This is a genomic window from Caminibacter profundus (assembly GCF_054657155.1).
The window spans coordinates 815,741-1,046,426 of sequence record NZ_BAAHXC010000001.1; the positions used below are offsets into that span (position 1 = coordinate 815,741).

Here is a 230,686-nt window from a genome sequence, read left to right on the forward strand (position 1 = left end):
ATTAAGATTTAGTGTAAAATATTCATTATTCCCACTTGTAAAAAGAAGTGGTGCAGTCTCACCAATTATTCTTGCAAAAGCAAGTAAAAGTCCTGTCATAATACCAACTTTTGCAGCTTTAAGTATAATATCAAAAATAACTTTATATTTTGGCGCTCCTATTGCAACACCTGCTTCTCTAAGCTCTTTTGGCACAAGCCCTAACATATCATCAGTAGTTCTAACTACAATAGGGATCATCATCACTGCAAGAGCAACAGCTCCAGCCCATCCACTCATATGCCCTATTGGATTAACTAAAACTGCATATATAAATGTACCAATTACAATGCTTGGTGCAGACATCATTACATCACTTAAGTTTCTAATAAACTGAGCATACTTATTTCCAAAAGAATACTCTTGTAAGTAAATTCCGGCAATCATTCCAATTGGAACTCCAATTAATACAGCAATAAATGCTAATATAAACTGACCAATAAGTAAATTCCTAAGCCCATTATTTACCAAATCATTCGTAAAAATATGTAAATTAATTGCACTAATTCCTTTAATAGTTAAGGTAATTAATATCCAAAACAAAAATACAAGCCCTAAAATTGCTGCAAGAGTAGATAAAAACAACACAACTTTGTTGATAATTAGTCTCATTTATATCCTTTATAAAAAGTATTAAAGGTTGTAGAAGTTTTATAGGTAATAAATATATTATATATAGTTATCACCTCTACTACCTTTACTACCTCTACAACTTTTCCGCCTATCATTTCTTATCCCTTAAAAAGTAAAACTTTGCAAAACTAATTACAATAAATGAAACTGCAAATAAAATTAATGCTAAATAAAATAAAACACTAAGGCTCATTCCACTACTTTCTGCAAAATTATTTGCTAATACTACTGGAATTGATACAGTTGGGTCTGTTATATTTTGTGGTAATTTAAATACTCCTCCGATTACAAATGCAACTGCCATTGTTTCACCAAGTGCACGTCCTAGGGCTAAAATCATACTACCAATTATTCCACTTTTTGCATATGGAAAAATAACATCTTTTATTACTTCAAATTTTGTAGCTCCCATTGCATAAGCTGATTCTTTTAATACGCTAGGCGTTGTTTTCATACTATCTCTAGTTAAACTTGCCATAAAAGGAATAATCATAATACCAAGTACAAGACCTGCAACTAATAAACTAACACTTCCTCCACCAAAAATTTTACTAATTAAAGGTCCAAAATAAAATAGACCCCACATACCATAAATAATACTTGGAATTGCTGCAAGAAGTTCTATAGCAAGTCCCACAGGTTTTGCAATAAAAGGAGGTGCAATTTCTGATAAAAATATCGCAATCCCCATTGCAATAGGCACTGCAAAAATCAGTGCTATTATAGTTGATAGAATTGTCCCAACAATTGGAATAAGGCCACCATAAATGACTTTATCGCTAGTATTTTTATTTGTTATTCCTTCTTCATCTGTTACAATATCCTCATCATTAATTGGAATATTTTCATCATCACTATTTATTGTGTCGGCTCCAATATCTTCCTCTGGTATTACGATATTTTCATTATCTGTTACAACAGTTTGAATATTTTTACCATCATTTTGATTAATACTTACCAATACATCCCATCTAGGGTCTATTATAAACTTAATTCCATATTCTTTAATCGCTGGCTTAGCATAAATAAACAAAACAATAAAAATACTGGTAAGTATTAAAAGAATAGTAGTAGCACTAAGAGCAGATAAGCGCTTAAAAAAACTTTCCATTAAGTCCCTTTTGTTTTATGAAATTATAAACAAAAAAGAAAAGGATTTAAAGTCCTTTTCTTTTAGTGAATGCCTTTTTGCTGCCAATATTTTTTAACCTCAGCTTTTACACTACTTGGAAGTGGAATATACCCAAGTTTAGAAGCTACTTCATCGTGATCGTATGCATATGAGAAAAACTCTGTAACTTTTTTATTAGTATTAACTTTTTCTTTTGGAAGTAAAATAAAAGTTGCTGCAATAATAGGGTATCCTTTTTTAGGATAAGCAATCACTTTATAAAAATCATTTTTTGGACTAAATCCAGCATAAGCTGCACCTTTTGCAAAATTTTCAGGTTTTGGTTCAACAAACTTCCCATCTCTTGCTTGAATTGTTGCCATTTTAAGATTATTTTTAAGTGCATCTGCAAAATCCACATACCCGATAGAATAAGGATTTGTTTTAATTGCAGCACTCACTCCAAAGTTACCCTTACCTGCTATTCCCCTTCCTTGTTCATCAGTTGGCCAATTGATTAGTTTTCTTGCACCATAATATTTTCTCCAAATACTACTCATTTTACTTAAATAATATGTAAAATTAAAAGTAGTTCCTGATTTATCACTTCTATGAACAAAAATAATTTTTTTATGAGGCAGTTTTGCATCAGGATTGTATTTAGCTATTAATGGATTATCCCAGTATTGAATAGTTCCAAGTACAATACCTTCAATTGCCGCTTCACTAAGTTTTAATTTATTAACTCCTGGAATATTATAACTTAATACTATCCCACCAACTACTGTAGGGAATTGATAAAGTTTAGCTTTTTTTAATGTTCTAGGACTAAGTGGTTTATCAGTCCCACCAAAATCAACATGTCTTGCTGCAACTTCTTTTATTCCTGTTCCACTTCCAGTTGGTGTATAGTTTACTTTGTTTCCACTTTCTTGATAATATCCTTTTATCCATTGTTTATAAACTGGATATGGAAACGAAGCACCTGTACCATTAATTGTCCATGCAAAACTACTAACTGCTGCTATTGTAAGACCAGCAATAAATTTTTTCATTTTCTCTCCTTAATTAATTTTTGAAATTATAAAGATAAAAAATAACAATTTGATAACATATAGTTTTTCCTAGTGTGATATAATAACTCTAAAAAAGGAAAATTATGATAATAGAACAAAAATTAGAAGAATTAAATGAAAAATTTTATTCATATGTTTTAGCTATTGAAGACTCTCTTCAAAAAAAAGATTTAACAGATGAGTTTTTTTTAATTGATTTAAAAGAATTTGATAATGAAGTAATAAAAGTATTAGCACTTTACCATCCACAAGGTGAATTTTTAAGAGAAGCTGTTGCATATCTTAAAATCACATCTTTTCTAACAAAAATTAGAAAATCTGTAAAAGCTTTTATCAAAAAATACGATTTTTCAAATGAAAAAATTGATGCTCTTTATCAAAACGCTTTAAGTTCGATAACAACTTTGAAACTAGCAATAAAAAGTGAAACAATAGAAGATGCTTATTCAACTATTATTAGTTATGAAAAAATAGCAGATGAAATATATAAAGAATTAGTCCTTCAAATAAAAGAGATGGATAATATTGACGAAATTTTAAAAACACTCAATATTGCAAAAAAACTTGAAAGAATTAGCGATAGTGTAAAAACAATTGCGAAATATATGCTTTTTGCAAAAGAAGGAATTGATATATAAGCAGTCAAGTTAAAAGTTCAAAGTTCCAAGTAAAAGGATATAAATGCTAATAGCAATAATTGAAGATGAAGAAGATTTATTAGAACTTCTTGAGTTTAACCTTCAAAAAGAAGGGTTTGATGTAGTTGGGTTTTTAAATTCAAAAAAAATAAGAGATTTTTTAAATGAAGAAAATCCGGATCTTTTAATTGTGGATAGAAATTTACCATTTATTGAGGGCTCAAAGCTAGTAAAAGAATTAAGAGAAGAAGGATATGATATTCCTGTAATTTTTTTAACAGCAAAAAACAGTGAAGAAAATATATTAGAAGGGTTTGATGTAGGAGCAGATGATTATGTCACGAAACCTTTTAATATGAAAGAATTAATAGCAAGAATAAATGCTGTTTTAAAAAGAAACAAAAAGTTCTCTCCTACTATTTCATATAAAAATGCAAAATTAGATTTAAACACTCATACTCTATCAATAGATGGAGTTAAAATTACTTTAACAAAAAATGAATTTACTTTAATCAAACTATTCTTTGAAAATCCAAATAAAATTTTCCCAAAATCAGAAATTGCAAACATTTTAGAGATTGGAGAAAAAAGTGTAAATGTAGCTGTTAGTAGGCTGAATCATAAAACTAATTTAATTGAGGCTGTAAGAGGAATTGGATACAAACTTAAATAATTGAAAATGGGGAATGAAGAATTGAGAATTAGTTTTTTTAAATTTTTTTTCAAAAAAGAATACAAAGAAATTGAAAAACTAAAAGAAGAAAATAGAAAATTAAAAAAAGAGAATAAAAAACTAAAAATTATGAATTCATTTAAAGATGAAGTAATTTCTGCTATTTCTCATGAGTTTAAAAACCCAATTTCTATTATTAATGGATATATTGAAACAATTCTTGAAACAAACCTTGACGAAAAAACAAAATTAAAATTTTTAAACAAAATTCATAAAAATACTAATAGACTAAGCGAACTTATAAATAGACTTTATCTTATTACAAAACTTGAAAATCAAAAACTAAAACCCAAACTCACTAAATTTAGACTAGATTTAGTAGCTAAAAATTTAATAGAAGGTATGGAAGATAGAATAATTTTAAATGCTAAAGAAATAGAAGTTTTTGCTGATAAAAACTTAATAGAAATAGTCCTTCAAAACTTAATTTCAAATGCTTTAAAATATTCAAAAGATGAAGTAATTGTAAATATCACTAAAAATAAAGTGGAAGTAATTGATAAAGGCATAGGCATTGATGAAAAAAACTTAGAATTAATAAAACAAAAATTTTTTAGAATTGCAAAAAATGACTGGGATAACTCACTTGGTCTTGGACTCGCAATAGTCGAACATATATTAAAACTTCACGGAACCAATCTAAAAATAGAAAGCAAAAAGGGAAAAGGAAGTAATTTCTATTTTGATATTACTTCATTAATAGATATGGCACACCAATAACAATAGAAGTTAAAATCAAAAGTCCTATAAACATAGTACCAATAAATAACCAAAAATTAAATGGTTTTTCATTTTTGTTTTCTTCATTCATTACAAATCTCCTTTGTATCTCTAAAACTTGCTTTAACCAATGTAGTATCCTCAGGCGTACATAAAACTACACTATCATCTGGAGTAAGTAAATTAAACAAATCAGTAATTGCATCAAGATTTAATGCTTTAAATCCTTTTTCTTTAATATATGCAATACTTTGTAAATCATTAACCGCAAAAACCACTTTTTCATCTAAACCTTTTACATATTCAATTGCTTTATCTATTCTTTGTAGTCTCTTTTGTTTATTTTTATCCCCTGTATAAACATAGCAATATTTCATTAAATATCCTTTTTTAAATCATTATATCAAATTTAAGAGTTTTTTTCTCTCATTTTTATATACATATGAATAATATCAATAGCAGCAGGGGTAACTCCACTTATTTCACTTGCTGCAAATAATGTTGGAGGTCTAAATTTTTCAAGTTTTTCTACTACTTCTCGTGAAAGCCCAGGAATTCCTCTATATTCAAAGTCTTCTGGTATTTTAACTTTTAACATATCTTTCATTTTGTCTATTTGTGCTTTTTGTTTTTCAATATAATGATGATACCTGCTCTCAATTAAAACTTGCTCTATAGCATCATCACTAAGGCCCTTTAATTCTGGTACTAATCTTAAAAGTTTTTCTTTATTAAACGTATGACGACCTACTATTTTTCTAAGCTCCATTTTACTTTGAATGTTGTCTTCTCCCATTTCTTGAAGAAGTTTATTTATTTCTTTATTTGGAGTGACAAATGTTTCATTTAGAACTTTCATCCCTTTATCTATCTCAGCTTTTAGTTTTTCTATATTTTTGAAAGTTTCTTCATCAAGAAGCCCTAATTCATATCCATAAACCCCTAGTCTAAGAATTGCATTATCTTCTCTTAAAAGAAGTCTATATTCACTTCTACTCGTAAACATCCTATATGGTTCATTTGTCCCTTTTGTAACTAAGTCATCAATTAATACTCCTATATAAGCCTCATCTCTTCTTAAAATAAGAGGTTCTTTTTCATCTATTTTTAAACTAGCATTAATACCAGCCATAATTCCCTGAGCAGCAGCTTCTTCATATCCAGTAGTTCCATTTATTTGTCCTGCAAAATATAATCCCTCTATCTCTTTTGTTTCAAGTGAATGCTTTAAATTTGTTGGTTGAATAAAGTCATATTCAATTGCATATCCAAACCTTACTATTTTTGCATTCTCAAGCCCTGGAATTGTACGAATAAAATCTTCTTGGACATCCATTGGAAGAGAAGTTGAAAGCCCATTTAAATAATACTCAGTTGCTTCAATAGTTTGAGGTTCTACAAATACATGATGACGTTCTTTATCTGGAAATTTATTTAACTTATCCTCAATACTTGGACAATATCTTGGCCCTATTCCTTCAATTTGACCAGTAAAAAGTGGTGCTCTATCAAAATTACTTCTAATAATATCATGAGTTTTTTCATTAGTATATGTTATGAAGCAAGGAAGCTGAACTGGATTAAAACTTTTTTTATCAGTCCTAAAACTAAAAGGCTTTGGATTTTCATCTCCTAGCTGTTTTTCCATTTTACTAAAATCAATACTTCTAGCATCAATTCTTGCCGTTGTTCCAGTTTTAAGTCTTTCTAACTTAAACCCTAAATCTTTTAGGGAATCTGAAATTTTTTTAGCTGAAAGTTCGTGAAACCTACCCCCTTCAAGCTTAACTGGCCCAAAATGCATTAGACCTCTCATAAATGTTCCAGTGGTTAAGATTAAAGCCTTACACTTATATTCATTTAATAAATTTGTCTTTACTCCTACTACTTTACCATTTTTTACTAAAATTTCATCCACTATCTCTTGCGCAACGGTTAGATTTGGCGTATTTAAAACTTGAGTTCTCATCCAAACTCTATATCTATCCATATCTATTTGAGCTCTACTCCCTCTTACTGCAGGTCCACGGTTTTCGTTTAAGATTCTAAATTGAATTCCAGCATTATCAGTAGCAAGTGCCATAAGTCCACCAAGTGCATCAATCTCCTTAACAAGATGCCCTTTAGCAAGTCCTCCAATTGCAGGATTACAACTTGCAGCACCTATTTGTTCAACAAGCATTGTAAGAAGTAAAGTTTTCTTACCCATTTTTGATGCTGCATTAGCAGCTTCTATTCCAGCATGTCCTCCACCAACTACAATTACATCAAATTCTTTCATCAAACTCCTTTAATTCTTCTGCATTTTTTATATATTTTTTAACTTCATCTATTTTTGTATTAAGTTTTAAGAACTCATCAAATTCTTTTGGTGTAGTAATATTTACCATATTTTCATCAAAAACATCTAAAAGTAAATTTGTATTTCCTACAAGCATTAAATATTTTCTTTTATTAAATTCAAATAAAACTATCTTATTTTTCGCATCAATTGGCTTTTGAATTAAAACTCCCATAGATATATTATTTTTCATAGGAAGTTTTGGAGCTTTTCTTTTAATAAGCCACAAGATTATAGCAAGAATTATTAAAATTGCAAGCATAATAAAATATGTAACAAAATCAATCGAATTTTGTGTATTTTTAGCCATTATTTGCTTAACTTCATTTGATGCTTTAATTTTACTTTCAATCCTAAGCCTAATACCATATCCTTCTGGAGTTAAATCAAATTTAATTTTTTTTTCTTTACCATCAATTTTTACTATTATTCCCTGTTTATAAGGTTTTATTTCTATTTTTTTCAAATATTCTTTATCAAAAGTTTTTGTGATCTCTTTATTAGTATTAATATTTGATAGATAAAATTCATCTTTTGAAATTTTTACTACTTTTCCTGTATATCTTGAATCAAGAGAAATCAACATATCAACAAATGTTTTATGTGGAAAAAAATCTACATTTATTAGATTTGCTCCAAATAAAAAAGTAGCAAAAAAAAGTATTAACTTTTTCATCAGTTTTCTTTTGTAAGATAGTAAATTAATGAATTAGCGTCTAAAACTTCATTAAGTCTAATTGCTAAATTTTTTTCATAAACCATAACTTCCCCTTTTCCAATAATCCTACCATTTACATAAACTTCAGCACTCTCTCCTGCTGGCTTTTTTAAGTCTATTATGCTTCCTCTTTGAAGATTTAAAATTTCTCTTATGCTCATCTCAATCCTACCTAAGTCACTCTCAAATAAAACTTCTGTATCTAAAAGGTTCGAATAGTCAGGAATTAATCTCTCTATCTCATCTTCTGTTAATTCCACCATTTCTTCATTATTCATTATTTCTCCTTATAAAGAATAAAAAATTTAACTCCTTTTGACTCCAAACAAATAAAATCATCGAAATCTATATTATTTTTATATTCTCCTAAAAATTCAGGAGTTGATATATCAAAATAGATATTATTTTCATCTGCAACTATTTTAGAATTACCAACTATTAAATTTGCTATTTCTTTAGTTAAATCCTCTAAATCATAATCATTTTTGTCTCCAAAAAATATTTCACTTACAAGATCAAGTTTTTCTTTTGGAACTATTAAATAAATATCGTAATTTATATCCCCTAAAATAAATATTTTCCCTATAAATCCTCTAATATTTTTATCATTACATTCTTTTATTTCAATTCCAAGAGTTTTTGCAAAATTTTCACAAGCTTTTTTCAAAATAGTATTCATTTATTTCTCCTTTGTTATAATTTTATCAAAAAAGGATTTATTTTGTTAATTGCTATCATTATCGGCATTATTACAGGATTTTTCAGCGGACTTTTAGGAGTTGGAGGAGGAACAATACTTGTCCCTATGCTTTTATTTATTGGGTTTGGTTTAAAAGAAGCTATAGGAATTAGTGTAACTCAAATGATGTTAAGTTCTATTTATGGAAGTTATTTAAACTATAAAAAAGGTCTTTTAAAAATAAAAAATGGATTATCGCTTGCTATTGGAGGAGCTGTTGGAGCAAGTCTTAGTGGGACTATCATAAAATATACACCAAAAGAAATACTTGGAGCTATATTTTTAACCCTTGTTTTTATTGCCATTGTTAGATTTTTTATAACAGTAAAAGAAGCAGAATCTGAACCACCAATTGATAACAAAAAACTATTTTTTATAGGACTTTTTGTAGGTGCTATTGCTATAAGTGTTGGAGTTGGTGGAGCAATACTTATAACTCCAATTTTAGTCGGATTTTTAAAATATAAACTAAAAACTACTGTTAGTTTAAGTCTATTTTTTGTAATTTTTTCATCAGTTTCTGGATTTATATCTCAAAGCATAGCAGGGCATATAAATTATATTGAAGGTTTTACAATTGGATTTGCTAGTTTAATTGGAACATACTTTGGTGTAAAACTATATCACAAAACTGATACAAAAACTCATAAAAAAATACTTTTAGTATGGTATATTCTAATTTTCTTTGCTATGATATACAAACTTTATTTTAAGGGATAAAATGGATATAAAACTAATAGCAGAACTTTTAATTGTACTTATTATTGGATTTAGGGTATATATACTAGATAAATTTAACATAAAATCAGCATCTGATAAACTTTATACTTTATACTATTTAAAAAACCATCATACATTTTTAGGATATATTGTTATATTTTATATATTAGAAATTATTCTAATTCAAATAGCTATACTGCAAATTGTAGATATTGTTTTAATAATTCTTTTTACTATGGAAACATTTTTAATTTATAGACATATTTTTATATCCTTAAAAACTGACGATAAAGAAGACTATATAGATATTGTAATAAAAAGAATGTTTAATACTTTAACTTATAGTGAATATCAAGAAATAAAAAATGAGCTTTTCAAACCTCAACCTACATGGAAATTATATCTCACCGAAATAATGGTGTTTTTCTTTGCTATATGGTCTATTGAATTTCAATAATTAAGACTAACCTTAAAGTTTACTTAAATTTTTGGTATAATCTGCGCTTATAAATTCCAAACAGGAGTATATAATAATGAATAATAAGATTCAAATAATTGGTGCAAGAGAAAATAATCTTAAAAATATAAATCTTGAAATCCCAAAAAATAAATTAATAATATTTACTGGTCTTTCAGGTAGTGGAAAATCTACTCTTGCATTTGATACTTTATACGCTGAAGGTCAAAGAAGGTATATTGAAAGTCTTAGTAGCTATGCAAGACAATTTTTACAAAAAACTGGAAAACCTGATGTTGATAAAATAGAAGGGTTAACTCCAGCAATTGCAATTGACCAAAAAACAACCTCAAAAAATCCTCGCTCAACAGTTGGAACAGTTACAGAAATATATGATTATTTAAGACTTCTTTTCTCTAGGATTGGTATGCAACATTGTCACTTATGTGATAAAGAAATAACTCAAATGACTCCTCAAGATATTATTAATGAAGTTTTAAAACTTCCAAATGGTGCTAAAATTATTATATATGCTCCTTTAATTAAAGAAAAAAAAGGTGAATTCAATGATTTGCTTGAAAAACTTAGAAGTGAAGGGATTATTAGAGCTTATATTGATGGTGTTATTGTCAGACTTGACGAAGAAATTGAACTTAAAAAGACAAAAAAACATACAATAAAAGCTGTAATTGATAGAGTAATAATAAAAGAAGAGAATAAAAGCAGAATTGCCGAAGCAGTTGAGAGAGCATTAAATAAAAGTTTTGGAGAAGTTGAGATTGAAATACTTAATGCAAAAGAGTTAGGACTTGAGAGAGAATTTGTTCACTATAGTGAGCATATGGCTTGTTTTGATTGTAAGGTTAGTTTTGAAGAACTTGAACCACTTGCGTTTTCTTTTAACTCTCCAAAAGGAGCATGTCCAAAATGTGATGGACTAGGAGTTACTTATACTCTTGATATTGAAAAAGTTATAAAAGACAAACCTCTAAATAAAGGAGCTATTCCATTAATTTGGGGATTTAACAAAAAATATTATCAAGAATTTTTTAAAGCTTTATGTCAAGAAATTGGTATAGATATGAATAAAAGTTTTTATGAGTTAGATGAATATCAAAAAAAGATAATTCTTAATGGCACAGCCTATGAAATAGAGTTTATGTATGGCAAACACAAAATATCAAAAACTTGGCCAGGTCTTAAACAAATTACATTAGATTTATATAAAGATGATATGAGTGAAATTATGAGTGAAAGTGTATGTCCTGCTTGTAAAGGATATAGACTAAAGCCTGAAAGTTTAGCAGTAAAAGTTGCTGGAAAAACAATTGCTGATATTATTTCAATGCCCATTGAAGAAGCTTATAAATTTTTTAAAGATGAAAAAAACTTTTCTCTTAGTAACCAACAAAAAAGAATTGCTGAGCCTATACTTAAAGAAATAAAAGAGAGACTATTTTTCCTTGTAGATGTAGGACTTGGATATCTTACACTTCATAGAGATGCTAGAACAATAAGTGGAGGAGAGAGTCAACGCATTAGAATCGCTAGTCAAATTGGTAGTGGCCTTACAGGAGTTATGTATGTATTAGACGAACCAAGTATTGGTTTGCACGAAAGAGATACAATAAAACTTATAAATACTCTAAAAAACTTAAAAGAAAAAGGAAATACTGTAATTGTAGTTGAGCACGATAGAGAAACTATACTTAATGCTGATTTCGTAGTAGATATTGGGCCTGGTGCTGGAAAATATGGAGGAGAGGTTGTATTTGCTGGAAATGTTAATGAGCTTATGAAGAGCAAAACTGAGACTGCTAAATATTTAAAATATGAAAAAGATATAAACTATCAAAAACAAAGACCACAAAAAGAATGGATAGAAATAAAAAATGTAAATATAAATAATATAAAAAATCTAAACGTAAAAATTCCTCTAAGAAATCTTGTATGTGTTACAGGAGTTAGTGGAAGTGGTAAAAGTTCTCTTATTTTGCAAACTCTACTTCCTGTTGCTCGTGAGATTTTAAATCATGCTCACAAAATTCAAAAAGTAAAAGGTGTAGAAATAAAAGGTCTTAAACAACTTGATAAAGTCATTTATCTTGATCAAAGCCCAATTGGAAGAACTCCTCGCTCTAATCCAGCAACCTATACAGGTGTATTTGATGATATTAGAGCACTTTTTGCATCAACTCCTGAAGCACAACTTAGAGGATATACACCAGGTCGATTTAGTTTTAATGTAAAAGGCGGTAGATGTGAAGTATGTAAAGGTGAAGGAGAAATTAAAATAGAAATGCACTTTTTACCAGACGTAATGGTAACCTGTGAATCATGCGGTGGAAAAAGATATAACGAACAAACTCTTGAAATTAAATATAAAGGAAAATCTATTGCTGATGTACTAGAAATGAGTGTAGATGAAGCATACGAATTTTTTGAAAAAATACCTAAAATCAAAACAAAACTTAAAACTCTAAAAGACGTAGGACTTGGATATATAACTCTTGGTCAAAATGCAGTAACTTTAAGTGGAGGTGAAGCTCAAAGAATAAAACTAGCAAAGGAACTTAGCCGTCGTGATACAGGAAATACTTTATACATTTTAGATGAACCAACTACAGGACTTCATTTTAAAGATATAGATAATTTAATGAAAGTTCTACAACACTTAGTAGATCTAGGAAATAGCGTAATAGTAATTGAACATAATCTAGATTTTATAAAAAATGCTGATTATATTATCGATATGGGACCAGAAGGTGGAAGTGGAGGAGGAAAAGTAATTGCTACTGGAAGTGTAAAAGAAATTCTAAAATACAAATCAGTTTCTTACACAGCAAAATATTTAGCAAAAGAATTAGAAAAAACTCGAAAATTAGGTAATAACACCAGTTGACAATTAATATTACTACCTTTTAACAAAAGGATTTTTAGGCTTTATATCTATAGTAAACCCTAGCACCCCAAGAACTTTATCAAGTGTGGCTATGCTGATTTTTGTTAAGTTACCGTTTTCAAGTTTTGAAAGTGTCGCTCTTGAAATTCCAGATTTTTTTGCCAATTCTTCTTGAGAGAGTTTTTTTTCTTTTCTTAGTGTTTTAATTTTTTCGCCAAGTTCGAATAATATCATCCGTTATCTCCTTATTTTGCCAGCTATCAAGCATTCTTTTGCCAATGATTTCAAAGTGAGGATTATTATTGATATATTCTTCTAATAGTTTAATTCCTTTATTTTTTGCTTCAATACATTCATCATATAAATCTTTTGCCTTATCTAAAAAACAATATTTTCTCCCAAATTCAATAAGTTCTTCATAATACCATTTTTTCCTGCCAAAGAGGGTAAGTGCTGGTTTATCTTTAAAAATATAAGCTGTTGTCGTTACTACATCATAAGCAGGTGAAAGATGTATTTCACTCAAATCATCATTAAAAAGAAGTCCGAAATTTTTAAGATGGGCATCCCCATTTTTTAGGAGATAATTCATCACAATCAATTTAAAAAATTCCTCCATTTCTTTAGGGTCACTTAAATATTGATAAATTGTTTTTGCCACCTGCTCATAGCTTCCGTTATATTTAAATACTCTTACTTTTCCCATAAGGGATAACACCTCTTCAAACCCTAAATCTTTACCATCAAATCTTTCAACTATTAAAAATTTTTTATTTTTTGAAAGATATAAATTAGGTATTTTAATTCCGGCAAATTCAAGTGTTTTTAGTGAGATATATTCATTTTCAGCTAAATAAGGAAATTCATTTCCCCAAGTTTTAATAATATAGTTTTTTATATTCAGTTTTTCTTTATCTTTTAAAATCGCTATTGTCTTTGGCTGAATACCTGAAATTGCATTTTTTTGTAAAAAAACATTTAGCAAGTAATTAAAAGTATCATTTGTATCATTTTCAAGTATATAATCTAATTCAAACTCTATTTCAAAATCTTTTATTTTACCATAGCTAATTCTACCTTCAATATTAGGAGCTAAAAAAGAAAAAAGCAAAAAATCATCAATATATCCATATTCTTTTGTTAAATAATTTTTAAATATTTCAAACAAATACCCCTCAGGCAAAAAACTCTCAAAATATGGAATAAAATCAAATTCAGTTATATAAAATTTTTGAGTATTTGGAAGTGAAAGAGAAATAGAATTGTTTAAATCAAAATTTTTATATTCTAAAATATATTTTTTATTTTCAGCCTGAAATGTTGCTATAAAGTTGTTGTGATGAAAAATTTCTATCATTTCTTACCTTTGTATAAGTTACTTTACAAGTATACATTTTTTCTTTTAAATTGTAAAGTAACTTATACCAAGGCACTGACTAAATAAAGTGAAACAATTGCAAATTTGAGTGAAGCAAAAGCGTTAAAAAAAGAATTCTGTTTGAGCCAATCGTTAATGCTTTTTAGCTCTTGAAAAACGGAAAAAATTTGCCCTCTTGTTGAACTTATTTAGTCAGTGCCGATTTTTGCAAAATTTTTGAAGATGAGATAAAAAAACAAATGATAGAGAATACAAAAAATCAAAAAAGAAAAAGAAATTCGAGATTAAGTTCAAGTAAGATAATGAGTATAATAACATTATTTCATATTGCAAAATATAGAACTTTCAAAGATTATTACACAAAATATGTAATAGTGTCATTAAAAGAATATTTTCCAAATATAGATTTGTAGAATTGATGCAACAGGTAATGTTTTATTTTTATTTTTTTATTCAAGCAAATAAAGGTAAAGAAACAGGGATTTATACCAATTGAAAATGGAAAATGGACAATGGAAAATGATGAAAAGTATTGAAATAATGACAGTTTTAAACATTTTTAAAGTAACTAACTAATTGAGAATTGGTATAACTAATGAACAAGGAGAAATTATTTCATTTTACTTAAATAAAGCCAATAAAAGTGACAATGATATATCAATTGTTTCAAGGCTTACAAAAGGATTAAAAGGAATATTAATTGGAGACAAAGGATATATTTCTAACACTCTATTTAGATTTCTTTATTTTCAAGATTTAAAACTTGTTACAAAAATAAGAAAAAATATGAAAAATTTACCTATGGTTTTAGAAGAAAAAATTCTTCTTAAGAAAAGAAGTATTATTGAAAGTGTTATTGACAAACTTAAAAAATATAATATTTAAAACAATAGAAGAATTAGAAAAAAAAGTTGAAAAAATTTTACTTTCATATACAAGTGAGCAAATCAAATCTTTGGTTTCTTATAAATATATTATAAAGGTTATAAATATACGAGAATTGGTATATATCCGTGTATTTGTAATTTTTCATAACACTCAATTGGCATATTTGCTAAATTTTACTAATATACCAATCAACAAATTCTTAATTTTCAATTGGGATTAGGAGGGAGATAAACTAAAAAAATTATACTACAAAGTGTTATTTATAAGAATTTATACTTTATTACCTGTAAAGAAGGAAAAAGCATTAAAAATGATATCCTATTCCTCCATAAAAACTACTATCATAATTATGGTTAAAACTTATATTTCTATATCCTATAAAAAGCTCAGAATTTTCAATTGGTTGAATACCTAAAGATACATCTACTCTACTAAATCTATTAGCATCTTTAAAACTTAAAACTTGCGGTGCATATTCTGCTTCAGTTTTTACAAAAACTGGTAAATTAAAATTAGGAATATACCCAAACAAACCTATACCAATTGGAAGCGCACTATTATTTTTGGTACTTACAAAATCTAATAATAGAGAAACTTTTAAATTTGGCACATCAATTCCTATTAAATTTCCCTCACCTTTTATTCCTACAAAATAAAAGTTATTTTTATTTTTGTTATCATTATATAAATATTCAGCTCTTGCATAAATATTATTTTGAGTTAATTTTGTCTGCACATATAATGATAAAGTATCATTTGTAAGCTGCAATCCTGCATAATTATTTGCAAAAAGAGTACTTGCTAATACCAGACTACTAATTAATATTTTTTTCATTTTGACTCCTTAAAACTACCATAATTTAGATATTTTTCAAATCTTTTCTGTAAAAGTAAATCAATAGATAAATTTCTTAGTTCATTTATTTGAGAAATAAAATAATTTTTAATATTCTCAGCTGTTTTATCATAATCTCTATGAGCTCCCATAACAGGCTCATCTATTATATCATCAATTAAACCAAGTTCTTTTAATTCTTCTGCTGAAATTTTAAGTGCTTTTGTGGCTATTTCAACTTTTGAATTATCTCCCCATAAAATTGCTGCACATCCTTCTGGTGAAATTACACTAAATACAGAATATTTAAGCATTGCTAGTTTATCAGCAACTCCAATAGCAAGGGCCCCTCCACTTCCACCTTCTCCAATTACAACCGAAACCGTAGGTGTTTTAATGCGAGAAAGTTCAAATAAATTCCTAGCAATTGCTTCACTCTGTCCTCTCTCTTCTGCTCCAATACCTGGAAACGCTCCTGGAGTATCTACTAAAAAAAGTATAGGCAAATCAAATTTTTCAGCTAATTTTGCTACACGCAAAGCTTTTCTATATCCTTCTGGATGAGGCATCCCAAAATTTCTTTTTATTTTATCTTTAGTATTTCTACCTTTCTCTTCCCCAATAACTACACATTTTTCACCACCTATTTTACCTATAAAACATATAATTGACTCATCATCTCTAAACTCTCTATCACCATGAAGTTCATATTTTTCATCCATTATTCTCTCAATTATATCAATAGCATGTGGTCTATCCGGATGACGAGCAAGAAGAAGCTTTTGATAAGGAGTTAGGTTTTTAAATGTCTTTTCAACCTCTTTTTTTAATTCTTTTTCAAGAGTCTCAGCAGCGTGAATATCACCCTTTATTTTTGCTACATCAATTTGAGACTTTAGTTCCTCTAATTTTTTTTCAAAATCAAGTACTGCCAATTTTAGCCTTTTATTTTACTTTTTTAAATATTACAACTCCGTTTGTTCCTCCAAATCCAAATGAATTACTCATAGCTACATTAATTTCAGCCTCTCTAGCCTTATTTGGAACATAATCTAAATCACATTCTGGATCTGGTTCTTCGTAATTTATTGTAGGAGGCATTATATTTTTATCCATTGCCATAAGAGTAATAACAGCTTCTATAGTACCAGCTGCTCCTAAACAATGTCCTGTTGCTCCTTTTGTTGAACTAACTGGAGGACATTTTTCTTTTCCACCAAATAATGTTTTAATAGCCATTGTTTCATAAAGGTCATTATATTTTGTAGAAGTACCATGAGCATTAATATAATCTATTTTTGGTCTTCCTGCCATTTCATAAGCCATTTTCATAGCTCTATATGCACCTTCACCTCCAGGTGCAGGACTTGTAATATGATTAGCATCTCCACTCTCACCAATTCCTATAATTTCTGCATAAATTTTAGCATTACGTTTAACAGCATCTTCATATTTTTCTAAAATAAGACAAGCACCTCCTTCACCCATTACAAATCCATCTCTTTTTGCATCAAATGGTCTACTAGCTCTACTTGGATCATCGTTTCTAGTAGAAAGTGCTTTCATTGCCGCAAAGCCACCAACTCCTACAGGACATATACATGCCTCTCCTGCTACTACCATTATTTTATCAGCAAGACCTGCTTTAATAGTTTTATAAGCTTCTGTAATTGCATGAGTACCAGCAGCACATGCTGTAACACTTGCTAGATTAGGACCTTTTAAACCATACTCTATTGAAGTAAACCCACCAAGCATATTAACTAATGCACTTGGAATAAAAAATGGAGAAATTCTTCTAGGACCTCTTGTCTCAACAAGAACACTTGCTTTTTCAATTACTGGAAGTCCACCTATACCACTTGCAGCACTTATACCAAATCTTTCTGCATTAAAATCTTCAAGACCACTATCAGCCATTGCTTCTTTTGCTGCTGCAAGTCCTAGTTGAATAAACCTATCAGCTTTTTTTACTTCTTTTGGATCCATAATAGTTTTAGGGTCAAATTCTTTTACTTCACCAGCTATTTGAGAAGCAAACCCTTCTGGGTCAAAATGAGTAATTCTATCAATTCCAGTTTTTCCAGCTATTATATTTTCAAAACTTTCATCTTTATTTAGTCCAACCGAACTTATCATACCAATACCAGTTACAACAACTCTCATTCTCTTCCTTTAGTGTAGTATGTAGTAGGTAGAATGTAGGGAATCTACTTTATAAACTCCCCACTAACTACTCACTATATACTACACTGCCTAAAAGGCAGAAAAATTAATTTTTATTTTTTTCTATATAATCTACTACGTCTTGAACAGTTTTAATATTTTCTGCTTCACTATCAGGAATTTCTATTCCAAATCTCTCTTCAAGCGCCATAATCATTTCAACTACATCTAAACTATCTGCTCCTAAATCTTCTACAAAGTTCGCTTCTGGTTTTACTTCTTCAGGACTTACATTTAATTGCTCAACTATTACTTCTTTTACTTGATCAAAAATACTAGCCATATTATCTCCTTTTATTTTTTATTTCAGCATTTTATCAAAAAAAAATTAAATTTTCTATTTTTTACTTTTCATCTAAACCTTCTTCCGATAATTAGACAAACTTTTTTCACTTTTCACTTGGAACTTGGCTACTATCCACTTTACATATACATCCCACCATTTACTTTAAGTGTTTCACCTGTAATATAACTTGCTTCATCACTTAAAAGAAAAACAACCGCATTTGCTACTTCAACTGGATTTGCAAGTCTTCTTAAAGGAATTTTATTTAAAATTTCACTTTTTACTTTTTCAGGTAAATCTTTTGTCATATCTGTATCAATAAATCCAGGAGTTACACTATTAAATCTAATATTTCTAGAAGCACCTTCAAGTGCAAAAGTTTTAGTCATAGAAATTACTCCACCTTTACTTGCTACATAATTTGCTTGACCAATATTTCCAGACTCAGCTACCACACTTGCTACATTTACTACCGCACCAAATCTTTTTTTACTCATTACTTTCAAAGCTTCTCTGCATCCTACAAAAGTAGATATTAAATTAGCATCAATTACTTTTTTAAAATCCTCAACGCTCAAACGCAAAGCAAGTTTATCATTTGTAATTCCGGCATTATTTACTAAATAGCTAAGTTCTCCATCGCTATCAATAATAGTTTTAATTGCCTCAACAAAAGCAGCTTCATCACTAACATCAAATCCAATTACTGCTGCACTTCCACCATTATTTTCAATTTCTTCTTTTAATTTATCTGCCATCTCAGCATTACTTCTGTAATTTATCCAAACTTTCACACCATATTTTGCTAAAACTTTTGCAATTTCTGCTCCAATTCCACGACTTGCTCCTGTGATTAATGCATTTTTACCACTAAAAGTCATAATAGGTCCTTTTTTTGATAAAATTTTACCTAAAAAAGGCCTTATATGTTATATTTTCTCTCAGACTTGGGTTTAAATATTTTTCATTATATTTCAGTAAGAGCCATAATTGCATTTTTTTTAGCATTTTTTCTTACACTTTTTTTAATGTCAAAATTTATACGCTGGGCAAAAGATAAAGCAACTCAACCAATATTAGAGTATACTCCCAAAAACCATCAAAACAAAAAAAACACTCCAACAATGGGAGGAGTAGTATTTATAAGTGCTGCTATTTTTTCAACTCTCATTAGCGCAAAGTATAACTTCTTTATAATTGGAGCAATTATTACTACTATTTTATTTATGTTTATAGGAATGTTAGATGACTGGGGAAAAATTTCAAAAAAAGATAATAAAGCTGGTCTCTCAGCAAAAACAAAATTCAAACTTCAGTGGCTAGCAGGAATTTTAGTTTCAATTGCCTTGTATTTTTACGGATTTGATACAGATTTTTATGTACCTTTTTATAAACATTCTCTTTTTGATATGAAATATTTTGCAATACTCTTTTGGGCTTTTGTAATAGTTGGCATGAGTAATGCTGTAAATCTAACAGACGGACTTGATGGATTAGCTTCAATTCCAAGTGTATTCTCTTTTCTTACACTTATGATTTTTTCTTATTTTATGGGAAATGCTATATTTAGCAAATATTTATTTTTACCATTTGAGCTTGGTATTGGAGAACTTACAATATTTGCAGCAGCAATGATTGGCGCAATACTTGGATTTTTATGGTATAACGCAAAACCTGCTGAGATTTTTATGGGAGATAGCGGAAGTCTAGCTATAGGGGCAGCAATTGCCTATATAGCAATTCTTACAAAAACAGAAATTCTACTTATTTTGATAGGCTTTGTTTTTATTATGGAAACACTTTCTGTTATTATTCAGGTAGGAAGTGTAAAAGTTAGAGACAAAAGAGTATTTTTAATGGCTCCAATCCATCACCATTTTGAATTAAAAAATTGGAGCGAAACTCAAATAACGATAAGATTTTGGATAATAGCCCTTATTACTAATATCATCGCAATTTTAAGTATAAAAATTAGATAGGAGCATTAAAATGGAAAATGGACAATGGAAAATGGAAAATATTAATCAAGAAAATGAAAAATTAAAAGTAGAACTTAAAATATTTAAAATAAAAGCTCTGAAAGAGAAAATTATTTTATTTGGTGTTGCATTACTCATAATTGCTGAATTAGTATTACTATTTAGCTTTTTTAAAAAAACATTTCCATCAAATCAAACTACAAACAAACCATATGTTGCTGTAATTAATATTAATAAAACAATTACAGTAGATTACATTAATAAACTCATAAATAAAATGAATGCTTTAATTAAAGATAAAAATTGTAAAGAGTTTTTGCTTATATTCAATACCCCAGGAGGAAGTCCAAGTGCTAGTGATGAATTTAATGCATACTTAAAATACATTAATAAGAAAAAAAAAGTTAATGTTTATGTAGAAAGTATGGCAGCAAGTGGTGGATATTATATTATAAGCGCTATAAAACCTATAATTGCAAATAAAAATGCAGTAGTTGGAAGCATTGGTGTAATTATGCCTCACTTTGTATTAAAAAAACTAGCAGATAAAGTGGGAGTAGAAGAAGATAGTTTAACTATTGGCAAATATAAACAACCTGTATCTTGGTTTAGAAAATTTAATGAAAAAGATAAGGAATATCTAAAAACTCACCTTTTACTCCCAACTTATGAAAATTTTCTAAAAACAGTAGCAAAAGATAGAAATATTTCAGTTGAAAAATTAAAAAAATATGCTGATGGTAAAATATATGTAGCAAGTACTGTAAAAGGTATTTTAATAGATAAAATATCTAATCTCGTTCAAGTTAAAGAAGAAATAAAAAAAAGACTAGGAACTGTTGATTTTTATGAAGTTTCAATTGATAAACAAAAAATGCCATTTTTTAATATTAAACTATCAAGTGATATAGGAGAAGCAATAAAAGAAGCAACGGGTGTTTTTAATACTAATTAAGAATAGGAAATTAGTTATTGGTTATTAGTATATTTACAACAATATACAAAATAACCAATATAAAATATACGTGAAAAATGGAGAATTAGATGAAAAAAAGCTTATTTGGTTACGGAATAACAACAAAATCCATTGCAAAAAGCGGTGGATGGGAGATTTTTGATGACAATTTTAATAAAGTTTCTTATGATAAATATGGAAATAAACTTTTACCCTCATACTTTTTTAACCCAGAAAATTCAAAACTTGAAATAACATCTCCTGGAATTCCTCCAACACATCCTTTAGTCCGTAAAGCGAAAAATTTAATAAGTGAATTAGATTATTATCAAAACCTAGCACCTTTACAAATATGGATTACAGGAACAAATGGAAAAACCACTACAACTCAAATGACCCACTTTTTACTTGAAAATAGTGATATAGGAGGAAATATCGGTATACCTCTAGGAAAGTTAAACCCAAAAAAAATTTGGGTTTTAGAAGTTAGTAGTTTTCAACTTTATTATACAAAATATGCAAAACCAAATATATATGGAATTTTACCTATCAAAGAAGACCATATATCTTGGCATAGATGTTTTGAAGAGTATGTTAAAGCTAAACTATCTCCACTAAAAAGAATGACTCAAAGAGATATAGTAATAATGCCAAAAAAATTTGATACTCCAACAAAAGCTTATAAAATTTTATATGAAAACGAAGAAGATTTAATTAAAAAATTTAATATAACTCCTGAATTTGAAGTACCATTTCTACTTGATGAGCTAATTGCAAAAAGTATATATTATATATTAAACTTCACACATAAATCTCTAAAAAACTTTAAAATAGACTCTCATAAACTAGAAGAAATAAAAGATAAAAAAAATAGACTTTGGGTTGATGATAGCAAAGCTACAAATGTAGATGCTAGCCTTAATGCATTAAAAAGATATAAAAATAAAAAAATTCACTTAATCATTGGAGGAGTTGACAAAGGACAAGATTTTACGCCACTTTTTGAATATATGAAAAATATTGATATTGAACTTTATATTATTGGTAATAAAACTGCTTTTTTTGAGAATTTAGCAAAAAAACATAAGATTAAATATTTTGTTGCAAAAACTATAAATGTTGCTATAAAAAAAATAGATAAAGAACTAAAAGAAAATGAAGTAGCCTTACTTAGTCCTGCATGCGCTAGCTTTGATCAATTTAGTGGATATAAAGAAAGAGGAGATGAGTTTAAAAAACTAATTTTAAGCAGTTTTTAAGTTTAATTTATTATAATTTCAATCCAAGCCTCGGTAGCTCAGTTGGTAGAGCAAGGGACTGAAAATCCCTGTGTCGGCGGTTCGATTCCGTCCCGAGGCACCATTGGTTTGTCTAAATATTAGCGTCAGGCTCTTTATTTATAATAAAAGCTATTAAAGTTACATTAAAAAATCCGCCTCATGCAATTCCTCATAATACATAAAAACAACATTTAATAACTGATGTTAGACATTATAAAAAAATAAAACTGCGCAAAGCGCAGTTAATAAAATAATTTCATCTAAATAAGATTTATTAATACTACTTAAATCACAATTCGATTTAAGCAATATAACTCATTAATCCTAAAAAGGTTTTCTTTCATCTAAAAACTCCATAATTTCAATAAACCTTTTCTCTTTAATATAAAGATATTTATATTTTTCATATGCATCCCAAACTTTTTTATAATTATTTCTTCCTCTTTTTTTAAGTTCCATTGCTACTGCTGCATTTATAAATCCTTTATAAACATCTTTATAAGGATTATTTGTTTTTCTTATAACTTTCCAGTATTCTTCTAAAACTTCATGTGCTTCATAATACTCTTCTTTTTCTATTAATTCTTTAAAAAGTTCAAAATTTGCCATATAATTCCTTTATATTTTTTTTGAAAGGCAACTAATGTTAAATATTATTACTGCTTTAAAAATAGAAGCTTTACCTATTATAAAAAAGTTTAACTTAAAACCAATTAACGAAATATACCAAAATAATTACTTAAATTTAATAATAACAGGACAAGGAAAAATAAAATCAGCCATAAATACTGCTCTTTTAGTTCAAAAATATCCTCAAAAATCTTTAAATATAGGAATAGCAGGAAGTAAAACTTACGAAAAAAATCAAGGTTTTTTTATAGAAAAAATAATAGATATAGACACTGGTTTTGAATATTATCCAGATTTTTTTGATAAAAATGCAAAAACACTTTATACAGTTTCAAAAACAGGAAAATACTACTCTTTAGTAGACATGGAAGGTAGCGGATTTTTTGAGGCAGCTTATAAATTTCTAAGTGTAGAAAATATTATTTTATATAAGATAGTAAGTGACACACCCTCAAATCCAATAAATAAAAACGATATACCAAGCTTAATACAAAATCATCTACATATTATTGAAAAATTACTTGATGAAAAAGATGATTTTTTTGAAGATATCAATGAAGCTTTAAAAGAAGCACAATCAAAAATGCATCTTACAAAAACTCAAGAAAATCAACTAAAAAACATATTAATCTATAGAAAAATAAAAAATATTCCATTCCCTACTTTTAAAAATTTAAAAAACAAAAAAGCAATAAGTGAATTTTTAAATTCCCTTACCAATTAAGTTTTTTTACTTCATTTTTAGTAGCATTTAGCTCTTTACCTAGTTTAATATTAATGGTTTTATTATTTTCATTATATCTAGAAGTATTATTACCTATTCCTGCCCAACCTGAACCAGATTTTTGAAACATTACTTTAAGACAAGAATGAGTTAAACAATCTAGATTTGAAATACTTGGATCTTTATATGGTTTTGCTAAAGGATGATACCAAAGCCAACTAGGAATAGATAAATGAATTTTTGCACTATAAGGTAATCCATGAGTAGTTGAAATTTTTAATTTTTCTTTACCATCTAAAATATTTTTACTATTCTGAGGTAAAATATCTATATTAATGTAACTAGGTTTATAAGAGTTTGCTAACTTTATATCTCCAAATATTGTATTGTTATGATCTTTATTTATAACCCATCCTTTATCACTATCCCAATACATGTATTCAAAAGTGGTATTCACATCTTTTTTATCTATTGCCGTAATATTATTTACTTTTATTCTACCATATTTAAATGTCGTGTCTTTATCAAGATTAAAACTTCCCTTTACATTATTTTTATCTTTGACTTCGATAGTATTAATTGAAAAATTAAATTCGTCTATAGGAATTCTATAATCTTTTTCAAAATTTATATATATTTTTAAATTAGCAGAACCATTATTATAGGTAAAATTATTTTTTGAATATAATATATTTATATCTGAAGTTGTACTTACACTTTTTTTAGAAGAATTTATTTCATGGTTATTTTCATCATATATATATAAAATATTTGAGATTGAACTATCTACGTTAGAATGTGAAATATTTATATTTATATCATTAGCATAGCAATTTTTATTATAATTTTCTGTAATTACATTTTGTTTATTTAGTGCTGTAATATTCAAGTTTAATATACTTGACATATTTAAATCATTTGAGATATATGTAAATTTCCTATTTTTGAAAGCTGTATAATTAGCTATAACCCCAAAATGATCTGGTATAAACTTTATTATTTTAGTATATGATTTAATCAATAAAGCATTCTGATTTATACCATCATTTTCATCAACACTTGCAAATTCTTTTTTATCTTTTTTTTCTTCAATTGTTAAGTTCAAATCACCTACATCAGAATAATTTAATACAATATTTGCTTCTCCATTTATAAACTTTACATTACTACCTACACTAAAATTCAAATCACCTGTTATACAACCTTTTGAATTATTAATATCATTATATTCTAAACTAGGCGAGTACTCTTTTATATGAATAGTTTCATTATAGTCTTTTACTAAATTACCAAAAGGATCTACGGCTTTTATTGTAATATTAAAATCATTACCTGATTTTATTGGTTTAATTGAATTTAATGTTATTTCAAAATGGTCAGGTCTAATTGCAAAATTATCACGACTACATATAGTTTTAGTTTCATTGAACACACATTCCATTATACATTTAATACCTTTTTTATGTTTATGACCATGTCTATAAGTATTGCCAAATGAAAATCCATTTTTAACTTCTTCACCAAAATAATGACCAGTTTTTATCTCACACTCCAACATACAATCTTTAATATTATCTGACAAATTATAATTATATAAAGCTTTAGCACATTCTAAAGTAGTATCATTAACATGGTGTGTTTCTCTACCAGATCCATATCTATATCCATGATGATTTCCTCTAATAGATTTTATAGAGCTAATACATTCTTCAGGAAATGAATAGTTTACATATTTTATTCTAAACTGTGCATTTTTTAAAATAACAGGAGAAGTTATGTTAAATTCAACACTTTCACTATTATCAAATGTAACATATTCGCTTGCTATTGCAGGATTTAGAGCACACTCAATATCATTTGTAGGAGCTTTAATAAGTTCGACACTTACAATCCCGTTATATTTTTCTAATGTTTTACCATCATCTTTTAATTTTAACACTTTCATCCTAAAAGGCTTATTAACTATTTTTGTATAAATTTGATTAAGTAAATTATTTTCATCTATTGGATCAATATTAGAATCAAATATAGGCTCTACTACATTAAATGTCCCTGTTATAGTATCTAACTCTTGATCTTCATTACATTCAGGAAACACTCCATACGGTTCACCTGTATATATAAACGTGCCATTACTTCCATTTATATTACCTTCAGATGTTACAGCACCATAGAGAATAATAGGTTGATTAGCATTAAAATCACCTTTTAAATAAACATAAGCTTTTGTTGTTGATTCTTTATCTACTACAATATTACCATTCACATAAATAAATAAATCATGTGCGTCTCCATTTTTATTAATATTACCTTTAATCTTTAGTTCTGAATTTATAAAAATTCTAACAGGACCCCCTTCTGGTAAAATAATTTCAATATCTGAATTGTTAGGATCTAACTCGATATCTAAAGAATCAAAATAGTAATCTCCGGGCTTAAAACTAAAAATGTATGTTTGATTCTTTTGTAGTTTAATACTTCCAATACTCATACATTTTTTTGTGCTATCATATATACAAGTTTCATTAGCTTCAAAATTAATTTCTTTTGGAGTATTATTGATAAAGTTATTAGTATTTGAATTGTAATTACTGTGCGTTAAATTACAAACACCTTTAGTATAATCACAATCATTATCTATGCTGTAAGTGCCATTTGAATATAAAAAGTTAGGATTATATTTTTCAGTATTATATTTTTCATTAATACAAGAAATAGGCTCACTACAATCTAATTTTGCCGAACATTTAAAACTATTTAAAGTATTTGAATTATTCGAATAAATTTTAATACTATTACAAGCCACTCCTGAATTTAATTGTAAATTGCCAAAACTATAAATTGCACTAGGAAATATAGAACAAACATCTACCTCATCTTCCTCACAACACGGACAATCATAACTAACCAATGCTGTATTAATTACATTATTACAAGACGTTCTATAATCACTATCTTTCATATAATTATTATTTCCTGCCCATATTTTATCACTATCATCTGGCGTAATAGAACCATCATTATTTATATCTATTACTCCATCATAATAATTTCCTTTAAAAATATATCCATCTCTACCTACCCATAATTCTTTCCTTCCATAAAAACAATTATTTTCAATCTTAGCAGGATTTGATGGATTTGTATCTAAAACAAGAGCATAATCTGTATTTCCACTACTTTTTATTATACTATTTTTAATAACAGGATTATGTGCATCATAAGGTAAATAAATACCTCTTGTTTTTCCTTCTACTTTGACAGAATCAATTAAAATTGAATTAGCTTTATCAATTTGTAATCCATAGTTATTCTTAGAAACAATATTACTATTTGTTATAATAATATTAACAGGCTCACCCCCAAAATAAACAGCAATTCCATTTTCACTTGTAATATTTGCATCATTTATACTAATATCACTCTTTGCAATAGCATATATAGCACTATCTTTACTAATAATAGTAATATTATTAGAACAAGCCAACCCACTCTGTAAGTATAATCCTTTTCCTTCTGATTCTATAATCAAGTCTTGAAGCCATATTTTATCATCTGAACTTCCATCAGACCAAATAGCAATACCATTTTGTGAATAGTTTACAATTTTCATATTTTTAATAATAGTCTTATCGTCATTTATTGCAGTTATTTTCAAAGTATGTGGTTTACTGCTTTGTAAAACAACATCCTCTATATTATTTCCCAAACCTTGTATCGTAATGTCTTTATTTTTCACTGTTATATCTGATGTTATATTGTAAGTTCCTGGACAGATACTGATAATATCTCCATCGGATGTATGTGTTAATGCACCTTCTATTGAAGTGTAATATTCATCTCCATTCGTACATGCAGCCCCAGAATTATAAACCACTATAGTTTTTGCAGATAATAAACTAAAAAATATGAACAATAAAGCAATTAGTTTTTTCATTCTTTTCTCCTTTTCTCCCTCTTTTACAATTATATCAGATTTGTTAAAATCACAAAAAGGTTTTTAATGGTTTTGTATATAGAAAAAAAGGCATTTAATTATGAAATAACAGAAAACATAATCAATAAATTTAAGCCAAAAATAATAGAAATAACTCATTACAAAGATATTTTTAACCGAACTCATCAAAATTTTAACTATCAAAAATCTCAAAATAGACTTATTTTAGCAGTAAAAGAAAATATTTCCTTTTACAAAGGAAGTAAGTTTTGTAACTCTAGAGGTTATCAAAACTTTTACTATTCTACTCAGATTTTAGGATGTATTTATAATTGCGAATACTGTTATATAGGTGGAATGTATCCAAGTGGATATCCAGTAATATTTGTAAATGAAGATGATTTTATAAATGAGGCAAGAAAGCTTAAAAATGCTTTTATTCCAATAAGCTATGAAACAGATTTACTTGCATTTGAAGGAATATATCCTTTTCATAGAAAATGGATAGAACTAGCTAAAGATAGAGAGGATTTATTAATTGAGAGTCGTACAAAATCAGCAAATGTTGATAAGCTGCCTTCAAATCCTCCTAAAAACTTTTTACTTACATTTTCACTATCACCATTTGAAATAAACAAATTTGAAAAAAAAGCTCCAAGTCTTGAAAAAAGAATAAAATCTATAAAGCTTGCTATAAAAAAAGGTTACAATATTGAAATTGCAATAGATCCAATTATAAAGACAGATAATTTTAAAAGTATTTATAAACATTTTATCGATTATTTAAAAAATGAAATTGATCTAAGAACAACAAATATCGAAATAGGAGCATTTAGAATTAATAAAGATTTTTTAAAAAAACTCCGTAAAATTCACTTAAGTGAAATTACATGGTATCCTTATGAAATTAAAAATGGTGAAGCAAGATATAAAGATGAAAAAGAAATAATTGAATATGTAAAAGGATTAATTGGTTAATTGGTGTATTTGTTATTGTTTATTTGTTGTTTTTAATATAAAATACATACCAATATACCAGTACACCAATTACCTATTTAACCATATACTAGCTCTATATCTTAGCTCTTCTACATTATCACTAGCAAATAGCTTTATAGTAGTGCTATTTTTAGAAGTTAAGTTATATTCTTCCTTTAAAAGAGAAACAATTGCCTGACCTGAGTGGATTAACTTAGCATTTGGAAAGTGTTTCTTAAATGATTTTGATAAAAAAGGATAGTGAGTACATCCAAGGATAATTATATCAACTAAATTTTTTTCTATATTTCCAAAATATAACTCAAATACATCATCAACAATCTTTCCATCAACTATTCCCTCTTCAACTAATGGAACAAAAAGAGGAGTTGGAATTGAAACAATATTTTTAAAACCTTTTTTAGATAAAAATTTTTGATATTTTCCTGAACTTATCGTGCGTTTTGTGCCTATAAGCAAAATATTTGAATTTTTATTTTCATTCTCAATTGCTTTGACTCCTGCTTCTATCACACCTACTACTGGAAACCCTGCTTCTTTTTTGAGATCATCAATTGCAACAGAACTAGCAGAGTTACACGCAACAACTAAAAAATCAATATCAAAATTTTTCAAAAACTCAAGCGCTTCAAGCGAGTATCTAATAATTGTACTTTCATTTTTATTACCATATGGTACTCTTGCCGTATCACCAAAATAAATTACTTCATCAAAAAGTTTAGCCTGTATTATCTCTTTTGCAACACTAATACCACCTATTCCGCTATCAAATACTCCACATCTATTCATTAATTGCGCTTAAAAATTCCTTATTGTTTTTAGTTTTTAACATTTTTGAATAAATAAGTTTAAGTGCTTCAATCTCATCCATTTCACTTACAATGTTTCTAATAGCCCAAACTTTAGCAAGTTCTTCTGGTGTTAGTAGTAATTCTTCTTTTCTTGTTCCAGATTTTAGTAAATCAATTGCTGGATAAATTCTTCTATCTGCAATTCTTCGGCTAAGTACTGCTTCCATATTTCCTGTTCCCTTGAACTCTTCAAAAATAACCTCATCCATTTTAGACCCAGTATCAATAAGTGCTGTTGCAATAATAGTAAGACTACCCCCCTCTTCTATATTTCTAGCTGCACCAAAAAATCTTTTTGGCTTATGCAAAGCATTTGCATCAACCCCACCACTAAGCACCTTTCCACTTGCAGGTGTTACTGCATTATAGGCACGAGCAAGTCTAGTGATTGAATCAAGTAAAATTACAACATCTTTACCCATCTCAACCATTCTTTTAGCTTTTTCAATTACAAGTTCAGCAACTCTTACGTGATTTTGAGCAGGCTTATCAAATGTTGAAGAATATACCTCTCCTTTTACACTTCTTTGCATATCTGTAACTTCTTCTGGTCTTTCATCAACCAAAAGTACCATAAGCTCTACTTCTGGATGATTTTGAGTAATTCCATGAGCTATTTCTTTTAAAAATACAGTTTTACCACTTCTTGGAGGTGCAACTATAAGTCCTCTTTGTCCTTTTCCAATAGGAGCAAACAAATCAAGCACACGACCTGTAAGCTTTGTTGGGTCATATTCAAGCTTTAACTTCTCATTTGGATATAGAGGAGTTAAATTATCAAAAAGAGGTCTTTTTTTAGCTTCTTCAGGAGGTAAGTAATTTACTGCTTCAATTTTTAAAAGTGCATAATATTTTTCTTGATCTTTTGGAGGCCTAACTTGCCCTGTTACTATATCACCAGTACGAAGAGCAAATCTTCTAATTTGAGTTTGAGAAACATATACATCATTTACTGAGTTTTCGAAGTTTCCACCGATACTTCTTAAAAATCCATATCCATCTGGCATTATTTCAAGGATACCTGTAAATAATAAATATCCACCTTGTTGTACTTGAGCTTTTAAAATCTCAAACATTAGATCTTGTCTTTTAAATTCTTGAGGATTTTCAACTCCAAGTTTTTTTGCAATTTCTATAAGTTCATCAGTCGGCATTTTGCGAAGTTCTTCAACAGTATAGCCTTCTACTGGTATATGTGTTCTTTGTTTTTTTGGCTCTTCGTTATTATGATTTTGAGCAGAATTTTCAATTTCATTAACTTTTATTTCTTTTTCCATATGATTTTATCCTTTGTGAAGATTGAAGTGTAGTAGTTTAATGCGATTTTATTTAAATAAATTTTTTTTGTCAAGAGTGTCAATAATTGATAATGAAAAGTTGAGAGTTAGTTCCAAGTAACCAAGTTCCAAGTCCTAAGTAATACCATAAATTGATATAATAATAAAAAATTTATTGGAGAAAATATGGAAATAATAGCTGATAAGATTACTCGGCTAGATATTTTTTTAAGTGAAAAATTACAGGAAAATAGAAGTCAAATAGAAAACTTAATAAAAAAAGGTTTTGTAAAAGTAAATGGAAAAATAGCTAAAAAAGGAGGAATTAAACTAAAAGGAAAAGAAACAATTGAAATAACTTTTCCAAAAATCCAAGAAAAAGAGACAAAAGAAGCTAATTTTGAAGTGCCTATTCTTTATGAAGATGAAGATATTTTAGTTATTAATAAACCTCCAGGAATTGTAGTACATCCAGCTCCAAGTGTAAAAGAGCCTACTCTTGTTGACTGGCTAAAACAGAATGGTTTTACTCTCTCAAATATTGCAGGAGAAGAAAGATTTGGAATAGTCCATAGAATAGACAAAGAAACAAGTGGAGCGCTTGTAATTGCTAAAAATAACAAAGCTCATGAATTTTTAAGTAACCAATTAAAAGATAAATCAATGGGTAGATATTATTTAATGCTTTTAAATAAACCTTTAAAAGAAGCAAAATGTGTAAATAAACCTATTGCAAGAAATCCAAAAAATAGATTAAAAATGGCTATAGTAAATGGGGGAAAAGAAGCAAAAACCCTTTTTGTACCAATTTTCGAAAACCTTACAGCTGCAAAGCTTTTTACAGGTAGAACCCATCAAATAAGAGTACATTTAACAAATCTTGGTAGATACATTATAGGTGATAAAACATATGGGAAAAAAAATCAAAATATTAAAAGGGTAATGCTTCATGCAAGAGAAATTTATTTAACTCACCCAAATGGAAAAAAACTTAGTATAATAGCACCACTATTTGATGACTTCAAACAATTAATTCCAAAAGGAAATGCATATGAAAAAATTAATAATCTCAGTAATTTTTTTAGTTTTTATAACGGGATGTGTAACTAATATAAATAAACCTGCTCCAAAATCAAACCCAAATCTACCAGTAGTTAAAGAATTTAAAGCATACCCTGATAGAAATGCAATGGCACTTTTTTGGAATCCAGTAACTCAAATGAGTGGCTATTATATTCAAAGATATAATCCAAAAACACATAAATGGAACCAAATTGCTACTATAAAAGACCCTTTTAAATCCATTTACGTTGATACTGATTTAAAACCAAATACCATTTATAAGTATAGAATAGCAACATTTGATAAAAAAGGCACTCCTTCTCTTGCAGTTGAAACAACTCAAAACACGTTACCAAAACTCTCTCCCGTAATTCCACTTGAAGCAAAACCCATAAAAAAAGGAGCTGTTAAAATAGTATTTAGACCTCACATGAATGAAAGAGTAAAAGAATATGAAATTGAAAGATTTAATGATAAAAAAGCAAAGTGGGAAAAAATAGCTACTTTAAGCCCTAGATTAAATGTTGAATATATAGATACTGGACTTAAAGATGGAAAAATTTATAAATATAGAATAATTGCAAAAAGCTTTGATAATATAAAATCTTTCCCTTCAAAAACAATTACTGTTTCAACTTATCCAAAACCATCAGTAGTTTTAAATGTAAAAGCAAGTGTAAACTTACCAAAAGAAATTAAAATTACATACTCTCCAGTTCAAGGAGCTGCTTTTTATAAAATTTATAGAAGCAATAGCGCAGATGGATTTTTTACTTTTATAGCAAAAACAAATGATACTTTTTATGTAGATAAAATAAATAAAGATGGAGTTACAAAATATTACAAAGTCACAGCTGTATCAAAATATTCAACTGAATCTTTATTAAATGATACACCTGCAGTAATGGGGCAAACTTTACAAGCACCTGCAACTCCTATAATTTCAACAAATCTAAATGGCAATAAAATAGAATTTATATTTACTTCTCCTGATAATAGAGCAGTAAAATATTTAATTGTAAAAATTGAAAAGAATGGATTATTTAATAAAAAAGAAAAAAAATACGTAACCAATAAAAATAACTTTACAGATACAATAAATCCAAAAAAATCTTATGAGTTTTACATTTACGAAATAGATAAATATGGACTTATCTCAAAAACTCCAGCAAAAATAGAAGTAGGAGAATAAATGCCTCACATTGTGATTGACAAAATAAAAGATTTTTCTTACCCTCAAAAAATAGAAGATGTAGAATTTTTATTTAAAGCAGAAAATTTAGTAGGAGTAAAAACAGATAGTGCAAAATTTTTAATTAAGATTATAAAAAAAGAAAATGGCTTCCTTGTTAAATACGATAAAATAACTAGGCCAATAATAAGCGAAATAAAAAAAGCCTATCTAGCATTTGTAAAACTAAACGAAGCTAATATAATATTTGAAAATATTAAAGGTATAAAAGAAAAATTACCAAATAAAAATTTACTAAATATTGAAGATGATTTGAGTGCTATTGATATAGTAGAAGTCGGGTTTGGAAGTGGTAGGCATTTAGTTTATCTTGCAAAAGAAAATAGAGATAAAATAATCTTAGGGATTGAAATTCACAAACCTTCAATCGAACAAGTACTAAAAAGAATAGAACATGAAAAAATAACAAATATAAGAATTTTAAATCATGATGCAAGAATAATTCTTAGCAAAATCCCATCAAATAGACTTAGTGCAATCTATGTCCATTTTCCTGTACCTTGGGATAAAAAACCCCATAGAAGAGTTATTAATAAAGATTTCATATCTGAATCAATAAGAACTTTAAAGCAAAATGGTTTCTTACATCTAAGGACTGATAGTGATAACTATTTCGAATATTCATTAAATGAATTTTTATCATTTAATAAAACTGAATTAAAAGTTAAAAAAAATATGCCATACATTGTTTCTAGCAAATATGAAGACAGATGGAAAAAACTAAATAAAGACATCTATGATATTTATATGATAAATCATCAAATTTCTAAAGAATTAGTAGAAAATTTTGATTTTTCTTTTGAAAAGAGACTTAAGGGTTTAGACTTTACACCAAAAGTTTATGATAATTTTGTAATTCATATTGAAAAAATTTTTAAAATTGATAGTGAAAAAGAACTAATTAGACTAACCCTTGGTAATTTTAATAGACCAGAACACGTATATATTTTAAATAAAGAAGTACCAGAATATTTTAAAGCCCCAGCTCCTATAAAAGAGAACTACTTAGCTCATCTAGAATTAAAAAGGCTATTTAATGGCATTAGTAAAAGCGAATAACTTAAAAATTGGTTACAATAAACAATATATTATTCACGATTCCACTTTTACTATAAATGAGGGAGATTTTGTTTTTCTAACAGGAATAAGTGGAAGTGGTAAAACTACTCTTATTCGCTCAATGTATGGAGAAATAAAGCCTGAGGGAAATTTATATATAGGACCTTATAACTTAAGTACTATTTCAAAATCAGCTTTAGCAAAACTTAGAAAAAGACTCGGTATTGTATTTCAAGATTACAAACTTATACCTGAATGGAATATTTTAAGGAATGTAATGCTTCCTCTTTTTATTATGGGATTTGATAAAAAAGAATCAGAAAAAAGAGCATTAGAATTACTTAAAAAAGTAAAACTCTCTCATAAACTAGATAAATATCCAGCAGAATTAAGTGGTGGAGAGCAACAAAGAGCTGCAATTGCAAGAGCAATTATTCATAATCCTGCAATGATTTTAGCAGATGAGCCTATTTCAGGACTTGACGAATATTCAGCTTCTCTTGTTATGGATCTATTTATAATGGCAAATAAGCTTGGAATAACTATATTAATAGCATCTCATTCTTTACCAAATGAGTTTAATATTCAATATAGACATATACACATAGAAAAAGGTAAAGTTTATGAACTATCTTAAAAGCCATATCACACTTATTTTAGCTTTAATTTCTATACTTCTTAGCATATATCTTTTTAGGGTGTTTACCCAAGTTTTGAAATTATATGAAAAAAATATAGTAAACAACTACTCAATAGTAATTGTATCATCATCAAAAATAGAAAGTATAAGTTTACCTGAAATTGCAGGAATTGAAGAAATAAACATACAAAAACAAATAAATCAACTAAAAGAAAAATATAAAAATATAGATTTTGAAAAAATAACAATACCCTATTTTTATAAATTAAAACTAAATTATTTACCAAGTCCCAAAGAACTTAAAAAATTAAAAGAAAAACTTTTAGAAAAAGCATATATAAAAAGAGTATTAACCCACTCAAGTGCTCAAACAAAAATTTACAATCTTTTAATGCTTTTAAAGATTATTACAAAAACATTTATGATAATTACTGGTGTTTTAGGATTTTTGTTAATTGTAAAACAGTTAGAAGTCTGGAAGTTGTCTCATAGCGAAAGAATGTACATAATGGAACTATTTGGAGCACCTTTTTGGCTAAAGGGTGCAGCTTTATTTAAAATTGCTATAATTGATTCATTTATTGCAATAATTTCAACAATGATAATAATATATTCTTTAACAAACTCAGCTCTTTATCAAAAAATAATAACTGAACTTAATATTAACTTTTCAGTAAGTTTTCTTGAAGAATTTATAATTTTATTTGTTGTTTCATTTTCTATATCGTTAATTTCATCAATTCTGGTAGTAATATCTAAAAATAATTGAAAATATTAAAAATTAAAAAAAGTAAAAATTTATGGAGATTTTTTTAACATATTAATTAAGCAAGGAATTTTCAAGTGAAATTTATTAGTATAGCTCTTATTTTAACATTGTTGTTTAGTTCTTCAATAAAAAAAGAGTTAAAACAAACAAAAATAGTTATTTCAAAAATGAATGAAAAAATGGATTTACTTGCAAAAGAAATAGTTTATAAACAACAAAATTTAAAAAAACTATCTCTTAAAATAAACGAATTAAATATTGAAATTCAAAAACTTCAACAAAAACTCAAAAACTCAAATCAAACTTTAAATGAATTAACAGATTTAAAAAGAGGACACTTAACACAATTAAAAGAAATACAAAATGAAATAAATGATTTTTTATCAACAAATTATTATTTAAATACTCAAGAAATTGATAATATTAATGATTTAATTTATAATGAACTTAATCAAAAAATACTAAAAGTTTATTCTCAAAAAATAAACAAACTAATAAATAAAAAAGAAAATTTAGAAAATAAAATTTCTATAACTAATAAAAAAATAGAAGAAATAAAAATCAAACAAAATACTTTAAAAGTGAAAAAAAACGAACTTTTGAGTTTGCTCAAAAAAAGAAAAAAAGAGTTAAATTCACTTGAATCAAAAAAAAGAGAATATAAAAGAAAACTACTTGCTCTTATAAATAAACAAAAAAAATTACAAAAAAAACTAGCTTCTCTTTTAATTATAAAAAGGGCTCAAAAACCAACTACTTTCACATACAAAGGAATGAAAACAATAGCCCCTCTTAGAGGAAAAGTTATTAAAAAATTTGGAAGTTATATTGACCCAATTTATAAAATTAAAATTTATAATGATTCAATTACTATAAAACCTTTTATAAAAAATGCAACAGTAAGAAGCATAATGCCAGGTCGTGTAGTTTACATAGGAGAAAATGGAGGTAAAAAAATTATAGTAATAAAACATAAAAACAATATTTTTAGTATATATGCAAACCTTAGTAAAGTATCACCTCTTCTAAAAAAAGGATCTTTTGTAAAAAGAGGTCAAATAATTGCAAGAGTAAAAGACAGTCTTGAATTTGAAGTTACATATAAAGAAAAACCTATTAACCCTTTAAAGGTAATTTCTCTTCAATAATTTGGTAAAATACTATTTTAAAAAGGGTCTAGATGAAGAGAAAAGAAAATAGAATATTAATTAAATTTTCAGGTGAAGCACTTGCAGGTGAAAATAGTTTTGGGATCGACCCTAAAACTCTAGAATATCTTGCAGATGAAATAAAATCAGTAGTAGAATATGGATATGAAGTATCAATAGTAATTGGCGGTGGTAATTTCATAAGAGGTGTAAGTGCTACAAAAGATGGAATTATTAAACGTACATCAGCAGATTATATGGGAATGCTAGCAACTGTTATTAATGCAGTTGCAATGCAAGAAGCTCTTGAAAATTACGGTCTTGCCGTTAGAGTCCAAAGTGCTATAAAAATGGAAGAGATCGCAGAAAACTTTATAGTAAGACGAGCAGTAAGACACTTAGAAAAAGGTAGAGTAGTTATATTTGCAGCAGGTACTGGAAACCCTTTTTTTACTACTGATACTGCTGGAGTGCTTAGAGCTAGTGAAATTTGTGCAAACGTTATTATAAAAGCTACTAAAGTTGATGGAATTTATGATAAAGACCCAAATAAATATCCTGATGCAAAACTATTAAAAGAACTCTCTTATGAAGAAGCTCTAAAAGATAATATAAAGGTAATGGATGACACAGCAATAGCGTTAGCTAAAGAAAATAAACTGCCTATAATAGTATGTAATATGTTTAACAAAGGAAACTTACTTAAAATTTTAAAAAATGCCCCTGATGCAAAATTTTCAATAGTAAAGGAGAAATAATGAGAATAGAACAAGTAAATGCAAAAGCTCTTGAGAGAGTAAATTATGACAGATATCTTTTATCACAAGCAGTGGCTAGAAGAGTAAATGAACTATTAAACGGCTCAAAACCTTTAATTGATTTGCCTAAAAAAAATATGCAACTAACTGAGATCGCAATCTTAGAAATTGCAGAAGGTTTAATTAAGGTAAAAGAGATTTGAAAAACGAACTTTCACAATTAATCAATAAAATAAACAATATAAAAACCATAGAAGAAGCTTCTTCTTTGCTTCTATCAAATGTAAATACCCCTAAAATACAAGAAGCCCTTGATTTTGCCATAAAAGCTCACGCGGGGCAAAAAAGAAAAAGTGGTGAAGACTATGTAATACACCCTATTTTAGTAGCAACTATTACTAGTTTTTTTAATGACAGTGAAGATGTAATTACAGCAGCTATTTTACATGATATAGTAGAAGACACTCCTTATACTATAGACTATATAAAAGATACATTTGGAGACGAAGTTGCAAATTTAGTAGAAGGTCTAACTAAAATTGTGGAAATTAGAGATAATTCTTTAGTACCTTCACACTCAAATGAAAAACTTGCCAAATCAGCTCTTACATTTAGAAAAATGCTTATAAGTTCAATAAATGATATAAGAGTTTTAGTTATCAAACTTTGCGATAGACTGCACAATATGTTAACTCTTAATGCTCTTTCTTCTCATAAACAAAAAAGAATAGCAGAAGAAACTCTTGTAGTATACTCTCCTATTGCACACAGACTTGGAATTGCTACTATTAAAAACATTTTAGAAGATTTAGCATTTAAATATCTTTTGCCAGAGGAGTATAAAAAAATAGATGAATATATAAAAGCAAATAAAGAAAAATTTCATTCAAAAATGAACTCATTTATTCAGAAAATAGAAAAAATAATGCTAGAAGTTGGATTTGAAGAAAAAGAGTTTGAAATAAAAAGCAGAATAAAACACTACTATTCTATTTTTCTTAAAATGCAAAGAAAAGGTATTTCAATTGAAGAAGTTTTAGATTTGCTTGCAGTGAGAATCATTGTCAAAAAACCTATTGAATGTTATAAAACTCTTGGAATTGTGCATTTAAATTTTAGACCACTTATTAGTAGATTTAAAGATTATATTGCAATTCCAAAAGAAAATGGATATCAAACAATTCATACAACTGTATATGATAAAAATTCAATTATTGAAGTTCAAATTAGAACCTTTGATATGGACAAAAATGCTGAATTTGGTATTGCAGCTCACTGGAAATATAAATTAGATACTGCTATGCCAAATACAAAATGGCTTGAAGATATGAAGTTTGATGAAAATGTAGAGGATTTTTACGAACTTGCAAAAAATGATCTTTTTAGTGAAGATATTGTAGTATATTCTCCTAAGTTTGATACATTCACTCTACCTCTTAATGCAACAGCTCTTGACTTTGCATATGCTATTCATAGTGATATTGGCAATAAAGCAATAGCAGCATATGTAAATAAAGAAAAAGTCTCTCTACTTCATCACTTAAAAACAGGAGATATAGTTAGAATTGAAACTGGAGATAAAGAAATTCCAAGATGTAGCTGGCTTAATGCCCTAAAAACTTCTAAAGCAAAATATGAGCAAAAAAGACTATGTCGTCAAAAAGAAAAAGAAATTAATAGAAAATTAGCAATTGCAATTCTTAAAGGTATATTTGATTTAAACACATTTAAAGTAAGAGCTCTACTTAAAACAAATAGTTTATGCAATATAGTCCCAAAAATAGTAGAAGACAAAGCATTTTTAAAAGAAACTGTAAAAAAAATTTATCAGACAATAAGAAAAAAGAATATACTTTATTTTAAAAATATAAAATTAAAAGAATATAATTTTGGAAATATAAGAGTTTTATCCAATAAACCTGTACAAGATATCAGATTTCACTATTGTTGTCATCCAAAAGTTGGAGATAAAATTTTAGGGCTTCTTGATAAAAAAGAAGTTGAAATTCATCATAGATTTTGTAATAATGCGGAAAATAAAATTGACAAAGCAGTTTTTGTTGAGTGGATTGAAAATTCTCAAAATAGATTTTTTTTAGTAGTCACCTTGCCTAATAAAAAAGGTGAGCTTGCTAAATTTGTAAATTTTTTAACTAAAAATGATATTTTTATCCATTCAATTGAACTTGGAAAAGAGTCAAACAATTGTAAAATGGAAATTGAATTTTCTAAAAATAAATATGACTATATAAAAAATAAAATCAAAAAAGAGTACAATATAATAGAGTTTATACCAAAAAAGGATGCTTATAATGGCTAATGGAAAACTAAAGTCACCAATCAAATGAAAAGAATTCGAAAAACTTAGAAGGGAGAATAATGAATAAAATTAAAGAAGCTATAGAAGAAATCAAAAGAGGAAGTAGTGAAATTATTGGCCTTGAGAGAATTGAAGAATTAGTAAAAAAGTTTTTTGAGACAGGAGAAAGATTTACTATAAAAGCCGGGTTTGACCCAACTGCTCCAGATCTTCATTTAGGTCATACAGTTTTACTTCAAAAATTAAAAACTTTTCAAAAATATGGTGCAAGAGTTCAATTTCTTATAGGTGATTTTACAGCTCAAATAGGTGACCCTACAGGAAAAAGTGCAACGCGTAAAATGTTAACTCCAGAAGTTGTAGCTAAAAATGCTAAAACTTATGAGACCCAAGTATTTAAAATATTAGACCCAGAACTTACTGATGTAGTATTTAATTCGAAATGGCTAAATGATCTAGGAGCTGCTGGAATAGTAGAACTTACTACAACCTATACAGTTGCAAGAATGCTAGAGAGAGATGATTTTGAAAAAAGATTTAAATCAAATACTCCTATAGCTATTAGTGAATTTATATATCCTTTGCTTCAAGGATATGATAGTGTAGCTCTTAAAAGTGATATAGAAATTGGTGGGACTGACCAAAAATTTAATCTACTTATGGGAAGACACCTTCAAAAAGTTTATAATATAGGAAAAGAACAAAGCATAATTATGATGCCTTTACTTGTAGGTCTTGATGGTGTTAATAAAATGAGCAAATCTCTTGGAAATTATATTGGAATTACAGAAGATGCTAATACTATTTTTGCTAAAGTGTTGTCAATTAGCGATGAATTGATGTGGGATTGGTATGAACTTTTGAGCGATAAAAGTTTAGAAGAGATTAAAAAATTAAAAGAAGAAGTAAAAAACGGTCGCAATCCAAAAGAAGTCAAAGAACTTCTTGCAATTGAAATTGTTGATAGATTCTGTGGAAGTGGTGCTGGCAAACTTGCTAAAGAATATTTTGATAAAGTTCATAAACAAAACCAAATTCCAGATGATATACCTGAATTTGAAATTAACCCTATGGGTATAGTTGATGCCCTGACTTTTACAAAACTTGCTAACTCAAAAAGTGAAGCAAGACGTCATATTAAAGGTGGGGCTGTTAGAATAAATCAAGAAAAAATTTCATCTCAAGATATTAATCTTGAAAGTGGTAAAACATATATTTTACAAATAGGAAAAAGAAAATTTGCAAAAGTGAAGGTAAAATAATGAAACCTCTAAAAATTGGAAAGCACATAATTAAGTATCCAATAATCCAAGGTGGAATGGGACTTGGTATAAGTTGGGATAAGTTAGCTGGAAATGTAAGTAAAGAAGGAGCTCTAGGCGTTATCAGTGCAGTTGGTACAGGCTATTATGAAAATAAAAAATATGCTAAACATTTAGTAGAAGGGAAACCTTTAAGCGAAAAAGATTTCTATTCACGTGAAGCTCTTTTTAAAATTTTTGAAAATGCAAGAAAAATTTGTGGTAATGCTCCACTTGGAGTAAATATTTTATATGCAATTAATGATTATGGAAGAGTTGTAAGAGATGCCTGCGAGGCAGGAGCTGATATAATCATAACAGGTGCCGGTCTTCCTATGGATATGCCAGAATTTGCTAAAGATTTTCCTGATGTTGCACTTGTGCCAATTGTTTCTACTGGCAGGGCCTTTAAGTTAATTGCAAAAAGATGGGAAAAAAGATATAAAAAACTGCCGGATGCAGTTATAGTTGAAGGCCCACTTAGTGGTGGCCATCAGGGATTTAAATATGAAGAATGTTTTAAAGAAGAAAACCAACTTGAAAATTTAATTCCTGATGTAAGAGAGGAAGTTGATAAATGGGATAAAAATATTCCTGTAATTGCAGCTGGTGGAATTTGGTCTCGTGAAGATATATTAAAGTTTCTATCCCTTGGTGCAGATGGTGTACAAATGGGAACTAGATTTGCCCTAACTTACGAATGTGATGCAAGTGATAAATGGAAAGAAGTTTTATTAAATGCAAAAAAAGAAGACATTATACTTATGAAATCACCTGTAGGATATCCTGCTCGTGGTATTAGAACAAAACTTATCGAAAAAGTAGAAAAAAAAGAAGCTCCAAAAATCAAATGTATTTCAAACTGTGTATCTCCTTGTAATAGAGGTGAAGAGGCAAAAAAAGTTGGATATTGTATTGCAGACAGACTTGCCGATGGATATTTAGGAAATGAAGAATATGGTCTATTTTTTAGTGGAGCTTATGCATATAAAGCTGATAAACTAATACATGTAAAAGACTTAATAAAAGAATTAACCGGCGAATGAAAAAATTTATCGCTCTTCTTTTTTTTGTCTTTGCTTTTGCTTGCAATACAAGCTCATACAACACGGCATATCAAGATTATTATAAATATCAACAAATATATATTGACTCATTACTAGATAACAATATTCAAAAACAAAAAAAAGCATTAAAAGAATTAATTGAATGTGGGAAATATCTAAATTTTGATATAAAAACTTACGAACAAAAATACTACAAGCTTATAAAAAAAAATCACAAAAAAAACAGTTCAAAAACTAGCAATATTTTTAAAAAATATATAAGAATACATTCTACCAATCCTCTAAAAATCACACTTCCTACAAATAAAATAAAACATTTTAAAATAAAGAAAAAAAATTCATTTAAAGAAGTAATAGATATACCTAATGCAATTACTCCAAAGTTTGTAAAAAAGAAAATTGGTAACATAACCTTAAGAATAGCTCAATTTAATAAAAACACTGTAAGAATAGTATATAGTTCTAACAAACCATTTTACTTCAAATATAAAATTATAAAAAATAAATTATTCGTTGAACTTTCAAAAAAACAAACTATAAAAACGGTTAATTTTAAAAAATCAGTTAAAAGAAAAATTATAGTAATAGACCCAGGGCATGGTGGAAAAGATGCAGGAGGAATTGGTATTGGTAGAAGATACGAAAAATATGCTGTACTCTCAGTTGCAAAAAAACTAAAAAAAGAACTTCAAAAAAGAGGTTTTACAGTTTATCTAACTAGATCAAAAGATGTTTTTATTCCTCTAAAAAAAAGAACTCATTTTGCAAATATAAAAAAAGCTGATCTTTTTATTTCTCTTCATTGCAATATTGCACCAAGGCACTTAAGAACTCCTAGAGGAATTGAAACATACTTTCTATCTCCTACAAGAAACGAAAGAGCAATAGAAGTTGCTAGGACAGAAAATAAAGAAATAAAAGGACTTAATTATCTAGACCAAAGAGTAATTTTAAATTTTTTAAACAAAGATAGAATAATTGATTCAAATAAACTAGCAATTGATATACAAAAAGGAATGTTAAGAGAAATTAGAAAAAGATATAAAGTTAGAGATGGTGGAGTTAGACCTGCTCCTTTTTGGGTATTAGTTGGTACTCAAATGCCAGCAATTTTAATAGAAATGGGATATCTTACAAACCCGATAGAAGCAAAAAGACTTTTTAATGACGATTATCAAAATAGAATTGCTAAAGGAATAGCAAAAGGAATTAAAGATTATTTTAGAAAAAATCCTTAATTAATAAGTTCAAACTCCTTTTTTTCAAAGTTGTAATTATAAACTTCTCCTGTTTCAATTATATAATACCATCCGTAAATATTAAGTTTTTTATTCTCAAAGGCTTCTTTTACAAATGGATAAGTAAGTAAATTTTGAATTTGCCTAACTACATTTAATTGCTCAATTTCCCACTCTCTTAGTTGTTCATCATTACTATCTACTTCATTTTTTAAGTCTTCAATAATACTTAACCATGACTTTACAATAGGAAGTTTTTCAAGTTTTTCTGGTGGATAAAAAAGAGCCTTTAATCCTCCACAATTACTATGCCCACATACTACTATATTTTCAACATTTAAAAATTTCACCGCATATTCAAGAGCAGATGCCGTACATTTATAAATTCCATCATTTAAATTACATGGAGGTACTGCATTTGCAATATTTCTAACTATAAAAAGTTCTCCTGGTAAAGCTTTCGTAATTAAATTTGGCACTATCCTGCTATCACTACATCCAATAAAAAATGTATGAGGCTTTTGTCCTTCTTTTAACTCTTTAAATAAATCTTTATGAACTTCAAAATCCTCCTTTTTAAAATTAACTACTCCATCAAATAAGTTTTTAGCCATTTTACATCCTTTCAAAAAGTTTTTCTAATACATTTAAAACATTTTTAATAGAATCTATTTTAACTCTCTCTCTTATTGAATGTGGGTTTTCTATAATAGGTCCATATGAAGCCATCTTAATTTCAGGAAATTTATTTTTTAAAACTGCACATTCAAGTCCTGCATGTATTACTTTAAGACTACTTCCACTAATTTCTCTGAGTAGCAAACTAAATTCATTCTCTTCTGGCTCCCAAGCAGGGTATTCTCCTTCAAATTTTACACTAGCACCTTTTGTTTTACTTAAAATATACTCTTTCACTTCTTTTAATTTTTCATTGCTATTAGCTCTAGCGCTTAAAACTACTTCAAATCCATCAATTAGTGCAAAATTAATGGATTTACTTGGGACTTTATATTTAAAATCAAACTCAAGTACTCCATGAGGAAGTTTTTTTAAAAAACTCAAATATTTATCATCATATACTTCAAATTCCTCATTTCCTTCAAAAATTTCTAAACTTTTTGCACTTACTGCAATAGTATTTCTTCTCTCCCCTCCTTTTAAAAAAGAAGTGTTTTTTATTCTTTTTAGTAACTCAACTATTGCATTTGGAATATTCTTATCAATATCAACTCCGCTATGTCCTCCTGGAAGTCCATTAATAATTAGCTCACCCTTAGTACCATATACTTTTTTTAAAGATTTTGGATAAGAAACTATTACATCTACTCCTCCAGCACACCCAATATAAATATTTTCATCTTCACTATCAAGATTTAAAAGATACTTACTCTCTATTAACAAATCTAACTGAGATGCTCCTATAAGTCCTATTTCTTCATCATTTGTAAATAAAAATTCAAAATCTCTCTTTTGAGAAATAAACATAAGCATAATAGCTACACCTATACCGTTATCTGCGCCAAGAGATGAATTTTTAGCCCTAAGCCAACCATTTTCTTCAATTATTTCAATATTCCTTGTTCCTACACACACCATATCATAATGGGATTGTAAACATAGTTTTGGATTATTAAGTTTTGCTAACACATTTCCAGCTTTATCAATTTGCACTTTATATCCAAAGTTTTTACACCAATCAACTATAAAATTTTTAAGCTCCTGAGTGTCTCCACTACAATGAGGTATTTTAGTGATTTTTTCAAAAATTCTTAAAACTTCTTTTAACTTACTCATATCTATTCCTTTGATATAATTTCATTAAAAAGAGCTCACATGAAAATAATTTTCTTTATCATATCACTTTTTTTTATAGGTTGTGTAAGTAAAGAGGGGATTTCTTACAAATATTACCCAGAATGTGAAGAAAATTATGGACTTTATGGAACTTATTATAAAGAATGTAAAGATTATATGATAAAGTTTAAAAAAAAGAAAAAAACAATATGTTTAGAATGCAATTAAAATATTGTTATTAGTATATTTGTTATTGGTTAATTGGTTTTTAATAAATTTGTAGTTTTGGAAAAGATAGAAAAAAAGGAAGATACAAAGAAAAGAAAAGACAAATGCTAGATTCAAAATTTTTGGTATTACTAATAACCAATAACAAATATACTAATCACCAATATACCAATACACAATGAAAGGTTAAGAATTGAAAATTGAAAATATTTTAAAAGAAAGACAAAAATGGTTTGAGTGGAAAAATATAAAACCAATATATGAAGAAGTAACCAAGTTTCAAGTTACAAGTTCTGAGTTTAAAATTGATGATATTATTGAAATAAAAACAGATGAAAAATTAAAACCTGAAATTGAAAATATTGCAAAAATGCTAAAACCTTGGCGTAAAGGCCCATTTAAAATCAATGATTTATTTATAGATAGTGAGTGGAAAAGCTATATAAAATGGGATCACCTAAAACCTCATCTAAATCTAGAAAATAAAGATATTTTAGATGTTGGATGTAATAATGGATACTATATGTTTAGAATGCTTGAAATGCACCCAAAAAGCATAACTGGATTTGATCCAAGTGCTTTATTTAATTTGCAGTTTGATTTTATTAATAAGTTTATAAAAAGTAATATTGAATACAAACTTTTAGGAGTTGAACATATTCCTTTGTTTGATAAAAAGTTTGATGTTATTTTTTGTATGGGAGTTTTATATCATAGACGTGATCCTATTAATATGTTAAAAGAGCTAAAGGCTGGATTAAATCGAGGCGGTGAAGTAATTCTTGATACACTAATAATTGAAGGGAATGATGATATTGCCTTGTGTCCTGTAAGATATGCAAAAATGAAAAATGTATACTTTATCCCTACTTTAAAAGCTTTATACAACTGGTGTGAAAAAGCCAAATTTAGCGATATTGAATTTATTGGAAAAAGATATACCTCAACTTACGAACAGCGAAAAACTGAATGGATTGATGGTGAAAGTTTAGATAGTTTTTTAAATAAAGATCAAACAAAAACTATTGAAGGGTATGACCCTCCTCTTAGAGCTTATTTAAAATTAAAATATTAGTTTTCTGGAGTTGCTTTAATCATATAATAATAAACCAATATTATAAATGCAAAAGTAGTAATAAATCCTGATGTTAAAATTAATCCATAATCCATTTTTTCTCCTTTTTTATCAGTTTATAGTAAAATTATACAAAAAAGGAATTAAATGTCAAAACATTTAACTCATACAAAAGATTTAACTAAAGAAGAAGTTTTAAAAATTTTCTCTCTAGCAAAAGAATATCTAGATGAGAAAAAAAGAGAGGACTTAAAAGGAAAACTAATTATTAATATCTTTTTTGAAAATTCAACCAGAACTAGAAGTAGTTTTGAAATAGCAGCAAAAAGATTAAGTGCTGATGTAGTAAATTTAGATGTTTCAAGAAGTTCAACATCAAAAGGTGAAACACTTTTTGATACAGCAGCGAATCTTGATGCAATGGGTCCTGATGCAATTGTAGTTAGACATAATCGTTCAGGAGTACCAAAAATTTTATCAAATTACGTAAAATGTTCTATTATTAATGCCGGTGATGGAGCTCATCAACATCCAACTCAAGGACTTCTTGATCTATTTACATTAATTCAAAGATGGGGCTCAGTTGAAGGCAAAAAAATTGCAATTGTTGGTGATATTAGAAATTCCCGTGTTGCAAATTCAGACATTGAACTTTTTACTCGTTTTGGTGCAAAAGTATTATTAGTTGCCCCTCCTCAATTTTTACCAAAAACTAATTTGCCTTCTACTCATAACATAAAAGAAGCAATAGATTTTGCGGATGCCATTATTAGTCTTAGAACCCAAACTGAAAGACATTCAAGTCCTACTTTCGCATCTCTTAAAGATTATGCAACAAATTTTCAAATTACAAAAGAATTAATTAAAGATAAAAATATTTTTATTATGCACCCAGGACCAGTTCATAGAAATATTGATATAAGCGATGAAGTTTTAGCTGATAAGAGATGTTTAGTACTTGAACAAGTTAAAAATGGTGTAGCTGTAAGAATGGCAATTCTTAAACATTTAATAGGCTAAATATGAAATTCTTTTTAATTGATTTTAATGGAAATATTTATATTGAAAATATAAAATCCTTAAAAGATATTTATTTTTCTTTTCCTTCTTTTTCATTGTTACCTAAAAACACTCAAAAGAAACCATGTAAAATAATTAAAAAAAAACCTATATCTTTTGAAGTTTATAAAAAAGCATTTAATAAAGTAATTGAAGAAATACAAAGTGGAAATACATACCTTCTTAATTTAACTTTTCCAAGCATTATTGAAACAAATTGCAATCTACTTGAAGTTTTTAACTCATCTCAAGCTCCTTTTAAACTGTATTTTAAAAACAAATTCGTATGCTTCTCCCCCGAGAGATTTGTAAAAATAAAAAATAATAAAATCTACACTTATCCTATGAAAGGTACAATTGATGCAAAAACTCTTAATGCAAAAGAAAAAATATTATCAAACCCAAAAGAAATGGCTGAACACACTATGGTTGTAGATTTACTTAGAAATGATTTAGGAATGATTGGAAAAAATGTAAAAGTAAATAAGTTTAGGTTCATTGATAAAATAAAAGCAGGTGAAAAAGAACTTTTGCAAGTTAGTAGCGAAATTGAAGCAACTCTCCCTAAGAATTGGCAAAAAAACTATCTAAATTTAATAATAAAAATGTTACCTGCTGGAAGCATTAGTGGCACACCAAAGAAAAAAACAGTGGAAATAATTAAAAAGGTTGAAGGGTATGATAGAGGATTTTATACAGGAATATTTGGAATTACAGATGAAAAAACATTTCTTGATAGTGCCGTTATTATTAGATATATTGAAAAGCCTACATCTAACACTCCAAACTCTAAATTTATTTACAAAAGTGGTGGTGGCATTACAATTGATAGTAATGTAAAAAAAGAATATGAAGAATTAATAAAAAAAGTTTATATTCCTATTTGAAAATTATGTGGTCTCTCCCTGCTTTTTTTGCTTTATATAATCTATTATCAGCTATTTTTATCATTTCAACCAGTGTATCACCCTCATCTGCAATTCCAGCAGAAAAAGTAAATTTATATCCATCTACTAACTTTAAAGCTTTTTTTATTTTTAGAATAATAATCAAGGCCTCTTCTTTTGAAGTATTTGGCATAAAAATTAAAAACTCTTCTCCTCCATACCTGACAACTATATCACTTTTTCTAATTTCCGCTTTTATAATTTTTGCAAAGCACCTTAAAACTTTATCTCCAAATAGATGTCCTTTTGTATCATTAATTTTTTTAAAAAAGTCTATATCAAGCATTGCTATGCATTTTTTCTCATATATATTGAAAAGTCCTTCAACTTTAGTTTGTAAAAACTCTCTATTATACATTTTTGTTAAAGGATCTATAATAGAAGACACTTTATATTTATGTAAATAATCATACATTGTTAAAAGATTATTTACTCTTGCTATTAACTCTTCTTTTTCAAAAGGCTTTCTAATAAAATCATTAGCCCCTCTTTTTATTACTTTTATAGTTTCATACTTTCCTTCAACTCCAGAAAAAGCTATAATAGGCAATTCTCCAAGTGATTTTTTAATTCTTACTTTTTTAATCAGTTCACTACCATCCATAGTTGGCATACTTAAATCTGTAAGCAGCATAAAAATCTCTTTATTTTCTAAAATTTTTAACGCATCCTTTCCATTTTCAGCTTCATAAACATTTAAATTTAAAAGTTCTAAGTATTTAGCAATTCTTTTTCTCTCAAAAGAAGAATCATCAACTAATAAAACAGATTTGCCTTCATTTTTTTGATACCTTTTTATAAGATTTAAAAGATAATAAATTGTAGAATTATCTTCCTTATAAACATAATCTATTACTTTTTCTATATATTTTTTTCTTACTTCTTCATTAAAATTTGCAGTTAGTATTATTATCTTTTTATCTTTATCAAGAAGATATTTTATATGCTCATCAGCTTTTGTATCCGGAAGATTATAATCAACTATAAATAAAGAAAATTTATCTAAATTTTTATCAAGAAGTTCTTTAAAAGAAGAAATACTTTTTATATCAGCAAACAAAAGATGCTTTTGTAAAACTTGAGTAATAGCTTTTGCATAAACTTTATTATCTTCTATCAATAAAATATCCAAATATACACCCTTTTAGAGCATTATATCAAAAAAAGAAAAAAGAGGAAAGTTAGCAAGAATAAGAAGTAATAAATTCATATGGATGTGGTCTTCCCTCTACTGGAATAATTTCTGTTTCATATTTATAGTCAATATAAGTTTTTAAGAAATTGTCGCTAAATACTCTGCTTCCGTCTTTAAGCGTAACTTTTAAGAAACTATCATCTTTTGCTAATTCATCTTCAAGAGCATAAATAGCTTCTCTTAAAGTTGCAGGTAATGTTCTAATTCCTCTTTCTTTAATTTCATCAAGAGTTAACTCAAATAGATCTTCATTAAGAGGTTCTCTTGCAGCTTCATAAATTTCTGCATTATTTTGAATACCCCATAGACCTGCTAAAAGCATTACACTAAATGCTAAATATGGGTTTGCTGTGCTATCAGGGAATCTAAATTCAGTTCTTACTGATTTTTCACCTGCTCCCCAAGGAATTCTACAACAAGCACTTCTATTTCTTGCAGAGAAAGCCAAAATATTTGGCGCTTCAAATCCTGGTTGAAGTCTTTTATATGAATTCATTGAAGCATTTGTAAATGCTGCAACAGCATTTGCATTTTCAAACACACCTGCTATATATTTTTTAGCTACATCACTAAGTCCTGCATATCCATTTGCATCATAAAACATATTTTTTCCATCTTTCCAAATAGATTGGTGGGTATGCATACCATTACCATTATCACCATAAAGTGGTTTTGGCATAAATGTTGCAGTTTTTCCATTTAAATGAGCTACCATTTTTACAACGTATTTAAGTTTTTGAACATTATCAGCAGCTTCAACTAGTGTTCCAAATCTAACACCAATTTCACCTTGACCTTGAGCAACTTCATGATGAACAACAAATGTTTTAAGACCTACTTCTTTTAATACTTTTACCATTTCAGCTCTTAAATCCATCATAGAATCAACTGGAGGTACTGGAAAATATCCACCTTTAGTTCTAGGTCTATGTCCAATATTTAATTCATCTCCAAACTCAGCTATATAATCATTCCAAGCACCCTCAGCACTGTCTACTTCATAACATTGAGCATTAATATCATCTCTTATAACAACATTTTCAAATACAAAAAACTCATTTTCAGGTCCAAAATATGCTACATCACCGATACCTTGTTCAGCCATATATTGAAGAGTTCTTTTTGCAATACTTCTTGGACATTTTTCATATGGAGTCCCATCAGTATTATATACATCACAAAATACCACCATTGTAGGATCAGCAGTAAATGGATCTACAAAGTGAGTACCAATTTCAAGGTCTGGCTTTAATACCATATCTGATTCATTAATTGGTTGCCATGCAGGAATAGAACTACCGTCAAATGGAAGCCCATTAGTTAGAGTTTCTTCATCAATGCTATCAATATCATAAGTTACATGATGCCAAGTTCCTTTAATATCAGTAAATCTAAAATCAATAAACTCAATCTCTTTTTCTCTACATTCTTGTAAGAATTCTTTTGCTGTCATTTGCTCTCCTTTTTTTATTTTGGAATAATTATATCCAACGTAATTTTTAAAAATAAATATAAATTGTATAAATTTTAATCAATGGAGAAAAAATGGAATTAATTGAAACAATGCTTGTTACAAATGGAAATATTAAAAATTTTAGCTATCATTTAGAAAGAGTAAAAAAAGCATATAAATATTTTAAATGGAAATTTGATGAGAAAGAATGGGTTATAAAGTTGACAAGTTCCAGGTTCCAAGTTCCAGGTTCCAAGTTTCAAGTTTCAAATGATAAATTTAGATTGAGAATTACATACTCATATAATGGAATTAAAAATATTGAAGTGTTTCCTATTAAAAAGAGAAGTTTTAAAAAATTTAAAGTAATAAATATTAACTACAATTATTTTATAAAAAAGAAAAATAGAAAGTTTTTCACTTTACACTTTTCACTTTTCCCTTCTTTTGATGAGTTTATTCTAATAAAAAATGGCTTAGTTACAGATACTACTATCTCAAACTTAGCTTTTTTTGATGGAATAGAGTGGCTAACTCCAAAATATCCATTACTTAGAGGTACAAAAAGAGAAGAGTTATTAAATAAAGGAATATTAAAAGAAGAAAACATTCATAAATTTGACCTTCCCTATTTCAAAAAGATAGCTTTAATAAATGCAATTTTAGAATTTTATGTAATAGATGAATTTGATATAATTATATAAAAAAGGAAAATAATGAACTGGGATTTATCTGCACTTTTTAGTTCGATAAATGAAGCTGAAGAGTTTTTAAAACAAGCTATATTTAAAGCAAAAGAATTTGAAAAAAAATACAAAAATAGACTTTATACATTAACTCCACAAGAATTTACAGAAATTTTAAAAGAATATGAAGATATATGGGAAAATATAGGAAGAACTCTTACCTTTGTCTACCTTGAATTTGCAACAGATTCTAGCAAAGGTCATATCTTAGCTAAATTTCAAGAATTAGCAAATCTTGCAGAAGAACATTTAATCTGGTTTGAGCTTGAATTTATTCACTTACCACTTGATAAACAACAAAGATTTATCGATAATTCTGGAATTTATAAATTCTATCTAATCCACCTTCAAGAAGAAGCACCTTTCAAACTTAGTGAAAAAGAAGAAAAAATTTTAATGAAAAAAGATTTAACAAGCTCTAGTGCATTTAATAGACTATTTGATGAGAGCTTAAGCAGAATAAAATTCTTTTTTGATGGTGAATACTTAAGTGAAGAAGAAATCCTATCTAAACTTTATTCACCTGATAGAAATACAAGAAAAAAAGCCCAAATTTCTTTAACACTTGGTTTAAAACCTCATCAAGAACTTTTAGCTTACATATATAACCAAATAAAAAAAGATTGGAAAATAGATTATGTTGATATTAGAAAATACGAAACTCCAGAAGCACCAAGACATTTAAACAATAAAGTTAGCAAAAAAAGTGTAGATGCTCTAATTAATACAGTTAATGAAAATACCCAAATAGTAGCTAATTATTATGAGATAAAAAAAGAGCTTTTAGGATTAGACAAACTTTATGATTATGATAGATATGCCCCAATAAAATTAACTGACAAAACCTCTGAAATTCCTTACGATCAGGCAAAAGAAATGGTTTTAAATGCATTTAAAAACTTTTCAAACACATTTTATGAAGTGGCAAAAAAAGCATTTGAAGAAAATTGGATTGATGTCTATCCAAAAGAAAATAAAAGAAGTGGAGCTTTTTCTCACTCAGCAACTCCTGCATCTCACCCATATGTATTACTAAATTACACAAATCAAAGAAGAGATGTGTTTACTTTAGCTCATGAACTAGGTCATGCTATTCATCAATATTTAGCAAGAGAGGTTGGATATCTAAATCAAGACACCCCTTTAACAACTGCTGAAACTGCAAGTATATTTGCTGAAATGCTTTTATTTGAAGAAATGAAAAAAACTTTAACCAAAGAAGAATTAATTGAAACATACGCCGCAAAGCTTGAAGATATTTTTGCTACGCTTTTTAGACAAATTGTATTTACAAATTTTGAAAGAAGAGTTCACAATTTAGATGAATTAAAACCTGAAGATTTTAATAAAATTTGGATGGAAGAAAATCAAAAAATGTTTGGAGACAGTGTATATTTAACTAAAAATTATGAAATTTGGTGGAGTTATATCCCTCATTTTATTCATTCACCATTTTATTGTTATGCATACTCTTTCGCTCAACTTTTAGTTCTATCTCTTTATGAACTATATAAGAGTGGCTTTGAAAATTTTGAAGAAAAGTATATTAAATTTTTATCTCAAGGCGGAAGCATTCCACCAAAAAAACAATTTGCAGAACTTTTTAATATAGATATAGAAAATGAAGATTTTTGGGAAAAAGGTATGAATACTGTAAGAAAAATGCTAAACGAATTCAAGGAGATAAGCAGTGATTATAGAAAATGAAGAATTTAGAAATATAAAAGATAAACACGCAAAAGAAATTCTTTCTTTTCTTCTTAACAATGTAAAAGATGAATTTTCAATTGTATGTAAACTTGATGGAATAAATTTTAATCCAATGTTACCAGAACACATTATAAGTGCATATAAAGACATTATAATTTTTGTTCTTGCAAACTATACCCTCTCAACTGCAAAAATAGAAAATGAAAATTTAGTTTTTGAAGCTGGATTTGGAGAAGAAAATTTTGGTAGCCTTGTAACAGTACCTATTGAAAATATTATACAAATACTAGAATTTGACACTCCACTCTTTATAAATCCATCAGCTACCTTGCCACCAAAAAAACCAAAAAACCCATTTACTCTTAATCCTAGAAACAAAAAGTTTATGAGCGAATAAAGTTAAGTATCGCCTCTATATCTTTTGTTTTTTCCTTAAAAACTATATATGTTTTTCTTTTTAGATTCACACCTTTTATTTTTGCAGCAAAAAGTTTTTTTTCTTTTAACTCATCTTTTATAACCATTTTTGAAATAATAGATACGACTTGTTCTTGTGAACTCATAACTGTAAATTTAAGTGCAGTTGAATTATGAACAACACTTAAAACATTTAAAACATCACATTCAAACCTATTCTCTTCAAAAACTTTTTTTATAAATTCTCTTGTAGATGAATTTGGTTCACGACATATCATTTTATAATTCTTTAAATCTTCCATTTCAAGAGTAGGTGGTATAGGTTTATTAGAAAATACTACAAGCTCATCTTCAAGCCATTCTACATAATTTAAATTATCATTCTTTTTCTTTGTAACAAATGCCATATCAATAGCTGAATTTTTAACATCTTCAAAAAGTGCATCATTACTTTTTATAATTAAATTTATCTCTTTATTTACAAGACTTTTAAAATATTTAATACATTCAGGTAAATTGTAATTTCCAACAGTAGGAGATGCTCCTATTAAAAATGGTGAATCAATATTTTTAAATTTATCTATTTTCTTCTCAAATTCTTTCAGAAAATCTTCAAACTCCAAAGCTATTTTTAAAAACTCTTGACCCTCTTTTGTTAAAATTACTCCATTTTTTTTACGTTCAAATAATGTAACTCCAAGAAAATTTTCAAGTATTCTAATTTGCTGAGTAACCGCTGGCTGAGAAATACCTAAAATTTTACTTGCCCTTGAAAAACTTGACTCTCTATTTATTACCAAAAACGTATAAATCTTATCAAGATATTTTATAACCATAGCTCCCCACTTTTAAATTTTTTTATAGTAATTATAACTAAAGCTTATAATGAAATGCAAAGCTTTTTTGATATAATTAAAATAAAAAGTGAGGATTATGAAATTTTTAGATGAATTAAATGAAAGTCAATTAAAAGCAGCGACTCATATTGACGGAGCATTACTTATTTTAGCAGGTGCAGGAAGTGGTAAAACTAAAACAATTACAACAAGGCTTGCATATTTACTCTCTTTAGGAATTGACCCTGCAAACACTTTAACACTTACATTTACAAATAAAGCAGCTAGTGAAATGAGAGAAAGAGCCCTAAATATGATAGAAAGTGATATTTCACATCCTCCTCTACTACTTACATTTCACAAATTTGGACTGCTTTTTTTAAAACTATATATACATTTAATAAATAGAGATAATAATTTTGTAATAATTGATAGTGACGACCAAAAAAAAATACTAAAATCAATTTCAACTGATCTTCCACCAAATTTTATGGCAAAAGAAATTAGCAAATATAAAAATTCATTTTTGAATGCAGATGAAGTATATGCGTTAGCAAATGAAGAGGTATATAAAAAAATGGCCTTTATTTATGAAAAATACCAAAAATATTTACTCGATAATAATTTAGTAGATTTTGATGACTTACTTCTTTTAACATATAAAATACTACACGAAAACAATGACTTAAACAGAGAAATATCACAAAAATATCAATATATAATGGTCGATGAATATCAAGACACAAATGAAATACAACTTTTGCTTCTTAAAAAATTATGTCTAACTCACAATAACATTTGCGTAGTTGGAGACGATGACCAAAGCATTTATGGATTTAGAGGCGCAAATCATAAAAATATTTTGGACTTTGAAAAAGATTTTAATGCAAAAGTTATAAAGTTAGAGTTAAACTATCGCTCAACTAATCAAATTTTAAAAGCTGCAAACAATCTAATAAGTTTTAATAAAAACAGATATAACAAAAAATTAATCTCAGCAATTGGAGATGGCAGAGAAATAGAAATCATAGAAAACTTCAATGAAACTGCAGAAGCCGAAATAATCGCTAAAAAAATTAAAAACTTAATTGATTCTGGTGTAAATCCAAATGAAATAGCAATTCTTTATAGAATAAATGCTCTTTCACGATCAATAGAAGATGGGCTTAGAAATTATGGAATTCCTTATAAATTAGTCGGCGGAATAAAATTTTATGAAAGAGAAGAGATAAAAGATTTAATAAGTTATTTAAGACTTATGATAAATCCAAATGATGATTATTCTTTTAAAAGAATAGTAAACAAGCCTAGACGTGGAATTGGAAAAACTACAATTATAAAGCTAGAAGAAGCAAAAGGTGATAAATCATTTATTGAGTTCATAAAAGAAAATGATTTATCATTTTTAAGTAAAAAAGCTGCAAAAACTCTAAAAGAATTTGTAAAAATGATTGAGTTTTTTTCACATTTAAAACTTGATGAACTAATTGAAAATATAGAAGAAATAATAGAGTTATCAACTTCATATAAAGATGAAGACAAAAGAAGAAATATTGAAGAATTCTATGGAATGATGAGAGAAAAAAGTGATTTAAACCTTAGGGAGTTTTTAAATGAACTATCACTTGAAAGCGATCAAGACAAAATAGCAAACTCACTTATAAATCTTATGACTATTCACGCAAGTAAGGGTCTTGAATTTGAACATCTGTTTGTAATAGGTATGGAAGAAGGTTTTTTCCCACTTAATGATGCTGACATTGAAGAAGAAAGACGTCTTGCTTATGTTGCAATCACAAGAGCTAAAAAAGAACTTACTTTATCATATGTAAAAAGTAGATTCTTAAGAGGTCAAAGAACTCAAGTGAGTAAAAGTAGATTTTTAACAGAAGCTGGACTTATTAAGGGAGAGAGAGTAAATTTAAATAGTTCAACTGGAATAAAAAAAGGTAGCTTAGTAAAACATAAAGTATTTGGAACAGGAAGAGTTATAGGCATTAATAAAGCTGGAAATAAAACAAAATTAAAAATTGATTTTTGTGGAACAATTAGAGAAATTTTAAGTAACTTTGTAGAGAAAACCTAAGGAAACTAAATGCAAAAATGTAAAAATATGCTTTTCGTAGCAAAAAAACCTATGTTTATAAGCTCTAATAAATTTTTAAATCAACTTAAAAAAAAATATGGAATTAGAAAAATGGGGTTTTCCGGTACACTTGATCCATTTGCAAGTGGTAATATTATAATTGCGAGTGGACAATATACTAAACTTTTTAGATTTTTACAAAAAAGTCCAAAAGTATATTTAGCTTGCTTAATGCTCGGAGCTTACTCCCCTACTCTTGATATAGAAAAAATTGAAAAAATTGAAAATGTTAATGAATTCGATTTAGAAACTATAAAAAAAACATTAAAGAGTTTTCTAGGAAAACAATTTCAACTTCCACCAATTTATTCTGCAAAAAAGATTAATGGACAAAGGGCATACAAACTTAGTAGCCAAGTTCCAAGTTCCGAGTCCCAAGTTTTAAATAAAAAATTTTTAGATAAAAAAATTAAAATTGAGATTTATGATATCGAGCTTATAAATTATTCTCATCCTTTTATCACATTCAAAGCAAGTGTAAGTGAAGGTACTTACATAAGAAGTTTAGGCTTTGATATTGCTAAGAAACTGGGTGTAAATGGAAGCTTAACTTATCTTGAAAGAATTAGTGAGGGTAAGTTTAAATATGAATGCGAAAAAAAATTAAATCCAATAGAATATATAAATTTACCTAAAAACAAATACTTAAAAGATACTAAAAATTTGATTTTAGGAAAAAAACTTGATATAAAGGATTTTGAATTTCAAGAAAATGGTAAATATTATGTAACATATGATAAGTTTTTAACCATTATTGAAATAATAGATAAAAAGGTACAATATATATTAAATAGGATTGAAATATGCTTGTAATTTCAAGAAAAGAAAACCAAAGAGTAAAACTTGGAGAAAACATAGAAATAGTAATAGTAGAAATTTCAAAAAATCAAGTTAAAATTGGAATAGAAGCACCAAAAGAAATTCAAATTTTAAGAAGCGAACTATTAGAAGAAATAAAAAATGAAAATAAAAAAGCTAGTAAAAAAATCTCTATTGAAGATATTAATAAAATTTCAAAGGTATTAAATGAAAACTAAAGCATACGCAAAAGTAAATATTTTTTTAAAAATTGTAGGACACAACGGAATTTATCATCTAATAAAATCAAGATTTATGAAAGTTAAAAATTTATATGATGAGATTGAAATAGTTGAAGCTGATAAATTTAATATTATAGGAGATGTTAATTGTGTACTAAGAGACAATACAGTATTTAAAGCTTATGTAGAACTTACTAACGCATATCCTGAAATTAAGAAATGGTTTATAGGAAAAGAAATTAGAATTAAAAAAAACATTCCTGAAATGGCAGGACTTGGCGGAGGAAGCAGTGATGCAGCAGCATTTTTAAGACTTGTAAATGAAAAAAGTGGTCTAAATCTAGACACTCATGAGCTTATTGAAGTCGGGAAAAAAGTAGGAAGTGATGTGGCATTTTTTATAACTGATGCAGATGTAGCAGATGTATATGGAAGAGGTGATATTGTAGAAGTTAGAGATGAAAAAGCATTAGACCTTGAAATTTTAACCCCTCCAATAGAATGTTCAACAAAAGATGTATATAATGCATATAAACAAAACTTTTTTAATCCATCAAATACAGATTTTGATAAAAAAGAAACTAATGAGTTATTACAAAATTATAAACCAAGTGATCTTAACGATTTACTAAAGCCTGCTCTTATGCTTTACCCGGATTTATACAAATACTTAGACTATGGATTTTTTAGTGGAAGTGGAAGCAGCTTTTTTAAGATAAAAAAAGAAGAGCTTATTTAGCTTTAAGCTCTCCCAATTTATTAACAACGCTATATCCAGCTTTTAACCATCCTTTAAGACCACCTTTTAATACATAAATATGTTTGAATCCATAAAGTTTTACTAGTTTCCCTCCAACAAGTGTAGCTCTTCCTCCAGTTGCACATACAATTACATATGTATTATTAGGTTTTAATGCTCCCTTTGCTACCATAACATCAGCCAACCCCCTTGGTATTTCATTATACTCTGGCCAATCAATTTCACCTGCTTGCCATTCAGATGGTTCTCTTACATCAATTATTGCAAAGTCTTTATCTGCATCAATCCATTTTTTAAGCTCCTCAGGAGTTATGTATTTTACATACTTTGCATTTGCTTTTACTTCAGATTTGAAAATATGTGCATAAGAACCACTTAGTGCAAACAACGAACTACTTAAAACAATTCCTAAACCTAAACTAGCCACTAGCTTTTTCATCTTTTCTCCTTTTTATTCTAAGATTTTACAAAGAATAAATGAATGCTCATTCACTATTATATTTCTTTTAATTCTTCTTTTCAAGAAATATAAGAAAAATTTATAAAAAAATCTATACTTTTAGATTAAAACTATCATTAGAGTTATTTAAATAGAATTTTTGAAGTTTTTTTATTTCTTTCATATCATTAGATAATTTGTTTTTGCTTTTTTCCAAAATCTTAATTGCCTCATGCAAATAACCTAAAAACTCTTTTGCTTCTTTTATTGAAGAAAAAGAAGGATTTTTTTTTGAAAGTTCTTCTAATTTTTTTAAATCTTTATTTATTACCGCTAGTTTTAATTCTTTTAAAGAAAACTCATTTTTCATTTTCTCTTCTCACTTCTCACTTTTCATTGTTCTTATCTTAAACCCCTGTCTCTTCTTTCCATGCTTCTATTAGCCCCTTTAAAACTCTAATAACATCATCTAAATATTCTTCATTATTCTCCAAATTTGCTTTTGCAAGTAATTGCAATTGATATGCATAAAGCCCATTTAAATAATGAGCTATATCTCCACCTTTTTCAAAATCAAGCGAATTAATAAGTTCAATAAAAATATTTGAAGTTTTTATTATATATTTTACTTTCTCTTCAATATTTTCTTCTCTTATAGCTTTTTTTGCAAAGTTAGCAAATCTAAGTGCTCCTTCATAAAGCATAAGAATAAGTTTTTCAGGTCTTTCTATATTAGAATTCATTTGATTATAACTATTAAGTGCTCTATTATACGTCATATTTCTTACCTTTTATTTAGTATTTATGGCTTGTTCTATTGCCATTGTTAAACTTTGACTCATTGCATTAAATTTATTAATCATTTCGTCATATGCTGCAAACTGTTTAGCCATAATTTCATATTTTGTTTCAAGATATTTTTTCATAGAATCAATTCTATCTTCATATCTTTTTTCTTCATCTTTTATTTCTTGGTCTAATAAAGATAAATTAGAATTACTTCCTGTAATAGTTCTTTCAAAATCATCTTTTATTTTAGTAAAAGTAGTCTCAAACCACCTCTTAGTAATATCTGGATTTTCTTTATAACTTTCTCTAAATTTTGTTTCATCAAAACTTATCATACCATTTCTATCCATACTAAATCCAGCATTTGCAGCTGAAAAAAAAGCATTTACAGTATATTTATTTCCATTTCTATCAAGAGACTCTGTTTTGTAAGTATAAGTAGTCCCAAACAAATCTCCACTAAATATACTCTCTAAACTTGTAAAATCACTATCTCCTTGAAAAAGCCCTACATCTCCCGTGTCTTTATTATAGGCTGTAAGATTTTGAATATTACTAACCATTGCATTATAATCAGCTACAAATTTTTTTATACTATCTACTATATTGTCTACATTATTATCAATTGAAACAGTTGACTCTCCGGTAGATTTTAATTCAATTTTTACACCTGCAATCAAATCCTCAATAGTATTAGAACTTCTTTCAACCTCAACCCCATTATAAAGAAAGTTCGCATTTTGAGCAGTTTGTATTCTATTTTCATTAGTAAAATTGGTATTACTATTAAATGCCGTAGTTAAGTTTGTATCATTTATTGTAATATCTCCTATAGCCTTTATGTTAAATTCTATACTTCCATTAGTAAATGAAGCACTAATATTAAGTGAATTTCCATTACTATCTTTAAGATTCCCATTATTTATTGCATTAATAAAATCATTTACCGTTGTTCCATTTGCCACATCCATTGAATATGTAACTCCATTTATATCAATAGAAAAAACCTGTGTACTTCCAGAATTATTCACTAAATCTGTATCAGACGAATAAACAGAAGACTTATAAGTAATTGCATTTAATCCTAAGTCTTCAATTTTAGAATAATCAAGTTTTATTATATTATCAGCTCCTGTATTGTCTGCTTTTAATACTAGTTTATAAGGATTACTCCCTATTCCTGTATCAATAATTGAAGCAGTAACTCCTGCATTTGCATCATTTATTGCATTTTTTAAATCTTCTAAGGTAGCTCCTGCTTGTAATGTAATTGATGTAACACTACTACCCACTCCTAAATCTATAGTAACTGGATTGGAAGTATTATTAATAATACTATCAAGCGAAGCAAATCCTTTTGACTCATATATATCATTTTGAGCAAGTTGATTTACATTAATATTAAACTCTTGAGGGTTCACCCCATCACTTGCTTCAACACTAACACTACTTCCATTAACACTTGTATTAACTTTAGCAAAAAGAGTTCCATCTGCAATATCAAGTACATCAGTTTTTACAGTCGAGCCTATTGTAATAAATTGAGAAAGCGCACTCTCTTTTTTCTTTAACAAATCTACTTTATCTTCAAGTGGTTTTACCATTACACTTTCATCGGCATTTTTAAGTTTATCTATTACATCATAACTTAAAACTCCACTTCCAATCCCAAGTGAGCTTAGTGTTCCTAAATCAGCCATTTTTACCCTTTCTTATCAAAAAGTAATCCTACCAGCTCTCTCATTTTTTCCATAAGTCTTAATGCTTCTTTTGGAGGAAATTCTCTTATTACTATATCATTTTTTTTATCTACAACTTGAACTACTAATTCGTTTACTTTATCATTAAATTGAAACTTTAAATCTTGATTTAATGGGTTCATTTCTTTATTAAGTTCTTCAATAACTTTTTGCAACTCTTTTTTTATTTCTTCTTTTGATTTATTTTTAAAATCATCTTCACTCTTTTTTATCTCTTTTATATGGTCAGCTTGCTTAGTATTTAAATTTTGGGTAGAATTAACATCATATTTTTTAGCAATATTATTTACTCCGCTAAATATATCCATAGCCAACTCCTTGAGTTTATAGTAAGAGAATCGGCAAATTAAAAAAAAATTTAATTTTTTTTGATAAAATTATATAAAAAGGTTTATATGAAACTAAAAATAGAGTGCGAATCTCCTCTACTTCAAAAAACACTTGAATATTATTTAAAAGAATATATTGATGACAATGGAGTAATTATTACAGACAATTACGAAAAAGAAGGTATAATTATTGGTAAAGATATTATAAAACCATTTACAAAAAGTACTCTTCTCTTGCAACTTGAAAAGTTAATAAAAAAACCTAGCTTTGAAGAAGAATTAGATAAACTTTTTGATAATTTTAAAAATGATTTAAAAAAACTTATAAAGGACTATTATGGAAAAAGGTAATATTAAAATAATAGGTGGAAAATATAGAGGTAAAAAACTTTATATGGGTGATAAAGAGACTACAAGAAGTACAAAACAGATACTAAAAGAAGCAATTTTTAACTCTCTTCAGTGGGAAGTACCTGATTCTACTTGGGTTGAAGTATTTAGTGGAGTTGGAAGTATAGGCATTGAAGCAATAAGTAGAGGTGCAAAAAAAGCTTATTTTCTTGAAAAAGACCCAGAAGCTGCCAAAGTTTTAAAAAGAAATATTGATTCATTAAAAGAAGAAGACAGAATTAAGTGTGAAATAATTTTAGGAGATAGTTTTGAAACTATTTGGGATGTAATAGAAAAACTAAAAAGAAAAAAAGATAGAGCTTTCTTTTATTTTGACCCTCCATTTGCTATAAGAAAGGGATATGAAGATATTTATGAAAAAGTTCAAAACTTAATCAAACAACTTCCAAAAATGAATGTTGAAAAAATTCTTATAGAACACCAAAGTGATTATGAATTTCCTGAGTTTTTAGGAAAATATAAAAAAATAAAAATTAAAAAATTCGGAAAAAGTTCCGTTACTTTTTATGAATAAGGATATCACATGAAGAAACTAGTATACCTTTTACCTCTTATTTTTTTAGGATGTGTAAACAATATAAATATAGACAAAAAACTAAAAGAAACTTCTATTGAAGATAAAATAATAAAAGAGTATCAAATATCAAAAAGTGCTTTAACAAAAATTGATAACGATTACTACTTTTACATGCCTCACTCAAATGGCTTAATTATTTATAAGCTAGATTCAAATTATCGATTAGTTAAAAAGAAAATAATTCCAAAACTTATTGAAGGACATAAATTAATTAGTAATAAAAACTATATATTCTTAATTGGTTATGACCAAACTAAAAATAGACCTATTATTTTAAAATTAGATAAAAACTTAGAAATTAAAAGTCAAAAATATATAGCAGATAAATTTGATATTCCACAAGATGCAATAATAAATAACAATTCTACTACAGTTTTATTATTAACATATAAAAATGGAGCAGATATTAAGCTTTATGAAAATGGAAAAGTAAAAGTTTTTGAAGCAAAACAAAACCAATTTCCAAAGTTTTTAATAAAATATAATGGAGGATATTTAATAGTGGGTTCAATACAGCATCCACAAGAAGATTTACTAGTAGTGTTTGTAAAAAATAATAAAATTTTATGGGCTAATATATATGACTTTGGAATGGAAGATACTCCAAAAAAAGTATATGTAAAAGATAAAAATATAGTAATTAAACTAGTCTCTCAAGACTATATGGGAGCAGAAAAATATATTACTATAGAAATTAACAAAAATGGTAATATAATAAAAAAAGAAAAAAATTTAGAGTTTAAAAGACTTCCAACAAGATTTAGAACATAAAATTAAACAAACTTGCTAAGTTCTTTTAGAATAAAATTCTTTTTTAAACTCTCTAAAATTTCCTTTAATAATAGCCTCTCTGGCTTTCCTTACTAAATCTAAATAAAACGCAAGATTGTGAATACTTGCAAGCCTGAAATAAGTAAGCTCTTTTGCTTTAAACAAATGATTAAGATAGCCCCTCGAGTAATTTTTACACGTATAGCAGTTACACTTTTCATCAATTGGCTTATTATCAAACTTATACTTTGCATTTTTTATTCTAAGTGTCCCAAATGAAGTAAAAAGATATCCATTTCTTGCATTTCTTGTTGGCATTACACAATCAAACATATCAACACCTCTATCAATTGCTTCAATTATATCTTCAGGTGTTCCAACTCCCATAAGATATCTTGGTTTATCAAAAGGCATATAAGGTGTTGTAGCTTCTATAGTGTCGTACATTAGCTCATTTTCTTCCCCTACACTAAGCCCTCCTATTGCAAATCCATCAAATGTATATCCTTCATATTCTAAACTTACAAGAGACTCAGCTGAAATTTTCCTAAATTCAAAATCAGTTCCACCCTGAATAATTGCAAAGAGATTATTTTTTTTACCTTTTTTTATATGATGAACTAAACTTCTGTATGCCCAATTAGTAGTCCTTTCAATTGATTTTTTTATTCTTTCCTTAGTATTTGGTAAAGGAATCAAATCATCTAAAACCATCATAATATCACTATTTAGATTATACTCAATATCAATAACTTTCTCAGGCGAAAAAAAGTGTTTAGAGCCATCAATATGACTTTTAAACCAAATTCCTTCATCAGTAATTTTTACATTATCTCCTAGACTAAATGCTTGAAATCCTCCACTATCTGTTAAAAAACTTCTTTTATATCCGCTAAATCCATGAAGTCCACCAAGTTTGGCTATTACTTCATCACCGGGCCTGAGATATAAATGATAAGTATTTCCCAAAATTATAGGTGCATTAAGAATTTCAGTCATATCAATGGCATCAAGACTCTTAACCGCTGCTACTGTACCTACTGGCATAAAAATTGGTGTTTTTATTTCACTATGAACTGTCTTTATAGTACAAGCCCTTGCTTTACCGTCAACTTTATCTACTTTAAACTCCATTAATTTCCTTTTTTTGAAATTATACTAATAAACAAAGTTAAAAATTAAAAGTAAAAAATGAAAAGTTTTATCCAACCATTAGTATATATGGCTAAACTATACAAATTTTGCTAAAAGCTAAAGGTATATTAACTAATTATTAACCTCTTATAAAGCTTTTATTAAGACTAAAAAGTATAAAATTAATCAAAACTATTATAATTTTTCACTTTTAATTTTTCACTTTTAATTTTTCACTTTTAACTTTTTTATATATGTTATAATTCTACAAAAAAGGTCTTTTTTGAATAGAATATTAATTTTTGCTGGATCAAATGAATCAACTCTACTTATAAAAAAAATTAGTGATAATCATCTCAACTTAGCAGAATTTCATATAATTTATGAAGATAATGAAATTAAAAACTCATTTGAAGAAAAAGAAAATTTATTTTTTTATAAAATTAACTTCTTTGCATATGAATTATATAAACATATATTAAGAAAAGATTTTAATAAAATTATTGTATTTATAAAAAACAAAAAAGAAGCTCTTTTTGTGCTTAAAAAAATAAAGCACTATAAAACTCCTATTCTTTTTATAAAGTTTTGGACTGATTTTGAATTACCTGAGATTAATAATATTGAAATTATTGATGCCCCCGAAATAATTACAAATAAAATTATTGATTTTTTACCAAATGTTCCTCTTTATGCGAGAGATATTGGTCTTGGTATTGGTGAAATAATGGAAGTAGAAGTTCCTCCTCATTCTCCTTTTACATATAAACAAACCTCTGTTTTTAATAGATATGACGTTAAAGTTGCCGCTATTTATAGAAATAATGAATTAAAAATAATAAACAAAGAGATGATGATCTTGCCAAATGACAAGTTACTACTTATAGGAAATCCTCAAAAATTAAAAGAAATATTTAATCAAATAAAAAGTAATGTTGGTGCATTTCCTCAGCCATATGGACAAAATATATATCTACTACTAGATATGAAAAATATGACTCAAAATGAAATCTCAAAACTTTTAAAAACAGCTCTTTATTTGCATAGAAAATTAAAAAATAAAAAATTAATAATAAAAATAATAAACCCATCAATCACTTCAAGAATATATAAATTATATAAATTCTCAAACATAGATATTACAACAGATTATTATGAAACTGAATATAAAAAAGTATTACAATTAGATATAAAAAAATTAAATATCGGTATTATTGTTACAAATAATCACTTTTTTTATAACTATAAAAAGCTATTTTTCAAACTAAAAAAACCTCTTATAAAAATTGGTGAAGAATCAATTAAAAAATGTAATTCCTTAAGTGTTATTTTAAATGATAAATATATAACAAGAATTGCCCCAGTAGTATTTGATTTATCATATCAGTTAAATATTAAAATAAAATTTTTTGATATTGATCCAGAAAACTCACATAAAGATATAATTGAATATCTAAGAAACTTAGCTAAAAAATTTAATTTTACAAAACTTGAATTTATAACTGCAAAAGAAAATCCAATAAAACTTCTAAAAAAAGAAAACAATATCTGTCTTATAGAAGCTATTGCTAAAGTTCCAAGAAATAAAATTAGACAACTACTATTTCCAAAAATAGAAGAATCTTATATACTTCTAGACAAATTCAATCAATTTTTAATTCCAATAAAGGATGAAAATGAAAGTGGCAATTAAAACTCCAAATAAAACTTATGATATTTTAATTGAAAAATTACCTGAAATAGAAATAAATAAAAAAGTAGCAGTTATCACAAATCCAAAAGTATCTGGCCTTCACATAAATTATCTAACAAATAAATTAAAAGCAAAAGAGTTAATCATTATAACTTTACCTGATGGAGAAGAATATAAAAACTGGCAAAGCATTGAATATGTACTTGATAGACTTTTTGATGCTAAATTTGATAGAAACTCAGTACTTATTGCATTTGGAGGCGGAGTAATAGGAGATATGACAGGATTTGCAGCAAGTATTTTCCTTAGAGGAGTTGAATTTATTCAAATTCCAACAACACTTTTAGCTATGGTGGATAGTAGTGTTGGTGGTAAAACCGGTATAAATAACAAATATGGAAAAAATTTAATTGGTAGTTTTTATCAGCCAGAAGCAGTGTATATTGATACACATTTTCTATCAACTCTTGAAAAAAGAGAATTTAGTGCAGGTATGGCCGAAATTATAAAAATGGCTGTAATGTTTGATAAAGAATTTTTCGAAAACATTAAAAATGATAAACTTACACTCGAAGAAATGATAAAAAGAGCAGTAGAATTAAAAGCTGAAGTAGTAAATCAAGACGAAAAAGAAAAAGGAATTAGAAGTGTGCTAAATTATGGGCATACTTTTGGGCATGTAATTGAAAATCTAACAAACTATAAAACCTATCTTCATGGAGAAGCTGTAGCAATTGGAATGGTTATGGCAAATGAGTTATCAAAAGAACTAGGATTTTTAAGTGAAAAAGAAGCACAAGATATTAAAAAGCTTCTAAAAAGATATAATTTACCAACTGATTTTAATATAAATAATCCTGAGGAGTTTTACGCTCATTTCTTTTTAGATAAAAAAACTACTGACAATAAAATTAAATTCATAATTCCTCAAAATATAGGACAATATAAAATAGTAAAAGATATACCTAAAGAAAAAGTAATAAAAGTTTTAAAAAAGTTTAGCCAATGAGAATAATAGCTATTTTTTTAGCTATTTTTCTATTTGCAAAAGAAAATAATAATTCAAATTTAATAGATGAAAAAATTCATTATATTGAAAACAACCTTAAAAAAAATGAATTTTATTTAAGCTATCAATCTTATCTAAATTACAAAAAACTTGAAGAAGAGTATAAAAAATATAAAAGATTAGCAAGACTAAATCCAAAAAAATATAAAGAAAAATTTCTTAGTATTCAAACTGAACTTGAACTGCTTAAAAACAATCAAAATATATTTAACACATTGATAAAACTAAAAGATTTACCAAAACCACCAGAAATCAACAATCCTTTTGGAATTTTTAATGGATTAAATTATGAAAAAGAATTAAAAAACACCATACAACAAAACGAAAATAACTATAATAATTTTTCACATACTTTTGAAACCCTAATAAAGCTTAAAAAACTATATGAAGAAAAAGGTAAAAATGTTAGTCATCTTGAAAAATTAATAGATGATTTTCAAACTATAAGTAACGTTTATAATACAAAACTAAAAACAATAAAAACTCAAGCAGAAATTTACAATCAAAAAGTAAAAGATTCTATTCAAAAAGAAATAAACAAATTAATATATTTAGCAATTTCTATAGCAATAAGTATTTTAATTTTTACTTTTATTAAAGTTGCCGTAAGAAAATACGTTAAAGATGAATCAATCTATATCATCAATAAAATCTTAAACTTTATAAATATAACTGTTATTATTTTAATTATCTCTTTTTTTTATATAAATAATGCAACTTATTTAATTACTATACTTGGATTTGCCTCAGCAGGTATTGCTATTGCTATGAAAGACTGGTTTATGAATATTTTTGGATGGTTTGTAATAATGACTAGCGGTAATTTTAAGGTAGGTGACAGAATAAAAATATATCTTCAAAATGGACAAGTAAAAATAGTAGGAGATATAATTGATATTACTTTAACTAAAATTGTTTTATATGAAGATGTAACTTTAACAACGTATTTATATACTAGAAGAGCTGGGAGAATTGTTTTTGTACCAAATAATGTAGTTTTTACAAATCCAATATTCAATTATACTCATCATGGATTATCAACTGTTTGGGATGGTATTGATATAACTATTACATTTGATTCAAATTACAAAAAAGCTGTCTATTTAGCAAAAGAAATTGTTCAAAAATATTCAAAAGGTTACACAGACATTGCAAAAAGAAGAATAAAAAAACTAAAAGCAATTTATCATATAAAAAATGCAAATGTAGAGCCTCGCGTATTTACATTTATAAATAACAATGGAATTACTATTAGTTGCTGGTATTTAAATAACTATGCAACATTAAATTTAAGAAGCACAATTTCATCGGAAATTTTAGAAGCCTTTTTAAAAGAAGATGACATAAATATTGCATATCCTACGTATAGTATTAATTTGCCAAGTTCAAAGTTCCAGGTTCCAGGTTCAAAATGAAAAGTGAAGAGTGAGCGAAGCAAACCTCCGACCACCAGGTATTAGGGGTATTAAAGGTATTAGAGGTATAACCTCTACTAACCTCTACTAACTTTCACCAATGTTTGGTGGTCGGGTGAAAAATGAAAAATGAAAGGTGAAAAATATCAATTAACCAATTACAATAACCAATTAACTAATAACTAATACACAATAAGGCATAACAAATGAAAAACTTAATTAAATTAAAATATTTATATAAGTTAAAAGAAGCAGGAGTTAATTATTTTGATGGCTTTGTAAGTGTTGAAAAAAAAATAGATATGCCAAATGAATTAAAAGAGCTTGAAAACATTTGTAAAAACTGTTCACTTTGTGATTTAGGTAAAACTCGTACTAACGTAGTATTTGGTGAAGGTAATCCAAATGCTAAAATTATGTTTATAGGAGAAGGTCCTGGTGAAATGGAAGATAAGACAGGACGTCCTTTTGTAGGAAGAGCTGGAAAACTTCTTACAAAAATTATAGAAAATGTGCTAGAATTAGATAGAAACGATGTCTACATTGCAAATATTGTAAAATGTAGGCCACCAAATAATAGAGTCCCAAGTATTGAAGAAGCTGAAACTTGTAAACCATATCTTTTAAAACAAATTGATATAATTGAACCTAAAATTTTAGTATGCTTAGGAAAAACAGCATTTATGTACTTATTAAATAGTGACTTAGCTATAAGCAAAGTTAGAGGGCAAATTTTCGAATATAAGGGGAAAAAAGTGATACCTACATATCATCCAAGCTTTTTACTAAGAAATCCAAGTGCAAAAAAAGAAGCTTATAAAGATTTTTTACTTATAAAGAGTATGCTATGAAAAAAATAATTTTAATACTCTTTTGTAGCTTTTTATTTGCAAGTGAATTTACATTTCAAATTTCAGATATAAATTCTTCTAAAGAAGCCACAAATCAAAAAGCTTTCTTGAATAATGAAAATAATTTAACTTTTGAATACAATGTAACTAATGAAAACAATTTAACCAATGAAAATAATAAAACCAAAACTCCTATTCAAGAAATAACATTTGAAGACAATTTTATTTCTATAAAACCAAATATTAAAGTATGTGTGTTAATTGATAAAAAAAATTTTTTTAAATTCACTCCATCAATTATTAACTCATTAAATGCTTATTTAATAAATAAAAATGTAGAATATAACATATCAGTATTTAATATTGATAAATCATTAGAAGAAGTCACTAAAGAATGCGAAGACGTATTAGTTTATACACTTGACAAAAACTATATTAAATCATTAAATGAATATAATAACACTAGATTTTATATACCTGTGTTTCATAAAAAAGATATTGATTTTAACACTACTTCAAACATTTACTTTGGAGGAATTGATTATAAAGCTCAAATAGATAAGCTAGCCAAATTTATAGACGATAAAAAAACAGTTGCAATTAATGAAAATACTTCTATTTCAAATAAACTTTTTAAATATGAAAACGAATTAAATTTGAAAATTTTATCATTTACATATCCAAAAATTAATTATAATGATCTAAACAATAGTTTTATATTTTTTAATACAAGTGCTGGTAAAAGTGCTGAGATTCTCTCAAACATAACTTATAAAGAAATAGAAACCAAACTTCAACTAGCAACTCAAATAGATTATGACCCTCTTTTAATAGGTATAACTCAACCTGAGGATATAAAAAAACTAATAGTTGCTAATTCTATTTTAAATCCCCCTATTCTTATAGAAGATTACAACCTTTTAGTAAACTCTGATATAAAATATAATTGGCTAAATTACGATTCATCAATACTTTTAAATAAAATTTATAATATTCAAACTAACGAAGACAAATTTTATATGAATGATTTTAAACTTTACATATTTAATAATCAAGTAGATTATAAAACTAAACTTTACCAAATAATAAATGGAGCGTTTAAGTTAATTGAAAATTGAAAATGTAAAATGCTTTTCCATTGTGGCACTGACTAAATACGCTCAACAAGAGTGAAAATTTTTAACGCTCAATAAAAGCTAAAAAGTATTAACTCTACGCTTAAACAAAATGCTTTTTTTAACGCTTTTATTTCACTAAAATTTGCAATTGTTTCGCTTTATTTAGTCAGTGCCTTCCATTGTCCATTTTTTTATTGTCCATTTTCCATTTGTTTGATATAATTTCGACAAAAAAGGAAAACTAATGGCAACATACGTAGTAGGATTCCCAAGAATTGGGGAACAAAGAGAACTTAAGAAAGCACTTGAAAGTTATTGGAGCGGTAAAATAACTCAAGATGAATTAAAATCTACAGCTAGTGATTTAAGAAAAAGACACTTAACTTATCAAAAAAATGCAGGAATTGACTTAATTAGTATTAACGATTTTAGTTTTTATGATAATATGCTTGATATGACAGTAATTCTAAATGCTGTTCCAGAAAAATATAAAGATATTGAAAACGAACTTGATAGATATTTTGCAATGGCAAGAGGTGATGCAAATCACAAAGCTTTAGAAATGACTAAATGGTTTAATACAAACTATCACTATATCGTGCCAGAACTTGATATTAATATGGGTTTTTGTGCAAATATTGATAAAATAGTTACTGAATATAATGAAGCAAAAGAGCTTGGAATTGAGCCAAAAGTAAATATCATTGGACCAATTACTTATGTAAAATTATCTAAAATAATAAATGGAACTGAAACAGAAATTATTGAAAAACTAGTTCCTATTTACAAAGAAATACTAACAAAAATAAAAGATCTTAACCCTAACATTAAAATCCAAATGGATGAACCATATTTTGTAACAAACCCAACAAATGAAGATTTAGAACTGCTTGAGAAAGTTTATAACGAACTAGCTAGTGATTCAAATATTTATATAGCTACTTATTTTGAACACTCAAATGAAGCAAATGAAGTATTAGCAAGAACTCCAATTAAAGGTATGCTTTTAGATTTCGTTGCTGGAAGCGAAAACTCAATCAAAGCTCTTGCAAAAGCCGGAAAAGAAATAGGAATTGGTATTGTTAATGGAAGAAATGTATGGGTAAACGATATTGAAAAATCAGCAGCATTTATTAAAGGTTTAACTGAAGCAGTAGATCCTCAAAAAATTCACGTTGGAAGCAGCTGCTCTTTATTACACGTTCCATACACTCTAAAATATGAAACAAAAATGGATGAAGATATCAAATCATGGATTAGCTATGCGCTTGAAAAACTTGATGAAATTAGAGTAATTAATAAATTAGTAAAAGGTGAAGAATTAAGTGAAGTAGACAAAGAAGTATTAGAAGGCAATAAAATCGCAATTGCTACAAGAAAAACTTCAAGCAAAATTCACGACCCAATAGTTCAAGATAGAGTTTCTAACTTAACTGAAAAAGACAAACATAGAAGTGTTCCATTTGAAGAAAGAATAAAACTTCAAAGAGAAAACTTAAAATATGCTACATTGCCAACTACTACAATAGGAAGTTTCCCACAAACACCTGAACTTAGAAAACTTAGACGTGATTATAAAAATGGTGTAATTAGTGAAGAAGAATACAAAAAAGAGATCAAAAAAATGATTGCCGATGCAGTTAAATTTCAAGAAGAAATTGACCTTGATATATTAGTTCATGGTGAATTCGAAAGAAACGATATGGTTGAATATTTTGGTGAGCAACTAAATGGTGTAGCATTCTCTCAAAATGGATGGGTTCAAAGCTATGGTAGTAGATGTGTAAAACCTCCTCTAATTTATGGTGATGTAAGTAGACCAAAAGATATGACAGTTGAATGGATTACATACGCTCAAAGCCTAACTGATAGACCAATGAAAGGAATGCTAACTGGACCTGTAACAATGCTAAACTGGTCATTTGTAAGAGATGACCAACCAAGAAAAGTTACCGCTTTTCAAATGGCAATAGCAATTAGAGATGAAGTAGAAGCTCTTGAAGCTGCTGGAATTAAAGTAATTCAAGTTGATGAAGCAGCACTTAGAGAAGGATATCCTTTAAGAAATGAAAAAAGAGCTGAATATGAAGACTGGGCAATTACTGCATTTAGAATCACAACTTCATCTGTAAAACCAGAAACTCAAATTCATACTCATATGTGTTATTCTGAATTTAGCGATATTATGGACGCTATTGAAGATATGGATGCTGATGTTATTTCAATTGAAAATGCAAGAAGTGATAATTCTTTACTTCAAATCTTTAAAGAAAGAGGATACAAAGGTGAAATAGGACCTGGTGTTTATGATATTCATAGTCCTAGAATTCCTTCAACTGAAGAGATGGTAGAACAAATTGAAGCAATTTTAGAAGTTCTCCCTACTGAAAAAGTTTGGGTAAACCCTGACTGTGGACTTAAAACTAGAAAATGGGAAGAGGTTAAACCAAGTCTAAAAAATATGGTAGAAGCTGCTAAGATAGTTAGAAATAAATTAAAATAATGAAAAAAATCCTTCTTTTCTCTCCTGTTTTTTTATTTTCTTTTTATTATCCGCTTGAAATTAGATTTCAATTTATGCATGACTGTATACAAAACTCTTCACTGCCCAATAAATATGAATATTGCGAATGTATTTATAATAAATTAACTAATAGATTTACATATCAATACTTTGTGTGGGACTCTTCATCTCCAAAAATTATAGCCTTTATTAAAAAAGCTTCAAAAGAATGCTTAAAAAATTATTAATTTTTTTAATAACAAATTTTTTATTTGCTGAAATTACTAATAACTCGTTTAGACTTTCATATCAAAATTTAAAATTTAATAATGAAAATTTAGGCTTACTTGAAACTTCATATTTTTTTAACTTCGATAAACAATATTTAGGAATAAGTATTTATTCAGCAATCACAGGAAAAAGAGGAGGATTTTTTACAGGAGGAATTGCAGGAGGCATCAAATTCCCTATTAAACAAATTATATTGGATAATGGTATATTTATCGGTGGCGGAGGTGGTGGTAGTGCACCACAAGGAAGTGGTCTTATGCTAAAAGTTTATAGTGGAATTTTATATCCTTACAAAAATTATAATATTGGTTTCAATATAAATCACATAAAGTTTAAAGATGGAAAAATAAATTCTACTCAAATTGGATTTATAGTTGATTATAATTTTAAGGACGTTTATTTTACAAAAATTCCTGAAAAATTATATGGAATTTATGGAATAGAAAAAATTTCCTTTTCTCCTTTCATACTCGAATATTTACCAATAAATTCACAAACTACAACTGGAATAAAACAAAAAAAATTTACTATAATAGGTACTGAAATTTCAAAAGATTATGAAAATTATTTTACGTATATTAGTGCAGGTGGTGCATTTAAAGGAGATAGTGATGGATATGCAGAGTATCTTTTTGGTATAGGTAAAAGGTTAAAATATATAAATCTAAAAGCAGCAATTGGAGCTGGAGGTGGTGGAAGAGTTAATACAAAAGGAGGATTTATTTATAAAATTGAAACACAAAGTAATTTCAATTTTTTAAATACTTCTGTTGGTTATATAAGCGCTCCTAAAGGTATTAAGGCATTATATGGAAAGATTTCTCTAAACAAAAAATTTGCTTTTTTAACAACAGGAAATAATTTCTTACAGTTTAACTTAAAAAAATTTAATTTTTCTATATATTCTGAATCATATCTACCATCAAATACTATTAGAAAAACTAACAACTCTAAAAGACTAGACGTTATAAATATAAATATAGGCCAATATCTCAAAAAAAACTTTATGATATTTGTAAATGCTGGTGCTGCTTATAATGGAGATAGTGGTGGTTATGCAGTTGGTATGTTTGGAGGGGAATTTAAATACAATAACATTTTTATAAGAGGTTCGATTGGGGCAGCAGGTGGTGGAAGTATAGATGTAGGTGGTGGTATGATTACAAAAATAGAAACAGGATTAAAATATAAAAAATTTTTTGTAAGTTTTGGAAAAATAAAAGCTCTTAATGGAAAACTAAATACAGCTATAATTTCTATAGGTTTAAATTTTGATTTTTATAAAGGTATTGTTAAATAATTTAATATTCTAAAAAATTACACCAATTCTCAATTAGTTAGTTACTTTAAAAATGTTTAAAACTCCTATTATTTCAATACTTTTCATCATTTTCCACTGTCCATTTTCCATTGTCAATTGGTATTATCATTTTTTCTGCGCATCACTTGCAAAATTTTGCTAAAAAGTGCAAACGCTAAAGGCTCCCCTGTGGAGTTTAGCGCACTTTTTTCGCTTTTATTAGCGAACGCAAATTTTTCAAGTTAAAATAATAAACATTTGCTCAATTTAGCACTGACTAAATAGGAACAGAAAATGCTTTTTTTTAGAAAAAGGTTAATCTAATGAAAGTTGGATTTAACAAAGGGAAGAAATATAGAAGATATAAAAGATTAACTCAAGAACAAAAAGAGATGATTTTTAAACTATTTTCAAAGAAAATGGAATTAAGAAAAATAGCAAGAGTTATTGGAGTAGAATTAGGAACAGTTCAATATCATTTAAAAAAAACTTATGGAGTATGAAGAGTTGTATAAACTATTTGTAAATCTTTTGAAAAAAGCTAATTTAGTGTTTTCATATCTTTGTTTAGATGAACTTTATACTTTTTATGGTAAAAAAGGTAATAAAGCTTATGTATGGACAACAGTGGGAGTTACTAAAACAGGTAGAAAATTCTATTTTTACTTTTTATCAAAAAAGAAAAACATAGAAAGTTTATTATCTTTTAATTTTGATTTACCAAAGGCAGAAAAATATTATACAGACGGTCATTTTGCATATTCAAATGTTTATGGAAAACAAGCAACTCAAGAAAAATCAAAATATACAAATTTAATTGAAAATTTAAATTCACAAATGAGAGATAAAATATCATATCTTGTTAGAAAAACAAAATCTCATGCCAAGTCTTTTGAATGGCTTAATCGAAAACTCGCTATGTTTTTTGCTGAACTTAATCTTAAAGGTCATAAAATTGCCATTTAGTCAGTGCCCTCAATTTATACTTTTTTAGAGAGTTCAATTATATGTTATACTTCTAAAAAAATCTTAAGGAGAATTAATGAGAGAATATCTTTTTAGTAGTGAGAGTGTAACTGAAGGACATCCAGATAAAATGGCAGACCAAATAAGTGATGCTATACTTGATTATATTATAGAAAGAGACCCTAACGCAAAAGTTGCATGTGAGACACTTCTTAGTAATGGTTATTGTATTATTGCAGGTGAGCTTAAAACCACGACATATGCACCAATGCAAGAAATTGCAAGAGAGGTTATTAGAGAAATTGGATATACTGATGCAAGATATGGATTTGATTATAGAACTGCAGGTGTACTAAACGGAATTGGTGAACAAAGTCCAGATATTCGCCAAGGAGTAGAGAGAGGTGAAGAAATTGGTGCAGGTGATCAAGGTATGATGTTTGGATATGCATGTACTGAAACACCAGAATTTATGCCACTTCCAATAATGCTTGCTCATAAACTAACAAAAAGACTTGCAATTGCAAGAAAAGAAGCAATTATTCCATGGCTTAGACCTGACGGAAAAGCACAAGTTAGTGTAAAATATGTAGATGGGAAAGCTGTTAGTGTTGAAAAAGTAGTGGTATCAACTCAACATGAACCAGATATAAACTACTCTGAAATTAAAGAAGCAGTAATTGAAGAAGTAATTAAAAAAGTAATCCCAGCTAATATGTTAAGTAAAAATGTTGAATATTTTATAAACCCTACTGGAAAATTTGTAATTGGTGGTCCTCAAGGTGATGCTGGACTTACTGGTAGAAAAATAATTGTAGATACTTATGGAGGGGCAGCTCCTCATGGAGGTGGGGCTTTTAGTGGAAAAGACCCTACAAAGGTTGACAGAAGTGGAGCATATGCTGCAAGATATGTAGCAAAAAATTTAGTAGCTGCAGGTGTAGCTGAAAAATTAACACTTCAAATTGCATATGCAATTGGTGTAGTTGAACCTGTAAGTATTTATGTAGATACTCACGGTACTAATAAAGTAGACGAGAAAAAAATTGAAGAAGCAGTTAAAAAAATATTTGATTTAACACCAAAAGGAATTATTACATCACTTGATCTATTAAAACCTATCTATAAAAAAACAGCAGCTTATGGACATTTTGGAAGAGAAGAATTTAGTTGGGAAAGACTTGATAAAGTAGAAGAAATTAAAGATTATTTAGGCTTAAAATAGCTTGTAACAAATAGAAACAAATAAAAGTATAAATCTCTAGTTTAAGCAAATCTTAAGAAATTAATGATATATTTCTAAGTACAATAAATCAAAAAAAGGAGATAAAATGGCTGTAAAAATCACTGATATTTGTATCAACTGTGGCGCATGTCTTGATGAATGTCCAGTAGAAGCAATCGTTGATGATAGCGAAAACCCAACAGGAGAAGAAATTTACTATGTATATCCTGACAAATGTGTTGAGTGTGTAGGTTACTATGATTGCCCTGCTTGTGCAGAAGCATGTCCAACTGAAGGATGTATTGTTTGGGATGAATGCAAAGATGGACAAACTTGTTCTGAAAACAGAGGAGAAGTTAGTACTCCTGTAATGGACGCATGCTAATCCTTTCCCTCTTCTTTTTTTCTTCTAAATTTTGTATAATTCCTCTCTAAAAACTCAAGGAGAGAAAATGGAAAGAACTCTTTCAATAATTAAACCTGACGCAGTAGCAAAGAATGTTATTGGTAAAATCATTGACAGATTTGAAAGCAATGGTCTTAGAATAGTAGCTTGTAAAAAAATTAAACTAACAAAAGAAGATGCTGCAAAATTTTATGAAGTACATAAAGAAAGACCATTTTTTAATGATTTATGCGAATATATGAGCAGTGGTCCTGTTGTAGTAATGGTTCTTGAAGGTGAAAATGCTGTTGCTAAAAACAGAGAACTTATGGGTGCAACTGATCCAAAAGAAGCAGCACCAGGAACTATTAGAGCTGACTTTGCAGAAAGCATTGAAGCAAATGCAGTTCATGGTAGTGATTCACTTGAAAATGCTAAAAAAGAAATTTCATTCTTCTTTAGTGATAGGGAGATTTTATAATTGAAAGTCAAAAAAACTTATGAAAATCTCACTCTTGAGGGTGAGAGTATAAAAAACAAAGACGGTTCAATTTTAATTAATGCAAACTTGAAAGGTAAAGTATTAGTAGAGTGTGTAAAATGCTTACAAGAGTTTGAAAAAGAGATAAATGAAAATGTAAAATTTAAAATTGTAAAACCTCCTTACGATGGATTTGATGAAGAATACGATATAATCGAACAAGAAGTTTACAATTTAGAAGAAATTCTAAAAAGTGAAGTAGAATCAATAAAAAATGATTATAATATATGTGAAAGTTGTGAAACACAAGATTTTAATAAAGAATTTTAAGGAGATATTATGGCAGTTCCTAAGAGAAGAAATTCAAAAACAAGAGCAGCTAAAAGAAGAACTCATTATAAAGTAAAATTAAGTACTACTACTAAATGTTCAAATTGTGGTGCTTATAAAAGACCACATAGAGCATGTCCAAGCTGTGGTGAGTATTAATGAAAATAGCAATTGACGCAATGGGAGGGGACTTCGGTCCCGAACCAATTATTGAAGGAGTTGTTAAAGCATTAAAAAAGAAAGATTTTATTGCTTTTCTAGTTGGTGATGAAAAAAAGATAAGGCCATTACTACCTAAAAATATATTAAATAAAGTTAGATTTATAAATAGTGAAGATGTAATAAAAATGGAAGAAAGCGCCACGGAAGCTTTAAAAAGAAAAGAGTCCACTATTTATAAATCTATCGAACTCTTAAGAGAAGGTAAAGTTGACGCAGTGGTCTCAGCTGGACATAGTGGTGCTACAATGAGTCTTGCTACTCTTAGACTTGGAAGAATTAAAGGAATAAAAAGACCTGCAATTGTTACTTTTATGCCTACAATAAAAAAAGAATATTCATTAGTTCTAGATGTAGGAGCAAATGTAGATTGTGAACCAATAAATCTTTATCAATTTGGTCTAATGGGTGAAGTATACGCTAAAATTATCTTAAATAAAAATAATGTCACTATTGGTCTTTTAAGTAACGGAGAAGAAGAGAGCAAAGGAAATGCAATTACTAAAGAGACCTTTAAACTCTTAAAAGAAAATTTTCCTAATTTTGTAGGTAATGTTGAAGGTGGTGACATCTTCAAAGGAGATGTAAACGTAATTATTACAGATGGATTTATAGGTAATATTGTACTTAAAACTAGTGAGGGAGTAGCTGATACAATAGGAAAGCTTATTAAAAATGAAATTAAAAGCTCTGGCTTACTTCAAAAAATTGGAGCTCTTCTATTAAGACCTGTATTTAAAGGTCTAAAAAAAGTAACTGATTATGCAGAATACGGAGGAGCACCTCTCCTTGGTGTTAATGGATGTGTTATAATAGCTCACGGAAAAAGTAATTCTAAAGCCATAAAAAATGCAATATTTCAAGCTATAAAATATGTAGAAAATGACGTCAATAATAAAATTAAAGAGTCTTTAAAGGTACATTAATGTATGCAAAATTTACTAGCATTGGAGCATATGTCCCTCCAAAAATATTAACTAATAAAGATTTAGAAAACATAGTTGATACTAGTGATGAATGGATTACAAAAAGAACAGGTATAAAAACAAGACATATTGCAGAAAATGAATTCACCAGCGACTTAGCCTACAAAGCTGCTCTTGATGCTTTAGATAATGCGGGAATGAGCGCTAAAGAAATAGATATGATAATTGTTGCTACTATCACACCTGATTACTTTACTATGCCATCAACTGCTTGTATTGTAGCTGAAAAACTAGGAATAATCAGACCTGCTGTTGATATAAGTGCTGCTTGTACTGGTTTTATATATGCTTTAGCTCATGCAAAAGCTTTTATTGAAAGTGGAATGTATAAAAATGTAATGATAATTGGCGCCGAAACCCTTAGCAAAATTATAAACTGGAAAGATAGAACAACTTGTGTATTGTTTGGAGATGGAGCTGGGGCTGCAATAATTAGTGCTACTGAAAATAAAAATGAAGCAATCATAGATATAGATATTAATTCAGATGGAAAATATAAAGACTACTTAATTACACCTGGACGCGGTGTGAAATATGGTTGCGATACTGATAGAATTTACCTTGAGATGAAAGGTAACGAAACATTTAAAGTTGCTGTAAAAACATTATCTCAATCAGTAAGAGATATTTTAGATAGAAATAAAATGACAAGCGATGATATAGACTGGTTTATACCTCATCAAGCAAATTATAGAATTATTGATGCTGTAGCAAGAGCTATTGACATGCCAAGTGAAAAGTCAGTTCTCACTGTGCATAAATATGGAAATACTTCAAGTGCATCAATTCCAATGGCCATTAATGATTTATATAAAGAAGGTAAACTAAAAAAAGGTGATATAATGCTTCTTGATGCGTTTGGAGGAGGATTTACTTGGGGAAGTGCATTAGTTCCGTTTAACTAGTTTTCTCTCTAGCTCCTCAACAGCTATTAAGATATTTGATTCAAGCCCTGGTACATGAGTGGCCACAACTTTAAAAGGAACTTGTATTCCATTTATATCAGTTTCATTTAATTTCTTCTCAATTCTATCTTTTATTTTAATAGTAACCTCATCGCTATTAAAAGTAATAATTTTAAATATATCTTCATTTCTAAAAACAAAATCCACATCTCTTATAGAGTTTTTTATAATCTTTGCATACTCTTTTAAAACATCTTTTTTAAAATCATATCCATATAGTCCCTCAAATATTGATAAATTATCAATTTTTATCATAATTAAACCAATTTCAAGAGCTATTTCATTGTACTCTTCTATTAATACATCAAAATACTTTTGATTATAAGTATCAGTAAGAGGGTCTTTTATAGCAATAAAACTTATTTTTAAACTAAGAGTTGAAAATTTAATCTCACCTATTAAATTACCGTCTTTAATTACTGGAGCAAAATTAATTCTCTTGCTTCTTAAATAGTTATAAGTATCAATTATATGCCTTGTAGACTCAATATTTTCTATATTACTCCCTTTTTCATTATAAAAATCATAAAAAGTAAAATGAAGTTTATTATTTAAAAAAATATCTATTATTTCAGTTGAATTAATTACAAATAAAGGCCTTTTATTTTCAACAATATATAATCTTTCTATTTTTTCATTATTTATAAAAGTAATAATCTCTTCTAAAGAACTATTAGCTATAGAGTTAAATTCAACACTCTTGACAGGCTCTATAAAAGCTTCTATTCTCATTTTTAGCCTTTTTATATAATTTTAACAAATTTTTGTGATATAATTTCATTTCAAATCCAAAAAGGAGCCGTCATGCCAAAAATGAAGACAGTAAGAGGGGCTGCTAAAAGATTTAAAGTTAAAAAAAGTGGAAAAATAAAAAGAGGAAGTGCTTATAGAAGCCACATTCTTACTAAAAAATCACAAAAAAGAAAAAGAAATCTTAGAAGCCCTAAGTACGTAGATAATACAAACATTAAAGAAGTAAAGTTAATGCTTTGTATCTAATTAGTTTTTAAGTGTAGAAGAGGCAAAGTGAAGGAAAACCCTTCCGCGCTAAGCGCCAAGTTGCAAATGATGCACGCCAAATTAAAGGAGAGTAAATGAGAGTAAAAACTGGTGTAGTAAGAAGAAGAAGACATAAAAAAATATTAAAAATGGCAAAAGGCTTCTACTCAGGTAGAAGAAAACATTTTAGAAAAGCAAAAGAACAAATCGAAAGAAGTTTAGTATATGCTTTTAGAGACAGAAAACAGAAAAAAAGAGATTTTAGAAGACTATGGATTGTAAGAATCAATGCAGCTTGTAGATTAAATGATATAAGCTATTCAAGATTTATTAATGGTCTTAAAAAAGCTGGAATTGAGCTTGATAGAAAAATATTAGCTGATTTTGCTATGAATGAACCAGAAGTATTCGCTCAATTAGTAGAAAAAGCAAAAGCAGCTTTATAATTTTTCTTCTTTTTTTCTTTTTATTGAATAAATTCACATCTCATTAATAAAAAAATAAGAAGCTATCCTTTAATATATTCATCTAATTTTTCTCTAAGAACTCTTTTTAAAACCTTACCTGTAGCATTTTTTGGAAGATTGTTTACAAAATATATATGCTTTGGAATTTTGTAGTTTGCTAATTTTGATTTTAAAAAGCTTTTTAACTCTTTTTCATTGATAATAACATTTTCTTCAAGTTCTACAAATGCAATAGGAATTTCACCATGCGTTTCATCTTTTTTACCAACAACTGCACATTCTTTAACTCCAGGATATTTAAGACACACTTCTTCTATTTCTCTTGGATAAATATTAACTCCTTTACTAATAATTAGATCTTTTTTTCTATCAATAATATAAATAAATCCATCCTCATCAACTTTTCCAATATCTCCAGTTAAAAGCCATCCATTTATTATAGTTGCCTCTGTCGCATCAGCCCTATTGTAATATCCCTTCATTACATTATCACCTTTAACTATTATCTCTCCTGCAACTCCAACTGGAACTTCTACCAAGTCTTCATTTACTATTTTTACCTCAACTCCTGGAATAGCAGGACCAACGGAACCTGGCTTTTGTAAATGAGGTCTATTTACTGCAACAACTGGTGAAGTTTCACTAAGACCATATCCTTCAAGAAGTTTTGATTTTTTAAATTTTTTAGAGAAATTATTTAAAACTTCTTCAGGAAGTGCTGCTGCACCAGAAATATAAAACCTAACTTTATTAAACCAATGAAAATAAAAAGGAAGTTTTGCTTTAGAGAGAGCTGAATATACATCTGGCACACCAGTAAAAATTGTAACTCTTTTAAGAAGAGTTTGTTTTATTATATTACTAAATGGCATAATAGATTTAATAATTACAACAGGAGAAGCTGTGAAAAGTGGTAAAAGTAAGTTAACAGTCATAGTAAAAGAATGAAACATGGGAAGATATGCAATAAATCTATCTTTTTGAGTAATTTTTACAATTTCATTAATTCCTAAAATATTAGAAAAAATGTTTTTATATGTAAGCATAGCTCCTTTTGGCTTTCCAGTAGTCCCAGAAGTATAAATTATCACTGCCAAATCTTCAAGTCCTGGCAATTCTATACTCTCGTGAGGTTCTAAATTAGCTAAAATCTCATTAAAAGAAATATTGTTTTCATTTATAATTTTTGGGTCACCTTCCCATATTATTTTTTTAACTCCAGTTTTTTCTCTTATATTTTTTATATTGGTTGCAAATTTTGAAGAAGCAAACATAATCTTAGCATCTACATCATTTACAATAAAAGCAATTTCATCTTCTTTTAAAAAAGTATTAATAGGTACAGGCACGGCACCTATTTTTTGAATACCTAAAAAAGATAGTATATATTCAATAGAGTTTCCTATATAAATAGGAACTTTATCATTTTTTTTAACTCCTAAAAACTCTAAACTTCTTGCTACTGTATCAACATATCTTTTTACTTCTTTCCAAGTCACTTTTTTATTATCTATAAAATATGCTACTTTTTTTCCATATTCTTTAGCATTTCTTTGTAATACTTCATAAAAGTTATCATATATATATTCCATCAACTCTCCTTAAGTGACTTATGATATTATAACAAATAAAAAAGGCTCTAAAATGAACCTTCCAAGCTCTAATGAAGAGTTATTAAAAAATCTAGAGAAACTAATAGCCCAAACATATGAAGTTGAAAAAGAGTTTATTGAGCTTAAAAATATTTTAAATGGAGTAATAGAGTTTTTACCACAAGCACTATGGGTAATTGACAAAAATAATGAAATAATCGTAAAAAACTCAAAAGCAGATGAGTTTAGTTTTATTCCTAATATTGGAGAAATTAAGTTAAATAATAAATTTTATCTTGTTCAATCATCAAAAATAAAAGATAAAACTATAATAAGTGCTACAGATATTACCGAACAAAAAAGAAACGAAAGACTAATTGCCATGGGACAGATGGCAGCTCATCTAGCTCATGAAATAAGAAATCCAATTGGATCAATCTCAATACTTATTTCACTTTTAAAAAATCAAGATAATGAAATAATAGATGAAATGAAAAGTGCAATTTTTAGAATTGAAAGAATTATAAAATCTACGCTACTTTTCTCAAAAGGCCTGCAGCTTAAAATAAGAGAATTTTCTATCAAAGAGTTTGAAAAAGAACTAAAAGAATCAATAAAATACTACTCTCATTCAAAATCAATAGAATTTATTTTCTTTTTACCAGATATAAAAATGAAAGGTGATTTTGATTTACTCTTACTAGTTCTTCAAAATATGATATTTAATGCAATTGATGCAATTGAAGAAGATGAAAGTGAACAAGGATTAGTAGAAATACTTTATGAAAATGACAAAAACTTCCATATCTTTAACATATATGATAGTGGAAAAGAATTTGAAGATAAAAATATACTTTTTGAACCATTTAAATCTACAAAAACAAAAGGAAATGGACTTGGACTTGCACTTAGCCTTGAAATTATAAAAGCTCACAAAGGAGAAATTACTCTAAATGAAAGAAAAAAAGGATTTAAAATAAAAATACCAATTAAAATGCAAAATTGAAAATGTAAAATGAAAAATTATATGTTTTACATATTTCATTTTCTATTTTCCATTGTCCATTTTCAATTAACATTACTTGCTTTGTTCAGAAATCAATACATCTTCAATAACTTCATCCAAATCACCATCTAAAATATCATCAACTTTTGAATAAGCTTTATTACTTCTATTATCTTTCACTTGAGTGTATGGAAAAAGTACATAACTTCTAATTTGATGTCCCCACCCCATTTCATCTTTTGGTTTACCCTCTTCTTCTGCTCTTCTTTTTTCTAGTTCAAGTTCATAAAGCTTTGATTTTAGCATTTTAAATGCCATTTCTTTATTTTTATGTTGTGAGCGGTCTTGCTGACAAGAAACCACAATTCCTGTTGGTATATGAGTAATTCTAACTGCACTTTCAGTTTTATTTACATGCTGGCCACCTGCTCCACTTGCACGAAATACATCAATTCTTATATCTTTTGGATCAATCTCAATTTCAATATCATCATCAATTTCAGGCGAAACTTGAACTGATGCAAAAGAAGTATGTCGTCTACCTGCATTATCAAAAGGAGATACCCTAACTAAACGATGAATTCCATTTTCTACTTTTAAATATCCATAAGCATTTTCACCTTTTATTAAAAGTGTTGCATCTTTTATACCAGCTTCATCTCCTGCTTGATAGTCAAGTACATCAACTTTCCATCCTTTTCTCTCAGCAAACCTCAAATACATTCTATAAAGCATACTTGCCCAATCATGCGATTCAGTACCCCCAGCTCCAGGATGGATAGTAATAATAGCATTCTTTTCATCATTTTCACCACTTAACATTACTTCAATTTCAAGGTCTCTTATCTTTTTTTCAATCTCTTTCACATCTTCAAAAACTTCATTTAATGTTTCTTCATCTTCTTCTAAACTTGCAAGTTCATACATATCTTTATTATCTATAAGAGCCTGTGAAGCTTTTTGATATTTTTCAAGTTTTCTAACAATTATATTTTTTTCTTTTTGAACTTTTGCTGATGTTTTAGGGTCATTCCAAAATTCAGGATCATTTTCCATTTGAGTAATCTCATTTAATCTTTTTTGAATCTCATCTGGTTTTAAAATAGCTTCAATATTTTTTAACTTATTCTCTAAATTTTTTATAAGCTCGCTATATTCAAAAGCGTCCATTATGCTCCTTTTATTATTCAATATAGTTTTATATAATTCTATCAAAAAAGGCAAAAGTATGAAAATCTTAACTTCCCCTCAAACTGCCAAAGAATATAGAAAAAAGTTAAAAGGAAGTATTGGCTTTGTACCTACAATGGGAGCACTTCATGAAGGGCATCTTTCATTAATAAAAAAAGCAAGAGAGGAAAATGATTATGTAATTGTATCTATTTTTGTAAATCCTACTCAGTTTTTACCAGGAGAAGATTTTAACAAATATCCAAGACGACTTGAAGCTGATTTTGAAATATGTAAGCGTGCTGGAGTTGACGCAGTATTTACCCCAAATGCTAAAGATATGTATATTAATGATGAAGTTTTAATAAAAGCACCAAAAATAAAAGGGTATATCTTAGAAGGTTTTTTTAGACCCGGGCATTTTGATGGAGTATTACAAGTAGTTAATAAACTTTTTAATATAATTCGTCCAACTCGCGCATATTTTGGAAAAAAAGATGCTCAACAATTATACCTTATAAAACAAATGGTAAACAATTTCTTTTTTGATATTGAAATAGTTGAAGGAGAGACTATAAGAGAAAAAGATGGTCTTGCACTCTCAAGCAGAAATATTTACTTAAATGAAAATGAAAGAATCAGAGCATTGAGTATATCTAAAGCATTAAAAAGAGCTGCAAAACTCTCTCTATCTATAAAAGATGTTGAAAAAATAAAAAAAGAGATGATAAAAATATTAGATGTAGATGAGCTTCAATACATTGTTTTTGTAGATAGAAACTTTAATTATATTAAAGAAATACAGCCTAATAACACAATAATTTTAATTGCTGCATATATTGGTAATACAAGACTAATAGATAATATATGGATATAAATTCTCTAAACAAGTTTAAAACTTACTAGTAAAATTATAAACCCATAAATGGCTGGCATAACTATTTGCAGCCAGCCACTAAACTTTTTATAAAAAAACCAAAAAAAGTACAAAGTAAAAATATTAAAAAGTCCAAAAAATACATACTTCCCAAAATAATTTAGCCCCATATATAAAACATAGTCAATTCTTACAAGCCCATATATTCCTAAAATTAATCCAATTATGAGTCCAAAATACTGCAAAACTAGCCTTTTTTTTGCTATATTATATCATTTTTGATAAAATATTAATAAAAAGGAGAAGCTTGAAAAAATTATATTTGGTATCTCTTGGATGTGTAAAAAACCTTGTAGATTCAGAAGTTATGATTGCAAAATTATCAAAAGAATATGAATTAACAAATAACCTTAGTGTTGCTGATTTAATTATTATAAACACATGTGGATTTATAAACTCCGCAAAAGAAGAATCAATTGATACTATTTTAGAACTTGCAAATCTTAAAAAAAGTGATGCAAAATTAGTAGTAACTGGATGTCTTAGTGAAAGATATAAAGAAGTTTTACCAAAAGAAATCCCTGAAGTTGACATTTGGAGCGGTGTTGGAGATTTTGGAAATATTGATAAAGTTATACAATCAAATAAAAGTCAGTTTTCTCCAAATGTTTATTTGATTCATAATGAGGATAGAGTAATAACTGGTAGTAGCTATCATGCATTTATAAAACTTAGTGAAGGATGTAACCAAAAGTGTGCCTTTTGTGCTATTCCAAACTTTAAAGGAAGACTAAAATCTCGACCAATTGAAGAAATTGTTGATGAAATTAAAAGATTAAAAGAAAAAGGCTACAAAGATTTTTCACTTGCAAGTCAAGATAGTAGCTCTTACCTTAGAGATTTTGGAATAAAAGATGGGCTTGAGAGGCTAATTGATGAAATTGATAAAATAGATGGTATTAGTGTTAGAATTTTATATCTATATCCAGCTACTACTAAAAGACTTATTAGAAAAATTTTTGCCGCGCGTAATGTAGTTAATTATTTTGATATGCCAATTCAGCATATAACTCCTAGAATGCTTAAAATTATGAGACGTCCAGGAAGTGTTGATAAATTAAAAGAATTGCTAAATGAAATGAAAAAAGAGTTCAGTTTTGTAAGAACTTCCGTAATTATAGGACACCCAGGAGAAACAGATGAAGACTTTAAAACACTTAAAAACTTCTTAGCTGAATATAAATTTGATAGAGTAAATGTATTTGCATATTCAGATGAAGAAGGTACCAAAGCTTACAAAAGAAAAGATAAAATTAAACAAGATTTAATTGAAGAAAGAATAAAAGAAATTGAAAAAGTAGTAAAAAAAACTACAATAGAGTCTCTTAAAAAATACGTAGGAAAAGAAATAGAATGCTTTTTAGATGGATTAACAGAAGATGGTCTTTTTTATTCAGTTCGTCCAAAAATATGGGCATCAGAAGTTGATGGAGACATTTTGATAAATGAAAGTGAAATTGAAACTTTAAAAACAGGAGAATCTTATAAAGTAAAAATAAACGAACTTGCAGGAGATGAATTAATTGGAAAAATCATCAGATAATCTCTTAGCCTTTTCAGCAGGAGTTGATTCTACTGCCTTGTTTTTTTATCTTTTAGAAAAAAACATCCCATTTGATATTGCAATTGTAAACTATCACACCCGCCCTACTTCAGATGAAGAAGTTGAGTATGCAAAAAATCTAGCTAAAAAATACAATAAAAAAATATATATAAAAGATTGCTATCTCAAAAAATTTAGCGAAAAAAAGGCAAGAGAATGTAGATATAAGTTTTTTGAGAAAATTATTAAAAAAGAAAAATACTCTTGCTTAATTTTAGCTCATCAACTAAATGATAGATTTGAATGGTTTTTGATGCAATTATCTAAAGGTGCAGGAGTTAAAGAACTTATTTCAATGGGAGAATGGGAGGAGAGAGATTTTTATAAAATATATAGACCTTTTTATAATTTATCGCGCAGAGAAATTATAGAGTTTTTACATAAACGCAACATTAAATATTTTATAGATAAAAGTAATTTTGATAAAAAATATAAAAGAAATCTTATTAGACACACATTTTCAAATAAATTTATTGAAATGTTTGAAAATGGGGTTAAAAGAAGTTTTGAATTTTTAGATGAAGATAAAAAATTACTTATTGATACCAACTGGCAAAAAGTTCAAAATTTATATATTTTTGAAAAAAATATTCCAGAGAAAGATATAAAAAAAGTAGATTTAATTTTAAAAAGACTTGGTATCTTACCTACTAAAGCTCAAAAAGATGAAATATTAAAAACAAACTTTAGTTGTGTAATCCAAGGGAAAATAGCAATTGACTCTAATAATAGTAGTATTTACATAACACCTTTTGTAAAAATTACTTTAAACAAAAAACAAAAGGAGTTTTTTAGAATTAATAAAATTCCCCCAAAAGTTAGAGGTTACATAGCAAAGGAAAAGTTATGCAATATGTTATCTATGGAGATATCCACGGATGTCTTGAAGAATGGGAAGAGCTTAGAAAATTAATCCCCAAAAATTCATTTGAAATAAGTGTAGGAGACATACTAGATAAAGGTCCATATTCTGTAGAAGCTTTACGATATGCGAAAAAAAATAGAATTTTTACTATTATGGGAAATCATGAGTATAAACATATACGAAAATATTGGGGTAGAAATGTAATACTTGATGAAGAGCAAAAAGTATTATATCCACAACTTAAAAAAGAAGATTTTGAATTTATTGAATCAATGCCTCTTTTTTTAAAACTAAATCATTTAACAGTAGTCCATGCAGGAGTTACTAATAAAATCAGATTAAACAACCCTCCATTAAAAATAATGAATCTTTTAATGTTTTTAAGAGAAGTTGATCAAAATGATAATTTTTTACCACTTAATCATAATTACCCTAACCCTAAACACTGGTCTGATACATATAAAGGAAATGAAGGATTTGTGGTATATGGTCATCATCCATTTTTAGAAGTTAAAAAAAGTAGATTTTCTTTAGGTATTGATACAGGATGTGTATATGGAAATAAACTAACTGCTCTTGTAATTCCAAATACACTAAAACCTTGGGAATACGAAATAATTCAAGTAAATGCAAAAAAAAAATATGCTAAACCTCATATTCCTATAAAAAATCCATAAAATTCTCTTGCTTTTTTTTATAAATATTAGTATAATTTCAACCCACAAGGGCTCGTAGCTCAGTTGGTTAGAGCAACCGGCTCATAACCGGTTGGTCGCAGGTTCGAGTCCTGCCGAGCCCACCACTTTGCCTCGGTAGCTCAGTTGGTAGAGCAAGGGACTGAAAATCCCTGTGTCGGCGGTTCGATTCCGTCCCGAGGCACCATTGACTTTATAAATGCAAGTGACTGACACCTAATATAATTATCTAATCAATAAAACTCCATTGTTTCTCAAAAAAGCAAAATATACTAACAAGTATTTCATTAGAAAATGCTCTAAATTTATGTATTCAAAACACAAAACCTACAAATTTAACTAAAACAGTCCCGCTAAATGAAGCGCTTCAACATTTTTTAGCAGAAAATATTTATGTAAAAAGAAACTCTCCTAGCTTTATAAACTCAGCAATGGATGGATTTGCTTTTAAACACTCAAACAATAAAAATAATTTATGCAGGACGCTTTTGAAATAAAAGAAAATAAATGCGTAAAAATTATGATTGGGGCTAAGCTACCTCAGACTTGTGATACAGTAATTCCTATTGAAAGATGTATAAATGATAAATACATAGAAATTCCGGAAATTAAAAAAGGAGCTAATGTAAGAATAAAAGGTGAAGAAAACACTCCAAAAAACTTAGCTCTTCTTGCAAGTCAAGTAATTTATTTTGTGAAAGTTTTTATAAAAACAAAAATTGCTATCCTCTCCAGTGGGAACGAGCTTAAAGAACCTTGGGAAATAGCAGATGAAGAGGAAATTTATAACGTAAACTCTCATGCAATAAAAGCCTTACTTCAAAAAAAAGTGTTTGATTCTGATGTTATTGGAATAATTCCTGATAATTTAGAAAAACAGTCAAATTTATAAAAAATCTAAAAAATTATGACATTACCATTACCAGTGGAGGCATTAGTTTTAGAGATGCTGACTTTTTATTTGATACTTTTAAACAAATAAAAAAATAAGTGGAGCAAGAAAATATTATTATAATTTTGTATATGCAAAAAACCTATCTTCTTTTAAATGAACTCAAAAAAAACCATACAATTTTGGGAAGCCTAAAATATGGCAAATGGCAAGTTTATAAAGATTATAAATATGGCTTTTCAATGATAAGCGCTTTAAGTAATTCAAATTCACTAGTAATTTTAAACAAAGGAAAAGAAGAAGTTCAAAAAGAAGAGTTACTAAAACTCATACCTTTTGATATAGATTTTTGTGAAGAAAATTTAGTCTTCAATTAATCTAATAATTGTTCCTTGTCCTAAAAAGTCTACTACTTCTTTTCCTTCCTTATCTTTTGTATTAATTACCTTTACATCAATATTTTTAACTCCATCAGCCTCAAGTTCAAGGGCCTGTTGTTGAAGGTATACTATTACTTCCTTCATTCCGTCTGTTGGATATACTCCATTATATAGCTTTTCTGCATCAACCCTAACACCCGCATAAGCAATAGTTACACATTCATGTTTTCCTTGAATTTCTCCAAAACTTAGTATCATGTTTTCAATATCTCTTGCCATTATAAATCCTTTTTTTGATAATTATAACAAATTTATACCCTATATTTTCTCTACCGTACATTATATTCAAGGATGTTTCATTTTGTAATATAAATACACTATAAAGCTAAAAATATGACAGCCATGCAACATATTTTCCCTCTATTTTCCATATAAACTAAAATATACCAATCAACCAATACACTAATCAACAATTTCTCAATTCACTTGGAATTTAGCTACTTGAAACTTATTTTTCATTCTCCATTATTAATTGATACCATAGCCTTTTATATAGGAGTCTGTCACTAAATCAAAAAACAAAACAGAAAAGAAGAATTAATCTCTTCTTTCTTTAATTCTAGCTTTTTTACCTGTTTTGTGTCTTAGATAATAAAGTTTTGCTCTTCTTACTTTACCTTTTCTTACAACTTCAATTTCTGCGATACTATCACTATAAAGTGGAAAAATTCTTTCAACACCTACATTGTTAGCACCGATTTTTCTCACTGTAAATGTTTTTCCAGTACCTGTACCTTTAATTGCAATTACAACACCCTCAAAATTTTGAATTCTCTTCTTGTCACCTTCTTTAATCTCTACCGCTACTCTTACTGTATCCCCTGGTCTAAACTCAGGAATTTTTTTAGCTTTTTCTTCAATTTGTTTTGCTTCAAAAGCTTCAATAAATCTATTTCTCATTATCTCTCCTTTGTGCCATTGGCCACTACCGGGCATTCACACTTAATTTTTGAAGTGAAATTATACTAAATTTTTATTATTTTTCAAATCTCTTCCAACAACAATGGCTTTGAAAAATAATACCCTTGAGAATAGTCAACACCCAAATCTATAAGTTTTTTATAAATATTCTCATTGTCTACAAATTCAGCAATTGTTTTTTTATTTTCTTTTTTTGCAAAACTGACAATTGCTTTTACAATAGATTGCCTTGTACTATCAGTTTCAATATTTTTTATTAAGCTTCCATCTATTTTTATAATATCAGCTTTAAATTCTACAATTCTACTAAAATTTGAATAACCTTCACCAAAGTCATCAATTGCAATATTTGCATTTAACACTAACACATTATCAATAAATTCTTGTAATACTTTAGGGTATTTTATAATTTCATTTTCAAGTAGCTCAAATGTAACCATTCCTTTTGGCGGATTTACTTCTTTTAATAATTTATAAATTTTATTTTTTATGGATTCCCTTAATATATCACTTGGCGAAATATTAATCGACACAGCAATTTTTTTCTCTTTTATTGCTTTAAAACTATTCTCTATAACTTTTAAAGTAATATTAGTATACAATCCTGACTTTTTTGCTATATCTAAAAATAAAAGAGGACTTATCACTTTTGAATTTTTATCAATTATTCTAACTAATGATTCATATTTAACTATTTTTTTTGTTTTATTATCAACAATTGGTTGAAATAATGAAATCACTTTATTGTTACTTAAAGCATATTCTATTGTCTTTAATATTTCCATGTTTTTCATCACTTCAACTTTTTTCTTAACACAAAGTCTATTAGAAAAAATTAACCTCTCCTCTCCTTCCTTTATAGTTTCTATCCCAATAATTGCATTTTCATACAAATGTTCTTTACCATAAGCATAACTCACTCTAATCAATGGTAATAATTCCAACCCTTCCACAACAATTGGCCAATTAATCACATCATTAATAATTTTACTTAAGACAGGACTAAGTTTTTTTTCATCATAAGTTTCTATTAAAAACCCTATCACATCATCTTTTACTAAATAATCTTCGATATAGTTATTTTTTTTTATTTTCATCTTCTCTTTAAGTAAATTTTTTATTCTTCTTAATAATCTTCTTTTAAATTTGTTTAATACTTCATTTGTATAAAGAATTTTCAAATCTTCATAATTGTCTATTGACACTAATATTAATAAAGCACTTTTTATAACTTTTAATTTATCATTTATTAACTCTTCAGCACTAATAAAATTTGTTACATCTTTTCGTAAAGCTATAAATTCTTTTATATTTCCATCTCTATCAAATAAAGGCTTAATAACAGTGTCAACATAATAAGAATCTCCATTTTTTTTGCGATTTTTAATTAATCCTCTCCAAGTTTTTTTAGATAAAATTGTATTCCATAATTTTTTAAATACTTCAGATTTCATATCAGGATGTCTTACAATATTATGAGGTTTTCCTATAAGTTCTTCTTTACTAAAACCTGAAATTTCTTCAAACGCTTTGTTTGCATATATAATATATCCTCTTATATCTGTTTTTGAAACAATTAAATTTTCATCAACAATATCCTTATATTGTTGCAAAATATTTAACTCATCCGCAATTTTTAGTTTTTGATATAATATTTTATATAATTCTCCAAGAAATATATCTAAATCAAATGATTCTTTTAAAAATCCATCAACTCCTGCATTGATCCAATCTAGTAAATTATCTTTTTCCAAATTTTCAGATATTATAGCTATATATAAATGAGGATATTTTGTTTTGACTTCTGCTATAAAATTTAAATATTTCAAGTCTTCAAAATCACACTTAATTAACAAAACATCATAATTATTTTGACTTAAATAATCATGAGCTTTTTTTGCATTGTTTACAACATCAACTCTATTAAAAAATGATTTAAACATTTCTATATCATATTTGCATTTTTCAATATTACTTAACATAAATAATAAATTTAGCTTTTTTAACTCTAAAAAAAATTTATGTGGAGTTTTCATTTTTTTTCCTTAAATATTAAATCAATTAGCTTATTATAACAAACAAACTATTATGTATAATAACAAAATATATATTAAGATTTTATAGAACTCAAAATATAAGCTAATCTCTTAATTTATATATCAATTTAATATTAAATCAGGTCTATGAAACTTTGTTTTTAGTATTGAAGTATTTTTCTTCCACTCCCCTATTTTTTTATGGTTTCCACTTTTTAAAATTTTTGGAACTTTTCCCATTTTTGAAAATTGAGGTGCCTCAAGCAAACTATCATTAAAACTCTCTTCACTTAAAGATTCATAGTTTCCTAAAACTCCATCAATATTTCTTAAAACACTATCAGCTATCACTAAAGCACCAAGCTCTCCACCTGTTAATATAAAATCTCCTATACTTAAAACTTCATCAGCAAAATCTTCTATTAATCTCTCATCAAACCCTTCATATCTACCACATACTAAAAAAAGTACTTTTTCTTTTGAGAGACGAATAGCATCTTTTTGATTATATCTTTTTCCTACTGGAGTTAAAAAAATAGTCCGAGACAAAGGATATTTGCTTTTATAACTTTTTAGCGCTTCTCGCAATGCAATATTGTCTATAATCATACCAGCACCACCACCAACAATTTCAGTGTCTACTTTTTTATATTTATTTTTTGCAAAGGTCCTAAAATCAACAACTTCAATTTCAAAAAGTTTATTTTCTTTTGCTTTTTTTAATATGGAGTCTTCAAAGTAAGGTAATATAAGTGAAGGAAAAAGTGAGAAAAAAACTATTTTCATTTCAGTGATTCTAATATAAGAATTGCTCCATTAGCTTCTATTTTTTTATTTTCAACATCTACTTGTTTAATATGTCTTTTAAAATCTATTAAAAATCTTTTAGGAAATCCTAGTTGAATGAGCTTTTCATCAGTCTCAATTAATAAATAATCTACATCTAATCTTTCTATATCTTTAACTTTACCTAATCTTATTTCACCATTTAATTCTTCATTTTCAACTGTTAATTGACCGCTCTCTACTACATCACATCCTATTATATCAAACCAGAAATATTCATCTTTTTTTAATTTTATATTTTGCCTTGTTTCTTCAACTGTCGTATAAAGCATTCTATTTGTAAGCTTTTTTGCATCTTCTGGAGTATCAATACCCTTAAATTTAACAAGACCTTTTTTTAAATCTATTTTTTCAATAGTTAAGTCAATTTTATCAGAAGAAAAAGTTACCCCAGGCTTAAACTGCTCTGGGAAATCTGAAAGTATGTGAATTTTTTGCCATCCTTTTATACCGTGGCTTTTGCCAAGCTTTGCTACTACTATCTTATTCTTCATATGCTTTTACCGTTATTTTATAGTTTTTATCCTCTTTTGCTCGGCATCCACTTATCACCATTTTAATAGCTTTTACCATACTACCGCTTTTACCTATTATTCTACCAACATCTGCTTTTTTTGCATATATTACTATTTCATCAAAATCTTCATGAGGTACTATTTCACTTTTTATTTTATCAGGCTCAAAACTAAGAAGCTTTGCATACTCAGTTACAAAATCTACTACCATTAAGCGTTTGCCATTCTCTCTTCATAGATTTTTTTAAGTTTACTTACTCTATCGCTCATTTGAGCCCCAACTCCTAGCCAATAATTAATTCTATCCATATCAATTTTAATTTCTTTTGGGTTAGTTAATGGATTATAATATCCAATTACTTCAATCCAACCACTATCTCTTCTTTTTCTACTATCTGTTACTACAATTCTATAAAATGGTCTTTTTTTTCTACCAAATCTTGCAAGTCTAATTTTTACCACTTGTTTCTCCTTTAATTTATTTTTATTTTATTCCCACCCAAACCAACCCATGTCTTTTTAGTGTGAAATTTTAATCAATTATTTTGGAAATTTCAACCCCTGTGCCATTTTCATAAGTTCATTCATATCAGGCATCTTTTTACCTGCAAACTTTTTAGCCATTTTTGCTGCATTTTGAAATTGTTTATTTATTCTATTAACTTCTTGTACACTAAGCCCGGCACCTTTAGCTATTCTTCTTCTTCTACTTGCACTCTCTTTAATTAAATGAGGGTTTTCTCTTTCTTTCTTAGTCATAGAATTTATCATAGCTTTTATTTTTTTAATCTCTTTTGAATTTTCTAAGTCAATATCACCAAGCTGTTTTAACATTCCTCCCATTCCTGGAATCATTGAAAGTAAATTTTTCATACTTCCAAGTTTTTTCATTTGTTCTAGTTGTTTTAGAAAATCATCATAGTTAAATTGACCTTTTTTTAATTTTTTTGTAAGTTTTTTTGCTTCTTTCTCATCAATTACAGCACTTGTTTTTTCTACAAGCCCTTCAATATCTCCAGCACCCATAATTCTACTTACTATTCTATCCGGTACAAAAACTTCTAAATCCGCTATCTTCTCACCAGTACCAATAAATCTTAAAGGTTTTCCTACTTGATGAGCAATACTTAAAGCAACTCCACCTTTACTATCTCCATCATATTTAGTTAAAATAACTCCGCTAATATCAAGTTTTTCATCAAAAGTTTTTGCCGAATTCAAAGCATCTTTACCTGTAAGTGAATCAGCTACATAAAAAATTTCATCTGGATTTATTTCTTTTTTCATCTCAATGAGTTCTTGCATAAGTTCTTCATCAATAGCAAGTCTACCCGCCGTATCCACTAATACTACATCGTAATATTTCTCTTTGGCAAACTCTACCCCTCTTTTTACAACATCTACAGCTTTTGCGTTTTCATCATAGAAAATATCAAGCTCATTAGCACTAGCTAGCTGTCTTAGTTGTTCAACTGCTGCAAGTCTTTGGAGGTCTGCTGCTACCATTAAAACTTTTTTCTTTTTAAAAGTTTTTAAATAATTTGCTAACTTTGCAGTTGTTGTTGTCTTACCACTACCCTGAAGACCACTCATCATAACAACTGTAGGAGGCTTTGAAGAAAAAACAAATCCATAATTACCAGGTGCTGTTAATATATCTATTAATGCTTTTTCAAGCGCTTTTAAAAAATTTGCTTTTCCAATTCCAGCTCTTTTAGTCTCAATTTCTACTTCTTTTAATAGTTCTTTAACTACTTTAAAATGTACATCTGCTTTTAATAAATTTTTTTTAAGCTCATCAAGTGCTTTTTTTAGCGCCTTTTCATCATCTTTCATTCTAATTTTATTAATAGCGCTTTTAAATCCTTCGCTTATTCTATCAAACATATTTATCCTTTTGATGTTATGGACTAACTACTTTCTCTTTTTTCTTCTATTATCACTTTGTTCTTGCATTACAAAATCTTTTGGCTCATCACTTGTGAAATTATAATCAAAAATTCTAAATTTATGATGATGAAGCATTACTCTTTTATATGGTATCCCTCCATATTTTTCATCCCCAATGATTGGATGGTCTACTGCTTTTAAATGAGCTCTTATTTGATGAGTTTTTCCTGTATAAATTATGGCTTTAATTTTTGACTTTGTTCTAAATGCTAAAATCGGCTCAATTTCAGTAACTGCCACTTCTCCATCAGCACTAATTTTTGCAAATGCTCCAGTTTTTGTTTTTATTACTTTAATTGGCAAATCTATTTTTTCAGGTTCAGCTACTATTCCACTAACCCAAACTAGATACTCTTTGTATACATTTTGTTTTTTAAATTCCTCAATTGCTTTTTTTCTAAATTCTTCATTTTTAGTTAAAACTAAAATCCCACTTGTTTCTTTATCTAATCTATGAAGTAATTTAAACCCAAACTTCTTACTTATTTCTTCACTTGTAATATATGGTGGTTTATCTATAACTAAAATATTTTCATCTTCAAAAATTTTTTTGATTTCAGGTACTTTTTCTATTTTAAATTTTGTATTTATAGGAAGTAAACCTCTTGCAATTTTAACTTTTTTATCTTTTGCATAAACTAAACCTCTATCAATTAATTCCTTTGCAGCTCTATTTGAAATACCTTCTTGTTTTGCTAAAAGCACATACGCTTTTTCTTTTTTCAATGCTTTTCCTTTTTTTAAAATTATATCAAATTTTTTTTATAAATTTTTCTTATATTAAGAAAAGTTTAAGGTTTAAAGAGTTACAATACTTGTGATGAATGAATACTAATTCATTCATATGAGGGGAGAGAATGAAATCAAAACTAACACTAGGTGTAATGCTTATTACACTAACAACAAGTCTTTATGGGTTAAGCCCTTATGTTAAAGGGTATAAGCTTTACATTAGGTATGTAAAACATATCCCAAAATATGGGATAAAAGCGCCGCAGTTGTTAAAAAGTTTAGGTGTCAATTCTACCGAAGAACTTGAAAAGTTGATAGATAGTGGAGAAATTGTTGAAAAAGTAGAAAAGTTTAACCCAAAAGCTGCTGAAGGTATCAAAAAAATTTTAAAAAAAGATAAAAAAAGTTTCAAGTTTTTTTTAAAGTCTGTATATGAAGGAAAAATTCCTTTAGGTTGTAGTTAAGTTTTTCTTATTTTAAGAAAGTTTTAAGGAAAAAAGAATTATAATGTGGAGTTATAAATAAAAAAAAAGGAGAAAACATGAAACTAGCAAAAATTTTAGTAGCAGGAGCTGTTGTAGCAGGTCTTAGCGTATCTGTAGCAATGGCAGATTACAACAAAGGATTTAAGTATTACAATAAATATGTAAAGAAAAAATCTCACCTTAAATCAACAGACCTTGTAAAAATTTTAGGTGTAAATTCTGTGGATGAGTTAAAAGCATTATTCAAAGATAATGGAAAACCTTTAGTTGAAAAACTAAAAGCAGCAGGATATGATAAAGCAGCAAAAGGTATCGAAAAAATTATTAAGAAAAAGAAACTAAAAGACTTAGAAGACTTCCTAGTTGGAATTATGGAAGGGAAAATTCCAGCAGGTTGTTCTTAATCTCCCCTCTTTTTCTTTAAACTAAAAAAACTTAAAAAATAAAAAAAGGAGTGAAAATGAAAAAGTTTTTATTATCAACACTTGCAGTAGGAGCGCTTTTTGCCGGGAATAATGCTGATTTAGAAGCAAAAATAAAAAATCTTGAAAAACAAGTCGCAGAACTTAAAAAAATTGCTATCTCAAATCAAAATAAAGTAAACCCAATTGTAGCAAATAATCACCTATTTTGGAGTTTTGATTTAAGAACTACATTTGATTATATTTATCAAAAAACAAAAGATGGAGCTGGTTATACAACTATAACACCTAACCCTAATGGTACAGTAACATTCTCAAATTTTAACCCAAATGTACCTTCAAAAAAATATTACAACAATATATTTACAAATAGAGTAATTTTAACAGGTGTTGCAAAACCAAGTGATAACTTAAAAGCAACTTTAAAAATAGAAGCTAATAATATTTACGGTATGAATAGTGAAACTCAATACTCTCCATATAATAACATTTCATGGGTAGCTAATGAAACTCCTGATGATACAAACATTAGAGTAAAAGAAGCATTTTTTAACTATCACTTTGGTCCTGATAATGCTTTAATGTTTAGTGCAGGTAGACGTCCTGCAACAAATGGTTTTCCTGCAAATCTAAGAGAAAATGACCAAGCAGCAAGTCCATTAGCTCACTTAATTAATATGGAGTTTGACGGATTTAGTTTCAAAGTTGGCAATGAAGCATTGCCTGAAACACTGCAAGATTATGGAACTTGGATTAAATTCTGTGCTGGTAGAGGATATTCAAGTTCTAAAGGAAAATGGCCATATGATGGTTCACCTGCTTATTCAAAAGATAATTTAAAAATTACTGACTTCGCTGGCTTCATTCTAGTTCCATATGATGATGGACAATACTCTTTATCGACTGAAACAGTATGGGCATGGAATATGAAAGGATACAATTTCTTAACTAATCAAGATGCATTAAATGCTCAAAATGGACAAAATTTTAATGCTTCTATGCAAGATCTAGGAAATTATTTCGGTTTCAATGCTGTTTTAAAAGCAGATGGAATTGGTGATGAAATAAGTGACTTCCTTGATAACACAAAAGCATTTATATCTTTTGCAATGTCTAAAACAAGACCATTTAGCGGTAAACAAATGCTAGGTTCACCAAAAAATGAAACAGGTACTTCTTGGTGGATTGGCGCTGATATGCCAGGAATTGGCGATAATGATAGATGGGGTATAAATTTTGTCAAAGGAAGTAAATACTGGAGAAGTATGACTTATGGAGAAGATACATTAGTTGGAAGTATTGCAGCAGTAAGAGGTAAAGCATATGACCTATATTATCATAAAGAAATTATTCCACATTTAACAGCGGGACTTAGAGCAACTATAATTAAATATGATTATGCAGGTAGTGATGCATTCTTTGGTTTAGCAGGGGATCCAAACCAACAAGTTTATGTAGAAAAAGCAACAGATATTAGAGCTTATATTAGATATAACTTTTAATTTTTTTATAAGCCCATTTGGGCTTATTTTATAATTAGTTGTAACTTCAAAAAAGGAGAGTAAATGTCAAAAATCGTTGACTTAAAAAGAAGAAGTTTTCTAAAAGGTTCAGCAGCAACAGCAGCTGGAGTAAGTTTAGCTTCTACTTCTGCATTTGCACTAAGTCCTTATGAGGATGCAGAAAATGCAAAAGAAGAAAAACTAAATGAAATAAAAAATGCAAATTACACACCAACATTTTGTGGAATGTGTGTAAATATGTGTGGATTTATTGCAAGAGAAGTAGATGGGAAAATTAAAAAACTTGATCCAAACCCTCTATTTACAAAATCTAGAAGCTTTGCTTGTGCTAGAGGAAATGCTGGAATTGCAGCGATATATGACCCTGACAGATTAAAAGCTCCAATGATAAGAGTTGGAAAAAGGGGTGAAGGTAAATTTAAAGAAGTTAGCTGGGAAGAAGCATATGAATACATTAGAAAAAAATTAGTAAAAATTTTAGATGAAGAAAAAGATAACAGAAGTACGATTGCTTTTGGTGCGGGAGCTGGTGCAGAAGAACCTATGTTTGCTACATTTATGAATGGTATAGGAAGTAATAACTTTGTAGACCATTTTACCACTTGTTTTGCCCCTGCATTTATTGCAAATAAACTAACTTATGGAAGTTGGGGAAGTGCTGACTTTGAAAAATCAAAATATGTATTAATGCTTGGTGCAAACAGAGCTGAAGCTATTGTCACTCCTGATACACTTGATCTATTTAGAAGGGGACACAAAAGAGGGGCAAAAATTGTTTACATTGATGTAAGATATACAAATACAGCAGCTGGAGCAGATGAATTTATTCCAATTAAACCTGGAACAGATCTAGCACTAATGCTTGCTATGATAAACGAAACAATTAACAAAGGATATCATAAAACTCCATATAAAACTGAATATTTATCAAAATATGCAGATGGTTTAGCTGAACTTGAAGAATATTTTACAAATGGTGAAGGAGCTAAATATACACCTGAATGGGCTGAAAAAATTACTGAAATTCCTGCTGACACAATAAAAAGAATTACAAAAGAATTCAGCGACGCAGCTGAAGAATTTAAAGGTGCTGCTAATTGTTATAGAAGTAGAAAATCTACTTGGTATTTCCAAGATTTTGAGTTTAGAAGAGCTCAAGCAATCTTTAACGCACTTCATGGTTGTGTAAATAGACCAGGTGGTATTTTATTAAATAGAGGCCTTAAAGCAGAAAAATATGAATATGAAGATTTTCCAATTTATGATAATGCAAAACCAAGAATTGATTTAGCGATGCTTCCAAAAGATACATATCCTTTAATAAACCCTGGAAAAGGTAGCTGGCAAATCTTTAGAAATACAGTACTTGATATTAATACAAAATGGAAAAAAGGTGAAAAACTACCTGAAAATGCATATCCGGTAAGAGGTATGTTTATTTATAGAGAAAACCCTATCCAATCAGTTCCGGGTAGAGAACTGACTGAAAAAATGTTTGATACAATGGATTTAGTAGTAGTAATTGATATATTACCAAATGATACTGCAATGTATGCTGATGTAATTTTACCTGATACGGTATATCTTGAGAGAACATCTCCTCTAAAATCATTTGGAACACTTAGAGAACCTATGATTGGAGCAAGATGGGCAGCTGCTAAACCACTTTATAAAACAAAACCTCTTTATTACATTTTAAAAGAATTAAGTGAAAAAATTGAAAAAGATCTTGCTGCAATTACTTTTAAACATACTTGGGATGTAGATGAACTTGAAGTAGAACTTCCAAAAGACTTTAATATTGCAAAATATCTAACAGATGATTTTGAAATCGATGAAGAAAAATTACAAGCAGATATAAAAGACGAAAATCTTGTAGAAAAAATTCTTGAACATGCTGGAGAAGATGGTCTTGATATTGCTACATTCAAATTAAGTGCAGCTTATGAAAAAACTCCAGAAGAGTTCAATGAAGAAGTAATGAAAGAAATATATGGTGAAAAAGCAGCTCATATCTTAAAAGAATATGGAGTATATTGGCCAGGAATAGAAAAAGCAATTGAAGATGGACTTATTGATGAACATCTAAAAGTTTTCAAAAAAGATGTACCTAATAAAAATCAATTAATTTATGAACTATATAAAAAATACTCTACTCTACCAGAGGATTATTGTATAGTTCCTAAAAAAGGCAAGTTCATTAAATTATCACTTAAAAATATAGCTGGTAAAAAATTCAAAAATCCAATTACTGGCAAAACTGAAATTGTAACAAGCCTTCCAAAATGGCGTGATAGTATGTATGAGGAACCAAAAAATAAAGAAGTAAGACTTGTTATTGGAAGACACGGATACTTTACTCAAAGTTCTCATCCAAATAACTACTTACTACTTGATCTAATGAACTACAACTATATTTGGATTAATGATGAACTGGCACGCGAGCTTGGAGTTAAGTTTAAAGATGAAGTTGAATTAGTTAATAGACAAGGCGCAAAAGTTAGAGGAAAAGTATATCCAACAAAAAGAATTAGAAAAGATACAATTTTTGTAGCTACTGGACTTGGAAGTCAATCTCCTCTATTTACACTAGGATATGATAATGGAGTTTCTCAAGCACAAATAGCAGAAGACAGAGTTGATCCATTTATTGGTGCAGCAAGCATGAACGAAACTTTTGTAAAAATAAGAAAGGTGTAAGCCATGGCAAACTACGCAATAGCACTTGAATACCAAAACTGCATTGATTGTAGAGCATGTGAAGTCGCATGTAAAGATGAAAATGGTGTAATGCTTGGTGCTGATAAACAAAGAATATGGGTTGGTATAGTTGAAGGAGGAGAAACTCTTTCAGATATGTTCTTAAATTTCTATCCATCTCAATGTAACCATTGCATTGATGCACCATGTGTTACAGTTTGTCCAACAGGAGCTAGTCATTTTGCTGATGGTGGACTTGTAAAAGTTGATTATGATATGTGTATTATATGTAAAGGTTGTATGGAGGCTTGCCCATATGATGCAAGATTTATTGATGAAACTAGACACTCAGTTGATAAATGTACATTTTGTGATGGAAGAATTCAAGAATATGGAACAACTGCATGTAGTGCAACATGTCCTACTAAAGTTAGAACATTTGGTGATTTAGAAGATCCAAATTCTGATATTGTGAAATTACTTGAAAAAAGAAAGTTCTTTGTACTTAAAGAAAATGAAGGTACTCTTCCAAAACTTTTCTATTTAGTTCCTGAAGATGAAGAGTATGCTAAAAGAACAATTGGTGAAGGAATAAAAATTCATACTTGGGAAGAAATGAAAACACTTTATAAAGCGGCTACTCAGGCTAAAAAAACTGAGTGGAAAAAAGCGTAAGGAGCTACAATGAGTGCAGAGTACAAACAATGTTGTGGATTAAACATTAAAAAAGTAAGTATTGGGGAATTATTATTTAATAAAACTATGCTAATAGCATATGTATTAATTGCAATTGGAGTTGTTGGATGGATCCAACTTTATGGACTTAGATTTTTTCATTTTTTCGTAAACAACAACGATGTAATTGCAGCAGCTGGTGGAAGTAGTGAACATCTAAAGGCTGTTGCAGAAGCTCTTAAAGAACAAATTTTCAATTTACGTCACATAGAAGAAGTAAACAAAGCTGAACCTTGGGGCATTTTTGTTACTCAATATACATTTTTACTTTATGGAGGTAGTGCACTTATTTTCCTAACTGCACTAGCAGAACTAATGAGAGTAAAAATTGCTCCAAAAGTTGCTGCAGCTCTTATGACTTTTGGTATTGCTATGGCACTTGGTGGTATGATCTCAATCGCAAGTGACTGGGGTAATCCAATAAACATTTATTGGATGTTATTAAATCCTCAACCACAAAGTGGTATGTGGTTAATGTTACCGTTATATGCAGTGTATATTCCATTTACTTTTATTGAAATTTACTTTTTAATTACAAACAAAAGAGAATTAGCAAGAAAATTTGCTGGGGTTTTAGTTATACTTGGTATTGTTATTGATCTAATTGAATTTTATATCCAAGGTTTATTATTTAACCTTAACACACCAAGACATCTTTGGACTGATGTACCTATGCTTTGGATTTATTTCTTAGTAAGCGGTGCAATTACTGGAATTGCTGGAGCAATTGTATTTGCTTTTTTAGGTTTAAAAAACAAACCTTATTTTGAAGAGTTAGTTCAAACTTCAGCAAAAATGGGAACTATTTTAATTGTAATAGCAGCATTGTACGAAATAGTAAATTTTATGGTGGTAGATCCTAAATGGATAAGTTTAATTATGAAAAACAGTCCTATTAGCTGGATGTATTGGGGATGGATTATTTTAGGTATTGTTGTACCTTTTATTTTATTCATAACAAAAAAACCATCTGCAATACTTCTTGGTGCAATTAGTGCAATTATTGGTACATTTTTAATGAGACAAACTTTTATTTATGGTGGTAATATTGTACCAATGACTGATAGATTTAATAATGGTCCTGAAGCTACAGGTATTTATAATCTAGCAGAAGTTACACCTTGGGCTTATCTTCCACCTCATACTATGGAAGTATTAGTAGTTATTGGTTGTCTTGGTCTTGGTATTGCAATTTATTCTATTCTTGATAATCTACTTGACGTTAGAAACGTTAATGACCACATAGAACATTAATTTTTCTCTCCTCCCTCCCGGGACTTTCAAAGTTTCTTTACATAAATTTAATTTACAATATTTTATATCAATTGCAATATATTTATATATTAGAATTAGTATTAATTTTTAATTGGAGTAAATACCTATTCGTATATAACTTTTTCTTAATATAGTTATAAATTTAACATTAATTTAAGACATAAACACTCCTTTTATCTTCCTTAGTGCTATAATTAATTGAATGTTAAATTAAACTATTATTAAAGGTGATAAAATGTCAAAAACAAAAATTGTAGTATTAGGAGCAGGTATTTCTGGCCATACAGCAGTTTTAAATTTAAAACGTAAACTTAAAAACAAAGCCGAAATTATCGTTATTTCCCCAAACTCAAAATACCAATGGGTACCATCAAATATATGGGTAGGTACAGGATATATGAAACCAGAACAAGTCTATTTTGAGTTAGCTCCTGTATACGAAAAACTTGGAGTTATATTCAAACAATCAAAAGCTGTTAGTATTCATCCAGAAGGCGATGCTGGTCAAAATAAACCTTATGTCACTATTGAATACGTTAAAGGTACTGATGCTGGTAAAAAAGAAAAAGTTTATTACGATTTCTTAATCAATGCTACAGGACCAAAACTAAATTTTGCAGCAACACCTGGACTTGGGCCTGATACAGGAAACACAGTATCAATATGTAGCTATGACCATGCAGCTCATGCTTGGGAAGAGTTAAAAAAAATAATAGAAAAAGCTAAAAAAGGTAAAAAACAAAAAGTTGTAATTGGTTTAGGACATGGTGGTTGTACATGTCAAGGTGCAGCAGTTGAATATGCTATGAATGTCGCTTCTTTAGTATATGACCTTGATTTAATGGATTATATTGATGTTACATATATAACGAATGAAATGTTTCTTGGTGATTTAGGACTTGGCGGTGCATATGTCAAAAACAATGGATTTATAACACACACAAATAATATAATTCGTTCAATGTTTAGTGAGTATGGAATTGACTGGGTTACAAAAGCTAGTATATATAAAATAGAACCTGGAAAAATATACTATGAAACATTTGAAGGTGAAGAAAAAACATTAAATTATGATTTTGCAATGTTAATTCCTCCATTTAGTGGAGTTGGTATTACAGCTGTTGGCCCAAATGGAGAAGATTATACCGATAAACTTTTTAAGCCTAATGGATTAATGATAGTAGATGCAGATTATGAAAGTGCTAAAAAACCGTATCATGAATGGAGTAGTGAAGATTGGCCAAGGAAACTACAAAATCCAACTTATCCTAATATATTTGCAATTGGAATTGCTTTTGCTCCACCTCATCCAATATCCGAACCTCATACTACAAAATCTGGTCGTCCTTTAACTCCTGCTCCACCAAGGACAGGTATGCCAAGTGCTGTTATGGCACATGCTACAGCCCTAAACATTGCTGAATGGATACTTGATGGAAAACCATCATTTAAACATAAAGCATCAATGGCAGAAATTGCAAGTATTTGTGTAGTTTCTATTAATTATGGTTTTAGAGGAATTGCAGGAAGTATGTCTGTATATCCAACAATACCTGATTTTAAAAAATATCCAGATTTTGGAAGAGAAATCAAATATACAATTGGTGAAGTAGGAAGTGCGGGTCACTGGTTTAAATGGCTAATGCATTATCTCTTTCTTTACAAAGCAAAAGCAAAACCAGGTTGGTGGTTAATACCAGACTAATAAACTTATAAAGGAGAAACAATGGCAATAAGAAGTCCACAAATAGGATTAAAAATAAAAGAATGGGAAAAAAGAGCTTATGATGAGACTAAATTTGGAATGTACCCTACTCCATTTGAAAGATGGAAAAGGAAATGTATAATTTGGCAGTTTATACGATTTGTTATTTTATCATTAAAATTTAAAAAAACAGCCTCAATAAATGAATAAAAATTGAATTTTTAAGGTATAATAATAATGTATAACAAACAAAAAAAAGGAGATATACTATGGCAATCGAAATCACAAAAGATAATTTTGAAGATATAGTTAAAAATAATAAAGTAGTAGTAGTGGATTTTTGGGCACCTTGGTGTGGACCTTGTAGAATGATTGCACCAATTATTGAAGAGTTAGCAGAAGAGTATAAAGATAAAGATGTAGCAATAGGTAAAGTAAACACTGACGAACAACAAGAATTAGCAATGCAATTTGGAATTAGAAGCATTCCAACAGTTTTATTCTTCAAAGATGGTGAGTTAGTTGATAATATGATTGGAGCTGCTCCAAAACAATTCTATGAAGATAAAATTAACACTCTTCTTGGAGAATAATAATCTTTAGAAATAAAATTTTCTATACCTTTAGCTCCTTTTTTGGAGCATTAATGGTAGCTGCTTTTTTCTTTTACTATAATTATAAATTCTCGACTTTCAAGTTTATTGATTTTAATAAAAATACACTTTATACAAAAACAGATATTTTTGAGCCAAAAGAAAATGAATATTATTTGTTGATTTTTAGCTCAAAAATGTCTGATTTAAACACGTTACTTAAAAAAATACCTAAAGATGCTCCAATTATAGCTCTTGATATTTTCCAACAAAGAAAAAACTACAGAGGAGTAATATATACAACTGCTGGAATAAATACTATAATAAAAATTATTCAATACTTAAACATTTATGAAGTCCCTGTAGTTTTGAAAATCAAAAAATATAATAAACTTGTATATAAACAAGACAGCCCATTAGAAGTGATAAATGAAAAGTGATAAATGAAAGGAAAAAAATGAATTATGATATAGTAATAATTGGAGGTGGCCCGGCTGGACTTAGTGCTGGAATTTATTCAAGCAGACTTGGAGCAAAAACATTAATAATAGAAAAATTAACTCCCGGTGGTCAAATTACTTCAAGTAGTGAAATTGAAAATTACCCAGGAATTTGTGAAATAAAATCTGGATTTGAATTAATGGAATGTTGGCCAAAACAAGCTAAAAAATTTGGATGTGAAATAGTAAGCGAGGAAGCTAAAGAATTGAGAATTGAGAATGGAGAATTTAGAATTGTTACCTCAAATAATGAATATAAAGCAAAAGCTGTAATAGTTGCAACTGGCTCAACCCCTAAAAGAGCAGGAATTGAAGGAGAAGAAGAGTTTACGGGAAGAGGTGTTAGCTATTGCGCTGTATGTGATGGTTTTTTTTATAAAGATAAAACAGTAGCAGTAATTGGTGGAGGTGACACAGCTTTAGAAGAAGCGCTGTATCTCAGCAAAATTGCAAAAAAAGTATATTTAATTCACAGAAGAGATAAATTCAGAGCTGCTCCACTTACTCAAAAAAAAGTTTTTGAAACTAAAAATATTGAAATAATTTTTAATACAACAGTTAAAAAAGTCTTGGGAAAAGAGTTTGTAGAAGGTATAATTTTAAACTCAAATAAAAAGTTAGATGTAGATGGTATTTTTGTTTTTGTAGGAATGAAAGTAAACAATGAATTAGTAAAAGATTTAGTTAAACTTAAGAAAAATGGAGAAGTTAAAGTAGATTTGAAAATGCAAACTTCTCTTGATGGACTTTTTGCAGCAGGAGATATAAGAGAAAATAGCGTAAAACAAGTAGTAGCAGCGGCTGGAGATGGAACAGTTGCTGCAATAAATGCTATAAAATATATTGAAAAGGAATAAAAATGAAATACGGAATCGTTGGTGCAACAGGTAGAGTTGGTAAACTTCTTGTAAAAATTTTAAACGAAGAAAATGCTAAAATTGGTGCAGTAATGTTTGAAGGTCAGCAAACAATTGAATTTGATAAAGATACAGTAATAACAAATGATGCAAAAACACTGCTTGAAAATTCTGATATTGTTATAGACTTTTCAGCTCCAATTGCTACTCAAAAACTTTTAGAAGCTGCAACCCAAAATCCAAAACCACTTGTAATTGCAACAACAGGACTTAATGATCATCAAAAAAACTTAATAATAGAAGTAGCTAAATTAACTCCTGTTTTATATGCAACAAATATGAGTCTTGGAGTGGCTATTTTAAATAAACTTGTTAGTCTTGTTTCTGAGAAACTTAGAGATTTTGATATAGAAATAGTAGAACAACACCACAGATACAAAGTTGATGCACCAAGCGGCACAGCTTTAACTCTTGCAGAAAGTGCAGCAAAAGCTAGAGGGTTTGATCTTAAAGATGTAATGGTAACTGGAAGAAGTGGTCATGTAGGAGCTAGAAGTAAAGATGAAATAGGTGTTTTTGCAGTTAGAGGTGGAGATGTTGTAGGTCGACATACTGTTGGTTTCTATAATGATGGGGAGTTTTTAGAACTAAATCATACAGCAACAAGTAGAGAAACTTTCGCAAGAGGTGCTATTAAAGTTGCTAAATGGCTTATTAATCAAAAACCAGGACTTTATTCGATTAATGATGCATTAGGAATATAAAGGATAAATTATGTGTTCAGTAGTAGGAATTTATGGTAATGAAAACGCTTCTAAACTTGTTTTTTATTCACTTTTTGCTATGCAGCATCGTGGTCAAGAAGCAGCTGGTATTTCAAGTAGCGATGGTGTTAATATACACACAATTAAAGATAGAGGATTAGTTACTCAAATATTTAAAGAAGAACATTTTAATGTATTAAAAGGAAATATGGCAATTGGTCATACAAGATATTCAACTGCAGGAGACGATTCAATACTTGATGCTCAACCAGTTTTTGCAAGATATGGTCTTGGTGAAATTTCAATCGTACATAATGGAAACTTAGTTAATGCAAAAGAAATTAGAGATGAACTAATTAAAATTGGTGCAATATTCCAAACAAATATGGATACTGAAAACTTAATTCATCTTATTGCAAAAAATTATACAAAACAAACTCTTAAAGAGAGAATTATTGATGCTGTAAAAAAAATAAAAGGTGCTTTTTCACTAGTAATTCTATCTCGCAGTAAAATGTTTGCAATAAGAGACCCATTTGGATTTAGACCACTTTCACTTGGTAAGATCAAATCAGGAGGATACATTGTTGCAAGTGAAACTTGTGCATTTGAGCTAGTTGGAGCTGAGTTTGTAAGAGACATTAAACCTGGTGAAATGATTACATTTGAAAATGGTGAAATTAAAAGTGAAATGATTTTTGAACCTACTCCAAAACAATGTATTTTTGAGTACATCTATTTTGCAAGACCTGATAGTAATGTATTTGGTAAAAATGTTTACAACATTAGAAAACAAATGGGAAGAGAACTTGCAAAAGAACTTCCAGTTGAAGCTGATATGGTAATACCAGTACCAGATAGTGGAGTTGCAGCAGCCCTTGGATATGCACAAGAGAGCGGAATTCCATTTGAAATGGCAATTATGAGAAACCACTATGTAGGTAGAACTTTTATCGAACCAACTCAAGAGATTAGAGATTTAAAAGTAAAAATGAAACTAAGTCCTATTAAACATAAAATTGAGGGCAAAAGACTTGTAGTAATTGATGATAGCATAGTAAGAGGTACAACAAGTAGAAGAATAGTAAGAATGCTTAGAGTTGCAGGCGCTAAAGAAGTTCATATGAGAATAGCTTCTCCTGCTACAACTGGACCTTGTTATTATGGAGTTGATACTCCTACTCGTGAAGAGCTTATTGCTTCAAGTCATTCAGTAGAAGAAATCAGAAAGTATATTGAGGCTGATAGTTTAGCATATTTATCAATTGATGGACTGACAAGAGCTATTAAAGACAAAAAAGAGAACTACTGCTTTGCGTGTTTTGATGACAATTATCCAATCCTTTAATCTAGACTTTTTTTCTCTTTTTTGTTATAAAACACCAAAAAAGAGGTATAATGGATAGACTTTATACATTTGGAAAATATTTAAAGAAAAAATTTAAAACTAAAGTAAAAAAAGTACCTATTTCAATTCCAGGGTTTACTTGCCCAAATATCGATGGAACTGTTACTAGAGGAGGATGTATATTCTGTGAAAATGAAAGTTTTTCTCCAAACTTTACAAAGGAGAAATTTACTCTAAATCTAAGTTCTAAAGAAAATCCACTGCTCAAAAAACAATTAAAGTCACTTGAGTTTCAATTTCACAATACAATTCCTAGTTTAAAAAAATATTGTGGTGCTAAAAAATTTATTGTATATTTTCAAAGCTTTACAAATACATACGCACCTTTTGAGACTTTAAAAACTTTATATGAAAAAGCTTTAAGCTTTCAAGACGTAATTGGAATAAGTATAGGAACAAGAACTGATAGCATTACTGATGAAACTCTTGAATATTTAAAAAGTTTAAGTCAGAAATATGAAGTTTGGGTTGAATATGGAATTCAAACTTCAAATGATGAAACTCTAAAGAAAATAAACAGAGGTCACGATTTTCAAAATGTAATTGATACTATAAACAAAACAAAAACAATAGGTCTTAATGTATGTGGACATCTTATTTTTGGACTCCCAGGAGAAAATCAAAGAGATATGCTAAAAAGTGTAGAGGATAGTATAACTTTAGGAATTGATTCAGTTAAATTCCATCCATTATACGTTACAGAAAACACTCTTTTAGCAAATGAATACAAAAAAGGAAACTTTACTCCTATAAGTGAAAAAGAATATATTGATACTTTAATTAAAGCTATAAAAATGCTGCCAGAAAACATCTCAATTCAAAGAATGACAGCAGGGACTGAAAATTTGCTTGCACCTGAATGGTGCAAATATAAATCAACTCAAATGAGTGCTATTCATAAAGCTTTAAAAAAAGCTGGAATAAAATTATAAAAAGGTTAGTAGAGGTTAGTAAGGGTTAGTAGGGGTTGTATAAGTTATAGAGGTTAGTACAAGTAATAAGCTCAACACCTTTAATACCTCTAAAACCTCTAATGCCTTTAATACCCTTAATTCAATAGGAAATGGAAAATGTATAAGGAAAAATTAAACAGATTTGATATAGAGGCTTTAACTTGGGATGATTTACCAAGACGTGTAGAACTTGCTAAAAGTGTCGTTAAAAATATTTTACCTAACCTAACAGGAAGAGAAAGAGTATTAGATTTTGGATGTGGAACAGGGCTTGTTGGACTTAATATTGCTCCTTTTGTAAAAGAAGTAATTGGAATTGATACTTCAAAAGAAATGGTAAAAAAATTTAATGAAAAAGCAAAAAAACTTAATGCAAAAGCTTTTATAAAAGATATTTTTGAAGTTAATGAAAAGTTTGATGTGGTAATTTCATCTATGACAATTCATCACATAAAAGATATTAAGGCTTTATCTAAAAAACTAAAAGAGATTACAAATTTAGTTTTTATTGCAGATTTATACAAAGAAGATGGAAGCTTTCACACTCATGGCAATGAGGATGTAATGCACTTTGGTTTTAGCAAAGAAGAGTTAAAAGAGTATTTTAGTGAATGGAATATTGATTATAAAATAATACACAAAGTCAAAAAACATAAAGATTTTCCAATATTCTTAATCAAACTTACTTAACTTTCCACTTTTCACTTTCCACTTAAAACTTGCTAACCGCTTTTATAAGTAGTCAAGCCACATTGGTAAAAATTCCTTCGCTTTTTTAACAGTAGTAGAAGCTCCATGTCCTGGTAAAACTCTTTTATCATATGGAATCTGTAAAAATCTTTTAATTGATTCTTTCATCTTTTTAGGGTCAGAATATGGAAAATCAACTCTTCCTATACTTCCATCAAATATAAAATCCCCACTAAACATCTCATTACCTATTTCAACAGTAATACTCCCAGAAGTATGACCTGGAAAATGACGAATAGTTACTTCATAATCCCCTATTTTGTATTTATTATCTTCAAGTAGAAAATCTGGTTCTACTTTTGGTGGATTATAGCCAAATGGATCATTTGTCAGCATAAAAGCATCTTCTTTATGAATATAAATTGGAATATCAAAATATTCTTTAATTCTTTTATTATCCCAAATATGATCAAAGTGGCCATGAGTATTAATAATTGCAATAGGTTCTTTTACATTTTCTTTCACAAATTCAAAAGCCCCTACCCCTGGGTCAATAATTATTTTTCTATCCACGATATAACAATTTGTATAAAACTCTCCACATGGTTTTACCAATATTTCCATAAACTTTATCCTTTCGTTTTCATTTTCTTATTTGGAACTTGGAACCCGGAACTTGGCTACTTTCTTACCACTCGCCTTTTGTTATGCTGCTATAGAAATAGCTCTTTTTTCTCTTATTACATTTACTTTAATTTCGCCAGGAAAACTAACTTCATTTGAAATTCTTTTTGCAATTTCTCTTGCTATAAGAACTGCCTCATCATCACTTATTAAGTCTGCTTCAACTATTACTCTAATTTCTCTACCAGCATTCATGGCATACGCTTTTAAAACTCCTTCATAACTTGTAGCAATTTCTTCAATTTCTTGGACTCTTTTTAAAAATGCTTCAAGTACTTCTCTTCTAGCTCCAGGTCTAGCAGCAGAGAGAGCATCTGCAGCACAAACAGCTGCTGATTCAATACTAGTCGGCTCAACATATCCGTGATGAGCTTTTATAGCATTTAGTACAACTTCTGGCTCATTATATCTTTTACAAATATCATATCCAATACTTACATGATCTCCGCCAATTTCATGAGTTAAAGCTTTTCCTATATCATGAAGTAGTCCTGCTCTTTTTGCTAAAGTTTCATCTCCTCCCATCTCAGCTGCCATAATACCAGCCAAATAAGCTACTTCTAAAGAATGCCCTAAAGCATTTTGACCATAACTAGCTCTATATCTTAATCTTCCAATAAGTTTAACTATTTCTGGATGAATTCCAGCACTAGCAAGTCCTAAATCAAGTAATATTTCCTCACCCTCTTTAATAGTTCTTTCTTCAAACTCAATCTCAACTTTTTTATAAACATCTTCAATTCTTGCCGGATGAATTCTTCCATCTTCTACTAATCTTTTTATTGTCTCAACTGCTATTTGACGTCTATAAATATTAAAGCTACTAACAGTTATAATTCCTGGTGTTTCATCAATTATAATATCACATCCTGTAACCATTTCAAGAGTTTTTATATTTTTACCCTCTTTTCCTATAATTCTACCTTTCATTTCATCATCACCAATTGGCACTACATTTATTAATCTCTCTCCTGCAAACTCACCAGCATATCTTGTAGTTGCTTGGGCTATTATATAGTTTGCTTTTCTTTTAGCTTCATTTTCAGCTTCTTTTATTATTTTTCGAGTCAAGTGAGCTACCTCATCTCGAAGCCCTTCTTCTGTTTTTTTAAGAATTATCTCTCTTGCTTCATCTCTTGTAAGTCCTGCAGCATTAGATAAAACTTTTTCAATCTCCTCTAGTTTTTGATTGTATTTTTCTTTGATTCTTTTCAATGCATCTTTTTCAGCTTTTAGAATTTCAATTTCTCTTTTTAATTCTTCATCTTTTTTATAATGCTGTTTTAATATCTCTTCAATTTCTTTTTCTTTATTTGAAATTTCAGCTAACTTATTTTCATACTCTTGTTGAAGCTGCATTTTTTGCATTTCATAAGCATTTTTAGCTTCAATTTCCAGTTCTTTTGCCTTTGATTTTGCATTTTCTAGTTTAATTTCTGCTTCATGTTCAATTGCTTTAGCCTTTGCTTTTGCCTCTGCCACATAAATCTCATACTTTGCTTTATCCATTCTTCGGGCAATAATGAATGCCCCTAGAGCGGATAAAGAAGAAGCGAGAATAATTTCTATTATCATTTTTTCTCCTTATATTAAAACTTATATATTCATCCGCTTTTATATCATATTCGTCACTAAGTTTTTCATTTGAAATACAAGGACGAATTTGGACAAAAACGACTTTTGGTTTGTACTTGAGCTTGGCAAAAAATCTATCATACATACCTTTGCCAAACCCTATTCTTTTAAATTCACTATCTATTCCAACAATAGGTACGATAGCTAAATCGATTTTTTCATTTGTTTCCTGATTATTTAGAGGTTCTAAAATCGAGAATTTTTTCTTTTTTAAAGGCAAAGTATATTTTACCATTTTAAAGCTTAAATCTTGCATAAAAGGTACAAAAACACTTCTTTTTTCTCTTTTAAGTTTGTTTATAACCCATCTGATGTCAGGTTCATTTTTTAAAGGAATAAATATAAGTATTTTCTTATAATTTTTAGCTAATTTATATATTTCCCATCCTATTTTTTTTGAAAAAAAATATCTATTAAAAATTTTAATATTCAAACAAAAGTTTCTAAAATCTTTTTTCATTTTATACTTTACATTTTCCATTTTCCTAAGCCTTTTGATAAAATTTCATAAAGGAGTGATATGAAATATATTTTACCATTAATTTTACTACTTGTATTAGGATGTCAAAAAAATGAAAAAGAAATAAAAGACATAAATACAACAATAAAACAAGAAACAAAATCTTCACAGAAAACTAAGTCAGATAATATAATTATTATCAAATTAAATAATTTAACAATAACTTTTAAAGACAATTTATTAGTTTATCCTAAAAAAAGAATTTTTTTATTATTCGACAATAATTCGTCTTATTCTAAAATGCAAGAAAATGTTCTTAAAAATTTAAACGTAACCTATATAAAAACTAATAATCAATATTTAAAAAATTATTTTCAAATACAAAAATACCCTAGCATTATAATCTTAGATAAAAACAAAACAGTAAAATTTGAAAACTTTGTACCATATGAAATACTAAAAGCGGAAGGATATTGAATGTTTGGAATTTTCAAAAAGGCACTGGACAAAACAAAAGAAGCTATAAAAAATGTAGTTGGAAGTGAAAAAAAAGAAAAAATTGATAAAGAATTGCTAGAAGAAGCATTAATTGAAGCAGATATTGATTATGATTTAGTAGAAAAAATTATTTCTAAACTTCCAAAAGAAGTCACAAAAGATAAACTAAAAAAAGAACTTCTAAAAATTTTTGAAGTTCCTGAAGAAAAGACCGACATAAATGATAAACCTTATGTATTTTTAATAATTGGAGTAAATGGAGCTGGAAAAACTACTACAATAGCAAAACTTGGATATAAATTTAAAAATGAAGGTCATTCAGTAATTTTTGGAGCAGCTGATACATTTAGAGCAGCAGCAATTGAACAATTAAGCAAATGGGCAGAAATTTTAGATATTCCTATAGTAAAAACCCGCCAAGGCCATGATCCTGCAGCTGTTGCATATGATACTATCTCAAGTGCTAAAGCAAAAGGTATCGATATTGCCCTAATCGATACAGCAGGTAGGCTTCATAACAAAGTAAATTTACAAAATGAGCTTAAAAAAATAGTAAATGTAGCAAAAAAAGCTTATTCAAATGCTCCTCATAAAGTACTTTTGGTAATTGATGGTACACAAGGGACAAGTGCAATAAACCAAGCAAAAGTATTCAATGAAGTAATTGGTATTGATGGAATTATAATTACAAAGCTTGATGGGACTGCAAAAGGTGGAGCATTATTTAGCATAGTTAATGAACTAAAACTTCCTATATATTTTGTAGGAATTGGAGAAAAAAAAGAAAATTTAGCCGAGTTTAATAAAGAGGAATTTGTTGACGGAATACTAGATGGACTATATGAAGAAAATTGAGAAGGTATTAAGGAAAGGTTAGTAGAGGTTGTAGAGGTTATAATACCTTTAATACCTCTATTACCTTTATACAACAACTAAAATTATAGGAATTAAAATTGAAAAAAACAAAAAATATTTATGAATGCTTAGAATGTGGCTATAAAAGTGCAAAATGGATGGGGAAATGTCCTGCTTGTATGTCTTGGGATAGTTTTGTAGAAATAAAAGAAGAAAAAACTAAAATTAAAGCTAAATCTTCTAAAATATTAAAATTTGATGAAATTGAAAAAGAAGAAATTGAAAGATTTTCTTCAGGTGATAGTGAGCTTGACTTAGTACTAGGTGGTGGAATAGTCCCTGGTAGTTTAATATTAATTGGTGGAAGTCCAGGTGTTGGAAAATCTACTCTTATGCTAAAGCTTGCAGGTAACTTAAACAAAAAAGTATTGTATGTAGCAGGTGAAGAAAGTCCTGGACAAATTAAAATCAGAGCTGATAGACTGGGTATAAAAAACAAAGACCTATACATTATGCCAGAAATTGTAGTAGAAAATATAATTAATGAAGTTAAAAATTATGAGCTTGTAATAATTGATTCAATTCAAACCATATATTCAGAAAATTTAAGTTCAGCTCCAGGAAGTGTTTCTCAAGTCAGAGAAGCCACATTTGAACTAATGAGAGCTGCAAAAGAGAATAAAGTCCCTATTTTCATTATAGGTCATATAACAAAAGAAGGATCAATTGCAGGACCAAGAGTATTAGAACATATGGTTGATACTGTACTTTATTTTGAAGGAGACGCAAGTAAAGAGTTAAGAATCTTAAGAGCATTTAAAAACAGGTTTGGATCAACTAGTGAAATTGGTATTTTTGAAATGACAAAGCAAGGTCTAATAAGTGCAAAAAACAAAAGTTTTTTCAGTAAAAAAGCACTTCCTGGTAGTGCAATTACAGTAATACTTGAAGGCTCTCGTCCTATAGTTTTAGAAGTCCAAGCGTTAGTTAGTGAAAGTTATAGTGTACCTAAAAGAAGTGCAACAGGGTTTGATTTAGCTAGACTTAATATGATTTTAGCCTTGCTTGAAAAAAAATTAAATCTTCCATTCAACCAATATGATGTATTTATAAATATTACCGGTGGAATAAAAATAAACGAAACTGCAGCAGACCTTGCTATAATTGCTGCAATTGTAAGTTCTTTTAGAAACAGACCTATTAGCAAAGAAACTGTATTTATTGGTGAAGTAAGTTTAGTTGGAGACATAAGAGAAGTAACCGGAATTGATCAAAGAATCAAAGAAGCAGCAAATCTTGGTTTTAAAAAAGCAATTCTCCCCTCAAAACCTCTTGAAGAGCCTTTAAAGTGTTATGAGGTTAAAGAAGTTGAAAAACTTATTGAGTGGATGTAGTTTTCTGATTATAATACTCTTCTAATAGCTCATAAGACTCTTTTACTCTTCTAAATTTTTTATCATATATTTTTTGAATAAGCTCTGGTTTATTTCTATGTAAGTCTGGATGATATTTTTTTGCAAGACGTCTATATTCTTTTTTTATCTTATCCCATTCATAAATAGTAGAAACACCAAATAGCTCAAGTGCATTTTTTATTTTTGTTAGATACTCTTTTAATGATCCTTCAATACTAAAATTTTTCCTAGAAAAACTAAATTCATTTTCATCTGCATTAAATACAACTTTATAACCCATTATACTTCTTTTTGAAAGAAGAACACTCACTATTTTACTAGTTTCTTCATTCAAAGACACTATCATCCTACTTTCATTCAAATCAAGTAAATCAAATAAAAATAGCCCTTTAATATAATCATAAATACTTTTTTTTAAGTTCGCAAAGCTTATTTCAAACTCTTTTGAAGAAAGTTTTTTTACAGAAATATAAACCTTATTTTCATCAAAAGTAATCTCATGTTTTTTGACTGTTATAACAATATCTTTTCTTGCATTAAGTAAAATTTTTTTATATGTTATTTCATCTTTTTTATTTTTTTTATAAAAGTTAGCAAGAGAGTTTACAAGAATTTTATGATTTTTTACATTATCTTTGTCATAATATATAATATATTCATTGTGTTTTATTTCAAGATTATTAAAAGATAGTCTTATGAATTTTATAAGGCTATTTATTTTATACCTTGAATCAATTTCAAAAAAAATTTTATCTTTTATATCTACATTAAGAGTTCTTTCTTTCATTTTTCCTCATTATTATCATTGTAGCAATTGGGAAAAGTCTTTTTTTGATTAAAATTTCATAACCTTGAAAATACTTTAATATATCTTCTTCTTTTAAAGATTCTATACTTTTACCAAGCAATTTATATTCCTTTTTTCTTCCAAATAAAAAACCAGCTATAAAAGGCACAATATTATTCATATACCACATAACAATTTTTGCAATAAATCCATCATTTTTAAACATTTCTACAATAACCAAATATCCTCCATCTTTTAAATGTTTATCAATATTAGCACTAGCCTTTTTTATATCATCAAAATTTCTAAATGCCATAAAAGCAGTTATTAAATCAGCTTTTTCATCTATTCTAAAATTTTCTGCCGTATTTTGGATAATAAGATACTCTTTATTTAATTTTTTTAGTTTTATATATGGTTTTTCCTGAAATTGAATTTCAAACTTCTCTTCGATAAATCCTTTTTTTCTAAATTTTTCTACCATTACTTTTATCATCTCACTACTTGGTTCGATAAAATAAATTTTATCAAAGTCCAATTTAGCCATATCTCCTGTGGCACTTGCTAAATCAAGCATTATTCCATTTTTAATATATTTTTTTATTGTTTTTATAAATATCCATCTCCATATCTCTTCAATACCAAAACTAACTATTTTTGTGGCAAAATCATATTTTTTAGCAAGTTTATCATATATTTTTACATCCATTAATTTTTCCTTAAAATATGCAAATATTCATATGTTTTAGTATCTTTATATTCTCTATTTTTGTCTGCTTTGTATCGTTGATACTCTTTTTTTACTAATTCATATTGACCAAATTTTGACATAATCTCTCTTATTTCTTCTTCGCTCATAAGTCCTTCATTATTATAGCTCAAAAATATCCAATCAAAATTAGCACTTTTTATCAAATCTTCAAAAGTAACTTTTACTTTACTTTTCTGACACCAAGGTGATTTATAATAATCTCTAAGTCCTGTTTTTCCTCTTGGCTCAAATTCTTTATATTCGGCAATGGTATTTAAAAGATGATAATTTGCTCCATATTGCCTTGAATTATAAGGTGGGTCAAGATATAAGATATCTCCTTTTATTTCTTTTATTAATTCATTTGCATCACTTTGATAAACTAAATGCTCATTATCATTTTCCTCATAAATAGCAGGCTCTAAAATCAAAGGTTTAAGAGCTGATTTTTTTAGTTTTTTTAAAAATGCTCCATATACACTTGCCGTATTTGCCACTTTATCGCTACTTTCAATTAAACTTGCAAGTAAAAAATAGTATAAATCCTCATCGTTTTTAAATTTTTCAATTTCTACTCTTATAGAATCAATCTTTTTTCCATTTTCATCGCTAAAATAAAGTCTATTTGCAGGCGAACAATAATTATTAAAAATAAATCCATCATCTCTCAACGGTAAATTATTCAAATATTCAATCACTTCAAGCTTTTCTTTTAAATTTTTATGATTTCCTATATAGTTTCTATTTAAAACATAAGCATAATACTCAATATCATTTGCTATTACTTTTTTGACCTCCTTTTTAAAAACCCTTCCAACAATTCCAGTCCCTGCAAAAATATCGCAAAATATTTTTTCTTTTACTTCAACTTTTTTATTTATTTCATTTTTTATCCAATTTGAGAGTTTATATTTACTTCCTATGTAGTTCATTAATAATTTACCTCCTGAAAATATAGATTACTATCTTGAACAAAAAATTCAATATATCTTAATTTTTTATTATTTTGATTCAATTTATTAAACTGCCAAAAAGAATGAATTATATCTTGAAAATAATATGAATTTTTATTAGGAATATATCTCGAAATTATCATAGGCTCAATAACAGAAGGTCTATTTGGTAAATAATATTGAGACAACCAATCTATATATCTTTGTATTTGAATAGTGATTTCTGGATATGCAAAAGTAGATTTTAATTCAATAGGCACAATTTTTCTGTTAATTTCACTTATTAATGAAGAAAACATAATATCAATTCTTTGCATTCCCACACCACAAGACACTTCATTACCAATCCACTCAATATTTTCATCAACAAAAATTTTTTCTAAATTTTGCAAAATATAAGCTTGCAAATGAGCTTCAAACTGTTTATTTTCATAATATTTTCTTAATAGTCTTGGTAAAATATTTATTTTTTTCATTCTACCTTTATAGCTACATTTATAATTAACAGGAATAATTTTTTGAGAAGTAACATCAAAAGAAAAATTATTAGAATTTAAAAGTTTGCAATTATTTTTATTTCTTATCAATTGAAACAACCTTTCGCTTTCATAAATTGTTATCATCGTGTTACCTCTATTTCCTTTTAACTTTCTATAAATTAAACTCCAAAGCATTTGATTAGGAGACTGAATGTATTTTATTTCATCTAATGCCTCCCATTCTGTAACTCCATCAGGATAAACTTCAAAAGGTTCTATTAAAATCCTAAAAGTTAAAGACTTTTTTAATTCATTTTTTAAAAACTGATAATCATCATTATTATCTAAAAATAAAGTACTTTTTACTTTAAAAATTCCATAAAATTTACCTTCTCTAATTCCCTGAGATAAATTTTGTTGCAAATAAAAAATAACATAATCTCCAACTCTTACTCTACTTCCATCTGCTATCATACTAACTAAATTGTTTTCCGTTTGAGGATGTAATATTGTAAGAGGATTATTATTAAAATCTATATATAAGTCTTTTGCACCTGTTCCAGCAAAAAGATATTCTAAATGATATTTAAATGTATTTAAATCAACTATAAAAACATGTGTTGTTGCCATCAAAATTCCTTCTTAAAAACAAAAATATACTCATGCTTAAAAATATAATAATCACTACTTAACGCTCTATATCTCCAAATACCACCAGCCCCAAGTTTTCCTCGATTTCCTTCTATATTTTTTACAATTATACCTTTTAACTTTACTTTAAAGTTTCTTTTTATAGTGTCCATTACATAAAACCCAAGAGGTTTTACTTCACTTTCTTTATAAACATCTCCAATAACAACAGCAAAATACCTATTTTTTTCTAAAAACTCTAAAAAATTTTCACAAACTATTTTAAATTTTTTAACAAATTCATTTAAATTATCAATTCTACTTAAATCTTCATCTTTATCAGTAAACTTAATAATATCCATATACGGTGGGTGCATTAGAACAAATTGAACTTTTTTCGCATTAAATCTATTTAAAGCATTTTCAATATTCTTTCTAACTACTTCTTTATCCAAAGAATTAGCTAAAAATATTTCATAATCTTGATAAAATAGACTATCTCTCATTTGATTTTTCACATACTCAATCATATCTTCATTTATATCAAATCCTATATATTTTCTATTTAACATTTCACATTCAAATAAAGTTGTCCCACTTCCCATAAAAGGTTCAAGCACAATTTCATTTTCTTTTGTATATCTTTTTATAAGCTGATAAGGAATTTGTGGAATAAAGTTTCCATGATAAATATTTTTATGTTTTCCCGATTTGTCTCTTTCACTAATAAGCCATAAACTATCAGTATTGATATCACAATTTTTCCACTCTTTTAAATCTAAATCATTAAATTTTGGCATTAAAAAATCCTTTTTTTAATCCTATTTCAAATCCTTTAATATATCCTATTAAATATCCGATAAATCTACTTACTACTTTCTTAGCCTCAAATCCATCTCCTTTTGAAATATAATACTCTATAAAAGTTGGAGTTAATAAAACAATATATAAATTATTCTCAGTTTCAATAGCAAAATAGATTTCTTCAAATTTTAAATTATAAACATCTAAAATTTCTTCTTTAAATTTTTCAAAAAGTAATACTTCTACAAAAACATCACCTCTTACAGGATTTAAAAACTTATAAACTTTCTTATCAATTATAGAGTATGAAAGTCCACCATCTTTATAAAAAAAATCTCTCATTAATTCATCCAATATTTTACCTCCCAAAAACTATTAAATCATCATTTCTATTAACATGCAAAATCTCAAAATTATCTTCTAATCTATAATTAATTCTATCAAAAATCTTAGGAGTTACAATAAATACTTTCCAATCGACTAAATTTTTTAATTCTTTATATAAATTCTCTCCTCCTTCAACCATAATAAATTTATAATCGTTAATTTTGTCTAAACTGTTTTCGATATAGACATTTCTATTTTCTACTCTAAAAAGTGGAATTGTATTATCAAAATTTCTATTTTTTGAATAAATCAAAACATCTGGAGCTTTTCCTTTTACTCTTCTACTATCAAGCACTGGCCTATCGATCCTAACTGTATTTCCACCAATTACAAGTAAATCTATTTTATCTCTTACTTTATGTACCCAATTTAAAGAACTTTCACTACTAATATATCCACCAGTAATACTTCCATTAAAACTTTGAGCAAGTTTAAAAAAAATAAATCTCTCCTGCCATTTTATAAACGGTTCAATTAAATCAAAACATCTTTTATCATTAATTATTTTTACATCAATTCCAGTGTTTTTTAAAATCTCTACTCCACCACTATGAGTTAGAATTGGGTCAAGCCATCCAATAGTTACGCTTTTTGGTTTTAAAATTTTAAGGAGATTTGCACAAGATGGAGTTTTACCAATATGAGCACAAGGCTCAAGAGTTACATAAACATTTGCCTCGTGAAAAAAGTTATTGTGATTTTTTATTAAATATTCATGAATTTCTTGAGAAGTAGATAAACTTGGAGTTTTATTAAAAAAAGAAAAAGCCTTCCACAGGGCACTTACTTCTGCGTGAGGCTCTCCTGCCTTTTTATGAACACCTACAAATAATTTATTTTTTACAATTACAGCTGCACCAACAGCTGGATTTGGGTAAGTTAAAAATTGATATTTCCAAGCTTCATTTAAAATTAAATCAAATATTAATTCTCCATTCTCCATTCTCAATTCTCAATTAAATTTATAGTTTTTCCAATCAACATAAGTTTTTGCTTTTTTTATTTCATCAAATTTAATTCTTTCATCTCCAATTTCTGCAACTCCATCAATAAAACTCTTTAACTGCCCTTTTATTTTTTTGCCTCCAATTGTAGTAACTTTTACATTCTCTCCTATACTTTTCTCAAAATGTTCTGGTTTTGATAGTTTTCTCTCAACCCCGGGAGAGCTTACCTCTAAAAAATATTTTCCTTCAACTGGATCTTCAACATCAAAAATAGGAGATACTAAATTATTAATAGCCGCACAATCATTAAGACTAACTCCTCCTGGTTTTGTTATATAAATTCTGTAAAATTTATGATCTCCCTCTACAGTTTGCTCAATATCATAAAGTTCACATCCATTATCTTCTACAATATTTTTAATCATATTTTTTAATTCTTCTTGTGTCATAACCGCTCCTTTTTAATTAAAGTATTACAGGTATTAGAGGTTTTAGAAGTATTAAAGGCATAACTTCTACTAACCCCTACAACTTCTACTAACCTCTACACCCCCCTACTAACCTTTACAACCTCTACTAATACCAATTCTAATATGTTTGTATATTTTTAAAAAATTCAAAATCCCTTAATTTTGCGATATTTATCCATTTTCCATTGTCCATTTTCCATTTTCAATTGGTATAACCTCTACTAAATATTTTGCTACTGCATCTTCATCATTTGTATGTGGTAAAACAATATTGGCTTTCTTTTTAACAGCATCTAGTGCATTTTTAACTGCTATGCTTAAACCTGCATATTCAAACATTCCAATATCATTTAAACTATCGCCAAAAACACAAACTTTCTCTTTATCAATATCCATTATCTCTTCAAGAATTTTTAATCCATGTGCTTTATCACCAAGAGGATGAAGTATTGTTAAAAAAAAGCAATCCATATATGGATCTTTTGTTAGCTTAGTTTCTACTTCAAAAGTACTTTTTAAGAAATCTTCAATACTTTTAAGGAGTTCTTCATCCCCAAGATATACCATTTTTAAATTATATTTAAGCCCTCTTAAATTTTTAATATTTAATACTCTACTATCATTTTTATAATTTTGTAAAAGCTCTTTTTGATATTTATTAAGCTTAGCCGGATATAAAAATTTTTCATCTCCTATTTTATCAAATCCAACTATTAATGGATAATCTTTAAAATTTTTATAAACTGTATCAATTATTTCATCTGATATATACTTTTCTAGTGCATTAATTTTTATAACCTCTCCACTAGGTTTAGCAATCATAGCTCCATCAAGTAAAATCAAAGGAAAGTTTAACTTTAATCCTTTAAGAAGTGTTGTTGCTCCTTTATAACTTCTTGCAGTTGCAACAGTAAGAGGTTTATTGAAAGAATTCCATACATTTTTACTAAACTCACTTACACTTAAATCACTTCTTAAAAAAGTTTTATCAAGGTCCGTTATATAAATCATTTTTTCTTTATTTTTTCAAATAATTCTTCCATTTTATTTTCATATTCTAACATTTCATCAAAAGTAAATGATAAGTTCGGTACTTTATACCACCCTGTTGATTTAAGTGTTTGTGATTTAATATAACCACTTGCAAGCTTTAGTTTTTTAAGAGCTTGACGTTGTTCTTTTTCATTTAAATAACTCTTTTCAAGATATACCTTAGCATCACTTCCATCTCTACTACATACTACATCAACTACAGATAACCCCCTTATTCTACTATCTCCCATCTGAGATAGGATTTCAGGAATAATTTCTTTTAAAAGAGACTCTTTACGTTGGACCTTAATACTTTTGCCCATACTAATCCTTTTTTATTTTATTATATCATATTTAAGGAAAGTTTAAGGAAGGGAAAGAAAAATTATTCGAATTTAGCCTTTTCTTCGATTTTTTGGTAAGTTTCAAGTATGTCACCAACTTTTACGTCATTATATCCTTCTACCATAATACCACACTCAAATCCTTTTCCAACCTCTTTAACATCATCTTTAAATCTTTTTAGACTTGCTAGTTTACTATCATAAATAACCACACCATCTCTAATAACTCTTACAAAATCTCCTCTATGTACAACCCCATCTTGGACATAACATCCAGCAACTGTTCCAACTTTTGGTACGTTAAACACTTCTCTAACTTCAATAGTTGCTGTTATTTCTTCTCTAACTTTAGGTGTCATAAGACCTGATAATAATTCTTTTACATCATCAATTAAGTCATAAATAATCGAATAAGTCCTGATTTCAATTGCTTCTTGTTTCGCTTTATTTTTAGCACCACTTGTTGGACGTACGTTAAATCCAAGAATAATAGCGTGAGGTTTAGTTGCTTTTGCTAAGATTACATCATTTTCACTAACTGCTCCAACATCACTATGGATCACATCAACTTTAACTTCTTCATTTTTAAGTTTAGCAAGACTTCCTTTAATAGCCTCAACACTTCCTTGAGTATCAGCTTTAACAATAACAGGTAGTTTTTTAAGATTACCTTCTAGTATCATTTTTTGTAAATCTTCTAGGGTTGCTTTTGTTGTTTTTGATTTTTCTTTAGCTTCAAGATACTCTTTCCACTTCTCAGCAGTCTCTTTTGCTATTTTATCAGAATCAACAACAACTAAAACATCTCCTGCAATTGGCACTTCATCAAATCCTGTAACCTCAGCAGGTTCTCCTGGAAGAACTTCTTTTTTCTGTTTTCCAAGGTCATCAATAATAAGTCTTACCCTACCATATGTTTTTCCACATACAAAGCTGTCTTGTTTTTTGAGTTTACCATTTTTAACAATTACAGTAGCAACAGGTCCTTTTCCTTTTTCAAGTTTACTCTCAATTACTATTGCTTTTGCAGGACATTTTGGATTAGCTTTAAGTTCCATCATTTCAGCTTGAAGAAGAATTGTTTCTAATAAATCATCTATACCTTCACCAGTTTTTGCTGAAACATTTACAAACTCATACTCTCCACCCCACTCAATAGGAGTAATACCCATTTCTGCAAGTTGAGACTTAACAAGATCTGGATTTGCATCAGGCTTATCTATCTTATTTACTGCAACAATAAATGGTACATTGGCAGCTTGGGCATGAGATATAGCTTCTCTTGTTTGTGGCATAACTCCATCATCAGCTGCTACTACAATAATAGCAATATCAGTAACTTGAGCACCTCTTGCTCTCATTTCAGTAAATGCTTCATGTCCTGGTGTATCGATAAATGTAATTTTCTGACCATCTTTTTCAACCATATAAGCACCAATATGTTGAGTAATTCCTCCAGCTTCTTTTGCAGCTACTCTAGAGTTTCTAATCTTATCAAGCAAACTTGTCTTACCATGGTCAACATGCCCCATAATTGTAACTATTGGAGGTCTTAGTGTATCATAGTTCTCTTCAGAACATTTACTATCATATTGTTTTACATAATCAAACTCAGCTAATGGATCATAAATTTCTACATCAACTCCAAACTCTTCTGCAAGTGTTTCAATATACTCTTCTCCTAAAAAGTCATTTTTATCTCTTTCTTCTCCAAGTTCTTCAAGAGCTTTAATTACTTCTTCAAGTGGTTTTTTTATAGTATCAGCAAACTCGTGAACTCTTACTTCTTTTGGAATTTTTATAATTTCTTTTGATGCTTCTTTTTTCTTTTTCTTTTTCTTCTTTTTAGTAACTTCTTTTGTAATACCCGCTTGTGCAGCTTTTTTCTTTTTAATTTGTTGTTGTTTTTTTGCCTCTTTTTTGTCTTCTATTTGAGTTTTTGTTTTAGCTTTTTCTTCTAAAGTATCTTCATCTCTTAAAGATATATCATTAAAATATAAATCTAATAACTCTACTTGATTTTCTTCAATAACATCCATCTCAGCTAAATCAACATTTATTTGAAGCTCTTTTTCTTCTACTTGTTTTTTTGGAGCGGGTTTTTTTTGTTTTTTAGAAGATTTTTTTATTTCTTTTTTTTCTACCTCTTTTACAACTTCTTTTTTCTCTTGAGTACTTTCTCTGTTTTCTTCAGGCTTAGACTCTGCTTTTTGAACTATTTGTATACCTTTTTGAGTCTTTTTAAGTAAATCGTCAAACGTTCTTCTTCGTCTTTGTCTTTTTGGCTTTTCTTCTTTTTGTTCTTTTTCAAGTTTTGGTTTTTCTTGCTTTTGCGGCTCTTCATTTTTATTTTTTAGAAACTCCTGTATTTTCATAGCTTCAAGAGGCTCTATACTACCTCTAAGAGTTGCTTTAATTCCAAGTTCTTTGGCAATTTCAACAACCTCTTTTGTTTTTAATCCTAACTCTTTTGCTACTTCTGAAACTTTTAACTTCAAGTAAACTCCTTTTTTTAATTTACAATGGAAAATGGAAAATGGAAAATTTGATTTTTTGCCTCCTCTTTTGAAATATTGCATAGTCTCAAAATGTATTTTATTAATTTTTTATCATTAATACAACTACCACATACATAAAAACTTCTACCAACTCCACTAAAAGAAATTATTTTTTTATTTTTACACTGCAACCTATTTAATTCTTTTTGATAAAACCTCTTTCTACACACAACACACATTCTAATAGGTAGTTTCACTTTCCATTTTCCATTTTCCATTGTTTAATTATATACTTTTACTCCTACATTATCAAAATATAAAATTTTTACATTAAAGTCTTTAAAATTATCTTTTAAAGCACTATAAATATTATAAGCATCATCTTTATAAGCTAGATTAAAAAATGTAGACCCGCTTCCACTAAGAGTAGACATTAAAGCACCCTCTCTTAGTGCTATTTCACGGACTTTAAAGAGTTCTGGCATCATTTTCATTCTATTTTCTTGATGAATTTTATCTTCAACTATATATCTTAAAATATCAAACTTTTCACTAAAAAATGCTGCAGTTATCATAGCAGTTGATGACATACTAGTTACTACATCTTTTAGAGGATAATGAGACTTTAAAGTATTTCTACTTTTTGCAGTAGAAACTGGTTTATTTGGTATTACAACAACTGCTCTTAAATTTGTCGGTATAAACTTTTTAAGAAAATATACTCTATTTTTTTTGAGTCTAGCTACACAAAACCCACCAAGTGTTGCAGGTGTAATATTATCAGGGTGTGGTTCATAATTTAGAGCTAAATTTATGATTTTATCTTTTTTATAAGGAACTTGTGCCATTTCATATGCTGCTGTAATTGCCCCAACTATTACAGCTGAACTACTTCCAAGTCCACGACTAAGTGGAATTTTATTATTAAACTTAAAACTAAAACTATCTGTTTTTCCAGTTAAATTTTTATAGATTTCATTAAAAATATCAACAAAATAATTTCTTTTTAAACTCTTTAAATAATCTGCATTCTCTCCATAAATTTCAATAGTTGTAAAACTTGCTGGTTTTATTTCAATTTCATTTCTTAAATTTAGTGCTAAACCTAATGTATCAAATCCAGGGCCTAAATTTGCACTTGTTGCTGGTACAGTTATAACCATTAAAATCCTTCTACACAGCTTTTAATACATAAAGAGGTGATGTATCTTCACTAAAGTCATTTAAATTTAAAAATCTAGGCAGTTTAAATTCACCCTCTTTAAGATTTTTCTCTATTGAAATTATACCGTCTTTTTTCAGAAAAAAAGAATTTCCCACAGCCTTTATAGGAGTATTATTATTAAAATAGAATCCATCTTGGGCTAAAAGTTTTATACTTTTTGCAATTTCAAGAGTTTTAAAAAAAATAAAAGCAAGTTTAATTGACATATAGCTACCTGGTCCTTTTGCATAAATTATGTGTTTTATATTATACTCACATAAAATTTCATCAAAAATTTCTGGCAAAATATCACTAGTCATACCAGATTTTTTAATCTCTCTAATAAGTTTTCCATTTTCATAAATTCCAACTAGCATTGGAGTTGCTATAGGAATTACAACTACATCAACCAAAAGCTTTGACAATATTTAGCTCCTCTTTTGTAAACTCTACTATTTCATATGCATTTTCTTCAAATACTTTAAGAGTTAACAAATGATTTAAATGATGTCCACTAGCATATGCCTCATACTCTCCTATAAAATTAAACCCTAGTAGACTCATATCCCCAATTGCATCAAGAATTTTATGTCTTACAAACTCATCTGGAAATCTTAAAGTTTCATTCAAAATACCTTTATCATCTAAAACAATTGCATTTTCAAGACTTCCTCCAAGAGCTAATCCTATGCTTCTTAAGTATTGTACTTCTTTTAAAAATCCAAAAGTCCTAGCACGTGCTATTTCTTCGATAAATTTATTAGTAGAAAAATTAAAGCTATATTTTTGATTTCCAATTACAGGATGATTAAAATTAATCTCAAAGCCAAATTTGATTTTTTCTGATGGTTTTAAAATAGCAAATTTTTCTCCATCTTCAATTTTTACTTCTTTTGTTATTTTTAAAAACTTTTTAGGCTCACTCAACTCTTCAATTCCAGCTTCTTTAATCATCATTACAAAACTAATAGCACTACCATCCATAATTGGTACTTCATCATTATCTAATACAATCCTTAAATTATCAATACCAAAAGCATAAATAGCACTCATTAAATGCTCAATTGTAGAAACTACTGCTCCTTTATTTCCTAATACTGTTGCCATTTTAGTATCTACAACAAATTCTGGCTTTAAAGGAATACTAACAGCTTTATCACTTCTATAAAAAACAATTCCACTATTTTCTCCTAAAGGCTCAAGTCTTAGTTTAACAGGCACTCCTTTATGAAGCCCAATACCTACAACCTCAACAGGCTTTTTAATAGTTTTTTGTTTCATTCTATAACCTTTTTAAACTTTTCTGTAAAGATAGTAAGTCTCTCTACTTCTCCTATCTCTTCTTCATTAAATATTATCGTCCCTTTATTTTTTTTAATTACCATATACTCTCCGGTAACTATTACAAGACCTTGGTTTTCATCTAAAATCTCTACATTACCTTTAACTTCTATCTTAGCCCCAGCATTTATTCTTTGCAAAAATACAAAATTACCAACGCCAATGATCTCTTCACCACTTCTTATAATTTTATCATAAATTTTAGTTGTAGGCTCTTTAATTACTACTTTTTCTTTTTCAATTATTTTTAACTCTCTAGAAAAACATTCATCATTTAAGATAAAGAACTTAAGATTTTTCTCTTTTAAAAAATCTTCAATTTCTTTATTTTTTTCTTTTAACATAAAAAAATGATTCTTAACCAAAGGTAATTTTGAATCTATAACCTTCTTTAAGTTTTCAAAATTATCTACCTCAAAAACTCTTAAAGTCTTCTGTTTCATTTTAGAATAAGCCTTCTTCCTTCTTTTATTACGTTAATTATATTAGTTTTTATCCAATGACTATCCATCCACTCAATAGGCTGAACTGGATATCCTTGTACATATACTCCAAAATGCAAATGATCTCCAAATACAGCTCCTGTAGCACCTGTTCTTGCAATCAACATTCCTCTTCTAACTATATCACCTTTTGTTACTTTAAACTCACTAGTATGCCCATAAAGTGTGTAAAGCCCTAGTTTATGATAAATAATTAGTGTATTACCATATATTCCAATATATTCACTTGCTACTACTTTTCCAGTGTTGCTAGCATAAATTTTAGCTCTTTTAATTTTAGCTAAATCAATTCCTTTATGAATAGCCTTTGAAATTTCTGCGTTTTCGTATATATAATGTCTTAATTCTCCAAAATCAGCTCTTTTTGCACTAGAAGGCAGAGGATTAAATCTTGATATATAAAAACTATTTACTTTATCCTCATAAATTTTTGAAGTAATATTATAAATTTTTGATTCATTAATAGCTCTTACCTTTTCATTTACCATCTTAAAAATCGCCACTACATCTTTTGGAATATCAAACCCAGCTCTTTCAAGCACTCTCTTTGCAATATTTTCAATAAATTTATCTGTAATATTTATTTTTACATTTTTTGGTTTATAAATTCCTTTTGTTTTCCAATAAAAAGGAATATGCTCACTAACTTTATTACCAGCCTCATCAATTGCAATTAAGCTAGCATCAAATGTTTTTTCATTAATTGGCCAAGCAATTAATGCAACATAATATCCATTTTTTACAAAAGGAGTGAGTTTAAATTTATATTTACCATTCACTAATATATATTTGTCTTTCAAATTGGCATCACTTACTTTTACTACTACTGCTCCACTACCTCCTCTTCCAATTGCATAAGAGTTAGTTACCACCTGAGCATCAGGTGCAATTTTATCTACATTTAAAATAACTTCTTTTTTTGATTCATTTCCTGCAAAAAAGTGCCACTTTGAAGTGTCAACAGCTTCTACAATAAGCTTTATTTGTTTTGATTTTATATTTTTTGGAAGTTTTAAGTTTATTACTACATCTTTTCCAAGTTTTTTTTCTACATTCAATAGCTCTTTTACATCTTCAGCTATCAATACAATCTTATAACTCTTTATCCCACTATCATCTTTTATCTCTAATTTTATAGGATTTTTAAGGTTTGTAAAACCATTAGTATAAATTTTGATTTTTGGTGGATTTTTTTCAAACATAGGTGAAAAATATACAAATCCTAAAGCACTAAAAACTAATATAAAAACTAAAATCCAAAATTTTTTCATTTATTTTCCTTTAAAGCTTTAGTAATATATTCTTTTAATATTTCCTTGACTTTTTCAAAATCAAATTCACCTTTTATTGTAGCACCAGCAGCTCTAACATGACCACCTCCACCAAGAGCCTCAGCAATCTTACTTACATCTGCATAATTTTTACTTCTAAGACTAACTTTTATACCCTCATCATCTTCTCTTAGCATACATGCTATTTCGACCGTTCTTATAGCGCGCAAAGAATTTACAATGGTATCAGTATCATCTTTTATAGCACCTGTAATTTCCATCATCTCTTTTGTGACATGAGCAAAAATAGCCTCACCATCACAACACATCTCAATAGTATCATAAGCTTTTGCAAGTAGTCTAAGGCGAGAGAGCCTATCTCTTTGAAACAGCATTTTAGATATAAATGCCACATCAACTCCAGCCCTTACCATATCGGTCGCCATTAAAAACACTTTTTCATTAACACTCTCATACTGAAAACTTCCTGTATCTGTTACAAGAGCCGTATACATACAAATAGCACTTTCTTTATCAATTTCAATATTATTATATTTACAAAAATTATACACTACTTGAGAAGTTGAAGCTGCATTTGAATCAATTATATTTATATCACCATAATTTGTATTTGAAATATGATGGTCAATATTTATTAAAAATTTTGGCTTTTCTTCAATCCCAAGTCTATCAAAACTTCCACAATCAAAACTTATCATTAAATCAAAATTATCAGGAAGCTTATTAGTAACTTTGTTAAAATTTGGCAAAAAGTCAAGATACTGAGGAAGTGGTTTTGTAACATTAAAAACACTAACTTTTTTACCCATTTTCTTTAATATTGTATACATACTTAAACTACTCCCAAGTGCATCACCATCAGGATTAACATGAGAAATTAAAACTATTGCTTTTGCTTCTTTTATTTTTTCATATGTTTTTTCAAATAAACTATTAATATTTTCCATTTTTTATCCTTTATTAAAATATTTTAAAATTATAACATTTTACAAACAGGGTTAATTTATATATTGGTATATTGGTGTATTGGTTATTAGTTATTTGTTTAATTTTCACTTTTCATTGTTCATTGTCCTCTATTACTTGGAACTTAGAACTCAGAACTTGGCTACTTAATTATACCATTCCTTTTGCTTTATAAACATATGCAAGAACCTCTGCAACTGCTTTATAAAGTTTTGGAGGAATAATCTCATCAACCTCTACACTTTTATAAAGTTCTCTTGCCAGAGGCGGATTTTCTATTATCATAACTCCTGCATCTCTAGCTATTTCTTTAATCTTTAAAGCTAAATTATCAACTCCCTTTGCTATTACTCTTGGAGCTTCATCTTTTGTTTTATCATATCTAATAGCTACTGCATAATGAGTAGGGTTTGTAATAACTACATCTGCTTTTGGTACATCTGCCATCATTCTTTTTTTAGCCATTTCTCTTTGAAGTTGACGAATTTTGGCTTTTACTTCAGGATTTCCTTCAGTTTGTTTATATTCATCTTTTATTTCTTGTTTACTCATTCTAAGAGACTTTTTATAAGTATACTTTTGATAAACAAAATCAATAAGAGCAAAAACAAAAAAAACTCCTAGCAGTGAAAAAATGAGTATTGCCGCTTTATCTGCAAACCATTTTAACTGTTCAAAAAAACTCATCAGTTCTAATTTTGGCAACTCTAGCAAAAAATTATAAAAAAGAGTAAAACCTACTAAAAAAGCTATAAAAGTTTTAAGAGTAGTTTTAAGACCTTCTACTAATGTTTTAATACTAAAAAGTCGTTTAAGCCCCTTTATTGGATTTATCTTATCAAATTTTGGCAAAATAGGCTTAATAGTAAATAAAAATCCAAATTGAGCCACATTTCCAATAATTGCAGCTAACACTACTGCTATAAAAATAGGAGCTAAAAGTATGAAAATATAATAAACACTCTTTAAAACTATCTCAAAAATCATATTTTTTGTAAGTTCATTTCCTATAAAAGAAGTATAATATCTAAAAAATTCTTCCATATAAAAAGTTACATATTTTAGATAAAAAATAAGTACAATTGCAGCTATAAGCAATACAACAAAACCACTAAACTCAATTGATTTTGCAATATTGCCTTCTTTCCTTGCATCCTCAAGTTTTTTGGGAGTGGGTTCTTCTGTCTTTTCTAAATCATCTGCCAACTTTGAACCTTATAAAAATTTTTATATAATTGTACCTAAAATAAAAAAGGAGAAAGGATGAAAAAATCTATAATTTCAACACTAATTGCAGGAAGTTTTTTAATAACAGGTTGTACTTACAAGACAGCTACTATAAAATATAATGACTATAATGCATATTCTCAAAATTTAGGCGGTAATAGAAATTATAAAGAGATTGCTCCTATTAGAGCTTGTGCATCAGGGTTTGTATGGGAAGATTGTGTAAGTATAGCAAGTAACACTTTAGAAACATTAAATGAAAAATCTAAAGCATTAGGAGGAAATGGGGTTATTAAGGTTAAATGGGTTCATAACGATCAATATGTAATAACCCCCACATGTGTAACTCAATGGGGATGGTTTGCATTATATATACTTCCTGGATTTGGTCCTTGGGTACAAAGAGCTTGTGCAGAAGGAATAGCTGTTAAATTCATTGACCAAAACAATACGAAATAGTTTTAAAAAATCTTTCTAAACTCTCTCTTATCTCTTTTCTATTAAATGCTAATGGAGATGGATGATAACATATTCCATATTTTTGATTATTTATTTCGTAAAATCCACATTTTTCTAAATTTTTAACTTTTGGTTCTAAATAAGAAAAAGCTTTTATAGCAGAGTTTCCAAGAAGTAAAATTATCTTAGGTTTAACTATTTCTATCTCAATTTTTAGAAGCTCAGCTCCTATTTTAAGTTCGCTAGCTTTTGGAGTGCGATTTTTGTTTCCATCTTTTGTTCTAAAAGGAAAAGCATTTGTTATTAAAAAGTCTATTTTTCGATCAAGCCCACTTAAAGATATCAAATAAGTTAAATTTTCACCAGCTTTGCCTACAAAAGGCTGTTTTAATTTAACTTCATTCTCACCCGGAGCTTCTCCTATTATCATAATAGGATTATCTTTTTTTTCATCAATATATGGATCAAAAACATCAGTTTCATCAATATTACAACTAAACTCAATAAAATCTTTTCTACTTTTATAAAACTCTTTTAATTCTCTTTTCCACTTTTTATTTTTCATTTTTAATTTTTCACTTTCCACTTAAGCTTTTATATTCAAGTTAGCCCCTGCTCCAGTGGTTTTAGCTACTTCTTCTTGAATTTTCATTGTGTTTTCAAAAGTTTTTTCAAGTAAATTACCAATTACATTTTTAACTACATCTTGAGCTTTTTTTTGAGTATTAATTTGTATAGCATCCATTAATTGAGAAGGATTAATATTATTTACTTGCATTTAATATCTCCTTTACTTCTTCTATACTTTTTGATAAGTTTTTGTTTTCTATAATAAAATCGGCTAATTTTGTATATATTTTATCTCTTTTTTCATATAGCTCTTTTGCCTTTTGTATATCCTTAAAAAGTGGTCTTTTTTTTATTTCATTTTCATCCATTCTTTTTAAAATTTCTTCAAAAGGTACCTTAAGATAAATTACAATTCCAGCTTCTTTAATTTCTGGAATAAATATAGGAAAACCTCCTCCAACAGAAATTACTGTGGACTTTACATTATGTTTTATCCAATTAAAACAGTAACGTTCCTTTTCTCTAAAAGATTGCTCTCCTTCACTTTCAAAAATCTTATTTATACTTTTATTTTCAAAGTTTTCTATTAAATTATCTGTATCGATAAAATATGTATTAAGCTCTCTTGCTAACGCTCTTGCTAGAGTACTTTTGCCACTTCCCATAAATCCAATTAAAATAATGTTAGTAGAAATCAATTTTTACTCCATCATCCATTTTTTTAATTTTATAGTTATAATTTGCGTCAAGATATAAAACAACTCTATAAAAATTACTATGAGAACCTATAATCACTTTTTTTATAAAGCTATTAAAACTTTTTCGAATTGTAGGAATGTTACTTTTTCTTTTAAAGTCTAATACTAACCTAAAAGGATTAATTAAAAAAAAAGTTCTCTCACATTTATCTTTGGTTTTTAAAAATGCTGATTTATTTTTTATATAAAGCGTAAAATATCTAAAGTTACTATTAATAAATCCAAAATTTTTGGGACTATGAGTTAAAATAAAAGGAGAGTGAAAATCTATATTTTTGTCTATATTTACTATTTTTTGTTTTATATCACTATTAACTGTTTGATATACAAATATTACATCTTTTAAAATTCTTGCATCGTTTGGAAGATAAATAGTAGCTTTTTTAAAATAAACAGGTTTTACTTTTTGAATATTTACAGGTTTTACTACAGGTTCAAAAGGATTTATCCTGGCACTCAAAACACCAGCTAAAAATATAGACAAAAATATAAATTTCACTACCCCTCCAATTCTTTTAGTTCAAAATACTCTTTTTGAAGTTTTTCATTCTCTTTTTTTAAATCGCTCACCCTTTTTTCTAAAGCCTTTACACTATTTTCTAAATCAAGCATTCTTGAAAAAGACCTAGTACCAAACATCAAATCAACTATATAAAATGCAACTAATATAGCAGCGATTATAACAATTAAAATTTTATAATCAAATTTTTTTTCAGGAAAAATCTCATCAAATTCTATCATTTTTACAACTTACGATGAAAAGAAAAAACCTTTCATCGTTTAAAACTTTCTCCTATATATTCAGTTCCATATGTACTTCTATTAATTTGAAGAAGTCTATTATATTTTGCAGTTCTCTCACCTCTTGCAGGTGCTCCTGTTTTAATTTGTCCAGTATTAAGAGCCACTGCAAAATCAGCAATAAACGCATCTTCACTCTCACCACTTCTATGACTCATTATACAATTATATCCATTTCTTTGAGCAAGTCTAACCGTCTGCATTGTTTCAGTCACACTTCCTATCTGATTTGGCTTAATTAAAATAGCATTTGCTATTCCTAAATCAATACCTTTTTGAAGAAGTTTTTTATTTGTAACAAACAAGTCATCACCAACTAGTTGGATTTTATTTCCAAGTTTTTCAGTTAAAATTTTCCATCCATCAAAGTCCTCTTCAGCACATCCATCCTCAATAGAAACTATCGGATATTTTTCACATAATTTAGCATAAAACTCTACTAACTCCTCTCCTGTAAGTTCTCTATTTTCACCTGCTAAAACATATTTTCCATCTTTATAAAACTCGCTACTTGCAGCATCAAGAGCTATTACTATTTCTTCACCTGGTTTATAACCAGCTTTTTCTATTGCTTTTATAATATACTCTATTGGCTCTTCATTATTTTTAAGATTTGGAGCAAATCCACCCTCATCTCCAAGTGAAGTTGAAAGAGAATTTTCTGCTAACAGTTTTTTTAATGTATGATAAATTTCACTTGATGCTCTAAGAGCCATATCAAAATCATCAAAACCAGTTGGCATAATCATATACTCTTGCAAATCAACATTATTATCAGCATGAGCACCACCATTTATAATATTAAGCATAGGAGTTGGCATTACAAGCGCATTACTTCCTCCAAGATATCTATAAAGTGGTAAATTAAGACTATTTGCAGCAGCTCTAGCAACTGCCATCGATACACCAAGAATAGCATTAGCTCCAAGTTTAGATTTATTATCAGTTCCATCAAGTTCTATCATAATATTATCAATTTCAGCTTGATCATAAGGTGATAGACCAATTAGTTCATTTGCAATTATTGTATTTACATTTTCACAAGCTTTAATTACACCTTTTCCTCCAAATCTTTCATCTTTATCACGAAGCTCAAGTGCTTCATTAACTCCTGTACTCGCTCCACTTGGAACAATCGCACTTGCACTGCTTCCATCACTTAAAACAACCGTTGCTCTAACTGTTGGATTTCCTCTAGAATCTATTACCTCATCTGCAAACACGTTATCAATTACTACCATTTACTCTCCTTTTTCTTCATCTTGTTTATTTTCAATTGCGTCAATCATATTAGAAAGCTCTACCCCTAAAGATTCTTTTATTTTTTGTTCAATTTCATGTGCTAATTCTGGATGAGTTTTTAAATACTCTTTTGCATTTTCTTTACCTTGCCCTAGTTTCTCAGCACCATAACTAAACCAAGCTCCACTTTTATCAATAATATCAAGCTTTACACCATAATCAAGTATCTCACCCTCGCGGCTAATTCCTTTTCCAAACATAATATCAAACTCAGCTATTCTAAAAGGAGGTGCTACTTTATTCTTTACTACTTTTACTTTTACTCTATTTCCTACTTCTTTATCACCTTGCTTTAAAGTAGCAATTCTTCTTACATCAAGTCTCACTGAAGAGTAAAATTTAAGTGCATTACCTCCTGTTGTAGTTTCAGGACTTCCATATCCCATCATTCCTATTTTCATTCTTATCTGGTTAATAAAAACAACAGTTGTATTCATTTTATGAATTGCAGCAGTAAGTTTTCTTAGAGCTTGACTCATAAGTCTTGCTTGAACCCCTACTTGAGCATCCCCCATATTTCCTTCAATTTCTGCTTTTGGAGTTAGGGCTGCTACTGAGTCCACTACAATAATATCAACAGCTCCACTTCTTGCAAGAGTTTCCACAATCTCAAGAGCTTGTTCTCCATAATCTGGTTGAGAAACTAATAAATTATCAATATCAACTCCTATATTTTTTGCATAAATAGGGTCAAATGCATGTTCTGCATCAATAAATGCTGCTATTCCACCTTGTTTTTGAGCCTCAGCTATAATAGAAAGTGCAAGAGTCGTTTTACCACTACTCTCTGGTCCATAAACTTCAGTAATTCTTCCTTTTGGAATTCCTCCAATTCCTAAAGCCAAATCAAGTCCAAAACTACCTGTGGGAATTGATTCAATTGGTTCTATTTCTTTTTCAGAAAGCTTAACTAGAGAGCCTTTTCCAAACTGCTTTTCAACTTGCTTTAAAGCAAGCTCAAGAGCTTTTTGTTTTTTCTCATCCATAAAAATCCTTTATATGTAATATATGCAATTATATCATTTTTGATATAATTTGTAAAAAAGGCAATTAGCTAAATAAGGAAACAGATGAAAATTTATACCATTGCACATTCTCCTGACGCAGATGATATTTTTATGTATTATGCTATCAAATTTGGCTGGATAGATAGTTGCCAAGTTCCAAGTTCCAAGTTCCAAGTTAAATATAAGTTTGAAAATATTGCTGAAGATATTGAAACACTAAACCAAAAAACATTAAATAATATCTATGATGTGAGTGCAATAAGTTTTGGTGTTTATCCATTTATAAAAGATGAATATGCCTTGCTTCAAACTGCTATAAGTTTTGGATATGGATATGGTCCAAAGCTTGTTAAGCTTAAAGGCAAAAAACTAAAACCAAATTTTAAAGTTGCATTAAGCGGAGAACATACTACAAATGCGTTGATTTTTAAAATTGCTTACCCAAAAGCAAGAATTGTTTATAAAAATTTCCTTGAAATAGAAAATGCCATTTTGTGTGGTGAAGTAGATGCTGGAGTTTTAATACATGAAAGTATTTTAACTTTTGACGAAAAACTTGAAGTTGAAAAAGAGCTATGGGATATTTGGATAGACTTAGCTGGAAATAGGCCTCTACCCCTTGGAGGTATGGTTATTAGACGTTCTATCCCACTGCTTGATGCAATAAAAATAGAAAATATTCTAACAAAAGCCGTAGAAGTTGCAAATAATCATAAAAAAATACTTGCTAATATGCTCCTTGAGAGAAACCTTGTAAGAGTTGACGATAAAACTCTTGATAAATATCTAAGTCTTTATGCAAATGATAAGTCAATAACTTTAGATGAAGAACAAATTGAAGCAATTAATAAGCTTTTTAGTATAGGTCATAAATATGGTCTTCTTCCTTTTATTAAAGATGTTAGAGAATATATGGTGCCTAAAGAATATATTAAATTAAGAATGGAAAATTGAAAGTTTAGAAAACTAAACTTTCAATTTTTTTTTGGTATAGAGGGAGAATTGAGAATGGAGAATTATGAAAAATGGCTTGAAAAAAATATAAATGCACTAAAATGTAAACCCCGTACTCAAAAACAAAGTTATATAGATTTTTTTGAAGGAGAGTTTAAAGATGATAAAGTTCCTTTGTTTAAAAGAGGAGAAGTTTATTTTGCAAAGTTAACAGATTCTGCAAAAATCAGACCATTTTTAATCTACCAAAATAACTTCTTAAATAGAGCCTGTTTTGAGGGGCTTTATCACACAGTCGTAGTACTACCACTATCTGGTCAAATTTTAGGAGGTGAATATAGAGTTTTTATACCAAAAAGAGATTTAATGACTCGTGACAGTGAAATAGTAACAAATGCAATTGGTATAATTTCAAGCAGCAAAATACTTTTCTCAAAAGGAATAGTTACTAAATTAACAGATGAAGAAATCAAAAAAGTAGAAATCGCCCTTTTAAAAGTATTAGGAGTAAATAATGCAATCTGAAATCATTGCTTTAGCAGTAACAACTCTAAAACTTGCCTTACTTTTATCACTTCCGACGTTACTTGTTGGAATGATAGTAGGACTACTCATTTCAATCTTTCAAGCTACAACTCAAATTAATGAAATGACTTTAAGTTTTGTTCCAAAAATCCTTGCAATCGCAGTTGTTTTAATTTTTACAATGCCTTGGATGATGAATGAGATGATTGACTTTACAAAATATATTTTTAGTCTTATACCAACATTTCTTCGCTAGAAAGTAAAAAATGAAAAGTGAAAAGTGGATAGAAATTAATTTTTCTAAATTCTCTTCTATAAAAATAGGTCCTAAAATAAAAGTCAAAATTATTGATGAAGAAAATTTCAATAATGAGTTTTTAATTGGAAGAGCTACAAATACACTAATTTCTCCAAATGCAAAAAATCTTGGAATATTAAGTGACAAATATAAATTTATTGAATACAAAAATGGCTATTTAAGAATTGGAGGAAAAGTAAAAAATAGAAGTTTATATAATTATTGTAAAAAAAATAACATCGGCGGATTTGAATTTTTAGCAAAACTTCCTGGGACTATTGGTGGCAGTATAAAAATGAATGCGGGAGTAAAAGAAGAAGAAATTTCAAATAATTTAATTGCTATAAAAACACTCACTGGCTTAAAAGAAAAAAAAGACTTAAATTTTAATTACCGATACTCAAACATCAATACTCCTATTTTTGAAGCGATTTTTGAAATAAAAAAAGACTTTGATTTTGAGTTAGATGAGAAATTAAAACTTCTTCGCAAAAACCAACCAATTGCTCCTAGTCTTGGAAGCGTATTTAAAAACCCAAAAGGAAATTTTGCAGGAAAACTCATTGAAGATGTAGGTATGAAAGGATTAAAAAAAGGTGGCATAATGGTAAGTGAACTACATGCAAACTTTTTTATAAATGTTGGTGGGGGAAAATTTGAAGATATGATGTTTTTAATAAATGAAGCAAAAAAAAGAGTGTATGAAAAATTTGGTATAAATTTAGAACTTGAAATTAAAATTGTTTAGATTCAAACTTAGAGTGTAAAAATGCCAACATTAAAAGACCAAGTCCAAGAGTCCCAGTAACAATTTCTCCAACATGAATAAAAATTTTTAATAACATAATAACAGCTAAAACCCCTATTGCATAATGAGCACCATGTTCAAGATATTTATACTCATCAAGTACACCCTCTTTTACCATCCAAATAGTAAGACTTCTAACAAACATAGCTCCAACTCCAAGACCTATCATAATAATTAAAATATTTGAAGTTATTGCAAAAGCTCCAATAACTCCATCAAAAGAAAAACTTGCATCTAAAACTTCTAAATAAATAAATCCCATAAGACCATTTTTTATACCTTCACCACTTAAAGCTTCATTTACTCCATGCAAAATTGAATAACTAAGAAGACCTAAAAAGTAAGCAATAGCAATTTTATAATCCTCTGAATCATACACAACTATTATTCCAATAATTATCGCTATTATTAAAGAAATATTATTTACTTTACCAAATTTCTCAGCAGTTCTTTCAATAGGTTTTATCCATCTAACTTTTTTTTCTTCAAATAAAAAGTCACTAAATACCATCCAAAGAAAAGCACCACCAAAAGCATAAATTAACTTTTCAATTACAAGTAACACTTCATGGTATTTTTTAGGCTCAAATAAAGCTATATTAATAGTTTCCATTATTCCTAAATTTGCTGCAACTGCAACAACTAAAATAGGAAAAACAAATCTCATTCCAAACACAGCTATTAAAATACCCCAAGTTAAAAACCTCTTTTGCCAAACACTATCCATATTTTTTAATATTTTTGCATTAACTACAGCATTATCAAAAGAAAGGGAAATTTCTAAAATTGCTAAAATGGCTGTAATATAAACTGAAGACCATCCTCCTACAAAAAAAGCTAGTATTAGACCAATTAAAGCAACCAAAAAAGAAAAATAAAAATATCTCACTATTCAATCCTTAAATTTTAAATAAACTCTCTAACTTACTCGTATCAGTTGTCTTTTCTTTTGGTTCAGTTAACTCTATTTTATATTTTGTAAGCATACTAGCTAAAGTTATATTTACTCCATTTTTACCAATTGCTTTTGCTTTTTCTTCTGGAGCAACTTCAACATATGCTACTCCCTCTTTTTCATCAATTTTTACATTTTTAACAATTGCAGGAGATAATGCCCTTGCAACAAATATCTCTTTCTTTTTTGAATATTCAATTACATCGATATTTTCTCCATTTAATTCATTTGAAATAGCATTGATTCTTACTCCATTTTTACCAATAATAGTACCTATTGGATCAATTTTTGGATTTAAACTACTAACTGCTACTTTACTTCTAACTCCAGGAATCCTAGCACTAATATGAATTTTAATAATTCCATCTCTAACCTCAGGAACTGCTGCTTCTATTAATTTTTCTAAAAATTTAGGAGAAGTACGACTAAGTTCAATAGTAATTCCTTTTTTATTGTCAAAATGAACATATTTTAGAAGTGACTTTAATACATCACCTACTTCAAATTTTTCTCCCTTAATTCTATTTCTCCTAGGAAGCACCCCTCTTACACCATTAAGTTCTACCCAAGTGTTTTCCTCACTATCTACTTTTACAACTTCTCCACTTACAATTGTATTTAGTTTTGATATAAGTTTTCTATAAATTTCATTTTCTAATAGTCTTGTAATTTCACGTTCAAACTCTCTTTGAAGTGCCATAGCACCACTTCTTCCAAGCTTGCCTAAATCAAGCTCAGCTCTTAATTTGTCTCCAATTTGTACATTCGGATCAAATTCTCTTGCTTCATCAAGATACAAATATTTTCCACTCTCTTCTAATGCTCTATCATCATTTACAATAATAAAGTTTTGATAAATTTTTAATTCACCATCTTCAAGCTCTACATCTATATCAATGTTACCTAGCACTTTTTTTGCTGTTTTTACAATAGATCTCTTAAAAGCTTCTTTTACTTCATTAAAATCCAGTCCCTTTTCATTAGCTACTAGTGATAACAAATCCAATATTTTTTCCACGCTAATCCTTTTTTATTTAGTACTTAGAAAAGGTAAGAAGACAAGAAACTTTAAATACTACCCTTCTATTCCTTCTCACCTCTTCTATACCCTTTTTTTTGTTATAATTTTACACAAATTTTTGATAAAATAATAATAAAAAGGAAATGCATGAAACTAAAACTTATCGGCGCCGATAATCAAATAATTGAAAAAACATATGATGAGTTTTTAAATGAAATTCAGCCGGGTAGCTTTTTTTATTTTCATAAAGACACAAGCTATAAAGATTTAAAAGACTTAATAGATAAACTTGAAGAAGAAGGACATTCTGTATATTTTAGAGAAGTAAAATTTGGCCTTGACGAAGGTGCTTATATGTATGAATTACACATTATATAGTTAATAAAATGGAGAATGGCTAATGAAAAAACTTTATATTGAAACTTTTGGATGTCAAATGAATGTAAAAGATAGCGAGCATATAATTGCTGAGCTATCTTCTTCTTATTCTACTACTGAAGATCCAAAAGAAGCAGATTTAATAATTATAAATACTTGTTCTGTTAGAGAAAAACCTGTTGCTAAACTTTTTTCAGAACTTGGTGCTTTAAAAAAGTTAAACCCTGATGCTAAGTTTGGGGTATGTGGATGTACAGCAAGTCATTTAGGAGAAGAAATTATAAAAAAAGCCCCTTTTGTTAGCTTCGTACTTGGTGCTAGAAATGTCAGCAGAATAACAGAAGTTGTTGAAAAAGAAAAAGCAGTAATAACTGACATTGATTATGACGACACTACATATGTTTTTAAAAATACAAGAAAAAATCCTTATAAAGACTTTGTAAATATTATGATTGGTTGTGATAAGAAGTGTAGTTTTTGTATTGTACCTAAAACTAGAGGAAAAGAAATTTCAATTCCTATGGATTTAATATTAAAACAAGTTGAAGAGTTAGTTAATGATGGTGTAAAAGAAATAACTCTTCTTGGGCAAAATGTAAATAATTATGGAAAAAGATTTAGTGTAGACCACCCTAAAGTAGACTTTACGGATTTATTAAGAGAAGTTAGCCAAATTGATGGAGTAAAAAGAATTAGATTTACTTCACCTCATCCTCTTCATGCTGATGATAAGTTTTTAGATGAATTCGCAAATAATCCAAAAATTTGTAAGCATATTCACTTCCCTCTTCAAAGTGGAAGTACTAAAGTATTAAAAGATATGAGAAGAGGATATTCTAAAGAATGGTTTTTAAATAGGTGCGAAATTTTAAGACAAATTCCAGATGTAGCAATTTCTACTGATATTATTGTAGGGTTTCCAGGAGAAAGTGAAGAAGACTTTAAAGATACTCTCGATGTTGTAGAAAAAGTTAGATTTGAACAAATTTTTAGTTTTGTGTATTCTCCAAGACCTTTAACAGAAGCTGCTAGCTTTACAAACCAAGTACCAAAAGAAATAGCAAAAGAAAGACTATATACACTTCAAAACCTTCATTCACAAATTCTTGATGAAATTGCCAAAAGTCAAGTTGGAAAAGTATATAAAGTTTTAGTAGAAGAAGAAGGAATGGGTAAAAGTGATAATTTTTTCACTGTAAAACTTGACAAAGACCCTAATTTACTTGGTAAAATAGTCGATGTAAAAATAGAAGAAGCCAATAAACATACACTAAAAGGAAAAGTAATATAAAAAAGATAATTCTATTTTTGCTTATTATAGTAATAGGTAGTATATTATATTTTTATTTTAATCCATCATATAGGCTTTCACTTGAGGCAAGGTATTATTTTGAAATAGGTAATTTCAAAAAAGCTTATAACCTTGCCCATAAGGCCTATATTATCGATCCTTATAACAGAATGGCATTTACAATTGAAACTCAAAGTAAAATAGCAAATGAATGGTCAACCTTTATAGAAGATAGTGACAGATATTTTAAAAAAATAGAACAAATAGCAAATAAATCTATAGTAACAAAAAAAGATAAACTTAGAATAAAAATGATGCTAGAAATTTTACTAGATGAATATAAAACATTAAAACCTTCTCTTTTATTACCAGAAGATTTAAAAGAAAAAGCAAAAAAAAGATACGAAAAGGTAAAAAGGCTTTATGAGGAACTTTTTGGAAATTGAAGTAACTAAGTTTTTAAAACATATACAAAAGACTTGTTCAAAAGAAACATACAGAACATATGAAAGTGTATTAAAAGAAGCTATCAATCATATTGAAATAGAAGGAAATATCATTGACATAACTCCATATAGACTGCATATTGCAAACCTAAGTAAAAAAACTATTGCAAAAAAAATATCAAGCCTTAGAAGTTTTTTTGAGTTCTTAAAAATTCAAGGTTATAAATACAAAATAGTAGGTGATGAACATATAAAAGTACCAAAAACCTTACCTAAACCTATAAATATTGAACACATAAAAGAAGCATTAAAAGTCGCAAATTTAGAAGAATATCTGGCTATTATGGTAATTTTTTCCCTTGGACTTAGAATCAGTGAAGCATTAAACATAAAATTAAACGACATAAAAGGTGAATGGATAGAAATAACTGGAAAAGGAAATAAAACAAGACTTCTTCCACTTCATCCAAAACTAAAAGAATTTATAAACAAATTCTTAGAAATTAATCCTAGAAATAAATATCTTTTTGAAAAAAATGGAAATCAAATGGATGACAATCAATTAAGATATATCATTCAAAAAGCGTTTAAAAAAATAGGACTTCATGTAACACCACATCAATTAAGACACTCTTTTGCTACTTTCTTGCTAGATAAGGGAGCCAGAATTACTGATGTAAGTGAACTTTTAGGACATGAATTTATTTCAACCACTCAAATATATACTAAACTTAGTAATTCTTTAAAACTTAAAAACTATTTAAAAGCACACCCACTATGTTAGATAAATTTTTTAAAAAACAATTTGTCTCTTTCTACAAAGACAACAACTATAAACTTATTCTTGAAATAGTAAAAAATAAAAAAGTTTTACAAAGCACTGAAAAAGAATTTAACGAAAAAGAAGAACTTGAAAAGTTTATAAAAGAAACAATAGATGAAAACCCACAAACTTATACCTCTACAATGCTTTTAACACTAAATCAAGGTGTAATGGATAGCTGTTCTAAACAGAAATATCTTGAAAAAGATATAGATTATGACAATATAAAAATTTTATGTATCGATAACAAATATTCTTTCTACGCTTCTATTTATGATTTAAGTAGCATAAAAAAAGAATTTTTATTACCTATTGATTTTATTTATTCAGTATTTGCTATAATAGATAGTATTGCTACTTATAAAAAAAACAGATTTTATATACTAACTATGCATAAGTATATAGCAATTTTAGGATATGAAAACAACAAACCAATTTATAGTGATTTAATAGAACTAAACGAAGAAGAAGAAAAACAAGAAGAAATAGAAGATATAGATATTTTAGATGATATTGAAGATTTGAGTGAAGATATTGAAGAGTTAAGTGAAGACATTGAAGAAACTAGCGTTGATATTGAAGAAATTGATGAAAACCTAAAAGAAAGTGAGTTGACAACTGATATAGAAGTTAATATACTTAATTCAATAAAAGAATCATTAAAAGACTACTATGACAATTACAGCAGCGATTTTATTGAAAAAATAATAATTTTAGATACTGTAGGTATCGATATACAAATTACTAACTTAATAGAAGATGAACTATTCATATCAACTGAAATACAACAGATAGATTTACTAAAATCTATAAATAGGCTTAGCATTGAGAGTATATAGTTTTACAAAACCGGGGAAAAAACCTCTTTTTAAAGAAGATACAAAATTATGGTTAATATTTATTGTTATATCATTTTTGCTATATTTATTATTTGCTCTACTTTTAGTTATTAAAGCTTATTTTTTTAAACAAGATACTGGGAAACTACTTAAAGAAATAGATCTTCTAAAAAAAGAAACAATTGAACTTAACTTGCAAAAAGAATTTATATATACTCAAAAAGCAATACAAGAAAACTTAAATGTAAAAAATGCTCTAACTAAACAACAAATAAAAAATTTACTTGACTTAATTCCAGACCCAATAACTCTTGATAAATTTTATATGGACCACAATAAACTTATAATTTATGGAATAACACCTACAAAAGACATATACAACTTATTAATGCTACCACCCTTGCAGTCTATTTTTGCAAAAACCATTACTACTTTTTACGAGTTACCAAATGGCTGGTATAAGTTCAAATCTGAAAACTTTATAAAAGAAGAGAGTAATGAAACTAAAAATAACTAAACCAAACATCAAAATTCCAAAAATAAAAATTTATGGTATAGATGTTATAAAAAATTTTCTTTTTTTTACATTATATATTTTTATTACTCTTCTAGCAATTGCTATTTTCATAGCCCCTTCTATAAAACATTTTAAAAAAAATCAAAATGAATATTACAAAATAAAAGCTGAGTACACTTCAGTTAAAAATCAATATAATTTAACACTAAATTCTCTAAACAAACTAAAAAAACAAAATGCAAAAATAATTAATGCTTTTAAAAGAGATTTTGATGAAAAAAACTTTAAGCTTTTTGCTGAGAAATTTATGAAAATAAAAGAAATTAAAAAAGATAAAACTAAGCCTTATAAAAATGATTTTCTAAAAACTACATACTACGTAAAAGCTACTATTAATTCACCTAAAAACTTTTATGATTTTATAGACGCACTTAAAAACTACAAATACATAATAAGAGTCTATTTTCCAATTGATTTTACTAAAAAAAATAAAAACATAGAACTGACTTTAAAAATTGAACATTATCGCCTTAAAAACAAAAATGCACTAAAAGCGGAAGAAAAAGCCCACTGAAAATTATATCCGCCAAGCTCACCGGTTACATCTAAAACCTCTCCTATAAAAAATACATTTGGGTTTATTTTACTTCTCATAAATTCATCAATTTCTCTGGTATCAACTCCACCTTTACTTACTTCAGCCCTTTCAAATCCAAATGTCCCTGCAGGTGCAAAAGAGTAAACATTTAAAAGTTTTAATTTTTCTTTTTCTTCTTTTTTTAGGAACTTAATCCTTTTATCTTCTACTCCAGTAGCATTTAAAAACTCTTTTATAAACCTTTTAGGTAAAGGAAGTTGAGTTGAAATTTGTTTGTTTGGATTTTTTAAAAAACTAAAAACTTTTTTACCAGCTAAAAAATCTATCTCTATTCTCCCTTTGTCCCATCTAAGAGAAGCATTAAGAATTGCAGGTCCTGTAATTCCTCTATGAGAAAAAAGTATATTATCTTTATATAAATACTTCCCTATTTTTACATGCGAAAATATTGTAATACCACTAAGTTTTTTAAACCATGATTCATTTGTCTGGACTGTAAGTCCCACAAGGGCTGGCTTTGGTTCTATAACATTATGAGAGAGATCTTTTGCTATATCAAAACCAATTGAACTTGCTCCAAGAGATTTAAAGCTAAGCCCTCCTGTTGCAACTACAATGTTTTTTGCTTTAAATTTTCCTTTGGATGTATAAATAATATTATTTTTTATTTCATAAATTTCTGTATTTAATGAAATATTTTTTACTTTTTTAAAATAATTTAAAAGTACACTAGAAGAATTAAAAAAATATTGATTTTTTTTTAGCTCTTTTACAAAAAGATTATTTTTCTCTAACCAATTAAGTAAATCTTTATTATCGAATTTTTCAAATACTTTTTTTATAAAATCACTATTGCCTCTATAATTTTTTGCCGATAAAAATTTATTAGTTATATTACACTTCCCTCCTCCACTTATTTTTATTTTCTTACCAATTTCACTATTGTGTTCAATAATAAGATAATCTTTTTTTAATAAATCGCCCAAAAATAATCCACTAGCCCCAGCTCCTAAAATAATTGTATCATACAAATCAAAACCTTTTTTGTATAATTATACAAAAGGAGTTATATGAAAAAAAGAATTTATTATAACCATACAGATGCTGGAGGTATTGTATATCATACTGAATATATAAAATTTTGTGAACAAGCAAGAAGTGAGATATTTTTTAAAAAAAATATATTTTTTGAAAATGAAGGATATGTAGTAAAAAACATAAAAGCAAATTTTATACGATCAGCTAAACTTGGTGATATTATTGAAATAAAAACAAAACTAAAAACATTAAAAAAAGCTTCAATAGAACTAATTCAAGAAATTTATGTAGAGAAAGTTAAAATATTTGAAATGGAAATAACCTTAGTATATATAAAAAATGCAAAACCAACAAAAATTCCGCCAAACCATAAAGAAATAATAAATGAACTCGAAAAATAAAGGCAATATTGCTGAGAGTAAAGCCTGCGAATTTTTAGAAAACTTAGGATATAAAATAGTTGATAGAAACTTTTACTGCAAAGGCGGTGAAATAGACATAATTGCATATAAAAATGAAGTGTTCCATTTCATAGAAGTAAAAAGTGGAAAAACTTTTGAACCAATCTATAATATTACTCCTTCTAAACTAAGAAAAATTATAAAATGTGCTCACTTTTATATGAAAAAACAATCAATAAACAGTGCTTTTTGTATAGACGCTATAATTGTTAAAGATAAAATTGATTTTATTCAAAATTTAACTATATAAAAAATAAAAAGGAGAAAGGATGAAAAAGGGGGTATTGAAATTATATTGGCAAAACATTAATTTAACATTAAATTTACTTAAATTTTACAAAAATTTTACAATTTAAATTTTAGATTTAGGTTCTCCTAAATAAAATCCTTGAAAATAATTAATTCCCATATTTTTAGTTATATCAAATATATCCTCTGAATGAACAAACTCAGCAACAGTTTGTATATTTGATTTTTTTGCAAATAGAACAATTGTTTCAACAATCAGCTTTGAGTTATTATCTTTATCTAAATCCTTTATTAAACTTCCATCAATCTTTAAATAATCAATCTTTAATTTTAATATTCTACTAAAATTAGAATATCCACTCCCAAAATCATCTATTGCAAACTTTATCCCATACTGTTTTAACTCTTCTATAAAACTTTTCAAAATATCATAGTTTTTAATTTCGCTCTCAAGTATTTCAAAAGTAACTCTATTTGCTATATTTTTTTTAGTAAAATTATCTCTTATAAATTTACTAATTTCTTTATTCATTACATCCTCTACACTTAAATTAATACTTAAATTAAGAGTTAAATTTTCTTCTAATTTTTTTAATGAAGATTTTAAAATAGCATCAGTTACTTTATGATACATTTTATTTTCTTTTAAAATATCTAAATATTCAAAAATACTTTTAACACTTCCATCATTAAGTACTACTCTACATAAAACCTCATATTTTATTGGTTTTTTATTTTTATCTACAATTGGTTGATAATAAGCTATTATTCTATTATTCTCAATAGCTTCTTTGATCTCTTTTGATTTTTTAATGTTAAATCTAACATCTTCATTCATTTGTTCTTTAAAAACGCTTACTTTTTCTTTTATATCTTTTTTTACAGTCTTAAGTGCAATATCTGCATTTTCAAGAAAAGGGCTACTAGTAGCTATTCCTGCACTAAGAGACACAGTAATTGAAGAGTTCTCAAAAGAAAACTCTTTTTTTTCTATTTTTTCTATTATCTTTTGTGCCATTTTCTCTATTTCTTCATTATTATATTTTGTTTTATCCAAAATTATTGCAAAATCATCTGCTCCTACTCTATAAACTTTTACACTCTCATCTATATTCTTAAAAAAATCTATTAGAGAATCTCCAACTTTTTTTAATATCAAATCTCCAACATGGTTACTAAAAAAATCATTTATATTTTTAAATTTATCAATATTCAGCAAGATAACTGCAGGAGATAAAAATTTTTTAATATCTTGTTTAAACTTATATCTATTGCCAAGTCCTGTCAAACTATCAGTTGCAATTAAAAGTGAAATTCTTTTAACCTTCTCATCAAGAGAAATAACAAGACTAGTTAATATAGTAATTAAAATAGACACAAATGCAACCAACAATATAGATAATATATCAAAAAGTTTTAAATCATTTTTTACTTCTTCTATAAATTTATCAAAGGTATTATCTAAATATAAAACAGTAGGCGCATAACTAATTTTTTTTAAATATATTTGATATTTAGGAAAATATTTTAAAAAGACTTTTAAGTTAGAATAAAATGCTCTATTAAAACTATTTTCACTTGCTGCTAATTTTTGTAACCCTTCAAGCTTTATATTTTTTATAAACTCCATATCAATAGTATTTTTCGCTAAAAATAAAGATGAAAGAATATTCATTATAGGTTTTTTTAATTTTTCATTTAAATCAATAAATCTTAAACTATTTGCAAGATATATAAGTGAATTTTTCAGAGGTAAATTAAATCTCATATATTCGAATATTAAATGTTCTTTTTTTAAAAACTCCTGTTTATACTTTACAAACTCTTTATATGATTCTTTGTAATGGTTTTTAAAAAAATCATTTTTATCTATTTCTTTTATAAGAATTTCTATTTTATGGAGAAGTTGAGTAATTTCATCATTATTATAATATAAAAATAAACTACTATATAAAACTTTATAATTTAATTGATTTTCATAATTTTTAAGCATATTTAAGTTATATAAAATATTATTACTATTTTCATAATATTTTCTTGCATATAAGCTAAAATAAATTATAGAACTAATAACAAATAATCCTATAAATATAATCATCCAAATTTTTAATTTTATATTTTTCGCTTTTATCATCATTCACTCTTTAATATCTTTGGAGTTTCTCCAGTTAATGTCTTTAAAAATAACTCAATTTCATTTATATCTTTTTGAGGTATTTCTATACCAAGATTATATTTTCCTATTAAGTATATTGCTTCTTTGAGAGTTTTTACACTTCCATCGTGAAAATAAGGAGCAGTAAGAGCGATATTTCTAAGAGTTGGTACTTTATATACATATATATCATTTTTTTCATGAGTTACTTCATACCTATCAAAACCTCTTGAAATATTTACATCTTCAATAAAAATACCAAGCTTTTGAAAAGAGTTTCCTCCCATATTTTTACCATTATGACAAGTAATACATCCATAACTTTTAAACAAAAAATACCCTCTTTTTTCTTCTTTAGTTAAAACATCTTCATCACCTCTTAAATACCTATCAAACTTTGAATTTGGAGTAATTAGTGCTTTTTCAAACTCTGCAATAGCATCATACACCATATCATCAGTTATATAATCTTTACCATATACTTGTGAAAATAATTTTCTATACTTTTTACTAGCATTCAATCTTTTCTCAAGAGTTTTTTTATCCATATTCATCTCATTTGGCTCATGATTTGCCAGCATTGCTTGCTGTTTTAAATCTTTTGCCCTTCCGTTCCAAAATTGCCAACAATTAAATACAGCATTATAAACAGTAGGTGAATTCATTGGTTTATCAACTCTACCATATACTCCTATTGAAAATTGCTTATTATCAGCACTTCCATATTCAGGAGGGTGACAAGTTGCACATGAAACTTTTTTATCTCTTGATAAGATTGGATCAAAAAACAACATTTTCCCAAGAATAGCTTTCTCATGATTATATTTTATATTAAGTGGTATTGGTGTAATAGGCTCTGCATTAGCAATAATAAAAGCCGTTAAAAACAGTATCATCACCCTCATTTTCATCCTTAAAATATTTACATTCTACTCTTTTTAGTTTCTCCTCAAAATTTGCACTTGGAAAATCAAGTTTACAAAGTGATGCAATTGTACCTTTTCTTATATTATCGTATGGATGAGTATATAGCTTAAATCCAAGTTTATACAATGCACATCTAACAGGTGTCGCAACTGAATAAGTTGTAATTACACCTTTTTTGTTTATAATTTTTTTTAAGCTTTCAAAATATTCTATACTCCAAAGTTCTTTATTTACTTTTGGTGAAAATGCATCTTGATAAATTATATCAATATTTTTTAGATTTTTTATATATTCTCTTGCATCTTGCAAAGCAATCTCAACAAAAACATATTCATCCTCATATTTTAAATCTTTACTTAAACTCTCTATAATATGTCTAATTTTTTTAAACTCCTCAGGATATTTAAAATGTTTAAGATTTCTTACAAGTTTTTCGTCAAGTTCAGGAGAATAGATTTTAAGTTTAATATCTTTTGGTCTATTAAGGATACTGAGAAGTGTGTTGTATCCAAGTCCATAGCATATATCAAGAATTTTAACTTCTCCTCCATAATAATCATTTTTTTTTGCTACTTCAAAAGCCGGGTAAATATGCTTATACAAACTCTCTATCACTGCCCCTTCACTTGAATGGTAGCATTCATTATATTTTTCACTTTTTAGTGTAATACTTCCATCTTTTGTCAAAACCTCTTTATAGCAATTCTCCATTCTCAATCCTTCATCATTTACTTGAAACCCAAAACCCAATTTAAAACCTGGAACTTGGGACTCGGAACTTGGCTACTAATTTATATTATCTCTTCTATCATTAATTGTACTTCTCTTGAGTAATAATTATTCTCTCCTATACTAAATTTAAAAGTTATAATTTCTTCAAATTCTCCATCAAATCTGAAAATAATTCCAGGTAAAAAGTGTCCCTTTTGAGAAAGAATTAACTTATAATGGTTGTCTTTTAAATTTTGAATATGTTCTATCTTGGCAGTTGTTATAAATTTTGGTTTAGGGTTACCCTCTCCAAACGGCTCAAAACTTTTTATAATATCTAAAAGTTCTAAATCAATTTCACTAAACGGAAGTTCTCCTAAAACAAAATCTTCTATAAAAAAATCCTCTTCTCTATACTTTTGAATATATTTATTTAATAAATTTTTTAAAATATCAAAATTTTCCTCCTTGATAGAAAGCCCACAAGCCATTTTATGACCACCAAACCCTTCAAGCAAATCATTACACTCACTAATCAAAGAAAAAATATCAATATTTCCAAGACTTCTTCCACTACCTTTAAGTAAACTTTCTTTTTTAGAAAACACAATTGCCGGTTTTTTATATTTTTGTACAAGTCTACTTGCAATAATACCTATAACTCCTTCGTGATATTCTCCTTTTACTAAAATAAATTTGTCATCTTCAATTTCAATATCTTCTAGTATCTTTTTTTCTGTCTCTTTTCTTATATTATTATACCTATCAAGTTCTAAAAACAAATTAAATGCTTCATCTTCATCTTTTGATAGTAAAAACTTTAAAGCTGTATTAGCGTGAGCTATTCTTCCAGCAGCATTTAATCTCGGAGCTATTTGAAATGAAATATCTTCTGAATTAAGATCTCTATTGAAATATCTCTTTATTGCCTTGCTAAAAGGTGATATTGCCTTATTTAACCTTTTTAGCCCCATATTCACAAGAGTTCTATTTAAGTGACTAAGAGGCATAATGTCTGCTATTATTGCAATTGCTAAAATATCTAAATAAACTCTTAAATCAATATCTAGTTTCATTTCATGCTTAATGCTAGCACATAAATACCAAGCAACCTCAGCCCCACATATCTCTTTAAACGGAAACTCAGGAGAAGTTTTTGGATTAACCACTGCATAAGCTTCTGGTAGTTTAAATTTTTTCTCATTTTCCATTTTACATTCTTGCTTGAAACTTGGAACTTGAAACTTGGAACTTATTAATGGTGTATGATGATCAGTAATAATTAAATCAATGCCTTTAACTTTACAAATTTTAGCAGCCTCAAAAGAAGTAATTCCATTGTCAACGGTTATTATTAAATCTCCTGTTATTTTTTCTAAAAGTTTTGGAGTTAGTCCATAACCATCTTCAAATCTATCAGGAATTACTATCTGAACTTCCACTCCAATCTTTTCAAAAAACAACTTCATTATTGCACTACTACTTACTCCATCCACATCATAATCACCAACTACTACTATTTTTTCTTTATTTTCAATAGCTTTTATTATTCTTTTAGCAGCTTTACCTATATCGCTTAATAGAGAAAAGTGAGGAATTTGAAGAGAACTTATCTCTTCAATTTGAGATGAAAGAATTTCTTTAATTTTTTGTTTTGTTAACATTTTTTACATTTATAAGCATTTTCTATAAATGACATTATTACCTTATTTGGACTTTTTAGTTTGTTTGTAAATTCTGGATGAAATTGAACTCCTACAAACCAAGGATGATCTTTAATCTCAACTGCTTCAATAAGCCCCTCTTTACTCTTTCCACTAACTATCATTCCTTTATCTTCTAAAGCTTTTTCATAAGCACTATTTACTTCGTATCTGTGGCGATGTCTTTCTATCACTTTATCAGTTTTATATGCCTCAAAAAGCTTAGTATTTGGTTTTATTAAACATTCATACCCACCAAGTCTCATAGTACCACCAAGAGGAGTTGTATGAGTTCTTATTTGCTTCTCTCCACTTGCATCAATAAACTCATCAATCAAATATACTACTGGTTCGCTTGTATTTTTATCAAATTCTTGAGAATTAGCTTCTTTCAACCCTAAAACATTTCTTGCAAATTCAATAACAGCAAGTTGCATTCCAAGACATATCCCAAGATATGGAATTTTTGATAATCTTGCATATTGAATAGCTTTAAGTTTACCTTCTACTCCTCTTTCTCCAAATCCACCAGCAACTAAAATACCACTAACTTCATTAAAAACTTCTTTAATCTCCTCATCATTTAGCTTTTCAAGTTTTTCACTATCTACCCACTCAATATTAACTTTCATATCTAAATGAGCTCCACTATGAATTAGGGCTTCTATTAAAGATTTGTATGATTCTTTTAATTGTAAATATTTTCCAACAAATGCTATTTTTACTTCTTTTTGAGGAGAAATTATTTTTTTAACTAAATAATTCCACTCACTCATATCTGGATAAAGCTCACCTAAATCAAGTTGTCTTGCAATTGGTTTTAAAATATCTTGATTTAAGAAATTTAATGGAACTTGATATATAGTTGGTGCATCAACAGCTTCAATTACAGCATCTCTTTCAACATCACAAGAGTCTGCTAACTTTTCTTTTAATGATTTTGGAAGAGATTTTTCAGTCCTACATACTATCATATGAGGAGTAATACCTATACGCCTAAGTTCTTGAACACTATGTTGAGTTGGTTTAGTTTTAAGCTCACCTGCTGCTTTTATATATGGAATTAAAGTTACATGTATAAACATAGCATTATTTTTACCAACTTCGTGTTTTATTTGTCTAACAGCTTCTAAAAATGGTAACCCTTCAATATCTCCAACTGTTCCTCCAAGTTCAACTACTACAATGTCAACATCTCTTGCTACATCTCTTATTCTTTTTTTTATTTCGTCAGTAATATGAGGGATAATCTGAACAGTTTTTCCAAGATAATCACCACGTCTCTCTTTTTCAATTACGCTTAAATAAACTTGGCCTGTGGTAAAGTTATTTTTTTTGCTTAAATTTTTATTTAAGAATCTTTCATAATTTCCTATATCAAGATCCGTCTCAGCCCCATCTTCTGTAACAAAAACTTCCCCATGTTCAAATGGACTCATAGTACCAGGATCTACATTAAGATATGGGTCAATCTTTACCATTGATACTTTAAACCCACTATGCTGAAGAAGTGTAGCAATTGAAGCTGAAGTTATACCTTTTCCAAGGGAGCTTAAAACACCACCCGTCACAAAAATATATTTTGTCATAAAATCCCTTTTTTTTATTGAAATTATATCATTTTAAAAGTTTAATTTCTTCATCAAAACAACTTGGTATTAAATGCTGTATATCAGGCAATTATTCCACAATACTTTCAAAGTATCAAATAGATATATAGTGTTACGAAATCAATTTAAAATCTCTTATTTTTTTTCCATACATATTATATTACTAAGTCAGTTCCAACTTGTAATAATACTTCATTTTTATAAAAAAATATGATACTATTTCATTTACAAAAATTCTAACAGAAAGGTGGTGAGAGCAGTGCCAGGAATCGTAGTTCATCCAGGGGAAGATTTCGAATCTGCTTACAGAAAATTTAAAAGACAAGTTGACAGAAACTTAATCGTAGTTGAGGTAAGAAAAAGAAGATTTTACGAGCCGCCAAGTGAAAGACGCAAAAAAGAAAAAATCGCAACTCGTAAGAAAATTCTTAGAAAACTTTGGATGCTTAGAAGATACGAAAGCAGATTATAATCTGCTTTTTTCTTTTTTATTCACTATAAAACATCTCTGACTCTTTTTAAGGAAGTTTCCCAAATTATAAATCTCTTAATTTTAGTTACAGACGTTTTATATTCTTAATTTTATATTCTTAACTCTCCATTTCTTACTTAAAACTTGTCAATTTGGAACTGATTTTCCATTGTTAATTTTCAATTTTACATTTCATAAACTCCACTCTTGGTTTGATTTTTAACTCTTTATAGTCTATAAATTCTTCTTTTTTGTATATTTCTATAGCAGCTCTAGCTATCATTGCAGCATTATCAGAAGTATATTTCATTTCAGGATAAAACAATTTAAAATTAAATTCTTTACTTAGTTTTTCAAATTCATCTCTTAAACTCAAATTCGCGCTAGCACCACCTACTATTGCAAAGTTTTTTGGATGAAATTTTTTAATAGCCCTTTTACACATAAAAACTAAATGTTCTATTGCTCTTTTTTGAAAAGAACAAGCTATATCTTCTTTAGAATATTTATTACTTTCAATTGCAAGTCTCACAGCATTTTTTATCCCAGAATAACTAAATTTAATATCTGGAGAATTTTTTAAAGGTAGTGGCAGTTCAACCACACACTCTCCACTTTTTGCTAAATTTTCAATAATTGGACCTCCTGGATATCCAAGTCCTAGCATTTTAGATACTTTGTCAAAACTCTCCCCAAAACTATCATCAAGAGTAGTTGCAATTTCGCACACTTTATCAATTCCATTAAAGTTAAGTATTTTAGTATGACCTCCACTCACAAGTAATATCATTAAAGGTTTAACTTCTTCTTTTTCTATAAAAAGAGAATAGATATGACCTATCAAATGATTAACTCCAATTAGTGGAATGTTTAGCGCTAAACTTAAAGCTTTTGCCATCATTACACCCTCTTGTAAAGTCACACTAAGGCCTGGAGCGTTTGTTACAGCAATAGCCTTCAGATAAGGAAAAAATTTTTTTGTTTCCTCTAAAATTTTAGGAAGATTAACTGCATGAAGTCTACTAGCAAGTTCAGGTACCACCCCTCCATATTGACAATGCTCTATTTGTGTAATTTTTTTATGAAATAGTAATTTTTTAGACTCAATTTCTATAACAGCTAATGAAGTATCATCACAACTACTCTCAATTGCAAGTATCATAAATTTCCTTTTTTTAAGTGAATTTTAACATTAAATAGTATATAATAAAAGATAGATAAAAATAAGGAGCTAAATATGAAAATATTATTAGTAGAAGATGATAAAAAATTAGCAAAAATAATCGAAGAAGGTTTAAAAAAACAATCTTTTAGAGTTGATGTAGGAGGAGATGGAGAAGAAGGATTTTATCTTGCTAAAAACAATCAATATGATGTTATGATAATTGACTGGATGCTACCAAAACTTAGTGGAACTGAGTTAATCAAAAAATTAAGAGAAGATGATATTCATACACCAGCTCTACTACTTACTGCAAAAAGTGATATTGATGATAAAGTAGAAGGACTAAGTATTGCTGATGATTATTTAACAAAACCTTTCGATTTTAACGAACTTATTGCAAGACTTAAAGCCTTATTTAGAAGAAGTAAGAAATTACCTGAAAATATTATAAGAGTTGGGGATTTAGAAATGAATCTTGACACAAAAGAGGTAAAAAGAGCTGGAAAGCCAATTGAATTAATGGCAAAACAGTTTGAACTATTAAAGCTTCTTATGATAAATAAAAATAAAATAGTAACTCCTGAAATGATAGAACAAAACTTATGGGAAATGAATGAAGAGAGACACTCAAACGTAATTACTGCACATATATCATATATTAGAAAAAAAATAGACAAAGGATTTGATAAAAAACTAATAAAAACTATTAGAGGAATGGGATATAAAATAAGCGATGAATAATTTCAGAAACGAACTTTTTTACAAATATGCATTAGTTGTTTTTTTAATTATAGCCTTTTTTGAAGGCGCTTTAATGTTTGCTCTTATTAAATCTTTCGATGTACATCTAAAAGATAAATTAGCACTAATTGCTACACAAATTGAACCCAAAAAACTACTTTCCAATAAAAAAGAACTTTTAAAACTTCAGCAAAAATACAAAATATTTCCTTTATATGTTCAATTTACAAAGATAAATGGAAATAAACTTCCATCTGATTATAAAGAAGGATATCAAACAGACAAATTAGAATCCTTCCTAAGAGATGAAAAAGTTTTAACTTATACAACAAAAAAGGAAAACTATATAATTAGAATATCAACTCTCTATTCAACAAATGATGACAAAATTTCAATAATTAAATTTATATCAATTGTAATTTCTTTTATAATATATTTAATTTCTTTACTTGTAGGATATAAATTTATTGACACTATAGCGAAAGAGTTAGAACTTACTTTTAAAAAATTAAAAAATTTCAACTCAAACGTTTCACATGAGCTAAAAACTCCTCTTACTATTATGAAAAGTGAAATAGAAGTAGCTTTAATGAACAAAGAAAAAAATTGCGATAAACTCTTAAAAGATATATTAGAAGAAATAAATTATATTTCTGAGATTACAGATAAATTACTATTTTTAACTAAAAATTACTCAAAAAATAAAAAATTTCAACAAGTAGACTTAGAAGAGTTAATTTTAGAAGCTTATGAAAAATATTCTGACAAAATAGAGTTTAGATTTGATTTTAGTGATGAAGAACATGTGATTTTAGGTGATAAGACACTTCTTAAAATAGCTCTAAATAATATTATAGAAAACTCAATTAAATATGGAGCAAGTAAAATAAATATAATTTTAGATAAACACAAAAATAAAATAATTTTAAGAATAATTGATAATGGAATTGGTATCCCAAAAGAAAAATTGCCTTTCATTTTTGATGAGTTTTATAGAGTTGATGAATCACATAATAAAGAAATAAAAGGATTTGGTCTAGGACTTAGTATTGTAAAAAACATTTTAAATCAACACACAGCAAAAATAAATGTTAAAAGTGAAGGAGGAGTAGAATTTATTATCGAATTTCCTGCACTATCTCAGAAAAATCAGAAGAACACTTAATACACCTATCATATGTACAAACTTCAAAATCTTCCCCCTCTTTAAATAAAACATAAGGGTAAATGTTTTCTATTTCAAATTTAGGATTCTTTGTTTTTATAACAAATGCTTTTTGACTTTTTAAATAAGCTTTAGTAATACTTGGATAATAAAGTGGATAGTTATTTATAAAATAACTCCCATTTTCAATAATATTTTCAGCTTTATGTTTTAATTCCAAATCAAATTCAAGCAATGCTAAATCTAAAAAATCACCTGCTAACACACTAATAGAAGATGCATAAGAACTATCACTAAAATCTGCTTTTATTGTATGAGATCTATTCATATACCAAATTTCACCTTTAAATTCTCTTACCTCTTTTGTGAGTCTTTTAGCAAAATCTAAATATTTTTCATTAAAAGTATGCTCATATCCATCAATCAATGCTCTTATTAAATAAGCATAATCTTCAAGAAGTGCTTCTTTTTTAGCGTTTTCATTTTTATTATAGCTATGATAAAGTTTATCTTTATACATAACATCTAAAAGACTATCAAGAGTTTTTATTGCTTCATTTTTATACTTCTTCTCAAACTCACTTGCTTTAAATAATGCACTTATCATCATAGTATTCCAAGCTGTTATTTTTTTAGTATCTATAAAAGGAAATTCTCTTTTCTTTCTTATGTCTTGAAGAATATTTAAAGCCTCTTTATAGTTTTTTGGTCTCTCTCCATTAATAACAGGATTATTCCTTCCATTAAAGTTTCCATATTTTTCAATCCCAAAATATTTTAACAACTCATCTTTATTTTTAAACTTGCTAAATTCTTTACTTACCTCATCATAATCATATACAAAATATTTACCTTCAACCCCTTCACTCTCAGCATTACTTGCACTAAAAAAGAGATTATTACAATCTCTATATCTTTTTATAAACTCATCTAAACTTCTAAAAGCAACCTCTTTAAAAAGAGAATTTTTTGTAACCTTATACCATCTTAGATATATTATAGGTAAATTTGCATTATTATAAAGCATCTTTTCAAAATGAGGAACTTCCCATTTGCTATCAGTTGAATACCTATAAAATCCACCTTCTATCTGGTCAAAAATTCCACCTGTTGCCATTTTTTCTAATGTTAAATCAATTCTTTTTTTAATTTCTTCATCTTTATCTATTACAAAAATATCTATCAACAAATCAAGACTACTTTCCATTGGAAATTTAGGCGCTCCCTTAAATCCTCCATTTACCATATCAATATCATTAATTGCTGCTGTCTTTATTTTTTCAATTATATTCTCATCTATTTTCTCTTTTGGAAGAAGTCTATTTTCATTAGCTTTAAAATATTCTTCGAAATTCTCAGCTATTTCTTTGATTTTTTTAGAATTATTCTTCCAATCATTCGCAATTGACAATAAAATCTCTTTTAATCCAGGCCCAAATTGAGAAAAATGAGGGGGAATATAAGTTGCTGCATAAAATGGCTTAACATCTGGTGTCATAATAATAGTAAGTGGCCAACCACCACTTCTTTTATTCATAAGTTGATATACTTTTTGATAATATTTATCAACATCTGGCATTTCTTCTCTATCAACTTTAATAGATACATAATATTTATTTAAAATATCAGCAATTTCCTTATTTTCAAAACTCTCTCTTTCCATTACATGGCACCAGTGACACGTAGAGTAACCTATACTTAAAAATATAAGCTTATTTTCTTTTTTTGCTTTCTCAAATGCTTCTTCTTCCCATGGATACCAATCAACTGGATTATCTGCATGTTGCAAAAGATATGGACTGTCGCTATTTTTTAAATGATTTGCCATTGTTAACACTCCTAAAAATAAAACTTTCTTTAACACTTATACCATAAAAGATAACTTTTGTCCAATTTTTGTTATAATATATAAAAAAGAGGAAAAATGAAAGCAACTCAATATCACATCCAAACAAAACATAATCCTAACAAACTTGCAAAGTCAGCTGGTTTCTTAGATTGGGAAAATCAGCCTAGCCCATATAAATCTTATTATAACTCCCCAAAAATAAAACTTAAAACAACTAAATCAACTCTTCCTTATGAAAAACTTTATTTAAAAAACCCTACTAGTGAATTTAATATAGATACTATTTCTCAATTTTTTGAGTACTCTTTAGCTTTAAGTGCTATAAAAGAATATTATACTTCAAGATGGGCAGTAAGAATTAACCCATCTAGTGGAAACTTGCATCCAGAAGAAAGTTATATTATATGGAAAAATAAAGTTTTTCATTTTAATGTAAAAGAATTTAGTTTAGAAGAAATTGCCACAAGCAAAGAAATGTTAGTAGAAGATGGAATGATTTTTGTATTAACTTCAATTCCTCTTAGAGAATCTTGGAAATATGGAGAAAGAGCACTCAGGTATTGTTTATTAGATACAGGTCATGCTATAGCTTCAGCAAGGTTTAGTGCTAATCTTCTTGGCTGGAATATGGAATATATAAATGACATCCCAGAAAGTGACCTGCAAAAACTAATTGGTCTAAATAAAGCTAAATTTCATAAAAATGAAGAAGAAGTTTTTGAAGCAGCTTTTTATATTTATACCGATAAAAAACCAAATATTGATATTAAAAAGTTTAAAAATTTGAAATTTAATTTAGATTACTTTCCTTTAACTAAAGACTCAATAAGATGGGATATAGTTTTTGATACTGCAAAACTTCTAAAAAGAGAAGAAGTTTTTGAAACTAAACTTCTTAATTTAAAGACAAATTTCAAACCTTCTATTTTCAGTGCTCAAGAAATTATAAAAAATAGAAGAAGTGCTCTTGGCTTTAAGCATACTTTTATTAAAAAAGAGGATTTCTTTGATATTTTAGATAAAACCCTTACAAGAAAATTGCCTCCATTTGATGTTAAAGTAACTCTAAATAAGATAGATTTTGTTATTTTTGTAAATAGAGTTGATGGACTTGAGAGTGGAATATACTATTTTGACAGAAACAAAAATAAATTAAAATTACTTGAAAAAGGAGATTTTAGCGAAGCTGCAAAATTTATAAACTGTACACAAGACTTAGGAAAAGATAGCTCATTTTGTTTATCAATGGTTATTAATAAAAATGAAATAAAAAAAGATTACCATTATAAACTTGCAATGTTTGAGGCAGGTGTAATTGGTCAGATATTATATCTTGAGGCTGAAGCTAAAAATATAAGAGGCTGTGGTATTGGATGTTTTTTTGATGATTTAATAAGCATTGAAATATTAAACAACTCAGATATTTTTACCCTTTATGGATTTAGTATAGGAGACCCTCTCATTGATGAAAGAATAATTCCTATAAAAGCAAATGAAGGAAAATTACTCATTTAATTTTTTATTAATTTCGATTAAATATTCGATATACTCTTTTAAAAGGTCCATAATATCCATTTAATCCCCCTTTTTAAGAGGATTATAACAAATAATTTTATTATCTTAAAAAATATTTGTTATTTTATTGTTACAAACTTTTTTTAAGCTTTTATCGACATAAAAGAAGACAGGTGTAGAAAATTATCAATAGAAATAAATTAATATATTTATAAAAGACCCCAGAAACCTGCGGCACAGGATGATAGAAGGTGCTCTGCTCCCTTCCGGGCCTGAAGCGTTGCCTTCTACCACCCTTGCACAGGGCTGGGGCAATGTAATTATATCATATATTTTATAAAAATTACTATTTTTTGATAAAAATGTAGATTATATAAATATTGCTAAAGAAAAAGTATTCTAGCCTAGCTTGATTAGATACCTTATAAATCATTTCCTTATACCAAAACCATACATTAGAGTTGATGTCATTAACTCCAGAAAACACCTAAATCTATATTTCATTTAAAGCCTAAAAAATTGACCTTAGATGAAGCTTATGTAAATTAAATTTTAAACTTGCAAGATACATTACAAGTACTACACTAATTCCAGTAGGTATAATTACATTATAATCATACGTCATCTCAAGTGCTAACACAACAGCAGTGAGAGGCAATTTCATATTAACTCCCATAAAAACAGCAGCTCCGATTGCTGCAAAATAAAACGGTTCTATTTTAAATGGAAAATACAAATTCATAACTTCACCAAACCCATATCCAACTAAAGCTCCTATACTCATTAAAGCAATAAAAATTCCTCCAACTGCATTTGCATAAATTGATATACTAGTAGCTATTATTCTTAAAACAATAATTACAAATATCATCCACAAAGGAAAATGGGTTGAATCATTTATTAAAATTTTTACAACTTCATGTCCACTAAATGCTGCATATGGACTAATCAACAAAATAGTACCAATAACTCCCCCTCCGATAACAGCAAAGATAAAGTTTCTATATGGTAAAAACCTTTCAATTACTTTTAAGTTTAAAAATTCTAATACTTTATCTTTTAAAGAGAGATAAAAAAATACAAAAAATGTAATAACAGGAATAAATAAAATAGTAGTAATAATATATCGATATTCTATAAATTTTCCAGTAGAATAACTAAAAATTAATGGTTCTAAAAAATGCCAAGCTATACTAAAAGCAATTACACTAGCTAATATAAGATAACCCGCAAAATCTCTAACAAATTCATACGCTAAATTTTCAATAGCAAAAACAATGCCCGTTACAGGAGATACAAATATAGCGGCAATTCCGCTACTAGCTCCAATACTGAGTGATATTTTTAATAAATGTCTTGGAAGTTTTAAGAATTCGTGAATTTTATTTGCTATCATTGCTCCAATAGCTGCTGAAGGACCTTCATTTCCAATAGCAAAGCCACTTGCAATTGAAAGAGATGAGGCAAATATTTTCACAAATAAATCTTTTATTCCAAAAACCAACTTATTTTGTTCAATCGCTTCCGCAATTTCCCTAACTCCATACTCTTTTACTGCTTTATCTCTATTTATCAAATAATTAACTATAAAAATAGAAACCATAGGTACCAAATATATATACCAAACAGGTAAACCTGGTATGGTTTCATAAGGATCTCCTAAATATAATAAAAAAGAAAGAAACTTAGTTAAAAGACCATAAATAACAATAAAAATACCTGCAATAATCCCTGTTAAAATAGCAGCTAATATAAGTCTTGCAAACATACTATCTCTTTTTTGAGAAAATTATACAAAAAGTTATAAAAAACTGCTATACATTATATTTGTAGGCACTGACTAAATAAAGCGAAACAATTGCAAAGAAATTGCATATATTTTATAAGGTCATCCAAAGAGATTTAATTCCTCCTACTAAAAATAAAAACGCTATAGCTCCGATTATAAGTCCCATAAGTCTACTTACAATTTTTATTCCATTCACTCCTAAAAACTTTGAAACAAATGTAGCATTTCTTAAAATAATATATATTATTGAAGATGATAAAAATATTGAAATTAAAAGAACTGCTTTTTGAACATATGTATGAGCCTTTTCACTTAAAACTATAATAGTCGTAATAGCTCCTGGTCCAAAAACTACAGGAATAGCCAAAGGAATAATTGCAACACTATCCTTACTCTCAGCAGCTGCATGCTCTTCTTTTGTAGCATTTGTAGGAGCCACTTATTTACCTTGAATCATATTAAGTGCAATAATTAAAAGTACAACCCCACCTATTGCCTTTATTGCTGGAATATTTATTCCAAAAATTTGTAAAATAACTCCTCCTGTAAACATTGTAACTACACTTGCTATAAGAACTGTTAGAGATGTTTTTTTTGATACTTCAGGTATATCTGAATATTTTACAAGAGAAAGCATAATTGCAGTCGCTGCTATTGGATTTAAGATAGTTACTAATGAGACTGTATCAAACAAAAGCTCTTTCATTTGATCCCTTTTTTATGATTATATCAAGAAAAGTTTATAAAATATTTGAGAAGACAAAAAATATTAGTAATCAATAAAACTAACTGAAAATACAATTCATTTTATAGTTTCATATCATTTACATCAAAAAATAACAACTGACACTATTTAAATTTATATTTAAAAAGTAGTCTAAATTTGAAGATATGTTGGTTAATGGCGGAGAGGGCGGGATTCGAACCCGCGGTACCCGAAGTGGGTACAACGCCTTAGCAGGGCGCCGGTTTCAGCCACTCACCCACCTCTCCATGTGGATTGAAATTATAACAAATTTATTTTAAAATTCAAGTCAAAAAGATAAAAATACTAAAAAATATTTAATAGTTTCAAATATAATTCATAAAAAAGTTTCAAAAAAGAGTCAATAAGTAAAAATAATTATGATAAAATACTATAAAAAAAGGTTTACAATGAAAAAATTAATACTTTCAACTGCTATCTTAGCAGGACTAATTGGTCTTAGTGGATGTGGTTCTAAACAACCTCAACCAAAAACTCCACAATGTACTTTTGATGGAGTAAAAGCGCCTGAGTGGGTATGTAATGAAGCATCTGATAAAAATGATGGATACCTTTATGCAGTAGCAAGTGCAGAAAAAAGTCCTCTTGGACTTAATTTCCAAAAAGAAGAAGCAGTTGCAAATGCAAGAAATGCCTTAGCTCAGCAAATATCAATAAAAGTAAAAAATATGTTCAAAAAATTTGAAGCCACTACAGGAGTAGGAAAAGACCAAACTGCAGAAAAAGCAGTAGAAAATGTATCAAAACAAGTAGCAAACCAAACTCTTAGAAACAGCAAAATCGTATCTATTTGGAAATCGCCTAAAGGTACATTATTTGTATTAGTCGGAATGCCTAAAGATTCAATCAAAACTAACATTAAAACATCTTTAAAAAACGAAAAAGCTCTTTGGCAAAAATTCTTAGCACAAAAAGCGGATAAAGAATTAGATAAAGAGATAGATAAAGAATTTGAGGGGAACTAATCTCCTTTTTTTTAACCTTTAAAGGTATAAAATGAAAAAATATATATTTATCTTTTTTGTTTCTATGCTATTTGCGCAAACTCCTACAAATCTTTTAAATGAATATCAACACTTTAAATCAAGTCAACAACAAAAGTATATAAATTACAAAAAACAATTATATAATGCTTTTAAAGAATATCAAAATGAATTAAATAAAGAATTTAAAAATTATAAAAAAGAACTCAATAAATACTGGGATAACCCTGAACTAAGCTCTAAAAAAGTTTTTATAGAATACTCAAAAGATAAAAAAATCAAAAAAAAAGTTGATTATCAAAAAAATTACATTAAAATAGAAGTAATCTCAAATAATAAAAAAGAGGCAAAGAAAAAAATTGCAAAAGCTTTATACTCTTTAATCACAGAAAATACTAAAACGGCTTTTGAAAAAAATCCTGTCTTATCAAAAGTAAATAAAAAGTTATTATCAAACCCTAAAATATATCCTTTTATTAAAAATTCAAATACCTCAAACGAACCAATTGTAAGTGATTTAATTTTCAACGCTCCTCCAACACATAAAAAAGCAATAAAATATTCTATCACTCAGATAAAAAAAGAAAAAATAGACATTAAACCATCAAAATTACCAAATAATCAAATATATTCAATAACAATAAAACTACCTCCAAACTCATACCTAAAAAAAGCTAGATATTATAAACCTGATGTATATAAACGATCAAATCAATTTAGGCTAACACCTTCTTTAATTTATGCAATAATTCACACTGAAAGTAGTTTTAACCCAATGGCAAGAAGTTACGTACCAGCATTTGGATTAATGCAAATTGTTCCACAAACAGGTGGAGCAGATGCATACAAAATGCTAACAGGAAAAACAAAAATATTATCTCCAAGCTATTTATACAATTATCACAATAATATTCTTATTGGTAGTGCTTATTTAAACAAAATATATTACCACTATATGAAAAATATAAAAAATCCAATAAGTAGACTTTACTGTACTATCGCTGCTTATAATACAGGAGTTGGAAATGTAGCGTGTGCATTTAATTCTCATAAAAAAGACTTAAATAGAAAAACAATATGCAGTAGAAAAGAAGGAGATTATAATATAATAAAAGCTTCTAAAATAATAAATAAATTATCTCCTTCACAAGTTTATACTCATCTTATAAAAAACCTAAGATATGATGAAGCAAAAAATTATTTAAAAAAAGTTTCAAATCGTATTATTATATATCAACAAGTTATATCAAAAAATAAAATTTAATGAACGCCACAAGCATTTTCAGGTTTAATCTCTTCTATTTCTCCTCTTATAAACTTTTCAATCACTTCGCCAACTGTTGGTGAAACATTATCAAAAAAAACTTTAATCCCAGCCTCTTTAAATCCCATAAGAGGTCTTGCACCAATACCTGAAACTATTAAACACTCAGCCCCAAGATTTTGAATATTAGCAACTGCCATGCCACATGCACCACCTGTATGTCCTGGATTTTGGACAAAATCTACCTCTTTAACTTCTTTGTTTTCAATATCTACAATTACATAAAAAGGAGCTTTTCCAAAATGGGCTCCTCTTTTTGCCAAAAGTCCATCAGGAGTTGATGTAGGTATTACTACTCTCATAATAGCTTATCCTTTATTTTTTTAAGCACTTCTAATGCATTTTTGCCATCTTTTTTACTAACCATTATTGGTGTAATTCCTTCTCTAAGAATAGCATCTTTCATATTAGGTCCAAGGGCTCTACATATAATATATTTACATTCACCTAGTTTTGCTGCTTTTACATGTGAATGATGATGATTAATCTCTTCTTCTGTATGAGCTTCCTTATGATGTCCATGTTCGTGTTCTTTTGCATGTCCATTTTCACGTAATTCTAAAAATTTGCAACTCTCTTCGCTACATTCAAATATTGCAAAAAAAGGAGCTCTTCCAGTCCTTGCAACTACTACTAAATTTTCTCCCTCCACGGGTACGGCTACTTTAAAACTCATTTTAAATCCTTTATTTTGATAGTACAATAAAATTATTTGTACTTGATAAATATATCACATTTTTTGGACATATGTCAATATAAATATGTTTTAATAAATAGTCTCTAACCTCTCCTACTCTCAAGAAAGATCATAAGTCTCTTTTATATTAAATTTCCATTTAAAAACAAACTTTTTGTTGTAAAGGTTAGTAAATGTTATAAAAGTTATAAAGGTTGAAACCTCTAAAACCTCTAAAACGCCTATAACCTTATTAGTATTAAATTTCATTTGGAGGTATTAATTTTTCTCCCTTTAATATTTTATCCCATAAATTTTTATCTCTCCATTCCTGTTTAATTCTATCACTAAAAACTATATCAAATAAATTAATTTCACCCATACCATCAAAATTATAAGCGTCTTCTCTAAAACATTCTGCATATCCTGTATCTGTTTCATGTACTATGATTGAATAAAGTTTAACTTCTCTCTCTTCATTTCTAAACTCCATAAGCTCTAATACTTTATCAATCATTAAAAAGAAAACTCTGCTAAATTGCTCAGCACTAGGACTTACAGGTAAAACAATCCACCTTTCACTAAATTTCTTAGCCCACTCTATATACTCAGGATTATCATCTCTCCATAAAGTGATAGCATGGTCAAAGCTATCAATAAGGTCTTTAATATTTACTTTCATAAGTCCAAAATCATATATCATTTGACCCTTATCTAAATAATTTGAAGAAAGTTTTACTTCAACTTTATAGCTATGTCCATGTATTGAATGACTACAACGTCTACTTGTACAATTTCTTACAATATGAGCATTTTCAAATTTAAATAATTTTCTGATTATCACTTTAACTCTCCACTCTAAAATTTATTTTCATATTCAAACCCCTTTTTTCTTTCCAAAAAGCCTAATATGTATTCTATCACTATAACAATATCCATTTTTTAAACAAAACTCAAAAACAAACTGAGCATTTTTTTCAAGTTCTTCTTTACTAGCACCAAGAGGCATACAGTATATTGGCAAACGAATTTTCTCCGTAATATCTACTATTTCATTTTTTAAGTCCATATCAATTACAAACTTGAAAAAGCTTTTTTGTGCATTTTGAGCATAACTTTTTATAATATCCTTTTTTACTCTTTTATTATACTCTTCACCACTATTTGACAATTTTACACTCATTGCAAATACAACATCTTTGTATTTTGGATATTTTTCAAAATCAATCCCAATAGTAGCATTAGTCTCAATAGTAATTAAATTATCAAACCACTCAACTAAAGGATAAAGCTTATCATAATAAAGCATAGGCTCACCACCTGTAATTACTAAATGAGGATTAAATTTTAGATATTTTGAGATTTCTTTTTTAATCTCTTCTATACTTAAACTTTTCCATTCTTTCTGATAAGCTCTATCTACTGCGTAATAACTATCACACCCTATTTCACCAAATCCTGGACATCTTAAATTACACCCTCCAACTCTAACAAAAACGCTTGGATGACCTGCATATTTACCTTCACCTTGAATGGAATAAAAAATTTCACTAATTGGAATCCTCAATTCTCTACTCTCCTATCAATTAACTATCCACTTTTTACTAACCAAAACTTCACTATTTTTTAAAATTCTACCTTCAAATTCGTCGCCCTTTTTTACAACTCCTACACCTTTAGGAGTTCCACTCATTATAATATCATAATCTAACAGCCCAAAAATTCTATCAATATCCTCAATTAAAAACTCAGGTTTATAAATCATAATATCAATTCCTCCTCTTTGTACTACTTCACCGTTTTTAATTACTTCAACTTCTAGTCCAGAAGTATTATTAATTTCTACAAAATCACTAAAAATTGCAGAGTTTTTAAAGGCTTTACATCTCTCCCATGGAAGACCCTTTTTTTTAAGTTCACTTTGAATTTCTCTTAAAGTCATATCAAATCCAAAACCTACTGCTATAATTTTCTTATCTTTAATTAAAAATGAAATCTCTCCTTCATAATGCATTCCATCTTGATATATAATTTCTTCACTTATAGTACTGTTTGGTTTTATGAAATAAACCGGCTCTTTTGGTACTTCATTGTTTAGCTCTTTTATATGTTCTACATAATTCCTACCGACACACACTATTTTACAAGGGATTATTTTTTGATTTTTGAAGTTAATTGTTTTCATTTTTCGTTCTCCAATAAATCATATAATTTTATTCCTTTTCTTATTTCAGTAGCATATGATAATTTTCCTGTAGCGTTTTCTGCAATTTTAATTAAATCAACATTTTCCAAATTTTTTAAAATACTTGAATTTTTTATACCAAATAAAATTATACTTTCTATTTTATAACCTTTTTTTGAATTTTCATACATATTTCTAAGTTCTTGTTCTAAATTCTCCATTCTCAATTCTCAATTTCACAAAGCTTTGCATACTCTTTTCCAACTCTTGCAACGGGTTCAAACTCTCCATCAATATACATTTTTTCAATTTTCAAAAAGAAAGGAATCGTAGCCATTTCATCATTTTCAAAAGTACCATACAAATTAGTCAAAAACGCTCTTTTACATCCTTTAATAATTGGTGGATAATTTTTATCAATTCTTTGTAATTCTATTCCAAATTCTTCAGCCTCATTTACTCCAAATGGCAAAACTTCTCCTGTTTTATCCATTTTTTCAAAAAGTTCAATTGGAACTAAACAAACAGTAGCTTTTTTTGTCTCTTTTATATTTTTAAAAGTATCTTTTGGTTCATTTAGTCCTTTTTTATTTCTTCCAATACTAACCATTAAAAGTGGTGGTTTACTTGAAATTCCAGTAAAATAACTAAATGGTGCAACATTTATAAATCCATTATTTTCAGTTACAATCCAAGCAACAGGACGAGGAATAATATTTCCTGACATCAACTTATATCTCTCAACACTTTCAATTTTATTAAAATCAATTATTTCCATTTAAACTCCTTACACTTTTTACTTGGAACTTAGAACTCGGAACTTGGCTACTTTTAAACTCCCCAAACACTTATAACTATTTTCCTTGATGTTGGATAGTCTCTATGCTCATTTAAATATATTCCTTGCCAAGTACCTAAATTCAGCCTTCCATTTGTTATAGGAATATTAAGACTTACACCAAACATAGAAGATTTAAAGTGAGCTGGCATATCGTCACTACCTTCTAAATTGTGATTATAGTGATATCCATCCGGAATTATACGACTTGAAATCTCTTCCATATCAACTCTAACATCAGGTGAAGCATTTTCATTAATAGTAAGAGATGCTGAAGTATGCTTTAAAAATAAATTCATCATTCCCGCATTTACATCATTTATATTTATGCTATTTAATATTTTATCTGTTATTAAAAAAAAGCCCCTATTCGGAGCTTTTACGCTAATCTCTTTTTGTCTAAAAATCATTTATACCTCCAAGAAAAGCCTAGAGTATTAAAAATCATCAAGATTTAAACTTCCTTTGCTGTAGTTTACAACATTTCCTTCAAAAAAGTTTGTTTTTTGGTCGTTAAAACTACTAAAACTATCAAACCAACTAATAGGATTTTTAAGTCCAACTTCTTGGAATACAAGTTCAAGCCCCATAGCCTGAGCTCTTTTATTTGCTAAATATTTCGTAAATCTATCAATTAATTCTTTAGATAATCCTAAAATTTCATCATTTGTAATATAAAATCCCCAATCTCTTTCAAGCTCATATGCAGAATAAAGCATCTCTTTTATATTTTTAATAACCTCAGGAGTGAAAAGGTCTGGAAATTCTTTTTTAATCTCTTTAAATATGTTTGCAAAAAGAAGTGTATGAGTTACTTCATCTCTTTGAATAAATCTAATCATTTGAGCACTTCCAAGCATTTTACCAGCTCTAGCTAATACATAAAATGCTGCAAAACCATTATAAAAATATACTCCCTCTAAACATTGATTAGCAACAACCATATAAATTTTTGCTTCATCATCTCCATTAAGAGCTTTTAATCCCCACTCTTCATATACATTACCTATAAATTCATTTTTTCTTCTAAGATTCTCGTCAGCTCTCCACATTTCATAAATTTCATCAGTATTTAGTGATATACTATCCACCATTACTGCATAGCTTTGAGAGTGAAGTGCTTCTTCAAATGCTTGGCGGACTAAACACATATTAACTTCAGGTGCTGTAATCCATGGATTTACATGGTCTGGAGTATTATTTGTCTGAATACTATCCATAAAAATAAGCTGACTTAGAGCTTTATCATACATTCTCTTTTCCGCTGGTAAAAGCTGACGATACTGTCTTGCATCTTCAGTTAAATCTACTTCTCTTGGAAACCAAGTATTTGCAAGCATCATTTCCCACAAATTATACGCCCAAGGGTAACTAAGTTTATTTAAGTTGATAATCCCCTCAGTACAACCATTAATAATTGATGTGGTAGAGCCCTTATGCATAGGACAATTGTAATTATAAAGTTTTTTTATTTGCATTTATGCTCCTTGACAAAATAAAAATTTTTATATATTATAGCACAAGAAGGTAGGATCAAAGCTTAATGAAAAGTGCTTAACCTACCTAAGAAGGAGTATTTATGAAAAAACTTATAAAAAAAATCAATAAAGATTGGCCACCTTTTTAGTTTTTTCTCCTTTCTTCTATTATCGTTGATATCTTTTCAAATTGTATATAAATGGTTGGCTTTATGTTGATAAAAGGATGATGATATTCTCTTAAATGTTTTATATATTCACTAAATGTTTTATAAGCTTGTATAATACCTGAACCCATTAATTCATCAATAATTTTTATATCAAAAATATTATTATTTAATCCTGTTGCGATATATTCATACTCACTTAAAAAATTATGTAATTTTCTATAAAATTCTTTTCCATCATAATTTTTCCAACTTTGATGATAATATAAACTCTCTAATTTTAGTTCTTCAAGTTGTTTATCTGTAAGAATTATTCTTTCTAAAATTGCTTTTATTTCATTTTGTTCTCCTATATCTTTGTAAAAAATAAATCTTAAATGTTTTTCATTACTACCTGCATTATGGAAATCATCTTCTTTTTGAATATGTCCTTTAAAAAATATCTCTAATAATTGTTTTTCATCATCTTTTAGTTTATCCCAATTTACAATTACTCCAAATAAAGAATGAATTTCTTTAACAGAATAAGGTCGTTTTCTTCTTGTATTTAAAAAATTATTTAAATAATTAGCTATATCATTTAAAATTTTCCTTGAATTATGCAATTGCTGAATTGTAATTTGCTTTTTATTCCAATCGGATATTTTTTTGCTTTGCTTTAAATTTTCTCTAAACTGTAATATAGCAATCATAACAGAAAAAGAAATTAAAATATAAGATAAAACTTTTAATTTTTCTAAAAATTCATTAGATAAATTATTTATAAATAAAAAACCAAAAAATAAGGCTATAAAACCAATAATTAAACAGATAAACGCATTTATAAATTTATTCATTTTATTTCCTTACTGACATCCATAACACTCAACACTTCTATCCATTACTTCTTCATTAACTTCTGGAGATTGACTTCTTAAATAATAAAAGCTTTTAAGCCCTAACTTCCATCCAAGCATATATATTTCATTAAGATATCTACCACTTGCTTTATCAGTTGTTATGAAAATATTAAGACTTTGTCCTTGGTCTATCCATTTTTGCCTAATTGCAGCGGCTTTAACTAAAACTCTTTGGTCAAGCTCATATGCAGGGGTATAGAACATATATGTATCTGCACTTAAATTTGGTACAACTACAGGAATAAGACCACTTAAGTTTTCTTCATACCATTTTCTTTTATAAACAGGCTCAATCGTTTGAGTTGTACCTGTAAGAATTGAAATAGAACTTGTTGGTGCAATTGCCATTAAGTACCCGTTTCTAATACCTTTTTTTACTTTTTCTCTTAAGCCTTCCCAATCATACTGCATAGCAGAAAAAAGATCTCTTTGAATTAATTTTTTTGCTTCTTCATTTGCTGTATCAATTGGTAAAATTCCTCTACTCCACCTGCTTCCTTCAAACTCTGGATAGATTCCTTTTTCTCTTGCTAAATCACAGCTTGCATTAATTGCATGATAGCTAATTCCTTCAAAAATCTCATCAATAAGTTTTAAATGTTCATCACTTCCCCAAAAAATTTGCTTACTTGCTAGTAATTCTGCTTCACCCATAGCACCAAGACCTATAGCCCTGTTTCTTAGATTAGTATCTTTTGTTTTTTTAACTGGATAATAATTTAAATCAATTACATTATCAAGCATTCTAATAGCAATTGGTACAACTTCTGCAATTTTTTCAGGTGTATTTACACGGCTTAGATTCACACTTGCTAGATTACATACAGCTGTTTTACCATTAAATGGTACTTTTTCTACCATATATACTTTTTTACCATTAATTGAATGAAGAGAAGTTATTTTTTTACCTTTAATATCAACCTCAACATCTCCTAAACTAACTTTTACATCTTCTTCTTCATCAAAATATTCAACACTTTTATCTTCAAAAGTAACTTTCACTTTATAGTGATTTGGCTCAGTGTTTTGGAAAATCTCGGTACAAAGGTTAGAACTTCTAATGATCCCGGCATGGTCGTTTTGATTTCTTCTGTTTGCATTATCTTTAAAACAAAGAAAAGGATTTCCTGTTTCATAATATTCAAGCAAGATTTTTTTCCATAACTCTTTAGCTTTTATTCTTCTTTTGCTTATATCATCTCTATTTTCGTATTCAATATATTTCTTTTCAAATTCTTCACCATATAAATCAGTTAAATCTTTAGTCTCATACGGATCAAACAGTGTCCACAATTCATCTTTTTCAACTCTTTTCATAAATAAATCAGGAATCCAAAGCGCAGGGAAAAGATCATGCGCACGACGTCTTTCTTCCCCACTATTTTTCTTTAAATCAAGAAAATCAAGTATATCCATATGCCAAGGTTCAATATAAACGGCAATTGCACCTTTACGAGTTCCAAGTTGATCTACTGCAATTGCAATATCATTTGTAATTTTTAGCCAAGGAATAACACCTCCTGCTGCATTTTTATGATTATCTATAAAACTTCCAAGAGCTCTTATTTTACTAAAATCCCAACCAATACCTCCTCCATATTTTGATAAAAGTGCCATTTCTTTGTAATCATCAAAAATTCCCTCAATATTGTCATTCATTGATCCAACATAACAACTACTTAACTGATGTCTTGTAGTCCTTGCATTAGATAATGTAGGAGTAGCTACCATTACTTCGAATTTTGAAATTACATCATAAAACTTTTTAGCCCAATATCCTCTAATTGATTTTGGATCATTTAAATTTACTTTATCTCTGTCGCTCTCAGGGATACTTTCAGGATTTGTTTCATTTTGAGCTAGAAACATTGCAACACCCATAAATAGTTGCTGAGGAAGTTCAATTGGATTATTCTCTTTATCTTTAATAATATATCTGTCATAAAGTGTTTTTATTCCAAGATATGTAAATTGTAAGTCTCTCTCAGGCTTAATATAGCTATTTAAATCTTCAAGGTCATATTTTTCCTTGAGACCTGGCATTATTCTACCAGCTTTTTCTCCTTTTTCAAAATATTCTCTTAAATGATTATAACCTGTAAATCCTGTCACTCTATGATATAAATCATATAAAAAAAGCCTCGCTGCTACAAAATTCCAATTAGGCCTATCAATATCAATTTTATCAACAGCAGTTTTTATTAGAGTATCCTGAATTTCTTGAGTAGTAATACCGTCACGAAATTGAAGTTTAGCGTCAAGTTCAAGTTCACTATAATCGACACCTTCCAAATCTTTACAAGCTGCCATAGTATATTTTCTAATTTTTGATATATCAAGAGGTTCTCGTCTTCCATCTCTTTTAATAACTGTAATTCCGGGATACATTATTCTCCTTTTAAAATAGTAAGCTAAATGACATAGAAGTATGTTTGTCATATCTAATTTGTAATAATACCACAATAAATTTAAATTAAAATAAAAGTGAGAAAAAAGAAATTCAAGAAAAAAGTTTGATAAGCGTAACTGCCAAAAGTGCCGCAAGATAGGCAAAAACATTAGGATATATAGTATAAAAAGTTCTCCAAGCCCACTGAGGAACCTCAGTCCAAAATGTTGCCATTGCAGCAATACATGGAGAATAAAACATTACAATTATTATTATTGCAACTGCTGCATAAAAAGGTAGTGTTGTTCTTAATTTTTGCATAAGTGATTTTGAATTATCACCATCAGTGTTATATAAAACAGCCATAGTTGAAACTATTACTTCTTTTGCACTAAGACCTGCAATTATTGAAACACTCTCTCTCCAACTAAATCCAAGAGGTTCAAAAATTGGATTTATTGTTTTTCCAAGTTGAGCTAAATATGAGTTTTCTAAAATTTCTCTTTGCATTCCACTCTTAAGTGCTTCTTTTTTATGCTCATCTTTTAATTGTTCTATTTTTATAGTGTATTCTTTTTCAATATCTGCTCTTGGAAATGAACTTAAAAACCATATAATTAAACTTGCAGCTGCAATAAAAGTCCCAGCCTTTTTTAGATACATCTTTGTTTTAATCCATGAATCAAATAGAATTGCTTTTATTTTTGGGAATCTGTATTTAGGAAGTTCCATTACAAATGGTTCTGATTCACCTTTAAATAACGTTATTCTTAGAATTTTAGCAACTATAAGACCAGTAAGTGCTCCTCCAATATAAATAGCAAACATCACATTACCCTGAATTTCTGGAGCAAAAAATGCTCCCACCAATATTGTATATACTGGAAGTCTTGCCCCACAACTCATAAATCCAATAACAAGCATAGTAATAAGTCTATCTTTTGGATTCTTAAGCGTTCTTGCTGCCATATAAGCAGGAACTGAACATCCAAATCCACTAATTAAAGGAATAAAAGCTCTACCTTGAAGCCCAAATCTTTTTAAAACCCCATCCATTACATAAGCAGCTCTTGCCATATAACCTGTTTGTTCAAGAAGATTTATCCCTAAAAACAGAATTAAAATATTTGGTAAAAACATAACAACTGCACCAACCGCAGGGATAACCCCAGCAGTAATAGCATTTTTAATAATTCCATCAGGTAAGAATCCCCCTATCCATTCACCAAAAGCATTAAAAGCTGAATCAATATAATCCATTGGCACAGACCCAATGCTAAAAGTAGCTTGAAAAATTGCCCACATAATAAATAAAAATATAGGAAGCCCAAGGACTGGATGTATGAGTATCTTATCTATTTTTTCTGTTAAAGTCTCACGTCTTGCTTTTTTTGCTATTTGGGTTACAATGCCTTTTGCAAGAGCAAACCTCTCCTCAAACATAATAGTTTTCGTATCATCTTCATCATATTCTATTCTTAATCTGTCCTTTGAAGCTTTAAGCTGTCCTAAAATTTCACTATACCAAGGCTTTTCATGAACTATTTTATAAATATCTTCATCATCTTCAATAAGTCTAATTGCTACAAATCTTTTTGAAAATACACAATCTTTTATTCTTGACTTTAGATTTTCTATTTCCTCTTCTACTATTTCTGAAAAATATACTCTTGGGATATTTTTTTGTTTGAAAGTCATTATAACTTTTTTAAATAACTCTTCAAGTCCAAAATTTTCCTTAGCTGAAACATTTTGAGCTCTAATACTAGTCAGTTTAAAAAATTTATCTGTATCAATCTCTCCACCATTTTTTGCATATTCATCATACATATTAAAAGCCACTACCATAGGTTTACCTAAATCTGCCACTTGCCAAGATAAAGTTAAGTTTTTTTCAAGTTGATTTGAATCTACTACATTTAAAATTAAATCATACTCCTCGTTTAATAAAAACTCTTTTGTAACTCTCTCCTCAGGGGTATAAGGATGAAGTGAGTAAGTCCCAGGCAAATCAATTAATTTTAATTTGAAACCATCTCTAATAAACTCAACTTCTTTTTTTTCAACTGTAACACCAGAAAAATTTCCAACATGTAAAGTCGCACCTGCAATTGAGTTAATTAGATGACTTTTCCCAACATTTGGCTGACCAACAAGAGCTATTTTAATTTCTTTCATTTTATCCCTTTAATTTCTTACTTTCTATTTTCACTTAGAACTTTGGAACTTGGCTACTTAGAACTCGGTAATTTTTCTACTTCTATCTCTTTTGCTTCTTCTTCTCTTAAAGCAATATTTGTGTTAGCAACTTCAACATCAAATGTATTTTTTGCCAAAGTATGTTTAACTACTTTTACTTTTTCACCTTTTACAAACCCCATAGATAAAAGTTTACTTTTTAAAGGTTCTTTTGCATAAATTTTTTTAATAATTCCCATATCATCAATATTAAGCTCACTCAACCTCATAAAACCCCTTTTTTTATCGAAGTATACCTTCTTTATAGATATTTGACTTTGATATATATCAAAAAATGGTATAATTTTTGAAAAAAGGAATAAAATGAAGCTTTCTACTCCTTTAAAATCTAATTCTATAAAAATTATGCTTCTTGGATCAGGTGAACTTGGAAAAGAAGTGGCTATTGAAGCAAATAGACTAGGATGTGAAGTAATTGCAGTTGATAGATATCCAAATGCTCCTGCACACCTAGTAGCTCAAAAAAGCTATGTTATTGATATGAAAGATAAAGAACAAGTCCTTGAAGTTATCAGAAAAGAAAAACCAACATATGTTTTGCCAGAAATTGAAGCAATCAATATTGATGCTCTTTTTGAAGCGGAGAAGGAAGGGATTCATATAATACCAAATGCAGAAGCTGTAAATAAAACAATGAATAGAAAAAACATTCGTGTATTTGCAGCTGAGACTCTAGGTCTTAAAACCAGCAAATACGAGTTTGTATCAACCTATGAAGATTTAAAAAAAGCTTGTGATAAATTAGGATACCCTGTAGTTGTAAAACCAATTATGAGTTCATCTGGTCATGGTCAAAGTATTGTAAAATCTCCAGAAGAAGTAATAAATGCATGGGAGTCTGCAAAAACAGATGCAAGAGGTAATGCTGATGAACTAATTGTAGAAGAATTTATCGATTTTGACTATGAAATTACTCTACTTACTGCAAAAAACGATAGTGAAATAGTGTTTTGTCCACCAATTGGACATATTCAAAAAGACGGGGACTATATCTTTTCTTGGCAAGAAATGAGAATGAATGAAACTGCTTTGAAAGAAGCAGAGCATATTGCAAAAACAATTGTTGAAGGACTTGGTGGTAGAGGAATTTTTGGAGTTGAAATGTTTGTAAAAGGAGATGAGGTATATTTTAGTGAAGTAAGTCCTCGCCCACATGATACAGGACTTGTTACTCTTATTACTCAATCTCAAAGTGAATTTGCACTTCATATAAGAGCTGTTTTAAATTTACCTCTTGGGTTTGAATTTTTAACACCTGGGGCTAGTGCAGCTTTTAAAGCTGACAAAGATTCATATACTCCTCAGTTTGAGATTGCCCCTGAAGTGTTTAGCAGTAACTCTAGATTTATTGTATTTGGAAAACCAGAATCTCACCCTGGAAGAAGAATGGGAGTATTGCTAGTAAGTAGTAAAACTTCAAAAGATGCACTAGAAAAAGCAAAACTTTTAATTCAAAAAGTTAAGATAAGCACATAAAAACTTTTGTCAGTATAGGTTTAAAGGTTAGTAGAGGTTACAAATTTAATACCTTTAATACCTTTATAACCAATAATATTAAATTGTTGCAAATATATACAAAATGATTGTGAGACTCTTATAAATATTTCCCATTGTTTTAAATACTGCTTAAAAGTTAATCACTTCTTTTTCTTTTTTTTTACTTTTTTTATACTACTATTACATTTATAAAACAAAAAAAGGAGAAAATTATGAAAAAAATTGAAGCTATAATCAAACCATTTAAACTTGATGATGTAAAAGAAGCTTTATTTGAAATTGGAATAACTGGTATTACAGTTAGTGAAGTAAAAGGACATGGAAGACAACAAGGCCATACTGAATTATACAGAGGTGCAGAGTATGTAGTAGATTTTTTACCAAAAATTAAAATTGAACTAATAGTAAAAGATGATGAAGTAGATAACGTTGTAGAAGCTATTACAAAAAGTGCGAGAACTGGGAAAATTGGTGATGGAAAAATTTTTATATTACCAATAGAAAAAGCAATTAGAATAAGAACTGGTGAAGAGGATGAAGAGGCTATATAAGTAGGTAAGTTCCAAGTAAAAAATGAAAAATTAAAGGAGTGATAATGGATATGGCTTGGGTAGTTGATACTTTATTCGCATTATTTGCGTTTACATTGATTATTTTAATGGTTCCTGGCTTTGCTATGCTTGAAGCAGGTCTTGTTAGAACAAAAAATGTAACAACTGTTTTAACTGTAAATACTATGATTTATATAGTTGCAAGTTTAATATTTTTCTTCTGGGGATATACTCTTGCTTTTGGTGGATGGGATGGCACAAGTATGAGTATGTATGCTGCTTTTCTATTCCAAATGGCATTTGTTGGAAAAACTGTTAATATTATGAGTGGGGGAGTTAGTGAAAGAACAAAAATAGTTCCTCTTGCAATCTTTACAGTTTTTATGGCAGGACTTATATATCCTCTTGTAGTAAATTGGACTTGGGGTGCAAATATTTTAAGTGGAAGTTTTTTTGATATTTCAGCTATGCATGACTTAGCTGGTTCAACTGTTATACACTCAACTGGTGCTTGGGCATTACTTGCTGCTATCTTAATTATTGGAGCAAGAAAAGGAAGATACACAAAAGATGGAAAAGTAAAAGTAATACCAGCAAGTAACATTCCATTAGTAGTATTAGGTGCATTTTTATTATGGATAGGATGGTTTGGATTTAATGGAGGAAGTGTTGGAAGCATTTCAAGCAAAGAAAATGCCGATACTGTAGCTCTTGTTATTATGAATACGAATAACGCAGGACTTATTGGTGGACTTGTTGTATTTATCTTAAGTTATTTAACTTATAAAAAATTCGATATTACTATGATTTTAAATGGTGCTCTTGGAGGACTTGTAGCAATTACTGCTGGTGCTGATGTAGTAAGTCCAATGAATGCTTTAATAATTGGTGCTATTGGAGGAGCTCTTGTATTCTATGCAGTACCTTTTTTTGATAAATTAAAAATTGACGACCCAGTAGGTGCTTTATCTGTACATTTAGTAAATGGTATTTGGGGTACTATTGCTACTGGAATTTTCGGAGTTGGAGTAAGTTTAGCAGCTCAAATAAAAGGAGTAATAGTAGTAGGTGTTTTTGCATTTATTTCATCATTTATTCTTATTTATATAATTAATAAAATTATTCCTTTTAGAGCTGATGAAGAAGATGAAATTGAAGGACTTGATGTAAAAGAATGTGGTATTGAAGCATACCCAGAATTTAAAAGAGCTATTTAAGCTCTTTTTCTTTTTTAATAAAATACTTTTATACCAATTCTAATATAGTCATAGTTTTTAAATAGAAGTATATGCTTTAATTGGTTGTATTTGATTAACTAAATTTTATTATACTGAAGTGTCTAAACATCTTGGAATTGGTATTATAATCCTACTTCATTACTTACTTTCAATATTAAAAAACAAACCTAATTACATTTTATTTATTATAAAATGTATATTTAATAAAATAAATAACTTTATTTCGAAACTTTTATTTCGAGTACAGTATAAATAATTATACCAATTGACAATGGAAAATGGACAATGGAAAATGATGAAAAGTATTGAAATTAAGGAAATTTTAAACATTTATAAAGTAACTAACTAATTAAGAATTGGTAACAAAAGAGCAAATATTTAATAAGTGTCTGATTCTAATACTAGTCATAGAAGCAAAAATACTATTTATTAAAAAAACAAAAAAGAAGATTAGATTTTAAATTGACTAATCTCTTTAAGAAGCTTATCTGCAAGTTTTGCAATTCTTTCAACATAAGACTGATTTTTAACCACATTCTCTTTATTTATTTCTGATAAGTTTTCAATTTCTTTCATTTTTGTAATAAATTCTTGCATAACTTTTACAATTTTCTCAATTTCTTCTACATTTATTTCAACTTTTTCTACAACTTCATTCATCTTAGTTGAAACTTGTTCTATATTCTCTTGAACTTCTGATGTTTTTTGAGTGACTCTATTTACATTCTCAATATTTTTATTCATATCTTCACTTGCAGAGTTAATTGCTTGAACTATTACATTTATTGTAGCATCTATCTCTCCAAGACTTTTTTGAGTTCTCTCAGCTAGTTTTCTTACCTCATCTGCAACAACTGCAAATCCCCTTCCATGTTCACCTGCTCTTGCAGCTTCAATTGCAGCATTTAATGCTAAAAGATTTGTTTGATCTGCAATTTCACGAATAACAGTTAATACACTTTTAACTTGCTCTGCATCTTGAGAAAGTTGTTGTAATTTAATTGCAAGTTCATTTTCATTTTCAGCATTCGTTTCAATATTTCTCATTGTCTCTTCAATAATTTCAATAGCCGCTTTTAGTGAATCATTAGCTTCAAGAATTGACTCTTTTACTTCATTTGAACTTTCTGCTTCACTTGTTAGTTTTTCCTTAATATCATATGCACTTTTTGAAGCCTCAGTTACAATATTTGCTTCATTTTGAATATTAGTAGTAATGTTATTAAAAGAATTTTTCAGATTTGTTGTCACTTGTTTATTTTCAAGTGAACTACTATGAGCACTAAGCATTACATCATGTAGTGAATTGATAAAATCTCTAAGAGCTTTTCTAATTTCTCCAAACTCATCTTTTTCGTAAATTCTTATATCAATAGATAAATCTTTATCTCTTGCTATCATTAAAATAAGATTTTTTAGACTACCAATTTGAATACTAAATGATCTTACTATCATAAAAGAAACAATAATAATTATTACAATTAATATAGTACCAACAATTACATCTTGTATTGCATGATCTTTAACATAACTTAAATCTTTTTTTATAATTTGTGCTATTCTATCATCAATTCGTTTTAAAGCATTAATTTTTTTAGTAATTGTTTTAAACCAATATTCAGGATCAACATTAAAATTTCCTGTCTTATGATTTGAAATAGCAATATCTCTCATTCTTTGAACTTCTGCAAATGAAGGATCTTTAATAACTTCAAAATACATCTTTTTCATTTCTTTATTTGCAAAAGTTAAAAAGTCATCAATATAAGCTTGTTGTTTAGCTACAAGTTTAATAAATTTAGTATACATCTTACCAATAAATCTGTCTGCTCCAAATGTTGCACTAAGTACTGCTCTTTCAATTCCTGCTCTTTCTTTTGCTTTTAAAAATGAAGTATAAGCAGCTAAATCCATTGATATTTGCCTATTAGGAGCAAAAGTAGCGCTCATACCAATAATTCTAAGAATATGAGAATTCATACTTGAATACCAGTTAACTTCTTCTTTGACAGAAATTTGAAAACTATCCACCTTTTTTCTAATTTGGTCAAGTTCATTAAGATACCCGCTAAGTGTATATATTGCAGCTTTAAATTCTGCAGGATATTTATTTAAATCAATTTTAGCTAATACTGACTTATACTCTTGAATTTTATTATCTGTTAGTCTTCTTTGTTGTAACAAAATTTCTCTAAATTTTTTGCCATGACTACCTATATATCCAGCACTAGCTCCTCTTTCTTTTTGAGTTTCATGAATAAGTCTACTTAAACTTTCACTAAGAGTAATAAGTTCTGTAAGTTTTTCTTTTTTTGCAATAAAATCGAAATGTTTTAAAACCCTTTCTCCAACAAAATAAGAAACCATTACAATTGACATAAATACAATGATTAATACCTTAAACTTCAAAGGTATTCTATTGATGAAATTAAGCATTAACGCTCCTTTTTAATAAAAATCATTTTGGAGCATATCGGCATATTTTTGATATAATTTAACAAAAAGGAAAAAATAATGCATAAAGCACCTGATTTTTGTTTACCAAATCAAGATGGAATTGAAATCTGTCTTAGAGACCTTAAAGGCAAATGGATAATTTTATATTTTTATCCAAAAGACAATACTCCTGGTTGTACTATAGAAGCAAAAGAATTTAGTGAGCTATTAGATGATTTCGAAAATCTTGGAGCAATAGTTATAGGAATTAGTCCTGATAGCCCTAGGAAACATTGCAACTTTATTGAAAAACATAACCTAAAAATAACACTTCTAAGTGACGAAGAAAAACAAGTATTAAAAGAGTATGGAGCATTGGGCAAAAAGAAAATGTATGGAAAAGAATATGAAGGGGTAATTCGTTCTACTTTTATCATTAATCCTGAAGGAGAAATTGTAAAAGAATACAAAAAAGTAAAAGCAAAAGGTCATGCTGCTTTAGTTTTAGAAGACCTTAAAAAAATGAAAAGTGAAAAATGAAAAATTATATTGAAACTAACCATTAATTTTTGTCACTTTTCATTTTTAACTTTTAACTTTAAAATCCATATCTTTTCATAGCAGCCCTTGCCTCTTTTGCTAATTCTTTTTCTTTCATCACTCTTCTTTTATCGTGAAGTTTTCTACCTCTTGCCACAGCAATTTCTAGTTTAGCTTTGTTTTTATTATTAAAATAAATTTTAGTCGGAACTAATGTATATCCTTTTTCACTTGTATAACCTGCTAATTTTGCTATCTCATTTTTATGAAGCAATAGTTTTCTTGGTCTTTTTTCATCATGTCTAAAAGCAGAATAAGTTGTATCAAGGTTACTAATATGTCCCTGAACCCACCATGCTTCTCCATCTTTTATTTTAACAAAACTATCTTTAAGATTTGCTCTTCCAGCTCTCAGTGCCTTTACTTCGCTTCCTTTAAGCTCAATTCCTGCTTCATACTTATCAAAAATATCATAATCATGATAAGCTTTTCTATTTGTTGTAACTACTTTCATACGACCTCCTTAGGTCTAAATAACGTTCCTTTTATTTGATTTCCTTTTAAAAACTCTTCAATAGTTTCAAGATTACTACCACTTGTTAAAAACATAGGTTTTCCTCTTTCCATTAAAAACTTAGCAGCTTTAAGTTTTGTTACAATTCCTCCTGTTGCAAAAGAATCATTTGGATTACATTCCTGATTTAACCATTCATCTTTAATTTCCTCAACTAAACTAATTGGCTTCGCATTTTTATTAATTTTTGGATTAGAGTCATAAAATGCATCAATGTCACTTATAATAAAAAGTACATCTGCATCAAAATAGTACGTGACATATGCGCTTAATTGATCATTATCTCCAAATATTATCTCTTCAACTGATACTGAATCATTTTCATTTATAATAGGAATTACTTTATTTTCAAGCAAAACATTAATCATTTTTCTTGCATTTTCTGTACGCTTTCTACTATCAAAATCAGCTGCTGTTACTAAAACTTGAGCTACAGTAATATTATACTTATTAAATCTCTCTTTATATTCTCTCATCAAAAGAGGCTGTCCAATAGCAGCAAGAGCTTGTTTGTTTTCAAGATAGCTTTTATCAAGAGGACACTTTGTATATCCGGCTCCTACTGCACCAGAACTAACAAGCAAAACTTCATAATCTTCATTTAGCTTAGCTAAAAGCTTTACAATTTTATCCATTCTATGACTTAGACGTCCATTTTCATATAAAGTAGCAGTCCCTACTTTAAATACCAGTCTCTTCATCTTTACTTCTTTCTACCATATCAGCAAGTACAAATTTAAGACTCTCAAGATTAATTCTAGCTGCTGCACTTATAGGCAATACAAATGTATTTTTATCAAAATAGCAAGGATACTCTTCACTTGCTCCATATTTTGGCTCTGTTGGTGTAATATTTAATTTTTCAAAAAACTCATGTGCTTTATTTACATCTACTGCGTCTATTTTATTAAGTGCAATTGCATAGTCTCTAAATGAGAGCTTTTCACTATAATTTTTAAGTTCCTTTTGAAGTGTTTTAAATTGATATACAGGGTCTCTAAATGATGCTAAATCTATTATAAAAAGAATAATTTTTGTTCTTTCTATATGTTTTAAAAACTCAAATCCAAGACCTTTACCTATATGTGCTCCTTCAATAATTCCTGGAATATCAGCCATTACAAAACTTCTAAACTCATCAATCTTCACAACACCTAACTTTGGTGTTAAGGTTGTAAATTCATAATTTGCAATTTCTGGTTTTGCATTACTAAGTGCACTTATAAGAGTTGATTTTCCAGCATTTGGAAATCCTACAAGACCTACATCTGCAATAAGCTTAAGTTCCATTACTATTTCAAGTTCTTTTCCTTCCTCACCCGGCTGAACATATCTTGGTACTTGCTGTCTTGGCCCCCTAAAATGCCAGTTTCCTAAGCCCCCTTTTCCTCCTTCAAGCAATACTTTTCTCTCTCCATGATATTTCATATCAAGCAAAACTTCACCCGTATTTGCGTCTTTTATAATAGTCCCAGGTGGTACTTTAAGTACTAAATCTTCTCCATTTGCTCCATGTTTTTTTCTACCTTCTCCTGGACGACCATTTTTAGCTTTAAGAAGTTTCTTACCTTTAAAATGAGAGAGTGTATTAGTATTATTATCACATTCAATTATTACATCTCCACCTTTTCCCCCATCTCCACCATCAGGTCCGCCTTTTGGAACAAACTTTTCTCTTCTAAAACTAACACACCCTGCCCCACCTTTTCCTGATTTAACGGTTAGTTTGATATTATCAACAAACATTATCCCACCTTGTATATTAGTATAAGTATATTAGTTATTAGTTTATTGGTATAAAAATTCATAAACCAATACACCAATAACAAATCAACAAATTATCTGATATTTTATCAAAATATTAAAAAAGTAGAGGGGAGAAAGAATTAATCTTTTGTAGGGTATACTGAAACTTTTTTTCTGTTTTTATCTTTAATTTCAAATTTTACATATCCATCAATTAAAGCATAAATTGTGTGATCTTTCCCAATTCCTACATTATTCCCTGGATGAACTTTTGTTCCTCTTTGTCTAATAATAATATTTCCAGCTTTTACAAATTCTCCACCAAATTTTTTAACGCCAAGTCTTCTACCAGCTGAGTCTCTGTTATTTTGAGTTGACCCTTGTCCCTTTTTGTGTGCCATTTCTGCTCCTTACGCTACGATTTCTTTTACTCTAACTTTTGTATAATCTCTTCTAAAACCTCTTTTTTTCTTAGAGTCTTTTCTTCTTCTTTTTTTGAAAATAATAACTTTTTTACCTCTATAGTTTCCAATTACTTCTAAAACTACTTTTGCTCCATCTACAAGAGGAGTTCCTATTTTTGTTTCATCTGCTTTTACTAATAAAACTTCATCAATTTCAATTGTTTGTTTTGGCTCTGCGCCTTCAATTCTATCAAGGTCTAAAACGTCCCCAACATTTACTTTATATTGTTTACCACCATGTTTAATAATTGCATACATATTTTAACCCTTTACTCTGGTTTTAGGATGAAATATTACCAGTCATTTCTTAAAGTAAACTTAAATTAAGCTTTCTTTAAGTTTAATCCTCTACAACAGCTATACACTCAATCTCAACTTTTGCACCTTTTGGCAGTTCTTTTACTGCGACTGTGCTTCTTGCAGGCTTATGCTCAAAATATTTACCATAAACTTCATTAACTGCTGCAAAATTATTAATATCATCTAAAAATATTGTAGTTTTTACAACATTTTTAAGACTAGCTCCTGCTGCTTCAAGAACAGCTTTTAAATTTTCACAAACTTGAGTAGTTTGAGTCTTTACATCAACATCTAAAAAATTTCCACTCGATGTAAGTGCTATTTGCCCTGATGTAAAAATCATATTTCCTATCTTAATTGCTTGAGAGTATGGACCAATTGCTTCAGGAGCATTTTTTGTATATATTTTTTGCATTTTTTTCCTTTTTAATTTTCAATTCTCCATTCTCAATTTCCATTTTACATTGTAATTATACCCTGTTTTTTAGCATTTTTTAAAGTGTCTTTTGTGATTACTTTTCCTATTTCTATTAATTCAGGAGCTTTATGAAAATCAAACCATTTTGCTATATTTTGAGGAATTTTTATTTCAATATCAGGTTTGTACTCAGCACATCTATATCTAAAAATAGTTTCCATCATTAAATTAATTGATTGGGTAACAACATCTTCTTTATTACTAAAGATTTTTTTCCACACTTCTTCTAAAATATTTTGTCTTTTTTTAATTTCATAAGGTATCTTTATATCTATTATTTTTTCATCACCATATAAATTAACTGCTACAATCATATCACTCATATCACTCATAACAGGTGCAACAGGCATTAAATTCAAAACTCCTCCATCAACTAATACTCTCCCGTTTATCTTTACAGGTTCAAATACACCAGGAATTGCACTTGATGCTTTTACAGACTGCCACAAATCACCTTTTTGAAACCAAATTTCTTTTTTTTTAGTCAAATCAGTAGCAACTGCTGTATATTTAATAGGCAAATCTTCTATTTTATAATCTCCAACCATTTCTTTTAATTTATGAAATATTTTATTTCCGTCTAACTTAAAAGGTAGTTTATAAAATTTAAAAATATCCAAAAAATCAAAACTCATTACCCATTCTTTATATAAATCAAGCTTGCCACAAGCTTCAACTGCCCCAATAACAGCACCAATTGAAGTCCCAGAAATACTAACAATTTCAAATCCATATGCCTTCAATTCTTCTATAACCCCTATGTAACAATATCCTCTAGCTCCTCCTCCACTTAATACTAATGATATTTTCATAAAAGCCTTTCATTATAAATATATAATTTAGATTATACCAAAACTTATTAATACCAATTAAAAGTTAAAAACTTGTCTATATTACTTAAAAGTGGTGAAGATAGAAAGCTAATACCAATTCTCATATATTCATTGCCTTTATAATATATTTATAAGAAACTACAGATTTGATTTGCTCACTTGTATATGAAAGTAAAATTTCTTCAACTTTTTTTCTAATTCTTCTATTGTTTTAAATATTATATTTTTTAAAAATTTCTTTATATCTTCAAATCTTCTCTCTTGTGGATTTAACTCTGGCGAATATGGAGGAAGATATTCAATTTTTATATTTTTTGGAATATCAAGTTTTTTAGATTTATGAAAATTCGCATTATCCATTATTAAAACTATATTATCATTTCTAAATTTTTCACTTAAGTTTTTTAAATATTCATTAAAACAAATACTATCTAAATGTGACATATACATTGAAAAATCTTCTCCACTTTTTATATCTGTTGCTTGATATAAATAAAAATATTCATATTTCTGTTGATATGATATTATTGGCTTTATTCCTTTTGCTGTCCATTTCCTTCCTACATCTGTTATCAACCCAAATCTACTCTCATAAAGTTATTATATATAAGTTCTTAGGTATTTTGGAATTGGTATAATATCTATTGAGAGTTGAGAATGAAGAATAGAAAATTAGTTCCAAATTCCAAGTAATCTGAGAATTAAAAATTACCTAAAATTTAGGCTTTCTTAAAATTGCAAATTACATAATCAAATTAGTAAATTATATTGAAAAAATTAAAATTAAATTATTACAAAAATGTAAGAGTAACAAAATCACTTAATAAAAAAGTGTTTTAAATTTTGATAAATTTTAGTGTCAGATATATATATTTTTTAAATAAAAAAGGGGAGAAAGAATTACATCATAGGCATATCGCCCATTCCTCCCATTCCTCCTGCTGGTGCTTTTTCTTCTTTTGGCTCTTCTGTTACAGCAGCTTCAGTTGTAAGTAAAAGTCCTCCTACACTTACTGCATTTTGAAGAGCGATTCTTTCAACTTTAGTTGGGTCAATAATTCCAGCTTCAAACATATTTACATATTCACCAGTTGCTGCGTTAAATCCTGTGTTTTCATCAGCTTCTTCTACTCTTAGCGCAACAACTCCTGGCTCATATCCAGCGTTTTCTGCAATTTGTTTAATTGGTGCTTTTACAGCTTTTTTAACAATTTCTACACCAATTTTTTCATCATCATTTTCACATTCTACATTAATGTTTTTAGCAGCTTTAAGTACAGCTGCTCCACCACCAATTACAATACCTTCTTCAACAGCTGCTTTTGTAGCACTTAGTGCGTCATCAACTCTATCTTTTTTCTCTTTCATTTCAGTTTCAGTAGCCGCACCTACTTTAATTACAGCAACTCCACCGCTTAGTTTTGCAAGTCTTTCTTGTAATTTTTCTCTATCATAATCGCTTGTAGTTTCTTCAATTTCTTTTTTGATTTGATTAATTCTTGCTTCAATAGCTGCTTTATCACCTTTTCCATCCACAATTGTAGTATTTTCTTTATCAACTACAATTCTTCCAGCTTGTCCAAGATCTGCTAGTGTTGCTCCCTCAAGTGTTCTTCCAAGTTCTTCACTAATTACTTGACCACCAGTTAAAATAGCGATATCTTGTAGCATTGCTTTTCTTCTATCACCAAATCCTGGTGCTTTTACAGCTACTACATTTAATACACCTCTTAGTTTGTTAACTACTAAAGTTGCAAGTGCTTCACCTTCTACATCTTCAGCAATAATTAATAATGGTTTATTTCCGCCTTGTTGAACTAGTTGTTCAAGTAATGGTAATAAATCTTTCATATTGCTAATTTTTTTATCGTATAATAAGATATACGCATCTTCATATTCAGCTACCATTTTATCTGGATTTGTTACAAAATATGGACTTAAATATCCTCTATCAAATTGCATACCTTCAACTACTTCAAGTTCATCTTGAAGAGATTTTCCTTCTTCTACTGTAATAACTCCATCTTTTCCAACTTTATCCATTGCCTCTGCAATAAGCTCACCAATTTTTCTGTCATTGTTTGCTGAAATTGTTGCAACTTGAGCAATTTGCTCTTTATTTTCAACAGTTTTGCTCATTTTTTTAAGCTCTTCAATAATTGCATCAACTGCTTTATCCATACCTCTTTTAACAGCAATTGGATTCGCACCAGCGGTAATGTATTTTAGACCTTCTTTAAAAATTGCATGAGCTAAAACTGTAGCGGTTGTTGTTCCATCACCTGCTTCATCAGCAGTTTTACTTGCAACTTCTTTTACAAGTTGTGCTCCCATATTTTCTACTGGATGTTTTAATTCAATTTCTTTTGCAACACTTACACCATCTTTAGTAATGTGTGGAGCACCAAAACTTCTTTGAAGTAATACATTTCTTCCTTTTGGTCCCATTGTAACTCTAACAGCATCAGCTAACTTTTCAACTCCTGCAAGTAATTCATTTCTTGCTGCATCACTATATACGATTTCTTTTGCCATAGCTCCCCTCCTTTAATTATTTTTCAATTTTTCCTAGAATATCATCTGTATTTAAGACAAGATATTCTTTTCCATCAATAGTTATATCAGTACCAGCATATTTAGCAAATACTACAGTATCCCCTACATTAATTGGTAAGTTTTCATCTTCTTCAACTTCTTTTGAAATTGCAACTACTTTTCCTTCAAGTGGCTTTTCTTTTGCATTATCTGGAATAATAATCCCGCTTGCAGTTTTAGCTTCTTCTTCTAATCTTTCTACTAAGACTCTAAGTCCAATAGGTCTAAACATTTCCGCCTCCTTTTTATAAAGTTAATTTAACTGGTGGAATTATATAATAAAACATATAATATGTCAAGAAAATTTATAAAAATTTTAAAGAAAAATGAGTATAAAACACTAAAGTTTATTAAAAATATATGCTCATATTAATGCCGATTGAAAATTGAAAAAAATAAAAAATATCGAATTTATGGTGTTTTTGTAAAATTTTTTAGCGTTCAATTATATTGGAATGGTATTTGTAGTAGATTATAGATTTTAGATTAAAATTCTCAAAATCCAAAATCTGTAGTCCAAAATCTAATACTTATTAAACCAATATTTAGTCAGTGTCTTTGGTATAAGATATTAAATGAAGTTTGATATAATACCATACCTACAAATTATTCTTACATTCTTACCCCTTACCACTTATCCATTTTTCTGAGTTTAGGATAAGAGGGATAAGGGATAAAAATGTCAATTTGTTTTTTAGGATTGGTGTAATATCAATAAAAAAGAAAAAACACCAATTACTAATACACTAATATACAAATAGTTAATTGCTATATACTACTTCATCATTGTATTTGGTAACCATAATGAAATTTCTGGGATATATGTAATTAACAAAAGTCCAACTAGCAGCACAAAAAACCAAGGAAATACCGATTTTACAACTTCCTTTATAGACTCTCCGGTAATTCCACTAGCTACAAATAGATTTAACCCTACAGGTGGTGTTAACATTCCAAGTTCCATATTTATAGTAATAATTACACCAAAATGAATTGGATCAATACCAAGCATTGTAGCTATAGGTAACAAAAGAGGCACCATAATCATAATAATAGAACTTGGTTCCATAAAGTTTCCAGCAATTAATAAAATTATATTTACTGCTACTAAAAACATTACTTTATTTAGATGCATATCAACTACTATATCAGTCAACATTTGAGGAACGTTTTCAATAGTTAAAAAGTAAGCAAACATTGAGGCGTTAGCAATAATAAATAATATCATTCCACTCGTTTTTGCACTCTCAAAAAAAATCTCTCCTAAATTTTTTATTTTTATATCTTTATATATAAATAAAGAAACAAAAAGTGCCCATATAGCACTAACAGCTGCAGCCTCTGTAGGAGTAAATATACCTCCATAAATTCCACCTATAATAATTACAATAGTCATTAATGCCCAAAAAGACTCTTTAAATTTTTGCCATCTTTCTTTCCAGCTAGCAGGTGCTGTTTTTTTAAATCCAAGCCTTTTTGCTCCCAAATATGTTACTGCCATCAACATAAAACCTATTAAAAGCCCGGGAATTATTCCAGCCATAAATAATTTACCAATACTTTGTTCAGCCGTTACACCATAAATAATCATAACAATACTAGGAGGAATAAGTATGCCTAAACTACCAGCAGTTGTTATAGTTCCTATGGCATAAGTTTTTGGGTATCCCGCATTCATAATTGCTCCAAACATAATAGAACCAATTGCAGCAACTGTAGCAGGTGAAGAACCTGAAACTGCAGCAAAAACAATACTCGCAAAAATAGCTGCTATTGGAAGCCCACCTGGTAAATGTCCTACAAATGCTTTAGCAAAATCAATTATCCTTTTAGCACTCCCTCCTTTACTTAAAAGATTTCCTGCTAAAATAAACATTGGAATTGCCATAAGAGCGTATTTATCAAGCTGAGAAAAAAGATTGCTAGCTAAATCAATCAAAATATCTTTTCCCTCAAATATATAAGCTGTAATCATAGTAGATAGCCCTAATGCCACTGCTACAGGCACACTTAATATTAAAAATAGAAAAAAAAGTATAAATAAAGTTACAACTATCACTTAATTTCTCCTACATTTTCTTTTACTTCTTCTATAATTATTTCAATTTCACTTTTTCTTACTATTTTATCCGCTGATGTTTTAATATCTTCAATAAATTTGTAAATTGTTAATATAGCAGCAATTATCATACTTAACGGTAATATTAAGTAAATATACCAAATAGGTATATTCAAATCTACACTAATCTCACCACTTATCTTAATTCCAAAATCAGGGTCAAATATAAATAAATATCCAAAATATGCCACTAATAATAAATAAAATAAAATTATCAAATCAACTAAAATAATAATTAATTTTGAAATTCTTTTTGGCAATAAATCAATAAGTATTGTAACTCTTATATTACCACCTATTCTAAAAAGATAAGCAGCCCCAAACATTGCAGACCAAATAAAAAGATAACTAGTAAGCTCAAAAGCCCAATCAATTCCTTCATTAAATACAAATCTTGCTACGACATTTATAAAAGCAAGTAACACCCCAGCAGCAATTAAAAAAGAAATAAAAAAAACTGTAATCCCTATAATTATTTTTTCAAGCTTCAAAAATCAATCCTTTAAGAGGAAAAACCCTCCAAATTATTCCCCAGCTTTTATAGCGGCTTCAATTAAATCTTTCCCAATTGTATTATAAAATTTAGGATAAATAGTTCTTAGTTTTTTCTCCCATGCAAGTCTCTCTTTTGGTGTTAAATAATCTATTTGAAGTTTTACTGTTTTTTTAGCATATTCTTTAATTTTATTTAATTGTTCATTATTCAATTCTTTTGCCCAAATTCTCTCTTTTTCAGTTGCTTCTTTCATAGCCTGTTTGATAACATTTTTCAAATCATTTGGCAATTTGTTCCAAAATTTTTTACTAATAACTACCATATATCCAAGATATCCATGATTTGTCATAGTCATATATTTTTGGACTTCATAAAATTTTTTTGTATAAATATTAGATATTGTATTTTCTTGTCCATCTACTACACCTTGTTGAAGAGCTGAATATACTTCACTAAATGGTAATACTACTGGAATGGCACCAAGCGCTTTAAATTGTTCTATTAATACTTTTGAACTCATTACTCTAAATTTAAGTCCTTTAGCATCTTCTGGTTTAATAAGTGGTCTTTTACTATCTGTCATTTGCTTAAATCCATTATCCCAATACGCAAGTGCTACATAACCTTTTTTTGTAACCATATCAAGAAGTTTTTTCCCAACCTCTCCATCTAATACTTTATGCAGATGATTTTCATCTTTAAATAAAAATGGTAAGTCAAATAGTCCAAGTTGCGGCACAAGTCCAGTAAATTTTGAAAAACTTGGAGCTGCCATTTGAACTGTATTAAACTTCATCTTTCTAAGAATTACTTTATCTTTACCAAGTTGTGCATTTGGAAAAACTTTTACTTTTATTTTTCCATGAGACAATTCTTCTACTCTTTTTGCAAAATAATCAGCCGCTTTTCCTTTTGGAGTATTTGGAGATACAACATGAGAAAATTTAATAACATACTCAGCTGCAAAACCAATACTTGCAAGTAATGTTAAACTTAATGCGGTTTTTAAGAATTTCATTTTTTCTCCTTTTTTAATGTTTATTTAACCTATTATAGCATTTTATCTATTTGAAAATAATTTTATTCTCACTTTCTTATTATACTGTTACTTTATGTAACTTATACAAAATGTAAATAAACTAGTATATTTAAAAAATTTTATTTTATAACTAAAAACTCATACCTTTATGTAATTGTTGGTCAGATAAACTTATTTTATTTTGCAAATTGTCTGAAGTAAGTCTCTTCATTATCTTAATATCCCTCTTGACATTAAGATTATTTTTTATTATCATTTCAATCCACAGATGGTGGGGTAGCTCAGCTGGCTAGAGCGCCGGTCTCATAAGCCGGAGGTCGGGAGTTCGAGTCTCCCCCTCACTACCATCAAAATCCCCATAAATTCGATGTTTTAAAGACTTTAAAATTCAAAAGGTTACGACTTGGGTTACGACTTCTAAGTATTTTTCTAATCAAAATTTTAAGTAGGTTATGTTAAATAAGAAAATTAAACTAATTTTTTTTAATGTAAACTTTTGTCAAATTTTTTATAGTGTGGGATTTATTGACTTTTGTTGAAATTAAAAAAGTTCTATTATCTTTTAAAAGCTGTTTAGTTTTATTTACCTGTTGGATAACTATATACCCCCACCCCCCCTAAAATTAGATTTTGTTTTTTCGTGGTTGGACGACCGATGTTCCTTTTAAAGGCTGATAATTTTGATATAGCCCATCATCTCAAAAGATTAGAGTAACTACTAATTCTAATATTTTTTACCCTCAAAGCAGTTATCAAAAACTCCTTTTTTTACTAATTTGCTTATATATTGTCTGCTAATTTTTAGTTCTTTTGCTAACTGGTTTTGTGATACTAACTCCATTTTACTCCTTTTGTCAACTTGTCAACCATTTTGTCAACCAGTTTACATAGTAGTTGACAAAATCTACATTCTTAAAAAATCCGATATATCAATACTTTTAGATAATTTTGTCAACTAAATTTGTCAACCACTTTTTTTTAAACTTTGTGTGTGTGGAAACTGGGGTTGGCGACCACCGCAACACCATAAATTGCCCATAGGACCCAGCAAGTTTATAGGTTCTTCTAAAAACTTTCATTTAGTGCGGGTGCATTTGACCCCAATTTTTACTAACTTATAAAGTTTTTTTTGAGTTTACAAATTTACATAATTATTTTTAAAATTTATTTTTTAAATGACTTGCAAAAGGATAATATTAGCAATTTTATTAAAAACCATTGTGTAAACCATTAAAGCCTTTAAAAAATAATTTTTCCAGCCATTTTACCTCCTAAGTTTCAAAAATACTTTATAATTACAACCATAAATAGTCAGTTTCCCATTGTTGAAATATTGAAACCTAAAAAAATCACTTTGTGTGTGTGAAATTTGCGGTCGAAAGTGTCCGCAAAAAAAGTTTTGCTTACGCAGGACCCATTTGTTACAATTAACATATGAAATTCTTAATTACATTTATAACTAACATTTTATTAGCTTTGTTGTTTTTTTATAATTCAACTTTTTTAGATGGTCTAAATGATGATATAGAGATTGCAATAATAGTATCCATTATCGATTATATTTTCATTTTTCCAATAAGCATAGTTATTGGATTTGTTTTATACAATAAAATTTTTGAAACATCTAATTATTCATTAGAAGAATTAAAAGAAAAATATGAATTCTCTTTTGCATATACAATTGGTATTTTTATATTATTCATACTTAATATTTTTTTTAAATTTCTATCTACTGACCCGATAAACTTTCTAATTATTACTTCATTACCAGCTTTATTTATTGGAATGTTACTTCTTTCTTTTTTTTAAATCAATTGTAAGTGATTTTTATCCCTCTTAGCTATCTACTATACTTAAAAAAGTTATTCGTTAAAATATGATAGGTTTCTCGCAAAATTAGAGATACATTTTAAATAGCATTCGTTAAAAGAAAAACTATCAACTAAACCAATAACTTTAAACCTCATCATCTCCCCCTAATTGTGTTAAATCCCAAAAAGCTATCAACTGCATTAGAGTATCGTTGGTAATCAAAAGAGAAAATCAATTAAGAGGATTTCTCTTTTCAAGTTCTTGAATAATTTCTTCTAAACTCAAATCAATTTCTAAAGTAGCAAGTCTATCATTAAATAACTCTACCATTCTTGGTAATGCTGTATAATCTTCTAATAAATCATAATCTTCATTGTCTTCAAAATAGATTAGTGAATATAGTATTCGTTTAATTAAATTGTCATAAGCAATATTCTCTTTTGCATTTTTTAAAATTGAGCTTCTAAATCCATCAAAAAGATGAAGTTCATATTTAGCTAAAAACTTAGTTATCAAATAGATGTGATATTCAATATCTTCTAAGTAGTAAAGTTTTTCTATTTTATCTTCAAATTTGATTATGTCTAAATAGTGAATGTAATCGTTATATTCATTATAGCAATATCTAATAAATAAATTAGGTAAATACTCATTAATAGCTTCTTCTTTTGAGATTGAATAAAGGTCTATTATATTTTGGACGTTATAATTTATTTCCATAATAAGCTGGTCTATTGATTTTTTAAAGTAATTAGGATTAGATAGAGTTTCTAAATATTTATCTAAATCTACATTATCATAATGAGCTTTATAAACTCTTGCATATATAGCAGTTAAAATGTCTTCTTCTTTGTAACCTTGTCTTATAAGTTGTTTATAAGTTTCAAAATATTTCTTCTCTTTATATGCTGGTAAGTTATTGTTCTCAAATAAATCTCGTAAGTTGAAAATTACTCTTAAAAATTTCTTTTCAAAAAATGAGAGTGAGCCTATATATATAGGACTATCTTTTTTTTCTATTTTTTTGTTTCTATTATTAGTATCTATATTTATATTTCTATTATGTGACAAATTTGTCGATAGGCTATTGACATTTTTGTCTAAAGGGTTATCACTTTTTTGTCTATACCCTATAGACAGATTTGTCAATAGGTATTGACTAAATTGTCCTAAGGTAAAATAAGTTTTATTCCCATTTTTTTTATATACTTGTTTTCTAATTAAATCTATATATTCTAATTTTTCTAAACTTCTTATTAAGTTTCTTTTACTTTCAAAAGGTAAAATAGGATTATCTTCAATTATATTTTTATAAGCTATATGAGTATATTCCACCCCATCAACTACAATTCTATTTTGTTTAATCTTTTCATTATCTGATAAGCAAAATTGAGCTATATAATCAAAAATAACCATATCATTAGCGTCAAGCCAAATTTGTTTATTTTTTGGCTTATTTTTGTTATAATCACTAAGAAGTTCAAAAAGTGGCTTAATTGGTATCAATGCAAAATCTCTCATTATTTGCCTTTAGATGAGGTTGTAACGATTAATTCATTGCAATTAATACTAAAATACCTGCAAGCCTTTTTGATAGCTTCTGCTTCGTTTTTAGCAGGTAATACGATGGCTTTTTTACCTGCTTCTATTTGATAAACATTTTCACCTAAATGATAGATTTTAATTTCTGTTTTCATATGTCTCCTTTAATAGACTTGTCTTATGTATAATGCAGTCTTTTGCAGTATGGATAAAACAAACCTCATCAAGAGGCTGTTTCGTTAAGAGATGAAAATAATTCAATTAAAAACTCTCTGCCTTTTTGCGTCCATCGTGGATAATATACTGGTAATCCATTGGCTTTTAATCCCTGTTTTGTCTCTGTGTATCCTTTATCTGAATATTTTGAAGTTAATACCCAAGTTCCATTGACTTTATATTGAATGTCTAATTCTTGAAGTTTTTTATTTAGCTCGTTTGCACTTTTAAAACCTAATTCTTTTGCTATTTCTGAGGCTGTATAAGTCTTTTTAGTATGGCTTAATAGTGTTACTTTTTTTTCAAGTTTTTCCTTTTCAAGTTCTACCTGATATAGTGTTTCTAATAATGATTTGGTAAAATTAGGGTCTGTAATCATTTTCTGCAGGGTATGAGGTTCTATATATGCCCCATACTTTCTAATTACTGGTAACACTTCACTTGTTACCCAGCGTTTGAATTTCTTTGCACTTTCTTTTTTACTCATAAAAATAATTTGATAAAAACCACTCTCATTTACTATTTTAAATTCTCTTAATTGACCACCTGAGTTAAGTTTAACTGAAGTCAGGTCTGCTTCATCAACTCTTTTTAAAGTCTCTGTAATATTGCTTAATCCTAAAATCTCACATACATCTTTTGCTACAAACCAAGGCTCATTATTTTCATCTTTTAATACTCTAATATCTCCAAACTCAATATTTTTAAACACTTTAATCATCATTGTTTATCTCCTTTGATTTGCTGACTTAAAATCAATTTTCACATCATTGTGAATAAGATTTTCAACTGCTTTTTTGAAATTGTTTTGACTGCTAAATATCCATAAATGCCTAAGCTCGGAGAGGTTAACTCCGATAGTGTTTTTTAACTGCTCTTCTGAATAGATAGGCTTTTTAATAATCTCAGCATCTAAATATCTATTAGCTATTTGTTTATAGTTCATTAGTTTGCCTTTAAAAAGAGGTAGCTATATTTATAAAATCACAATAAGCCCTAACGTCTCTATATTCGATAATGTCTTTTATAGAATTTTCATTTTCTGGGTCAAAAAAGTATCTTGTATATATTCCACCTAAATGATTATAATCTTCTCTTATTGCATCTCTTAATCTATGTAACTCATAACCACTGAATAGATGATAATCATCTGTAAAATGTGCGTAACCATCTTTTACTGATATTAAAAACATAATTCTTAAAGCCTCTATAAAATACCAATCAAAATCAAATAATCTATATTTAAGGTCAAATTCTTTAAGATAAATAGTTACACTTCTATCATCTGCCTTAATTACCTCAACTTCTGTATAACTTTTAGCAATATCTACTAAATTAAATAATTTGTCATTTAATGCTATTGTTTCCATTGTTTAACTCCTTATAGTGATTTTATTAGTTTGATTTTTCCATCTATTAGCATTATTGAAACCTCATCACTGCAACCTTTTTGCAACGTAATCCATTCTTTACCTGTAAACTCTAAAACTGACACTTCTTCAAAAGTTAAGTTATATTCCTGTAATGCTGAGGTTACTTTTTCTTTTAGCTGGCTTAATCTTTTCATCTCTCTGCCTTTAAAAATGAATAACTTGCTTGTATTAGCTCATTAGTTCTTGGTGCAATATCTTCAAGCAGTTTATCAACTAATACCTGCATTGCTAAATATTCCCTCATTCCAATTATTCCATCATCAAGTAAACCACGACTAATACTTTGAAGTAACATACCAACGCCCTCTATATCTCTAACTATATACTCGCTGTCTAAAATTATGCTTTTTGTGTTTTTCATTTGATACCCTTTCTGATATAATTTCATTGTTGTTTTTGATTTGATACCCTTAGAGGCTTTTGCCTCTTTGTTTACTTATAATCTCATCTTTTAGCTTAACTAACCTATGTTTAACCTCATCATCATTTGCTAATTTATAACCTTGCAACTTACCAATACCAAGTGGAATATTTACAATTCCATCAAAGCCGATAACTTTTCTAATTTCACATACAATATTTGCAACTCGGCTAAGAGAGCAACTATTGCTAATTTGACTAATAACTTCACCATTTAAGAGCTTATCGATACACTCAATTACTCTATCATTTGCAAGTAAATCCCATCTAATCATTATTGAGCCATTGCTGGAATTTCGTGTTCTTTTAGCCATTTGTCTATCTCTTTTCTGTTGTATCTTACGTATTTGCCTATTTTGCTGTATGGAATTTTTCTATTCATTCTCATTCTATTTTGAGCGTGAATACTAATACCATACTCTGCTTCTAACTCCTCTGGACTTAACCACTCTTTTGCTACTGCACTTTTTACTATTTTGATAATTACTCTCTCTAAGTCCTCTTGTGGTATTGTGTTGAAATTCATTTTTTGCCTCCTTTTAGTTGTGGTATGTTTTTTGCTATCATACATTTGTAAAAGTATTATAGTTAAATTTTACATTAATGTAAAGAATAAAACACATATATGAGGAGTGATTATGAAAAAAAATGAATTTTTAGAAAAACTGAGAAAAGATTTAGGATATAGTAGAAAAAAAATAGCTAACTATTTAGAGGTATCTTCTTCTGCAATTGAAAAATATGAAAAAGGTAAATTAGATTTTAATCATAAAACTAAATATATATTAGGTATTTGTGCATTGGCTGGATTTAATAATGAAATATTTCATTTGAGTGAAATTGATGAATATGATAAATATGAATATAAAATTTCCTTTTTCTCTTCAAAATTAAGAGAAATCCTATATTTTTTCGATTTAGATTATGACGAGTATGAATTATTTATATTAAAAATTTTACAAAATACTTTTAATACAGATTTTATTTTAGATACAGATTATATGACAAAATCTATAAATTTAAAAAAAAGACTTATTAATCAAAGTTATTTCGAACAACAAGAAGTTATAGAATTTATTACAAATAAACAACAATTTCTGAAAAATTTTAGAACTAATCTTGAAATTGATGAAAAAGAAAAAGAGAACTTTATAATTTCATATGAAAAAGATTTAGAACAAAGAAAAGTAGAATTTTTATCTAATATTAGATTTGAAATATTACTTTTATCAGCTTTAAAAAAATTTAATCCAAAAGAGTTTTATGAAAAAGAAAAATTTCCTTTTTTTCAAAAGGCTTTAAAAAATTTTGATTCGTTTAATAAATGTTTTAATTATATTCCTCCAATAGGCATCGTTACATCTATTTATTATTACGATAAAGATGAAGAATATTTGAAAAAAATATTTCCATCTATTAAACAAACATTAGAAGAGCTAATTACACAAGGTAAACCTGTTATAAAAGAAACTATAAAAGAGTTTAAAATTGAGTTAGAAACAGGAGCTATATTTTTACATTCAAATCAACCAACCGACCCAAAAGACAAAGAGATATGTGAATTGCTTCAATATGCTCCCCCTGCATTTAAAGATAAGATAATTGAGAAATTAAAAAAGTTTAAAGATAAGGTTGAGGATATTTAATAAGCCTCTTTTCTGTGTTTGATACTGATTATTTTAATAATATCATTTTCTATATCAAAAAGCACTCTATAATTACCAACTCTAAATCTATAAGGCGGGTAATAATTTGTAAGTTTCTTAATATTTGGAGTGTCTGGATACTTTTCAAGTAGTTTTAATTTATCAAGTATTATTTTTTGATTTTTTTTATTTATCTTTTGTAAATGCTTAAAAGCAGATTTTGATATTTCAATTTTCATTTAAAGCCTCATAAACCTCATCTAAACTTATAAAACTTTCTTCTTTATCTATCTTTTCATTAGCAGGTTTAATAATTATATCTTTGACTGCATATTCTCCTAATTTATCGCTTATAAGCTCTATAATAGCATTTACTGCTTCAAACAAATCATCAAGTAGTTTTATATATCTTTTCATCAAAATTTCGTCTATATCCTCTAAAAGTTCATTTAATTCATTGCTAAAAGCTATAAACTCATCTTTATTTTTTATTACCTCATCTTTTGGAATTTCGTTTATAATAGCTTTGATTAATTTAGCTTTACCGATAAGCTCTTCAATATTTTCATTACTTAAATCAAGTTTAAAAACTTTTGTAGGGTTTAATTGCATTGTCATTTTATAGCCTTTTAGATTTTTAATAATTTAATATTTTTAATGTGTCTAATAAAATCATTCCCAAGCACTTTTTCTTATCTCATCTAAATCAATATTTCTATTTTTCCAGACACCAACCATATCTTTATTTTTTTTAAAATTTGATTTTAAAAGGTTGCTTATATACTCTGATATTGTTACATTATTTTCTTTTGCAAGTTTTTCAAGTTTTAAGTATAAATTATCTTCTAAATAAAGCTCTGTCCTTTTCATTTTTGTATCCTTTTTCTTTTGCATATTATAACATATGATTTGTTTTTGTTTGACATTAGTTAAAATTTACTTTATAATTATAAAAATTATCGTTTACCCTTAATAGGGTTTTATCAATCGTTTACCCCTTGAAGGGGTTTAAAAATTCTTGTAAGGTTTTGATTACTTCTTTAAATATTCTTTTTCTTAAAAAGCCTTGATTATATTTAATACGTATTTTATCTATATGAGTTATTTTGTCTAATAGCAATACACTATCATTTTGTAAAAAAGGATTATCTAATTTAGATAATAAATAAAGATTTTTATAATTTCTTTTCAACTTTTCTTCATAAATATTAGTTTTGGTAGTAATTGGTATAACTAAAATAGTTTTTTCGTTCAAATATTCTGGCGTTACAATTAACCCCATATGATAATAAGCAAACTCTTTATTCATTTTTATCCCATATCTTTTTGCAATATCATTTCTACTTAAATATTCATTATGAGATATATCCTTTAATAAATCTCCAAATTCAATCCAAACAATCTCAGCTCTTTTATACATTGGTTTATTCATCTTCATCCTTTATAATCTCAATCATCTCTTTATTAGCTAAGGCTGTTGAGGTATGGTAATTAATACTGACATACTTATTAATAGTCGTTGCGTTTTTGTGTCCTAAAACTCCACTAACTATTGAGGCTGGAATACCTTTTTCTATCAATGCAGAGGCTAAAATATGTCTACAATAATGCAAACTAAACTCAGGCATATTAAGATACTTTTTCACTCTATCAACTTGTCTATCTGGCTTTTTTAGATGTTCTTCTGGATTAGTGAAACTTTTAAATACCCAGCCTTTTTTTTCAACTCCAAGCTCTAATAAAGCAGATTTGATTAATGGCGGTAAATCATATCTTTGATTTTCATTTGGCTTAGCGTCTGCAATCCAATAATAATTATTCTCTAAATCAATATTTTCCCATCTAAGTGTGAGTATTTCACTTTTTCTTCTACCACTTAAAGCAAATAAGAAAAATGCTCTATAAAATGGGTCATCACAGTATAGTTCCATAATAGCTGAATATATTGCTTTTAGCTTTTCCTGTGCTTCTGTAACGATTTTTTTAGTATCTTTTTGCTTAATGTGGACTTCATTTGCTGGGTTTTCTTTTAAGAGCTTATTTTTAATTGCAAATTCAAACATTGGTCTAAGAATTACTAAAACTTTATTTTGAGTATTAGCTGATAATCCTTTTTTTCTCATTTTTGTTATAATATTGCTGATATGTAAAGGTTTGATGTCTTTTAATCTTTTAGAGCCAATTTCATCTTTTATATATCGCTTAAAAATTTCTTTTCTTTTCTTATCCCAAGCTGATGAAGTTGGATTATTTTCGATAAACATTTCAAATAATTCATCTACTTTTAAGTTATCATTCATTTTATAACCTGCTTTTACATCGTCTTGAAATTCTTGTAATAATTTTTGAGCCTCTTTTTTATATTCTTTTAGGGTCCAATTAGGTCTTAGGTTCAATGTAACAACCTTTTTATATCTTTTACCATTATAAGTAAAATCTAATAAAAATTTTAATTTATTTTTTTTATGTTGCTTTATATTTTTAAGTCCTATATCTTTAAACTCGCTATGTTTAATAGCCATTTTTTGCTCCTTTAATGTTTAGTAAGTTTTTTTGTCTCCCTAAGTCTCTTCCTTGTTGGGTTACGACTTGGGTTACGTGTTCTATACCCTTTAAAAGCATATTAAAAGTATATCAAAGCAAAAAGTAAAAATCAAAAAGCCCATAAAATCAATACTTTTGCAAACAAAAATAAACTAACTAAAATATAGAGTAAGAGAGTTCGAGTCTCCCCCTCACTACCATCAATAAATAATAGTGACAGACTTCATATATATACTCTCTTTACATAAATTTTACCTCTCTTTAACAAATATTAATTTTTTGATATAATTTTTATAAATTTTTAAAGGATACAAGGAATATAGTGTTTAACATAAAAACTATGTGGTTTTTAGATAACAAAGAACAAAAATATTTGAAAAAACTCCTAACAAGAATAAATAATCCACATGACAAAGAACTCCTAAAAAGTTTTTTAAATGCATCCTCATTTAAAGAAATCAAACAGTTTTTAAAAAAACAAACATTTATTCAATGTAAAATTAATATTGAAGAATTTGATGGTTCATTAAATTCCCTAAAAGAAAAAATAGCTTATGAACTAAATGAAGCAATACTCCAAAATTCTTGATATAATTTTAAAAAAGGCTTCCTTTGGTACTTGCTTTAAAATATAGACCAAAAAGATTTGAACAAATAATTGGCCAAAACGCAACTGTTAAAACTCTCATAAACTCCTTAGAGTCAAAAAGAATAGCACATGCATATTTATTTTCAGGTCTTCGAGGTAGTGGAAAAACTACAACAGCCAGAATTTTTGCAAAATCTCTTCAATGTGAAAAAGGAATATCTTCTAGCCCTTGTGAAGAATGTGAAAACTGCAAACTTGCTAATGAAAATAGACATATAGATATTATAGAAATGGATGCTGCTAGTAATAGAAAAATTGAAGATATAAGAGAGCTTATAGAACACACAAAATATAAACCTGCTATTGGAAGATATAAAGTTTTTATAATTGATGAAGTTCATATGTTAACAAATGAAGCTTTTAATGCACTTTTAAAAACTCTTGAAGAACCTCCTCTTTATGTAAAATTTATCATGGCGACAACAGATCCTCTCAAACTTCCTGCTACAATTTTAAGTAGAGTTCAGCATTTTAGATTCAACAAAATTCCAGAAGCAACAATTGAAAATTATCTACAAAAAGTACTAATACAAGAAAACGTAAAGTTTGAAGATGAAGCTCTAAGACTTATAGTAAAAGCAGCAAAAGGAAGTGTAAGAGACTCACTTACTTTACTTGACCAAGCAATAGCTTATAGCAACTATAATATAACACTTGATAAAGTTGTAGAGATGCTTGGTGTAATAAATCCTGAGATTATCTCTCGAATTTTTAACTCTATCCTTAATTCAAATAAAAAAGAAATTCTAAAGATAATAAAAGAAATAAAAGATTACGATATAGAACTAGTATTAGATGAAATAATTTTATATTTAAAAGAAGCATTATTTAATGGAAATTTACCACTTATTACAATGCAAAGATTTTTTAATATTCTCAGTGATACAAAAGAGCTTATAAAATATCATAGTGATAATGAATTTATTTTAACTCTTATGTTTTTTAGAATGATTGAAGCAACAAAACCTCATAAAATAGATGATTTAATCAAAAATATAGAACAACAAATTGATGTAAATGCTTACAAGCCTAAAGAAAAAATTTTTACTCCAAGTGGAGAAGAGTTATTTAAAAAACTTATAGCAAAAATAAAAGAAAAAGATGAAGATTTAGGAATTTGTTTTGAAACTAGCTTAAAATTTATATCTTTTTCTGATGGTGTGTTAAAATGGGAAAGCTGTCCTGATGAAGAATGTCGTCAAATGTTTAGAAGGTTTTTCTCTCCTGTTATTAGACCATTAATTAATGAAGTATTTGGAATTGGGACACAAATAGAAGTAGTAAGATGCCCAAAAAATCCAAAAGAAAATACTACTAAACCTCAAAAAAACCATCAAAATATCTTAAATGATAAATCTCAAGAAGTTATTCAAAAAGTAAGAGAAATATTTGGAAGTGATGTAAAGATCACTAAAATAACTCATAAAACTTAGTATATTTTTCTTCTTATACCAATTTTAAATAAAAACTTTTTATTTAGATGTTTTTATAATTTTAAATTTAAATTGGTATTATAAAAGCAACCTCAAACGACTGACATTTGCCTCTTTGATTTTTAAAAAGATACTTTAAGAAGTATTTGAAGTTATGGCGGAGAGTGTGGGATTCGAACCCACGGTGAGCGTTAACCCACACACGCGTTCCAGGCGTGCGCCTTCAACCACTCGGCCAACTCTCCAAAAGAAAAAAAATTAAAAGTTTAAAGTGAAAATTTAGGTCTTAATTATACCACAACTTTTTACTTTTCATTTTTCACTTTCAACTTCTTAAGTATCGTTTCAAGTATAATCTCATCATCTTTAGCAGGAGCTTTTATAAACTCTTTCTCTCCATTCTTATAAAATATAGAAATATTTTGTCCATAATTTGAAATAGATTTTATATTTTTTATACTAGCTAAAACTTTTATTTTTATTTTCTCAATAAAATTTTGAGAAGGAGTGTCTAGTTTACCAAACCTATCAACCATCTCTTTTTCTATTTCATATACATCTTTTAGGCTCTCACACTTAGAAAGACGTTTATATAAATCAAGCCTTAGTCTATCTTCTTTGACAACTTCAGAGCTAATATATGCATTAATATTAAGTTTAACCTCAACATCTTCTTTTTCTTGGACTTTACCTAGCATCTCTTTTAGAGTATCTTCGAGAAGTTTTAAATACATTGAGTATCCGATTCCTTTAATTTGACCAGATTGCTCAGCCCCAAGTATATTTCCTCCACCTCTAATTTCTAAATCCTTGAGTGCAAGTACTGCTCCACTTCCAAGGAATGAGTTTTCTTCAAGTGCAAGAAGCCTTTTTTTTGCGTCTTCAGTTAAGTTTTCTTTATCTTTCACGAGAAAATAAGCATATCCTTCCTGCTTTCCACGTCCTACTCTTCCTCTTATCTGATGTAAATCTGCTATACCAAAATTATCTGCATTCTCTACAATTACCGTATTTACATTTGGGATATGTATTCCACTTTCAACTATTGTAGTAGTTAAAGCCAAATCATATTTACCATTTATAAAATCCACAAGACCTTTTTCTATTTGGTTTGGTGTCATTTTTGCGTGAAGTATCAAAATTCTAATATCAGGTAATAATTCCTGAATCTCTTTTTTCTTCAATTCGATATATGCTATATTATTAAAAATATAAAAAATTTGTCCACCTCTTCTGATTTCTCTAAGGATAATTTCTTTTATTAAATTTTCATCCCACTCTTTTACAAAAGTTTTAGTCTCTTGTTTACCTTTTGGTGCTTCTTCTAAGCTAGAAATAGATTTAATTTGAGAAAGTGCCATATTAAGAGTTCTAGGAATTGGTGTTGCTGACATGTAAAGAGTATGAGTTTTTGAAGATAATGCTTTTAGTTTTTCTTTTTGTTTTACACCAAATTTATGCTCTTCATCAATAATAACAAGTCCAAGATTTTTATACTCTACATTAAGTCCTGCATGAGTAGCGATTAATATATTAGTTTTCCCATTTTTAACATTTTCTAATATTTCTTTCTTTTCTTTACTTGAACTAAACCTATCAAGTTTTGCTATTTTTATATCAGGATAGTTAGAAAAACGTTCTTTAAAACTCTCATAATGCTGATTAACTAAAATCGTAGTAGGAGCAATCACAGCTACTTGATAACCAGACTTTGCAATAATAAAACTAGCAACCATTGCAACCTCTGTTTTCCCAAATCCAACATCACCTGTTAATAATCTATCCATAACTTTTGTTTTAAAATCATTTATAATTTCATTTATTGCTTTTTTTTGGTCATTTGTATGAGTAAAAGGAGCACTACTTATAAATTCATCAACTCCACTAAAATCAAGCTTAATTGGTTTTGTTATTTCTCTCTCAGCAGATATTTTTATAATATCTGCCGCAATTGCAAAAATTTTCTCTTTTATTTTTGTAAGTTTCTTTGCAAAAGTTCCTTTTCCAAGTTTATCTAGACTTGGCATTACCCCACCTGGGGCTATATATCTTTCTAACTTATCAAGGTTTTCTACAGGAAGCAATAATTTATTATCATTAGCATATAAAACTTCTGCAAATTCACCAGTTTTTCCTAAAACTTCCATTCTTTTAAGTCCCATAAACTTACCAATACCATGGTCAATATGAACTACAAAGTCTCCTTTTTTAAGCTCATCTAAAACTAAATTTGTCCTTCTTTTCTTTTCAAACTCAGGAGAATTAAGAGATATAATGATTTTATTAGGACATGAAATATTAATACTTGCAGTTGTCCTTATCCATTTTACAATAGGTGCTTTTAATTTTATAAACTCCTCTAACTCATATTCTCTAAGCAACACATCATTTTTTGCCAAAATCTCAATAGGAGTTTTTTCATTATATTCAATATCACCTATAAATAATTTTTCATTTTTCACTTTTAATTTTTCATTTATATCTTTGCATTTTCCATTTGGAATAACTTTTGATTTTAATATATTATCATTAAACTCCTTATAAAACTCTCTGTATTCCTCAACCTCTTGAGTCAGATTATTTAGCAATACAAAATTATTTAAAAACTTCCTCTCTAAATACCAAAAACCAAGAGAATAAAAATCTTTATAAAAGGTTGCATACTCACTTTTTACAATTTCAGATTGGATTTTTTCATATTCATCTTTACTAAGTGCTGCAATTGCTGGAATAATTTTTATACTCTCAATCTCTTCAATACTTTTTTGAGTAGTCTCTTCAAAAACTCTAATACTTTCAACTTCAACATCAAAAAGCGAAATCCTAACAGGTCTATCGCTATTTATTGGCCAAATATCAAAAATATCTCCTCTAAAACTAACTTCTCCCTTTTCACTTACAATATCAACAACTTCATATCCCCATAAAATAAGCTTTTCTTTTAAGTTATTAAGATTTATTTCCTCTCCAAAACTAATAACTATATCTTGATAATATTTTCTAACAGGTAATTTTTTCATAACAGTTGAAAAAGGAGAGACAAAAAAACAATTTTCATTGTAATATTTATAAAGAGCGTTATTTAATTCAAATATTTCTTTTCTAAAACTTCTAAGGTCATCTCCTAAAACTGCTCTAAAGTCTGGAAAAACAACTACTGGAAAATTTAAATATTTATAAACTTCTGCAATATTTAATGCTTCTTTTAAGTTTGAAGTTACGATATTTGTTTTTTTATTTTTTAAAAATTCATATACTTTTGCCTGCAATACTTCTCCTTAATTTTCCATTTTCAATTGTTAATTTTCCATTTAATAAACTCTTCTACCACACTAAAACTTCCAAAAACAAGCATTGGTTTTTTAACTTCTTTAAAATCATCCACTTTAATTCCCAGGTTTTTTGCAACTTTTTTTATGTTTTCTTTTTTTTCTATTCGTTCATTTTTTACATCGATTAAATAAAGTGTATTTATCTTAGGTTTTAAAATTTTTAGAATTTCTTCATAATTTTTATCTGAGTATGTGTTATACACTAAGTAAACAGGCTCTTTTAAATTATTTACAATAGCTTTTGCTGCTAACGGATTGTGTCCTACATCTATCCATAAATCTTTTTCAATTTCTTCAAACCTTCCACGAAGTATTAAATCATCTATATCTTTAATACTAAAAGGAATGTTTTCTTTTTTTAAAAAACTCATTGCAAGCAGATAATTGTCAAATAGAAATGGTGCAAATTTAAACTCTTTTTTTAAACTCTCAATCTCTTCTTTTTCGAAAAAATCTAAATAATCAAAAATTATTTTACCTTCATTTTCCATTTTACATTTTACATTTTCAATTTTATCATGTATTTGTTTCCCAATAATCGCTTCTTTTTCTATACTTCTTAGTTTAGTAGTTGCTATTTCTTCAATAGTATTACCTAAAAATGCTTGATGATCAAAATCAATTGTAGTTATAAGCGATGTTTTTTTATTAAATACATTCGTAGCATCAAATTCTCCTCCAAGCCCAGCTTCTATAATCACAAAATCAAGTCCTTCAAATGCAAATGCCGCTAATAAAGTTGTATATTCAAAATAACTAAGTGCAACGCTTACTTCTTTTGGCAATAATTTTTGGAGTCTAAAATGAACTTCTTCTAACTCTTCATCACTAATATCACTCCCGTTTATCCAAATTCTCTCATTAAATTTTAAAATATGCGGTGAAGTATAATGCCCAACTGAAAAACCTCTTTTTAAAAGTGTATGCGCTAAAAATCTACCGGTACTTCCTTTTCCATTAGTTCCTACTATATGAACTATTGGTGTTAAATTAAGTTTATCTTTAATCAATTTATAAGCATTTGGCATTCTATTTAAATCTATCTTTTTATAAAAGAGAGGTTTTCTATCTAAAAATTCAAATACATCCATGCTCTACCTTCTTAATTTGACTAATTTTATGCTGCACAAATCCTATTTCTTCCATTTCTTTTTGCTTTATATAACCTTTCATCAGCAAATTTTAATAATTCTTCTTTTGAGTTTACTTCATCTCTACTTGCAACTCCACCTGAAATAGTCACATGTATTCTTGTATTTTTATACATAAATTTAGTTTTTTCTACTATTATTCTTAGCTTCTCAGCAAATCTATACGCACCTTTTTTATCTGTATTAGGCAAGATTGCTACAAACTCCTCTCCACCAAATCTTCCTATCATATCAACATATCTTGCATATCTCCTAAACAAAAGTCCTAAACTTTTTAAAATAATGTCTCCAGCATCATGTCCATATGTATCATTAATATTTTTAAAATGGTCTATATCAAAAAATACAATAGAATAATTAATCCCATACCTTTTATAACTGCTCTCTTGTTTTAGTAATTCTTCCATAATTGCTTTTTTATTAGCAATATTTGTTAAATAATCCTTTTTTACTTCGCGAGAAAGTTTTTTTACTTTTGCTTCAAGCATCTTTATTTTTCGTTTTAGTTTTTCAATTTCTTCATTTTCCCTTTTCATATCTTCACTAAACTCATCTAACTCTTTATCTAAAGAAATTGCAATATTTAAAAGTTTATCTTTAATACTTTCAAAGTCTTCTTCATCATGCCTCCAATTTTGAAGCTCAATTTTTATATCTTTTATCTCTTGTGAAGAACCATCAGTTTTTTGTAAAATTTTTAAAATTTTTATAGAAAGCCTTTCTGCTATTTGATCAATATCTTTTAATTTTCTTTTCAGTTCTTCTTTATCAAGCTTTATTCTTTTATTAGTAAGTACTCTAAGATCATCTGCAAATGCTTTCGTTAAAATAATATTCGTGTCTTCTTTTAATTGCTTCTTAAAAATTGCTATTTCATCATTCATAAAAGGAGCATAACTAGGAGTTAGAGTATAAATTACACTATCTATTAAATAGCTAAAATCAGGGCCTTCTTCAAGCTTTTTAATTAAAGCTTCAATAACCTCTAATGCATCTTCACTTTTTATTCCTGCATATGCAGCCCCTCGCCTAACAATTGAAAAATCTTGCCTATCTAAAAATTCTATCCATTCCTCTCTTAACTTTTCATACTCTTTTTTATCAAGATAAGGTTTTATAAAATCAAGATGTTTTAAAGCAATTTTTTTTGATTTAGTAATAGGTAAAATTGCAATAATATCAAGAGCTCTTTTTATATATAAAAAAAGTTGTTCTACATTTTCTTTTTCACGGCTTACATCTTCTCTATTTAAATAACTTACGAGAAATAATATCAGTTCATCTAAGTTTTTAATATTATAATTTGTTGCAATTGCTTTATACTTACTATCAAATTTAGCCAAATATTTAGCAACTTTATTACAATCATCAATAATTACACCATATTGCTTAGCAATTTTACAAAAAACTTCTTCATATTCACTTGGTGTAAAAATATACCCTCTATTTTTAAAATGATTTAATGCTTTTTTTGCTATTTCATTAATTGTCATTATAAGTCCCATTTTTAGTAATTTTTGCAAAAAGTTTATTTAATGCATTAATACTTGCTTTTTTAAAAGCATCAAGTTTTACTTGGTCAGTTATTACTGAATCAGTAGAAACTTTAAAATCATAACTTCCATCTACAATATAACTAAAAGTTTTTTTATTTTTATCAATTACTTTCACTTTTAAAACTACAGTACTTCTATAAAGAATAGGAAATCCGTTTTCATCATAATCAAGTGGTGTAAATGAAGAAGAATTTGCATTTATTATCATTTTAGTATTACAGTTATCAACACATACATTTTTTCCAAGAATGGTATAAATAGCATCATTAATTGCATCTTTTAAAAAAATAGTCTCTCTAGGACTCTCAACATCAATTTCTACAATAGGTTTTATATTGTCTCCTAAAATTTTATCTTGATATACGCTACTTGGCTTATATCCACAACCAACTACAAAAATATAAAATGTAAAATGTAAAATGGACAATGAAAGAAAAAATTTTTTAATTTTAATTATTTTCCATTTTCCATTGTCCATTTTCAATTGATTTACCCTTTTACTACAATATTTATAATTCTACCAGGGACTACTATCTTTTTTACAATCTCTTTTCCATCAATATACTTACTTACTGCTTCTTTTGCTATTTTTAATATTTCATCTTTACTTGCTGAGCTACTAACACTAATTTCTGCTCTTTTTTTACCATTTACTTGAACTGGATAGTTAATCTCATCTTTTTTAAGGGCATCTTCATCTAGTTTTATCTCTTTAAAGTTTTCCCTACTAAAAAGCTCTTCACTAATTTCACTTGCTATATGCGGAATAATTGGTTCTAGTACATTCATAAGCACCCAATAACCTTCTGTATAAATATCCTTATTATCTATTTTATTAAGTGCATTAAGAGCTTCCATAGCACTTGCTATTAAAGTATTAAATGCAAATGTTTTTTCGTAAGTATCTTTGCTTCTTTTGAGTGTCTCATAAACTTTTCTTCTAGCTTCTTTTTCTTCTTTAGTAAGTTTAGTAATATCAATTTTTGGAATTTCAGTTGTTTTATAACATTTAGCAGCATTTTGATATAGTCTATTTAAAAATCTATAAGCTCCTTCAACTCCACTATCGCTCCACTCAAGCTCAGCTTCAGGTGGTGCTGCAAAAAGAATAAAAAGTCTTGCAGTATCAGCTCCGTATTTTTCAACAATTTCATCTGGGTCTACTACGTTTCCTTTAGATTTGCTCATTTTAGAGCCATCTTTTAATACCATTCCTTGAGTAAGTAACTTCGCAAATGGTTCATCAATATTTAAATACCCAAGGTCTCTTAGCGCTTTTGTAAAAAATCTAGCATAAAGCAAGTGTAAAATAGCATGTTCTATTCCACCAATATACTGGTCAACAGGTGCAAAATACTCTACATCTTCTTTTCTAAATGGCACATTTTTAAATTTTCTAAAATCTGTTGTAAATCTAAATTGATACCAACTACTCTCAACAAATGTATCCATTGTATCAGTTTCACGCTCAGCATCTCCTCCACATTTTGGACACTTCGTATATTTCCAAGTAGGATGAGATTCAAGAGGATTCCCTCTTCCTGTAATTTCAACATCCTCTGGCAGTGTTACAGGCAAGTTTTCTATTTTTTCAGGCACAATTCCGCATTTCTCACACTTTATAAATGGAAGAGGCGCGCCCCAATATCTTTGACGACTAATTCCCCAATCTCTTAAACGATAATTTATCTCTTCGTTTCCAAGTCCTAGTTCTTCAAACTTTTTAATTATTGCCTTTTTAGCTTCTGTATTTTTCATACCAGTAAATTCAGCGCTTTCTACTAAGATTCCTTCACCTGTATATGCCTCATTTTTATTTATCTCAAAATTTAACGGTTTAATTACCCATTTAATTGGAAGATTATATTTTTTTGCAAACTCAAAATCTCTCTCATCATGAGCAGGTACTGCCATAACCGCACCACTTCCATATTCTACTAAAACGAAATTAGCCATCCAAACTGGAATTAATTCTTTTGTTAATGGATGGATAACATCAATTCCAAGATAAACTCCCTCTTTTTCCATTGCTTGTCTATCTTTTGGCAAGATTGAACGAATACGTCTAACTTTCTTTTCAGTTTCTGCATCTAATAATTTATTTTCAAGCATATAATCTACAATAGGATGCTCTGGAGCTAGTGCTGAATAAGTTACTCCATAAATAGTATCGGGACGAGTAGTAAATACTTCATATCCATCAAAAGCATTATTAAGTTTTTCTTGTGCTTTTTTACTTAAACTAAATTTAAATTTAAGCCCATTAGATTTTCCAATCCAATTCTTTTGCATTGTAAGAACTTTATCAGGCCAGTTTCCTTTAAGCTTTTCATCAATATCTTTAAGTAATTCTTCAGCATATTTTGTAATTTTTATATACCATCCAGGTAGTTCTTTTATCTCAACTTCATTATCACATCTCCAACAACACCCATCAATTACTTGTTCATTTGCTAAAACTGTATGACATACCTCGCACCAGTTTACTTTTTGAGTACGTCTCTCAAGTAGTCCATTTTCATACATTTTAATAATAAACTCTTGTTCCCATCTTGTATATTCTGGGTCAGATGTTGCAAATTCTCTATTTTTGCTAAACGAAAGTCCTAAACGGTTTAATTCTTTTCTCATATAATCAATATTTTCATAAGTCCATTTTTTAGGATGTACTCCATGTTTTATAGCTGCATTCTCTGCTGGCATTCCAAAACTATCCCATCCAATTGGATGCAATACATTAAAACCTTTTTTTCTGTAATACCTTGCAATTGCATCTCCAATTGAATAATTTCTAACATGTCCCATGTGAATTCTACCACTTGGATATGGAAACATTGAAAGAATATATTTTTTAGGTAATGTATAATCTTCTTTTGGCTCGTAAGCTTCTTCTTTATCCCAAATTTCTTGCCATTTTTTTTCAATAACTTTTGGATTATATTCTCTCATTCACTCTCCCTTTTTTTAGTAATTGATATATTTGTATATTAGTTATTTGTCCATTAATATTCACCAATAACTAATACACAAATAACAAATTTTTCATTTTTCACCCAGACCAGATTCCGCAGGTCGGGCAAGTTTTACACTTTATACTTTAAATTAGTATCATTCCCATGTATCTTTTGTTTTTGCTATTTCAATAAAGCTTAAAATAATTGTCACAATATTTGCAATCAAAGCCCCTATAGCCATTGCATAAGCTGCTGGTAAGTCATTTTTAATTTCAAGATAAAAAAATGCTGGAATTAAATGCAAGTCTGCAACTAAACTTGCCGCAAAAAGCTCTGCTGCCACTATATTTCTAACTCCAATTTTTAGAATAGTTGAAATCAAATTAAGACTTAATGCAATAAAAAGTGCAACTTTATTATGATCATACAAAAATCCTGCAACACTTGTAAGACTCATTAACTGAAAAAAAACATATACAACTTTTCCCCAATCCATTTCAATTCCTTTAAATTAAAAGTTTAAAATGAAAAGTTTAGAAAAGATAATTTTTAATTTTTCACTTTTCATTTTTTTACTTTTCACTTAAATTCTCCCCAGCACTCACTTCGTATATGTCTGGCTGTTGCATTCTCAATTCTTCATTCTCAATTTTATACCACTCCCCCTTGATACACCTGCCTCATTTTTTCTTTTTCTTTTCTTATTCTTTCTTTTTCAGCTAGTTTTTTTCTATAATCGTCTATTTTAAACCCTAACCAAATAAGTAAAGGAGATGCAATAAATATTGATGAATAAGTACCTACTATAATACCTACTAAAAGTGTAAAGCTAAATGGCTTTATAATCTCTCCACCAAATAAAAATAAAGTAAGAACTACAAAAAATGTTGTAAGTGAAGTTAAAACAGTTCTGCTAAGAGTCTTTGATATTGCTATATTTATAAGTGTTGCTAAATCTTTAATTTTTGAAGTTTTAACCTCTTCTCTTATTCTATCAAATACAACAATTGTATCATTAAGCGAATAACCCATTAATGTCAAAATAGCAGCTAATACATCAAGATTTACTTCTATATGAAAAGCACTAACAGCACCAAGAGAAATAATAGTATCATGCATTAGCGCTAAAACACTAGCAACAGCAAATCGCCATTCAAATCGAAACGAAACATATATTAATATTCCTATTATTGCAAAGATAAGAGCCTTTAGACCTTTTTCTTTTAACTCATTTCCAACTTTAGCTCCAACTATATCTACTCTTCTAATTTCAACTTTACCTAAAGGTTTTATAAGTGCTTTAACTTCTTCTCCAATAGATTTTTGTACATTGCCACTAACTTTATCTACATTAAGTCTTATTAAAATCTCTTTATCAGAGCCAAATGTAGTAATATTCGCCCCATCAAATTTTTTATTTATTAACTTTCTAACTTCTGCTATATTTACAGCTTTTTCAAATCTTACTTGTATTTCAATTCCACCTTTAAAATCAATACCCCAATTAAATCCCTTTGCAAAAATAGAAAAAATGCTTAAGACTATTAAAAATAGCGAAATTGAAATAAATATCTTTCTTTTTCCCATAAAATCATAAATCTTATTTGAACTAAAAAATTCCATTTTATACCTTCATTCCAAAATACTTAGGAGTTATTTTTTTACCAGATGATAATAAAAATTCCCAAATACCATGAGTTCCTAGAATTGCAGTTAACATACTAGCCATTATTCCGATTGCCATTGTAATTGCAAAACCTTTAATAGTACCAGTCCCATATGCAAAAAGAGCAACTGCTGCAATCAAAGTTGTAATATTTGCATCCAAAATTGCACTCATTGCATTTTTATATCCACCTTCAATTGCCTGGCGTATTGGCTTTCCTTCACGAATTAATTCTCTTATTCTTTCATTTATAATAACATTCGCATCAACTGCCATACCAACAGTTAAAACAATTCCTGCCATTCCAGGAAGAGTTAAAGTCGCTCCAAAAAGAGCCATTATTGATAATATCAAAAATAAATTTGTAATTAGAGCTATATCAGCAATAATTCCAGCTGTTTTATAATACCAAGCCATAAATAAAACTACTATCACAAATCCTGAAATTAAAGCAATCATAGAATTCCTAATACTATCAGCTCCAAGACTTGCTCCAACGCTTCTTTGCTCAAGCAAAACTACCGGTGCAGGGAGTGAACCACTTCTAAGAGCAATCGCTAAAATATGAGCTTCATCAGGACTTCCAACAGTTATCTGTCCGCTTCCTCCTCCAATTCTCTCTTGAATAGTTGGAGCTGAATATACTCTATTATCAACTACAATAGCTAACCTTTTTCCAACATTTTTACCAGTTACATCTCCAAAAATTCTTGCTCCCTCGCTATTTAGCGTAAAAAATATTGCAGGTTGATTTGTTTTTTGAGTAAATCCGACAGTTGCATTAATAATCATACTTCCATCAAGTACTGGTGGTGTTTTAAGAAGCCAAAGTCTTTTTGGATTATCTTTATCAGGTAATAAAATATCACCATACTTTTTAGCTTCCTCAGGTGTAGTTGCACGGTGTTCCTCATCTACAAGATATAGCTCCAAGTGTGCAGCAGATGAAATTAGTTTTTTAATATTTTGTTTTTCTTTTTCAGTTTTGATACCAGGAAGTTCTACTACTATTTTATCTTTTCCCTGTCTTGTAACACTAGGCTCAGCAAGACCAAATGCATCAAGCCTGCTTCTAATAGTCTGTACAGCAAGCTTTATAGCATCTTCTTTTGTTTTCTGAATTTCACTAGGAGATAAAGTTATAATATACTCAATACTTCCATTTTTTGGTAATTTTTTAATTTCAATTCCAGAAATACTTTTAAGTTCTTCATCCATTTTTTTTTCATCATCTTTATCAATAAGCTCAAAAGTTATTTTTTTGTTTTCTATTTTTAAATTATCGATAAATAATTCTTTTTTTTCACTAATGTATTTAACTGTAGATGCTATCGTTTTTATTTTGTTTTTAATAGCTTCATCTTGTTTTACACCTAAAACTAAATACATTCCACCCTGAAGATCAAGTCCTAAATTTACACGAGGTTGCTTTCCAATAAAAGAAGGTATCGAAAAGGCTATACCAAAAAAAGTAGCAAGAAGAAAAATAATAAGTCTATAATTAAGCTTTTTCATCATTTAGCTTTCTTGCTACGGCAGATTTATCAATCTTTACCTCAACATTATCAGCTATTTTTGCTTTAATAAATTCAGGTTCATTTTTTACAACTTCAGCAATAATTCCACCAGTTGTTACAATTTTATCACCTTTTTTAAGAGCTTCTACCATTTGTTTATGCTTTTTTGCTTGTCTTTGTTGTGGTAAAATTACAAGAAAATAAAAAACTGCAAATAAAATAATAAGAGGTAATAATGATGCAAGTAAACTTGGTTGACCAGCAGCAGCAGTCCCTTCAGCGTATAAAAAATTCATGGCAATCCTTTTTTAAGCGATATTTTAACACAAATTCATTAAAACTAGCAATTCTTTTTTCACTACCCATTTATTTGAGCATTTTTGGAGATAATATTTTAATACGCACAATAAATACTATATCTGCTATTATAGCAATTTTTTATTTTTTAAATGTAAAACACTCTTTTTTTCAGACAGGTTTTTTTATAGGAGTTTTTTGGTTTTGGTGGATTGGACTTAGTTTCAGATATTATAATCTCTCTTACTTAATCCCTTTTATAATTTTTCTAATCGGTTTTGGCTATGGGATAATCTTTTGGTCAATTAACAAACTATTTAATATATTTAACTACAACTTTTCACTTATCACTTTTAACTTTTCATTAAATAAGCTGTTTTGGTCTATTTTTTTAATATTTGGTTTTGATTATATTTCTCCTTTTACTTTTGACTGGTTAAAACCAGAAGTAATTATTTCAAACTCACTATATCTACCTTATAAAATAACTCTTTTTTTTATTATACTAGCATCACTTATTAAACATAAAGTCATTTCATTAGTTTTACTTATAATTCCTCTTTTTTTTCCAAATCCTAAAATAAAACACCCTCCACTAAAAATAAAATTAATAACTACTTATATTCCTCAAGACAAAAAATGGGACCCAAAATATATACCAAAAGAAATTGAAAATAATTTCAAATATATAAAAAACTCAATAAGAAAATATGATGTAGTAATTTTGCCTGAGAGCGCCTTTCCTATTTTTTTAAACAAATATCCTGAATTACTCAAAAAATTAAAAACTTTATCCAAAAAAATAACAATAATAACAGGAGCTCTTCATTTAAAAAATTATAAATTTTACAACTCAACATATATATTTGAAAATGGAAATATAAAAATTGTCGATAAACATAAATTAGTACCTTTTGGAGAGTATATACCACTTCCTTTTTTTGAAAAAGAAATAAATCAGATTTTCTTTAAAGGTGCAAGTGATTATAAAACTAGTAAAACCTTTTCAACATTTAAAATAAAAAATATTAAATTTATAAATGCAATATGTTATGAAGCGACCATTGAAAATTTATATAAATTAAATGCCAATTATGTTATAGCTTTAAGTAATATGGCATGGTTTTATCCATCAATTGCTCCTATCTTACAAAAACTATTAATAAATATTTATGCAATCAAATACAAAAGAAAAGTGTTTCATTCTATAAATTATTATCCAAGCTATATACTGCCAAAGGAGAATTAATGAATATTTTCATTTCAGCAAATAATACAGAGTGCGGTAAAACCTACAGTACTTTAAAACTTATAGAAACTTTCTCAAAAAAAGGATATAAAGTAGCAGTTTTAAAGCCAATAGAAACTGGCGTCGAAAAAATTCCTAAAGATGGAGAATTATTATTTGAAACGGCAAAAAAATATAATCCTAAACTAAATGTTCTTTCATTAAATGATATAGTACCTATTCAACATAAACTCCCTGCTGCGCCTTTTGTTGCAGGAGATGTTGATATAGAAAAAATAAAAAAAGCTTTTTTAAAGATTAAACCTTTATGCGATATACTATTAATTGAAGGAGCTGGTGGACTTTTAGTACCAATTAATAATAACCTATATATGATAGATTTTATAAAATTATTTAATGCTAAACTTTTTATGATATTTAGTAGTAAACTTGGTATGATAAATGATTTTTTATTAAATAAATTTTATCTAGAACAAAACAAAATACGATATACTTGGGCAATTAATGTTTTTGATGATAGTTATTATAAAATTTCAGACCCTTTCATGAAAAAATTTAATCCTTTAATAATTCAAAAGGATATAGATTTAATTACTGAAAAATTACTAAAGGAGTAACATGACAGAAAAAAAAACTGAATTAAAAACACATCTTAAGTTTAATCCAAAGTTTGGAAGACTAATTGAAATTACAGAAAATGGAGCAAAAGTAGTACTTGAGACTACAGAAGATATGGCTGTTGATGAAGAAGGTTTAGTACATGGAGGGTTTACATTCTCAGCTGCTGATTTTTGTGCAATGGCAAGTGTAAATGAACCTTATGTAGTTTTAGTTAGATCTAGTAATTGTGAATTTATGGCTCCAGTTAAAGTTGGGGATATAGTTGAGTTTAATGGACAAATATTAATGAGAGAAAAAAGAAAAGTTGAAGTTGAAGTTATTGGAACTTTAAATGAAATAAAAGTTTTTCAAGGAATATTTGGATGTGTCATTCTTGACAAACACGTATTAAAAAGAAACTCTTAATTTTATCTTCTTTTTCTAAAATTTCTACTTTTTTTTCTTGAGTTTCTTCTGCTAAATTCTCTATCTCTTTCAATTAATCTCTTTGCTTCTTTAATACTTTTTCCTATTCTCTCTTTACCATCAGCTTCTTTACTAAACATCATGGTAGCAAGCTTTGTTGCTATTGTTAATAAATCATACTCGTTTTGAAGCTCCTCAATTATTTCAATTGATTTTGGTGTTGGCTCAATTAGTGACAATTTTTCAAGAATTTTTTGTATCTCTTTATCTTTTACATCTTCAAGACTTGGTATTTCTTTAAGAACTATTTTTGAAATTTTTTGAATTCTACTAAGCGCTCTAAATTCATGAGGTGTAACAAGAGATATTGCCATTCCATCTTTTCCAGCTCTTCCAGTTCTTCCAATTCTATGTACATAACTTTCAGGATCAAGTGGAAGATGATAATTAAATACATGAGTTACATTATTTACATCAAGTCCTCTTGCCGCAACATCAGTTGCTACAAGTATTTCAATTTTATCATTTTTAAAACTTCTAATTACTTCTTCTCTTTTTCTTTGGTCCATATCTCCATGAAGACCTTTTGCATCAAATCCAGCTCCTGCCAAAAACTCTGCTATATCATCAACATCTTTTTTAGTTCTACAAAATACAATTGACTTACTAGGATTTTTATAATCAATAAGTCTTATTAATGCGTCTTTTCTCTCATGTTCATCAATTACATAAAAATATTCTTTTATATTTTCATTAGTCACTTGCTTTTTAGTAATTGTAATAAACTCAGGTTCTTTTAAAATTGACTTTGCAAGTTCTTTAATTGGAGCTGGCATAGTAGCACTAAAAAGTAAAGTTTGTCTATCGCTTGGAATAAATTTAAAAATTTCTTTTATATCATCTAAAAATCCCATATCAAGCATTTCATCTGCTTCATCTAAAATAATAAAACTAGGTGCTATATCAATTTTGCCAGATTTTAGCAGATCAAGAAGTCTTCCAGGAGTTGCTATTATAAATTCTGAATTTTGTATATGTTTAATTTGTCTTGAATAACTACTTCCTCCATAAACAGTTGCCGTATGAACTCCAAGATATTTACCAAATCTAAAAACTTCCTCACTTACTTGAATAGCAAGTTCACGTGTTGGTGTAATTACAAGAGCTTTCTCTCCCTTTTGCATTTTAGATAAAATTGGAAGTGCAAAAGCAGCTGTCTTTCCTGTACCAGTCTGAGCTTGTGCTACAACATCTCGTCCTTCTAAAACTACAGGTATTGCTTTTTCTTGAATTGGAGATGGTTTCTCAAAACCAATCTCTTCTAATCTTCTTAAGATTTCTCTTTTTAAATTAAATTCATTAAATGTCATTATTTTCCCTTATATTATCTTTTTTATTTTTCTAACACTTAGAACCTAAAACTAGGTAATTTTATTAGTGGCAGTAGAGTTTATAATTGAGGTAAGTATTTTTAAAATATGGAGGATAAGGTACTACCACTGAAAAATTTTTAATCTCTCCAGGATATAGTCCATCTTTGATTATAACCCTAGTAGCTTTTACTACATTTGGACGAGAATCTTTTTTATCTTTACTTCCAAATAAATCCAATCCTCCTGGTTTAAAAAAAGTACCTTTTGTAAATCCTCCACCCCATCCATTATTAACTAATTTCACTTCAAGTTTACAATAATTAATCTTAAACTTACCTATATTTTTAACCCTACCTTTTAATACTAACGTTTCGTTGATAAGCACTCTTCTTTGAGATACATTGAGCAGTTTCGCTTTTTTTGTATATTTTTCCAATATAACAAGCCCAATTACTGCACCAAATGTAGTTACTAAAAAAGAAGCAATTATCATACTTAAAAGTAACTTTGTACTTTTTGTTGCTGCTCTAATAGAAAGTATTGTTAAAAATATAAATAAAATTAAAAAAAAGGCAATTGTAAGCCAATGAAGAAAAGTAAAATAAGGTAAAAGCATTTCAACCTCTTTTTATTTTTTAAATCGACAAAAATTTATTTTTCTTTACGATTTTTCTTTTCTTCAATACCGCTAATTCCTTCTCTTCTTTTAAGCTCTTCTAAAATAGCCTCTGGATGGATATTTTTTGAAGCTAAAGCTATTAAAGTATGAAAGGCTAAATCTGCGGCTTCATAAATAATTTCATCTTTTTCGTTATCTTTAACTGCAAAACAAAACTCCGCCGCTTCTTCAGCTACTTTTTTGAGGAATGAGTTTTCACCTTTGTGATAAAGCGAAGAAACATATGAAGTTTTTGGATCTGCATTTTTTCTATCAAGCAGTGTATGATACAGCTTATCTATGAAATTATACTCTATTTCTTTTTCTTTGTCTATAATAATTTCTTCTGTTTTTAAATTCGTAAAAAAACAAGATTTTCTACCTGTATGACAAGCCACTCCATTTTGCTTAACTTTTAATAAAAGCGTATCATTATCACAATCTATTAAAATTTCTTTAACTTCTTGTGTATTACCACTACTTTCACCTTTTTTCCATATTTTATTTCTAGATCTAGAAAAATAATGAGCATACCCAGTTGTTTGAGTTAGTTTCAAAGCTTCTTTATTCATATATGCAAGCATTAATACTTCATTAGTATCAAAATCCTGAACAATAACAGGGACAAGTCCCCCATTTTTTTCAAAATCTATCATAAAACTCCCCTATTTTTGGATTGTTATTGCTTTTTTTTCATCATTTACATTCATCCATAAGTTTGGAACAACTCCACCAGGTGTTAAAAATATTTTTGCATTTGGATTTTGTTTTAGAGCTTCATTAAATTTGTTTTGAACTTCAATTTGTTTTAATTTTAAAAGGTTTGGTGTAATCGATTTTGCAATTTCTAAGTTTGCTTGAGCCTGAGCTTTTGCTTCTATAAGCATAGCATCAGCCTTACCTTGAGCTTCAATTTTTTTTGCTTCTGCTATACCTTTTGCAATTGCAGCTTTCTTTTCAGCTTCTTGTTTAGCTCTTAATACCTCATATTTTGCTCTTTCAGCTTCTTGTTTTGCAATTTGAACTCTTTCAATTTGTTTTTTAATATTTTCAGGCAATACTATATCTCTTAACTGAAAACTTTCAAAAATTACAGGTTGATTTGGTATCTTACTCAAATGTTCTCTAACCTGACTTTCAATTCTTGTGGCTATCTCATTTCTTCTAATTGGCAATTCTTCTGCTGGATACTTTCCAATAACATTTCTCACTACATCTCTTACTATTGGATTTATAATCTTATCCTCCCAATTTAGCCCATAAGTTTTAACAACATATGCTGCTTTATCTGGATTTAACCTATAACTAACAGACAACTCAACAGTAATTGGTAGTCCTCTTGCGTCAAGAACATTTATTGCCGGATATAATCTAATAGTACCATATCTATCTGGCATAGTCCCGATTTCAGGGTTTCTTTTATAGCTTATCATATGTACTTTAGTATCTACAACAATAACTTTTTGAACTAATGGAAAATAAAAATGAAGACCAGGTTTTAGTGGTCTTTCAGAAAATTTACCTGTAGTTGATAAAATACCAACTTCTCCTTCATTGATAATAACCCAAGGTTTAAATAAAAACACTAAAAAAATAATACCAATAATAGCAATTAAAAAGTTTCCTCCATTTTTTATAAACTTTGGAGGCTCAAATTTTGGAGATTCAAATTTAGTTGAGTTTTTATTATTCCATCCATTTAAATCTGCTGGCATAAATTTCCTTTTTTTAATACAAATAATGTCTTAGTTTAATTAAATATAAGTTAAATAATGTTTATAATTCTTATCTCTTCCATAAACTACATCAAAATAAGCTTCTTGAAGTTCTTTTGTAATAGGACCTCTTTTTCCATCTCCTATAATTCTTCCATCAACTTCTCTAATAGGTGTTACTTCAGCAGCTGTTCCTGTGAAAAATGCTTCTTCTGCAATATAAACTTCATCTCTAGTAATTCTTCTTCTCTCAACAGGAATACCTCTTTCTTTTGCAATTTCTAAAACAGTAGCTTGTGTAATTGATTCAAGCGAATTATCATTTGGAGGTGTAATTAAAACTCCATCTCTAACAATAAAGAAACATTCTCCACTTCCCTCAGCCACAAATCCGTCATCATCTAGCATTAATGCTTCTTCATATCCACATTCAATTGCTTCATATTTTGCCATTTGAGAATTTAAATAATTTGCTACAGCTTTTGCTTTTCCAAAAGTTGATTTTACAGGATTTCTTACAATTGAAGAGATCTTAACTCTAATTCCATTTTCAAGTCCATCTTCACCTAAATATGCACCCCACTCCCAAGCAGCAATTGCTACATGTACAGGTGCTCCAATATGATAAAGCCCCATTTTTCCATATCCTAAGAATACTAAAGGTCTAATATATACATTTCCACTAAACTCATTTTTTCTAAGCAGATTAATTTGAGCTTCTTCTAATTCTTCTTGAGAAAAAGGTACATCAATTTTTACGATTTTTGCTGAATTAATTAGTCTTCTTGTATGGTCATGAAGTCTAAAAATTGCAAGTCCATCTTCTGTTTGATATGCTCTAGTCCCTTCAAATACACCGTTCCCATAATGAAGTGTATGAGTTAATACATGAACTTTTGCTTCATTCCAAGGAATAAATTCACCATCTATCCATATATATTTAGCTTCATTCATAATTTCCCTTTTTTATCAAGAATTTTAGCAAAATTTTGTTATCATTACTATAAAAAGCTTTTAAGGAGATAAAATGGGATTAATTCCTGAAAAATTTTTAGAAATTTTTGGTATAGAAACGAAAAACAAATTAATAGCAAAAAAATTAATAGGCTCAGAAGAATTTGATGGAGAACTTGGAGAAATTACAAATCCTTATACAAAAGAAGTAACAACTAGATATGTTAAATGTTCAGTAGAAGATGCACAAAAAGCTCTTGAGACTGCACAAAAAGCTTTTGAGAAAACAAAATCTTCTCCTCTTTATCAAAGAATTAAATGGATAGAAGATGTAGCAAATAAATTAGAAGCAAAAAAAGAAGAATTTGCAAAATTCATAACCCTTGAAGTTGCCAAACCTATTTCTCAATCTAGAATCGAAGTTAATAGATGTATAGAAAATTTAAGAATATGTGCAGCTGAGGGATATCATATTTTAGGTGAAACAATCCCAACTGATGCTACTCCTAGCGGAGCTAAAACTACATCTTTTTATAAAAGAGTACCAGCTGGAGTTGTTATAGCAATTACACCATTTAACTTTCCATTAAATTTAGTGGCACATAAAATTGCACCAGCTTTACTAGCGGGAAATAGTGTTGTTCTAAAACCAACTCCTGAAGCTCCATATACAGCCTACGCATTTGCTAAACTTTTTGTAACAAGCGAATATGCTATCCCTGATGCATTAAGTGTAGTATATGGTGATGCTGATGTAGGAAGCACACTTGTAAAAAGCTCAATTCCTAGAGTAATTAGTTTTACTGGAAGTGTGCCTGTTGGAAAAATTATTACTCAAAATGCAGGAATTAAAAAGATATCACTCGAACTTGGTGGAAATGCAGCAACTTTTGTAGAAAGCACAGCTGATATAGATTTAGCTGCAAGTAGATGTGCAATTGGAGCATTTGCAAATAGTGGACAAGTTTGTATAAGTTTACAAAGAATATATGTAGATGAAAAAATTTATGAAGAATTTGCAGCTAAGCTAGGAGAGGAAGCAAGCAAACTAAAAGTAGGAAGTCCTTTTGAAGAAGATACATTTATGGGACCACTAATTAGCGAAGAAGCAGCTATTAGGGCTGAGAATTGGATAAAATCGGCTGTGAGTGAGGGAGCAAGAATAATTGCTGGAGGAGAGAGAAATGGAAATATTTTAGCTCCAACAATTTTAGCAGATGTTACTGATGATATGAA

The 230,686-nt window shown here is 28.2% G+C and carries 251 protein-coding genes, 6 tRNA genes, 1 other RNA gene and 2 pseudogenes (2 of these 260 cut by a window edge); 118 read left to right on the forward strand and 142 right to left on the reverse strand.

Going from position 1 to position 230,686, the window contains the following annotated elements:
* The 3 genes from pstA to pstS all read right to left on the reverse strand — a co-directional run.
* Positions 1-651, reverse strand: partial view of a phosphate ABC transporter permease PstA gene (pstA, locus tag ACYQ1U_RS04320; RefSeq protein WP_459884711.1) — the 5' portion only. The gene continues 159 nt to the left of window position 1, outside the view; 651 of the gene's 810 nt are visible here — the first part of the coding sequence; its start codon is at positions 649-651; its stop codon lies beyond the left edge, outside the window.
* Between the two features lie 112 nt (positions 652-763).
* Positions 764-1,783 carry a phosphate ABC transporter permease subunit PstC gene (gene pstC / locus ACYQ1U_RS04325; protein ID WP_459884713.1) on the reverse strand — a complete coding sequence of 340 codons (1,020 nt, stop codon included), beginning with the start codon at positions 1,781-1,783 and terminating at the stop codon, positions 764-766.
* Positions 1,784-1,845: 62 nt separating this feature from the next.
* Positions 1,846-2,838 carry a phosphate ABC transporter substrate-binding protein PstS gene (gene pstS / locus ACYQ1U_RS04330; RefSeq protein ID WP_459884715.1) on the reverse strand — a complete coding sequence of 331 codons (993 nt, stop codon included), beginning with the start codon at positions 2,836-2,838 and terminating at the stop codon, positions 1,846-1,848.
* A gap of 104 nt (positions 2,839-2,942) precedes the next feature.
* Here pstS and ACYQ1U_RS04335 point away from each other — a divergent pair, with 104 nt between their 5' ends.
* Genes ACYQ1U_RS04335 through ACYQ1U_RS04345 form a run of 3 tightly spaced genes read left to right on the forward strand, consistent with a single transcriptional unit; the run spans position 2,943 to position 4,950 of the window.
* Entirely contained in the window at positions 2,943-3,497 is a 555-nt protein-coding gene (locus ACYQ1U_RS04335) for a PhoU domain-containing protein (RefSeq protein ID WP_459884717.1), read from the forward strand.
* A 43-nt stretch (positions 3,498-3,540) separates the two neighbouring features.
* Positions 3,541-4,170: a response regulator transcription factor gene (locus ACYQ1U_RS04340; RefSeq protein WP_459884719.1), complete on the forward strand. Its 630-nt coding sequence runs from the start codon at positions 3,541-3,543 to the stop codon at positions 4,168-4,170.
* 6 nt (positions 4,171-4,176) lie between these two features.
* The gene (locus tag ACYQ1U_RS04345; RefSeq protein WP_459884721.1) at positions 4,177-4,950 is read left to right on the forward strand and encodes a sensor histidine kinase; all 774 of its coding nucleotides are present in this window, start codon (positions 4,177-4,179) and stop codon (positions 4,948-4,950) included.
* On the opposite strand, the gene ACYQ1U_RS04350 is transcribed toward ACYQ1U_RS04345, so the two are convergent.
* The 6 genes from ACYQ1U_RS04350 to ACYQ1U_RS04375 are packed head-to-tail and all read right to left on the reverse strand — an operon-like array spanning position 4,919 to position 8,688.
* On the reverse strand, positions 4,919-5,041 hold the full coding sequence (locus ACYQ1U_RS04350; RefSeq protein ID WP_459884723.1) for a tRNA uridine 5-carboxymethylaminomethyl modification protein: 123 nt from the start codon (positions 5,039-5,041) through the stop codon (positions 4,919-4,921). The two genes, ACYQ1U_RS04345 and ACYQ1U_RS04350, sit on opposite strands and share 32 nt — an antisense overlap.
* Positions 5,034-5,327, reverse strand: a complete 294-nt coding sequence (locus ACYQ1U_RS04355; protein ID WP_459884725.1) for a hypothetical protein — start codon at positions 5,325-5,327, stop codon at positions 5,034-5,036. The genes ACYQ1U_RS04350 and ACYQ1U_RS04355 overlap by 8 nt, the downstream gene beginning before the upstream one ends.
* Positions 5,328-5,359: 32 nt before the next feature.
* Positions 5,360-7,231 carry a tRNA uridine-5-carboxymethylaminomethyl(34) synthesis enzyme MnmG gene (mnmG, locus tag ACYQ1U_RS04360; RefSeq protein WP_459884727.1) on the reverse strand — a complete coding sequence of 624 codons (1,872 nt, stop codon included), beginning with the start codon at positions 7,229-7,231 and terminating at the stop codon, positions 5,360-5,362.
* Entirely contained in the window at positions 7,218-7,967 is a 750-nt protein-coding gene (locus ACYQ1U_RS04365) for a hypothetical protein (protein ID WP_459884729.1), read from the reverse strand. The genes mnmG and ACYQ1U_RS04365 overlap by 14 nt, the downstream gene beginning before the upstream one ends.
* Complete coding sequence (gene fliN, locus ACYQ1U_RS04370; RefSeq protein ID WP_459884731.1) at positions 7,967-8,287, reverse strand: flagellar motor switch protein FliN; 321 nt, start codon at positions 8,285-8,287, stop codon at positions 7,967-7,969. The genes ACYQ1U_RS04365 and fliN overlap by 1 nt, the downstream gene beginning before the upstream one ends.
* Complete coding sequence (locus ACYQ1U_RS04375; RefSeq protein ID WP_459884733.1) at positions 8,287-8,688, reverse strand: hypothetical protein; 402 nt, start codon at positions 8,686-8,688, stop codon at positions 8,287-8,289. The genes fliN and ACYQ1U_RS04375 overlap by 1 nt, the downstream gene beginning before the upstream one ends.
* Before the next feature lie 42 nt (positions 8,689-8,730).
* Here ACYQ1U_RS04375 and ACYQ1U_RS04380 point away from each other — a divergent pair, with 42 nt between their 5' ends.
* From ACYQ1U_RS04380 to uvrA, 3 genes are all read left to right on the forward strand, one after another.
* Positions 8,731-9,468: a sulfite exporter TauE/SafE family protein gene (locus tag ACYQ1U_RS04380; protein ID WP_459884735.1), complete on the forward strand. Its 738-nt coding sequence runs from the start codon at positions 8,731-8,733 to the stop codon at positions 9,466-9,468.
* A 1-nt stretch (position 9,469) separates the two neighbouring features.
* Entirely contained in the window at positions 9,470-9,925 is a 456-nt protein-coding gene (locus tag ACYQ1U_RS04385) for an excinuclease ABC subunit A (protein WP_459884737.1), read from the forward strand.
* Between the two features lie 76 nt (positions 9,926-10,001).
* Positions 10,002-12,827, forward strand: coding sequence for an excinuclease ABC subunit UvrA (gene uvrA / locus ACYQ1U_RS04390; RefSeq protein WP_459884739.1), 2,826 nt, complete (start codon positions 10,002-10,004; stop codon positions 12,825-12,827).
* 12 nt (positions 12,828-12,839) lie between these two features.
* On the opposite strand, the gene ACYQ1U_RS04395 is transcribed toward uvrA, so the two are convergent.
* Entirely contained in the window at positions 12,840-13,061 is a 222-nt protein-coding gene (locus ACYQ1U_RS04395) for a helix-turn-helix domain-containing protein (protein ID WP_459884741.1), read from the reverse strand.
* On the reverse strand, positions 13,030-14,184 hold the full coding sequence (locus tag ACYQ1U_RS04400) for a type II toxin-antitoxin system HipA family toxin (RefSeq protein ID WP_459884743.1): 1,155 nt from the start codon (positions 14,182-14,184) through the stop codon (positions 13,030-13,032). Before ACYQ1U_RS04400 ends, ACYQ1U_RS04395 begins: the two co-directional genes overlap by 32 nt.
* A 597-nt stretch (positions 14,185-14,781) precedes the next feature.
* On the opposite strand from ACYQ1U_RS04400, the gene ACYQ1U_RS04405 reads away from it, so the two are divergent.
* The gene (locus ACYQ1U_RS04405; RefSeq protein WP_459884745.1) at positions 14,782-15,090 is read left to right on the forward strand and encodes a transposase; all 309 of its coding nucleotides are present in this window, start codon (positions 14,782-14,784) and stop codon (positions 15,088-15,090) included.
* A 307-nt stretch (positions 15,091-15,397) separates the two neighbouring features.
* Here the strand turns inward: ACYQ1U_RS04405 and ACYQ1U_RS04410 are convergent, their stop codons facing one another.
* From ACYQ1U_RS04410 to fabG, 5 genes are all read right to left on the reverse strand, one after another.
* On the reverse strand, positions 15,398-15,928 hold the full coding sequence (locus ACYQ1U_RS04410; protein ID WP_459884747.1) for a hypothetical protein: 531 nt from the start codon (positions 15,926-15,928) through the stop codon (positions 15,398-15,400).
* On the reverse strand, positions 15,925-16,863 hold the full coding sequence (gene accA / locus ACYQ1U_RS04415) for an acetyl-CoA carboxylase carboxyl transferase subunit alpha (protein ID WP_459884749.1): 939 nt from the start codon (positions 16,861-16,863) through the stop codon (positions 15,925-15,927). Before accA ends, ACYQ1U_RS04410 begins: the two co-directional genes overlap by 4 nt.
* A gap of 10 nt (positions 16,864-16,873) precedes the next feature.
* The gene (locus ACYQ1U_RS04420; protein WP_459884751.1) at positions 16,874-18,094 is read right to left on the reverse strand and encodes a beta-ketoacyl-ACP synthase II; all 1,221 of its coding nucleotides are present in this window, start codon (positions 18,092-18,094) and stop codon (positions 16,874-16,876) included.
* 106 nt (positions 18,095-18,200) lie between these two features.
* The gene (acpP, locus tag ACYQ1U_RS04425) at positions 18,201-18,428 is read right to left on the reverse strand and encodes an acyl carrier protein (protein ID WP_459886390.1); all 228 of its coding nucleotides are present in this window, start codon (positions 18,426-18,428) and stop codon (positions 18,201-18,203) included.
* Between the two features lie 149 nt (positions 18,429-18,577).
* Positions 18,578-19,321 carry a 3-oxoacyl-ACP reductase FabG gene (fabG, locus tag ACYQ1U_RS04430; protein WP_459884753.1) on the reverse strand — a complete coding sequence of 248 codons (744 nt, stop codon included), beginning with the start codon at positions 19,319-19,321 and terminating at the stop codon, positions 18,578-18,580.
* Between the two features lie 45 nt (positions 19,322-19,366).
* Here fabG and mraY point away from each other — a divergent pair, with 45 nt between their 5' ends.
* The 4 genes from mraY (at position 19,367) to ACYQ1U_RS04450 (ending at position 22,736) form a co-directional block, all read left to right on the forward strand.
* On the forward strand, positions 19,367-20,419 hold the full coding sequence (gene mraY / locus ACYQ1U_RS04435; RefSeq protein ID WP_459884755.1) for a phospho-N-acetylmuramoyl-pentapeptide-transferase: 1,053 nt from the start codon (positions 19,367-19,369) through the stop codon (positions 20,417-20,419).
* A gap of 10 nt (positions 20,420-20,429) precedes the next feature.
* Complete coding sequence (sppA, locus tag ACYQ1U_RS04440) at positions 20,430-21,374, forward strand: signal peptide peptidase SppA (protein ID WP_459884757.1); 945 nt, start codon at positions 20,430-20,432, stop codon at positions 21,372-21,374.
* Between the two features lie 89 nt (positions 21,375-21,463).
* Positions 21,464-22,633: a UDP-N-acetylmuramoyl-L-alanine--D-glutamate ligase gene (gene murD / locus ACYQ1U_RS04445; RefSeq protein WP_459884760.1), complete on the forward strand. Its 1,170-nt coding sequence runs from the start codon at positions 21,464-21,466 to the stop codon at positions 22,631-22,633.
* Positions 22,634-22,660: 27 nt separating this feature from the next.
* Positions 22,661-22,736: transfer RNA gene (locus ACYQ1U_RS04450), tRNA-Phe, on the forward strand.
* 242 nt (positions 22,737-22,978) lie between these two features.
* On the opposite strand, the gene ACYQ1U_RS04455 is transcribed toward ACYQ1U_RS04450, so the two are convergent.
* Positions 22,979-23,263 carry a DUF309 domain-containing protein gene (locus tag ACYQ1U_RS04455; protein ID WP_459884762.1) on the reverse strand — a complete coding sequence of 95 codons (285 nt, stop codon included), beginning with the start codon at positions 23,261-23,263 and terminating at the stop codon, positions 22,979-22,981.
* Between the two features lie 34 nt (positions 23,264-23,297).
* On the opposite strand from ACYQ1U_RS04455, the gene ACYQ1U_RS04460 reads away from it, so the two are divergent.
* A complete protein-coding gene (locus ACYQ1U_RS04460) occupies positions 23,298-24,008 on the forward strand; it encodes a hypothetical protein (protein WP_459884764.1) in 711 nt (236 codons plus the stop codon).
* On the opposite strand, the gene ACYQ1U_RS04465 is transcribed toward ACYQ1U_RS04460, so the two are convergent.
* Entirely contained in the window at positions 23,998-27,945 is a 3,948-nt protein-coding gene (locus ACYQ1U_RS04465) for a DUF6701 domain-containing protein (protein ID WP_459884766.1), read from the reverse strand. The genes ACYQ1U_RS04460 and ACYQ1U_RS04465 overlap by 11 nt on opposite strands.
* Before the next feature lie 66 nt (positions 27,946-28,011).
* Here ACYQ1U_RS04465 and ACYQ1U_RS04470 point away from each other — a divergent pair, with 66 nt between their 5' ends.
* Positions 28,012-28,923 (forward strand): SPL family radical SAM protein, encoded by a 912-nt coding sequence (locus ACYQ1U_RS04470; protein ID WP_459884767.1) that lies wholly within the window; start codon positions 28,012-28,014, stop codon positions 28,921-28,923.
* A gap of 69 nt (positions 28,924-28,992) precedes the next feature.
* Here ACYQ1U_RS04470 and murI read toward each other — a convergent pair whose 3' ends face one another.
* Positions 28,993-29,733 carry a glutamate racemase gene (gene murI, locus ACYQ1U_RS04475; protein ID WP_459884769.1) on the reverse strand — a complete coding sequence of 247 codons (741 nt, stop codon included), beginning with the start codon at positions 29,731-29,733 and terminating at the stop codon, positions 28,993-28,995.
* Positions 29,726-31,072: a transcription termination factor Rho gene (rho, locus tag ACYQ1U_RS04480; protein WP_459884771.1), complete on the reverse strand. Its 1,347-nt coding sequence runs from the start codon at positions 31,070-31,072 to the stop codon at positions 29,726-29,728. The genes murI and rho overlap by 8 nt, the downstream gene beginning before the upstream one ends.
* A gap of 186 nt (positions 31,073-31,258) precedes the next feature.
* Between rho and ACYQ1U_RS04485 the strand changes: the two genes are divergently transcribed.
* From ACYQ1U_RS04485 to ACYQ1U_RS04540, 12 genes are all read left to right on the forward strand, one after another.
* Positions 31,259-32,182 carry an RluA family pseudouridine synthase gene (locus ACYQ1U_RS04485; protein ID WP_459884773.1) on the forward strand — a complete coding sequence of 308 codons (924 nt, stop codon included), beginning with the start codon at positions 31,259-31,261 and terminating at the stop codon, positions 32,180-32,182.
* The gene (locus ACYQ1U_RS04490; RefSeq protein ID WP_459884775.1) at positions 32,124-33,326 is read left to right on the forward strand and encodes a hypothetical protein; all 1,203 of its coding nucleotides are present in this window, start codon (positions 32,124-32,126) and stop codon (positions 33,324-33,326) included. The genes ACYQ1U_RS04485 and ACYQ1U_RS04490 overlap by 59 nt, the downstream gene beginning before the upstream one ends.
* Entirely contained in the window at positions 33,327-34,445 is a 1,119-nt protein-coding gene (trmB, locus tag ACYQ1U_RS04495; RefSeq protein WP_459884777.1) for a tRNA (guanosine(46)-N7)-methyltransferase TrmB, read from the forward strand.
* Positions 34,423-35,082 (forward strand): cell division ATP-binding protein FtsE, encoded by a 660-nt coding sequence (locus ACYQ1U_RS04500; RefSeq protein ID WP_459884779.1) that lies wholly within the window; start codon positions 34,423-34,425, stop codon positions 35,080-35,082. Before trmB ends, ACYQ1U_RS04500 begins: the two co-directional genes overlap by 23 nt.
* Positions 35,069-35,854: a hypothetical protein gene (locus ACYQ1U_RS04505; protein ID WP_459884781.1), complete on the forward strand. Its 786-nt coding sequence runs from the start codon at positions 35,069-35,071 to the stop codon at positions 35,852-35,854. Before ACYQ1U_RS04500 ends, ACYQ1U_RS04505 begins: the two co-directional genes overlap by 14 nt.
* 74 nt (positions 35,855-35,928) lie before the next feature.
* Positions 35,929-37,002: a murein hydrolase activator EnvC family protein gene (locus tag ACYQ1U_RS04510; protein WP_459884783.1), complete on the forward strand. Its 1,074-nt coding sequence runs from the start codon at positions 35,929-35,931 to the stop codon at positions 37,000-37,002.
* A gap of 32 nt (positions 37,003-37,034) precedes the next feature.
* Complete coding sequence (pyrH, locus tag ACYQ1U_RS04515; protein WP_459884785.1) at positions 37,035-37,760, forward strand: UMP kinase; 726 nt, start codon at positions 37,035-37,037, stop codon at positions 37,758-37,760.
* Positions 37,760-37,963 carry a DNA-directed RNA polymerase subunit omega gene (locus ACYQ1U_RS04520; protein WP_459884787.1) on the forward strand — a complete coding sequence of 68 codons (204 nt, stop codon included), beginning with the start codon at positions 37,760-37,762 and terminating at the stop codon, positions 37,961-37,963. Before pyrH ends, ACYQ1U_RS04520 begins: the two co-directional genes overlap by 1 nt.
* Positions 37,960-40,080, forward strand: a complete 2,121-nt coding sequence (locus tag ACYQ1U_RS04525) for a RelA/SpoT family protein (protein ID WP_459884789.1) — start codon at positions 37,960-37,962, stop codon at positions 40,078-40,080. The genes ACYQ1U_RS04520 and ACYQ1U_RS04525 overlap by 4 nt, the downstream gene beginning before the upstream one ends.
* A 56-nt stretch (positions 40,081-40,136) precedes the next feature.
* Positions 40,137-41,342, forward strand: a complete 1,206-nt coding sequence (gene tyrS, locus ACYQ1U_RS04530; RefSeq protein WP_459886392.1) for a tyrosine--tRNA ligase — start codon at positions 40,137-40,139, stop codon at positions 41,340-41,342.
* Positions 41,342-42,427 (forward strand): nitronate monooxygenase, encoded by a 1,086-nt coding sequence (locus ACYQ1U_RS04535; RefSeq protein WP_459884792.1) that lies wholly within the window; start codon positions 41,342-41,344, stop codon positions 42,425-42,427. The genes tyrS and ACYQ1U_RS04535 overlap by 1 nt, the downstream gene beginning before the upstream one ends.
* Positions 42,424-43,686, forward strand: a complete 1,263-nt coding sequence (locus ACYQ1U_RS04540; protein WP_459884794.1) for an N-acetylmuramoyl-L-alanine amidase — start codon at positions 42,424-42,426, stop codon at positions 43,684-43,686. Before ACYQ1U_RS04535 ends, ACYQ1U_RS04540 begins: the two co-directional genes overlap by 4 nt.
* Here ACYQ1U_RS04540 and ACYQ1U_RS04545 read toward each other — a convergent pair.
* Complete coding sequence (locus ACYQ1U_RS04545) at positions 43,683-44,300, reverse strand: carbonic anhydrase (protein ID WP_459884796.1); 618 nt, start codon at positions 44,298-44,300, stop codon at positions 43,683-43,685. The two genes, ACYQ1U_RS04540 and ACYQ1U_RS04545, sit on opposite strands and share 4 nt — an antisense overlap.
* 1 nt (position 44,301) lies before the next feature.
* Positions 44,302-45,480, reverse strand: a complete 1,179-nt coding sequence (locus ACYQ1U_RS04550; protein ID WP_459884798.1) for a M20/M25/M40 family metallo-hydrolase — start codon at positions 45,478-45,480, stop codon at positions 44,302-44,304.
* Between the two features lie 39 nt (positions 45,481-45,519).
* Here ACYQ1U_RS04550 and ACYQ1U_RS04555 point away from each other — a divergent pair, with 39 nt between their 5' ends.
* The 4 genes from ACYQ1U_RS04555 (at position 45,520) to ACYQ1U_RS04570 (ending at position 48,729) form a co-directional block, all read left to right on the forward strand.
* Positions 45,520-45,708 (forward strand): hypothetical protein, encoded by a 189-nt coding sequence (locus ACYQ1U_RS04555; protein WP_459884800.1) that lies wholly within the window; start codon positions 45,520-45,522, stop codon positions 45,706-45,708.
* A gap of 193 nt (positions 45,709-45,901) precedes the next feature.
* Positions 45,902-46,783: a tRNA 5-methoxyuridine(34)/uridine 5-oxyacetic acid(34) synthase CmoB gene (gene cmoB / locus ACYQ1U_RS04560; protein WP_459884802.1), complete on the forward strand. Its 882-nt coding sequence runs from the start codon at positions 45,902-45,904 to the stop codon at positions 46,781-46,783.
* 147 nt (positions 46,784-46,930) lie between these two features.
* Complete coding sequence (locus tag ACYQ1U_RS04565; protein ID WP_459884804.1) at positions 46,931-47,803, forward strand: aspartate carbamoyltransferase catalytic subunit; 873 nt, start codon at positions 46,931-46,933, stop codon at positions 47,801-47,803.
* A 2-nt stretch (positions 47,804-47,805) separates the two neighbouring features.
* Positions 47,806-48,729: an aminodeoxychorismate synthase component I gene (locus tag ACYQ1U_RS04570; RefSeq protein ID WP_459884805.1), complete on the forward strand. Its 924-nt coding sequence runs from the start codon at positions 47,806-47,808 to the stop codon at positions 48,727-48,729.
* Here ACYQ1U_RS04570 and ACYQ1U_RS04575 read toward each other — a convergent pair.
* Positions 48,722-49,921 (reverse strand): GGDEF domain-containing response regulator, encoded by a 1,200-nt coding sequence (locus tag ACYQ1U_RS04575; RefSeq protein WP_459884808.1) that lies wholly within the window; start codon positions 49,919-49,921, stop codon positions 48,722-48,724. The two genes, ACYQ1U_RS04570 and ACYQ1U_RS04575, sit on opposite strands and share 8 nt — an antisense overlap.
* Before the next feature lie 49 nt (positions 49,922-49,970).
* Positions 49,971-51,437 (reverse strand): type I glutamate--ammonia ligase, encoded by a 1,467-nt coding sequence (glnA, locus tag ACYQ1U_RS04580; RefSeq protein ID WP_459884810.1) that lies wholly within the window; start codon positions 51,435-51,437, stop codon positions 49,971-49,973.
* Positions 51,438-51,529: 92 nt separating this feature from the next.
* Between glnA and ACYQ1U_RS04585 the strand changes: the two genes are divergently transcribed.
* The 3 genes from ACYQ1U_RS04585 to ACYQ1U_RS04595 are packed head-to-tail and all read left to right on the forward strand — an operon-like array spanning position 51,530 to position 54,290.
* Positions 51,530-52,141, forward strand: coding sequence for an aminotransferase class IV (locus ACYQ1U_RS04585; protein WP_459884812.1), 612 nt, complete (start codon positions 51,530-51,532; stop codon positions 52,139-52,141).
* A 9-nt stretch (positions 52,142-52,150) separates the two neighbouring features.
* Positions 52,151-53,890, forward strand: coding sequence for a M3 family oligoendopeptidase (locus ACYQ1U_RS04590; RefSeq protein ID WP_459886394.1), 1,740 nt, complete (start codon positions 52,151-52,153; stop codon positions 53,888-53,890).
* The gene (locus tag ACYQ1U_RS04595; protein WP_459884814.1) at positions 53,874-54,290 is read left to right on the forward strand and encodes a hypothetical protein; all 417 of its coding nucleotides are present in this window, start codon (positions 53,874-53,876) and stop codon (positions 54,288-54,290) included. Before ACYQ1U_RS04590 ends, ACYQ1U_RS04595 begins: the two co-directional genes overlap by 17 nt.
* Here the strand turns inward: ACYQ1U_RS04595 and ACYQ1U_RS04600 are convergent.
* Complete coding sequence (locus ACYQ1U_RS04600) at positions 54,277-55,146, reverse strand: LysR family transcriptional regulator (protein ID WP_459884816.1); 870 nt, start codon at positions 55,144-55,146, stop codon at positions 54,277-54,279. The two genes, ACYQ1U_RS04595 and ACYQ1U_RS04600, sit on opposite strands and share 14 nt — an antisense overlap.
* Before the next feature lie 97 nt (positions 55,147-55,243).
* On the opposite strand from ACYQ1U_RS04600, the gene ACYQ1U_RS04605 reads away from it, so the two are divergent.
* From ACYQ1U_RS04605 to ACYQ1U_RS04620, 4 genes are read left to right on the forward strand one after another with little or no spacing between them, the layout of a single operon-like run.
* Complete coding sequence (locus ACYQ1U_RS04605) at positions 55,244-57,232, forward strand: ATP-dependent helicase (RefSeq protein WP_459884818.1); 1,989 nt, start codon at positions 55,244-55,246, stop codon at positions 57,230-57,232.
* A 9-nt stretch (positions 57,233-57,241) separates the two neighbouring features.
* Positions 57,242-58,105 carry a pseudouridine synthase family protein gene (locus tag ACYQ1U_RS04610; RefSeq protein ID WP_459884820.1) on the forward strand — a complete coding sequence of 288 codons (864 nt, stop codon included), beginning with the start codon at positions 57,242-57,244 and terminating at the stop codon, positions 58,103-58,105.
* On the forward strand, positions 58,096-58,329 hold the full coding sequence (gene csrA, locus ACYQ1U_RS04615) for a carbon storage regulator CsrA (RefSeq protein WP_459884822.1): 234 nt from the start codon (positions 58,096-58,098) through the stop codon (positions 58,327-58,329). Before ACYQ1U_RS04610 ends, csrA begins: the two co-directional genes overlap by 10 nt.
* Complete coding sequence (locus ACYQ1U_RS04620) at positions 58,319-59,071, forward strand: 4-(cytidine 5'-diphospho)-2-C-methyl-D-erythritol kinase (RefSeq protein WP_459884824.1); 753 nt, start codon at positions 58,319-58,321, stop codon at positions 59,069-59,071. Before csrA ends, ACYQ1U_RS04620 begins: the two co-directional genes overlap by 11 nt.
* On the opposite strand, the gene ACYQ1U_RS04625 is transcribed toward ACYQ1U_RS04620, so the two are convergent.
* From ACYQ1U_RS04625 to ACYQ1U_RS04645, 5 genes are all read right to left on the reverse strand, one after another.
* On the reverse strand, positions 59,064-59,531 hold the full coding sequence (locus ACYQ1U_RS04625) for a rhodanese-like domain-containing protein (protein WP_459884826.1): 468 nt from the start codon (positions 59,529-59,531) through the stop codon (positions 59,064-59,066). The genes ACYQ1U_RS04620 and ACYQ1U_RS04625 overlap by 8 nt on opposite strands.
* A 112-nt stretch (positions 59,532-59,643) precedes the next feature.
* Complete coding sequence (locus tag ACYQ1U_RS04630; RefSeq protein WP_459884828.1) at positions 59,644-59,901, reverse strand: hypothetical protein; 258 nt, start codon at positions 59,899-59,901, stop codon at positions 59,644-59,646.
* A 37-nt stretch (positions 59,902-59,938) separates the two neighbouring features.
* Positions 59,939-60,310: a flagellar export chaperone FliS gene (gene fliS, locus ACYQ1U_RS04635; RefSeq protein ID WP_459884830.1), complete on the reverse strand. Its 372-nt coding sequence runs from the start codon at positions 60,308-60,310 to the stop codon at positions 59,939-59,941.
* Between the two features lie 12 nt (positions 60,311-60,322).
* On the reverse strand, positions 60,323-62,020 hold the full coding sequence (fliD, locus tag ACYQ1U_RS04640) for a flagellar filament capping protein FliD (protein ID WP_459884832.1): 1,698 nt from the start codon (positions 62,018-62,020) through the stop codon (positions 60,323-60,325).
* 2 nt (positions 62,021-62,022) lie between these two features.
* Positions 62,023-62,388, reverse strand: a complete 366-nt coding sequence (locus ACYQ1U_RS04645) for a flagellar protein FlaG (RefSeq protein ID WP_459884834.1) — start codon at positions 62,386-62,388, stop codon at positions 62,023-62,025.
* Between the two features lie 87 nt (positions 62,389-62,475).
* Here ACYQ1U_RS04645 and ACYQ1U_RS04650 point away from each other — a divergent pair, with 87 nt between their 5' ends.
* Genes ACYQ1U_RS04650 through ACYQ1U_RS04660 form a run of 3 tightly spaced genes read left to right on the forward strand, consistent with a single transcriptional unit; the run spans position 62,476 to position 64,168 of the window.
* Positions 62,476-62,760 carry a hypothetical protein gene (locus tag ACYQ1U_RS04650; protein ID WP_459884836.1) on the forward strand — a complete coding sequence of 95 codons (285 nt, stop codon included), beginning with the start codon at positions 62,476-62,478 and terminating at the stop codon, positions 62,758-62,760.
* Positions 62,747-63,334 (forward strand): 16S rRNA (guanine(966)-N(2))-methyltransferase RsmD, encoded by a 588-nt coding sequence (rsmD, locus tag ACYQ1U_RS04655; protein WP_459884838.1) that lies wholly within the window; start codon positions 62,747-62,749, stop codon positions 63,332-63,334. The genes ACYQ1U_RS04650 and rsmD overlap by 14 nt, the downstream gene beginning before the upstream one ends.
* Positions 63,335-63,343: 9 nt before the next feature.
* Complete coding sequence (locus ACYQ1U_RS04660) at positions 63,344-64,168, forward strand: hypothetical protein (RefSeq protein WP_459884840.1); 825 nt, start codon at positions 63,344-63,346, stop codon at positions 64,166-64,168.
* 15 nt (positions 64,169-64,183) lie between these two features.
* Here the strand turns inward: ACYQ1U_RS04660 and tgt are convergent, their stop codons facing one another.
* Positions 64,184-65,302, reverse strand: a complete 1,119-nt coding sequence (gene tgt, locus ACYQ1U_RS04665; RefSeq protein ID WP_459884842.1) for a tRNA guanosine(34) transglycosylase Tgt — start codon at positions 65,300-65,302, stop codon at positions 64,184-64,186.
* 283 nt (positions 65,303-65,585) lie between these two features.
* Between tgt and ACYQ1U_RS04670 the strand changes: the two genes are divergently transcribed.
* The 16 genes from ACYQ1U_RS04670 (at position 65,586) to ACYQ1U_RS04745 (ending at position 81,039) form a co-directional block, all read left to right on the forward strand.
* Positions 65,586-66,995, forward strand: coding sequence for a TrkA C-terminal domain-containing protein (locus ACYQ1U_RS04670; protein WP_459884844.1), 1,410 nt, complete (start codon positions 65,586-65,588; stop codon positions 66,993-66,995).
* Complete coding sequence (gene aroB, locus ACYQ1U_RS04675; protein WP_459884846.1) at positions 66,979-68,004, forward strand: 3-dehydroquinate synthase; 1,026 nt, start codon at positions 66,979-66,981, stop codon at positions 68,002-68,004. The genes ACYQ1U_RS04670 and aroB overlap by 17 nt, the downstream gene beginning before the upstream one ends.
* A complete protein-coding gene (locus ACYQ1U_RS04680) occupies positions 68,001-69,479 on the forward strand; it encodes a mechanosensitive ion channel family protein (protein ID WP_459884848.1) in 1,479 nt (492 codons plus the stop codon). The genes aroB and ACYQ1U_RS04680 overlap by 4 nt, the downstream gene beginning before the upstream one ends.
* A 206-nt stretch (positions 69,480-69,685) precedes the next feature.
* Positions 69,686-70,330, forward strand: coding sequence for a uracil-DNA glycosylase (locus ACYQ1U_RS04685; protein WP_459884850.1), 645 nt, complete (start codon positions 69,686-69,688; stop codon positions 70,328-70,330).
* Positions 70,327-71,448: a hypothetical protein gene (locus ACYQ1U_RS04690; protein ID WP_459884852.1), complete on the forward strand. Its 1,122-nt coding sequence runs from the start codon at positions 70,327-70,329 to the stop codon at positions 71,446-71,448. Before ACYQ1U_RS04685 ends, ACYQ1U_RS04690 begins: the two co-directional genes overlap by 4 nt.
* A gap of 244 nt (positions 71,449-71,692) precedes the next feature.
* Positions 71,693-73,951 (forward strand): 5-methyltetrahydropteroyltriglutamate--homocysteine S-methyltransferase, encoded by a 2,259-nt coding sequence (gene metE, locus ACYQ1U_RS04695; protein WP_459884854.1) that lies wholly within the window; start codon positions 71,693-71,695, stop codon positions 73,949-73,951.
* A gap of 229 nt (positions 73,952-74,180) precedes the next feature.
* Positions 74,181-75,542: a hypothetical protein gene (locus ACYQ1U_RS04700; RefSeq protein ID WP_459884856.1), complete on the forward strand. Its 1,362-nt coding sequence runs from the start codon at positions 74,181-74,183 to the stop codon at positions 75,540-75,542.
* A 323-nt stretch (positions 75,543-75,865) separates the two neighbouring features.
* Positions 75,866-76,045 (forward strand): helix-turn-helix domain-containing protein, encoded by a 180-nt coding sequence (locus ACYQ1U_RS04705; RefSeq protein WP_459884858.1) that lies wholly within the window; start codon positions 75,866-75,868, stop codon positions 76,043-76,045.
* On the forward strand, positions 76,035-76,508 hold the full coding sequence (locus ACYQ1U_RS04710) for an IS1 family transposase (RefSeq protein ID WP_459884860.1): 474 nt from the start codon (positions 76,035-76,037) through the stop codon (positions 76,506-76,508). Before ACYQ1U_RS04705 ends, ACYQ1U_RS04710 begins: the two co-directional genes overlap by 11 nt.
* A 76-nt stretch (positions 76,509-76,584) precedes the next feature.
* Positions 76,585-77,733, forward strand: coding sequence for a methionine adenosyltransferase (gene metK / locus ACYQ1U_RS04715; protein ID WP_459884862.1), 1,149 nt, complete (start codon positions 76,585-76,587; stop codon positions 77,731-77,733).
* A gap of 106 nt (positions 77,734-77,839) precedes the next feature.
* Positions 77,840-78,118 (forward strand): 4Fe-4S dicluster domain-containing protein, encoded by a 279-nt coding sequence (locus ACYQ1U_RS04720; protein WP_459884864.1) that lies wholly within the window; start codon positions 77,840-77,842, stop codon positions 78,116-78,118.
* A 67-nt stretch (positions 78,119-78,185) separates the two neighbouring features.
* Positions 78,186-78,599, forward strand: coding sequence for a nucleoside-diphosphate kinase (gene ndk / locus ACYQ1U_RS04725; RefSeq protein ID WP_459884866.1), 414 nt, complete (start codon positions 78,186-78,188; stop codon positions 78,597-78,599).
* Entirely contained in the window at positions 78,600-78,929 is a 330-nt protein-coding gene (locus ACYQ1U_RS04730; protein WP_459884868.1) for a DUF177 domain-containing protein, read from the forward strand.
* 9 nt (positions 78,930-78,938) lie between these two features.
* On the forward strand, positions 78,939-79,088 hold the full coding sequence (rpmF, locus tag ACYQ1U_RS04735; protein ID WP_459884870.1) for a 50S ribosomal protein L32: 150 nt from the start codon (positions 78,939-78,941) through the stop codon (positions 79,086-79,088).
* Positions 79,088-80,074 carry a phosphate acyltransferase PlsX gene (gene plsX / locus ACYQ1U_RS04740; protein ID WP_459884872.1) on the forward strand — a complete coding sequence of 329 codons (987 nt, stop codon included), beginning with the start codon at positions 79,088-79,090 and terminating at the stop codon, positions 80,072-80,074. The genes rpmF and plsX overlap by 1 nt, the downstream gene beginning before the upstream one ends.
* Complete coding sequence (locus tag ACYQ1U_RS04745; RefSeq protein ID WP_459884874.1) at positions 80,074-81,039, forward strand: beta-ketoacyl-ACP synthase III; 966 nt, start codon at positions 80,074-80,076, stop codon at positions 81,037-81,039. The genes plsX and ACYQ1U_RS04745 overlap by 1 nt, the downstream gene beginning before the upstream one ends.
* On the opposite strand, the gene ACYQ1U_RS04750 is transcribed toward ACYQ1U_RS04745, so the two are convergent.
* Positions 81,022-81,831 carry a diguanylate cyclase gene (locus ACYQ1U_RS04750; protein ID WP_459884876.1) on the reverse strand — a complete coding sequence of 270 codons (810 nt, stop codon included), beginning with the start codon at positions 81,829-81,831 and terminating at the stop codon, positions 81,022-81,024. The genes ACYQ1U_RS04745 and ACYQ1U_RS04750 overlap by 18 nt on opposite strands.
* Positions 81,832-81,903: 72 nt before the next feature.
* Here ACYQ1U_RS04750 and rpmI point away from each other — a divergent pair, with 72 nt between their 5' ends.
* Positions 81,904-82,098, forward strand: a complete 195-nt coding sequence (rpmI, locus tag ACYQ1U_RS04755) for a 50S ribosomal protein L35 (RefSeq protein WP_459884878.1) — start codon at positions 81,904-81,906, stop codon at positions 82,096-82,098.
* A 95-nt stretch (positions 82,099-82,193) separates the two neighbouring features.
* Positions 82,194-82,544 (forward strand): 50S ribosomal protein L20, encoded by a 351-nt coding sequence (rplT, locus tag ACYQ1U_RS04760; RefSeq protein WP_459884880.1) that lies wholly within the window; start codon positions 82,194-82,196, stop codon positions 82,542-82,544.
* A 62-nt stretch (positions 82,545-82,606) separates the two neighbouring features.
* Here the strand turns inward: rplT and ACYQ1U_RS04765 are convergent, their stop codons facing one another.
* Complete coding sequence (locus tag ACYQ1U_RS04765; protein WP_459884882.1) at positions 82,607-84,157, reverse strand: long-chain-fatty-acid--CoA ligase; 1,551 nt, start codon at positions 84,155-84,157, stop codon at positions 82,607-82,609.
* A gap of 52 nt (positions 84,158-84,209) precedes the next feature.
* Between ACYQ1U_RS04765 and ACYQ1U_RS04770 the strand changes: the two genes are divergently transcribed.
* Entirely contained in the window at positions 84,210-85,163 is a 954-nt protein-coding gene (locus ACYQ1U_RS04770) for a sensor histidine kinase (protein WP_459884885.1), read from the forward strand.
* 72 nt (positions 85,164-85,235) lie between these two features.
* Here ACYQ1U_RS04770 and prfB read toward each other — a convergent pair whose 3' ends face one another.
* Entirely contained in the window at positions 85,236-86,333 is a 1,098-nt protein-coding gene (prfB, locus tag ACYQ1U_RS04775; RefSeq protein ID WP_459884887.1) for a peptide chain release factor 2, read from the reverse strand.
* A 58-nt stretch (positions 86,334-86,391) separates the two neighbouring features.
* Here prfB and panC point away from each other — a divergent pair, with 58 nt between their 5' ends.
* The 9 genes from panC to ACYQ1U_RS04820 all read left to right on the forward strand — a co-directional run bounded on the left by panC (position 86,392) and on the right by ACYQ1U_RS04820 (position 91,702).
* The gene (gene panC, locus ACYQ1U_RS04780; protein WP_459884889.1) at positions 86,392-87,210 is read left to right on the forward strand and encodes a pantoate--beta-alanine ligase; all 819 of its coding nucleotides are present in this window, start codon (positions 86,392-86,394) and stop codon (positions 87,208-87,210) included.
* Between the two features lie 307 nt (positions 87,211-87,517).
* Complete coding sequence (gene rimO / locus ACYQ1U_RS04785) at positions 87,518-88,813, forward strand: 30S ribosomal protein S12 methylthiotransferase RimO (RefSeq protein ID WP_459884891.1); 1,296 nt, start codon at positions 87,518-87,520, stop codon at positions 88,811-88,813.
* Entirely contained in the window at positions 88,794-89,786 is a 993-nt protein-coding gene (tilS, locus tag ACYQ1U_RS04790; RefSeq protein ID WP_459884893.1) for a tRNA lysidine(34) synthetase TilS, read from the forward strand. Before rimO ends, tilS begins: the two co-directional genes overlap by 20 nt.
* Positions 89,720-90,415 (forward strand): metallophosphoesterase, encoded by a 696-nt coding sequence (locus ACYQ1U_RS04795; protein ID WP_459884895.1) that lies wholly within the window; start codon positions 89,720-89,722, stop codon positions 90,413-90,415. The genes tilS and ACYQ1U_RS04795 overlap by 67 nt, the downstream gene beginning before the upstream one ends.
* Before the next feature lie 48 nt (positions 90,416-90,463).
* Positions 90,464-90,540: transfer RNA gene (locus tag ACYQ1U_RS04800), tRNA-Ile, on the forward strand.
* 4 nt (positions 90,541-90,544) lie between these two features.
* Positions 90,545-90,620: transfer RNA gene (locus ACYQ1U_RS04805), tRNA-Phe, on the forward strand.
* Positions 90,621-90,744: 124 nt separating this feature from the next.
* Positions 90,745-90,930 carry a hypothetical protein gene (locus ACYQ1U_RS04810; protein ID WP_459886397.1) on the forward strand — a complete coding sequence of 62 codons (186 nt, stop codon included), beginning with the start codon at positions 90,745-90,747 and terminating at the stop codon, positions 90,928-90,930.
* Positions 90,909-91,325, forward strand: a complete 417-nt coding sequence (locus tag ACYQ1U_RS04815) for a molybdopterin-binding domain-containing protein (protein ID WP_459884897.1) — start codon at positions 90,909-90,911, stop codon at positions 91,323-91,325. Before ACYQ1U_RS04810 ends, ACYQ1U_RS04815 begins: the two co-directional genes overlap by 22 nt.
* A 98-nt stretch (positions 91,326-91,423) precedes the next feature.
* On the forward strand, positions 91,424-91,702 hold the full coding sequence (locus ACYQ1U_RS04820; RefSeq protein ID WP_459884899.1) for a hypothetical protein: 279 nt from the start codon (positions 91,424-91,426) through the stop codon (positions 91,700-91,702).
* Here ACYQ1U_RS04820 and ACYQ1U_RS04825 read toward each other — a convergent pair.
* From ACYQ1U_RS04825 to ACYQ1U_RS04865, 9 genes are all read right to left on the reverse strand, one after another.
* A complete protein-coding gene (locus ACYQ1U_RS04825) occupies positions 91,688-91,984 on the reverse strand; it encodes a hypothetical protein (RefSeq protein ID WP_459884901.1) in 297 nt (98 codons plus the stop codon). The two genes, ACYQ1U_RS04820 and ACYQ1U_RS04825, sit on opposite strands and share 15 nt — an antisense overlap.
* A 318-nt stretch (positions 91,985-92,302) precedes the next feature.
* On the reverse strand, positions 92,303-92,665 hold the full coding sequence (gene rplS / locus ACYQ1U_RS04830; protein ID WP_459884903.1) for a 50S ribosomal protein L19: 363 nt from the start codon (positions 92,663-92,665) through the stop codon (positions 92,303-92,305).
* Between the two features lie 83 nt (positions 92,666-92,748).
* The gene (locus ACYQ1U_RS04835; RefSeq protein ID WP_459884905.1) at positions 92,749-94,722 is read right to left on the reverse strand and encodes an EAL domain-containing protein; all 1,974 of its coding nucleotides are present in this window, start codon (positions 94,720-94,722) and stop codon (positions 92,749-92,751) included.
* A gap of 123 nt (positions 94,723-94,845) precedes the next feature.
* Positions 94,846-95,508 (reverse strand): tRNA (guanosine(37)-N1)-methyltransferase TrmD, encoded by a 663-nt coding sequence (gene trmD / locus ACYQ1U_RS04840; protein ID WP_459884907.1) that lies wholly within the window; start codon positions 95,506-95,508, stop codon positions 94,846-94,848.
* Positions 95,505-96,062, reverse strand: coding sequence for a ribosome maturation factor RimM (rimM, locus tag ACYQ1U_RS04845; protein ID WP_459884909.1), 558 nt, complete (start codon positions 96,060-96,062; stop codon positions 95,505-95,507). The genes trmD and rimM overlap by 4 nt, the downstream gene beginning before the upstream one ends.
* On the reverse strand, positions 96,052-96,294 hold the full coding sequence (locus ACYQ1U_RS04850; RefSeq protein ID WP_459884911.1) for a KH domain-containing protein: 243 nt from the start codon (positions 96,292-96,294) through the stop codon (positions 96,052-96,054). The genes rimM and ACYQ1U_RS04850 overlap by 11 nt, the downstream gene beginning before the upstream one ends.
* Positions 96,294-96,545: a 30S ribosomal protein S16 gene (rpsP, locus tag ACYQ1U_RS04855; RefSeq protein ID WP_459884913.1), complete on the reverse strand. Its 252-nt coding sequence runs from the start codon at positions 96,543-96,545 to the stop codon at positions 96,294-96,296. Before rpsP ends, ACYQ1U_RS04850 begins: the two co-directional genes overlap by 1 nt.
* 78 nt (positions 96,546-96,623) lie before the next feature.
* A complete protein-coding gene (gene ffh, locus ACYQ1U_RS04860; RefSeq protein ID WP_459884915.1) occupies positions 96,624-97,970 on the reverse strand; it encodes a signal recognition particle protein in 1,347 nt (448 codons plus the stop codon).
* A 27-nt stretch (positions 97,971-97,997) separates the two neighbouring features.
* Positions 97,998-98,759, reverse strand: coding sequence for a pseudouridine synthase family protein (locus tag ACYQ1U_RS04865; protein WP_459884917.1), 762 nt, complete (start codon positions 98,757-98,759; stop codon positions 97,998-98,000).
* A 131-nt stretch (positions 98,760-98,890) separates the two neighbouring features.
* On the opposite strand from ACYQ1U_RS04865, the gene ACYQ1U_RS04870 reads away from it, so the two are divergent.
* The 15 genes from ACYQ1U_RS04870 (at position 98,891) to ACYQ1U_RS04940 (ending at position 113,375) form a co-directional block, all read left to right on the forward strand.
* On the forward strand, positions 98,891-99,229 hold the full coding sequence (locus tag ACYQ1U_RS04870; RefSeq protein ID WP_459884919.1) for a hypothetical protein: 339 nt from the start codon (positions 98,891-98,893) through the stop codon (positions 99,227-99,229).
* 77 nt (positions 99,230-99,306) lie between these two features.
* Entirely contained in the window at positions 99,307-99,654 is a 348-nt protein-coding gene (locus tag ACYQ1U_RS04875) for a hypothetical protein (protein WP_459884921.1), read from the forward strand.
* 56 nt (positions 99,655-99,710) lie between these two features.
* Positions 99,711-101,174, forward strand: coding sequence for a DUF3373 family protein (locus ACYQ1U_RS04880; protein ID WP_459884923.1), 1,464 nt, complete (start codon positions 99,711-99,713; stop codon positions 101,172-101,174).
* A gap of 63 nt (positions 101,175-101,237) precedes the next feature.
* Complete coding sequence (locus tag ACYQ1U_RS04885; RefSeq protein ID WP_459884925.1) at positions 101,238-103,895, forward strand: molybdopterin-dependent oxidoreductase; 2,658 nt, start codon at positions 101,238-101,240, stop codon at positions 103,893-103,895.
* A gap of 3 nt (positions 103,896-103,898) precedes the next feature.
* A complete protein-coding gene (locus tag ACYQ1U_RS04890) occupies positions 103,899-104,570 on the forward strand; it encodes a 4Fe-4S dicluster domain-containing protein (protein WP_459884927.1) in 672 nt (223 codons plus the stop codon).
* A gap of 9 nt (positions 104,571-104,579) precedes the next feature.
* Positions 104,580-105,884, forward strand: coding sequence for an NrfD/PsrC family molybdoenzyme membrane anchor subunit (gene nrfD, locus ACYQ1U_RS04895; RefSeq protein ID WP_459884929.1), 1,305 nt, complete (start codon positions 104,580-104,582; stop codon positions 105,882-105,884).
* Between the two features lie 256 nt (positions 105,885-106,140).
* A complete protein-coding gene (locus tag ACYQ1U_RS04900; RefSeq protein WP_459884931.1) occupies positions 106,141-107,610 on the forward strand; it encodes an NAD(P)/FAD-dependent oxidoreductase in 1,470 nt (489 codons plus the stop codon).
* A 21-nt stretch (positions 107,611-107,631) separates the two neighbouring features.
* Entirely contained in the window at positions 107,632-107,820 is a 189-nt protein-coding gene (locus ACYQ1U_RS04905) for a hypothetical protein (RefSeq protein ID WP_459884933.1), read from the forward strand.
* A gap of 59 nt (positions 107,821-107,879) precedes the next feature.
* Positions 107,880-108,203: a thioredoxin gene (trxA, locus tag ACYQ1U_RS04910; protein WP_459884935.1), complete on the forward strand. Its 324-nt coding sequence runs from the start codon at positions 107,880-107,882 to the stop codon at positions 108,201-108,203.
* 53 nt (positions 108,204-108,256) lie between these two features.
* Complete coding sequence (locus tag ACYQ1U_RS04915) at positions 108,257-108,643, forward strand: hypothetical protein (protein ID WP_459884936.1); 387 nt, start codon at positions 108,257-108,259, stop codon at positions 108,641-108,643.
* A gap of 17 nt (positions 108,644-108,660) precedes the next feature.
* A complete protein-coding gene (gene trxB, locus ACYQ1U_RS04920; RefSeq protein WP_459884938.1) occupies positions 108,661-109,560 on the forward strand; it encodes a thioredoxin-disulfide reductase in 900 nt (299 codons plus the stop codon).
* Between the two features lie 2 nt (positions 109,561-109,562).
* Positions 109,563-110,324, forward strand: coding sequence for a 4-hydroxy-tetrahydrodipicolinate reductase (dapB, locus tag ACYQ1U_RS04925; RefSeq protein ID WP_459884940.1), 762 nt, complete (start codon positions 109,563-109,565; stop codon positions 110,322-110,324).
* A gap of 10 nt (positions 110,325-110,334) precedes the next feature.
* Positions 110,335-111,672: an amidophosphoribosyltransferase gene (gene purF, locus ACYQ1U_RS04930; RefSeq protein ID WP_459884942.1), complete on the forward strand. Its 1,338-nt coding sequence runs from the start codon at positions 110,335-110,337 to the stop codon at positions 111,670-111,672.
* A 50-nt stretch (positions 111,673-111,722) separates the two neighbouring features.
* Positions 111,723-112,664, forward strand: coding sequence for a tRNA modification radical SAM protein MnmL/YtqA (gene mnmL / locus ACYQ1U_RS04935; protein ID WP_459884944.1), 942 nt, complete (start codon positions 111,723-111,725; stop codon positions 112,662-112,664).
* A gap of 138 nt (positions 112,665-112,802) precedes the next feature.
* The gene (locus tag ACYQ1U_RS04940; protein WP_459884946.1) at positions 112,803-113,375 is read left to right on the forward strand and encodes a class I SAM-dependent DNA methyltransferase; all 573 of its coding nucleotides are present in this window, start codon (positions 112,803-112,805) and stop codon (positions 113,373-113,375) included.
* A 42-nt stretch (positions 113,376-113,417) separates the two neighbouring features.
* Here ACYQ1U_RS04940 and ACYQ1U_RS04945 read toward each other — a convergent pair whose 3' ends face one another.
* The 3 genes from ACYQ1U_RS04945 to ACYQ1U_RS04955 form a co-directional block, all read right to left on the reverse strand.
* The gene (locus ACYQ1U_RS04945; RefSeq protein WP_459884948.1) at positions 113,418-113,999 is read right to left on the reverse strand and encodes an MBL fold metallo-hydrolase; all 582 of its coding nucleotides are present in this window, start codon (positions 113,997-113,999) and stop codon (positions 113,418-113,420) included.
* An 81-nt stretch (positions 114,000-114,080) separates the two neighbouring features.
* On the reverse strand, positions 114,081-115,634 hold the full coding sequence (gene rny / locus ACYQ1U_RS04950; RefSeq protein ID WP_459884950.1) for a ribonuclease Y: 1,554 nt from the start codon (positions 115,632-115,634) through the stop codon (positions 114,081-114,083).
* Positions 115,561-116,175 (reverse strand): 5-formyltetrahydrofolate cyclo-ligase, encoded by a 615-nt coding sequence (locus tag ACYQ1U_RS04955; protein WP_459884952.1) that lies wholly within the window; start codon positions 116,173-116,175, stop codon positions 115,561-115,563. The genes rny and ACYQ1U_RS04955 overlap by 74 nt, the downstream gene beginning before the upstream one ends.
* A 39-nt stretch (positions 116,176-116,214) precedes the next feature.
* Here ACYQ1U_RS04955 and ACYQ1U_RS04960 point away from each other — a divergent pair, with 39 nt between their 5' ends.
* The 3 genes from ACYQ1U_RS04960 to radA all read left to right on the forward strand — a co-directional run bounded on the left by ACYQ1U_RS04960 (position 116,215) and on the right by radA (position 118,901).
* Positions 116,215-116,631 carry a hypothetical protein gene (locus tag ACYQ1U_RS04960; protein ID WP_459884954.1) on the forward strand — a complete coding sequence of 139 codons (417 nt, stop codon included), beginning with the start codon at positions 116,215-116,217 and terminating at the stop codon, positions 116,629-116,631.
* Positions 116,632-117,507, forward strand: coding sequence for a signal recognition particle-docking protein FtsY (gene ftsY, locus ACYQ1U_RS04965; RefSeq protein ID WP_459884955.1), 876 nt, complete (start codon positions 116,632-116,634; stop codon positions 117,505-117,507).
* A gap of 98 nt (positions 117,508-117,605) precedes the next feature.
* On the forward strand, positions 117,606-118,901 hold the full coding sequence (gene radA, locus ACYQ1U_RS04970) for a DNA repair protein RadA (RefSeq protein ID WP_459884957.1): 1,296 nt from the start codon (positions 117,606-117,608) through the stop codon (positions 118,899-118,901).
* Here the strand turns inward: radA and ACYQ1U_RS04975 are convergent.
* The 19 genes from ACYQ1U_RS04975 to flhB form a co-directional block, all read right to left on the reverse strand.
* The gene (locus ACYQ1U_RS04975; protein WP_459884959.1) at positions 118,885-119,709 is read right to left on the reverse strand and encodes a DnaJ domain-containing protein; all 825 of its coding nucleotides are present in this window, start codon (positions 119,707-119,709) and stop codon (positions 118,885-118,887) included. The two genes, radA and ACYQ1U_RS04975, sit on opposite strands and share 17 nt — an antisense overlap.
* Complete coding sequence (locus ACYQ1U_RS04980) at positions 119,690-120,418, reverse strand: class I SAM-dependent methyltransferase (protein WP_459884961.1); 729 nt, start codon at positions 120,416-120,418, stop codon at positions 119,690-119,692. Before ACYQ1U_RS04980 ends, ACYQ1U_RS04975 begins: the two co-directional genes overlap by 20 nt.
* Positions 120,418-121,392 (reverse strand): DNA adenine methylase, encoded by a 975-nt coding sequence (locus tag ACYQ1U_RS04985; RefSeq protein ID WP_459884963.1) that lies wholly within the window; start codon positions 121,390-121,392, stop codon positions 120,418-120,420. The genes ACYQ1U_RS04980 and ACYQ1U_RS04985 overlap by 1 nt, the downstream gene beginning before the upstream one ends.
* Positions 121,392-122,522: an EVE domain-containing protein gene (locus tag ACYQ1U_RS04990; RefSeq protein ID WP_459884965.1), complete on the reverse strand. Its 1,131-nt coding sequence runs from the start codon at positions 122,520-122,522 to the stop codon at positions 121,392-121,394. The genes ACYQ1U_RS04985 and ACYQ1U_RS04990 overlap by 1 nt, the downstream gene beginning before the upstream one ends.
* Positions 122,522-123,322, reverse strand: a complete 801-nt coding sequence (locus ACYQ1U_RS04995) for a DNA methyltransferase (RefSeq protein WP_459884967.1) — start codon at positions 123,320-123,322, stop codon at positions 122,522-122,524. The genes ACYQ1U_RS04990 and ACYQ1U_RS04995 overlap by 1 nt, the downstream gene beginning before the upstream one ends.
* On the reverse strand, positions 123,309-123,680 hold the full coding sequence (locus ACYQ1U_RS05000; protein ID WP_459884969.1) for a hypothetical protein: 372 nt from the start codon (positions 123,678-123,680) through the stop codon (positions 123,309-123,311). The genes ACYQ1U_RS04995 and ACYQ1U_RS05000 overlap by 14 nt, the downstream gene beginning before the upstream one ends.
* Before the next feature lie 4 nt (positions 123,681-123,684).
* Positions 123,685-124,656, reverse strand: coding sequence for a bifunctional diaminohydroxyphosphoribosylaminopyrimidine deaminase/5-amino-6-(5-phosphoribosylamino)uracil reductase RibD (gene ribD / locus ACYQ1U_RS05005; protein ID WP_459884971.1), 972 nt, complete (start codon positions 124,654-124,656; stop codon positions 123,685-123,687).
* Between the two features lie 9 nt (positions 124,657-124,665).
* Positions 124,666-125,109 (reverse strand): ribosome maturation factor RimP, encoded by a 444-nt coding sequence (locus tag ACYQ1U_RS05010; protein WP_459884973.1) that lies wholly within the window; start codon positions 125,107-125,109, stop codon positions 124,666-124,668.
* 192 nt (positions 125,110-125,301) lie between these two features.
* Complete coding sequence (locus tag ACYQ1U_RS05015; RefSeq protein WP_459884975.1) at positions 125,302-126,141, reverse strand: HAD-IIB family hydrolase; 840 nt, start codon at positions 126,139-126,141, stop codon at positions 125,302-125,304.
* On the reverse strand, positions 126,138-126,485 hold the full coding sequence (gene rbfA, locus ACYQ1U_RS05020; RefSeq protein ID WP_459884977.1) for a 30S ribosome-binding factor RbfA: 348 nt from the start codon (positions 126,483-126,485) through the stop codon (positions 126,138-126,140). Before rbfA ends, ACYQ1U_RS05015 begins: the two co-directional genes overlap by 4 nt.
* 62 nt (positions 126,486-126,547) lie before the next feature.
* The gene (gene infB / locus ACYQ1U_RS05025; RefSeq protein WP_459884979.1) at positions 126,548-129,004 is read right to left on the reverse strand and encodes a translation initiation factor IF-2; all 2,457 of its coding nucleotides are present in this window, start codon (positions 129,002-129,004) and stop codon (positions 126,548-126,550) included.
* Positions 129,005-129,018: 14 nt separating this feature from the next.
* Entirely contained in the window at positions 129,019-129,282 is a 264-nt protein-coding gene (locus ACYQ1U_RS05030) for a YlxR family protein (protein WP_459884981.1), read from the reverse strand.
* A gap of 3 nt (positions 129,283-129,285) precedes the next feature.
* The gene (thrB, locus tag ACYQ1U_RS05035; protein WP_459884983.1) at positions 129,286-130,167 is read right to left on the reverse strand and encodes a homoserine kinase; all 882 of its coding nucleotides are present in this window, start codon (positions 130,165-130,167) and stop codon (positions 129,286-129,288) included.
* A 10-nt stretch (positions 130,168-130,177) separates the two neighbouring features.
* Complete coding sequence (locus ACYQ1U_RS05040; RefSeq protein ID WP_459884985.1) at positions 130,178-130,633, reverse strand: hypothetical protein; 456 nt, start codon at positions 130,631-130,633, stop codon at positions 130,178-130,180.
* On the reverse strand, positions 130,614-131,489 hold the full coding sequence (lpxC, locus tag ACYQ1U_RS05045) for a UDP-3-O-acyl-N-acetylglucosamine deacetylase (protein WP_459884987.1): 876 nt from the start codon (positions 131,487-131,489) through the stop codon (positions 130,614-130,616). Before lpxC ends, ACYQ1U_RS05040 begins: the two co-directional genes overlap by 20 nt.
* Positions 131,486-131,992, reverse strand: a complete 507-nt coding sequence (locus tag ACYQ1U_RS05050) for a septum formation inhibitor (protein WP_459884989.1) — start codon at positions 131,990-131,992, stop codon at positions 131,486-131,488. Before ACYQ1U_RS05050 ends, lpxC begins: the two co-directional genes overlap by 4 nt.
* Entirely contained in the window at positions 131,989-133,323 is a 1,335-nt protein-coding gene (locus ACYQ1U_RS05055) for a M23 family metallopeptidase (RefSeq protein ID WP_459884991.1), read from the reverse strand. Before ACYQ1U_RS05055 ends, ACYQ1U_RS05050 begins: the two co-directional genes overlap by 4 nt.
* Entirely contained in the window at positions 133,320-134,291 is a 972-nt protein-coding gene (locus ACYQ1U_RS05060) for a DHH family phosphoesterase (protein ID WP_459884993.1), read from the reverse strand. Before ACYQ1U_RS05060 ends, ACYQ1U_RS05055 begins: the two co-directional genes overlap by 4 nt.
* A gap of 169 nt (positions 134,292-134,460) precedes the next feature.
* The gene (gene flhB, locus ACYQ1U_RS05065; RefSeq protein WP_459884995.1) at positions 134,461-135,516 is read right to left on the reverse strand and encodes a flagellar biosynthesis protein FlhB; all 1,056 of its coding nucleotides are present in this window, start codon (positions 135,514-135,516) and stop codon (positions 134,461-134,463) included.
* A 57-nt stretch (positions 135,517-135,573) separates the two neighbouring features.
* Between flhB and ACYQ1U_RS05070 the strand changes: the two genes are divergently transcribed.
* Positions 135,574-135,996, forward strand: coding sequence for a hypothetical protein (locus tag ACYQ1U_RS05070; RefSeq protein ID WP_459884997.1), 423 nt, complete (start codon positions 135,574-135,576; stop codon positions 135,994-135,996).
* Here the strand turns inward: ACYQ1U_RS05070 and ACYQ1U_RS05075 are convergent.
* The 7 genes from ACYQ1U_RS05075 to recA are packed head-to-tail and all read right to left on the reverse strand — an operon-like array spanning position 135,971 to position 140,413.
* Positions 135,971-136,561: a uracil-DNA glycosylase gene (locus tag ACYQ1U_RS05075; protein WP_459884999.1), complete on the reverse strand. Its 591-nt coding sequence runs from the start codon at positions 136,559-136,561 to the stop codon at positions 135,971-135,973. The two genes, ACYQ1U_RS05070 and ACYQ1U_RS05075, sit on opposite strands and share 26 nt — an antisense overlap.
* Before the next feature lie 21 nt (positions 136,562-136,582).
* Positions 136,583-136,774 carry a shikimate kinase gene (locus ACYQ1U_RS05080; RefSeq protein WP_459885001.1) on the reverse strand — a complete coding sequence of 64 codons (192 nt, stop codon included), beginning with the start codon at positions 136,772-136,774 and terminating at the stop codon, positions 136,583-136,585.
* A complete protein-coding gene (locus tag ACYQ1U_RS05085; RefSeq protein WP_459885003.1) occupies positions 136,761-137,264 on the reverse strand; it encodes a shikimate kinase in 504 nt (167 codons plus the stop codon). Before ACYQ1U_RS05085 ends, ACYQ1U_RS05080 begins: the two co-directional genes overlap by 14 nt.
* Positions 137,251-137,823 (reverse strand): AMIN domain-containing protein, encoded by a 573-nt coding sequence (locus tag ACYQ1U_RS05090; RefSeq protein WP_459885005.1) that lies wholly within the window; start codon positions 137,821-137,823, stop codon positions 137,251-137,253. The genes ACYQ1U_RS05085 and ACYQ1U_RS05090 overlap by 14 nt, the downstream gene beginning before the upstream one ends.
* Positions 137,823-138,065 (reverse strand): septum formation initiator family protein, encoded by a 243-nt coding sequence (locus tag ACYQ1U_RS05095; RefSeq protein ID WP_459885007.1) that lies wholly within the window; start codon positions 138,063-138,065, stop codon positions 137,823-137,825. The genes ACYQ1U_RS05090 and ACYQ1U_RS05095 overlap by 1 nt, the downstream gene beginning before the upstream one ends.
* A 32-nt stretch (positions 138,066-138,097) precedes the next feature.
* Positions 138,098-139,366 (reverse strand): phosphopyruvate hydratase, encoded by a 1,269-nt coding sequence (eno, locus tag ACYQ1U_RS05100; RefSeq protein ID WP_459885009.1) that lies wholly within the window; start codon positions 139,364-139,366, stop codon positions 138,098-138,100.
* Positions 139,367-140,413 carry a recombinase RecA gene (gene recA, locus ACYQ1U_RS05105; protein WP_459885011.1) on the reverse strand — a complete coding sequence of 349 codons (1,047 nt, stop codon included), beginning with the start codon at positions 140,411-140,413 and terminating at the stop codon, positions 139,367-139,369.
* Between the two features lie 84 nt (positions 140,414-140,497).
* On the opposite strand from recA, the gene ACYQ1U_RS05110 reads away from it, so the two are divergent.
* The 4 genes from ACYQ1U_RS05110 to ACYQ1U_RS05125 are packed head-to-tail and all read left to right on the forward strand — an operon-like array spanning position 140,498 to position 142,959.
* Positions 140,498-141,388: a menaquinone biosynthesis family protein gene (locus ACYQ1U_RS05110; RefSeq protein ID WP_459885013.1), complete on the forward strand. Its 891-nt coding sequence runs from the start codon at positions 140,498-140,500 to the stop codon at positions 141,386-141,388.
* A 54-nt stretch (positions 141,389-141,442) separates the two neighbouring features.
* The gene (locus tag ACYQ1U_RS05115) at positions 141,443-141,913 is read left to right on the forward strand and encodes a type II toxin-antitoxin system PemK/MazF family toxin (protein WP_459885015.1); all 471 of its coding nucleotides are present in this window, start codon (positions 141,443-141,445) and stop codon (positions 141,911-141,913) included.
* Positions 141,903-142,169 carry a flagellar biosynthesis protein FliQ gene (gene fliQ, locus ACYQ1U_RS05120; protein WP_459885017.1) on the forward strand — a complete coding sequence of 89 codons (267 nt, stop codon included), beginning with the start codon at positions 141,903-141,905 and terminating at the stop codon, positions 142,167-142,169. Before ACYQ1U_RS05115 ends, fliQ begins: the two co-directional genes overlap by 11 nt.
* A 28-nt stretch (positions 142,170-142,197) precedes the next feature.
* A complete protein-coding gene (locus ACYQ1U_RS05125; protein ID WP_459886400.1) occupies positions 142,198-142,959 on the forward strand; it encodes a UDP-N-acetylmuramate dehydrogenase in 762 nt (253 codons plus the stop codon).
* Here the strand turns inward: ACYQ1U_RS05125 and ACYQ1U_RS05130 are convergent.
* Together ACYQ1U_RS05130 and nusA are read right to left on the reverse strand one after the other, a co-directional pair.
* Positions 142,946-143,908, reverse strand: coding sequence for a DUF475 domain-containing protein (locus ACYQ1U_RS05130; protein WP_459885019.1), 963 nt, complete (start codon positions 143,906-143,908; stop codon positions 142,946-142,948). The genes ACYQ1U_RS05125 and ACYQ1U_RS05130 overlap by 14 nt on opposite strands.
* A 10-nt stretch (positions 143,909-143,918) precedes the next feature.
* Complete coding sequence (nusA, locus tag ACYQ1U_RS05135) at positions 143,919-144,992, reverse strand: transcription termination factor NusA (RefSeq protein WP_459885021.1); 1,074 nt, start codon at positions 144,990-144,992, stop codon at positions 143,919-143,921.
* A gap of 150 nt (positions 144,993-145,142) precedes the next feature.
* On the opposite strand from nusA, the gene ACYQ1U_RS05140 reads away from it, so the two are divergent.
* Genes ACYQ1U_RS05140 through ACYQ1U_RS05170 form a run of 7 tightly spaced genes read left to right on the forward strand, consistent with a single transcriptional unit; the run spans position 145,143 to position 149,863 of the window.
* On the forward strand, positions 145,143-145,373 hold the full coding sequence (locus ACYQ1U_RS05140) for an HP0268 family nuclease (RefSeq protein WP_459885023.1): 231 nt from the start codon (positions 145,143-145,145) through the stop codon (positions 145,371-145,373).
* A gap of 22 nt (positions 145,374-145,395) precedes the next feature.
* Complete coding sequence (miaB, locus tag ACYQ1U_RS05145) at positions 145,396-146,664, forward strand: tRNA (N6-isopentenyl adenosine(37)-C2)-methylthiotransferase MiaB (protein WP_459885025.1); 1,269 nt, start codon at positions 145,396-145,398, stop codon at positions 146,662-146,664.
* Between the two features lie 17 nt (positions 146,665-146,681).
* Positions 146,682-147,110: a hypothetical protein gene (locus ACYQ1U_RS05150; RefSeq protein WP_459885027.1), complete on the forward strand. Its 429-nt coding sequence runs from the start codon at positions 146,682-146,684 to the stop codon at positions 147,108-147,110.
* The gene (locus tag ACYQ1U_RS05155; protein ID WP_459885029.1) at positions 147,100-147,894 is read left to right on the forward strand and encodes a tyrosine-type recombinase/integrase; all 795 of its coding nucleotides are present in this window, start codon (positions 147,100-147,102) and stop codon (positions 147,892-147,894) included. Before ACYQ1U_RS05150 ends, ACYQ1U_RS05155 begins: the two co-directional genes overlap by 11 nt.
* A complete protein-coding gene (locus ACYQ1U_RS05160; RefSeq protein ID WP_459885031.1) occupies positions 147,888-148,772 on the forward strand; it encodes a hypothetical protein in 885 nt (294 codons plus the stop codon). The genes ACYQ1U_RS05155 and ACYQ1U_RS05160 overlap by 7 nt, the downstream gene beginning before the upstream one ends.
* A complete protein-coding gene (locus ACYQ1U_RS05165; RefSeq protein WP_459885033.1) occupies positions 148,759-149,289 on the forward strand; it encodes a hypothetical protein in 531 nt (176 codons plus the stop codon). Before ACYQ1U_RS05160 ends, ACYQ1U_RS05165 begins: the two co-directional genes overlap by 14 nt.
* Positions 149,270-149,863 (forward strand): hypothetical protein, encoded by a 594-nt coding sequence (locus ACYQ1U_RS05170; RefSeq protein ID WP_459885035.1) that lies wholly within the window; start codon positions 149,270-149,272, stop codon positions 149,861-149,863. Before ACYQ1U_RS05165 ends, ACYQ1U_RS05170 begins: the two co-directional genes overlap by 20 nt.
* Here ACYQ1U_RS05170 and ACYQ1U_RS05175 read toward each other — a convergent pair.
* A complete protein-coding gene (locus ACYQ1U_RS05175; protein WP_459885037.1) occupies positions 149,812-150,918 on the reverse strand; it encodes a BaiN/RdsA family NAD(P)/FAD-dependent oxidoreductase in 1,107 nt (368 codons plus the stop codon). The two genes, ACYQ1U_RS05170 and ACYQ1U_RS05175, sit on opposite strands and share 52 nt — an antisense overlap.
* 39 nt (positions 150,919-150,957) lie before the next feature.
* On the opposite strand from ACYQ1U_RS05175, the gene ACYQ1U_RS05180 reads away from it, so the two are divergent.
* Both ACYQ1U_RS05180 and ACYQ1U_RS05185 read left to right on the forward strand, forming a co-directional pair.
* Entirely contained in the window at positions 150,958-151,326 is a 369-nt protein-coding gene (locus ACYQ1U_RS05180; RefSeq protein WP_459885039.1) for an acyl-CoA thioesterase, read from the forward strand.
* The gene (locus ACYQ1U_RS05185) at positions 151,310-151,636 is read left to right on the forward strand and encodes a YraN family protein (RefSeq protein ID WP_459885041.1); all 327 of its coding nucleotides are present in this window, start codon (positions 151,310-151,312) and stop codon (positions 151,634-151,636) included. Before ACYQ1U_RS05180 ends, ACYQ1U_RS05185 begins: the two co-directional genes overlap by 17 nt.
* A 102-nt stretch (positions 151,637-151,738) precedes the next feature.
* Here the strand turns inward: ACYQ1U_RS05185 and ACYQ1U_RS05190 are convergent, their stop codons facing one another.
* The 5 genes from ACYQ1U_RS05190 to pyrG all read right to left on the reverse strand — a co-directional run bounded on the left by ACYQ1U_RS05190 (position 151,739) and on the right by pyrG (position 158,720).
* The gene (locus tag ACYQ1U_RS05190; RefSeq protein WP_459885043.1) at positions 151,739-153,769 is read right to left on the reverse strand and encodes an EAL domain-containing protein; all 2,031 of its coding nucleotides are present in this window, start codon (positions 153,767-153,769) and stop codon (positions 151,739-151,741) included.
* Entirely contained in the window at positions 153,769-154,701 is a 933-nt protein-coding gene (locus ACYQ1U_RS05195; protein ID WP_459885045.1) for a cytochrome-c peroxidase, read from the reverse strand. The genes ACYQ1U_RS05190 and ACYQ1U_RS05195 overlap by 1 nt, the downstream gene beginning before the upstream one ends.
* Entirely contained in the window at positions 154,652-155,428 is a 777-nt protein-coding gene (locus ACYQ1U_RS05200) for a tRNA (5-methylaminomethyl-2-thiouridine)(34)-methyltransferase MnmD (protein ID WP_459885047.1), read from the reverse strand. Before ACYQ1U_RS05200 ends, ACYQ1U_RS05195 begins: the two co-directional genes overlap by 50 nt.
* Positions 155,429-155,508: 80 nt before the next feature.
* On the reverse strand, positions 155,509-157,092 hold the full coding sequence (locus tag ACYQ1U_RS05205; RefSeq protein WP_459885049.1) for a single-stranded-DNA-specific exonuclease RecJ: 1,584 nt from the start codon (positions 157,090-157,092) through the stop codon (positions 155,509-155,511).
* Positions 157,086-158,720 carry a CTP synthase gene (pyrG, locus tag ACYQ1U_RS05210; RefSeq protein ID WP_459885051.1) on the reverse strand — a complete coding sequence of 545 codons (1,635 nt, stop codon included), beginning with the start codon at positions 158,718-158,720 and terminating at the stop codon, positions 157,086-157,088. The genes ACYQ1U_RS05205 and pyrG overlap by 7 nt, the downstream gene beginning before the upstream one ends.
* Positions 158,721-159,000: 280 nt before the next feature.
* Here pyrG and rpsU point away from each other — a divergent pair, with 280 nt between their 5' ends.
* On the forward strand, positions 159,001-159,213 hold the full coding sequence (gene rpsU / locus ACYQ1U_RS05215) for a 30S ribosomal protein S21 (RefSeq protein WP_096258123.1): 213 nt from the start codon (positions 159,001-159,003) through the stop codon (positions 159,211-159,213).
* Between the two features lie 172 nt (positions 159,214-159,385).
* On the opposite strand, the gene tsaD is transcribed toward rpsU, so the two are convergent.
* Positions 159,386-160,375: a tRNA (adenosine(37)-N6)-threonylcarbamoyltransferase complex transferase subunit TsaD gene (gene tsaD / locus ACYQ1U_RS05220; RefSeq protein WP_459885053.1), complete on the reverse strand. Its 990-nt coding sequence runs from the start codon at positions 160,373-160,375 to the stop codon at positions 159,386-159,388.
* 75 nt (positions 160,376-160,450) lie between these two features.
* Here tsaD and ACYQ1U_RS05225 point away from each other — a divergent pair, with 75 nt between their 5' ends.
* Complete coding sequence (locus tag ACYQ1U_RS05225; RefSeq protein WP_459885055.1) at positions 160,451-161,119, forward strand: response regulator transcription factor; 669 nt, start codon at positions 160,451-160,453, stop codon at positions 161,117-161,119.
* 73 nt (positions 161,120-161,192) lie between these two features.
* On the forward strand, positions 161,193-162,284 hold the full coding sequence (locus ACYQ1U_RS05230; RefSeq protein ID WP_459885057.1) for a sensor histidine kinase: 1,092 nt from the start codon (positions 161,193-161,195) through the stop codon (positions 162,282-162,284).
* On the opposite strand, the gene ACYQ1U_RS05235 is transcribed toward ACYQ1U_RS05230, so the two are convergent.
* Positions 162,238-164,112, reverse strand: a complete 1,875-nt coding sequence (locus ACYQ1U_RS05235) for a thioredoxin domain-containing protein (protein WP_459885059.1) — start codon at positions 164,110-164,112, stop codon at positions 162,238-162,240. The genes ACYQ1U_RS05230 and ACYQ1U_RS05235 overlap by 47 nt on opposite strands.
* Positions 164,113-164,208: 96 nt before the next feature.
* Between ACYQ1U_RS05235 and ACYQ1U_RS05240 the strand changes: the two genes are divergently transcribed.
* Positions 164,209-165,648, forward strand: a complete 1,440-nt coding sequence (locus ACYQ1U_RS05240) for a SagB/ThcOx family dehydrogenase (RefSeq protein WP_459885060.1) — start codon at positions 164,209-164,211, stop codon at positions 165,646-165,648.
* A 215-nt stretch (positions 165,649-165,863) separates the two neighbouring features.
* Here ACYQ1U_RS05240 and ffs read toward each other — a convergent pair.
* The 4 genes and pseudogenes from ffs to ACYQ1U_RS05260 form a co-directional block, all read right to left on the reverse strand.
* An RNA gene (gene ffs, locus ACYQ1U_RS05245) (signal recognition particle sRNA small type) lies at positions 165,864-165,961 on the reverse strand.
* A gap of 198 nt (positions 165,962-166,159) precedes the next feature.
* The gene (locus ACYQ1U_RS05250) at positions 166,160-167,416 is read right to left on the reverse strand and encodes a chloride channel protein (RefSeq protein ID WP_459885062.1); all 1,257 of its coding nucleotides are present in this window, start codon (positions 167,414-167,416) and stop codon (positions 166,160-166,162) included.
* Between the two features lie 112 nt (positions 167,417-167,528).
* Positions 167,529-168,143 (reverse strand): annotated as a pseudogene (locus tag ACYQ1U_RS05255) (MarC family protein).
* Between the two features lie 196 nt (positions 168,144-168,339).
* Positions 168,340-168,430: transfer RNA gene (locus tag ACYQ1U_RS05260), tRNA-Ser, on the reverse strand.
* Positions 168,431-168,592: 162 nt separating this feature from the next.
* Here ACYQ1U_RS05260 and ACYQ1U_RS05265 point away from each other — a divergent pair.
* Both ACYQ1U_RS05265 and ACYQ1U_RS05270 read left to right on the forward strand, forming a co-directional pair.
* Positions 168,593-169,168 carry an LPP20 family lipoprotein gene (locus tag ACYQ1U_RS05265; protein ID WP_459885064.1) on the forward strand — a complete coding sequence of 192 codons (576 nt, stop codon included), beginning with the start codon at positions 168,593-168,595 and terminating at the stop codon, positions 169,166-169,168.
* A 31-nt stretch (positions 169,169-169,199) separates the two neighbouring features.
* Positions 169,200-170,450 carry a transglycosylase SLT domain-containing protein gene (locus ACYQ1U_RS05270; protein ID WP_459885066.1) on the forward strand — a complete coding sequence of 417 codons (1,251 nt, stop codon included), beginning with the start codon at positions 169,200-169,202 and terminating at the stop codon, positions 170,448-170,450.
* On the opposite strand, the gene ACYQ1U_RS05275 is transcribed toward ACYQ1U_RS05270, so the two are convergent.
* The 13 genes from ACYQ1U_RS05275 to ACYQ1U_RS05335 all read right to left on the reverse strand — a co-directional run bounded on the left by ACYQ1U_RS05275 (position 170,447) and on the right by ACYQ1U_RS05335 (position 181,610).
* Positions 170,447-170,812: a NifB/NifX family molybdenum-iron cluster-binding protein gene (locus ACYQ1U_RS05275; RefSeq protein ID WP_459885068.1), complete on the reverse strand. Its 366-nt coding sequence runs from the start codon at positions 170,810-170,812 to the stop codon at positions 170,447-170,449. The genes ACYQ1U_RS05270 and ACYQ1U_RS05275 overlap by 4 nt on opposite strands.
* Positions 170,809-171,186, reverse strand: a complete 378-nt coding sequence (locus ACYQ1U_RS05280; RefSeq protein WP_459885070.1) for a NifB/NifX family molybdenum-iron cluster-binding protein — start codon at positions 171,184-171,186, stop codon at positions 170,809-170,811. Before ACYQ1U_RS05280 ends, ACYQ1U_RS05275 begins: the two co-directional genes overlap by 4 nt.
* A 259-nt stretch (positions 171,187-171,445) precedes the next feature.
* Entirely contained in the window at positions 171,446-172,030 is a 585-nt protein-coding gene (locus ACYQ1U_RS05285; RefSeq protein ID WP_459885072.1) for a 6-pyruvoyl trahydropterin synthase family protein, read from the reverse strand.
* Between the two features lie 33 nt (positions 172,031-172,063).
* Positions 172,064-172,753 carry a 7-carboxy-7-deazaguanine synthase QueE gene (locus ACYQ1U_RS05290; RefSeq protein WP_459885074.1) on the reverse strand — a complete coding sequence of 230 codons (690 nt, stop codon included), beginning with the start codon at positions 172,751-172,753 and terminating at the stop codon, positions 172,064-172,066.
* 15 nt (positions 172,754-172,768) lie between these two features.
* Complete coding sequence (locus tag ACYQ1U_RS05295; protein ID WP_459885076.1) at positions 172,769-173,371, reverse strand: fumarylacetoacetate hydrolase family protein; 603 nt, start codon at positions 173,369-173,371, stop codon at positions 172,769-172,771.
* A complete protein-coding gene (locus ACYQ1U_RS05300) occupies positions 173,368-173,592 on the reverse strand; it encodes an HTH-like domain-containing protein (protein ID WP_459885078.1) in 225 nt (74 codons plus the stop codon). Before ACYQ1U_RS05300 ends, ACYQ1U_RS05295 begins: the two co-directional genes overlap by 4 nt.
* A gap of 2 nt (positions 173,593-173,594) precedes the next feature.
* Positions 173,595-174,149, reverse strand: coding sequence for a flavin reductase family protein (locus ACYQ1U_RS05305; protein WP_459885080.1), 555 nt, complete (start codon positions 174,147-174,149; stop codon positions 173,595-173,597).
* 53 nt (positions 174,150-174,202) lie between these two features.
* Positions 174,203-174,619, reverse strand: a complete 417-nt coding sequence (locus ACYQ1U_RS05310; protein ID WP_459885081.1) for a secondary thiamine-phosphate synthase enzyme YjbQ — start codon at positions 174,617-174,619, stop codon at positions 174,203-174,205.
* Between the two features lie 27 nt (positions 174,620-174,646).
* Entirely contained in the window at positions 174,647-175,687 is a 1,041-nt protein-coding gene (locus ACYQ1U_RS05315; protein WP_459885083.1) for a ribonucleotide-diphosphate reductase subunit beta, read from the reverse strand.
* A 145-nt stretch (positions 175,688-175,832) separates the two neighbouring features.
* A complete protein-coding gene (locus ACYQ1U_RS05320) occupies positions 175,833-176,690 on the reverse strand; it encodes a DUF4760 domain-containing protein (protein ID WP_459885085.1) in 858 nt (285 codons plus the stop codon).
* 9 nt (positions 176,691-176,699) lie between these two features.
* On the reverse strand, positions 176,700-179,129 hold the full coding sequence (locus ACYQ1U_RS05325) for a ribonucleoside-diphosphate reductase subunit alpha (RefSeq protein WP_459886403.1): 2,430 nt from the start codon (positions 179,127-179,129) through the stop codon (positions 176,700-176,702).
* 124 nt (positions 179,130-179,253) lie between these two features.
* On the reverse strand, positions 179,254-181,320 hold the full coding sequence (gene feoB, locus ACYQ1U_RS05330) for a ferrous iron transport protein B (protein ID WP_459885086.1): 2,067 nt from the start codon (positions 181,318-181,320) through the stop codon (positions 179,254-179,256).
* Positions 181,321-181,373: 53 nt separating this feature from the next.
* Positions 181,374-181,610, reverse strand: a complete 237-nt coding sequence (locus ACYQ1U_RS05335; protein WP_459885088.1) for a FeoA domain-containing protein — start codon at positions 181,608-181,610, stop codon at positions 181,374-181,376.
* A gap of 94 nt (positions 181,611-181,704) precedes the next feature.
* On the opposite strand from ACYQ1U_RS05335, the gene purT reads away from it, so the two are divergent.
* The 3 genes from purT (at position 181,705) to ACYQ1U_RS05350 (ending at position 184,666) form a co-directional block, all read left to right on the forward strand.
* Positions 181,705-182,877, forward strand: coding sequence for a formate-dependent phosphoribosylglycinamide formyltransferase (purT, locus tag ACYQ1U_RS05340; RefSeq protein WP_459885090.1), 1,173 nt, complete (start codon positions 181,705-181,707; stop codon positions 182,875-182,877).
* Between the two features lie 233 nt (positions 182,878-183,110).
* Entirely contained in the window at positions 183,111-183,449 is a 339-nt protein-coding gene (locus ACYQ1U_RS05345) for a P-II family nitrogen regulator (protein WP_459885092.1), read from the forward strand.
* A 44-nt stretch (positions 183,450-183,493) separates the two neighbouring features.
* Entirely contained in the window at positions 183,494-184,666 is a 1,173-nt protein-coding gene (locus ACYQ1U_RS05350; RefSeq protein WP_459885094.1) for an ammonium transporter, read from the forward strand.
* 471 nt (positions 184,667-185,137) lie between these two features.
* On the opposite strand, the gene ACYQ1U_RS05355 is transcribed toward ACYQ1U_RS05350, so the two are convergent.
* Positions 185,138-187,123, reverse strand: coding sequence for a methyl-accepting chemotaxis protein (locus ACYQ1U_RS05355; protein WP_459885096.1), 1,986 nt, complete (start codon positions 187,121-187,123; stop codon positions 185,138-185,140).
* Positions 187,124-187,201: 78 nt separating this feature from the next.
* On the opposite strand from ACYQ1U_RS05355, the gene bcp reads away from it, so the two are divergent.
* Complete coding sequence (gene bcp, locus ACYQ1U_RS05360) at positions 187,202-187,663, forward strand: thioredoxin-dependent thiol peroxidase (protein WP_459885098.1); 462 nt, start codon at positions 187,202-187,204, stop codon at positions 187,661-187,663.
* A 58-nt stretch (positions 187,664-187,721) separates the two neighbouring features.
* On the opposite strand, the gene smpB is transcribed toward bcp, so the two are convergent.
* The 13 genes and pseudogenes from smpB to ACYQ1U_RS05425 form a co-directional block, all read right to left on the reverse strand.
* Complete coding sequence (gene smpB, locus ACYQ1U_RS05365; RefSeq protein ID WP_459885100.1) at positions 187,722-188,177, reverse strand: SsrA-binding protein SmpB; 456 nt, start codon at positions 188,175-188,177, stop codon at positions 187,722-187,724.
* Positions 188,174-188,938: a glutamate 5-kinase gene (gene proB / locus ACYQ1U_RS05370; RefSeq protein ID WP_459885102.1), complete on the reverse strand. Its 765-nt coding sequence runs from the start codon at positions 188,936-188,938 to the stop codon at positions 188,174-188,176. The genes smpB and proB overlap by 4 nt, the downstream gene beginning before the upstream one ends.
* Positions 188,919-189,983: a GTPase ObgE gene (gene obgE / locus ACYQ1U_RS05375; RefSeq protein WP_459885104.1), complete on the reverse strand. Its 1,065-nt coding sequence runs from the start codon at positions 189,981-189,983 to the stop codon at positions 188,919-188,921. Before obgE ends, proB begins: the two co-directional genes overlap by 20 nt.
* Before the next feature lie 140 nt (positions 189,984-190,123).
* Complete coding sequence (gene rpmA / locus ACYQ1U_RS05380; RefSeq protein WP_459885106.1) at positions 190,124-190,384, reverse strand: 50S ribosomal protein L27; 261 nt, start codon at positions 190,382-190,384, stop codon at positions 190,124-190,126.
* 9 nt (positions 190,385-190,393) lie between these two features.
* A complete protein-coding gene (gene rplU, locus ACYQ1U_RS05385; RefSeq protein ID WP_459885108.1) occupies positions 190,394-190,705 on the reverse strand; it encodes a 50S ribosomal protein L21 in 312 nt (103 codons plus the stop codon).
* An 82-nt stretch (positions 190,706-190,787) separates the two neighbouring features.
* Positions 190,788-191,162, reverse strand: coding sequence for a RidA family protein (locus ACYQ1U_RS05390; RefSeq protein WP_459885110.1), 375 nt, complete (start codon positions 191,160-191,162; stop codon positions 190,788-190,790).
* Between the two features lie 44 nt (positions 191,163-191,206).
* Positions 191,207-192,037: a patatin-like phospholipase family protein gene (locus tag ACYQ1U_RS05395; RefSeq protein ID WP_459885112.1), complete on the reverse strand. Its 831-nt coding sequence runs from the start codon at positions 192,035-192,037 to the stop codon at positions 191,207-191,209.
* A gap of 159 nt (positions 192,038-192,196) precedes the next feature.
* Positions 192,197-192,637: pseudogene (locus ACYQ1U_RS05400) on the reverse strand (IS630 family transposase); the annotation flags it as partial.
* 321 nt (positions 192,638-192,958) lie between these two features.
* Positions 192,959-194,593 carry a chaperonin GroEL gene (groL, locus tag ACYQ1U_RS05405; RefSeq protein ID WP_459885114.1) on the reverse strand — a complete coding sequence of 545 codons (1,635 nt, stop codon included), beginning with the start codon at positions 194,591-194,593 and terminating at the stop codon, positions 192,959-192,961.
* A 16-nt stretch (positions 194,594-194,609) separates the two neighbouring features.
* Positions 194,610-194,885: a co-chaperone GroES gene (groES, locus tag ACYQ1U_RS05410; RefSeq protein WP_459885116.1), complete on the reverse strand. Its 276-nt coding sequence runs from the start codon at positions 194,883-194,885 to the stop codon at positions 194,610-194,612.
* Positions 194,886-195,428: 543 nt separating this feature from the next.
* Positions 195,429-196,712, reverse strand: a complete 1,284-nt coding sequence (locus ACYQ1U_RS05415; protein ID WP_459885118.1) for a TRAP transporter large permease — start codon at positions 196,710-196,712, stop codon at positions 195,429-195,431.
* Positions 196,709-197,263, reverse strand: a complete 555-nt coding sequence (locus ACYQ1U_RS05420; protein ID WP_459885120.1) for a TRAP transporter small permease — start codon at positions 197,261-197,263, stop codon at positions 196,709-196,711. The genes ACYQ1U_RS05415 and ACYQ1U_RS05420 overlap by 4 nt, the downstream gene beginning before the upstream one ends.
* A 33-nt stretch (positions 197,264-197,296) precedes the next feature.
* Positions 197,297-198,286 (reverse strand): TRAP transporter substrate-binding protein, encoded by a 990-nt coding sequence (locus ACYQ1U_RS05425; protein WP_459885122.1) that lies wholly within the window; start codon positions 198,284-198,286, stop codon positions 197,297-197,299.
* Positions 198,287-198,577: 291 nt separating this feature from the next.
* Between ACYQ1U_RS05425 and ACYQ1U_RS05430 the strand changes: the two genes are divergently transcribed.
* Both ACYQ1U_RS05430 and ACYQ1U_RS05435 read left to right on the forward strand, forming a co-directional pair.
* Positions 198,578-198,654, forward strand: a tRNA-Met gene (locus ACYQ1U_RS05430).
* Between the two features lie 1,087 nt (positions 198,655-199,741).
* On the forward strand, positions 199,742-200,116 hold the full coding sequence (locus tag ACYQ1U_RS05435; RefSeq protein WP_459885124.1) for a hypothetical protein: 375 nt from the start codon (positions 199,742-199,744) through the stop codon (positions 200,114-200,116).
* Positions 200,117-200,350: 234 nt separating this feature from the next.
* Here ACYQ1U_RS05435 and ACYQ1U_RS05440 read toward each other — a convergent pair whose 3' ends face one another.
* The 9 genes from ACYQ1U_RS05440 to ACYQ1U_RS05480 form a co-directional block, all read right to left on the reverse strand.
* Positions 200,351-201,640: a hypothetical protein gene (locus ACYQ1U_RS05440; RefSeq protein WP_459885126.1), complete on the reverse strand. Its 1,290-nt coding sequence runs from the start codon at positions 201,638-201,640 to the stop codon at positions 200,351-200,353.
* The gene (locus tag ACYQ1U_RS05445; protein ID WP_459885128.1) at positions 201,640-201,816 is read right to left on the reverse strand and encodes a hypothetical protein; all 177 of its coding nucleotides are present in this window, start codon (positions 201,814-201,816) and stop codon (positions 201,640-201,642) included. Before ACYQ1U_RS05445 ends, ACYQ1U_RS05440 begins: the two co-directional genes overlap by 1 nt.
* Before the next feature lie 68 nt (positions 201,817-201,884).
* On the reverse strand, positions 201,885-202,601 hold the full coding sequence (locus ACYQ1U_RS05450; RefSeq protein ID WP_459885130.1) for a phage antirepressor: 717 nt from the start codon (positions 202,599-202,601) through the stop codon (positions 201,885-201,887).
* A 3-nt stretch (positions 202,602-202,604) separates the two neighbouring features.
* Complete coding sequence (locus ACYQ1U_RS05455) at positions 202,605-202,823, reverse strand: hypothetical protein (RefSeq protein ID WP_459885132.1); 219 nt, start codon at positions 202,821-202,823, stop codon at positions 202,605-202,607.
* Positions 202,824-202,833: 10 nt separating this feature from the next.
* Positions 202,834-203,247, reverse strand: a complete 414-nt coding sequence (locus tag ACYQ1U_RS05460) for a hypothetical protein (protein ID WP_459885134.1) — start codon at positions 203,245-203,247, stop codon at positions 202,834-202,836.
* 11 nt (positions 203,248-203,258) lie between these two features.
* Positions 203,259-203,444 carry a hypothetical protein gene (locus tag ACYQ1U_RS05465; protein WP_459885136.1) on the reverse strand — a complete coding sequence of 62 codons (186 nt, stop codon included), beginning with the start codon at positions 203,442-203,444 and terminating at the stop codon, positions 203,259-203,261.
* The gene (locus ACYQ1U_RS05470; protein WP_459885138.1) at positions 203,441-203,671 is read right to left on the reverse strand and encodes a hypothetical protein; all 231 of its coding nucleotides are present in this window, start codon (positions 203,669-203,671) and stop codon (positions 203,441-203,443) included. Before ACYQ1U_RS05470 ends, ACYQ1U_RS05465 begins: the two co-directional genes overlap by 4 nt.
* Before the next feature lie 49 nt (positions 203,672-203,720).
* Positions 203,721-204,005, reverse strand: a complete 285-nt coding sequence (locus tag ACYQ1U_RS05475; protein WP_459885140.1) for a hypothetical protein — start codon at positions 204,003-204,005, stop codon at positions 203,721-203,723.
* Complete coding sequence (locus tag ACYQ1U_RS05480) at positions 204,005-204,256, reverse strand: helix-turn-helix domain-containing protein (RefSeq protein ID WP_459885142.1); 252 nt, start codon at positions 204,254-204,256, stop codon at positions 204,005-204,007. Before ACYQ1U_RS05480 ends, ACYQ1U_RS05475 begins: the two co-directional genes overlap by 1 nt.
* A gap of 112 nt (positions 204,257-204,368) precedes the next feature.
* Between ACYQ1U_RS05480 and ACYQ1U_RS05485 the strand changes: the two genes are divergently transcribed.
* On the forward strand, positions 204,369-205,376 hold the full coding sequence (locus ACYQ1U_RS05485) for a helix-turn-helix domain-containing protein (RefSeq protein ID WP_459885144.1): 1,008 nt from the start codon (positions 204,369-204,371) through the stop codon (positions 205,374-205,376).
* Here the strand turns inward: ACYQ1U_RS05485 and ACYQ1U_RS05490 are convergent.
* The 5 genes from ACYQ1U_RS05490 to ACYQ1U_RS05510 all read right to left on the reverse strand — a co-directional run bounded on the left by ACYQ1U_RS05490 (position 205,373) and on the right by ACYQ1U_RS05510 (position 207,898).
* Positions 205,373-205,615 carry a type II toxin-antitoxin system RelE family toxin gene (locus ACYQ1U_RS05490; protein WP_459885146.1) on the reverse strand — a complete coding sequence of 81 codons (243 nt, stop codon included), beginning with the start codon at positions 205,613-205,615 and terminating at the stop codon, positions 205,373-205,375. The two genes, ACYQ1U_RS05485 and ACYQ1U_RS05490, sit on opposite strands and share 4 nt — an antisense overlap.
* Positions 205,605-205,994, reverse strand: a complete 390-nt coding sequence (locus ACYQ1U_RS05495) for a hypothetical protein (RefSeq protein WP_459885148.1) — start codon at positions 205,992-205,994, stop codon at positions 205,605-205,607. The genes ACYQ1U_RS05490 and ACYQ1U_RS05495 overlap by 11 nt, the downstream gene beginning before the upstream one ends.
* 54 nt (positions 205,995-206,048) lie before the next feature.
* A complete protein-coding gene (locus ACYQ1U_RS05500) occupies positions 206,049-206,246 on the reverse strand; it encodes a hypothetical protein (protein ID WP_459885150.1) in 198 nt (65 codons plus the stop codon).
* 121 nt (positions 206,247-206,367) lie between these two features.
* On the reverse strand, positions 206,368-206,808 hold the full coding sequence (locus ACYQ1U_RS05505) for a type II toxin-antitoxin system PemK/MazF family toxin (protein ID WP_459885152.1): 441 nt from the start codon (positions 206,806-206,808) through the stop codon (positions 206,368-206,370).
* Entirely contained in the window at positions 206,801-207,898 is a 1,098-nt protein-coding gene (locus ACYQ1U_RS05510) for a tyrosine-type recombinase/integrase (protein ID WP_459885154.1), read from the reverse strand. The genes ACYQ1U_RS05505 and ACYQ1U_RS05510 overlap by 8 nt, the downstream gene beginning before the upstream one ends.
* A gap of 344 nt (positions 207,899-208,242) precedes the next feature.
* On the opposite strand from ACYQ1U_RS05510, the gene ACYQ1U_RS05515 reads away from it, so the two are divergent.
* Positions 208,243-208,509 (forward strand): hypothetical protein, encoded by a 267-nt coding sequence (locus ACYQ1U_RS05515; protein ID WP_459885156.1) that lies wholly within the window; start codon positions 208,243-208,245, stop codon positions 208,507-208,509.
* A 23-nt stretch (positions 208,510-208,532) separates the two neighbouring features.
* Complete coding sequence (locus ACYQ1U_RS05520) at positions 208,533-210,002, forward strand: DNA polymerase III subunit gamma/tau (protein WP_459885157.1); 1,470 nt, start codon at positions 208,533-208,535, stop codon at positions 210,000-210,002.
* A gap of 155 nt (positions 210,003-210,157) precedes the next feature.
* Here ACYQ1U_RS05520 and ACYQ1U_RS05525 read toward each other — a convergent pair.
* From ACYQ1U_RS05525 to yajC, 10 genes are all read right to left on the reverse strand, one after another.
* Positions 210,158-210,247 (reverse strand) — tRNA-Ser (locus ACYQ1U_RS05525).
* 60 nt (positions 210,248-210,307) lie between these two features.
* Positions 210,308-213,271: a transcription-repair coupling factor gene (mfd, locus tag ACYQ1U_RS05530; RefSeq protein WP_459885159.1), complete on the reverse strand. Its 2,964-nt coding sequence runs from the start codon at positions 213,269-213,271 to the stop codon at positions 210,308-210,310.
* 23 nt (positions 213,272-213,294) lie between these two features.
* Positions 213,295-214,425 (reverse strand): bifunctional folylpolyglutamate synthase/dihydrofolate synthase, encoded by a 1,131-nt coding sequence (locus ACYQ1U_RS05535; RefSeq protein WP_459885161.1) that lies wholly within the window; start codon positions 214,423-214,425, stop codon positions 213,295-213,297.
* Between the two features lie 26 nt (positions 214,426-214,451).
* A complete protein-coding gene (locus tag ACYQ1U_RS05540) occupies positions 214,452-215,978 on the reverse strand; it encodes a GGDEF domain-containing protein (protein WP_459885163.1) in 1,527 nt (508 codons plus the stop codon).
* Entirely contained in the window at positions 215,968-216,519 is a 552-nt protein-coding gene (locus ACYQ1U_RS05545) for a hypothetical protein (RefSeq protein WP_459886405.1), read from the reverse strand. Before ACYQ1U_RS05545 ends, ACYQ1U_RS05540 begins: the two co-directional genes overlap by 11 nt.
* An 11-nt stretch (positions 216,520-216,530) precedes the next feature.
* A complete protein-coding gene (gene leuS / locus ACYQ1U_RS05550; protein ID WP_459885165.1) occupies positions 216,531-218,990 on the reverse strand; it encodes a leucine--tRNA ligase in 2,460 nt (819 codons plus the stop codon).
* Positions 218,991-219,149: 159 nt separating this feature from the next.
* Positions 219,150-219,491 carry a DUF6394 family protein gene (locus tag ACYQ1U_RS05555; protein WP_459885167.1) on the reverse strand — a complete coding sequence of 114 codons (342 nt, stop codon included), beginning with the start codon at positions 219,489-219,491 and terminating at the stop codon, positions 219,150-219,152.
* Positions 219,492-219,646: 155 nt separating this feature from the next.
* Positions 219,647-220,618, reverse strand: coding sequence for a protein translocase subunit SecF (secF, locus tag ACYQ1U_RS05560; protein ID WP_459885169.1), 972 nt, complete (start codon positions 220,616-220,618; stop codon positions 219,647-219,649).
* A 1-nt stretch (position 220,619) separates the two neighbouring features.
* Positions 220,620-222,176 (reverse strand): protein translocase subunit SecD, encoded by a 1,557-nt coding sequence (secD, locus tag ACYQ1U_RS05565; RefSeq protein ID WP_459885171.1) that lies wholly within the window; start codon positions 222,174-222,176, stop codon positions 220,620-220,622.
* Entirely contained in the window at positions 222,163-222,474 is a 312-nt protein-coding gene (gene yajC, locus ACYQ1U_RS05570; protein ID WP_459885173.1) for a preprotein translocase subunit YajC, read from the reverse strand. The genes secD and yajC overlap by 14 nt, the downstream gene beginning before the upstream one ends.
* Between yajC and ACYQ1U_RS05575 the strand changes: the two genes are divergently transcribed.
* Genes ACYQ1U_RS05575 through ACYQ1U_RS05585 form a run of 3 tightly spaced genes read left to right on the forward strand, consistent with a single transcriptional unit; the run spans position 222,417 to position 224,750 of the window.
* Positions 222,417-223,724 carry an apolipoprotein N-acyltransferase gene (locus ACYQ1U_RS05575; protein WP_459885175.1) on the forward strand — a complete coding sequence of 436 codons (1,308 nt, stop codon included), beginning with the start codon at positions 222,417-222,419 and terminating at the stop codon, positions 223,722-223,724. The genes yajC and ACYQ1U_RS05575 overlap by 58 nt on opposite strands.
* Positions 223,724-224,341 carry a dethiobiotin synthase gene (bioD, locus tag ACYQ1U_RS05580; RefSeq protein WP_459885177.1) on the forward strand — a complete coding sequence of 206 codons (618 nt, stop codon included), beginning with the start codon at positions 223,724-223,726 and terminating at the stop codon, positions 224,339-224,341. Before ACYQ1U_RS05575 ends, bioD begins: the two co-directional genes overlap by 1 nt.
* Before the next feature lies 1 nt (position 224,342).
* Complete coding sequence (locus tag ACYQ1U_RS05585) at positions 224,343-224,750, forward strand: hotdog domain-containing protein (RefSeq protein WP_459885179.1); 408 nt, start codon at positions 224,343-224,345, stop codon at positions 224,748-224,750.
* Between the two features lie 2 nt (positions 224,751-224,752).
* On the opposite strand, the gene ACYQ1U_RS05590 is transcribed toward ACYQ1U_RS05585, so the two are convergent.
* From ACYQ1U_RS05590 to ACYQ1U_RS05610, 5 genes are all read right to left on the reverse strand, one after another.
* Positions 224,753-226,120, reverse strand: coding sequence for a DEAD/DEAH box helicase (locus ACYQ1U_RS05590; RefSeq protein ID WP_459885181.1), 1,368 nt, complete (start codon positions 226,118-226,120; stop codon positions 224,753-224,755).
* Between the two features lie 64 nt (positions 226,121-226,184).
* Positions 226,185-226,739 carry a DUF2393 family protein gene (locus ACYQ1U_RS05595; RefSeq protein WP_459885183.1) on the reverse strand — a complete coding sequence of 185 codons (555 nt, stop codon included), beginning with the start codon at positions 226,737-226,739 and terminating at the stop codon, positions 226,185-226,187.
* A 35-nt stretch (positions 226,740-226,774) separates the two neighbouring features.
* Positions 226,775-227,437, reverse strand: a complete 663-nt coding sequence (hisIE, locus tag ACYQ1U_RS05600) for a bifunctional phosphoribosyl-AMP cyclohydrolase/phosphoribosyl-ATP diphosphatase HisIE (RefSeq protein WP_459885185.1) — start codon at positions 227,435-227,437, stop codon at positions 226,775-226,777.
* A gap of 9 nt (positions 227,438-227,446) precedes the next feature.
* Positions 227,447-228,496, reverse strand: coding sequence for an SPFH domain-containing protein (locus tag ACYQ1U_RS05605; RefSeq protein WP_459885187.1), 1,050 nt, complete (start codon positions 228,494-228,496; stop codon positions 227,447-227,449).
* 39 nt (positions 228,497-228,535) lie between these two features.
* A complete protein-coding gene (locus ACYQ1U_RS05610; protein ID WP_459885189.1) occupies positions 228,536-229,450 on the reverse strand; it encodes a branched-chain amino acid transaminase in 915 nt (304 codons plus the stop codon).
* Between the two features lie 73 nt (positions 229,451-229,523).
* On the opposite strand from ACYQ1U_RS05610, the gene ACYQ1U_RS05615 reads away from it, so the two are divergent.
* On the forward strand, positions 229,524-230,686 hold the 5' portion of the coding sequence (locus ACYQ1U_RS05615) for an aldehyde dehydrogenase family protein (protein ID WP_459885191.1). It continues 307 nt past the right edge of the window; only the first 1,163 of its 1,470 coding nucleotides appear in the window; the start codon lies at positions 229,524-229,526; the stop codon falls past the right edge of the window.

Bases quoted from the DNA above. Each gene is read 5' to 3' on its own strand.
- ACYQ1U_RS04600 (WP_459884816.1), bottom strand. From the start codon at position 55,146: ATGGTTATAAAATATCTTGATAAGATTTATACGTTTTTGGTAATAAAT.
- ACYQ1U_RS04570 (WP_459884805.1), top strand. From the start codon at position 47,806: ATGAAATTCTTTTTAATTGATTTTAATGGAAATATTTATATTGAAAAT.
- ACYQ1U_RS05585 (WP_459885179.1), top strand. From the start codon at position 224,343: ATGACAGAAAAAAAAACTGAATTAAAAACACATCTTAAGTTTAATCCA.
- ACYQ1U_RS05280 (WP_459885070.1), bottom strand. From the start codon at position 171,186: ATGAGTTTTAAAGTAGCCGTACCCGTGGAGGGAGAAAATTTAGTAGTA.
- ACYQ1U_RS05310 (WP_459885081.1), bottom strand. From the start codon at position 174,619: ATGATTTTTAGACAAAAAGAGATTAGCGTAAAAGCTCCGAATAGGGGC.
- ACYQ1U_RS05335 (WP_459885088.1), bottom strand. From the start codon at position 181,610: ATGAGGTTGAGTGAGCTTAATATTGATGATATGGGAATTATTAAAAAA.
- ACYQ1U_RS05200 (WP_459885047.1), bottom strand. From the start codon at position 155,428: ATGGAGAATTGCTATAAAGAGGTTTTGACAAAAGATGGAAGTATTACA.
- ACYQ1U_RS04705 (WP_459884858.1), top strand. From the start codon at position 75,866: ATGAAAGTTGGATTTAACAAAGGGAAGAAATATAGAAGATATAAAAGA.
- ACYQ1U_RS04795 (WP_459884895.1), top strand. From the start codon at position 89,720: ATGCAATATGTTATCTATGGAGATATCCACGGATGTCTTGAAGAATGG.
- ACYQ1U_RS04955 (WP_459884952.1), bottom strand. From the start codon at position 116,175: ATGGAAAATGTAAAGTATAAAATGAAAAAAGATTTTAGAAACTTTTGT.
- ACYQ1U_RS04630 (WP_459884828.1), bottom strand. From the start codon at position 59,901: ATGAAAAATGAGTTTTCTTTAAAAGAATTAAAACTAGCGGTAATAAAT.
- ACYQ1U_RS04770 (WP_459884885.1), top strand. From the start codon at position 84,210: ATGAACCTTCCAAGCTCTAATGAAGAGTTATTAAAAAATCTAGAGAAA.
- ACYQ1U_RS04535 (WP_459884792.1), top strand. From the start codon at position 41,342: ATGAAACCTCTAAAAATTGGAAAGCACATAATTAAGTATCCAATAATC.
- ACYQ1U_RS04545 (WP_459884796.1), bottom strand. From the start codon at position 44,300: ATGGCTAAAAACTTATTTGATGGAGTAGTTAATTTTAAAAAGGAGGAT.
- ACYQ1U_RS04490 (WP_459884775.1), top strand. From the start codon at position 32,124: ATGAAAAAATTAATAATCTCAGTAATTTTTTTAGTTTTTATAACGGGA.
- ACYQ1U_RS05460 (WP_459885134.1), bottom strand. From the start codon at position 203,247: ATGGAAACAATAGCATTAAATGACAAATTATTTAATTTAGTAGATATT.
- prfB (WP_459884887.1), bottom strand. From the start codon at position 86,333: ATGGACGCTTTTGAATATAGCGAGCTTATAAAAAATTTAGAGAATAAG.
- groES (WP_459885116.1), bottom strand. From the start codon at position 194,885: ATGTTTAGACCTATTGGACTTAGAGTCTTAGTAGAAAGATTAGAAGAA.
- tgt (WP_459884842.1), bottom strand. From the start codon at position 65,302: ATGGAGTTTAAAGTAGATAAAGTTGACGGTAAAGCAAGGGCTTGTACT.
- ACYQ1U_RS04815 (WP_459884897.1), top strand. From the start codon at position 90,909: ATGCAGGACGCTTTTGAAATAAAAGAAAATAAATGCGTAAAAATTATG.
- eno (WP_459885009.1), bottom strand. From the start codon at position 139,366: ATGGTAGTAATTGATAACGTGTTTGCAGATGAGGTAATAGATTCTAGA.
- ACYQ1U_RS05390 (WP_459885110.1), bottom strand. From the start codon at position 191,162: ATGCAAAAAATATATACAAAAAATGCTCCTGAAGCAATTGGTCCATAC.
- fliS (WP_459884830.1), bottom strand. From the start codon at position 60,310: ATGACGTATAATAGAGCACTTAATAGTTATAATCAAATGAATTCTAAT.
- pstS (WP_459884715.1), bottom strand. From the start codon at position 2,838: ATGAAAAAATTTATTGCTGGTCTTACAATAGCAGCAGTTAGTAGTTTT.
- ACYQ1U_RS04850 (WP_459884911.1), bottom strand. From the start codon at position 96,294: ATGGTAGTAGATTTTGTAACTGAGTATGCAAAGCTTCTTAGTTTTGAG.
- ACYQ1U_RS04485 (WP_459884773.1), top strand. From the start codon at position 31,259: ATGGAAATAATAGCTGATAAGATTACTCGGCTAGATATTTTTTTAAGT.
- murD (WP_459884760.1), top strand. From the start codon at position 21,464: ATGAAAAAAAGCTTATTTGGTTACGGAATAACAACAAAATCCATTGCA.
- ACYQ1U_RS05395 (WP_459885112.1), bottom strand. From the start codon at position 192,037: ATGAAAATATCATTAGTATTAAGTGGAGGAGGAGCTAGAGGATATTGT.
- ACYQ1U_RS04550 (WP_459884798.1), bottom strand. From the start codon at position 45,480: ATGAGTAAGTTAAAAGAAGTTTTAAGAATTTTTGAAAAAATCACTAAA.
- ACYQ1U_RS04915 (WP_459884936.1), top strand. From the start codon at position 108,257: ATGGTAGCTGCTTTTTTCTTTTACTATAATTATAAATTCTCGACTTTC.
- ACYQ1U_RS05180 (WP_459885039.1), top strand. From the start codon at position 150,958: ATGAAAAAAAGAATTTATTATAACCATACAGATGCTGGAGGTATTGTA.
- ACYQ1U_RS05480 (WP_459885142.1), bottom strand. From the start codon at position 204,256: ATGAATTTCAACACAATACCACAAGAGGACTTAGAGAGAGTAATTATC.
- ACYQ1U_RS04685 (WP_459884850.1), top strand. From the start codon at position 69,686: ATGAAAAACTTAATTAAATTAAAATATTTATATAAGTTAAAAGAAGCA.
- ACYQ1U_RS05185 (WP_459885041.1), top strand. From the start codon at position 151,310: ATGAACTCGAAAAATAAAGGCAATATTGCTGAGAGTAAAGCCTGCGAA.
- ACYQ1U_RS04945 (WP_459884948.1), bottom strand. From the start codon at position 113,999: ATGGAAATATTGGTAAAACCATGTGGAGAGTTTTATACAAATTGTTAT.
- ACYQ1U_RS05305 (WP_459885080.1), bottom strand. From the start codon at position 174,149: ATGGAAATAATTGATTTTAATAAAATTGAAAGTGTTGAGAGATATAAG.
- hisIE (WP_459885185.1), bottom strand. From the start codon at position 227,437: ATGATAGATTTTGAAAAAAATGGGGGACTTGTCCCTGTTATTGTTCAG.
- glnA (WP_459884810.1), bottom strand. From the start codon at position 51,437: ATGACAGCAAAAGAATTCTTACAAGAATGTAGAGAAAAAGAGATTGAG.
- ndk (WP_459884866.1), top strand. From the start codon at position 78,186: ATGGAAAGAACTCTTTCAATAATTAAACCTGACGCAGTAGCAAAGAAT.
- ACYQ1U_RS04905 (WP_459884933.1), top strand. From the start codon at position 107,632: ATGGCAATAAGAAGTCCACAAATAGGATTAAAAATAAAAGAATGGGAA.
- ACYQ1U_RS05140 (WP_459885023.1), top strand. From the start codon at position 145,143: ATGAAACTAAAACTTATCGGCGCCGATAATCAAATAATTGAAAAAACA.
- rplT (WP_459884880.1), top strand. From the start codon at position 82,194: ATGAGAGTAAAAACTGGTGTAGTAAGAAGAAGAAGACATAAAAAAATA.
- ACYQ1U_RS05510 (WP_459885154.1), bottom strand. From the start codon at position 207,898: ATGGCTATTAAACATAGCGAGTTTAAAGATATAGGACTTAAAAATATA.
- ACYQ1U_RS05555 (WP_459885167.1), bottom strand. From the start codon at position 219,491: ATGGATTGGGGAAAAGTTGTATATGTTTTTTTTCAGTTAATGAGTCTT.
- ACYQ1U_RS04540 (WP_459884794.1), top strand. From the start codon at position 42,424: ATGAAAAAATTTATCGCTCTTCTTTTTTTTGTCTTTGCTTTTGCTTGC.
- mnmG (WP_459884727.1), bottom strand. From the start codon at position 7,231: ATGAAAGAATTTGATGTAATTGTAGTTGGTGGAGGACATGCTGGAATA.
- ACYQ1U_RS04460 (WP_459884764.1), top strand. From the start codon at position 23,298: ATGTTAAATATTATTACTGCTTTAAAAATAGAAGCTTTACCTATTATA.
- ACYQ1U_RS05450 (WP_459885130.1), bottom strand. From the start codon at position 202,601: ATGATGATTAAAGTGTTTAAAAATATTGAGTTTGGAGATATTAGAGTA.
- obgE (WP_459885104.1), bottom strand. From the start codon at position 189,983: ATGTTTGTTGATAATATCAAACTAACCGTTAAATCAGGAAAAGGTGGG.
- miaB (WP_459885025.1), top strand. From the start codon at position 145,396: ATGAAAAAACTTTATATTGAAACTTTTGGATGTCAAATGAATGTAAAA.
- ACYQ1U_RS04505 (WP_459884781.1), top strand. From the start codon at position 35,069: ATGAACTATCTTAAAAGCCATATCACACTTATTTTAGCTTTAATTTCT.
- ribD (WP_459884971.1), bottom strand. From the start codon at position 124,656: ATGGAGAATGGAGAATTAATATTTGATTTAATTTTAAATGAAGCTTGG.
- fabG (WP_459884753.1), bottom strand. From the start codon at position 19,321: ATGACTTTTAGTGGTAAAAATGCATTAATCACAGGAGCAAGTCGTGGA.
- ACYQ1U_RS04650 (WP_459884836.1), top strand. From the start codon at position 62,476: ATGAAACTAAAAATAGAGTGCGAATCTCCTCTACTTCAAAAAACACTT.
- ACYQ1U_RS04625 (WP_459884826.1), bottom strand. From the start codon at position 59,531: ATGAAAAAGCTAGTGGCTAGTTTAGGTTTAGGAATTGTTTTAAGTAGT.
- ACYQ1U_RS04620 (WP_459884824.1), top strand. From the start codon at position 58,319: ATGAAAACTAAAGCATACGCAAAAGTAAATATTTTTTTAAAAATTGTA.
- ACYQ1U_RS04605 (WP_459884818.1), top strand. From the start codon at position 55,244: ATGAAATTTTTAGATGAATTAAATGAAAGTCAATTAAAAGCAGCGACT.
- ACYQ1U_RS04385 (WP_459884737.1), top strand. From the start codon at position 9,470: ATGGATATAAAACTAATAGCAGAACTTTTAATTGTACTTATTATTGGA.
- dapB (WP_459884940.1), top strand. From the start codon at position 109,563: ATGAAATACGGAATCGTTGGTGCAACAGGTAGAGTTGGTAAACTTCTT.
- ACYQ1U_RS05060 (WP_459884993.1), bottom strand. From the start codon at position 134,291: ATGGAAAATATTAATAGTTTATTTGAAAAAACATATGAAAAAATAAAA.
- ACYQ1U_RS04870 (WP_459884919.1), top strand. From the start codon at position 98,891: ATGAAATCAAAACTAACACTAGGTGTAATGCTTATTACACTAACAACA.
- ACYQ1U_RS05505 (WP_459885152.1), bottom strand. From the start codon at position 206,808: ATGAATAAACCAATGTATAAAAGAGCTGAGATTGTTTGGATTGAATTT.
- metK (WP_459884862.1), top strand. From the start codon at position 76,585: ATGAGAGAATATCTTTTTAGTAGTGAGAGTGTAACTGAAGGACATCCA.
- ACYQ1U_RS05545 (WP_459886405.1), bottom strand. From the start codon at position 216,519: ATGGACAATGGAAAATGGAAAATAATTAAAATTAAAAAATTTTTTCTT.
- ACYQ1U_RS04900 (WP_459884931.1), top strand. From the start codon at position 106,141: ATGTCAAAAACAAAAATTGTAGTATTAGGAGCAGGTATTTCTGGCCAT.
- ACYQ1U_RS05540 (WP_459885163.1), bottom strand. From the start codon at position 215,978: ATGACAATTAATGAAATAGCAAAAAAAGCATTAAATCATTTTAAAAAT.
- ACYQ1U_RS05575 (WP_459885175.1), top strand. From the start codon at position 222,417: ATGCAAGTAAACTTGGTTGACCAGCAGCAGCAGTCCCTTCAGCGTATA.
- ACYQ1U_RS04645 (WP_459884834.1), bottom strand. From the start codon at position 62,388: ATGGATATATTTAGCGGAGTAAATAATATTGCTAAAAAATATGATGTT.
- ACYQ1U_RS05110 (WP_459885013.1), top strand. From the start codon at position 140,498: ATGAAAATTTATACCATTGCACATTCTCCTGACGCAGATGATATTTTT.
- trxA (WP_459884935.1), top strand. From the start codon at position 107,880: ATGGCAATCGAAATCACAAAAGATAATTTTGAAGATATAGTTAAAAAT.
- groL (WP_459885114.1), bottom strand. From the start codon at position 194,593: ATGGCAAAAGAAATCGTATATAGTGATGCAGCAAGAAATGAATTACTT.
- ACYQ1U_RS04335 (WP_459884717.1), top strand. From the start codon at position 2,943: ATGATAATAGAACAAAAATTAGAAGAATTAAATGAAAAATTTTATTCA.
- uvrA (WP_459884739.1), top strand. From the start codon at position 10,002: ATGAATAATAAGATTCAAATAATTGGTGCAAGAGAAAATAATCTTAAA.
- rbfA (WP_459884977.1), bottom strand. From the start codon at position 126,485: ATGGGCAAAAGTATTAAGGTCCAACGTAAAGAGTCTCTTTTAAAAGAA.
- ACYQ1U_RS05250 (WP_459885062.1), bottom strand. From the start codon at position 167,416: ATGTTTGCAAGACTTATATTAGCTGCTATTTTAACAGGGATTATTGCA.
- secF (WP_459885169.1), bottom strand. From the start codon at position 220,618: ATGGAATTTTTTAGTTCAAATAAGATTTATGATTTTATGGGAAAAAGA.
- ACYQ1U_RS04355 (WP_459884725.1), bottom strand. From the start codon at position 5,327: ATGAAATATTGCTATGTTTATACAGGGGATAAAAATAAACAAAAGAGA.
- ACYQ1U_RS04470 (WP_459884767.1), top strand. From the start codon at position 28,012: ATGGTTTTGTATATAGAAAAAAAGGCATTTAATTATGAAATAACAGAA.
- ACYQ1U_RS05170 (WP_459885035.1), top strand. From the start codon at position 149,270: ATGAAACTAAAAATAACTAAACCAAACATCAAAATTCCAAAAATAAAA.
- rny (WP_459884950.1), bottom strand. From the start codon at position 115,634: ATGATAATAGAAATTATTCTCGCTTCTTCTTTATCCGCTCTAGGGGCA.
- rho (WP_459884771.1), bottom strand. From the start codon at position 31,072: ATGGAAAAAGAAATAAAAGTTAATGAAATTGAAAATTCTGCTCAAAAT.
- ACYQ1U_RS04520 (WP_459884787.1), top strand. From the start codon at position 37,760: ATGAGAATAGAACAAGTAAATGCAAAAGCTCTTGAGAGAGTAAATTAT.
- rpmF (WP_459884870.1), top strand. From the start codon at position 78,939: ATGGCAGTTCCTAAGAGAAGAAATTCAAAAACAAGAGCAGCTAAAAGA.
- ACYQ1U_RS05350 (WP_459885094.1), top strand. From the start codon at position 183,494: ATGGATATGGCTTGGGTAGTTGATACTTTATTCGCATTATTTGCGTTT.
- purT (WP_459885090.1), top strand. From the start codon at position 181,705: ATGAAGCTTTCTACTCCTTTAAAATCTAATTCTATAAAAATTATGCTT.
- ACYQ1U_RS05610 (WP_459885189.1), bottom strand. From the start codon at position 229,450: ATGAATGAAGCTAAATATATATGGATAGATGGTGAATTTATTCCTTGG.
- ACYQ1U_RS05265 (WP_459885064.1), top strand. From the start codon at position 168,593: ATGAAAAAATTAATACTTTCAACTGCTATCTTAGCAGGACTAATTGGT.
- ACYQ1U_RS05440 (WP_459885126.1), bottom strand. From the start codon at position 201,640: ATGAGAGATTTTGCATTGATACCAATTAAGCCACTTTTTGAACTTCTT.
- ACYQ1U_RS05010 (WP_459884973.1), bottom strand. From the start codon at position 125,109: ATGACACAAGAAGAATTAAAAAATATGATTAAAAATATTGTAGAAGAT.
- rpmA (WP_459885106.1), bottom strand. From the start codon at position 190,384: ATGGCACACAAAAAGGGACAAGGGTCAACTCAAAATAACAGAGACTCA.
- ftsY (WP_459884955.1), top strand. From the start codon at position 116,632: ATGTTTGGAATTTTCAAAAAGGCACTGGACAAAACAAAAGAAGCTATA.
- proB (WP_459885102.1), bottom strand. From the start codon at position 188,938: ATGAAGAGACTGGTATTTAAAGTAGGGACTGCTACTTTATATGAAAAT.
- ACYQ1U_RS05535 (WP_459885161.1), bottom strand. From the start codon at position 214,425: ATGGATGTATTTGAATTTTTAGATAGAAAACCTCTCTTTTATAAAAAG.
- ACYQ1U_RS04720 (WP_459884864.1), top strand. From the start codon at position 77,840: ATGGCTGTAAAAATCACTGATATTTGTATCAACTGTGGCGCATGTCTT.
- ACYQ1U_RS05435 (WP_459885124.1), top strand. From the start codon at position 199,742: ATGAAATTCTTAATTACATTTATAACTAACATTTTATTAGCTTTGTTG.
- ACYQ1U_RS04365 (WP_459884729.1), bottom strand. From the start codon at position 7,967: ATGAAAAAGTTAATACTTTTTTTTGCTACTTTTTTATTTGGAGCAAAT.
- ACYQ1U_RS05490 (WP_459885146.1), bottom strand. From the start codon at position 205,615: ATGAAAATTGAAATATCAAAATCTGCTTTTAAGCATTTACAAAAGATA.
- ACYQ1U_RS04565 (WP_459884804.1), top strand. From the start codon at position 46,931: ATGTCAAAACATTTAACTCATACAAAAGATTTAACTAAAGAAGAAGTT.
- ACYQ1U_RS04455 (WP_459884762.1), bottom strand. From the start codon at position 23,263: ATGGCAAATTTTGAACTTTTTAAAGAATTAATAGAAAAAGAAGAGTAT.
- ACYQ1U_RS04465 (WP_459884766.1), bottom strand. From the start codon at position 27,945: ATGAAAAAACTAATTGCTTTATTGTTCATATTTTTTAGTTTATTATCT.
- rpmI (WP_459884878.1), top strand. From the start codon at position 81,904: ATGCCAAAAATGAAGACAGTAAGAGGGGCTGCTAAAAGATTTAAAGTT.
- lpxC (WP_459884987.1), bottom strand. From the start codon at position 131,489: ATGAAACAAAAAACTATTAAAAAGCCTGTTGAGGTTGTAGGTATTGGG.
- trxB (WP_459884938.1), top strand. From the start codon at position 108,661: ATGAATTATGATATAGTAATAATTGGAGGTGGCCCGGCTGGACTTAGT.
- ACYQ1U_RS04975 (WP_459884959.1), bottom strand. From the start codon at position 119,709: ATGAAAGAAAGAACTCTTAATGTAGATATAAAAGATAAAATTTTTTTT.
- pyrG (WP_459885051.1), bottom strand. From the start codon at position 158,720: ATGACAAAATATATTTTTGTGACGGGTGGTGTTTTAAGCTCCCTTGGA.
- fliQ (WP_459885017.1), top strand. From the start codon at position 141,903: ATGCAATCTGAAATCATTGCTTTAGCAGTAACAACTCTAAAACTTGCC.
- ACYQ1U_RS05015 (WP_459884975.1), bottom strand. From the start codon at position 126,141: ATGATTTATATAACGGACCTTGATAAAACTTTTTTAAGAAGTGATTTA.
- ffh (WP_459884915.1), bottom strand. From the start codon at position 97,970: ATGTTTGATAGAATAAGCGAAGGATTTAAAAGCGCTATTAATAAAATT.
- ACYQ1U_RS05240 (WP_459885060.1), top strand. From the start codon at position 164,209: ATGAAAGCAACTCAATATCACATCCAAACAAAACATAATCCTAACAAA.
- ACYQ1U_RS05445 (WP_459885128.1), bottom strand. From the start codon at position 201,816: ATGAAAACAGAAATTAAAATCTATCATTTAGGTGAAAATGTTTATCAA.
- ACYQ1U_RS04835 (WP_459884905.1), bottom strand. From the start codon at position 94,722: ATGAAAACTCCACATAAATTTTTTTTAGAGTTAAAAAAGCTAAATTTA.
- rplU (WP_459885108.1), bottom strand. From the start codon at position 190,705: ATGTATGCAATTATTAAACATGGTGGTAAACAATATAAAGTAAATGTT.
- panC (WP_459884889.1), top strand. From the start codon at position 86,392: ATGAAAATCTTAACTTCCCCTCAAACTGCCAAAGAATATAGAAAAAAG.
- pstC (WP_459884713.1), bottom strand. From the start codon at position 1,783: ATGGAAAGTTTTTTTAAGCGCTTATCTGCTCTTAGTGCTACTACTATT.
- ACYQ1U_RS04995 (WP_459884967.1), bottom strand. From the start codon at position 123,322: ATGCCAAAATTTAATGATTTAGATTTAAAAGAGTGGAAAAATTGTGAT.
- feoB (WP_459885086.1), bottom strand. From the start codon at position 181,320: ATGAAAGAAATTAAAATAGCTCTTGTTGGTCAGCCAAATGTTGGGAAA.
- ACYQ1U_RS05595 (WP_459885183.1), bottom strand. From the start codon at position 226,739: ATGCTTTTACCTTATTTTACTTTTCTTCATTGGCTTACAATTGCCTTT.
- ACYQ1U_RS05230 (WP_459885057.1), top strand. From the start codon at position 161,193: ATGTTTGCTCTTATTAAATCTTTCGATGTACATCTAAAAGATAAATTA.
- thrB (WP_459884983.1), bottom strand. From the start codon at position 130,167: ATGGTTATAACTGTACCAGCAACAAGTGCAAATTTAGGCCCTGGATTT.
- ACYQ1U_RS04825 (WP_459884901.1), bottom strand. From the start codon at position 91,984: ATGGCAAGAGATATTGAAAACATGATACTAAGTTTTGGAGAAATTCAA.
- ACYQ1U_RS04680 (WP_459884848.1), top strand. From the start codon at position 68,001: ATGAGAATAATAGCTATTTTTTTAGCTATTTTTCTATTTGCAAAAGAA.
- rplS (WP_459884903.1), bottom strand. From the start codon at position 92,665: ATGAGAAATAGATTTATTGAAGCTTTTGAAGCAAAACAAATTGAAGAA.
- ACYQ1U_RS04880 (WP_459884923.1), top strand. From the start codon at position 99,711: ATGAAAAAGTTTTTATTATCAACACTTGCAGTAGGAGCGCTTTTTGCC.
- ACYQ1U_RS05590 (WP_459885181.1), bottom strand. From the start codon at position 226,120: ATGACATTTAATGAATTTAATTTAAAAAGAGAAATCTTAAGAAGATTA.
- ACYQ1U_RS05475 (WP_459885140.1), bottom strand. From the start codon at position 204,005: ATGATTAGATGGGATTTACTTGCAAATGATAGAGTAATTGAGTGTATC.
- ACYQ1U_RS05050 (WP_459884989.1), bottom strand. From the start codon at position 131,992: ATGAAACAGAAGACTTTAAGAGTTTTTGAGGTAGATAATTTTGAAAAC.
- ACYQ1U_RS05455 (WP_459885132.1), bottom strand. From the start codon at position 202,823: ATGAACTATAAACAAATAGCTAATAGATATTTAGATGCTGAGATTATT.
- ACYQ1U_RS04750 (WP_459884876.1), bottom strand. From the start codon at position 81,831: ATGAGAATAGAAGCTTTTATAGAGCCTGTCAAGAGTGTTGAATTTAAC.
- ACYQ1U_RS05160 (WP_459885031.1), top strand. From the start codon at position 147,888: ATGTTAGATAAATTTTTTAAAAAACAATTTGTCTCTTTCTACAAAGAC.
- murI (WP_459884769.1), bottom strand. From the start codon at position 29,733: ATGAATAGATGTGGAGTATTTGATAGCGGAATAGGTGGTATTAGTGTT.
- ACYQ1U_RS05070 (WP_459884997.1), top strand. From the start codon at position 135,574: ATGAAAAAATCTATAATTTCAACACTAATTGCAGGAAGTTTTTTAATA.
- ACYQ1U_RS04745 (WP_459884874.1), top strand. From the start codon at position 80,074: ATGTATGCAAAATTTACTAGCATTGGAGCATATGTCCCTCCAAAAATA.
- rimM (WP_459884909.1), bottom strand. From the start codon at position 96,062: ATGAAGAATAAGATAGTAGTAGCAAAGCTTGGCAAAAGCCACGGTATA.
- ACYQ1U_RS04690 (WP_459884852.1), top strand. From the start codon at position 70,327: ATGAAAAAAATAATTTTAATACTCTTTTGTAGCTTTTTATTTGCAAGT.
- ACYQ1U_RS05205 (WP_459885049.1), bottom strand. From the start codon at position 157,092: ATGTTAACAAAACAAAAAATTAAAGAAATTCTTTCATCTCAAATTGAA.
- trmD (WP_459884907.1), bottom strand. From the start codon at position 95,508: ATGAAAATAGTTTTTTTCTCACTTTTTCCTTCACTTATATTACCTTAC.
- plsX (WP_459884872.1), top strand. From the start codon at position 79,088: ATGAAAATAGCAATTGACGCAATGGGAGGGGACTTCGGTCCCGAACCA.
- fliN (WP_459884731.1), bottom strand. From the start codon at position 8,287: ATGAATAATGAAGAAATGGTGGAATTAACAGAAGATGAGATAGAGAGA.
- ACYQ1U_RS05235 (WP_459885059.1), bottom strand. From the start codon at position 164,112: ATGGCAAATCATTTAAAAAATAGCGACAGTCCATATCTTTTGCAACAT.
- purF (WP_459884942.1), top strand. From the start codon at position 110,335: ATGTGTTCAGTAGTAGGAATTTATGGTAATGAAAACGCTTCTAAACTT.
- ACYQ1U_RS05355 (WP_459885096.1), bottom strand. From the start codon at position 187,123: ATGCTTAATTTCATCAATAGAATACCTTTGAAGTTTAAGGTATTAATC.
- ACYQ1U_RS05080 (WP_459885001.1), bottom strand. From the start codon at position 136,774: ATGCAAGTAAATAATATTAATCCTTCTCAATTAATGGATGCTATACAA.
- ACYQ1U_RS05345 (WP_459885092.1), top strand. From the start codon at position 183,111: ATGAAAAAAATTGAAGCTATAATCAAACCATTTAAACTTGATGATGTA.
- ACYQ1U_RS04885 (WP_459884925.1), top strand. From the start codon at position 101,238: ATGTCAAAAATCGTTGACTTAAAAAGAAGAAGTTTTCTAAAAGGTTCA.
- bcp (WP_459885098.1), top strand. From the start codon at position 187,202: ATGCATAAAGCACCTGATTTTTGTTTACCAAATCAAGATGGAATTGAA.
- tsaD (WP_459885053.1), bottom strand. From the start codon at position 160,375: ATGATACTTGCAATTGAGAGTAGTTGTGATGATACTTCATTAGCTGTT.
- metE (WP_459884854.1), top strand. From the start codon at position 71,693: ATGGCAACATACGTAGTAGGATTCCCAAGAATTGGGGAACAAAGAGAA.
- ACYQ1U_RS05055 (WP_459884991.1), bottom strand. From the start codon at position 133,323: ATGAAAAAATTTTGGATTTTAGTTTTTATATTAGTTTTTAGTGCTTTA.
- ACYQ1U_RS05190 (WP_459885043.1), bottom strand. From the start codon at position 153,769: ATGATAAAAGCGAAAAATATAAAATTAAAAATTTGGATGATTATATTT.
- rsmD (WP_459884838.1), top strand. From the start codon at position 62,747: ATGGAAAAAGGTAATATTAAAATAATAGGTGGAAAATATAGAGGTAAA.
- trmB (WP_459884777.1), top strand. From the start codon at position 33,327: ATGCCTCACATTGTGATTGACAAAATAAAAGATTTTTCTTACCCTCAA.
- ACYQ1U_RS05425 (WP_459885122.1), bottom strand. From the start codon at position 198,286: ATGAAATTCTTAAAAACCGCATTAAGTTTAACATTACTTGCAAGTATT.
- ACYQ1U_RS05315 (WP_459885083.1), bottom strand. From the start codon at position 175,687: ATGCAAATAAAAAAACTTTATAATTACAATTGTCCTATGCATAAGGGC.
- ACYQ1U_RS04585 (WP_459884812.1), top strand. From the start codon at position 51,530: ATGGAATTAATTGAAACAATGCTTGTTACAAATGGAAATATTAAAAAT.
- ACYQ1U_RS05300 (WP_459885078.1), bottom strand. From the start codon at position 173,592: ATGGAGAATTTAGAACAAGAACTTAGAAATATGTATGAAAATTCAAAA.
- secD (WP_459885171.1), bottom strand. From the start codon at position 222,176: ATGAAAAAGCTTAATTATAGACTTATTATTTTTCTTCTTGCTACTTTT.
- ACYQ1U_RS05275 (WP_459885068.1), bottom strand. From the start codon at position 170,812: ATGAGAGTAGTAATACCTACATCAACTCCTGATGGACTTTTGGCAAAA.
- ACYQ1U_RS04980 (WP_459884961.1), bottom strand. From the start codon at position 120,418: ATGGATGTAAAAATATATGATAAACTTGCTAAAAAATATGATTTTGCC.
- nrfD (WP_459884929.1), top strand. From the start codon at position 104,580: ATGAGTGCAGAGTACAAACAATGTTGTGGATTAAACATTAAAAAAGTA.
- mraY (WP_459884755.1), top strand. From the start codon at position 19,367: ATGTTATATTTTCTCTCAGACTTGGGTTTAAATATTTTTCATTATATT.
- ACYQ1U_RS05195 (WP_459885045.1), bottom strand. From the start codon at position 154,701: ATGAAAATGAGGGTGATGATACTGTTTTTAACGGCTTTTATTATTGCT.
- aroB (WP_459884846.1), top strand. From the start codon at position 66,979: ATGAAAGTGGCAATTAAAACTCCAAATAAAACTTATGATATTTTAATT.
- ACYQ1U_RS05270 (WP_459885066.1), top strand. From the start codon at position 169,200: ATGAAAAAATATATATTTATCTTTTTTGTTTCTATGCTATTTGCGCAA.
- ACYQ1U_RS05030 (WP_459884981.1), bottom strand. From the start codon at position 129,282: ATGGAAAATGGAAAATGGAAAGTGAAACTACCTATTAGAATGTGTGTT.
- ACYQ1U_RS05115 (WP_459885015.1), top strand. From the start codon at position 141,443: ATGGAGAATTATGAAAAATGGCTTGAAAAAAATATAAATGCACTAAAA.
- ACYQ1U_RS05495 (WP_459885148.1), bottom strand. From the start codon at position 205,994: ATGACAATGCAATTAAACCCTACAAAAGTTTTTAAACTTGATTTAAGT.
- bioD (WP_459885177.1), top strand. From the start codon at position 223,724: ATGAATATTTTCATTTCAGCAAATAATACAGAGTGCGGTAAAACCTAC.
- ACYQ1U_RS04875 (WP_459884921.1), top strand. From the start codon at position 99,307: ATGAAACTAGCAAAAATTTTAGTAGCAGGAGCTGTTGTAGCAGGTCTT.
- ACYQ1U_RS05470 (WP_459885138.1), bottom strand. From the start codon at position 203,671: ATGAAAAACACAAAAAGCATAATTTTAGACAGCGAGTATATAGTTAGA.
- ACYQ1U_RS04710 (WP_459884860.1), top strand. From the start codon at position 76,035: ATGGAGTATGAAGAGTTGTATAAACTATTTGTAAATCTTTTGAAAAAA.
- csrA (WP_459884822.1), top strand. From the start codon at position 58,096: ATGCTTGTAATTTCAAGAAAAGAAAACCAAAGAGTAAAACTTGGAGAA.
- ACYQ1U_RS04985 (WP_459884963.1), bottom strand. From the start codon at position 121,392: ATGAACTACATAGGAAGTAAATATAAACTCTCAAATTGGATAAAAAAT.
- ACYQ1U_RS05605 (WP_459885187.1), bottom strand. From the start codon at position 228,496: ATGCCAGCAGATTTAAATGGATGGAATAATAAAAACTCAACTAAATTT.
- ACYQ1U_RS05465 (WP_459885136.1), bottom strand. From the start codon at position 203,444: ATGAAAAGATTAAGCCAGCTAAAAGAAAAAGTAACCTCAGCATTACAG.
- ACYQ1U_RS05295 (WP_459885076.1), bottom strand. From the start codon at position 173,371: ATGAAAACAATTAACTTCAAAAATCAAAAAATAATCCCTTGTAAAATA.
- ACYQ1U_RS04375 (WP_459884733.1), bottom strand. From the start codon at position 8,688: ATGAATACTATTTTGAAAAAAGCTTGTGAAAATTTTGCAAAAACTCTT.
- ACYQ1U_RS04960 (WP_459884954.1), top strand. From the start codon at position 116,215: ATGAAATATATTTTACCATTAATTTTACTACTTGTATTAGGATGTCAA.
- ACYQ1U_RS05320 (WP_459885085.1), bottom strand. From the start codon at position 176,690: ATGAATAAATTTATAAATGCGTTTATCTGTTTAATTATTGGTTTTATA.
- ACYQ1U_RS04395 (WP_459884741.1), bottom strand. From the start codon at position 13,061: ATGATATTATTCGAACTTGGCGAAAAAATTAAAACACTAAGAAAAGAA.
- fliD (WP_459884832.1), bottom strand. From the start codon at position 62,020: ATGGCTGATTTAGGAACACTAAGCTCACTTGGGATTGGAAGTGGAGTT.
- ACYQ1U_RS04500 (WP_459884779.1), top strand. From the start codon at position 34,423: ATGGCATTAGTAAAAGCGAATAACTTAAAAATTGGTTACAATAAACAA.
- ACYQ1U_RS04660 (WP_459884840.1), top strand. From the start codon at position 63,344: ATGAAGAAACTAGTATACCTTTTACCTCTTATTTTTTTAGGATGTGTA.
- ACYQ1U_RS04345 (WP_459884721.1), top strand. From the start codon at position 4,177: ATGGGGAATGAAGAATTGAGAATTAGTTTTTTTAAATTTTTTTTCAAA.
- ACYQ1U_RS04890 (WP_459884927.1), top strand. From the start codon at position 103,899: ATGGCAAACTACGCAATAGCACTTGAATACCAAAACTGCATTGATTGT.
- ACYQ1U_RS05095 (WP_459885007.1), bottom strand. From the start codon at position 138,065: ATGATAGAATTTGATGAGATTTTTCCTGAAAAAAAATTTGATTATAAA.
- ACYQ1U_RS04990 (WP_459884965.1), bottom strand. From the start codon at position 122,522: ATGGCAACAACACATGTTTTTATAGTTGATTTAAATACATTTAAATAT.
- ACYQ1U_RS04765 (WP_459884882.1), bottom strand. From the start codon at position 84,157: ATGGAATATATATATGATAACTTTTATGAAGTATTACAAAGAAATGCT.
- ACYQ1U_RS04400 (WP_459884743.1), bottom strand. From the start codon at position 14,184: ATGATAGAAATTTTTCATCACAACAACTTTATAGCAACATTTCAGGCT.
- ACYQ1U_RS05075 (WP_459884999.1), bottom strand. From the start codon at position 136,561: ATGAAAAATAAAAAGTGGAAAAGAGAATTAAAAGAGTTTTATAAAAGT.
- ACYQ1U_RS04340 (WP_459884719.1), top strand. From the start codon at position 3,541: ATGCTAATAGCAATAATTGAAGATGAAGAAGATTTATTAGAACTTCTT.
- leuS (WP_459885165.1), bottom strand. From the start codon at position 218,990: ATGAGAGAATATAATCCAAAAGTTATTGAAAAAAAATGGCAAGAAATT.
- ACYQ1U_RS05485 (WP_459885144.1), top strand. From the start codon at position 204,369: ATGAAAAAAAATGAATTTTTAGAAAAACTGAGAAAAGATTTAGGATAT.
- ACYQ1U_RS04555 (WP_459884800.1), top strand. From the start codon at position 45,520: ATGAAAATAATTTTCTTTATCATATCACTTTTTTTTATAGGTTGTGTA.
- sppA (WP_459884757.1), top strand. From the start codon at position 20,430: ATGGAAAATGGACAATGGAAAATGGAAAATATTAATCAAGAAAATGAA.
- ACYQ1U_RS05500 (WP_459885150.1), bottom strand. From the start codon at position 206,246: ATGAAAAGGACAGAGCTTTATTTAGAAGATAATTTATACTTAAAACTT.
- ACYQ1U_RS04420 (WP_459884751.1), bottom strand. From the start codon at position 18,094: ATGAGAGTTGTTGTAACTGGTATTGGTATGATAAGTTCGGTTGGACTA.
- ACYQ1U_RS04700 (WP_459884856.1), top strand. From the start codon at position 74,181: ATGCTTAAAAAATTATTAATTTTTTTAATAACAAATTTTTTATTTGCT.
- ACYQ1U_RS04350 (WP_459884723.1), bottom strand. From the start codon at position 5,041: ATGAATGAAGAAAACAAAAATGAAAAACCATTTAATTTTTGGTTATTT.
- smpB (WP_459885100.1), bottom strand. From the start codon at position 188,177: ATGAAAGTAGTTACAACAAATAGAAAAGCTTATCATGATTATGATATT.
- mnmL (WP_459884944.1), top strand. From the start codon at position 111,723: ATGGATAGACTTTATACATTTGGAAAATATTTAAAGAAAAAATTTAAA.
- ACYQ1U_RS04610 (WP_459884820.1), top strand. From the start codon at position 57,242: ATGCAAAAATGTAAAAATATGCTTTTCGTAGCAAAAAAACCTATGTTT.
- ACYQ1U_RS04410 (WP_459884747.1), bottom strand. From the start codon at position 15,928: ATGAAAAAAATATTAATTAGTAGTCTGGTATTAGCAAGTACTCTTTTT.
- recA (WP_459885011.1), bottom strand. From the start codon at position 140,413: ATGGATGAGAAAAAACAAAAAGCTCTTGAGCTTGCTTTAAAGCAAGTT.
- yajC (WP_459885173.1), bottom strand. From the start codon at position 222,474: ATGAATTTTTTATACGCTGAAGGGACTGCTGCTGCTGGTCAACCAAGT.
- ACYQ1U_RS04940 (WP_459884946.1), top strand. From the start codon at position 112,803: ATGTATAAGGAAAAATTAAACAGATTTGATATAGAGGCTTTAACTTGG.
- ACYQ1U_RS05225 (WP_459885055.1), top strand. From the start codon at position 160,451: ATGAAAATATTATTAGTAGAAGATGATAAAAAATTAGCAAAAATAATC.
- pyrH (WP_459884785.1), top strand. From the start codon at position 37,035: ATGAAGAGAAAAGAAAATAGAATATTAATTAAATTTTCAGGTGAAGCA.